Origin of the sequence: Tardiphaga sp. 285_C5_N1_2 (assembly GCF_052076065.1) — a bacterium.
Lineage (GTDB): Bacteria > Pseudomonadota > Alphaproteobacteria > Rhizobiales > Xanthobacteraceae > Tardiphaga > Tardiphaga robiniae.
In genome coordinates, this window is sequence record NZ_CP197241.1 from 4,545,426 (window position 1) to 4,771,896 (window position 226,471).

Here is a 226,471-nt window from a genome sequence, read left to right on the forward strand (position 1 = left end):
ACACGCCATCGCTGACCACCAGCACGTCGATGTCGCCGATCTTCACCGCATAGCGCGAGGGGACCAGTTCGTTACGCCCCGACTTGACGGGGGCTGATGTCGTATCAAGGTTCATGTGTTTCTCCTTCTGGGTATTTTGCTGAGTGTCTTTCCGAGTTGCTTGAATCGTCTGTGTCATCTGTGGGTCCTCCTGGTTGATCGGTTGCGAGAGCTGGCCGCGCTCCTGCATGGAGCACGGTCCTTTCTTGTGTGAGGGGCTAGACTTCGGTCACATGCTCCGGATCGGCCGAGGCGAGAGCGGCGGCACGCTCGGGCTTCGGCGGATAAATCCAGACGGTGTTGATTTCCTTCTTGGTCTTCTTGGCGACGTCGCCAACCATCTCGACCTTGCGATCCCAGCCGCGCGTGAACAGTGCGCCGGCTTCACCGAGGTCAAGACAGGTGACGTAACCCTTCTGGTGATATGGCCTGGTCGCCATGCGCAACAATTCGGCGGCGGCATTGTTGCCGGCAAAGGCGCCCATCCGCGTCGCATGCTGGCACGACATCAGCGCGTAATTGCCAACATCGTCGCTGGCTGCCCTGGCAGCGTCACCGGTGGCGAAGACGCCAGGCACCGAGGGTACGCGCAAATCCCGGTCGACCAGCAGCCGGCCGAAATTGTCGCGCTCGGCGGGGATCTGCGTGGTCAGCGGAGCGGCGCGAATGCCTGCCGCCCAGATCACGGTCTCGGTTTCGATACGTTCGCCGTCGGACAGTGTGATCCCGGATGCATCCAGCGAGGCAACGCCGGCACCGAGCCGGGTCTCCACACCGAGCTTGCGCAGCGCCTCCTCGATGATGGGACGCGGACCCTCGCCCATGTCGGGGGCGATCGCACTGTTTCGTTCGACAATAATGACGCGCGGCTTGGCATCCTTGCCGAGGATCGTGCGAAGCCGCGCCGGGATTTCGGTCGCTGCTTCAATTCCCGTGAAGCCGCCGCCGGCTACAACGATGGTGTCGCGTCCGCTCGACGCCGGCCGGTTAGCCAGGCCGTGCAGATGCTTGTCGAGCGCGATCGCATCGTCGAGATTGTCGACGCTGAAGCCATGCTCGGCAAGACCGGGAATATTCGGACGGAACAACCGGCTTCCGGTCGCGACGACCAGCCGATCGTAGGAGAGCGACTGTCGCTTATTGTTGGCGGTCGCGACCTGCACCGTGCGGGATGCGGTGTCGATCGTCTCGGCGCTGCCTTTGATATAGACGACGTCGACGGCCTTGAGGACATCCAGCAAAGGCGCCGTCAAGGTTTCGGGCTTCGGCTCATAGAGCCGCGGGCGAATGACCAGTGTCGGCTCAGGTGCGACCAGCGCGATCTCGAGCTCTTCGGGCGAAACGCCCTTGATGTCGCGCAGGCGGGCTGCGGACAATGCGGCGTACATGCCGGCGAAGCCGGCGCCTATGATGACTATTCGCATGTGATGTTCTCCTTGGGTTTAAGTTGCTCGGCAGTACGCGCGTCACCGCCGCCGCTTCGCACCTGCGGCAAATTTGTTGCGATCAACGATGACGCGAAGAAGGGAAACGACGAGGTGAGCCCCTATGGAGGGGTACAATCCAGCATCGACGCCAGTTGCATGGGACGTTCACATTCGGCGCGGCAGATTCGCGGAACCAGCGGCCGGTCACGGTGAAAGATGATCGGCTGAGCGAACGTCAGCGGCCGGTCATTCAAAGCCTGGATGTCGTCGCTCACGATAATGGACAACGAAGGGGTGCTGTCTTGCGCGGTCTGCGCTGGCTTCTCGGCTTCTTCGCCCGTCGATGTCGTCAGTCGAATGGTCAGTGAAAGTCCATATATCAGAGAGCTCGTGACGACTCTCCGTCGCGGTATCATTGCAAGTGGGTCGACGAAGGTCTTCCAGGCCATTGTCTGTCTCCGTCCGTTATTGGCGTGGGCACGGTGATGATCTAGCTGATCGGATCTGCAACTGCCCCAGAGCGATTGTCGTACCTGTCGAGAGATTGCGGCTAACGCGTCCGTCGTCGCCAATCGCTTGGACTTTCGCCGGTCAGCTTCCTGAACGCCGCTGCGAAGGCTGTCTGCGAGGCATAACCAAGCGCCGCTGCCACCGACACGACCGATGCGTCGGTGTCGCGCAGCATGTTCATGGCCTGCTCGAGCCGGTGTTGGCGCAACCAGGCATGTGGCGAAAGCCCGGTGCTTTCCTTGAAGGCACGGCAGAAGTGAAAGCGCGACAGGCCGGCATCCGAGGCCAGGGCGGAGAGAGAGACGTCCGTATCGCTGTCCGAGCGCAAACGTTCGATGGCACGTAGCAGCGTCTTCGGCGCCAGCCCGCCCATGGTCTGCTGGAACGTGGTTGGCGCGCCGGTGTGCGCAGCCAGCAGGCGCGTGGCCAGAAGATCCGTCACTTGCAGCCTGAACAGGGCATCCAGGGCCGCATTGCCCTCCAGGACGTCCGCCGCACTTATGAGCAACCGCGATGTGATGGGATCGGGATGCGCCGTTCGCTCCAGAAGGTCGCCAGGAGCGGCGATGTCGGCTTCGTGGGCAACGCGCTCGAGTATTCTGTGCGGAAGATAGAGCTGAACGACATCAACAGGTTTCGGAATATCCCATCGGGAGCTTGATCCTTCCGGAATGATGATCACAACACCGGGGCGAAACGTTCCAATCGCAACCGATCTTCCCGACCGCCGCTCCATGCGCTGCATCGAACCGTTGTAAGCCATGATGACGTGATGGGTCATGGGCTCGACGACGTCGTGCAATGGCTCATGTTTCCAGTGGGTGATTCCGGCACCGGAGGAATCCAAAGCCATATGAAATGGTGTGGTCCCGAGCACGCGGGACATCTCCGCACCGGCAGAAGGCCGCTCGGCATGGGACGGAGTTTCCTGGGGCGCCTCAGATGCGGCTGCCGGGTCATTCGAACGATCGTGAGGCTTGGTCATGGACGTGCACCCGCAGCAAGGGTTCGTGTGTGTCCGATGAGACCCGTACCGCCCATGACGATAATCCTCATGACTTTCCTCCGATTGTTCGGGCCATCCGTGGCCTTGCTCCTGAAAGCACTGCCAGAATGCGCGCGGACGGGCCGGAAAGCCTTGTAGGCACCTTGAATTGCCGTTGAGTTTTCCTTGGCTTCTTGTGCAATCGACGCGCGGACGTGCAGTTTTCATTCAAAAATGATTGCCTGGACGCCGATCAGCGCGAGCTCAAGCGAGGCGCCCGAACTCGTCGCTGCTGGACCGAAGCCGTTCGATCTGCTGCCCTTTCCGGTCCCGAACAATGACCCGAAGCGGAAACCGAGGATCCAATCATCGCTGATGAACTATTTGATCTGCGACCCCGACCAAGGGACAAATGAGCGTCCGGGGAATGGCGGTCGGGTATCCCGGCTGCTCCGGACAACGTGCGGAGACCACATGCGATGCAGATGCGCTTCTCAACATACCGGTTGTTCGCATGCATGGGCGTGGTGCTTCTCGCCGGGTTGCCGGGAGTGGCCGCCGCAGACGAGTCGGATTCCTGCATAAAGCTGTCGGATGACCTCGCGGTCGCGGGGTGCACGCGCACCATCGACTCGCACCAATACACGGGTCGAAGCCTCGCGCGGGTCTATGCGCGTCGCGGCGGGGCGTACCGGGCACAGGGCGACCTCACCCACGCCATGGCGGATTACAACGAGTCGATGCGGATCGATCCGACCTATCCGTCTGCCTACAACAATCGCGGCAACGCTTGGTACCACAGCGGAAAATTCGATCGGGCCATCGCGGACTATAACCAGGCGATCCAGCTCGATCCGAAATCAGGGCTCGCCTACGCCAACCGTGGCAGCGCCTGGGGCGCCAAGGGCGACTTCAACCGGGCCATCGTGGACTTCGACCAGGCGATCCAACTCGATCCGAAAGATGCTGAAGCCTACTACAACCGCGGCAGCGCCTGGAGGGGCAGGGGTGACCTCGATCGGGCCATCGCGGACTACGATCAGGCGATCCTGCTCGATCCGAAAGATACCAAAGCCTATTACAACCGCGGCATGGCGCGGGAGATGAAACGCAGTCTGCGAGAGGCATTGGCTGACTTCAAGATGCACGCTCAACTCGCTCCGTACGGCCAGAAGGCTCTGAAGCGCGTATCGAAAGAATTGAGCGCAATATGACGGGGCGGCGCTGACATGGCTTGATGTCTGGAAGCGGCACATTCCAAGCGTCATGCCTCCGAGGCCTCCCATTCCCGCACCACCGATGTCCCGCGTCTCGCGATGCCTGATCGACATCGGGCGCATGATCGTCGGCCTGATCGCGGCGATTATCATCGCGCCTTTGGCCATGGGAATTCTGCTGCAGCTCAGCCTTCGGCCCACCGGCGGACTCGCCGCGCATCTCGGCGCGGTCGTCACGACGGCTCTGCTGACTCTCGTTTTCGGCGTGGCGGGTTCGTTCAAGGCCACCGTTTTTATCGCCGTGCCTGGAATCCTCCTGGCGCGATGGGCCGGGATCATGTCGCCCGCGATGTGCATGATCGGCGGCGCCATCACCGGCGGCGGCTTCTTCGGCATCAGCGCCTCCGTTGGCTCGTCGCCGCCGACCGAATGGGGGCTGATCGGCGCAGCGGCGTGCGGCGGAAGCGTTGCGGCGCTCGCTTACTGGTGGCTGGCGGAGCGTCACATCCGGTGACCGTCGCGACACCGCCAATGAGAGCAATTGGCCTGTTTTGGGATCGCCCGACATAGCGAAGCCTGTCGCGCCGCCCATTGCTCACATCACCCCTGCTTCCGAGCGATGCATGCCGATCAACGCCCGTCGACATAAGGATGACGCGAGAGGATATTGTCGAGTCCGGCGCGGCAGCGATCCGCCCATGCAGGATCAAGCCGGCCCAGCAATGCGAGCTGATGCGCAAAACGCAGGCGCCTGATATCGTCGGCGTTGGAATTGCGGTGCATGAGTTCATAGGTTCCGGCCATCGCCGAGGTGATGGTCTCGAAAGCCCAGTACATCAGCTCATCTAGATCGTCGGTGGTCCGCATGTCGTATCGCTCGCCGCATTCGACGAACATGTAGTGGAAGTGCCCGTCATGCTCGATCAGCGCACGGCCGGAATCGACATGCCGATACCCCGGCAGCAGCTCCTCGGGCGCATGGATGCGTGCGGCAAGCACGCGCATGCGGTGATCGACTTGCTCAAGGGGTGTCACGGCAGCGGCCTCGTGATTGGCCAATGCGGCCGTGGGACGGTGGCGATAAGTCGGGATAACTGCGCACCAGGTTCACTCAGACAGAGGGCACCAGACGGCAGCAGCACGCCTGAACCCGATCTTCGCGCGCGCCGACATATGGGACGAGGTGCCGTAGTCGATGTCCGAGCCAAGTCCCCTTCTGGAATTCATCATGCAGGCGCTGGCATCAAAGCCGGAGGAGCGCGGCATTCTGTTTTACGTCATACTGACATTCACCGTCGGCATCGCCATTGCTGTTACATGGCCATTTGGCGGCACGCCGGGTGATGTTCTGACCGGCTACGGGATCGTGGTGGTGGCGGTCGGCAGCGGCGTGTTGCTGGTGAAGTGGTTCTTTCACAGCATCAATTGATGCGGTCTTCGCGGTTCGCGGCGTTGGCCTTACGCCACGCCCGCGCGATGCACGCACGGCGCAAACGGATCGACCGCCCACGCTTCGCCAGATTTGAGCCACGCCTGACTAATATCCAGCCAATCCGCCAGCGGCAGCAGCCGGAGACCAAAGGGCGTTGCCCAGCCCTGCGACTCCGTCACGAACGGCGCATCGTCATGAGGGCGGCGCACGATCTGAACCACATGGGTGATCCCGCGTGGACGCGGATGGTTCGCGGCCCATGCTCCACCACTCTGTCGCAAGCCGATCGTTGCAAAGCGCGGCAGGCTGTCGAGATCGATCCGATCGCCTTCGAGAATAAACCCGGTGCGGGCCTCGATGACCTCGATCATACGATCGGACCAGGTCGAAATCTCGGCAATCTCACTGACACTGAAGAGGTCGCTTCTGGATGCATCATTCATCGCCTGCATCGCACTGGACAGCAGCAGCGCCGCCCAGCCGGAGCAATCGATGACCGGCAGATCCCACGCAAGTCCTTCGGACTTGACGCCGCCTTTATAGCCGACGTGCCCCACATGGCGCTCGACGAGTTGCCACATGGCGGGAGCGATCAGGCTCCTATGGGGAAGTTCAGCCAGCTCACGCACCAGACGCGCGACATGCGCCTTCAGCTCGCCCAGCGCGACGTCGGGAGGCGCCACGTCAATGTCATGCACGTGCCAATAGGTCACGCGATCTTCCCAGCCCGGAAAGCGCTCCGCCAGCAAGGTGCGGTGCTCGGCCTCCTTCACGGCCACGACCATATCGGACGCTGCAAGCGCATCATGCGTACAGACCACCGGCATTCGCGATACGCCGAGGGGCGAGATGCCATCGACGGTCAGTGCGTCGATGGTCTGCCGCGCCATCGGGCCGACATTGTCCTTGCCCCGCTCGATGGCCAGGGCGTGCGACGTCGCCTCCCAGTCCAGACCGGCGCGGCGCGCCAGGTGATTGAAGAGTTCTTCCGCATAGCGGCTGCGATAGTAATTGCCGGTGCAGAGGAAGAGGACGGTCCTGACCATGGCCGAGTGTGTTTGGTCGGGCCCGCATTTGTCAATTGCAGCGCCCTCGCCGCTCGCGAGCCCATGGACCCCGCAACCATTTTGCTGGATTGTGCCGGCCTCGCCTTGCGCCAACGAATCATCCCTCGGAGGACACCCCCATGTCGCGCTCGCTTTTCCGCACCACCCTCGTCGTCGCCCTCGCCTTGATCGGCGCAAGCCTGTCCTCCGCAGCTTTCGCCGATAGCGGCACGATCCGCATCAATGTGCTGAAGGGCGGCTGGTTCATCGGCGCGTCGGGCGGTTCGGGCACGCTGACCTTTCGCGGCCGGACCTATCCGCTGTCGATCGGCGGCTTGAGCGCGGGCCTCGTGTTCGGCGCGTCGCAGACCTATCTGTCCGGCCGCGTCAGCCGCATCAACAGCCCGGGCGATGTGGCCGGCGTCTATGGCGCAGGCGGCGCGGGGGCTGCCGTCGGCCGCGGCGTCAGTGCCATCGTGCTCACCAACGAGAAAGGCGCGCTGCTGGAACTCAGCGGCCGCCAGACCGGATTGATGGTCAATGCCGATCTCTCGGGCCTCGCCATCTCGCTGAGGTAAGCAGCGAGCCCTTGTGGAGCACGGACGCCTTGCTCCAAGGCGCCCGTGCAACACATATCCGCGAACCGACGCCTCGACGCGCGATAGGCCGCATTCGGGAATGGCGCTTGATCAAGCCCCCCGTTCAACAAAATGGCAGGGGTCATCGATCGCGCGAATGTGCACGCGATGTCATCGCGGCTTCATACTCGCTAAAGATTTTACCGATTTCTTTTTTGCGCAATGGTGTGCAGCGCAATGCGCGCGACGCGATGTCGCGCAACACCGCGTGAAGGTTCACGCCCGCACTTCAAAACAATGTCACCAGCCGTCATCCACGTTTCATCGCACGGGCCAAGATACGCCCCAATGCGCCAGCATGGTCCGCGCAGCTCGAGACGACGGAGTGTATCATGACAACCGACCCGACACCGAAGTTCGACGCAAACTATGTGGCCACGCTGCGCCAGGTGCTGGATATCGCTGTGCAGCAGATCGCCGTGCAGCATCGTACACCGGCGACGAAGGCGATGATGGCGGAGACCATCGTGCGCCATGCGGCCGGCGGCATCACCGATGCCCATGCGCTCGTGTCGCATGCCGTGACCGCAGGCGCCAACGGCGCGCCGTAACATTGCTGCGCAATCTTTCGCAACGCGAAAAGCGGGAACTGCCACGTATTTGATGGCATGCCGCCACGTCTTCGCCAAACCGGACAGCGAAGTTCCATCGAAGCCGATGGAAAACGATACCGATGATTATGTCAGAAAATTATTTCAGAGACCGCGCGGACGATTGCAACCGCCTCGCTCGCGAGGAGAGCGATCTGGAGATGCGCGGCATGCTCTGCGATCTCGAACTGGATTATCGCGCCAAGGCGCTCCATGCTGCAGCCCATGGCTGGCGCGACGCGCCGCGGTATTTCGAATTGGCTGAGGCGTAGCCCTGTCGCGCGCGACAGCAGACCGGCCGAAATCTTTCTCGACCTTACGCTTTCACGAGCCGCACCTGGGTGCCCCAGGGATCGGCGATCGCAATGCCATCTGCGATCGACACGCCTGACAGGCCCGCCGCCGCAAGACGGCGCTTGCGGTCAGTTATGACAGCATCATCGGCAATACGGAGCGAAAACCAGGCCAGCCCGGTCTCCTGCGCATTGCGCGGACCGCTGCCGGCGCTCTGCCATGTGTTGATGCCGATGTGATGGTGATAGCGGCCTGACGACAGGAATGCGACACCCGGCCGCCCGAGCCGCGTCGGCTCCATGCCGATCAGCCCCTCATAAAAACTGCGACCGCGCGCGACATCGCCGACGCGCAGATGCATGTGGCCGATACGCAGCGCCTTCGGCGCGGTGTGATACTGATCGCGGGTTGTGTCCGTCTGCGCCACGATATTGTCGATATCGAGCTGGTCGGTCCCCATGGTGACCATGTCGCCGGTCCATGTCCACGCCGATGGCGGCCGGTCCGAATAGACCTCGATGCCGTTGCCCTCGGGATCGGTGAGATAGGAGGCTTCGCTGACATGATGGTCGGCAAAGCCATCGAACGGCGTGCGCGCCAGCGCGGCATGGACCAGCCAGCGCGCGAAATCGGCACGGCTCGGCATCAGGAACGCGGTGTGAAAAAGCCCGGCGGTGGTCTGCGCTTCCAGTGGCGCATCGGGCCGATGGATCAGATGCAACAGCGCCACGCCATCGACGCCGAGCACGACCTCGGTCTTGTCCGCGCTGATGGTGTCGAACTTCAGCAGGTCTATGTAATAGGTCCGCATCTTGCCGAGGTCGCGGACGCGCAGCGCCGCGGCGCCGATACGCATCGGCGTCTGCTGCGCGAAGGGGAGCGCAGCCGACGCGGCCGCGCCGAGATCGACACCGCCCTCGGCACGCACCGCGCCCATCAGCGCGGTCTGGCTGGCAGCAAAGGCGGCGAGCTTCATCACCTGTCGGCGCGTGGTCATGCGGGGTCCATGGCGGCAGAAGGGGTTCAAGAGCGGATCATTGTGGATAGCAGGCGACCGCACGGGGTCAAATCACATCGCTGTAGGCCCAATCCACGGGGCCCTTTTTAACATAATGTTACGTTCCGACATCGTTTTGGTAGTTGATCGCAGAGGCGAAGTGAGGAGAACTCACCCCAACTCAAAAATAAAACAGACGGGAAACGCCATGTCGACAGCCCCCCACATCATCCATGATGACAGCCGCACGCGTGCCATCGTGACGGCGATGGCCTTGTTTGCTGCGCTATGCGGCGGCACCGCGCCCGCTTCCGCACAGCAGCTCGCCTGCGACGACGGTATCAAGACTGCATTTCATCCGGATGAGGCCACCACCGTGGTGGCCGTGCGGGCGATCAAAAAGGGCGAGGACCTGGTCGCACAGGATTCGCCTCGCCCGATCACCATGGCGGCGGACATGTGCCTTGTGAAGCTTCTGGTGGGGCCAGGCTTCACGGCGGAAAAGGACAAGACTGCACGCTCCTGGTCCGAGGGCATCGGCATCGAGATCTGGCTGCCGACACCGGCGAACTGGAATACCCGCATCCGGAACTACGGCGGCGGCGGCTGGGTCGGCGGTGGCCATCGCATCGCCGACAAGATCGGCAGCAAGGTGCCCGCCCTCGTCAACGCCAATATGGGTTATGCCTCGGGCACCACCGATGCAGGACAACCCTGGTATCAGGACGGCTCCTTCACCTTTCTCTCCGACGGCAAGGTCAATGCCGAAGGATTTCGCGACTTCTCGGTCCGCGCCATGGTGGAGCAGGCCGTCAAGACCAGGGCGCTCGCCACGCTGTATTACGGCAAGGCGCCGGCTTACACTTACTACGATGGCCACTCGCAGGGTGGCCGGCAGGGCATGAAGATCGCCCAGGACTATCCCGAGCTCTATGACGGCTACATGATCGCACAGCCGGCGCTGAACATCCCGCAATTCGGCACGGCCGCGCTGTATCCGCAGATCGTGATGAAGACCGAACTCGGCTTCACCGCGCTCGACAAGCCGAAAGCCACCGCCTTCGCCGCCAAGATCGACGCCGCCAACAAACGCGCCCTCGCCTCCTGCGACAAAGCCGGGATCGGTTTCCTGCTCGATCCGTTCGCCTGCGATTACGATCCCGCACGCGATGCCGCAGCTCTCTGCAACGGCGAGGCTGGCGAGGGCGTTACCGGCAGTAATGCCAATGCGGCAACCTGCATGAGCATCAAGGAAGCGATGGCGCTCGACAGGATCTGGTTCGGCGCAACGCCCGATGGCAGCTATGACGCCGCGCAAAGCTCCGACAGCCGCAGTGGCAAGGTGCTCGGCACGAAACAGGTGTGGTGGGCCTTCACCAGGACCACGGCGATCGGCAGCCAGATCACCGGTACAGCCGCCGGCAGCGTGGCCCTGGCCCTGCAGGACGTCCGCTACGCCGCCGATGCCAGCGCCACCAACCCGTCGGACATTCCGTTCAACAACGGCTCGACCACCGAACGCAACAAGTGGCAGGAGCTCAGCTATGCCGATCTGGCCGATACGGTGAACAAGAACCTTGCCCTGCAACCCACTTTGTTCAGCAATCTCGGCACCGACAAGGCGGATCTCGGCAAGTTGCGCGATCTCGGCCGCAAGATCATCGTCTATAGCGGCCTTGTCGACGACGCGATCCCTCCAGCGGGCAACGTCAACTATCACGAGCGCGTCGCCGCACAGATGGGCGGCCACGCGGAGGTGCAGAAGTTCATGCGGATGTATCTGCTGCCCGGCTCGGCCCACAGCTCGCAGGGCCGCGCCTATACCGTGGGCGGCCAGAACGATTCCGTGCCGCTGCCGAAACTGCCGGGGAATGCCAACCAGACGCCGACGCGCGAGCAGGATCAGTTCTTCACCGCGCTGACGGACTGGGTCGAGAAAGGTGTGGCTCCCGGCGAGATCACACTGACGTCGCGCGACAGCAAGTTGAGCTATCCGGCTTGCGTCTATCCGCTGCGGACAGTGTGGAATGGTGGAGCAGTGACACAGGCGGGGAGCTTCGGCTGCAAGTAGCTGTCATTCCGGCGGCGCGAGAGCGAAAGCTCTCGCCTCTCGTTCGTTATGGCCGGACTTGATCCGGCTATCCACAAATTGCCGCTCGGTACGCTCCTGCGATTTTAACGATTCTAGTGTGTAGAGGTTCTAACTTGGCAGGTAATGCCATGCGCGATTTGATGTCCTAGAGACCACGCAGGAATCGGGCTCAGTCAGTCCGAACGACATGCGGGGCGTTATCGGTGGGGATCGTCGAAAGAAAAGTCACCAAGGCAATGTGTCTTGGTGCAGCGAGTTCTATTGTCTTGTTGATGGGCCTGTCAGCGCAAGCAAGCGCACAAATGCTTGCGCAAGCCACCGGCACGGAGACGCCTTCAGCGCGCGCCACGCAGCTGGATCCCGTCATCGTTCAAGGCAGCGCAGACCGGCGCGCCAAACCCAAGAACACTGCGCGCAGCAGCGCGTCGCGCACCGCCGCACGGGCGGCGCGCACAGCCACGCGTCAGGGAACAGTCACTCCGAGCAATGTGCCGGGCGCCCGCGCAACGGAATCCGCATGGGGCCCCGTTCAAGGCTATGTGGCCACGCGAAGTGCCACGGGCACCAAAACAGATACGCCTCTGATCGAGACGCCGCAGTCGATTTCGGTGGTGACGCCGGAGCAGATGCGCGACCAGGGCGCGCGAACCGTCGGTGAGGCGCTAGCCTATACGGCGGGCGTGCAAACCCAGCCCTATGGCTACGATGCCCGCTATGACCAGTTCCTGATCCGCGGATTTGCAGCTAACCAATACGGCAACTACCGCGACGGCCTGCGGCAGGGTAACGGCTCCTTCGCCTATTTCCGCAACGAACCCTACGGTGCCGAGCGTCTCGAAGTGATGCGCGGTCCGTCCTCGGTGCTATACGGCGCCAACGAAGCCGGCGGCATGGTGAACTATGTCAGCAAGATGCCGCTTGAGAAGCGGCTCAACGAAGCCGGGCTCGATATCGGCAATTTCAATCGCTATCAGGGCCGTTTCGATTTCAGCGGGCCGACGCTCGACAACGACAAGCTGCTCTATCGCTTCACCGGCCTGGTGCGTGACAGCGGCACGCAGATTCCCGGCACCTGGGACGATCGCGTGTTTCTGGCGCCGAGCTTCACCGCAAAGCTGGGCGAAGACACGACGCTCACGGTGCTGGCCGAATACGAGCGCAGCAAGACGTCGATGTGGCCGTATTATTTGCGCAACCCGGCGACGGGCGTGGTGACCAATATTCGTCTCGGCGATCCGTCATTCGATGCGCTCACGCAGTCGCAGGCCTCGGTCGGCTACAGGCTCGAACATCGCTTCAATGAGGCTGTGACGTTCCGGCAGAACGTCCGACTCGGGCACGTGTCGTTCGAAGGCAACATGGTCGATGCGCTCAGTCTCGCGCCCGACGGCCGCACGTTGAACCGCTACGCGGCAACCTTCAAGGAAAGCCTGAACACCTTCAATATCGACAATCAGGTCCAAGCCAGGTTGGCGACCGGCCCGATCAAGCATACGGTCCTGGCCGGAGTCGATTACTTCCGGCAGGGAACGACCTTTGGCTCCTATGCGGGCGCCGGTCCGTCGCTCGACCTGACAAATCCTGTTTATAGCACTTCGGCGCCGACATTGCCCTTGTCGCTTCTAGGCGCCAACAGCCAGACTCTCGGTCAGCTCGGACTTTACGCGCAGGACCAGATGGCACTGGGCGGCTGGCGGCTGACCATCGGCGGCCGGCAGGACTTTGCCGAGCTCTCGGACCATAACGACCTGTCAGGCGTGACCACCACGAGCGACCCAAGCAAGTTCACAGGCCGCGCAGGATTGCTGTATCTGTTCGACAACGGGCTCGCGCCTTACGTCAACTACGCGACATCGTTCCTGCCGCAGACCGGCACGACGCGCGGCGGCACGCCGTTTGCGCCGACCACAGGCGAATCCTTTGAGGCCGGCATCAAGTATCAGCCGCTTGGCTGGAACAGCTACTTCACGGCGACCTGGTTCAACCTGACCAAGGACAACGTCCTGACAACCGATCCGGTCTTCGGTTCGCCGTACTCGGTGCAGACCGGCCAGATCCGCTCACGCGGAACCGAACTGGAGGCGGTGCTGTCTCTGGCAGAGGGACTCAAGGGTGTCGCGTCCTATAGCTATACTGACGCCACAGTGACTCGCAGCAACGGGGCCGATCTCGGCAAGGTGCCGATCGGCGTGCCCACCCAGCAGGCGGCGATTTTCCTCGACTACACCTGGCAGACCGGTCCGATCGCGGGCTTCGGTGTCGGCGCCGGAGCGCGCTGGATCGGACAGACCTGGGCTGACGACATCAATACGATCAGAAACCCTGCGATCACGGCGTTCGATGCGGGTGTGCATTACGATTATCGCGGCATGCGCCTGGCCGTGAATGCGCGCAATCTGTCGGACGAGCGTGTTCCGATCTGCAACGGCGGCACTTGCACCTTCACACAGGGGCGCACCGTTCTCGGCAGCCTGACAACGCGATGGTGAGCGCGCGCCTGCGAAACCTCTGGTGAAGCAGTTCTGGCTGCAGGAATGACGTGAAACGACGGAGCGGCGCAGGCGGATAGCTTTGAGGGCAAGTAACCGTAGCCTCAACATCGATTTGTTGGTCCAGGCAATGCACTCTCATTCGTCATGGCCGGGCTTGTCCCGGCCATCCACGCCTTCCTTTGGCACGGCTCAAGACGTGGATGCCCGGCTCAAGGCCGGGCATGACGTGGAGAGATCGGTGCAGATCACGAGCGGCTGACCAGCGCGCTTGATCTGTTACTCGCCCCAGGCCGCGAAGGCGTCGTTGAAGGCACGCTCGCCGGGCGAGCCCTTCTCGATAGCGATGATGGCGCGGCGCTGGTTGGCATAGACCAGCGGGATATCGAACCATGACCGCTCCTTCAGGAGCTGCAGGTTGCGCGCGCGATCGCTTTCGACATTGCTGAGACCGACCAGGAAGAAGCCGTCGGTGACCTTGACCGCGAGGCCCGCCAGCGGCGTGCCGCGGGCCTGCTCGTTCGACTTCATCAGCACGCCCGGAACATTGGCGATGCCGCCGCCGGCGAAATCGGGCGGCAGAACGAAAGTGAGTTCGGCCGTGTGGCTGGCAGGCAGCGACGTGTCGGTGTTGCGGCGGAACGACATGGTCATCTTGAACTTGCGTTCCGGAATCTCGATGTCCGCGCGCACGGCGATGTCACCAGGCTTGCCGCCGGTGCCCTTGATCTGCTCGGTGCGCCAGACCACCGTGCCGACATATTGCCGGCCCTTCGGTTCGGCCGGGTCCTCGTCATAGAGCACGACGCGCTGTGCGACCGGCGCGATCTGATCCGACGACGACGGCTGACCGACGCGATCAGCGATTTTCGGCCGCGGCGCCAGCGGCGCATCCTTGTTGTCGGTGACAACGGGCGCCGAACCGCCAGCGAAACCGCGCACCATCTTGTTGATCGTCGGCCAGCCCAGAATCACGGCACCGATCAGGATCATCACGATGCCGATGAGAAGCGCGGTCTTGAACGGGAAACCGCCGCTGACGCGCTTCGGCTTCGGAGGCTTGGGCGGCTTCGCCTTCTTGCCCTTGGAATCCTTGATGCGCGACGGCGGCACCTGCGACTCGTCGCCGTCCTGGCCGTCGTAAGCCGTCTCGTCGTAGCCGAACGTCTCGCTCCGCGCTTCCATGCTGGGTTCGAGACGATCGAATTCCGGCGTCGGAGACGGCACGTTGGCGTAGGTCTTGCGCGCCGCGCGGTTGGCCTGCGCGGCGGCGCGACCGAGATCGTCGACATCCGCGGTGACGTCACGGAAGCCGCGCATGGCGGCATCGCCCTGGTCGCCGCGATCGTTACGGGCGGGCGGTGGTGCTGCCGGATTGTTCTCGAAGCGGCGCGGCGTGCCTGATCGTTCGCGGGTTGGCGGACCGCTCGGATCCTGCGCACCGGCATTGGGCGACTGCTGCTTTGGAATCGGCGGCGGATCGACGCGCAAGGTGCGCGGCGGGCGCGGCTCTTCCGGCCCGCGGGGAGACGCCGGCGTCGGCGTAATCGGCTGGCGGCCGCGCGGCGACGGCTCGGCCGGCGTGGCACCGGCACGCGGCCCGGCATTGCGGAAAGCATCGCCGGCGCGCGGCTTGCCGTCGCCCGTCGTTCCAGCCCCCGCAGGCCGCGACGCATCGCGAGCGCGCTGGGCCGCTTCGGATTCGACCTTGCGGACGGCCTCTTCGAGCGACAGCCGCTCCCTAGTGATCTCTGACTCGCTGAGGGGCGGCTCGACACTGCGCAACTGGGCAATCAGAGCCGTGCGGGCGCGCTCATAGAGCGCGCGCCGCTGCTCACCGGGAGCACTGGGGTCCAGTCCGGCGATGGCACGGGCGATCAACGGGTAGTAATCAGCCATCTCGACTCAATGTTGCGGGTGCATCAATTTGGAGGCTATCCGGTAACAGTCCGTTAAGCCTCGAACGGGTTTTGCACCAGAATAGTATCTTCGCGTTCCGGGCTCGTGGAAAGCAAAGCAATCGGACAGCCCACCAGTTCCTCGATCCGGCGCACGTATTTGATCGCCTGCGCCGGCAGATCGGCCCAGGAGCGCGCATTCGCGGTCGGCTCTTTCCAGCCTTCAATGGTCTCGTAGATCGGCTCGATCCGGGCCTGGGCGCCTTCACCGGCCGGCAGATAGTCGATTTCCTTGCCGTCGAGCTTGTAGCCGACGCAAACCTCGATGGTGTCGAAGCCGTCGAGGATGTCGAGCTTGGTCAGCGCCAGGCCGTTGATGCCGCAGGTGCGGACAGTCTGTCGCACCAGCACCGCATCGAACCAGCCGCAGCGGCGCTTGCGCCCGGTATTGACGCCGAATTCCTTGCCGCGGCGGCCGATCTCTTCACCGATCTCGTTGAGCAGTTCGGTCGGGAACGGACCCTGGCCGACGCGCGTGGTGTAGGCCTTGCAGATGCCGAGCACATAGCCGACCGCGCCCGGGCCCATGCCGGTGCCGGTCGCTGCCTGCGCAGCAACCGTGTTGGACGAGGTGACATAGGGATAGGTGCCGTGATCGACATCGAGCAGCGCGCCCTGCGCACCTTCGAACAGGATCCGCTTGCCTTCGCGGCGCTTGCTGTCAAGCAGCCGCCAGACGGCCTCAGCGTAGGGCAGCAGCACCGGCGCGAATGCGGAGAGCTCCTTCACGATGTCAGCCGTGTTGAATTCTGCGAGGCCGAGACCGCGGCGCAGCGCATTGTGATGCGTCAGCAGGCGATCAACCTTGTGTGGCAGCGTGGCGAGATCGGCGAGATCCATCAGACGGATGGCACGGCGGCCGACCTTGTCTTCATAGGCCGGGCCGATGCCGCGCTGGGTGGTGCCGATGGCGGTGGCCTTGTTGGCATTCTCGCGGAGCGCATCGAGCTCGCGGTGCAGCGGCAGGATCAGCGTGACGTTTTCGGCGACGCGCAGATTGTGCGGGCCGACATCGACGCCCTGGCCGCGGAGCTTGGCGACTTCATCGACAAAGGCCTGCGGGTCGAACACCACGCCATTGCCGATCACCGAGAGCTTGGACTGGCGCACGACGCCGGACGGCAGCAGCGCCAGCTTGTAGGTCTGACCATTGATGACCAGCGTATGACCGGCATTGTGGCCGCCCTGATAGCGGGCGACGACATCAGCCTGATCCGACAACCAGTCAACGATCTTGCCCTTACCCTCGTCGCCCCACTGGGCGCCGACGACGACAACATTGGCCATTTGGCGCTAGTCCTCTGAAAATACACGCGTCGAAGCGTGATCAGCGCGGAAAACGGTCTGCCGTTTGCCGGATCACGCCCAGGCATCCGCCTAAACGCGGCCAATGATCTTGGTTACCCAAGTCTTCCAGGACGCTGTCTGCGATGCAAAACGGGAATAAAGGAAGCGCGGGGGGAAAACAAGCACGAACGCCCCGAAAATGGCCTCGTTAGCCTCATGCAAACCTTTGATATCCCCTGAAAATCCGGGGCGATGTGGCGAGATTGCGGCAGCGCTCGCGGCCCGATTACTGAGAATGCTTCTCAATCTCACATGGTCGTGAGATCGGCCATCCCGGGTGGATCTGCCCTCGTTGTGCCGCGGCGTCGCCCTATATGGGTACCTCCGAGCGTTAATCACGCCGCTCGCCCGCTGACGTTGAACGGAATCGCCCGCCGGCCGCCTTACCGATGTGGCGTTCAGGAGTAACCAACATGACCCATTCAATCAGGCTGGCGGCGGCCATCGTCGCTGCGGCGTGCCTGTATGGCAGCGCTGCATCGGCGCAGCAGGCCGGCCCCGGCTGCACATCGAGCCAACGGGTCGGCGGCCCACAAACCCTGCACTGCGGCGGCGTGACGATCATTGCTGAAAACGGCGCGCGTTTCACGCTGCTCGACCGCGACCGCAACGGCCGTGTCGACGGCGTCGACCTGCAAAGCAAGGCCATTTTCATCAAGGCCCCCAAACAGAAGGCAGGCAAAACCTTCGAGGTGATGACACCGCAAGCGATCGCCGCGGTGCGTGGCACCAAATGGGCGGTGGACGCCGAGGGCAGCAAGACCTCCGTCTTCGTCGAGACCGGTCGTGTCAGCGTCAGGCGTGTGACCGGCCCCGGCAGCGTGAGCCTCGGCCCCGGTGAAGGCGTCGATGTCGATGCATCAGCGACACCACTCGACATCAAGCGCTGGCCGGCGCCGCGCGTAGCCGCATTGATGGCAAGGCTTGGTCGTTAGCAAGGCTTGGACGTTAAAGAGGCCTGGATACGCGACGATGATGAAGGCCAGCAGATTGCAGACACCGCTCGCCATGGTCCTTGCGGGCGTGTGGGCAGCGGCGCTAGCCTTTGGACATAACCGCGGCGATGTCGGCTTTCTCGACCGGTTAGAGGCGACGCTGACCGACCTGCGCATCCAGATCCGCGGCGTGAAGAAACCACCCGATCTCGTCACCATCATCGCCATCGACGATCGGGTCGCGCGCGAACAAGGCAGCTATCCGCTGCCCCGCGCCACGCTGACGACAATCATCGAGGAAATCACACGCTGCAAACCGAAAGTGCTCGCACTCGATCTGCTGCTGGTCGATGCCGGCGCAGCGGAAAGCGATGCCGCACTGGCGCTGGCGCTCGGCAAGACCAACACCGTCATCGCCGCGGCGGCGCTGTTCAGCGCGTCCAAACAGACCGTGGCCACCAAGGAGGCCGGGCCGCTTGCGGATCTGCCGGTGGCGTCGGGATTTCTGCTGCCGCTGAAAGTCTTCGCCGATCAGGCCACGGTCGGCGTGGTCAATCTCAACACCGATAGCAGCGGCGTGCCGCGCTCGATGCCGATGCTCATGCGCTCGGCCGACCGCGTCATGGTGTCGATGCCGCTGCGCGTCGCATCCGCCGCCTCGCGCGACGATACCCAGATTGGCGAGTATAACTTCTCCCTCGCCGGCAACCACATTCCGACCGATGTCGGCCATTTGTTGCCGATGTCTTTCTATGGGCCGCGCGGCACCATCAGGACGATCAGCGCATCGGAGGTTCTGGCGGGCAAACTCCGCCGCGCCGATGTCGAGGATCGCGTCGTCGCCATCGGCGTCACCGTCAGCGGCGGCGGTGACTTCTTCTCGACGCCGTTCGACCCGGTAATGCCCGGTGTCGAAGTCGTGTCGACCGCAATCACGCATCTGCTCGCCAAGGACACCTTGCTGCGCAACACCTCCATACGGCTGTTCGATGCCGGCTTTGCGATCGTCCTGGCGATGCTGTGCATCGTCCTGCTCGCCTGGCGGCGCAATGCCGTCGGCCTCATTGCGATCGTCGCCGTCGTCGCATTGTGGGCCGTGATCAACACCGTCGCCTATGCCCATGGCATCTGGATGAGCGCCGCATTGCCGCTGGCTGCGGCTGTGCCGCCGGCCATGGCATTCGGCGCGCTGCAGATCTGGAGCAGCCGGCGCAGCGTGCAGCATTTCGCCGCCCGCAGCGATCTGCTGCGCCAGTTTCAGGCGCCGGGCCTGCGCGACTGGTTGATCAAGGATCCGGACTATCTGTTGCAGCCGGTGCATCAGCATGCCGCCGTCATCTTCATCGATATCTCGCGCTTCACCGCACTCAGTGAGACACGCGACGCAGATGCGGTGCGCGAATTGCTGAAGTCCTTCCACGCCATGATCGATCAGGTGACCCTCGCCCATGGCGGTGTGGTGACAACCTTCATGGGCGACGGCGCGATGATCCTGTTCGGATTGCCTGTGGTCGCCGATGACGATGCCGCCCGTGCCGTGCGCTGCTGTATCGAACTGACGACGCGCACCGGCACATGGATCGCCGGTCTTCCGCCTGAGATCGCCAGCCAGATCGGATTCAAGATCGGCGCACATTTCGGCGATATCGTCGCATCGCGTCTCGGCGGCGCCAGCTACCAGCACATCACCGCGACCGGCGATACCGTCAATGTCGCCAGCCGGCTCATGGAGGTGGCCGCGAGCCACGGCGCCAAGGTGGCCCTAAGCGACGACCTGCTGCGCGCCGCGGGAGCGGACTGTGCGGTGCGCGCGACCGGGGCGCTGAGCGGCCCGACCGAAGTCCAGATCCGCGGCCGCAGCGGCGCGGTCAGCGCGTGGCTCTGGCACGACGGCAGCGCGGCGGAGGCTATATCGACCTCAGCGTAAATCGACGCACGCGGCATCGCCGCGATTGAGCCGGAACCCGGTCTGGTCTGGCACGTTTGCTCGAAGACCTGTTAGCGTACATCCGCAACCGTATCTGTTTGCGGCCGTATTTCATTGCAGCGTATTTTTGCGATCGGAGCCGCAGCTCCCGGGGTATTCGTGGATCAATCGTTAGGGCCTATTCAGGACGCCAATTCATTCTTGCGAAGTTTGCTCGAAGCATCGGGCGACTGCATCAAGGTTCTCGATTTCGACGGCAACCTCATCTTTATGACCGACGGCGGCCAGCGCATCATGGAGGTCGCGGACTTCGGCGCGATCAAGGGCTGCCCATGGCCTGACTTCTGGCAGGATCAGGGCAATATCGACGCCAAGGCGGCTGTTAGAGCCGCTCAGCTTGGGCGTACCGGACACTTCCAGGGTTTCGCCACCACGATGGCCGGTACGCCGAAATGGTGGGATGTCACCGTCACTGCCATTCCCGGCCCCGATGGGAAACCGCATCAGCTGCTTTCGGTGTCGCGCGATATCACTGCATCGCGTGCCGTGGATGTGGCGCTGCAGGCGAGCGAAAGCCAGCTACGACTTGCACTCGACGCCGCCGACACTGGAACCTGGGATCTCGACCCGCGTACCGGCGTGCTGCAATGGGACCGGCGCTGCTACGAATTGTTCGGCCTCACCTTCGGCAAGCCAATCTCGTTCGACGTCTTCCTGCAAGGGCTTCATCCCGACGATCGCGACGTCACTGAGAAGGCGTGCGTGAACGCCATGAAGCTGGACGGACCGCAGGCCTATGACATCGAATACCGCACCATCGGCCTCGATGACGGCATCGAGCGCTGGTGCTCGGCCAAGGGCCGTGCGGAATTCGAAAACGGCGAAGTCAGTCGCTTCATTGGAACCATTCGCGATATCGGCAAGCTGAAGCGCGCCGAAGCGCAACAGCAAATGCTGACGCGCGAACTCGAACATCGCATGAAGAACACCATGGCCATGGTCGGCGCCATCGCCAGTCAAACGTTCCGGACTGCCGCGACCAAGGAAGATGCGCGCACGATCTTCGATGCGCGCCTGGCCGCGCTCAACCAGGCGCATGACATCCTCACGCAATCGAGCTGGACCAGCGCGTCGATGCCCACGGTGATCGCTGGCGCGCTCGCGCCGCATCGAACGGGCGAAAAGCGCATTCGCGTCTCGGGCCCCGAGGTGGAACTGACGGCCAAACAGGCACTGTCGCTGGCGCTCGCGCTGCATGAACTCGCAACCAATGCCACAAAGTATGGTGCATTGTCCGTTCCGGACGGAACGATCACTATCGACTGGGCTTGTCACACCGGCAGCGACGGGCCGGCGTTAGGTTTCGCGTGGCGCGAATCCGGCGGCCCCGTCGTGGCGCCGCCGACGCGACGTGGATTTGGCTCACGACTGATCGAAGGCACACTGTCAGCCGACTTCGGCAGTTCCGTCAAAATCGAATTCTTGCCCGAAGGGCTCACATGTCGGTTCGAAACCAGATTGAGCGATCTGGCTTCGGTGCCCGACGAAAGGTGACACCAATTTTTATGGCATCACTCCAAGAACTCAATGCACGTGACATGCAGCGGCCCGCCGTCCTCATCGTCGAGGACGAGCCTCTGCTCCGCATTCACGCGGCCGACATCGTCGAGGAAGCCGGGTTCTTCGCCATCGAGGCCAACAATGCCGACGAGGCCGTGCGAATTCTGGAAACGCGCGACGACATCGTTCTGCTGTTCACCGACGTACAGATGCCTGGAAGCATGGACGGGTTGAAATTGGCCCACGCGGTACGCAACCGCTGGCCACCGATCAAGATCGTGATCGTTTCCGGCCATTTGCAGGTCGCCAAGAACGATCTGCCCGACGACAGCCGCTTCTTCGGCAAGCCGTTCGAGACGACGAAGATGATCGCGGAACTGCGGGCGTTGATCGGCTAGAGCCGGCGCTATTGGACGGGTTGCTCACCCAGGATAGCGCGATCGATGGCGTCGATCACGTTCTGAATCTCGACAAACTTCATGCGAGCCCGTTCCGCATTATCGCGGTTGAAGGGTGCCGCTAGCACTTTCGCGTGCGCATCACGTTCCTCGATCATGCGCATATGCGCCGCCTTGAGCGTATCCAGACGTTCAATCATCTTGATCGATCCTCATATCGGACGCTGAAATCAGGCGTATGATCATGCGTATAGCATGAAGCCCGCCGGTGATGATCACCGGCGGGCTTCAGTCATTCAAAATCTATCAGACGACGCAAAACTTGTCGGTCGAGAAATCCCAGTACATCCGTGGAAATTTCAGGACCTTCAAGCTCAGATCGCGCGGAGATCTTCCGCGCTGGTCTTGCCGCGCATCTTGTCAGCCTTGGCTTCGAAAGAAACCTTCTGGCCTTCATTGAGCGAACCCAATCCAGCGCGCTCGACTGCACTGATGTGAACGAACACATCCTGGCCGCCGTCATCAGGCTGAATGAAACCGAAACCCTTGGTCGCGTTGAACCACTTAACTGTACCGACTGCCATAACTATTCTCCAAGATGTGCGAATGCGCGAGCCCTACGCGACATCGCGTGAGCCCGATCCGATTTCAACGATGTCTTGGGGAATGGAGCCGATTACGGCGCGGTCAACAAGCCAGAGCATATATTCGAATAACTGCAATATAGACGATTTCAGCCGAATTACAAGAACAATGATTCCAGAGCGTGTTTAACGAGCATTTACAACGCTGAACTTCAGATCGAAGCTGGCTACGGAACTCTGATTTACCGTTGCTGCAGCGGGCACGCGAATGGACAGATCGAGGCGACGCACACGGGTTCTGGCCGAAATTCGCTTCGCCGAGCGGCGCTGCGAATTCGACGGGCTCGATCTCACCACGCGTTTCGAGCTGATCTATCGCACCAATCTGTGGGGCGCTGAAAAATCGCAATCCGGCCTCGGCTCCGAACTCGACGCAACAATGTCACTCCGCCGCGACCTCACGCAATTGCTGCGGCGATTGCGGGTGCAATCGATCCTCGATCTGCCCTGCGGCGATTTCACCTGGATGGCGCAGATGGACCTCGGCGGTATCCGCTATCTCGGCGCCGATATCGTTCCGGATATCGTGGCGGCCAATGCCGCGCACTATGGCCATGCAGGCCATATCGATTTTGCCCGACTCGATCTCGTCAGCGATACGCTGCCCGCTGCCGATCTGGTGTTGTGCCGCGACTGCCTTGTGCATCTGTCATTCGCCAACATCCACCGCGCCATCGCCAATCTGAAACGCTCTGGCACCCGCTGGCTGCTGACCACGACATTTCCCGACGCATCAGCCAATCGCGATATCGAGGACGGTGACTGGCGCGTGCTCAATCTGCAGTACGCACCGTTCCTGTTTCCTGCTCCCTTAGCAGTGATCAACGAAAGCTGTACGGAAGCTGGCGGCGACTATGCCGACAAGTCGCTGGCCCTGTGGCGCGTGGAAGATCTGCCGGGCGATGCGTGATTCAGCTTACAGGTCGATACGGCCCTGCATCACCGGCACGCAACGGCCGGAAATGCGAACGCTCTGCACCTGCCCCTCGGCTTTGTGCACTCCAACCTCAATGAGGCTGCGGCGCCCCATCTCAACGCCCTGCTCGATGGTGATGCCACAGACCGCATCGCGGCGCGGGTCGAGCGTGACGAGATAGGCCGCGAGCGCCGCGGAGGCGCTCCCGGTGGCCGGATCTTCGGGGACATTGTCGAGCGGCGCGAACATCCGCGCGCGCAGGTGATCGAAACCATCGCCGGTGCGGACATAGATGAAGGCCGAAAAACGATCGTCGTGATGCCGGTGTTTCCGTTCGGCCTGCTCGAAGGCCGTTGTGTTTGGCCGTGCGGACGCCAACGCATCGAGACTGGCGAGTTCGGTCACCGCGAAAGGCAGACCGACGGACACCATGCGCGGCCCGTGCGTTGACGTGACGATGGCATCGGGCGCGAGTGATACGCAGGCGGCCATCATGCCACGGTCAATCTCACCATGCATCGTGAGTGGCTGCGGCGCGACGAAGCCGGTGCCAACAATCGCGCCACCATCGCGCAGCAGATCGAGATGGACGAGGCGAACACCATGTGATCGCCGACAGGCCTGCCGAAGGCCCTGCCCTGGCGGCCAAGCACGAAGGCGGTGCCGACATTGGGATGACCGGCGAAAGGGATTTCAGTGGTCGGCGTGAAGATGCGAACGCGTGCGGTATGTGCGGGATCATCCGGGGGAAACACGAAGGTCGTTTCCGAATAGTTGAACTCGGTGGCGATCTTCTGCAGCAGCGCATCGTCGATGCCGCGCGCATCCGGAACGACTGCCAGCGGATTGCCGCCGAAACGCTGGTCCGTGAACACATCCACGGTGACATAGTCGATCATGCTGTAGCCCTCACCATTCCGTTACCGCCGGGTTCACCGACGTAACAGTCGGCGCCGGCCCTGCGTATTCGTAGCCATAAACCTAGGTATGCCGGCTGCACACCACCGTCCGATTCACCGCGGCCTCGCCATCCCATAGACCAGATAATGTCATGCCGATCCGCTCCCGTTCGAGCTGACCGGCGCGAGCCCGTCAAGTGCAACATCCATGCTTCCCTTGTCCCTCCGGCCGAAACAATCGCCGGGCAACCGAATGGTGATACCATGCTGATGAACTCCCTCTCCAAGATGACGCTGCGTGCGATGCTGATGGCGACCATGTGCCTGCTGACGGCGCCGATGGCGCAGGCTGCAACCGCAGCGCCCGTGAAAGCCAAGAACGTGGTTCTGGTGCACGGCGCCTGGGCCGACGGATCGAGCTGGGCCGGAGTCATTCCGCTGTTGCAGAAGGCAGGCCTCCATGTGACGGCCGTGCAAAATCCGCTGAGCTCGCTGGACGACTCCAATGCCGCGACGCGCCGCGCATTGGCGCTGCAGGACGGCCCGACCGTGCTGGTCGCCCACTCCTGGGGCGGCACGGTGATCAGCGACGTCGGCACCGACCCGAAGGTCTCGGCGCTGGTTTATGTCGCAGCCCGCGCGCCGGACGCCAATGAGGACTTCGTGGCGCTGTCCGGCAAATTCCCGACGGGCGAGGTGCGCGCCGGAATCCAGACCCATGATGGCTACACCCAGCTCTCCGAAGACTCGTTCCTGAAATATTTCGCCAATGGCGTTCCGCGCAAGCAGGCCGAAGTGCTCTATGCTGTGCAGGGCTCGACCGCCGCATCGATCTTCGCAGGCCGCACCACCGCAGCTGCGTGGCATGACAAGCCATCATTCTATGCGGTGTCGAAAGAGGACAAGACGATCAATCCCGATCTCGAGCGTTTCCTCGCCAAGCGCATGAATGCGACGACGATCGAACTCAATGCCGGCCACCTCTCGCTGGTGTCGCACCCGAAGGAAGTCGCCGACCTGATCCTCGCAGCCGCAGGCGTCAAGAAGTAGAGCTGTTTCTTTCCCCTTAACAGCGCGCGTCGGGCGTACCCGGCGCGCATCGCTTTCATCGATCCGACAATCATGACGCAGATCTGCGTCGCAACAGGAGGACGTCCCATGTTCTCACGGAGAGATCTCATGGCCGCAACAGCATCGGGCATCGTGATGACCGCCGCAGCATCGGCACAGGCCGCCACATTCGGCAATCCGGATCTGCCGCCGCAGGGCGCGATCAACGCCAAGGGGCCGAATAATCTGAGCGATCCCGGCCCACAAAATCCCATCATCGCCGGCCAGTTCCCATCCTCGCAATTGCCGCCGGCGACCGATATCGGGGGCATGGCGCTACCATGGGCGACGTTCAACAATGCACCGCGGCGCATCCAGAACGGCGGCTGGGCACGGCAGGTGACGCAAGCAGACTTTGCGATCTCGACCACGATCTCCGGCGTCAATATGCGGCTCACCGCCGGTGGCATCCGCGAGATGCATTGGCATCAGGCCGGCGAATGGGCGATCATGACTTACGGCTCGTGCCGCGTCACCGTGCTCGACAATCAGGGCCGGCCCTATGTCGCCGACGTCAGCGCGGGCGACCTCTGGTACTTCCCGTCCGGCGCGCCGCATTCGCTGCAGGGCCTTGGCCCCGATGGCTGCGAATTCGTGATCTGCTTCGATGACGGTCAGGCCAACGAGTTCAATACGCTGCTGCTGTCGGACTGGATTGCGCATACGCCGCCGGAAATCCTCGCCAAGAATTTCGGCGTGCCGGTCGAAAGCTTCGCGAAAATCCCGCTGCAAAATCTCTGGATCTTCCAGGGCACGGTTCCCGGTTCGCTCGCGGCCGATCAGGCCTCGTCCTATCGCGATGCGGATGTTGCGCTCTATCCGTTCACCTATTCGCTGGGATCGTCCAAGCCGGTCAAATCGACACGCAACGGCGAGATCCGGATTGCCGATACCAGCAACTTCACCGCTTCGGCGACGATTGCGGTGGCGCTGGTGACGGTGAAGCCCGGCGGCATGCGCGAGATGCACTGGCACCCGAATGCCGACGAGTGGCAGTACTATCTCGCGGGCCGCGCGCGGATGACGCTGTTCAATTCCGGCCCGAACGCCACCACCATCGACTTCACGCCGGGCGATGTCGGCTACGTCAAACGCAACTTCGGCCACTATATCGAGAACACCGGCGACACCGACCTGCAATTCATCGAGGTGTTCCGCGCGGCGCATTACGAGGAAGTGTCGCTGTCCGACTGGTTGACGCACACGCCGCCGGCTCTCGTCGCACAACATCTCAACGTCGCGCCTGAGGTTATCGCCAAATGGCCGCGTCAGGCACCGGGCATCATGCCGGTATGAGCCGCAATATGCACGGGAGGCCACAGAGCTTCCCGTGCCTTTCGGCGATCAACCGCCCGACTGTCCGTCGACTGCGACATCGACACCTTCATAGTTCTTGCCGCGAAGACTGACCTTGTCGCCATCGAATGACAGCGTCCACGTCCGCGGACGGCCGTCCTCGCCGAGGGTCCTGCGCTCGATTTCGAACGCATGTTCGTCGAGCCACCTCCCCTTCACTGCAATAACCCCAAATGCCATTGGCGTCCCTCTGCGATACCGTCCGTCGAGCCCGAGAGGGCCACTGATTTTCTCAGCCCCTCTTGTGGGATTGCGACTATAGATTTCGAAATCATAATGTGGATGGGAGCCCACGAATGTCAGCGACAGCGACTTCACACCGAGAGGATTGGACGGAAAGGCGTAGGTCTTGCCTGATACCGCCGAGGCGATCGGAGGCGCGTCCTTAACTTCCACCTGTGCCTCGGTTGAAATAGCGCGAACAACGCTTGCGAGTCGCGCAGTGCCGGCAGGGTCCGGCTGTATTGCCGTCTCGGACCTGACAGCCTTTGGGATGGCGTCCACGATGTCGGTCACCGGGCAATTGTCTCGGCCGGTCGTCACGGCAACGAGGTCCAGTGCTGGATAGACCATCACAAGCTGACAGTGCAGCCCGCTCGCCCAATAGACATTGCGGTCAGGTCGCGCCCAGAAGAAGTTCGAATAGCGAAACTCCGGCGCAAAGGAGAGCTTCATGTCCACCGTGGCGTGGCTCACTCTGTCGATCCAGGCGGGCGACACCAGCGGTTTGCCCTCCCACGTCCCGTTGTGCAGATACAGATAGCCGAATTTCGCCATGTCGCGCGGATGCAGCGCCAGGCCGTATCCGCCGGTCGAGATGCCCTGCGGATCGCGCCACCATTTCCACGCCGTGATGCCCAACGGACCGAACAGCTTCGCTTTCGCGTAATCCTCCGCACTCATGCCGGTCACTTTGGCAAGGATGGCCGATAGCAGATGTGCATTTCCACTATCGTAATTGAAGCCCTCTCCCGGCGAAGCAGCCATCGGACGATCGAGAATGTACTGGATCCAGTCCCGGCTCCGCTCCATGCCGGCCGTCGACTCCAATGAACGGTTGACACCGGCCCGGCCGTCCCGCGCCAGTCCGGACGTCATGTCCAACAGACTTTGAAGCGTGATCGCCTTCTTGTTGTCATCAAGGTTAGCAGCACTGCGCTCGCCGAAGAATGCCAGCATCCGCTGCTCCGTGCCCTTCAGGAGACCATCCTGCAACGCCATCGATGTCAGCGTGCCGATGACGGCCTTGGTGACGGAATTGACCACGTGCGGCAGATCGGCAGTGTAAGGCGCGTAATAGGCATCCAGAACGATCTTGCCATGACGCACGATCAGCAGGCTGTCGAAATCGTTGCGGCTTCCGAGCTCCAGCAGTGCGGCGAGCGCTGCCGGGTCCACGCCCTGCTCTTCGGGCGTGGATGTCTGCCAGCCCTGGGTCGGCCACAAGACAGCCCGTCCCTCCTCTGCGATGACGCCCGCACTGCAAAACGCAACGGCGAATATGCCCAGGCCAAGCACAAACTTCAGAACGGGAATTCGTGAAGATCGCATGACGGCCTCACTGTGAGTTTTAACGCTGCGCGAGAACCATATCTCCAGCTACAGATTGTTCAACCGAATTGCAGCTTCATTCCGTCCGCGGACTTGCAGGTGCACAATCGCCTACACGGCAACAGGAACAAGCTTCGCGACGGCGCTGAGCAAATCGGTCTGGGTGATCAGCCCCTGAATCATGCGGTCCTGATCGACGATGATGACGGCGTGCGTTCGTCCATCGGTCAGCGTCGGCAGCAAGGTCACCGCGGGCGTCTGCATCGTCGCCGTCGCTGCGGGCGACATGGATTTTCCGACATCGCCCGATTCTTTCATCAGCTCGCGGAGGCCGACCGTTCCGACGAGCTGTCCCTGCATGCCCAGGACAGGGAGCGTGCGGACATTGTGCAAGAGCAGCCGCGAGCGGGCCAGTTCGGCACTATCCCGCAATCCGACCGTGACGACATCGCGCGACATGATGTCTCCGCACAGGATCGTGCCGTGCGAGCGCAACATGGCTTGCAGCTCGACCTGCCGCAGCAGCGTTTCGAGATCGTCGGAGCTGATATCGAAAGTCTCGCTGAGCGCTTCCAGCGCCTTGTCGATATCCTCGGCGCGAAAGCCGACCCGCAGCTCCGGGCTGATGTCCGACGTCTGATGCGGATTTGCTGATGGCACCGGCGCCCTGTGAGGATAGGTCCGCCGCGAGATCTTGTGGAACAGATAGCCCAGCCCGACCAGAAGCACCGAGTTCAGGCCGACAGGCACGAATGGAAACAGATAACCAGATGACGTAACGATTGGCCCGCCGATGATGGCCGTCAGGGCCGTCGCGCCACCGGGCGGATGCAGGCAGCGCGCAAAGGACATCGCGGCGATGGCGAGTGATACGCCGAAGCCGATCGCCAGGATCTGATCGGGCACCACATGCGCGACAGCGACGCCGATCAGAGCCGAGATGGTATTGCCACCAATGATCGCCCAAGGCTGGGCCAGCGGACTGGTCGGGACTGCAAAGAGGAGCACAGCGGAAGCGCCCAGCGGCGCCACGATCAGCGGCAGGCTGGAGCTGTCGCCCAGCACAGATCGGCAGATCAATCCCGTGAGCACGATACCCAGCAGTGCACCCAGGCAAGCAATCATGCGCTCGCCAAGCCGTGCCCCCGCCAGGATGGGGACGAACAGTCGAATACCTGTCTTGCGAGGTGCAACGTCGCTCAAAACGTCCTTTGGGTCTTTTCTTTTTGTCATTGAATCGGAACCAACGCGCGGCTCTGCCAGAATGGCGGACGCCCCCTTTGATCACCATGTGCAGGCGCCTGCAATGTTGAATACGACACGCGGGCCTGACGATCGCGATCTGGCAGAGCTATCCCTGCTCGGCTACAACGGCACGGCCATTCGCCCGAACGCGCCCCATCAGGAGGCCGCGACGGCGATCTCAAGGGAGGACCCATGGCCCGCATCGACTACAGCGATCCCGCCACAGCCAGCGAACGCACCCGCGAGATCCTCGGCAAGAACCGCAATGCCAACATCTTCCGCATGATGGCGCATTCGCCCAGCTACCTCGAACAATATTGCCGGCTCGGCGGCGCCATCCGCAACAAGGGCGAGCTCGATCCCGTCATCCGCGAACTGGCGATCACCCGCACCGGCATTCTCTGCGAGGCGCCTTATGAAGTCGCCGCGCACAAGCGCATCGGCGGCTATGTCGGTGTGTCAAACGAACAGAACGCCGCGTTGGACGACTGGCAGGCGGCGACATGTTTCGATGACACGCAGCGCGCGGCGCTGGCGTTCACCGATGAGATCGTCAAACTGCATCGCCCCACCGACGCGACCTTCAAGGCGATCGCAGCCAAGCTGGCGCCCGGCGCGCTGGTGGAATTGCAGCTCGCGGTCGGCTTCTACATCATGACCTCGAAATTCCTCGAAAGTTTTGCTATCGACATGCAGCCCGTGTCCGAGGTCGTCTGAATTCACCACTGCTTGAGCACTCCATGTCGAAAACCACCCGCGCCACGCAGACGCTGAGCAAGCTCGGCGCCGCGTTCACCCTGCATACCTACGACTACGATCCCGACGCCGAGAGCATAGGCCTGCAGGCAGCGGAGGCACTCGGCATTGCGCCGCAGCGCATGTTGAAGACGCTGATGGCCGAGGTGGATGGCAAGCCGGTCTGCGTCGTCGTGCCCTCCGATAAGGAGGTCAGCATGAAGAAGCTCGCCGGAGCGTTTCACGGCAAGAGCGCGAAGATGATGCGCCCGGCCGACGCCGAACGGATAACCGGCTATCACGTCGGTGGCATCAGCCCGTTCGGACAAAAGAAGCGCGTGCCGGTCGCCATGGAGCAGGCGGCATTGTCGGAAAATACGATCTATCTCAATGGCGGCCAGCGCGGGCTGCAGATCGAGATTGCGCCGGAGGCCGCACGGGCAGCGCTCGATGCGATGGCAGCCACACTGACGGACTGATGCGCATCACCGCGGTTTGAAGCTTGGGTATGCCGGTGTGATCATGACCCGCTGTCGCAGGCGGGAACGGCGATGTAAGCTGCGCATTATCGATTTCAGACCTCAAGGGAGAATCGAAATGCGCTCAATCCTAGCAGCAGCTGCACTTCTGGTCGTGATGGGCGCCACGCCCTCCATGGCCCGCGAATATCCGTGGTGCTCGCGCACCTCGGCCACCGGCTTCAATCCGAGCTGTACGTTCACCTCCTATAACCAGTGCATGGCCACCGTGAGCGGCCAGCGCGGCGACTGCATGCAGAACCCGATGCTGGCCTATGGCGACCAGCGCCGCGGGCAGAGCCGCGCGATGCGCGGTCAGCCCAACGACTGGGACAATGGATGGAACAACGGCTGGAACAATAACTGGGATCGGCGCTGGTAACCTCATAGGCCAATAACGGATTAGCCGAAGGCGTAATCCGTCGCAGGCGTTACGATGTCGGAGACGTGGCGGATTGCGCTTCGCTGATCCGCCACTCTCCCTTGTCACTTTCGGCAATACGCCCACATCACGATCGCGATCGGCAGCCCGACGCCGAACCACGCAAAATAGCGGCCGGGATCGCCGGCGAGCAGCGCCGACAGCAAGCCTGCCAGCGATAAAACGCCAATGACGATCGGCGCGCCGAACACGCGCCACCAGCTCGCTCTGTGCTGCGGCGCCTCGCTCATGACGATCGTCCAAGTGCTGCCGTCGCGCCGGCAGACAGCCGCGCCCCGCGCCTGACCTTGCTGCGCTTGACCGCCCACAGATACAGCCCGCTGCCAAGCACGATGATCGTGAAGACCGTGAGCAGCGCCCAGATGATCTTCAGCGGCATGCCGCCATAGTCGCCGAAATGCAGCGGCTGCGAGACCAGCACGGCTTTCAGATAGGTCGGCAGCTCGCTGGTGTCGGACACCTCGCCGGTCTCGCCATCGAGCAGCACAGGTTTCACCAGCCGCGACGTCAGCGGGGTATCGCCACGCAGGAAGACCGCAAAATGATGCGTCGATGTGAACGGCGTGCCGGGGAATGCGATGAAGGCTGGATCCATGCCGGGCGTCGTCTTCATGGCATTGCCGACAACCTTGTCCAGCGACGCGAGCTGCGCCGGTGCCGGCTTGCCGGCGTAGGGCGCAGCCATGGCAGCCAGTTCATTACGCTGCCAGATGCCGAGCATGACTTCGGCATAGGCATTGATAACGCCGGTACCGCCGACCACCAGCGCCCACACGATGGTGACCGCGCCAAGCAGATTGTGCCAGTCGAGCCACAAGACCCGGTGCGATTTCTGTTTGCGGATCGCCGCGAAATTCAGACGGCGGGTGAACGGCCAGTACAGCACCACGCCGGAGATGATGGCGATCATGAAGAGGAAACCCATAACGCCCATGAACCATTTGCCGGGAAGCCCGAGATACATGTCGGTATGCAGCCGCAGCATCACCAGCATCGGGCCCGTGCCGAGCAGACCCACCGGCTTCGCCGTAAAGGCATCGAATGCCTTCACCACCGTGGTCTGCGGATCGGAGGTCACCGACGTGTTGGTAAAGGTCGAGACCATACCGGGCTCGTCCTTGTCCCAGGCCATATAGAGCAACACACTGCCGGGATGATCCGTGATCGCGGCGCGGCCGATGGCATCGAGACTGAGCTTCGCCGCGCCCGGCACATGCACATCCATCTTCGGCGCATAGCCGAGCGCCTCGTCGATCTCATGATGAAAGATCAACGGCAGGCCCGTGAGGCACAGCAGCAGCAGAAAGACGGTCGAGACAAGGCTGGTCCATTTGTGGATCAGCGACCAGATGCGGGCAGTACGCGCTTTCAGGGGATCGATCCTTCTTCAACTACTAAAAATGTCGTCTCCGGCGAGCCGGAGACGACATGAGCAGATCATTTTGACGTGGCGACCGTGCGGCGAGCGTGACGTACAGCGACCTATTGCCGTGCCGTTTCGCTCGCCCGTACCGTTACCACTTGTAGCCGATGCTGCCGGTCACGCGGCGGCGATCGCCGTAGAAGCAGGACGTAGGGCCCGCGCAGCTCGCCACATAGATTTCATCGGTCACATTGTTGGCATTAACGGCGAAGCGCCAGTTCTGCCAATCGTAGTGGACCGCGAGATCACCCAGAATTCGCGATGGCACGGCGAGCGTGTTGGCCTGGTCGGCAAAGGATCCGCCGACATAACGCACACCGCCGCCGAAGCCGAAGCCGCGCAGCCAGCCATCCTGGAAAGTATAGTCCGCCCAGCCGGATGCAAGTTGCTGCGGCGTGTTGGTCGGCGTCTTGCCGATCAGCGTCGGATCGAAGTCCTTGCTGACGAACAGATGGTAGTGGGTGAACGACCCGAGCACCTTGAAGCCGGGCGCCAGATTGGCCACAGCCTCGAGTTCAATACCGCGCGACGTCACTTCGCCGCTCTGGGTCGGAATCAGCACGTTGGTGGGATCGGTCGTGAGCGCATTCTGCCGCTTCAGGTCGAAATAGGCGAAGCCGAAGTGACCGTCAAAGCCGACCGGCTGGAACTTGACACCGACCTCGGTCTGTTGACCCGTTTCCGGCAGCAGTAGCTGTCCCGAACCATTGACCCCGATGACCGGATTGAAGCTCGTTGCATAGGAGATGTAGGGCGCGAGGCCGTTGTCGAAATTGTAGATCAGGCCGGCACGCCCGCTGAACGCGCTGGCACTGCGTCCAAGCGGTGCGGTGCCGGCAATGCGGCTGACATCATTGGTATCGACCCAGTCATTACGGCCGGAGAGCACCAGCGTGAAGCGATCGAGCTTGATCTGGTCCTGCAAGTATACGCCGAGCTGCTGCTGGGTCAGCTGCGAGTCGCGGTACGGCGCGGCAGTGAGCGTCGCACCGGTATATACTGGATTGAGGACGTTGATCGGACCGCTGGTGAAGGCGAAGGCCTGACGATCACTGATCTGATAATATTTCAGATCGAGGCCGTACAACGTGGTGTGGCTGAGGATGCCGGTGTTGAATCGATATTCGACCTGGCTATCCATCTGCGCTTGGTTGGCGATACCGCGTGTGCCGAATGGAAAACGAGCGAGATCCCCCGTGGTCTGATTGGCGTAACCGCTGCCGGTGACACCGGTGTAGTTCACATCCACATGGGCGAAGCGCGCGTTCTGCCGGAAGGTGACGCTATCCGACAGCTTGCGCTCGAACTGGTAACCGAGCATTTCCTGCTCGCGCTTGAACTTGTCGAAATTCGGTTCGCCGCCGAAGAAGCTGGTCGGGATGCGACCGAAGGGAGCTCCGGTGACGGTTCCGACGTAAGGCAGGAACTGCGCTGCACGCGTCTCGTTATACGAGGCCGAAGCGAGGATCGTCAGCGTGGTGTCGACATCCGGCTTCCAGGTCACCGACGGCGCGATGAAGTAGTTGTTGTTCGGCGTAAAGTCGGTCTGCGTTCCGCCGTTCTGCACTTGGCCAACGACGCGAGTGTAGAGTTCGCCATTGCCCGGCGCCAGCTTGATCGGTGTGTTGATGTCGAAACCAATATAGGCATTGCCAAAGTTATCGACGCCGGTCTCGATGTAGCGGATCGGATCGGCCTGCGGCGTCTTGCTGACGACATTGACAATGCCGCTCGGGCTGGAGCCGCCATACAGGATCGCCGACGGGCCGCGCAGGATTTCGACGCGCTCCATGTTGGAGGGCTGCAGCTTCCAGCTCGCATAGGACGTGTAGAACAGCTGCATGCCATCGAGAAACACGCTGTTGTCGTCGGACTTGAAGCCGCGGATCAGAAACCAGTCGTTGCGGAAGTCGGAGCCGAAGGTGCCGGCCAACACGCCGGGCGCATAGCGCAGGACGTCGTCGAAGCTACGGGGCTTCTGATCGCGGATTTGTTCCGCACCGATCACCGAGATCGCCTGCGGCGTTTCATTGATCGGCGTATTGGTCTTGGTGCCGGTCGAGCTGCGATTGGCGACATAGCCCTGGATCGGACCGCGCGGGCTTTCCACGAATACATTGGTCTGGCGCGGAGCAACCGGACGCGGCGCGACTGCCGTGCGGACACGCGGCGCGCGGCTCGGCGCAGCTGTGGCACGGCGACGCTGCTGGTTGGGCTGATTGACGACCACAGGCGGCAGCGGCTGCGCGCCGCTCTGCGTGGAACTGGACTGCGCCAGCGAAGTATCGAGCGTGACGACGCTAAGCGCACAGACCGACGACAGAAGCGCGAGACGCGACAGACGAATGGTGTTGTTCAAGGTGATCCCCAAAATCTCATCCACATCGACATATGCGATGATGGATGCCTCATATGATGGATCGGGGTTAGAGGGACGGCAGCGTCACCGCCAATAGAAGCGTTCCAAACAACAAGCATTCTGCGGCAGTGTGACATCACTGCCGCAGATTTTAATGGTTCTAAACTCAGCGGGTATTTTTCTCAGCAAGATGCAGCCAAGGCGCGACGATTATTTCTGCCCGGAAATAATTGGGACGCCTTCGCGCATGCCATTTTTTCTTTCGCGGTGGATAGTTACGCGGCACGCACCGAGCGTAGGAAGTTGCCGACCTCATGCTTCAGTCGCGTGCTCTCGCTCGACAGCGACTGCGCTGCGGACAGGACCTGCGACGAGGCGGAACCTGCTTCTTCGACACCGCGCTGCACATCGGTGATGTTCGAACTCACCTGCATGGTGCCTGCTGCGGCCTGCTGCACGTTGCGCGAAATCTCCTGCGTGGTAGCGCCCTGCTCTTCAACGGCCGATGCGATGGCCGACGCGATCTCCGACATCTGACCGATAGTCATGGAGATCTCCTTGATAGCCGACACCGAATCCTCGGTCGCCTTCTGGATGCCGCTGACCTGCTGGCTGATCTCGCCAGTGGCCTTCGCGGTCTGCTCGGCCAGCGCTTTCACTTCCGCGGCGACCACCGCAAAGCCGCGACCGGCCTCACCGGCGCGCGCCGCTTCGATGGTGGCGTTGAGCGCGAGTAGATTGGTCTGCCCGGCGATATTGTTGATCAGCTCGACGACATCGCCGATGCGTGCCGCGGCCGTCGCCAGTTCGCTGACGCGGTTGTTGGTATTGTCAGCCTGCGCAACGGCCTCGCTGGCAATGCGCGCGGCGCCCTGCACCTGGCGGCTGATCTCGTGCACGGACGACGACATTTCCTCGGTGGCGGATGCGACCGACTGCACATTGGTCGCGGCTTCTTCCGATGCCGCCGATACAGCCACCGCCAAAACCTGTGAGCGCTCCGAGGTTGCCGTCAATGTGGTGGCCGAACCTTCCAGTTCCTTCGAAGCAGACGATACGGTCTCGACGATCTGACCGACGGCGCCCTCGAAATCGGCGGCAAGCTTCATCATATCCGCCTTACGCTGTTCGGCCGTGCGGCTTTCCGTAGCGATCTGCGCGACCTTCATGCGCTCGACTTCGAGGCCGTTCTCCTTGAATACACTCAGCGCCGTCATGATCTCCCCGATCTCGTCGGCGCGCTTGCTTGCCGGAACGTCGACGGTGAGGTCTCCTTTGGCGAGGTTGTTCATCGTGGCGATGCTTGCCTTCAACGGACGCACCACGCTGCTGCGCGCCACAACATAGCTGACAATGATGGCGAGCAGCATCACGCCGAGCGTCGCATAGATAATGGTCCAGAGCGTGTCGTTGGCGGTTTCGAGAAACTCGACCTTCTTGATGCCCACATAGAGAATGCCGATCACGTTGCGGCTGGCGTCGAAGATCGGATCATAGACAGTCATATACGGCTCACCGAGGATAGCCACTTCACCACGGAACGCGGTCTTGCCATTGAAGACCGCGTCATAGGCCGGCCCTTTCGCCAGCTGCGTGCCGATGGCACGGGTGCCATCCGGCTTCATCACGTTGGTGGAGATGCGGGTATCATTCATGAAGATCGTTGCGGTGCCGCCGACCAGCGTCTTGATCTTGTCGACCGCTGCGAAATTGCCGTTCAGCGGCTTGCCGTCCGCCAGCAGCTTGCCATCCGCGATACTGTACTTGTCGCCGCTCTCACGCAGCACGTTCCAGGCGACGCGCATGTTGGTCTCGACCCGCTCCGTCGCGGATTTGGCGGCGCCCTGTTCGAGCACATATTTGGCGACCAACGTGATGCAGATGCCGAGGATGAGAATGCCGGAGACCGTCATCAACATGATGCGCGGGCCAAGACCGAGACCCCGGCGGCGGCCGGGTTTGGGTTGGGAGGCGGACAACGGCATTGCGATCTCCTGTCGCGCCGACCCCTCGGTCATGCGCTCAAAGCCGAACGGCTCCAGACACACTCACTGCACAACGCCGACGAGGTATCCGGACCCGCAATTCAAGAAACAAGTTCCATCATTATGATTCAGTTCTATCGGCTAGCCGTTCGAAAGCAGTTAATGTTCGCCTGGCGGAGAAGGTATAATCGTCTGATTTTGCGTGATTTTCGGCATCTGAATACCTGAATCGAAGCTCATTCTCGGCGTCCATTCGATGCATCCACCGATGCGCGCTCCGTTGCCGCGCATGGTGCCCGCGCGCCAGCGTGGCTTGTGCCACCCGGCGAACTGCCGCCTATGGAAAGCTGCATTGACCATCGAGCCGATGACCCCTTCCGCTCCGCCGCGACAAACGATCGTCGGCTGGTTCGCCAACCAGCCTTATCTCCTGCTCAGCCTCACCTCGCTGTTCTGGGCCGGGAATATCGTGCTCGGCCGCTATGTCGCCGGCCACGTCCCGCCGGTGACGCTGGCCTGCGTGCGCTGGATCGGAGCCTTTTTCCTGTTGCTGCCCTTCGCCTGGACGCATCTGCGCACGGACTGGCCGGTTCTCCGCGCCCAGCTTTCTCTCATGACGACGCTGGCGCTGACCGGCTTCGCTGCCAATACGGTACTGGCCTATTGGGGCCTGAAATACACGCAGGCCCTGAATGCGCTGCTGATCCAGTCGTCGGGCCCGCTCTGCGTCGCGCTGTGGACGCTGATCCTGTTCGGCGTGAGACTGACGCTGGCGCAACTGCTCGGCATCGTGGTTTCCATGGCCGGCGTGCTGATCATCATCCTGCGCGGCGATCTCACCGCGCTAGCCAGTATCCAGATCAACAAGGGAGATGCGATGCTGTTCGCAGCGCTCCTGGTGTTCGGCATCTATTCGGCGCTGATGCTGCGGCGACCGGTGACGCATCCGATGTCGCTGATTGCTTTCACCACCGCCGGCGGCGCGATCCTGACCCTGCCGGTCAGCATCTGGGAACTCAATTCCGGTTCACCGCTGATCTTCGACACCGTAACGCTGCTGACGCTCGCCTATGCCATGATCTTTCCGTCGGCGCTGGCCTATCTGTTCTTCAATCGCGGCATCGCGCTGATCGGCCCGAATCGGGCGGCACCATTTCTGCATCTCATGCCGGTGTTCGGATCGGTATTGGCCATCGCGTTTCTCGGCGAACAGCCGCAACTGTTTCACCTTATCGGTTACGTGCTGGTGCTGTCGGGCGTATTCATCGCATCACGGCGATAGACCGAACATCCGCTCCGGCCAGCCTGACATCGGGAGTAGAAACATCACATGACCGTTTTCTCGCTTGCCCACCTCACCGTGCTATCGCTGGCGCCGCCAGAGATGATCGATGTTGCCGCGCGCTGCGGCTACCGGAGTGTCGGACTGAGACTGATCGCCGTGACCGCGGAAAGCCCTGGCTACCCGCTGATGAACGACAAGGCGATGATGCGGCAAACCAAGGCGCGTCTCGCCGATACCGGACTGCACGTGCTCGATATTGAACTCGTCAAGATCACGCCCGGGATCGACGTCGCGGCGCTTGAGCCGATACTCACCGCCGGCGCGGAGCTCGGAGCCCGCCATGTCATCATCGCGCCCTATGATCCCGACTTGTCCCGCCTCGCCGACCGACTGGCGGCCATCGCCGATCTTGCGGCGCGATACGGCATCATGCCGGTGATGGAGTTCTTTCCCTGGACCAATGTGTCGAACCTGCACAAGGCGCGCGCCATCGTCGAGACCGCAGGCCGCGCCAATGCGGGTATCCTTGTCGATACGCTGCATTTCGACCGCTCCGACAGCAGCCTCGCCGAACTCGACGACATGCCATCGCGCTTGCTGCCGTTTTTCCATTTTTGCGATGCTCCGGCGGAGAAGCCTGGCACGGTGGAAGGCCTGCTGCACACCGCGCGCGCTGAACGGCTGCCACCCGGCGACGGCGGCATCGACCTCTGCGCCATCGCCGCGCACCTGCCGAAGCATATTCCGGTCGCGCTCGAAGTGCCGATGGATGCGCTGACCCGGGAGCGCGGCCCCGAAGAAGTCGCGCGCCGCGCAATCGCCGGCGCGAAGCGCCTGCTGGGAGATTGAGAATCTAGCGAGTAATCTACGCGCACATGCCACCGTCCGGCATAGCACCTGTCTCGCGCGCGTTATGCCAACGTATGAACGATAACCGGCCCGGCTATCGCTGTAGCTGGTCCAATCAGCAAGGGCGCCAGATTCTGTTCGCTCCATGCGAGCCCGCGTCGGTTCGACTCCTCGGCGCCCGCGAAATTGTTGAAGATGCTGATCGCCGTCACCGTATCGTCGGACGCATAGACCACATAATAGGCCATGAAACCTTCGACATCACTGATGATCGGAATGGCACCTTCCTTGATCCTGCGCGTCAGTTCCTCAGCCATGCCGGTCTTTGCCTTGCTCTGACGAATGGCAGCGTACATGGGACGCTCCTTCACCCGTAAGCTGCCCGCGATCGCACCTGCCGCGATCATGCATCGCACACACTCATCATCGGCGGGACGAGCAGCAGGGTTTCCCGCGCATAGAACCTACGCCATCCCGCGCAACGACGCCATCTGACGCCTCCCCACCCACTACGCGCCTCCGATCAATATTCCCACCGCCAGAACGATCACGCCGCCAAGCACCACCTGAAAGACGGCCTGCAGGAACGGCGTATCCATATAGCGCGCCCTGATATAGGCGATGGCCCAGAGTTCGAAAAAAACGACAACACCCGCGATGGCCGTCGCGATCCAGAATGCATTCGGCCAGCTGTCCGGCACGAGATAAGGCAGAGTATGGCCGAGACCGCCCAGCGTCGTCATCAGCCCGCAGATGCCGCCACGCAACCACGGCGAGCCGCGTCCGGTCATGGAGCCATCGTCCGACAATGCTTCGGCGAAACCCATGCTGATGCCGGCGCCGATCGACGCAGCAAGGCCAACAAGGAATGTCTGCCAGTTGTGATGTGTTGCAAACGCGGCCGCAAACAGCGGCGCCAGCGTCGATACGGAGCCGTCCATCAAGCCCGCAAGACCTGGCTGGACATATTGCAGGACGAACATCCGGTGGCGGGTGTTGTCCTCCACCGTACGAACGTCGGACGTCAGGATGGCATTCGATAATTTGGCCGCGAGATGCTCGTGTCCTTTTTCCAGCTCGGCCAGATCGCCCAGCAACTTGCGAACGCCGACATCCGTCGCCTGCTCGGCGGCCCTGGCGTAAAAGCGCTCGGCCTCGAACTCCATCCTCTCGGCCTCCTTGCGGATGGTGTCGAGCGACAGGTTACGCGTGAGCCAGATTGGTCGGCGGCGGATGAAGCCCTTGACGTCTTCGCGCCGGATCGGCGGAAGGTTCGGTCCGAAGCGCTCCTCATACATCTGCAACAGCAGATGCCGATGGCCCTTTTCCTCTTCGGCCATCTCGCTGAAGACTTTCGCGGAATCGGGATAGCGCTCTGCCAGATCCTCGGCGAAGCTGAGATAGATCCGGCTGTCCTCTTCCTCGCTGGAGATCGCAACCGCCAGCACCTCGCGTTCGGTGAGCTCCGAAAACGCCTTCATATCAATGCCTTACTTAATTTAGAATTATTCTAATTTATATAGGAGCTGCTTTGCATTTGTCAAAGAGCTTTGCGTCTGCGCGGCGCTGAACCTGTCCGCTGGTCGGGAAGCAATAGCGGGGACGAGAAGGACCGCGACGAAACGACCGTGCGTGCTCCGGAGCTTTGGCCCAGCATTCGCACCGACCCCGACGCGGAGATGCTGCGGATCAGCGGCCGTCGGCAAGTGCTGTCACTCACGAACGCGATAAGGTCGACCCGGTGCTGCAGACGTCGATGCATGGCCTACACCATCGACAGCGCACTCACCTGAACTGCATACCTTTCCGCTTCCGTGTGTCACCGACCTCCGCTAGTTTGCCCGCAACAAATATGGGCTACCAAAGCCGATTCAGGGAGAAAAGCGGAATGCACGGACTTTCAGTTCTTCGCGGTGTGGCGAGCGCATCGTTTATCGGAGCGCTGCTGTTGGCGACCCCAGATGCCATCGCACAAACCGCGAATTATCCAAACCGGGCGATCACGCTGGTGCTCCCTTTCGCCGCAGGCAGCGGCACCGACACCACGACGCGCCTGATCGCCAAGGAACTCGGCACCGCACTGAACGCCAACACCGTGATCGACAACAAGGCCGGCGCCAATGGCTCGATCGCCGCCAGTTTCGTCGCCCGCGCCCCCGCCGACGGTTACACGCTGTTCGTCACGACCAACACGACGCATTCGGCCAATCCTTTTCTGCTCAAGACCATGAGCTATGATCCGATCAAGGATTTCACGCCGATCGCGCGCACCGGCGACCTGCCCTTCATGCTCGTGATCAATCCCGAGATTCCCGCCAACTCCGTGGAAGAGCTGATCGCGCTCGCCAAGAAAGAGCCGGGCAAGTACTCCTACGCATCGGGCAGTTCGTCGGCGATCGTCTCGGGCGCGACCTTTGCCCGCCTCGCCAAGCTCGATCTCCTGCACGTGCCTTACAAGAGCTCACCACCGGCGCTCACCGATGTCATCGCCGGCCGTGTCAGCATGATGTTCGTGGATGTCCCGACCGGCCTGCCGCATGTCAACGCCAAGGCGTTGAAGTCGCTCGCGGTGACCACGAAATATCGCTCCAAGCTTCTGCCGGATCTGCCGACCATGGACGAGGCCGGCGTGAAGGGCTTCGACATCACCTCGTGGCAGGGCTATCTCGGGCCGGCCAACATGCCGAAGGACATCGTCGTCAAGCTCAACGCCGAAATCCGCAAGATCGTCGAACGCCCCGAGATCCAGAAAGACCTCGCCAACCGCGGCATGGAAGCCTTCTCCGGTACGCCGGAAGAGTTCGACGCCTTCCTGAAGGATCAGCTCAAGGTGTGGGAGAAGCTGATCACGGATGCGGGGATCGAGAAGCAGTAGGCGCATTTCAGATAGAACCGCACGGCAGGTATGTTCGTCATGCCCGGCGAATGCCGGGTATCTACGTCTCGGCCACAAAGAAGACGTGGATGGCCGGGACATCCAGCGAAGCCGCGCTTCGCGCTTTGCCCGGCCATGACGATGGTTTTGCGTGGGTTGAACGAAGAGGAACCGCGCCTAACCCGCAGACTCGGCGACTGCATGTCGCAGGGTTTTCCCCTCTCGTCATTTTCTTGTCACGGAACTGTCAGCGCAGCGTAACGCCCGCGCCTCAGAACACGCCGCATGGTCACCACAAGGAGACACACCATGCGCAGCACATTCCTCTGCTCCGTCGCTTCCCTCGTCATGCTCACATCCGCCGCTTTCGCCCAGACCGAAGGTGAATTCCCCGCCAAGCTCGCCGGCCATGCCGTGCTGCCGGCGACGTCGACCATCGATGCGCCTGCGGATGCGCCGAACGACCTGAAGACCTCGGGCAAATACACCACCGGCAAGCGCGTCGACGCGCTCGGCACCGTGATGGGCAAGTCCTATGAGCGCGCCACCGGCATCTCGCTGCCGATGAAGGGCCAGCCGCTGCAGGGCCATTCCGGCATCAAGGTGATGCCCGACGGTTCGTTCTGGGTGCTGACCGACAACGGCGCCGGCTCGCGCTACAATTCGGCCGACTACATGATCTATCTCAATCACCACAAGATCGACTGGAAGAACGGCAAGGTCGAGCGTCAGGCCACCGTGTTCCTGCACGATCCCGACAAGAAGGTGCCGTTCCGCATCGTCCATGAAGACACCGCCAAGCGCTACCTGACCGGCGCCGATGTCGACACCGAGGGTTTCCAGATCGTCGGCGACAATTTCTGGATCGGCGAGGAATTCGGCCCCTACATCATCAAGGCCGACAAGACCGGCAAGGTGCTGGCTGTGTTTGACACCGTCGCCGACGGCAAGCCGGTGCGTTCACCGGACCATTGGTCGGTGCAGTCGCCGGGTGCGCCGGGCGCCACCTACACCACGGTCAACCTGCGCCGCTCCAAGGGCTATGAAGGCTTCGCCTCCTCCAAGGATGGCAAGTTCCTCTACGGCCTGCTCGAAGGCCCGATCTGGGATGCCGAGAAGAAGGATTGGGAGAAGGTCGACGGCAAGGAAGCTTCGCGCATCCTGGAATTCGACGTCGCCAACGAGAAGTTCACCGGTCGCTACTGGCAGTATGTGTTCGAACAGAACGGCAATGCCATCGGCGATTTCAACATGATCACCGCCGACAACGGCCTGATCATCGAGCGTGACAACGGCGAAGGCACCAAGGACAAGGCCTGCGCCGACGGCAAGCGCGGTGAAGACTGCTTCCCGGATCTCGCCAAGTTCAAGAAGGTCTACAAGATCGAACTGAACGACGCCAATGTCGGCAAGCCCGTTCGCAAGATTGGTTTCATCGACCTGATGAAGATCCAGGACCCGAACAAGCTGGCCCGCAAGCCGCTGAACGACGGCGTGCTGACCTTCCCGTTCTTCACCATCGAGAACGTCGACCAGGTTGATGCCACCCACATCATCGTCGGCAACGACAACAACCTGCCGTTCTCGTCGAGCCGTGAGCCGAACAAGGCCGACGACAACGAGTTCGTGCTGCTCGAAGTCGCCGACTTCCTGAAGGCGAAGTAAGCAACGCGAGCAGGCATCAGCCTGAACGACGAAAGCCCTCCCGCAAGGGAGGGCTTTTTGCATCCGGGCTTGATCTACTTTCCCTCCCCCCTTGTGGGAGAGGGAAAGTAGAGCCTCTACGCAGCACGCACCTTGGTCAGGAACTCGTCCACAGCCGTTCGTAACATGCCGGACTGGGTGTCGAGCTCCCTGGCATTCGACAACACCTGCGAGGCCGCCGTCCCGGTCGCTTCTGCTGCGCTGCTGACGCCGCCGATATGTTCGCTGATTTCACTGGAGCCCGCCGCGACCGACTGAATGTTGCGCGCGATTTCCCGCGTGGCCTCGCCCTGCTCCTGGACGGCCGTGGAGATGCTGGTGGTGATCTCGCTCATCTGCGCAATGGTGCCTGTAATGGCGCTGATCGAAAGCACGGCTTCGCTGGTGGACGCCTGCATGGCGGCGACCTGGGCGGAGATCTCTTCGGTAGCCTTGGCGGTCTGGCTCGCCAATGCCTTCACTTCAGAGGCGACGACCGCAAAGCCGCGGCCGGACTCGCCGGCGCGCGCCGCTTCGATGGTCGCATTCAGCGCGAGCAGATTGGTCTGGGAGGCGATGCTGTGGATCAACTGAACCACTTCGCCGATCTTCTCCGCGCCGCTGGACAGCAGCTGAACGGTCGCATTGGTGCGCTCCGCATCGCCGACTGCCTTGCTGGCAATTTGGCTCGACTGCGAGACCTGCCGCAAGACTTCGCTGACCGAAGCCGACAATTCCTCGGCGGCAGCTGCAACCGTGCTGACATTGTCCGACGACCGCTCCGACGCGGCGCCGACCGTCGATGCACGCGAACTGGCATCGCTGGCGGTCGCCGTCATGGATTGCGCGGTGGTCTGCATCCCTGCCGCTGCCGTCGATACCGAACGAACAATCCCGTTGACGCTGCGTTCGAAATCATCGGCGATGCTCTCCATGGTCGAACGACGCTCGGCAGACGCGCGCGCCTGCGTCTCGGCTTCGATCTTGTCGAGCCCGCGGATCCGGACCGCATTGTCCTTGAAGACCTGAACGGTCGATGCCATCGCACCGATCTCATCGCCGCGCCCGGTCCCGGGAATGTCGTCTTCGAGCGCGCCATCGGCCAGCGTGCGCATCCGCGCACCGAGCTGACCGAGCGGGCGGCTGATGCTGCGACCGATCATCCAGGCGATGCCGCCCGCGACCGCACCAATAGCAAGGATCGCCAAACCGAGCGCCCAGACGATCGGCTTCAACCTGGCGTCGAGGTCTTCCAGATAGGCTCCGGCGCCCACATACATGTTCCATCCGGGGATCGCAGCGGCATAAGCAACCTTGCGCAGCGGCTCCGTCTGGCCAGGTTTGACGTAGTCATAAAACATCGTGTGCTCGCCTTTGGCAGCAACACTGTCGCGCCACTCGCGACCGATCGCCTTGCCATTGGTCACCACATCGAGACGGTTCTGACCGATCTGCTTGGCATCCGGCGACAACACCGTCACGCCGTCCATCATGGAGCCAAACAGGTAGCCCGCGCCGTTGTCGTAGGTCATCGTATTTGCACGACGACCGAATTCAGCCATCGCGGCTTCCTTGGTGAGCTGGCCGGCGTCGACTTGTTTTTGCAATCCGATTGCCACGCTGCGCGCGGCATCGACGAAGTGGCGCAGCTCCTCGATCCTTGAGGTCATCATCTCGCGCTGAACGAAATATCCCGCGAGAACGCCAGACGCGCACAGACCAAGCAACATGACACCCACCAGAATACCTAGCTTGGGCGTGATCGTCAGATTACTTATCTTCACAATGAGTTCTCCAAAAAAGGTCGCGGGTGCAAATACCAATTGAGGAGAAGAATACCGAACAGACCTTTTTTTGTTCTTTACAAACCAAACCCGCAAATCATCGAGCCTGTGATACTTGATGATGAGCAACGATTGCAGCGCTACAAGAGCTCGCTCTCCGCGAGAGAAGAGGAAAGGCTCTACGCTGCGCGAACCTTCGCGAGGAATTCATCCACCGCCTTGCGCAGGATGCTCGACTGGCCGTCCAGCTCCTTCGCATTCGACAGCACCATGCCTGCCGCCTGCCCCGTTGCTTCCGCCGCTGCGCTGACGCCGCCGATATGAGCGCTGACCTCGCTCGAGCCAGCGGCAACCGACTGGATGTTGCGCGCGATCTCCTGCGTGGCCGAACCTTGCTCTTCCACTGCCGCCGAGATCGTCGTGGTGATCTGGCTCATCTGCGCGATCGTGCCGGTGATGGCGTTGATCGAGTTGACAGCCTCCTGCGTCGACGCCTGCATCGCTGCAACCTGCGCGGAGATTTCCTCGGTCGCCTTGGCCGTCTGGCTCGCCAGTGCCTTCACTTCCGACGCGACGACCGCAAAGCCACGGCCGGATTCACCGGCGCGTGCCGCTTCGATGGTTGCGTTCAGCGCAAGCAGATTGGTCTGCGAGGCGATGTTGTGGATCAGCTGCACGACCTCGCCAATCTTCTCGGCGCCGCTGGAGAGCTGCTGCACCGTCGCATTGGTGCGCTCCGCATCGCCCACGGCCTTGCTGGCGATATCGCTGGAGGCTGCGACCTGACGCAGCACTTCGCTGACCGATGCCGATAGTTCTTCGGCCGCTGCGGCAACCGTGCTGACATTGTCAGATGAGCGCGCTGATGCCGCACCGACCGTCGATGCGCGCGAGCTCGCGTCGCTTGCTGTCGCCGTCATCGACTGCGCGGTACTCTGCATACCGGCCGCGGCGGTGGAGACGGAACGGACGATGCCGTTGACGCTGCGCTCGAAATCATCGGCGAGGCTTTCCATCGTCGCACGGCGTTCGGCAGCAGCACGGGCCTGCGATTCCACCTCGATCTTGTCGAGCCCGCGAATGCGCACCGCGTTGTCCTTGAACACCTGAACCGTTGCGGCCATGGCGCCGATCTCGTCGCCGCGGTCGACGTCGGGGATCGCTTCATCCAGCGCGCCATCGGCGAGACCGCGCATGCGCGCGCCGAGCCGGCGAAGCGGGATGGTGATGCTGCGGCCAATCATCCAGGCAAGCGCGCCGAGAATGACAATGACCGCGAGTGCCGCGATCATCACGGTGCGCGCACTCTCCCAGAGCTGTACCTGCAAGTCGTCGATATAGACGCCGGTACCGATGACCCAACCCCAGGGCTCGAAACCGACGACATAAGAGAGCTTCGGCTGCGGTGCGTCCTTGCCGGGTTTCGGCCAAAGATAATCGACGAAGCCGGCCTTCTGCTTCTTCACGACATCGGCGAATTCGACAAACAGCCGCTTGCCGTTCGGGTCCTTGTTGCCGGAGAGATCGCTGCCGTTCATCTCGGGCTTGATCGGATGCATCACCATGCGCGGCTGCAGGTCGTTGATCCAGAAGTAATCGCCATTGCCGTAACGCAGTTTGCCGATACGCGCTGCTGCGGTCTTGCGCGCGGCCTCGTCCGACACGCCGCTACGCTGAATCGTCGCGTATTCTTCCTGCGCGATGCCGAGCGCCAGCTCCGTAAGATGGGTCAATTCGCTCTGGCGCTGCTGCTTGAGGGAGTCGCCAAGGGTGTTCAGCTGCATCCAGGCCAGCCCGGCGAGGCCAAGAAAGCTCAAGCCAATGATGCTGTAGAGGCGAAGGCCGATCGAAATTTTCAAACGATTCATGGGAAGTATCCCTGTAAGGCGCGCTGAAATAAGCGAGTCACCATCGCAGGGTGTAGTTTCGAGTTCGTGAAGTGGTGTGTAGTTCCGTTTTTGCAACCGCGGTTATAGGTTACCTCGAATGCACCAAAAGTCGCGCTACAGGTAGCTGCGCACCACTATAAACTATCATTGTGCAGATTTAAATTTGGTGGTGCAGCGATACGACGCAGCGGCCGAAACTCAATAGTTCAGGCAAGTCCCAGCCCTGTAGCTCCCCGAGCGCAGCTAAGCCGCGCTCGGGGAAGGATTTGACTCAGGCTGCTCTCACCTTGGCGAGGAATTCATCCACGGCGGTGCGCAGCATGCCGGACTGGCTCTCCAGCTCCTTTGCATTCGACAGCACCTGTGACGCCGCCGAACCGGTGGCCTCGGCTGCGCTGCTGACGCCGCCGATATGATTGCTGATCTCATTCGCGCCGGCCGACACCGACTGAATGTTGCGCGCGATTTCCTGCGTCGCCGTGCCCTGCTGCTCCACCGCCACAGAGATCGTGTTGGTGATCTGGCTCATCTGGGCGATGGTCCCGGTGATGGCGCCGATCGATGCAACGGCCTCGCTGGTCGATGCCTGCATGGCGGCAACCTGCGCCGAGATTTCCTCGGTGGCCTTGGCAGTCTGACTGGCCAGCGCCTTCACTTCCGATGCCACCACCGCAAAACCGCGGCCGGACTCGCCGGCACGTGCGGCTTCGATGGTCGCGTTCAGCGCCAGCAGATTGGTCTGGGAGGCAATGCTGTGGATCAGCTGCACGACTTCGCCGATCTTCTCAGCGCCGCTCGACAGGATCTGAACAGTCGCATTGGTGCGCTCGGCATCGCCTACCGCCTTGCTGGCGATCTCGCTGGAAGCCGATACCTGACGCAGCACTTCACTGACTGACGCCGACAATTCCTCCGCAGCCGCCGCAACCGTGCTGACATTGTCGGACGAGCGCGTCGAAGCTGCGCTGACCGTCGCGGCGCGCGAGCTTGCATCGCTTGCCGTCGCCGTCATCGACTGCGCGGTGCTCTGCATACCGACTGCGGCGGTGGAGACCGAGCGGACGATACCCGTCACGCTGCGCTCGAAATCCGTGGCCATCGCCTCCATGGCGGCGCGGCGCTCCGCGGCGATACGGCCCTGCGCATCCGCCTCGACCTGTTCCAGCGAGCGGATACGCAGCGCATTGTCCTTGAACACCTGAACCGTCTTGGCCATCGCACCGACTTCATCGCTACGGCCAACGCCGGGAATTTCCTCATCCAGCGCACCATTGGCGAGCGACTCCATGCGCGATCCCAGCATGCCGAGCGGCTTGGTGATGCTACGGCCGATCAGCCACGCGATCGCACCCGCCACTGCGGCAATGGCCAGCATGACCAGGCCGAGCGCCCAGATGATCGGTTTCAGATGAGCGTCGAGGTCATCGAGATAGGCGCCGGTGGCAATGAACATGTTCCAGCCGGGAAGCGCCGCGGCATAACCCATCTTGCGCGACGGGACCTGCTCATTGGGCTTCTGGAATTCGTAGGTCAGAATCTTGGTGCCGTTGGCTGCGACGCCGTCGCGGAATTCACGCGTAATGGCTACGCCGCTAACCTTGACGTCGAGCCGGTTGGATCCCGCCTTGAAGCCCGGCAGATGAACCACTTCACCGTCCATCGTGTAGATGAACAGATAGTTGCCGTTGTCATAGGTCATCGGCTCGATGCGGCGTACCAGCTCGGCGGTCGCGGCTTCCTTGGTGAGCTTGCCTGCTGCGACATCCTTCTGGATGCTGGCCGCTACATTGGTTCCGATTTCGACGATCGACTTCAGCTGCTCGGTTCGCGCAGAGAGCATCTCGCTCTTGACCATATAGGCGGCCAGAATGCCCGCGGCGCAGAGGCCGATCATGGTGACGGCCACCAGAACGACGAGCTTGTACGTAATACGGATATTGGCGAGCTTCACGGCTGTATTCCCCCGGGCGTGCGATTTTCGATCGCTGATTCCTCGGAGTAAAATGTATCGGGGTAGTGTTCCCAAATCCTTACACGTGTGGGGCGGGGGCAAACCTGCCGCGCCGACCTGAATGTGAACATTTTCCGCAAAACGAAAAAATCCCCGCCTTTCGGACGGGGATTTCGGCAATGTCAGTTCGGGTAAGAGACACTCAGAATGTCAGCGCCTTGGCCTGTTTCACCTGCGGCAGCGCCTGCACCTTGCTCAGCACATCGGCCGGCACAACGCCGTCGATCTCCACCAGCGCAATGGCGTCACCGCCCTGCTCGTTGCGGCCGAGATGGAAGGTTGCGATGTTGACCTTGGCATCGCCGAGCAGCGAGGCGAACTTTCCGATGAAGCCCGGCTTGTCCTCGTTGGTGACATAGATCATCGACTTCCCGAATTCGGCATCGACGCGGATACCCTTGATATCAACCAGCCGCGGCTTGCCGTCATGATAGACGGTGCCGGACACCGAGCGTTCCTGCCGTTCGGTGATAACCGTAACGGTGATCAGGCTTTCGTAATCGCTCTGCGCCGCGCGCACCACTTCATCGACTATCATGCCGCGCTCCTTGGCAACGGCCGGCGCGGAGACGACGTTGACGTCGCCGAGCATCGGCCGCAGCAACCCGCTCAGTGCTGCAGAGGTCAAGGCCTTGATCTTCATTTCGGCCACCGCGCCTTCATAGGTGATCTGCACCTTGGCAATGCCGGTCTCGGTGAGCTGGCCCGCGAACGAGCCAAGCTTCTCGGCGAGTTCGATGAACGGCTTCAGCTTCGGTGCTTCTTCCGCGGTGATCGACGGGAAGTTGACCGCGTTTGAGATCGCGCCCGACAACAGATAATCCGACATCTGCTCGGCGACTTGCAAAGCGACGTTCTCCTGCGCTTCGGTGGTCGATGCGCCCAAATGCGGCGTGCAGATCACATTGGGATGGCCGAACAGCACGTTCTTGGTGGCCGGCTCCTCGACGAACACGTCGAAGGCAGCGCCGGCGACATGCTTGCTATTCAGCGCATCGACCAGCGCTTGCTCATCGACCAGACCGCCGCGGGCACAGTTGATGATGCGCACGCCGGGCTTCATCTTGGCGATGGCAGCGGCATCGATGATGTTCTTCGTCTTCTCGGTGAGCGGCGTATGTAGCGTGATGAAGTCGGCGCGCTTGAGGAGGTCGTCGAGCTCGACCTTCTCAACGCCGATGTCCTTGGCACGCTCCGGCGACAGGAACGGATCGAAGGCAATGACCTTCATGCGCAGGCCGAGCGCGCGGTCGGCGGCAATGGCGCCGATATTGCCGCAACCGATCACGCCCAGCGTCTTGCCGGTGATCTCGACACCCATGAAGCGGTTCTTCTCCCACTTGCCGGCCTGCGTCGACGCATCGGCCTGCGGGATCTCGCGGGCGAGCGAGAGCATCAGTGTGATCGCATGTTCGGCGGTGGTGATCGAATTGCCGAACGGCGTGTTCATCACGATGATGCCCTTGGCGGTCGCCGCGGGAATTTCGACATTGTCGACGCCGATGCCGGCGCGGCCGATCACCTTCAGGCGCGTCGCCTTTTCAAGGATCTTCGCGGTCGCCTTGGTGGCCGAGCGGATGGCGAGGCCGTCATAGTTGCCGATGATCTCGGCGAGCTTGTCCTTGTCCTTGCCGAGGTTCGGCTGGAAGTCGACATCGATGCCGCGATCCCGAAAGATCTGCACGGCGGCGGGAGAGAGAGCGTCGGAAATGAGAACTTTGGGGGCGGTCATGGATGTGATCCTCGAAATGGGAGCCGGTGTAGGCGCGACAAACGCAGCAGGCTCCTTCTCCCCGTTCTTACGGGGAGAAGGTCGGGATGAGGGGCCGCTTTCGACCCGAGAATGCAGGAGTGAGGAGAGTTGAGTGCCATGCCCCTCACCCGGACATCGCGCTCGCGCGATGTCCGACCTCTCCCCGCCCGCGCACAGCGAAGCTGTGATAGGCGGGGAGAGGTTAAGAGCAACTACGCCGCCTTGGCGAGCGAAGCCTTGGTCTCGGCAAAGGCCCAGTCGATCCACTGCGTGAGGATTTGGACGTCCTTGGCTTCAACTGTGGCACCGCACCAGATGCGCAGGCCAGCCGGCGCATCGCGATAATGCGCGAAGTCGAAACCGGCATTTTCCTTCTCGACAGCCGCGACCAGTTTCTTGGCGAAGTCAGCCTGCGCGTCCGGCGATAGCGCGGTGATCGCGGGATCGATCACCTTCATGCACACCGACGTGTTGGAGCGGATCGCCGGATCAGCTGCCAGGAAGTCGATCCACGGCGTCTTCGCTTTCCAGTCGGCGAGCGCCTTGGTGTTGGCATCGGCACGCGCAATCAGCGCCTTGAGGCCGCCAACCGACTTGGCCCAGCCGAGCGCATCGAGATAGTCCTCGACACACAGCATCGACGGCGTGTTGATGGTCTCACCGACGAAGATGCCTTCATTCAACTTGCCGCCCTTGGTCATGCGGAAGATCTTCGGCAGCGGCCACGGCGGCGTGTAGCTCTCCAGACGCGCCACAGCGCGCGGCGACAGCACCAGCATGCCATGTGCGGCTTCGCCGCCGAGCGCCTTCTGCCAGGAGAAGGTGACAACATCGAGCTTCGCCCAGTCGAGCGGCTGCGCGAAAGCGGCCGAGGTCGCGTCGCAAATGGTCAGGCCTTCGCGGTCAGCCTTGATCCAGTCGGCATTCGGCACGCGCACACCCGAAGTCGTGCCGTTCCAGGTGAAGACGATGTCCGAATTCGGATCGGCCTTCGACAGATCGGGAAGCTCGCCATAGCCGGCATGCAGCTTGGTGACGTCCTTGAGCTTCAGCTCCTTGACGATGTCGGAGACCCAGCCCTCGCCGAAGGATTCCCAGGCGATGGTGGTGACGGGACGCGGCCCGAGCAGCGACCACAGCGCCATCTCGACAGCGCCCGTATCCGATGCCGGCACGATACCGATGCGGTAATCTGCTGGCACTTCCAGCACTTCACGCGTTAGATCGATCGCGAGTTTGAGCTTGTTCTTGCCGATCTTCGCACGGTGCGAACGGCCAAGGGCTGCGTCGGTGAGTTTTTCGGGGGTCCAGCCGGGGCGCTTGGCGCAGGGGCCGGAGGAGAAATGCGGCACGTTGGGCCGCGAAGAAGGCTTCGCTGCAGTCATAATCTATCCTTCCAGATAGCTAGCCTCCCGTTGGGGGGAGGTGTCCCGCTGGCGTGGATATGGGAACCGACCCGGAGCGTCAAGCGACTTCCGGGCTATCACGCGTGATTGATGGCCGGATGACGTCGCCCGTCCCGGCGTACCACCACCGGTTTTGCTGATGCCTTGCAACGAACGGCGCCGCGCGGCGTCCGCCGGACGACATGATGATGACGCGTTCTAGAACCGCAACGTCATGCCCACATGACTGTCAGCGAAACCGAGTCGCTTGTAGAATCGCTGGGCATCGACCCGGGTCTGGTGCGTCAACAGCTCGACGAGCTTGCATCCCCTCGCCCGTGCCTCGCCAATGGCCCATCGCACCAGTTGTTCGCCGATGCCCTGGCTGCGGAGCGTCGTCGACACACGAACATCCTCGATGAGCGCTCGCGAGGCGCCCTGCGAACTCAAGCCCGGCAGGATGCAGAGCTGCAGGCATCCGACCACGCTGCCGTCGCCGCCTTCTGCAACCATCAACCGGATATTTGGATCATGCGCGAGTTTATCGAAGGCCGCGTAATAAGATTGCGGCAGCGGATCCTCGATACGCTCGCGGCCACGGCCGAGCGCATCATCGGCCAACATCGCCACGATTGCAGCGACGTCCTGGCGCTGCGCCGGCCGCAGTACGACCTTCGTGCTCATACGAGCCCCAATGCCTTCTCGCTGTCGGCGATCCAGCGCCTGATCGACGCGTAACCGTCGAGATGGAAGCCCCCCTCATGGGCCACGCGCGTATAGGCCAGCAACGATGCGTCAGCCAGCGAGACGCGATCTCCCACAAGGAAACGCGATGTCGTCAGGTGATGCTCCATACGCACCAGTGCGAAATAGCCGCGCTTGAGCTTCTCAGGATCGAGATCCGAAATCGCCCTGCCGAGATAGACGATCTGATAGCGGCACACCGCGATATAGGGCTCGTGGCTGTATTGTTCCCAGAACAGCCATTCATCCATCTTGGCGGCATCATAGGCGTCGGTCGGGATCAGATCGCTGCCACGGGCGAGATAGCGGATGATGGCATTGGACTGCGCGAGCGGACGGCCGTCATCGAGCACAACGGTCGGCACCTGGCCGGCGCCGTTAAGCGCCAGAAACTCCGGCGTCCGGCTCTCGCCCTTGCTCGTATCGATATCAATCCACGTATAGGAAAGTTTGAGGTGATCGCTCACCCACTTCACCTTGAGGCAATTGCCGGAATTCAGATCGCCGTAGATCTTCATTGTTGCTCCCCTGTACGGAAGCAAAAGAGCAGCAGCCGCGCTACACTTTGTCAAGCGAGCGCGGGGTGGATGTCAGAACTTATAGCCGATACCGGCTCGGACGGTATTGATCGAGGTATCTACTTGAGACGTGAAACGGATGTATTCCCATTCACCGCGCAGGAACAGGCCACCAACGATCGCCATGTCGAAGCCCAGACCAGCGGTATAGCCGTAGATCAGGTGGCTATACTTGCCATCCTCGATGGTGTTGTTGAGTTGCCGCCCTAGCAGATTGGATGGCGTCGTCGATCCCGGCCCCGCGGTGACGAAATCGCCGACAAAGGCCGTCCGGACGATGTCAGCCTGGCCAAGCGCCAGTCCACCGAAGGCGTAGGGCAGGAAGTTGCCAAAAGCATAACCGGCGCGAGCACGGAATGTGCCGATATCGCTGATGCTAATCGAACTCGACGCGCGCGACGTCACCGTATGATAATTATTATCTGACAGTAGGCTGTATCGCGACATATCGCCTGAAGATGCACCGCCGAACTTGCCATGAACGTAACTCATCTCAAGTCCGATTACGACGTCTTCCCACTGCGAGTTGTAACCTGCGAAACCGCCATACACCTCGGAATGGCCCGACTGGTTGGTGAAACTGAGCGGCCATGATGCGACACCCGTTTCCCTGCCGACCAAGGTGTTGGCCACCAGGCTCCCCGTCATGTCGGAGTTCGAGCCTTTGAATTTGGTATCGCCTGATCCGTAGCCGACCTGTCCGCCGACATAGAAGCCGTCCCAGATCGCGCGTGTTGAACTCAGTCCCTCGGGGAATGAACCGCGGAGCACCGGAAAATCCGGCATGTCAGCCGCTTGAGCAGTTTGCACGACGCCCAGCAGAGCTGCAGCGATCAGAAGTCTACGCATCACGACAATTCCTCAACTCACCGAACTGTCCCGATCATCCGCTGTTAACCTTAATCATTGGTTGCGATGATACTACCCGTGCAAAACAAAACGGCGCGGGAAGCTCCCGCGCCGTTAAGGTCTCTTAAGATAGTTGAGGCGATCAGCGCTTGCTTTAGCCCTTGCGGATCAACGGCGGCGGCGCATATGCCGGCGGGCTGTCGAGGTTCCAGCGCACGCCGAGCTTCAGATCATGCGAGGTGATGTCTTTGAACTGCATCGCCACGCCGCGGGTGAAGCCGTCATAAGTCGAGACCGGCCCGGTCTGGCCATCGCCGAGATTCATGTAGCTGTAGCCGAGTTCGACGGTCATAGCCGGATTGACCTTGTAAGCCAGGCCCGTGTGCAGGGCCCATGCGAAGTTCCACTTCGATGCTGCCGGTGCGCTGGCATAGCTCGGGAACGGGCCGCCGATGAAGGGCACGCCGCCGGCGGAACCGACATTGATCGCACCGTTATCCGTGTAGTTCCCGATATTGACACGAGCCATGCCGACGCCGGCGCCGACGAACGGGGTCACGCACCACCAGGTGCCGAGATCGACGTAACCATTGGCCATCACCACCCATTCGGACTTGGTGGCGTTGTAGTTGTTCACGCCGGTACCAACGAGGCCGCTCGACGGGAACGTTACGTGATCGGTGCCCTTGAAGTTCGAATTGCCGCGATACTGGCCGGTGACGTCACCGCGGAACCAGTTGTTGAACTGATAACCGACGCCGAGCTGGAAGATGCCAGCCGTATCGAAGGCAGTGGTCTGCTGAAGCGAGAGGAGATTGGCGTTGCGACCGTCACCCATCTCGATGTTCTTGACGCGCTGGTTGCTGAAACCGATATCGCCGCGCAGGTACCAGCCACCGAAATCTTCGACCGGCGGCGGCGCATACATCTGAGGCGGTGGAGCAATGGGCATGTCGGCGGCGAAAACAGCGGTCGACATCAGGGAAGCCGCGCCCGCGGCCAGAATGAATTTAACGCTACGCATTGGCTTCGTCCTTTTGGGCCAAAGAGGCAACTAATGGAGGCCTCACACTCGGAACTCACAAACGGACGATGACACCAACTCCTTAAGCGGCGCTTAACCCTAACTTTTAAGGTTGATATTTGGTGACGAAAATGCACGCAAATTCCATCACGCCGCTGCGTCGCCACAGTTACTAACAATGTCTTGCTATCAAACCGCGCTGCAATGCGCCGCGGCATCGCCAGAGGTTAACAAGGACTTACCTGCCTGCCTGGAGCGAACTATCAAAACGCGGAAGAGCCGCCTCACCCGATAAATATTCGGACAAGACAGCTCTTCATGTCAATTCGCAGGCATCGCGCGCTGGCGCCTTGGCCAGGGCGAACGAACAGGAAGCTTACGCCGCGGCTGCGTGGCCCAGCGCGTCAACGATGGAATCCACCACTTCCTCGACCATCACGCGGTCATCGCCCTCTCCCATTACGCGGATGACTGGCTCCGTACCCGACGGGCGGATCAGGAGACGACCATGACCATTGAGGCGCTGTTCGCCGGCAGCGATGGTGGATTTCACTTCTGCATCATCAAGCGGCTTGCCGCTGCGATAACGCACATTCTTCAGAATCTGCGGCAACGGATCGAACAGGTGGCAAACTTCCGACACCGGCCGACCGAGCTTGGTCACCACGGCCAGCACCTGCAGCGCGGCTACGAAACCGTCGCCTGTCGTCGCATGGTCCGACATGATGATATGGCCGGAGGGTTCGCCGCCGACATTGTAGCCGTGCTGCAGCATCTGTTCGAGCACATAGCGATCACCCACTGCCGTGCGGATGAGGTCGATGCCCTGCCCCTTCAGGAAGCGCTCCAGACCGAGATTTGACATCACGGTGGAGACGATACCCGGCTTGGCAAGCCGCCCGTCTTCCTTCCAGCTCTGCGCGATAACGGCGAGCAACTGATCGCCATCGACCAGATGGCCACGCTCGTCGACCATGATCAGCCGATCGGCGTCGCCATCCAGCGCAATGCCAATATCGGCGCGCATCTCGCGCACCTTGCGGCTCAGCGCTTCCGGTGCGGTCGATCCGCATTCCTTGTTGATGTTGAAACCGTCCGGCTCGACGCCGATGGAGATGACGTCCGCGCCGAGCTCCCAGAGCGCCTCCGGCGCCACCTTGTAGGCGGCGCCATGGGCGCAATCGATGACGACGCGCAAGCCATCGAGGCTGAGATTTCGCGGCAGTGTGCGTTTGGCAAATTCGATGTAACGATCATGCACCCCGTCGATGCGGCGCGCCCGACCGAGGCTGGCGCTCTGCGACAGTCTCTTGTCGAGATTCTCGTCGAGCAATTCCTCGATCTGCTTCTCGACATCGTCCGACAGCTTGTAGCCGAGCGGTCCGAACAGCTTGATGCCGTTGTCCTCGAACAGATTGTGCGATGCGGAAATCATCACGCCGAGATCGGCGCGCATCGACTTGGTCAGCATCGCCACGGCTGGCGTCGGCATCGGCCCGACCAGCAGCACATCCATGCCGACCGACGTGAAGCCTGCCACCATGGCATTTTCGATCATGTAGCCGGACAACCGGGTGTCCTTGCCGATCACGACACGATGACGATGTTCGCCGCGCTGAAACACAAGACCTGCGGCCTGCCCAACCTTCAGTGCCAGTTCCGGCGTGATCAGACCATTGGCGCGGCCGCGAATGCCGTCTGTCCCGAAATATTTACGGCTCATGGTAACCCCCAATGCCCTCGCGCCTTGCGCGAGGGCTCAAAACCCTGTCTCAGGCGACTGACCCATTGGCAGCGCCATATATGTGACGGACTTATAAGGCTACGGCCCCTAAAATCGCTTCAAAAAATATGATGAATCATTACCAAGGCCCGGAGCACGCGATCGACGACAAGCCATTGATATTACTTATATACCTTACCTTTCATGTAATGCCTTCGATGGAGCATCAGCTGACCGGAACCCGGCCCGCTCAGCCCTTTCGCTTGATATGCGCGTCCGCCTTTGAATGGGCAGGCTGGGTCACACTGACCGGATCGGAGCCCGGAAAAGTCTCCTCCAGTCCTTCGTCCAGCGCAACTTCCAGCTGTCGCTTTTCTTCGTCCTCGGCTGCCTTGCCGGGAGCCTTGCCGGCCCCGTGGCCTGCTGGATTTGTCTTGGAGCCGGACATTCTGGCCTCCTTCAATTTCGACGACATTCCAATGACAAGGATGATATGGCGGACCGCCTAACCATGCTAGATGACACCGAAACAAGCAAATACAAGCAAAGACAAGAACGGCTGGGACATCTCATGAAGCATATCACCTGCATCGAAGATCTTCGCCTCGAGCACAAGCGCAATGTGCCGAAGGCGTTCTTCGATTATGTCGACCATGGCTCCTATAGCGAAGACACGTTCCGCGCCAATTGCGAGGATCTGCAGAAGCTGAAGTTCCGCCAGCGTATTCTGGTCGACATCGCCAATCGCGACACCTCGACGACCATCCTCGGTGAGAAGGCCACCATGCCGCTGATCTGCGCGCCGGTCGGCTCCACCGGCTTGCAATATGGCGACGGCGAAATTCACGCCTGCCGGGCGGCGCAGGCGGCGGGCATTCCCTATACGCTCTCGACGATGTCGATCAATTCGATCGAAGACGTCGCCGAGAATGTCGAAAAACCTTTCTGGTTTCAGCTCTATGTCATGAAGGATCGCGGCTTCATCAAGGAATTGATCGAGCGCGCCATCAAGGCGAAGTGTAGCGCGCTGGTGCTGACCGTCGATCTGCAGGTGATCGGCCAGCGTCATGCCGACATCAAGAATGGCCTGTCGGTGCCGCCTCAGATCTTGAATGTGAAGAACCTGATCGATTTCATGAGCAAGCCCGGCTGGCTGGTGCGCACGCTGAAAGCCAAGCGGCGCAACTTCGGCAACATCGCCGGCTTCGTGAAGAACACCGACGATCTCGGCTCCGTCGCGCAGTGGACAGCATCGCAATTCGACGCGTCATTGAACTGGAAGGATCTCGACTGGATCCGCAGCATCTGGCCCGGCAAGATCGTGATCAAGGGCATTCACGATATCGAGGATGCCCGCGAAGCCGTGAAGGTTGGCGCGCAGGCGATGGTCGTGTCCAACCACGGCGGACGTCAGCTCGACGGCGCGCCGTCGTCGATCTCGGTATTACCGGGGATCGCCGATGCCGTCGGCTCGGAGATCGAAGTGATGTTCGACAGCGGCATCCGCTCGGGGCAGGACGTGATGCGTGCGCTCGCCCTCGGCGCCAAGTCCTGCATGATCGGCCGCGCCTATATCTACGGTCTCGGCGCCTATGGCGGCCCCGGCGTGACCAAGGCGCTGGACATCCTGCGCAACGAACTCAGCGTGACCATGGGCCTGTGCGGCGTGAATTCGATCGCCGAGATCGACAGGCACGTTTTGGTGCAGTGAGGCCTCGTCAGATCGCCGCGTCGATCCACGCGGCGATCGTATCGACGACTTTTTGCTCGATGCCGTAATAGCCGTGCGGCGACAGCGATCCGCAATCCGTGGACGAGCGCTGATCTCCGCCACTGACCCTGAGGACCTCGACGCGCGGCGCGCCACTCATCGCTGCTGCGATCTTGTCGGCGTCTTCCGGCGGTGCGACATTGCAGCGATCGTCTGAATTGGCAACGACGAGTGCGGGCACATTGACTCGTTCAGGATGCGCATCGAACACCGTCTCGTGGCTGCCACCAGGGCGCGACACCGACTCAGTGAGCACGATACCTGCGATCTGACCGTCACGCAGATTCGCTGCGCCGTTCATCGCCGCAATCGAGCCTTGGCTGGTCCCGAGCAGGAAGACCGGTCCCGGCGCCTGCGCGTGAGCCGCAGCGACGAGATCGCCCACAAGTGCTGCATATTGCGGCGAGCTGCGCAGCCCGCGCAAGTTCTGACTATCGACGGCGTCGGGGATCAGCACCGCGAAACCCGCAGCATTCCAGAGCACGCGCGAACGGACGACGAAGTTGTTACCGTGCGCTATTTCGCCATCCCGGGCGATGCCTACATCACCTCTTCCGCCGGGCAGCATCACGATGGTTGCGCGTGGATGCGATGGACTGACGTAGAGCGCGCGCTGCTGATCGCCGCCATGAACAGGCAGGTTCAGCACGCGCTCTGTCGGAGCAAGTGTCTGCGCAGCAGCGAAGTGCGGCGCAGACAACAACAGAAATGCGAGGATGAAGCACGGTGTGAGGAACGGCCTGCGCAAGAGCTTCTCCGCTGTTTCGAATTTCTTACATCGGCGGCGTCAGCCCATCCAGCCCGACATTGACGCGTGCCGTCTCGAAGGTGCCGTCGTCCTTCTTGGTAGCGCCCATGATGATTATCTTCGCGCCAGGCTTGAGTTCATCCTTGTTGCCCGGCACGAATGTCACGATCGGCGTGTCGGGCGTCACGGTCACTTTCTTTTCCCCGTCCTTGTACTTCACCGTCACCGTCTGGCCATCGGAGGCCTGGACCTTCTGATCGACGGTGGCATTGGTCATGCTGCTGTTGGGGCGCAGATCCCACGGGCGCGAGCCTTCGCCGGTGCCGCGCATCGCTTCTGGAAAGATATGGATCGCGATGGCCTTCTGCGACCCATCGGCCTGCGGCATGCCGGTCACGCCGATATAGGAGCCGGGCTTCACCTCGGCCATTGTCGTTCTGGCAATGCCGGTGACGGTGACATTGTCCGTCATCTTCACTTTGCGCTCGTCGCCGTCGCGCGTCTTGATCGTCAGCACCGCGCCGTCGACGGCTTCGATGGCACCACGGATGCGTAGGGGTTGCGGCTGCTGCGCCGATGCAGCGGAGATCAGCAATGAACCAGCAAGAAGTGAGCCCGCGAACAAGCGAGCCGAAGTCGATACGATCTGAACCATAGGGGAATTTCCTTTGAAGGCGGCGCCCACCGCTGCAGATGGAAACCCCAAGGCCAAATAGCTATTCCCCGCTCACGCCACTGTGAGATCGACCTCGACGAGGCGACGCAGTTCCGGCGTCACGTCGGGGCGCTGCCCGAACCACAATTCGAAGCCACGCACGGCCTGATACAGCAACATGCCGAGTCCATCCGCGGTGCGGAGGCCCCGCGCGCGGGCGGCGGCGAGCAGCGGGGTGTCGAGCGGCACGTAAACGAGATCGGCGACGACCGCCTGGTCAGGCAACAGATCGAGGTCGATGATCAATGGCGGCTGGCCGCCCATGCCGAGCGACGTGGTGTTCACCAGCAAGGATGCGCGCGGCAACATGCTGGCGACATTCTCCCACGCCAGCGGCACCACCTGCGAGCCGAATTGCGCGGCCATCGCCTCGGCGCGATCGAGACTGCGATTGGCGACATAGACATGTTTGATTCCGCGTTCGAGCAATCCGAACACCACTGCACGCGACGAACCGCCCGCGCCGAGCACCAGCGCGTCGTCGGCGTGGTCCCAGTCGTGCGCGCAATGATCGAGATTGTCGATGAAGCCCTCGATATCCGTATTGGTCGCGCGTAGCGTGCCGTGGTCATACCATAACGTGTTGGCGGCCCCGACCGCGCGCGCGCGGCGATCCGGTGAGGTCAGCTTCAGCACACGCTCCTTGTGCGGGATCGTGACATTGGCGCCGATGTAACCGTGCTTGGAGAGGTTCATCACGAATTCGGCTACGCCTTCCGGCGGGATCGACTCGATGCTGTAACCGCCCGGAATATCCATGCTGCGCAGCCAGTGATGGTGGATCAGCGGCGAGCGCGAATGCGCGGCAGGCCAGCCGATCAAACAGGCGGCGCGGGGCGTGGTCTCGTTCGGCATCATTCATCCTTCGCTTCAGGCGGAAGCGTGCGTAGCATAAAAATCATGCAGGGGCTCTTAATCATCAGACAGTTTTGCGGCGCACAGCAAGTCCGACAATCATGCAGACGATCAATACTGCAGCTGCGAGCAACTGCCGATGCCATCAGCTCGACGTCTCCTGGATCGCTGCAGCGCGTCGGATCTTGATCTCGCTGACGGCCACTGCAACATCAGCACGGTATTTGACCAGTGGCGGTCGCGCGCCGTGGGTCAGCAGCGCCCGGCGCACGCCCTGCGAGGTGCCGGTGAGAATGACGCGGACGCCTTGTCGCTTTGCCTTCTCGGCAATGCCCTTGATCGCATTCGCAGCAGTCGAATCCAGGAAGGGGACCGCGGCAAAATCGATCACAAAAGCCTTGTGGCGATCTGAGAAGCCCTCGAGCACAGATCCGATGGTGGAGGCCGCGCCGAAGAAAAATGCGCCGGTGATGCGATAGACAACGACGTCGGGATCGGCAGCGAGACCGGGATCATAGGGTTTTCGGTCGCCATTGGCGTCGTCGGCCTTGTCGGCCACGACCAGCGGCTTATCCGCCTCAATGCCGGTTGTTTGCGCCATGCGGTTGATGAACAGAATCGCGCCAAGCGCGAAGCCGACCACAATGCCCTCGGTAAGATCGCGGAAGATCGTTAGCAGGAAAGTCGCCGACAGCACGGCAGCATCGCCCCATGATGACCGCAGTAACGTCGCGAATTCATGCTTCTCCGCCATGTTCCAGGCGACCACGGCAAGCACCGCGGCGAGCGCCGCCAGCGGAATGTAACTTGCCAATGGCGCCGCGACGAGAATGAATACCAGCAGGAATACCGCATGCAGCATGCCCGAGATCGGGCCGTGCGCGCCGGCGCGGACATTGGTGGCGGTTCGCGCGATGGTGCCGGTCACGCAGATTCCACCGAACAGCGCCGAGCCGATATTGGCGATGCCCTGCGCCACCAGTTCGCAATTGGAGCGATGCCGCCGGCCAGTCATGCCGTCAGCGACGACAGCTGAGAGCAAAGATTCAATCGCGCCCAGCAGCGCAAAGGAGATGGCGTCCGGCAGAATGGCCTGCAGCTTTGCCAGGGAAATCGCGGGAAGCGACGGCAGCGGAAAGGATTGCGGAATGCCGCCGAACTTGGTGCCGATGGTTTCAACCGGCAGCGCAAAGAACCATGCCGCGACCGCGCTTGCGGCAACCGCGATCAGAATGCCCGGCCAGGAAGGCCGCAGCTTCTTGAGCAGAAGGATGATCGCAATGGTCGCGATGGTGATCGCAGCGGCCGACAGGTTGACGGTGTGGATCGCACTTCCGAGCACCTGCAGCTTCGGGATCAGTTCGCCAGGCTCCTTGCCGGTGAGTGTGAGCCCGAGGAGATCCCTGATCTGGCTGGCGAAAATAATTACGGCGATACCGGCGGTAAATCCCACCGTGACCGGATAGGGAATGAACTTGATGTAAGTGCCGAGCTTCAAATAGCCCGCCACCATCAGGAACACGCCAGAGAGCATGGTCGCGAGGACAAGACCGTCGATGCCATTGCGGCTCACCGTGGCCGCCACCAGCACGATGAAGGCGCCGGCGGGTCCGCCGATCTGAAACCGGCTGCCACCCAGCGCAGAGACCAGGAAGCCGCCAATCACGGCGGTGATCAGCCCGCGGTCAGGTGATGCGCCCGAGGCGATGGCAATCGCCATCGACAGCGGCAGCGCCACGATCGCCACCGTCAGACCGGCGAGCACATCATCGCGAAATGCCGCAAGATTGTAGCCTTCGCGCAGCACCGTGATCAGTTTCGGTGTGAACAGCTCCGCGAATGTCGGCTGATGTGGGCGCCGCATGCCCCCGCCAGAAATGCCCATACTCGGCTCGCCTCTGTCGCACGCAGCGACTCGTCTCGATCTGCCAGTTTTATCCATCCACCTTAGGCGGCGGACCGGGCTGCTTCAGACGCACACCTCGGCCACCGGAGTCGCTGCGAGTGTGTTCGCCGATCAATTCGACGCCGGCGCGATTGAACGCGTCCACCACCTTGATCAGCGAATCCACCACGCCCCTGACATTGCCTTCGCTCGCTTCCATGCGCTGGATGGTCGGTAGCGAAACGCCGGCCATTTCGGCCAGCCGCTTTTGATCGATACCCAGCAGCGCACGGGCGGCCCGCATCTGAAACGATGTAATCAAGGGCGGTTTCCAGTTTCACGAGTCTTATATCATATGTGAGATATCTTCAATGATGTATAAAACATCACTTGATCGGCGAAGCCGCCATGATCGCCACGAACTGGGCGACAGCGGCGCGCGATGTCAGGCGTCGTTTGACGCCGCCGAAGTCGTCGAACAGCGCCAGGTGGCCAGCGAACGAACTCGACGTTTTGCGCTGCCAGTAGGCCTCGGCCCAAGCCAGAAAATCTGCATGTTCCTCGGCCGTCGCGCCACCCCAGGGGCCCCGGAGAGCGAGGCTATCACGACAAACCTCCGGGCTCATGTCGAGCCAGATCAATGCTGTGACGCGCGGCAATGCCGCTTCGACCAGCCAGCCGTAAACGCCTTCGATGATCCAGTTCGACTTCACGACAAGGGCGGCCACCAGTTCTTTGGCCTGTCCCTCGTCGCGCTTCACACCGACCCTGTCCAGCCAATGGATATGATCGAGATCTGTGCGTTCGCCGCCGACGCGGCTTTCAAGCTGCCGCGCCAGCGTGCTCTTGCCCGAGCCGCTATTGCCAATGATTACAACCCGCGGTCCAAGCGTCATGGGCCACTGTACTAAGCCGCCACCCGATGCGCTGCAACGATCTGGTCCGCGGCGCGACCGCTGACTTCGGCCATGTGGTCGAAACTGCGGGTGAAGCTGCCGGCACCGGCGGTGGCCGAGCGCAACTCGACGATCAGGTCGCCGATCTCCGCTTCCGGCAACATCGCGCGCACCGTGTCCCAGCCCGGCCAGTTGTCACGGGTATCGAAGCCGAGGATCTGGCCGCGCCGTCCTGACAGGATGGCGTTGACCTTGGCCGTGGCCTCGGTGGGACAGACGATCTCCACCGTATGGATCGGCTCCAGCAGCACCGGTTGGCATTGCGGCAGCGCCTCGGTGAAACCGATCCGGGCAGCTGTCCGGAACGCCTGATCGGAAGAATCCACGCTGTGATAGGACCCGTCGGTGAGCGTCACCTGCACGTCGATGACAGGAAAACCAAGCGGGCCACGCTGCAACCCGTCGACGACGCCCTCCTGCACCGCGGGAATGTAGTTGCGCGGCACCGCGCCGCCGACCACCTTTTCCTGGAATGCAAAGCCCTCGCCGCGCGGCAACGGGCCGATCTCCAGCACAACGTCGCCAAACTGGCCGTGACCGCCGGACTGTTTCTTGTGCCTGCCGCGCAGGGTGATCGGTTTACGGATGGTCTCCTGATAGCCGATCACCGGCGCATGCGATTTGACGTTAATGCCGAAGCGTTCGTGCAGGCGCTCCATCGCCACGCGCAGATGCATCTCGCCCTGCCCCCACAACACCACGTCATGGGTCTGCGCATTATTGACCACCGCAAGCGACGGATCTTCCTCGGTCAGCCGCAACAGCGCCTGCCCGAGCTTGACGTCGTCCTTGCGATCGGCGGACGCTAGCGCCATCGCCAGCACGGGCGATGCAGCTATGACACTCACGACAGAGGCCGGCGCAGTCTTGCCGGTCGAGATCGTGTCGCCGGTCCTGACATGATCGAGCTTGCCGAGCGCGACGGTCTCGCCCGCTTCGGCCGATGCGCGCTTGCTGTCATGTCCGCCGCTCGCCGCAAGAATGCCGGAGACACGCCCGCTTTCGCCCGACGAGGACAGCAATGTTGCGCCATCATCGAGATGACCACTCAGCACGCGCGCGTAAGACAGCTTGCCGCCATGCTGTAGATGGCTGCTCTTGAACACGTAACCGATCGCATCCTTGCTGTCGGTCACGCCGAGGCGCTTGGCCGTCTCGGCCACGCCGGGTGCCTCGTGGCGTAGCGCCTTCATCAGCCGCAGCACGCCATTCTCGCGCATTGCCGAGCCCAGCAGCACCGGACAGATCAGACCTTCGCGCAATTCGCGCGCGAGATCGTCGAACACGGCGTCGGCCGGCGGCGCGATGTCGTCAAGCAACTGCTCCATCAGCGCGTCGTCATGATCCGCAAGCTTCTCCAGCATGGAGAAACGCGCCTCCTTCTCCCGATCGAGATCGCCGCCTTCGAGCTTGATGACTTCGGACGCCTTGTGCTCGCGATAGACGAAAGCGCGCTCCAGCGCGAGATCGACGAAACCGGCGACCAGATCGCCGTTCCAGATCGGGATCTGCCGCAGCACCAGCGGCACGCGCGAGGCCGGCTGCAATGTCGCCAGCGTCTCGCGCACGCGCTTGTGGGCGCGGTCGATCTTGTTGAGAAACAGAAATCTGGGAATGCCGAGGTCTTCGAGTTCGCGCAGGATCAATTGCAGCTGCGGCAATTTTCGCGCATCCGCCTCGCAAACCACGATGGCTGCATCGACGGCGGGTAATGCCGCGCGCATGTCATGCGCGAATTCCACCGAACCCGGACAGTCGATGAATGTGTAGCTGTCGCCCATGAAGGTGGTGGTCGCAGCCGTCAGGCCGACGCCCATCTTGTGGGCTCTGGCTTCCGCATTGGCATCGCCGATGCTGGTGCCGTTGTCGACGCTGCCGGCCCGCGGGATCGCCCCGGTGCGGGCCATGATCGCTTCAAGCAGTGTGGTTTTTCCGCTCTGGAAAGGGCCCACCAGCGCAATGCACTTTGCGGCATTGCCTTGTGGACCGCGGGGACTTCTCAGGTCTTGTCCCATTGCCGCCTCCTCATGTGGAGCTCGGCCCATGATTGGGTCGGCGGTCAATGCTCCGCCCGGTCCGGATATTTGGCAAGATGGAAAAGTTGCTGCGCTGCGATGAACGTGATCGGATTGCGCCATAAAAAATCCGGCTCCGCCATGGGCGAAGCCGGATGAATTTTTGCGAGCGATCGCCGCAGGATCAGCGACCGGGGCGCAACTCCAGGCTCTGCAGACCGGCGGCGACATTCAGTCCCACCGACCCCTGCAGGCTGAGCGGCTGCAGCGAGAAGGCGTTTTGTGAACCGCCAACCAGGACATTCGCCCCGACGCCGACACCAACCGACGCGCTGCCCTGTGCGCCCGCATAGTTGCCGGACAGATCGCCGGGACCGCTATAGTTCACCGGCACGAACACGGCCCAGGATAGCGCGGTCTGTTCGGTAATACCGAGATCGATGCCCACCTTGCGGATCGTGGCGACATAAGGCTGGTCCGGACGACCGGTGCCGGTGAGCACGCAGCCAAGATTGGTCACCGAGCCCACGACGAATCCGACGCTGGCTCCGCCCCGGCAGTTCAAGACGCCGACCTGCACGCCTTGCTGCGACTGCGCTTGCGATGCAGTGAAAAAGGCGGCGGCAGCGATACCGAGAACAAGCGATGAGAGGCGGACCATCAGGAATCTCCGGGTGATGAACGGAAGTAAGGATGTGGATCGACTATCCATAGCTAATGATACCGCCCAATGACAGCGGCGCACGCGCAGCGCGCGCAACAAAAAAGGCCCGCTCGCGCGGGCCTTTTCGTTAACCTTGCCGGATCGCTTACGCGATCACAGCGATCACTGGCGATCGTAGCGATCGCTTAGCGATGGCTGCGATGACGGCGCTTCTTGTTGTAGCGATGACCGCTGACCGGACCGGTCGCTTCCAGTTCGAGCTGAACGATGCCGCTGGCGACGTTCAAGCCGGTCTGGCCCTGCACCGAGATCGGCTGCAGCGAATAAGTGTTGCCCGGACCGCCAACGAGGAAGTTGCCGCCGAAACCGAGGCCAACCGATGCGTTGGTACCGACGCCGCCGTAGCTGCCGGCCAGCGCGCCGCGCGGCACGCGGGTGGTCGGAGCGAAGGCAGCCCACTGCACCGTGGTGTTTTCGGTGAAGCCGAGATCAAGGCCGAAACGGCGGATGTTGGCGACGTAACCTTCGGCGCGGCCACCGGCGCTCTGGAAGACGCAGTTGAGGTGCGCATTCGAACCGACCACGTAGCCGACGTTCTGGCCGCCACGGCACTCCAGCACGCCAACCTGAACGCTGCCAGGCTGCTGTGCATTTGCGGTCGCAACCGACGCCGCAAAGGCCACGGCCGTCAGGCCGAACATCTTGGAAAGTCGCATAGTGTTACTCCACCTTGGGGATTTTGATAGCGAGGGGACAAGAAGGAAGCGCCGTGTCGAAAACAAGGCGCTTCCCGGAATAAGCCCCGAAACCGTCAAAAGTTTCGGAGCAGGTTTTGTTACCGAAGATTTCCGCAGAAGCGCTGGATGCGCTTGCAGGCATCTTCGAGATCGGATGTTTTCGTCGCGTAGGAGATGCGGAATGCCGGGCCAAGGCCGAAGGCCGAACCCTGCACCACCGCCACGCCTTCGGTTTCCAACAGTTCTGTGACGAAGTCTTCGTCATTGGCGATAACCTTGCCCGAAGGCGCAGTCTTGCCGATCGTGCCGGCGCAGGACGGATAGACATAGAATGCGCCTTCCGGACGCGGGCAGTTGATGCCCGAGGCCTGATTCAGCATTGCCACCACGAGATCGCGGCGCTCCTTGAACACGGCATTGTTCTTCGGGATGAAATCCTGCGGACCGTTCAAGGCTTCCACCGCCGCCCACTGCGCGATCGACGACGGGTTCGAGGTCGACTGCGACTGGATCGTCGCCATTGCCTTGATGAGCTCGGCGGGACCACCGGCGTAACCGATGCGCCAGCCGGTCATGCAGTAAGCCTTGGAGACGCCGTTCACGGTCAGCGTGCGATTGAACAAAGACGGTTCGATCTGTGCCGGCGTGGTGAATTCGAAGTCGTCATAGACGAGGTGCTCATACATATCGTCGGTCATCACCCAAACGTGAGGATGCTTCACGAGGACATCGGTGAGCGCCTTGAGCTCCGACTTCTTGTAGGCGGCGCCCGTCGGGTTCGACGGCGAGCACAGGATGATCCACTTGGTCTTCGGCGTGATCGCCGCTTCCAGCGCGGAAGCCTGCAGCTTGAAGCCGAATTCTGCGGTGCAGACCACGGACACGGGCGTGCCGCCGGCCAGCGCCACCATTTCCGGATAGCTCACCCAATACGGCGCCGGGATGATGACTTCGTCACCCGGGTTCAACGTCGCCATCAGCGCGTTGTAGAGCACCTGCTTGCCGCCGGTGCCGACGATGATCTGGTTCGGCTTGTAGGTCAGGCCATTCTCGCGCTGAAACTTGCCGATAATGGCTTCCTTCAGTTCGGGAATACCGTCCACCGCGGTGTACTTGGTCTTGCCGGCCTCGATGGCGTGAATCGCTGCCAGCTTGATGTTCGCCGGGGTGTCGAAATCGGGCTCGCCCGAACCAAGACCGATGACGTTGCGGCCGGCTGCTTTCAGCGCACGTGCTTTATCCGTCACCGCGATCGTCGCGGACGGCTTCACACGGTCGAGCGCAGCGGACAAAAACGACATCATCTTCTCCTGAGAAAGGTCGCGGACCCGCGGTCGGCGACGTCAAAATGGCTGATCCTGCTGGGATCGGCGCACCCTAGTGCGTGCGACGTTGCATCGCAAGAAGCTTGGGCAAAAACACATCTGGAAGTGATGCAATTCAGCAAGCGTTAAACGGGGGACGGTAGCGTCAACCGCACGTCGCAATCGACGATTTGGGCCAAATGCACCCTTAAAATGATCTGGATCTGGCAGCACATTGAAAGCGGCGCATGGCTGACCCTCGAACGCGTGCGGGCTTACAGCCTGATCGTGCTCGCTTTGGGCACATTGACCTTCGCCGGCTGGATTGCGGTCTCGGACGGCGTGATCGACCGCAATGGCAAGCCGATCGGGACCGACTTTTCCAACATCTATGCGGCGGGCCGGCTCACCCTCGAAGACAAACCCGCCGACGCGTATGATCCCGCCCTGCAACATGCCGCAGAACAGAGGGTGTTCGGCCGCGATGTGCCGTTCTACGGCTGGCACTATCCGCCGTTCTTTCTCGGAATTGCCGCGCTGGTGGCCACGGTACCCTATGGATGGGGGCTCGGTCTGTGGCTCGTCGCCAGCTTCGCCGCCTACCTCGCCGCGATCCGCACGATCCTGCCCCGCCGGGAAACGCTGCTGGTGGCCGCCGCCTTTCCTGCCGTCTTCATCAATGTCGGTCACGGCCATAATGGATTTCTAACCACCGCACTGCTGGGCGGCGCATTGCTTCTGCTCCATCGCCGGCCGTGGCTGGCCGGCGTGTTGATCGGGCTATTGGCCTACAAGCCGCAATTCGGTGTGCTGATTCCTCTCGCCCTGCTCGCCGATAGACGCTGGATCACGATGGTATCGGCCGCGCTCACCGTCGCTGTCCTCATCGTATTGAGCACGGGGTTGTTCGGCGCCGGCATCTGGCAGGCCTTTGCCGACTCCACTGCTTTCACTCGCGATGTCGTACTCGAACAAGGCGGCACCGGGTGGCAGAAAATCCAGTCGATCTTCGCCGCGACACGGATGTGGGGCACCGGTCTTCCTGTCGCTTATGCCGCACAGTTCAGTCTCGCAGCCGGCATTGCCATCAGTCTGATGTGGCTATGGCGCAGCCATGCAGCGTTCGAACTCAAGGCAACAGCGCTCGCGGTCGGCAGTCTGCTGGCGACGCCCTATGTGCTCGACTACGATCTCATGGTGCTCGCCATCGCCATCGCCTTCTTCGCGCGGCATGGACTCGATCATGGCTTTCGCGCGGGCGAGATCAGCCTGCTCGCATTGACCTGGATCATGCCGCTGCTGACGCGCAGCATCGCTGGCGCCATCGAACTGCCGCTCGGCTTTCTGGTGATGGTCGCTTTCTATATCATCGTGCTGCGGCGCGCACTCGCTGATAACAGCACATCGCGGCACCTTCACACACAGATCGCGGCAGCGTGATCTTCCATTGCCGAATGCTGCCTGACATACATTTTTCTCAATCCAGACTGCCGCAGCCGTTTTCGACTTTTTCCATTCCGAGGGCCTTGCGACAGGCTCGCATCAGCATCATTGTCTAACCGCGATCTGCGCTGGCCAATCGCGCAGTTGCCTTGACCTGAAATGAATTGAACATCTGCGAATGTACAAACTCTATTCGATGCAGCGCTCTGGCAATAGCTACAAGGTTCGCCTTGCGCTGGCGTTCCTGGACGCGCCTTATCGCGCCATCGAAGTAGACATCCTGCGCGGCGAGAGCCGTACCCCGGAATTTCTGGCCAAGAACCCCAGCGGTCAGGTGCCGCTACTCGAGATCGCCGAAGGCCGCTATCTCGCCGAATCCAACGCCATCCTGTGGTATGTCGCCATCGGTACATCTCTGGCGCCGGAATCGCGGATGGACCGTGCCGAAGCCATGCAGTGGATGTTCTTCGAGCAGCACGCGCTGGAGCCGAATCTCGGTGCCGCCTATTTCTGGCTGTGCCTGGTGCGCGGCGGCCGCGACCTGCAGACCCACGCGCTGGAAGACTGGATGGAGCGGGGCTATGCCGCGCTGCAGGTGATGGAGAATCACCTCAAGATCCATGACTTCTTCGCCGCGGGCCAGCTGACCATCGCCGACATCGCGCTATACGGTTACACCCACGTCGCCGAGAAGTGCGATTTCGACCTCTCCAGCTTTCCGTCGATCCGCCGCTGGCTGCGTCTGGTGGAAACCCAGCCGGGTTTTATCTCCATGGACTGGCACCCGACGTCGTCGGAATATGATACTTTGGACGTGGTTGCCGACGCTTAAGTCCTGAAATAGCGGGCATAAGCGCTGTGAATGCCATTTTCCCGCCATAGTTACGGCCAATCCCGCCCAAATCTCGCCTGCCGCAGCTGCGAATTTGTAGCACGCGGGTGATTCGCCCGCGATTTGAAGGATTTACGGCCATGATACGGTCGCTTCGCGTGGGTGCAGGATTTCAGGCGCGCCCCACGTCCATCGCATCCACCCGGTTGACCCACGCCGTCGCGGCGTCGCTCGCGGTTGGCTGTCTGTCGCTCTGCGTCATCCTCGCCCTCACCGTGATGTCGATCCCGGTGGCGAGTGCGATGCCGCTCTGACGGTCCCCACAACTCATAAACACTCAGCCGCGATGCCGCGCATCGCTTATGCAACCTGCGACTCCGTGATGGAGCCATACCGATGAAAAGGCCCGTGATCTGGGTCACTGTCACGTTGACGGCGGCTATCGTCGTGACCGCGACCCTTCTGATCGCCACGACCACCCGCGGCGAAAACACCTCGTTCGGCTCGTCGGCCGGCAGGCTCGAAGTACAGACCGTCGCCTCCGGTCTCGCTTATCCATGGGCACTGGCCTTCCTGCCCGAGGGCCGCATGCTGGTCACCGAACGGCCCGGCCGCATCCGTATCGTCTCGCCGCAGGGACAGTTGTCGCCTGCGGTGAAAGGCGTGCCCGAGGTGATGGCCGTCGGCCAGGGCGGTTTGCTCGACGTCATCACCGACAAGAACTATGCGCAGAACACCACGATCTACTTCTGCTACTCGGAACGTTCGGGCAGCGGCGGTCGCACCGCCGTCGCGCGCGGCAAGCTGGTCGAAGGGCCCGCCCCGCGACTCGACGACATGAAGGTGATCTTTCGCCAGGACGGCCCGCTGTCGTCGGGCAATCACCACGGCTGCCGTATTGTTCAGGCGCCTGACAGCAACCTGTTCGTCACGCTCGGCGAGCACTATAGCGCCCGCGATCAGGCACAGAGTCTCGACAATCATCTCGGCAAGCTGATCCGCATCGCGCCGGATGGCTCGGTACCGAAGGACAATCCGTTTGTCGGCCGCGACGGCGCCAGGCCGGAGATCTGGAGCTACGGTCATCGCAACCAGCAAGGCCTCGCCATTAATCCGGCGACCGGTGAGTTGTGGGAGACCGAGCACGGGCCGCGCGGCGGCGATGAAGTGAACATCATCGGCAAGGGCAAGAATTACGGCTGGCCTGTGATCGGCTACGGCATCGACTATTCCGGCGCGAAGATCCACGAAACCACGTCGAAGGCAGGTATGGAGCAGCCGGTGAAATACTGGGTGCCGTCGATCGCCCCGTCCGGCATGACGTTCTATACCGGCGATCTCTTCCCGCGCTGGCGGGGCAGCCTGTTCACCGGCGCGCTGGCAGGCCAGATGCTGGTGCGGCTACAGCTCAACGGAAACACGGTCACGTCCGAAGAGCGCGTCCTGCAAAATCTCAACGAACGCATCCGCGACGTCCGGCAAGGACCGGACGGCGCACTGTGGCTGCTGACGGATAGTTCGGCGGGACGGATCTTGCGGATTACACCGGCCGGGAAGTAAGCGGTCGCTGCTACGACCACTTGTGGAAAATGAAGAACGCCCCGAGCGCGATGAAGGCAAAGCCCAGCGCGTGATTCCAGCCGAGCGGCTCCTTCAGATACAGCACCGAAAATGCAGCAAACACGACCAGCGTGATGACTTCCTGCATCGTCTTGAGCTGGGCGGCATTGTAGACTTCGCTGCCCCAGCGGTTGGCGGGCACCGCCAGCCAATATTCGAAGAAGGCAATGCCCCAGCTCACCATGATGACGAGGGGCAACGAGTGATCCTTGAATTTGAGATGGCCATACCAAGCGAAGGTCATGAAGATATTCGAGGCCAGCAGCATCAAAATCGGCAGCAGCAGCGGCGGAATGGTGAAGGGCATTCGATCGGGGTCCTTTTTAAATCCCGGCGCTAACATTCAGGGGCCGGCGCCGGTTCCGGTGGCATCGATAGCATTTGAAGCGAACAAGGGGAAAATGATGCCGGACTCTTCACGCACCGTTAGCTATACCGCCGGGAAATTGTGGGCCTTTTTGCAACCAGAGGCCAACCTGCGTTTCTTACCTTTGTACGGACACAGGTACAGCCGATGCAGTACGATTGGCGACTGATTCTCGATCCGGGAATTGAAACGGCGATCATCGTGATCGCAGCCGTCGGGATTACTTTGGCAATCCGCCTCATCCGGCTGCGACGCGCGGCCCGGGCACGCGAGAACGAGCAGCACGCCACTGCCCAGCGCCTTTCGGCTGCACTTGACCAGATCGATATCGGTGTCGTGCTTCTCAATGCCGACACCCGCGCCGAATTCATCAACCGCGCGTTTCGCGACTACTTCACGCTCCCCGATGAGAAGGCCGAGAGCAAGCCGCCGCTGATTGCGCTGATGTATCACGCGCGCGATATCCACGCTTACGCCCTCCCCGACGACGAGGTCGACAGCTTCATCGCCAGACGCGTCGAGATGATCCGCGCCGGCACTTCCACGCCGACGACGTTGCGCCTCGCCAATGGCCGGGTGCTGCGGATGAGTTGCGCCGTGCTGCCCGATGGCGGGCGGATGCTGAGCTACACTCCGGTGACCGACCTCATTCGTCACACCGACGAGCTCTCCGAGCGCGACTACTATCTGGCGCTGCGCGAGGGCGACGTGTTCAGCTCCCACCGGCTGGATGCGGCCGAATAGGGCACAACGCCGCCTGTGGATATCCCGGGTTGTCATGGCGATGTCACTCGCCCCGGCTAGGCTCCTCATGCAGCCGGTTGCTTCCCCCCGTCGCCAATCGGGTGCTTCCCCAGCGGTCTCCGTCAGTTGCCGCGCTGACCGGGACCGCTTCTTTTTGCCTTGGTTTCTCTTAGTTCATGCAACTGACTTTGCCTGCGGAAGACGGCCCCGGTATAACAAACTCATGATACGTTTCGCCGCCGTCCTGATCTCCTTGACCATGCTGACGCTGCTGCTGGCGCCGTTTCAGCTGATCGCACTGGCCTTCGGCCTGCGCTGGCAGCGGAGTATTCCGCATCTGTTTCACCGCATCCTTTGCGCGCTGATCGGGGTGCGCATTCACGAAGTCGGCAAGCGGACGACGGACACGCCGGTCCTGATCCTCTCCAATCACGTCTCATGGCTCGACATCATCATCATCGGCGCCAGGGCGCCCGTGGTGTTCGTCGCCAAGAGCGAAGTTGCCAAATGGCCCGTGTTCGGCTGGCTAGCCAAATTGCAACGCACGATTTTTGTCGAGCGCGAACGCCGGCAGAAAACCGGCGCGACGGCGCAGGAAATCGGCGACCGCATGCTATCCGGCGACGCGGTGGTCCTGTTCGCCGAGGGCACCTCCAGCGACGGCATGCGCGTGCTGCCGTTTCGCTCGGCACTGGTCGGCTCGGTGCATCACGCGCTCGGCGATTCCACGCATCACAAAGAGATCACGGTGCAGCCGATGTCGATCGCTTATGTCGGCTTCGGTGGATTGCCGGTCGGCCGCGCCTTTCGCGAAAACGTGGCATGGTATGGCGACATCGATCTGATCCCGCATTTCATCGGCATCCTGTCGTCGGGCGCCATCGACGTCGTCGTAAGCTGGGGCGAGGCCGTCGCCTATGACATGTCCGCTGATCGCAAGACGATCACGCGTAACGCGGAAAATGCTGTACGGCGCATGACATCCGCAGCCCTGCGCGCCGGCCCGCCGCGGAAGACCCCGACCGCCCTGCCCGCCCCCGAAGCTCAACCGCCCGAGTCCGCTTCCGCCATCGCCTGAGCGCCTGCGCAACTCCCATGATGCAGAGCGTCTTGCTGCGTGACGAGGCGCGCGCCATAACCTTGGTCCGCGCTTCCCTCACAAGGCACACTCATCATGGAAATCCGCAATCTCGGCCGCTCCGGCCTTCGCGTCTCCGCCGTCGGCCTCGGCTGCAACAATTTCGGCCAACGCACCGATCTGGAGACCGCGCGCAAGGTCATCCACAAGGCGATCGATCTCGGCATCACGCTGTTCGACACCGCCGACATCTATGCCGGCATGGGTGGCTCCGAGACGGTGCTGGGCGAAGTGCTCGGCGATCGCCGCAAGGACATCGTGCTGGCGACGAAATACTGCAAGCCAATGAGCAATGACGGCAGCAAGCAGGGCGCCTCGCGCCGCTACATCATGAGCGCCGTCGAAGCCAGCCTGAAGCGGCTGAAGACCGACTATATCGATCTGTATCAGCAGCACGATTACGATGCGCTGACGCCCATCGAGGAGACGCTGCGCACGCTCGACGACCTCGTCCGCCAGGGCAAGGTGCGCTATATCGGCAATTCCAACTTCCCGGCCTGGCGCATCGCCGAAGCCGAGATGGCCGCGCGCCAGATGGGCGTTGCGCCCTTCGTGTCGTGCCAGGACGAATACAGTCTCGTCGTCCGCGACATCGAGAAGGACCTGCTGCCGGCCGCACAGCATTTCAATCTCGGCCTGCTGCCGTTCTTCCCGCTCGCCGGCGGCATGCTGACCGGTAAATATGCCGGCCTGAAGAACGTGCCCGCCGATACGCGCTTCGGCAAGACCCCCTATATGCAGGAGCGCTATCTGAACCCACGCAACATCGCCTTGGTCGATCAACTGCAGGCCTTCGTCAGCGCGCGGCGCCATTCGATGCTTGAGCTCGCTTTCTCGTGGCTCGCCGCCCGCCCGCAAGTCTCCAGCGTCATCGCCGGCGCATCATCGCCCGAGCAGATCGAGCAAAATGTGAAGGCGGCGCAGTGGAAGCTGACGGCGGAGGAGATGAAGGAAATCGACGGGATTACGCTGGGGTAGGAAGCGCACAGACTCTTCCCCTCTCCCCCAGCGCGGCAACGCCGCGCGCCGCGGGAGAGTGTGGATCGACCGCGACAGCGGTCGAGACGGGAGAGGGCCCTGTCGTGCTTGCGGCCAGACCCTCTCCCGCCTTAGCTTCGCTCAGGCACCCTCTCCCACTGCGCGCAGCTTCGCTGCGCTGGGGGAGAGGGGAAAGTAAGAGCTCCCTCTAGCCGTCGGTTAAGCCACCAATCCCTTCGCCGGCTTCACCAGCGCACTGTCAGGAAACACCTGCTCAGCCAGCGCACGTTCGCTGATGCCGAGGTGATCATGCAGCACGCCTTTGAAGATTGCGCGCAGATCCGTGGTTGGGGCGAGATCGCGGGCTTCATAGAGCTTGCCATTCGCAAGGCCGGGCCAGTCCGCAATCACGCGGCCGCCCTTGATCGCGCCGCCAGCAAGCAACGCAATCGTGCCGGTGCCGTGATCGGTGCCCGCGGTACCGTTGATCTTGGCGGTGCGACCGAACTCAGTGGCGACAACGACGATGGTGTCCTTCCAATGCGACCCAAGCCCGCTCTCGAATTCCGCCAGCGCGCCATCGAGACCGCCGAGCAATTGCGCGAGACGTCCGACCGGCCCGCCCTCCTGTGCATGGGTATCCCAACCGTCGAAGGCGAGCGCCGCGATGCGCGGTCCGTCATCCGCGGCCATGAGTTTCGCTGCGCCGCGTGCGACCTGGCGCATCGCCGCTACGGCATTTCCGCCGCCCTTCGGTTTCATCTCATCGCCAACGGCGATCTTGTCGAGCTTCAGGCCTTGCGACAGCGCCGTCGCCAAAGCGGGATCGCGATCCTGATAGAGTTGCATCAGCCGCATCGCTGTATCATCGGCCGCGTTGGGCAGATTGACCGGCGCCCAGCCAACCGTCGGCGCGGCGCCGCGGAGCACCAGCGGCGTGGTCGGTCCGATCGCAAGACCGGACGAGACGCGTTCGCCACGCGGTAGCGCTTCGATGGCGCGGTTGAGCCAGCCCGACTGCACGCGGCCGGGGCCGGCATAGCCGCTCTCCAGCACGTCCTGGCCGTCGAAATGCGAACGTTCGCGATAGGACGTCGCCACCGCATGGACCACGGCAGCTTTCTTGTCGCCATACATCCGCGCAAATTCCGGCATCGCTGGATGCATGCCGAAGAACGAGTCCAGCGCGATGGCTGCGTTCGGGCCATCCTTCGCCAGCGCGATCGAGCCGTGCAGACCGGCATAATCGGGATCGCCGAGCGGCGCGACGGTGGCCAGACCATCGAGCGCGCCGCGCAGGATCACCACGATCAGGCGCGGATCGCGCGCGTCGGCGGCCCTAGCGAATTTCGGCAGATAGGCCCAGGCGGCAAAGGCCGCGCCTGATAACAGAAGCGAGCGGCGTGTGGGGCCGAGCATGCGGCTTTCACAGCAGTCCATCGTCATCTCCTCTGAAATTCCGGCGACATCAGCAGCAGCGTCAGTGCCTGCTGCCGCGTCTCCGCGCGCGCGATCGTCTGTCGTGTTTCGGATGAGGCCGCCTCGCCGGCGACCACGTCGAGCATCTCGCGCGGATCGATACTGTCGGGAATGCGCGACGAAACCTGTGCGGCGAGATCGAGCCGCAGCTTCATGCCTTCGGGCACGGCCCAGGCGGCATTGCCGTCCGGAAAGCCGTTCGGCCCCGGCGGTGTCCACAGCGGCTGACCAAGCGTCTGCAGCCCCGCAAAGTAACGGCCGGGATCTTCCGGGATACGCGCCAGCAATCGACCGGTAGAAATCAGATATTCATAGGGCGTGCGCAGCTTCGCCATCGGCATCTGCCAGGCTTCATTGGAGTCGAGCAGCGCCAGCGCCAGCGCCTTCAGATCGCCGTCGGTCTTTTTGAACACGCCTTCCAGCCGCGCCAGCAGTGCCGGCGGCGGCGCATCAGCCACGAAATGCTGCGCGAATTTCCTGGCGATGAATGTCGCCGTCGATGGCTGCCGCGCAAGATCGGCGAGCGCTGCTTCGCCTTGCGCGACGCCGTTGTCGTCATAGGTCTTGCCCAGCAATTGCTGCGGCCGCGGTTCATGCGCATTGGCGTTGAAGGCGAAGCTGCCGGGCGTGCCGATCTTTCCTTCGCGGCCGGCAAAGGTCCAGCCGGTGATGATGCGCGCCAGCGACGTCACATCGGCCTGCGTGTAACCACCGCCGACGCCGAGCGTATGCAGCTCCATGATTTCGCGCGCGAGATTTTCATTGAGGCCGCGCTTGCCCCTCTCACCGGCTTTCGAATTCGGGCCGATCGATTGCTGGTTGTCGAGAAAGAACAGCATCGCCGGATGCTGTTCGACGGCTTTCAGCATGTCGGCAAATTTGCCCAGCACATAGGGGCGGATCGCCTCGCGTTCGAAGGAGCCAGCCCACATCCGCGCCGGGTCGCCCTTGCTGGCCGAGATGCAGAAATGGTTCGACCAGAACACGACGAGGCGTTCGACAAAGCCACCCTCGGTAATGGTCGCGCGCTGGATCCGCGCCAGCGCTTCTGCACGATAGGTCTTCTGCACCACATTGGGCGGCAGCGCGACGGCCGGCGGCGGCTTCGGTGCGTCAGGCTGCACTGTCATGGTGGTGTTGCCGGTCATCGCGGGAGCTTCCGGCTTCCTGTCCATCGCAGCCGGCGGCGCTTCAACCGGCACCAGCCCCGGCGTCTTCAGCGCCGCCTCGCGTGCCGTTTTCACTTCGAGCTGATAGGCGAACATCGCCTGCCCCAGCTCGGTCGTGGATTGCAGGCCGGGCAATTCTAGCAGCGCCGCGTTGGGGCGCGCCAGCTCGGCCTTCACGAAGCCGCGGGGATCGGAGGCCGCATTGACGATGTCGCCGGAAGCGCCACCCCGCGCCCCAAAGCCGAAGCGGTTCAGCGCGATCAGCGCACCTTGCGGGTCGCGGGCCATCGGGTTTCCCTCACTCTGCCTTCGTCCTATGATGCATCTGGCCGTCACAGGCGCCACACCCGATATACGGGTGGAACAGATGAACCCGGCATGAAAATCGCGCTGAAATTTGGGCTGCTTTCATGAATTATCGGACAGAAACTGTACAGCCGCTCAGCCGCCGCCTGACCTGTTCGGATTGCGGGACTGAATTCGGCTGCGACCTGTCGGGCAATTGCTGGTGCGCCGAGGAGACCGCGAAACTGCCGATGCCGACCACAGGCGGCGATTGCCTGTGCCGCGACTGCCTGCGCGCCAAGGCAGCGGCGGCGCACGCCACGACCTGACGGACGTGGTGCCGGCGCCACCCGTTCGTTCAAACTTGAGCGAAACGGTCACGAGACGATTAAGCCTGAGAACATCGCAAGGCACGCGGTTACCTCACATTAAAGCCGCCTCGGTCTATGCAATTTCCGATTGAAACCCGTGCGGGATTGCCATGAACCGTATTGCCCTTTTCGTAGGCGTTGCCGTCAGCACCTTCGTCATCGGCGTCTGGGCCGCGCGCGGATTTCCGACGCGCTCCCCGTTCACGTCGCCCGCCAAACCCATGGCGGCGACGGTCGATGCCACATTCGGCAACGACAAGACCGAGCAGGTACGTGAGCGGCGGACCCAGGAAGCGATCAACGATCCGGACAACGCCAAACGCAATCCGTTGCGTATGGAAGCGCTGCAGGCCGCCACCGGCTATGCGCTGTCCCCCTGTGATGCCAGCATGAAGGCCAATCTCGTGGCAGCCACTACGGCCTATGCAGCGGGCTATGCCTGGCGGGACAAATGCAATCCCATGTTCGGCAATTGCGAGGCCGTACTGGAGCGCGCCAATGTCATGTACTCCTCGCCGCTCGATCAGCGCGTACGCGCCGCCCTCAACGAGGCCTTCGAGAAGGGTGGAATCAGCAAAGACGACTTCCCACCGAAACTGCAAATGGAGGTGATGACGCTGGCAAACAGCCAGGGCAATCCGGTCTCCGCCTGTACACGGCCGACCGAACGGCCGCGCCGATGAAACTCCTTTACGTCATAGCGGCCATTGTCCTCTGGCAGATCGCCGGCTGGGCCTTTACGCCCGCTCCGCCGCCGAAACAGTTGCCGAACAGCGACCGTGCTTACGGATCGACCGAAAAATATGCTGTTGAAGCGCGCGTCTCGCAGCGAGAGACAGCTCTTAGAGCGCTTGAGTTGCCGACCGGCAGCCGGTGCGCAGCAGATGGACGAAAAGCTTTCGTCAGCGGCCTCAGCGAATATTACTATCATCGGCAGAATCAGATGGAGCGCTATCCCGAGACGTTCGGCAAACTCGGTGCCGACTACATTGCGCAGCAATGGGCCAGCACCGATGACAAGCGCATCGATCGCCTGACCCAGGAAGCCTATAGCAAGGGCTATTTAAAGCCGGACGAGTTCCAGGCCGTTGCCCGCAAGATGATCCAGACCGTAGTGAAGGGCGAGCGCGTTGTCGCCAAAGGCTGCGCCTGAGATCACCGACCGAGGTAACGCGAACGCAGTGGCGTCTGCGTGGTGCACGACGAAATCATCGTTCCAGTCGCGATGTCACCGACATAAGCGCGCCGATTGCCGCGCTTGCCTACACCATGCCCGCGCTGCGCCGGTCACGATCGGGTTGCGCATAGTAGCTGCGTTTGGCCTGCAGCATTTCCATATCGGCGCGCTTGACCACGGCTTCGAGTCGCTCGCCGGTCCGGCTGGTGGCAATCCCGGTGGAGAGGCTCAGCGTCAGATCAGGATAGTACTGATTGTTGACCTCGATCAGTCGCGCCAGCGAGGCAAGCACAGCTTCGCCGCCGGCAGCATCGACTCCGGGCAGCAAGATGGCGAATTCGTCGCCGCCGATGCGCGACACCGTCGCCGGCTTTTCGACCAGTTCGCCAAACACCTCGCCGGCACGGCGCAGCAACCCGTCACCTGCGGCATGGCCAAGATCGTCATTGGCAGCTTTCAGCGCGTTGAGATCGGCAATGATCACGGTGACCGGTTGCGATCCCTTGCGTTCGAGCCGGTTGAGTTCGTCCACGAAGAACGAGCGGTTCGTGGTGCGCGTCAATACGTCGTGGGTGCCGAGATATTCCAGATAGGCTTCCGCCTTCTTGCGCGCGGTGATGTCGGTCAGCGCGACCTGCACCTGTGACCAGTCGCGCTCATGCCCGGGCAATACCGAGAACTGCAGCAGCAGATGCAGCTTGGTGCCGTCGAGCGCGTAGTTGACGACCTCGCGCTGCTGGAACAGCTTGCCCTCCCACAGGTCGATCAACTGTTCGCGGAAATGCGGCTCCATCTCGTCGCGAAACACATCCGACAACTGACGGAGCAACGTGTCCTTGTCGGGCGCGCCGAACAGTTCGAGCGTGCGGCTGTTGACGTCGAGCACACGGATTTCGCTCATACAGCGCAAAACGAATTCCTCGTGCACATCCGTGAACACGCGAAAATCCTCAATGCCCCGCGCGCGAACGTCGTCGACCAGGCGCTTGACGCCGCTGAAATCCTCGACCCACAGCGACACCGGCGAATGCGCGAACAGGCCGAACGCATAATTCTCGCTCTCCGCGAGGCGACGACGCGCGCCTTCACGTTCGGTCACATCCTCGATGGCGATCATCACGCGATCCCAGCGCTCTTCATGCCCGGGCAGAACAATGCCGTGCAGCTGGATGTCGAGCCGCTCACCCTTCAGCGTGTAGTTGACCGTATGGCTGGAAAAATGATTCCGGCCGCTCCAGAGCTGGGCCAGTTCCGACACATGACTCTTGAACGTATCGTCGCGCATCACCAGGCCGAGACTGAGCGTCAGGTGAGACAGGTCGCGCGCGCCGAACAGTGACAGCGTCTTGCGGTTGACCTTGAGAATGCGGATGTGCTGCGAGCACTCACGGACCCGTTCGGGATTGGCGAGCAGGAATGTCTCGATGTCGTCGACGCCCTGCGCCTGCCACTGTTCGAACAGCCCCTTCACATCGCTGTAGTCCTCGATCCAGAGCGAGACCGGGGCAAGATCGAACATCACGGCATCGTCGGCGAGATTGGTAGGCGGAACGGACATAGAGACCTTGGCGCGTGAGACAGCGTGAATCGTTGAGGTATTCCCTTATAGCGAGAGTTACGGGGAATATCCTCGGATTTTCACGAAGGCACCAAGCACCATCGAGAACAACGCTGGTATGCGGACATGAATACCAGCGATTGCTCAATTCATCGCCCGTAGAGAGTGGAACTCAGACCGGATAGCCCGCCGAGTTCCGCGCCATGCCGTTAAAAGCATCAAGCATTCTTTCGCGCCATGCATAGATCGCGTCGTCTTCCGCCAGCAGCTTGAACGGCGAGATCGCACGCGCCCACTGGAACGGGCCGAACACGATGTAGTCGGCATAGTTTGGTGCGACCCCGCCAAGGAACGGCTGCGTCTTCAGCGTGAGGCGCATCGGATCGAGCGACTTGCGGAAGGCATCGACGCCCGTGTCGCGATTGGATGCGACCTCTTCCAGCGACTTCTTGAACCGCGCTTCGCGGCTCTCGCGGAAATAGACCTGATCGACCGGACGCAGATGACCATGAATATCCGCGACGATGAATGGAAACATGCCGGCAACCACGACCGTGTCGCCCCACCAGTTCAGCATCCGCCCCAGGGCGCGGCCGCCCTCGCCGCCGAACAGTGACGGGCGATCCGGATAGGTGTCCTCGAGATAATTGGCGATCGCCCAGGAGTCACTGACCGCGCGCTCCCCATCGAGCAGCACCGGCACCTTGTCGGATTTGTGCTTGTTGATCGCGTCCTTCTCGGTGAAGCGCCACGGGATCGATGCTGCGTCGAGGCCCTTATGTGCCAGCGCCATCCGGATGCGCCAGCAGAACGGGCTGAAGGGACGATCTTCGTCAGTGCCGACCAGTTCGAACAGTTGCAGCGCCATGATTGCTTCTCGTAATTCTGAGCTAACTCTTCACCACAGCCGAGGTCTGGCCGAACAGCAGCTTGCGCTCTTCGTCGGTGCGGATCGGCGGCTGGCCGAAATTGGGGTTGACCTCTTTGGCGATCTCGTAAGCATGCTTGACCGCCGGCCGCTCGGCGATGGTTTCGAGCCAGCGCTTGAGATGCGGGAAGTCGTTGATGTCCTGGCCCTGGTTCTTGTAGGGCACGATCCAGGGATAGCTCGCCATATCGGCAATCGAATAGTCGCCGGCGATGAACTTGCGATCTGCAAGGCGCTTGTTGAGCACGCCATAGAGCCGGTTGGTCTCGTTCACATAGCGGTCGATGGCGTAAGTGATCTTTTCCTGCGCGTAATTGCGGAAGTGATGGTTCTGTCCGGCCATCGGGCCAAGGCCGCCCATCTGCCAGAACACCCACTGGATCGCATCATAGCGCACAGCGAGATCATCGGACAGGAACTTCCCGGTCTTCTCGGCGAGATACATCAACATCGCGCCGGACTCGAACACCGAGATCGGCTTGCTGCCACTCTTGGGCGCGTGATCGACCAGCGCCGGAATGCGGTTGTTCGGCGCGATGGCCAGAAACTCGTCCTTGAACTGGTCACCCTTGCTGATATTCACCGGAATGATCTTGTAGGGGAGCCCCGTCTCCTCAAGAAAGATCGTGATCTTGTGGCCGTTCGGCGTGCTCCAGTAATAGAGATCGATCATCGTTCAATCCGTTTTGCGTGATGAGGCAACCCGCAAACCCGACCGAAGGCCGATTGAATGCGACTGCATGAAATGTTGCCGGATCATCGGATCAAGTCAATGCAATTTGCTCCGCCTCCGATGATCTTCGAAAGATCATTCCCTGCCAGTGGCGCATCCGGTCTGTTATCAAACGGAAACTCCGCACAGGCGGATGATTTCCGGGAGACATGCCATGACCGCAGATATCCGCCGCCGCGACTTTCTCAAGACCTCGGCAGCCTTTGCTGGCATGGCTGCGGCCGGATTTTCCTGCGTGGAGGTTGCCAACGCGGCGCCGATCCAGGTGCCGACCGTCGATCGGCTCTCGATCCGCGTGCTCGTCGATCAGCAGCACGATCAATTCCTGCGCGGCAGCACGGTAAATGGCGTGGTGCATGAGGGGCCAGGACCGGCCCGCAGCGCCGATGCGCGCAACGTGCTGCACAATGAGTGGGGCCTGTCGCTGTTTCTGGAGTCTCAGCGTGAGCAGGACAAGCGTAATATCCTGCTCGATTTCGGCTATACCTCGCCGGCAATCATCAACAATATCGGGCTGCTCAAGGTCGATCCGGCCTCGCTCAACGCGCTGATCGTCAGCCACGGTCATATCGACCATTACGGTGGACTGATCGGCTTTCTCGAGCAATATCGCAGCGTCTTGCCACCCGACATCAAGCTATATGCCGGCGGCGAGGATAATTTCTGCCACCGCGTCAGCCGCGCATCGACCGGCCAGTTCGGCGAAGGCGGCATCCTCGACCGCAAGCAGATCGCCGCGCAGAAGGTGCAGACCGTACTCTGCGAAACCCCGACGGTGATCGAGGGCCATGCTTTCACAACAGGCAAGATCAAGCGTAACAGCGTCGAGCGCGTGCTGCCGAACACCTTCGTGGACTACAAGCCGGACAGCGCAGGCTGCGACTACGGCCACTATACGGCTGCCGAACTGCAGGGCAATTTTGCACCGGACGAACACGTCCACGAACACGCCACCTGCTTCAACATCCGCGGCAAGGGGCTGGTGGTGATCAGCTCCTGCGGCCATGTCGGCATCGTCAATTCGGTCCGGCAGGCGCAGGAGATATCGGGCGTGCAGAAGGTACACGCCGTCGTCGGCGGCTTTCACCTCGGTCCTGCCCCTGCCGACTACCTCAAGCAAATCGTCGGCGAGATCAAGAAGCTCGAGCCCGATGTGGTCATCCCGATGCATTGCAGCGGCCTGAACTTCCTGCTCGAGGCGCGTGCGCAGATGCCGGACAACGTCATCAACGTCTCGACCGGCAGCCGCCTGACCTTCAGCGCGTGACCTCGCGCGCCGCACGCGCCTTCTGGTACCGGACCGGCATAGCCGCCATGGCTGCGCTGTGGCTCGGGTGCTGGAGCGCGGCGCCCGCTTCAGCGCAGGGGTCGTCCCGTTCGGCAGCCGAATTGATGGACGCAGTGATGTGGAATCGCGAGCCGATCGGTGGCGCGTTCCAGCTTATCGACCAGTCGGGCCATGCCCGCAGCGAGCGCGACTATCACGGCCAGCTGTTGCTGGTGTATTTCGGTTTCACCTATTGTCCGGACATCTGCCCGACCGACCTGCAGGCCATCGGACTGGCGATGGACCGGCTTGGCGCTGACGCCGCTCATGTGCAGCCGCTCTTCATCACTCTGGATCCCGAGCGCGACACGCGGGAGCAACTGGCGCAATATGTGCCGATGTTTCACCCGAAGCTGATCGGCCTGACCGGCAGCACTACCGCGATTCATGCCGCCGCCGAAGCCTATCGCGTCTACTACAAGCGCGTCGATTTCCACGACAGACCGGGCGACTACACCGTCGATCACTCCGCCTTCGTCTATCTGATGGACCGCGACGGAAAATATCTCGGCTTCTTTCCGCCCGGCACCTCTGCCGAGAAGATGGTCGACATGATCCGGCCGTATCTGGAAATCGGAAAATAGAGATGCCGCGCCCTTGCGAGCGCAGCATCGTAATAGAAGTGATCGACTGAAGCTTACATGCCCATGATCGCGATATCCGTCACCTTGCCGGTGACGCCGGAGATTCTGGCGGCTTCGGTGGCCTTGCCGGTGGCGAGATCGACCGAGTAGAGCGTGCCGTCGGCCATCAGCCAGGCTTCGTTCTTGCTGCCATCCGACCAGATGTCGAAGGCGACAGCCGCCGGCTTGATGCCGAGTTTGCCGACCGCGCCGAGAATGCCGTCATTCGGTGGCGCCTGCTTGACCAGCGCACCGATGGTGCCGTCGATGTTGAACAGCGCGGTCTCCTTGGTGCCCTTTACAGAGTTTGTGTAGGCGCCGGCGATGACATTCGGCTTCTCGCCCTTGTGCATGTCGGTCTCGGCATATTTGTGATCGCCGTCCTTCGTCACCTTGCCGTCGTCGACATTGGCGCGCAGGCTCATGCCATCCGAGCCCATCACGCGCAGACGGTCGGCCACCGGGTTGAAGTCCACAGTGGCGGTGACGCCCTTGGCCAGCATGGTGTCGAGCTTCGACTTCGCCGTCGCCTTGCCGTCGGCGGCAATGGTGACGATCGTGCCGTCATCGACCAGGCCATAGAGCATGCCATCGGCCGGACGGACGTCGATGCCGACCAGCGCGCCGGAAATACCAGTGACCTTGACGGACCCGGTCGCCTTCTTCTGTGCGGTATCGACCGTCGCAATGGTGTCGCCACCGACCAGGGCTGCGACCTGGGCGGCATTGGCGGCGGCCGCGGGGATCAGCAGCAATGCTGCGGAGGCGGCGAAAAGCGAACGAAATGACATAAGTGGCTCCCTGTGTTTCCGCGGTCCCCTCGGGACCGACACAAGGACTACCGGCGGGCCCTCCCGACTGGATGCACGCCCCTGAAAATAAATTCATTTGGGTGCATCCAATTGCGCGCGGCAAAGGTAGACTGACCATGCAAGGGCATGGACATGACTGGGAATGGCACCATCACCGAGACCCGGCGCGACGAAGCGGGCCTCGACCACGCGCGCGAGGCGCAGCTGTCGGCCGCGCTGGCGCGCTGTGCAGCCGGCGATCGCACGGCTCTGCAGATGATCTACAACAGCGAAGCACCGAAGATGATCGGGGTCGCCCGCCGCATCCTGTTCCGGCAGGATCTGGCGGAGGAAGCCGTGCACGATGCCTTCGTGCGGATCTGGGGCGCGGCCGCGTCGTTCGATCCGCATCGCGGCTCGGCGCGCGGCTGGCTCTATGCCGTCGTGCGCAATCGCGCGCTCAGCATTCATCGCAACGAGCATCGCTATGACGCGTCCGACGACAGTGCGCTCGATATCGACTGCGAGGCGACCGTGACGCGGATGCCCGAGACCTCGGCGCTGCGCAAATGCCTCGAGCGTATCGACCGGCCACGCCGCGATGTCGTGGTGCTGGCCTATGCCCATGGCATGAGCCACGGCGAACTGGCCGGCCGGCTGAAGGTGCCCTTGGGCACCGTGAAGAGCTGGGTCCGCCGCAGTCTGTTCGCGCTGCAGGAGTGCATGGGATGAGCATGCACGACGACAACACGCATTCCACCGACGATCTCGCCGCCGACTATGTGATGGGCCTGCTGGAAGGCACGGAGCTCGCCGCTGCCGAAGCGCGCATGACCGACGATGCCGATTTCGCCAGGGCCGTCAGCACCTGGCGCGAGCGATTGGCCGATCTAGACGCCACAGCCGAAGCGCTCGCCCCCAGCGCTGCACTGTGGGACCGCATCGCCGACTCCACCAAGGTGAAACCGGCGATCCCGCTGCCCGGCGCCCGCGCCGCGCTGCGCGGCGCAACACTATGGGACAATATCGGCTTCTGGCGCGGCACCGGGATCGGCGGGGTGTTCGCGGCCTTGATGCTTGTGGTGATCCTGATCGGCGCACTCGCCACCTCGCGCCAGCTCCGCCGCGAACTGATCGCGCTGGCGCAGCGCAAGCCGATCTATGTCGCCGTGCTGGTCAACGACGCCACCAGGGAAACCGGCGCCATCGTCAACACCTTCTCCGACGGCCGCGTCGAGCTGATCCCGCTGCGCCCGATCGACGTTCCCGCCGGCCGCACGCTGCAGGTCTGGACCCTGTGGGATCGCGACATCGGCCCGAAGTCCATCGGTCTCACCGGACAGTCGCGGACATTGCAGCTCGATCTGGAAGCATTGCCGGATACTGTGGCAGATCAGTTGTTCGAGATCACACTGGAGCCCGAAGGCGGCTCGCCGATCGGGAGACCGACGGGGCCGATTTTGTTCAAGGGGAATGCGGCAAGGGCGTTGTAGAGGTAGCCGAATATTAGGGCGCAACAAAAAATTAGGCCGGTAAAGGTCATGTCCCTAGACCAACCGCCTCAACGCTGAGGTAGCGTCTCTGGGGCGGGCGGCCTTCCAATCGAACCAGTCGAATCAGGGCCAGCTGAAACAGGAGCGGAACCGACAGACCTTAGTGGAGCATGGCTGGTGCCGCCCCCCGAAGGATTGCCAGCTAGCGAGCGGCGTGGGCGAAGCTGCACCATTCGCGCGCCGGGTAAGGGAAGTGAGACAGTCATCCACCGACCGGGAGTGGGCGGTCCTCCCGAATTAATCAAGCTGCCAGTAGCGTTGTCTGCGTTGAACGCAGCTTTTTCCAAGGCATCAGTTAAGACTTGCTCACACCTCTTGGGCTTCTGCCCGTCGGACAGGACGCTTCGACATGACCTCACGAGCAGTTGTGATATCAAGAAGAAGTGGGGCCGATACGCCTCAACCGGCAGCGTTTTTGAGAAGTCTCCCTCGTATTCCGCACTGATCTGCTTAAGGAAGTCCCGCCATATTTTCGGATTCCCATTTCCCTTTCGAAGTGCCGCGATTGCGCTAACTAGCCCTGCACATTCTGGAGCCGCATCAAGTACAGTTGCCGATCCGGCAATGATGGCGTCGTAGGTTTGGGGCCAATACTCTTTACAAGACAACGCAAAGTAATCCGTCACGACCCACATGTTGAGCTCTAATGAGTCTCGATAGACTGGGAGCAACGCAAGTACAGGTCCAGCGCTTGTAAACGCGACGTTAAGCAAATCGTCGATGATAGACGTGATCTGGTTGGCAGCCTTATTGACGTGGATGGCAGCGGTTACGGTATCCGATATGACTGGAATTCTGCCTATGAGCTTTGCTTGGATATCTGCCAACGACTGTCGACTTTCTCCATTGAATAGAGTCACTGCCGCAAGTCGAAAAAGCGCGTAGTCGAGCCGAGACATCTTCTCATCGAAGAACTGACACCAACGCGGCTGCTGTGCTGGCTTCGTTACACTGACAAGACGCCCTTCTGACGTCCACATCGTAATTTCATCAGGGCCGCCAATTGAATTTCGAGATTTCAGTTTTGACGGATCGACCGGAAATGACGCCGCGTCGTCGGTTCGCTCATATAGGCCCGGATAAAGGCACATATACGCCTCGTTGGCTATCGCAAGGGCGCCTTCCAGAGCTCCCGCAATCGCCGTACTATCAATATCGTTGTGTCCCTGGCGGCGCGCGACGGTCAGAAGAACTGTGGCGAGAAGATAGGACCGTAGTAGTCGATGCGTTTTTGTATCAGCTCGAAACAGAACCGCATCTTCGATTTGATCAATGTAGCCACCCTTGCGATCGATCTCCGCACACCCCGTCAGCATTGACGCCACCAGAACAAGCGCCGTCATTCGCGCAGTAAAGCGCGTCGCGAATCCTGAAAACATGATCGCCCCCAAGCAAATCTTTGATTTGTAATGAGGTGAAGCTCGCCAGATTCGCGGCACATCCCGTAGTTGATATTTATCAGGGCATTTCCTTTGATTGATTTATCCACATCAATCGCTTTCGGGTTGAGTGTCCATTCGCGCAGCTGGCGCAGCACGGCGGCGGCCGTCGCTTCGTCGAGGTCCCGACTGTCGCCGGAAATCGTCGCCGACCAGCTGTTGGAGATCACCTTGAGCCCGAAGACGGCTCGCCGGCCGGCCATCCGACCGGGCCTGTATTGTTCAAGGGCAATGCCGCGCGGGCGTTGTAGTGTCGCGGCGATCGGTTTTAGCCCTTGAACGCTTCGGCCCGTGTAAGCGACAAAGGCCAGTGTTCGGCGTCGAATGGCGCGTTGCGGAGAGAGTGCATGCGATATTCGACCGATGATCTGCGCGCGGCTGTCACAGCCGGCGTGCTTCCTTCCACGCAGCTCGATGCCCTGCTGGCTTTCCTCACCGCGCGTGTGCCGGAGCAGCCTGCGGCCGGGCCCAGATTCGATGTCGTGCATTTGCTCTGGTATGCTGGCGCACTGGTGGTGATATCAGCGATGGGGCTGTTCTCGACGCTGGCGTTTTCGCAGATGGGCGGACCGGCGCTGACCGCCACCGCACTTGTCTATGCCGGCCTGTTCACCGCCGCCGGTCACTATCTCTGGACGGTCAAGAAGCTGCGCACGCCGGGTGGACTGCTGATCGCGGTCGCCGTGGCAATGACGCCGCTCGCCGTGTTCGGCATACAGGACGCCTACGGTGCCTGGACCGAATTCGGCAAGCCGGCGGCGATGCGCGATTTCTATGTCTGGATCAAAGGCAGCTTCGTCTTCATGGAGCTTGCGACCATCGCGGCAGCGATCGTGGCACTGCAATTCTATCGCTTTCCCTTCATCGTCTTCATCATGGCGGTCGCGCTGTGGTTCCTGTCGATGGATGTCGTGCCCTGGATCGCGGGCGCGAGCTACGGCAACTGGGAACTATCGCGCAAGGTGTCCATCTGGTTCGGCCTCGGTATTCTGGTTGCTGCGGTGATCGTCAACCTGCGCCAGCGCAGCGGCGATTTCGCATTCTGGCTTTACCTGTTCGGCGTGCTGACCTTCTGGGGCGGCATCACCGCCACGTCGAACGGTACCAATCTCGACAAGGCGCTATACTGCCTGCTGAACGTCGGTTTCCTGCTGATCTCGGTCGCGCTGTCGCGACGAGTCTTTGCGGTGTTCGGCACCATCGGCATTGCGATCTATCTCGGCGACCTCGCGGAGAAGATCTTCAAGGATTCGATGCTGTTTCCGTTCGCGCTGTCGCTGATCGGCATCGGAATCATTGCGCTGGGGCTGTATGTCCATCGCCACCAGCGCGACATCGGCGCCTGGGTCGATGCGCGCCTGCCCGAATCGCTCAAGCGCCTGCGAGCGTAACCGGTCGCCGGACAGGCGTGATATAGCCGGACCTATTCCGCGCGCGCTTTCTTCGGTTCCACGATCTCGAATCCCGATGAGAATTCGTCCAGCAGACCGAACAATTCACGCAGCTTGAGCGGATTGCCGCTGAGTGATGTTTCCCCGGCGGCCACACTATCCGCAAAGGTGCGCTGCTTCAGCGTGATGGCGTCGAGCGCTGCGCGGGTCAGCGTCACGCTGGCGTCGGCGCTGTCTGAAAGTTTGCCCGACATATGCGTCAGCGCTGAATTCTCCAGGTTCATCACGTAGGTTTCATTGAGATCGGTGAAGGTCCAGTTGATGACGATCTTCTTGCCTTCCGCCCTCGTCGCGTTGAGCCGCACCCCGAGAAAATCGAAGGCCAGATCGATGGATACGCCCTTGAGCAGCTCGGCGTTCGCCAGCGACGATCTCTGCGGCCCGACGCCGCTGCGCAGTTCCAGTGCACCGAGCAGATAAGCATTCCGCCACGTCGCCGCCTCGCTCTGATAGCCCAACTGTTCGAGTGCATCGGCACCGAGATCGCGCGCCTCCTTGTTCGACGGATCGGCGAACACGACCCGACTCATCACGCTGGCGACCCAGCGATATTGCCCTGCCTTGAAATCCTCGCGCGCGCGTTTGATCGTGGCGTCCGCACCGCCCATGTATTCGATCTGCTTCTTCGCTTCCTCTGCGCGCGGCAACGGATTGAGGTCCGCGGGATTGGCGTCATACCAGCCAAGATAGAATTGATAGACCGCCTTGGCATTGTGGCTCAGGGTACCGTAATAGCCGCGCGACGCCCAATCGTTCGCCAGCGACAGCGGCAGTTTCAATTGCTCCGCAATCTCGGTTGATGTGAGGCCGTGGTTGAGCAACCGCACGGCCTGGTCGTGGATGAATTTGTAGAGATCGCGCTGTTTCTTGAGAAAATTGACGATGCGCTCGTTGCCCCACATCGGCCAGTGATGCTGTGCGATCACGATATCCGTCCTGTCGCCGTAGCGCGCGATCGCCTCGCCGATGTAGCGCGACCACAACCGGCCATCGCGAATTTCCGCGCCGCGGATGGTGTAGAGATTATGCATGTTGTGGGTGGCATCTTCCGCCATGTTCAGCAATTTGAACTGCGGAAAATACAAGATCATCTCGCTTGGGGCTTCCGAGCCCGGCACCAGATGAAATTCGATCTCGACGCCATCGACGATGCGCGTCTCATAGGACTGCTTGATGAGGTCGTTTGGGGGGATCAGCGAGATCGTCCCCCGCGCCAATGCCTTGCCCAACCCCGTATCGACCTGGGCGCGCTCACCGACCGGCAGTGTGCTGCCGAACTGGTATTGCGCGCGGCGCGACATCGCATTGCCGGCAATGACGTTCTCCGCCACCGCATGCTCCATGAAGCCGTCGGGCGCGATCACCTTGACGTTGCCCTGCCTGGCATCGTTCTCGCTGATGACGCCCTTGGCTCCGCCGAAGTGATCGGCATGGCTGTGGGTGTAGATCACGGCGGCGACGGGCTTCGCAGGCCGATTCTTCAGATAAAGTTCGAGCGCGGCTTTTGCGGTCTCGTTCGACAGCAGCGGATCGATCAGGATCAGGCCGCTGTCGCCCTCGATGATGGTCATGTTGGAAATATCGAGCCCGCGCACTTGATAAACGCGCTCGGTGACCTTGAAGAGGCCGTTGATCGCGTTGAGCTGCGCCTGTCGCCACAGGCTGGGATTGACGGTCGCCGGCACGGCGTCGTTTTGCAGGAACGCATAGGGCTTGGTGTCCCATGCCGGCCTGCCGTCCGGACCTGCGACCACGCCATCCGGCAGCGTGGCGATGAAGCCGCGTTTGGCATCGTCGAAATCGGCGCGGTCGGAAAACGGCAGCGTCTTCAGCACCGATTCGTTCAGCCCCTTCGTGGCCGGCTCGGCGTCCCTGGACTGGGCGAGGCACGGCGCTGTTGCAAATCCTATTGCAGTGCACAGCAATATTGTTGGCATCACACGCATGGCAATCCCTCGCAGACCTCGGCCGCATCGCCGGATTTGAGTGTTGAACCCGGAATCCGAATGACGCATCCTGATTGAAACATAGAGTACGCCAAGGGAGATGATCATGACCACACGCCGCACGGTTTTGCTATCCCTCGCGATTCCTCTTGCCGCACTGCTGCCGGCGCAGGCCGCCTCGCCGCTGAAGAGGCTCGATCCCGACAAGGACGGCACCGTGGACCTCAACGAGGCCAAGGCCGCGGCGTCCGCATTGTTCGACAAGCTCGACCGCGATCATGACGGCACGCTGGATGCGAAAGAGCTGCGTGGCCGGCTCACTGCGAAAGAATTTGCCGCCGCCAATCCCGACAAGGATGGCACCCTCGACAAAGCGGAATATCTCGCCCTCGTCGAAGCGCGTTTCCGCGCCGCCAATCCGGACAATGACGGCACCCTCGATGCAAGGGAACTGGGCTCGCCCGCCGGCAAGGCGTTGCTGAAGCTGCTGCTGTAGGGCCCTTTCATCGCCCCAAGACTCGCCCCATATTCCGCCCATGGCGAAGAAACCCGACTCTCCGAAAAAGCCCGCAAAATCAATCAAGACCCCCGCCGCCAAGCCTGGCGCCGGCCGTCCCGACGTCAAGCCGATCGGGCCTGCGCTGGCGGAACTGCTGAATCCCGCGATCAATCGCGGCGATGCCGGCATGGGATCGGGCACCGGGTTGCAGCCGCCGCCGAGTAATTCCTTCGAGCGCCGCTCCGGCGGCGAGGCCGCGGTGCATCGCGCGCGCAAATCGACGCCGAAGAAGTTCGAGGGCGATGAAGGCATGCGCCCGACGCCATTGCAGCCGTTTCCCCAGCCGGTGGTCGCGCCCTATGCGCCGCGGCTGAGCGAGCAGAAGGGTCTCGAGGAAGCGCCGCAGGCCAATTACAACACCTCGGCCTCGATCCCGACGCTGGATCCGGAACTGGCCAAACAGCTCGGCTTCGCCACCGAGGAAGACGACGCCGCCGCCATGGCGCGGCCGCCGCGCAACAAGATGGAAGCCCTCGGCGTGCAGGCCACGGCCGATGCGCTGGAAGCGCTGGTGCGCGACGGCCGTCCGGAGTTCAAGGACCAGAAAGTGTGGACGCCGCACCGTCCGCCGCGCCCGGAGAAATCCGAAGGCGGCGTGCGCTTCGAGCTGAAATCCGAATACGAGCCGAAGGGCGACCAGCCCACCGCGATCAAGGAACTGGTCGAAGGCATCGACCGCAACGACCGCACCCAAGTTCTGCTCGGCGTCACCGGCTCTGGCAAGACCTACACCATGGCCAAGGTGATCGAGGCGACGCAGCGCCCGGCGATCATCCTGGCGCCGAACAAGACGCTGGCCGCGCAGCTCTATGGCGAATTCAAGAGCTTCTTCCCCGACAACGCCGTCGAATATTTCGTCAGCTATTACGACTACTACCAGCCGGAAGCCTACGTCCCGCGCACCGACACCTATATCGAGAAAGACTCGTCCATCAACGAGCAGATCGACCGCATGCGCCATTCGGCGACGCGCGCCCTGCTCGAGCGCGACGACGTCATCATCGTGGCGTCGGTGTCGTGCATCTACGGTATCGGTTCGGTGGAAACCTATACCGCGATGACCTTCGCGCTGAAGAAGGACGAGCGCATCGACCAGCGCCAGCTCATCGCCGACCTCGTCGCTTTGCAATACAAGCGCACCCAGCATGATTTCACGCGCGGCACCTTCCGTGTGCGCGGCGATGTCATAGACATCTTCCCGGCGCATTATGAAGACCGCGCGTGGCGCGTGAACCTGTTCGGCGACACCGTGGAGAGCATCGAGGAGTTCGATCCGCTCACCGGCCACAAGCAGGACGAGCTCGAATTCATCAAGATCTACGCCAATTCGCATTACGTGACGCCGCGGCCGACGCTGATCCAGGCGATGAAATCGATCAAGGAAGAGCTGAAGTGGCGGCTCGACCAGCTGCACAATCAGGGCCGCCTGCTCGAAGCGCAGCGGCTGGAGCAGCGCACCACCTTCGATCTCGAAATGATGGAAGCCACCGGCTCCTGCGCCGGCATCGAGAACTATTCGCGCTATCTCACCGGCCGCCGGCCGGGCGAGCCGCCGCCGACTTTGTTCGAATATGTGCCGGACAATGCGCTGGTCTTCGCCGACGAAAGCCATGTCACGGTGCCGCAGATCGGCGGCATGTTCAAAGGCGACTTCCGCCGCAAGGCGACGCTGGCGGAATATGGCTTCCGCCTGCCCTCCTGCATGGACAACCGGCCGCTGCGCTTCGAGGAGTGGGACATGATGCGCCCGCAATCCGTCGCGGTGTCGGCGACGCCGTCCGGCTGGGAGCTGCAGGAATCCGGCGGCGTCTTTGTCGAGCAGGTCATTCGCCCGACCGGCCTGATCGATCCGCCGATCAATATCCGCCCGGCCCGCACCCAGGTCGACGATCTCTTGGGCGAAGTCCGCGCCACCGCGGCCCAGGGCTATCGCTCGCTGATCACCGTGCTGACCAAGCGCATGGCCGAAGACCTCACGGAATTTCTCCATGAGCAGGGCATTCGCGTGCGCTACATGCACAGCGACATCGACACCATCGAGCGCATCGAGATCATCAGGGATCTCCGTCTCGGCGCCTTCGACGCGCTGGTCGGCATCAACCTGCTGCGCGAAGGCCTCGACATTCCCGAATGCGCGCTGGTCGCCGTGCTCGATGCCGACAAGGAAGGCTTTTTGCGCAGCGAAACCTCGCTGATCCAGACCATCGGCCGCGCCGCGCGCAACGTCGACGGCCGCGTCATTCTCTATGCCGACCAGATGACCGGCTCGATGACCCGCGCCATCGCCGAGACCGATCGCCGCCGCGAGAAGCAGGTGGAATACAATACGCTGCACGGCATCACGCCGGAGAGCGTGAAGAAGTCGATCGGCGACATCATGAACTCGGTCTATGAAGGCGACCGCGTGCTGGTGGATATCGGCGGCGGCATGGCCGAAGATGCCATCACCATCGGGCACAATTTCGAAGCCGTGCTGGCCGATCTGGAAGTGCGGATGCGCGAGGCCGCAGCCGACCTGAACTTCGAGGAAGCCGCCCGCCTGCGCGACGAGGTCAAGCGCCTGCGCGCCACCGAACTCGCCGTGGTCGACGACCCCACCGTCAAGCAGCGCGGCGTTGCCGCACGCGGCGGCGGTTACAAAGGCGAGAAGAAATACGGCGACGCTGCCAACCTCCCCGCGCGTCTCGACAAGGCCGCGCAAGGCAAGGCGCGCGGCAAATACGGCAAGAGTTCATCAGCGGGCGGCGCATCGTCGAAAGTGCACAAGCCCGGGCTCGACGAGATGGGCATCGCGAACTGGCATGAAGTGAAGCCCGCCCGCGGCAAAGAGGTGGAACGTCCACGCAAGCCGACGCTGGACGAAATGGGTCCGGGCACCGAGAGCAAGATCTTCCAGCCGAAGAACAGCCGCGAGTCCGGCCCGGAGTTTGGCCCCGCGCCAAGATCAACCGGCGGCGCGCCGGGGCACCGGGGTGGGTGGAAGAAGCGGTAGCTACACGCTCGGACAGCAGCGTCCCCTCCCCCCTTGCGGGGGAGGGTCAGGGAGGGGGTGCCACACGGTTGGAAAATCTGTAAGCCCCCGCTTGGTTGACCAAAATCCATCTGTAGCGTATACGCTACAGATGCCAACGATCAAAAAGAAGCCAGCTTTATTTGATGCCGCCGACTATCTCGACAGTCCAGAGATAGTCGCCGCCTATCTCACTGAGGCTTTTGAATCGGAAGACCCGGCCTTGATCGTCAAGGCGATCGGGACCGTCGCCCGCGCGCAGGGCATGACCGACGTGGCAGAGAAAACGGGCTTGTCGCGCGAAAACCTCTATCGGGCCCTCGGCGGCGGCGCCAAACCGGAATTCGCCACAGTGCTGAAAGTGCTGCACGCGCTGGGTATTAGCCTCGTGGCACAGGCGCAGATGGAGTAGTCGCGTCTCAAGAAGTCTTGCACGGACACCGAATGCGGTATTTTCAATCGAAAAATCCGCCAGTTCGGGCCTCCACCATGTCCAAGGGACGGCTAGAATGGAAGCTCCGCGCCCATTTGTTGTCGCTCAAAACCATTCGGAACCTGCCATATACTCGCATAGCAATTTGTAATTGAATCAAATAAACCGATTCTAGAGTTTTCTTCCTAGATCAATTTAAGCACCCCATTCTTGGATTGTGAGAGAAACGTGCTCGCAAACAACTCGCCTGCAAGAATGCGCCTGATTGCTGTAACGCACGCAGAAATGCGATCACCCTCATCCGAGGTGATTGAAGTCGCAAAAGGCTACATATTCAAATACCTACGGACAAAATTACCAGACCTCCCAAATGATGTCTTCTCCAACAGCACCTACGACAGCGACGCCGGTGATTTCTCGGCCGAACGCATCCAAAACGACACGCTCGACATTTGGTCCTCGCGCTTTACGGAACCAGATTCAAATGTCGCGGGACGGACGTGGTCGCTAGAACTCACGATCGGGAAAAGCACAACCGGTGGACTCTTTGGTAGCCGCCTCGTGTGCATGTCACGCAAACTAGACTTTGACTTCCATCCGGCGGTGCCGATCGTGTACCGCGAACTAGCATCCGAAAATATTCTTTTCGGTGATGGAGTGCGCCTATCTGCTGAGCCCCGCGATGTGACGAACGAAAGCGACAGCGAATGGCTCGTTGCACTAATAAACAATCCAAGACGCTGGCGGAACGTCGTTGTCGTTGCCGCGGATGATGAAGGCAACACTGCGATAAATGCCGAGTCCGTCGCCAGGCGATTGTGCGGCACCGCGCATGTTGTTAAAATTTTCCCAGCCGCATCATTTTATCTGTCAGATGTCATTTCGCGCCACCTTTCGGTTTTTGATCGTGGAGTCCGCATATATCGAGAGACTGCGAACATTGAGGATGACGATGTTCATCGCCATCCTCTCTACACGCACCAACAGATATCACGCCAGAATGCATTCAGGCTTGAAAGCACAATAATACACGACGCCTTCAGAACGTCGGTCGACCAGAACCTTCGTAAGCAAGCGATACCTACGTTTATCCAGATTCGCTCAGCAAGTGCTAGCTTCCGTCTTGCGCTGACGGCAGACAACGGCAACAGCTGGGAACAATCACAACTACAATTGGACGCCGCTTTAGTAGCCAAAGCTGCTGCGGAAGCACAATCCAAAGAAGCCTTAGATCTAGCCATTCAAGAAGAACAAACACGGCGAGAAGCAGAAGCCGAACGCGATCAAGAGCGAAGTCGCGCAGCAGCAATGAGCGCGAGAATACGATCTCTCGAAGATAGACTAAAAAACTCTTCCAGCAAAAAATTAGCGCTACCGGAAAAATACGAGAATTTTCCAGAATGGATCGACGCTGAATTTGCCGGCCGCATCCAGCTAGCCCCCCGGGCACTGCAAGGACTAAAATCTGGACAATTTGAAGACATCACTCTCACCTGCGAACTAATTCAGCTTCTGGCAACTCACTACGTTGACAGCAAAAGAGGTATCGAAGGCGCTTGGGACAACTTCCAATCTGAGCTGAAAAATCGAGGAGTAGATTTTTCAAGGTCTATAAGCGGCACGCGTGCAGGCGAACAAGGCGATGAGTACTTTATTAAATACCGCGACCAACGGACGTTCCTCGAGTGGCATCTTAAGAAAGGAACTTCGAGAGACGCACGGCGTGACTTACGAATCTATTTTTTCTGGGACGAAGCTGACGAGGAAGTCGTAATCGGATATTTGCCTGGCCACTTAGACAATCGGCTGACATAGAAATGTATTCGGCGATCTGATCCGCCTTTCTTCATTCGCCCATTGACATAATTCCTACAAGACTATATACTCCTCCCCGTCCTGCTCATGAGGGGCGCTTCTCGAGGGCGCTTTCGGAGTGGAGCAGGATACGGCGCCTGCGGACGTGCCTCGCAAGCACGGACTCGGGAGGTCCGGGGTCACCGTCCTGGCCCACTACGGGGCTGCGCCGGAAACGGCTGGACGGGTGCGGGTGAAGGCAGGCGAAAGCCTGTCCGGAACGGGGGACTTTCATTAGTCCTGCCCAGTACCCGGAAGCACGGTCCCTGGAACAGAAATCGCCGTGATGGAGCGCCGCAAGGCGTTGCGCTGTGGACGGAACGGTGTCGCAACCGGACTGGACGCAGCGACTGACTATCAAGGTGCGCCTTGCGGCGCTCCATTCCCCTCAGTTTTCGAGGGGAAGACCACAGCTCACCTCGGGGCTTTCGCCAGCGAGAACGATGTCACGTGGCTGTTTGACATTCGAATCGGAGAGACAAATGGGATGGTGCATGCGCGGGCCTATTGAACCGTTTCGGCGCCACGCCAACCAATCATGATGCGCGGCCATCGCGCCGCATCGCGGTGGCAAGTGGCAATGACCGAGTGGCAGTTGGCGATGATCGAGATCAGTGCCCTCAAGAAGCGGCTCGACGACCTCACGCGCAATCACGGCAGAACCCGCAACTATCTGGTCGGGCTGACGTCAGGCATAGTGGCTGCGCTGGGGGCCTCGCTGTTCGAACAATACGGCAGGACGGCCAGCAACATCTATACCCAGGTGATCGGCTTCTTCCTCGTCCGCCGCATCACGCGCTGGACGCTGACAGACTGACGCTCATTTTCCCGCCGGCGGCGCGACGTCGGCGACCTGGCCGCTGCGCTTCAGGGCTTCGGCGACGAAACCCGAGGCCTTCATCTCCTCGACGAAGGCGGCAAGATAGGTGACACCAGCCGTGCGCGGCTTGTCGGCAATGCGCGGCATGGCCATCGCCTGCTGGATCTCCTGGAAATGCCCGGACATCACGCGCATCTCCGGATGGTCCTTGGCATAGGCATCGAGCTGCTGGCGCACGCCGGCGGCGGCATCGAGCTTCTCGTCGAGAAACTTCCGGATCATCGCGCTGCCGCCGCCGGCATCGGCGCGCAGCACGGTGGCGTGCTTGATGGTGCGGGTGAGATAGAGGTCGTAGGCCGAGCCGAGGCCGACCGCCATCCTGACGCCGTCCTTGTCGACGTCGTCGACGGTCTTCAGCGGCGAATTGACGGGGACCATGTAGGTGCCCTCGATGATCACATAGGGCGCGGTGAAGATGATCTCCTGCGCGCGCACCGGCTCGATGGCGATGAAGCCGACATCCCAGGCGCCGGCCCTGGCGCCCTCAAACACTTTGCCTGCCGCTTCATAGGGCACATAGTCCACGGGGACGCCGAGGCGCTTGGCCAGTTCGGCGGCGAGATCCGCCGAGACGCCGCGCGGCGCGCCGTCCGGGCCCTTCTGGGCCAGGACGCTGTTGCCGTAATTGATCGCGGCGCGGAGTTTGCCGGTGGGCGCGAGATCGCGCAGCACCTCGGGCGATGCCTGAACGGATTGGGCCGCAGGCTGGGCGAAAGCCGGGAATGCAGCACTCATGAACAGCACCATCCATCGTAACACACGCATCATAGGCCTCCCCGATTTCGGCGCGACCATGCCCGCAAACCCGCCGCGCGACAATCGGCGACCAGGGGCTTCGACGACAGCGTGATCAGCCCGGCGCGACCAACCTCCGTTCGTCACGCGGACGGGATGGCTGATATGCCCGGCCGGGAATGCCTGTTATCGCACTGCGCGAACGTCTACACTGGTGCCCGTTGGCGCAGTGGGTGGCTTTAAGTGTTCGACGGTTTCTACAAATGTGACTACCGGGCGGGCGACGTGGTCGGCCGCAGCGTCATGTATTGCAAGGACGGCCGCATGCTGGGCGGCAACACCGCCTTCGCCCATATCGGCACCTATGAGGAAGCCGACGACGGCATCCATGCGGTGATCCATGGCCAGCGCCATCATGTCGGCTCGCAGTTTCGCACGCTCTATGGCGACGACGACGGCTCGATCCGCGTGCGTGGCATCCACGACGGCAAGAACTACAGGTTCACGGGCGGCGACGCGCAGGGCAAGGGGCCGGCCTTCGAGTCCGTGATGACACGGCTCGACGAAGAGGACTTCCCGGACACCGGCACGGTGGGCGATGGCGGCATCGCCAACGGGCTGTATTCGCTCCACATGAAAACCCTCGACGGCGTCGAGGACGGGCTGACCGGCGTGATGCTGCTGTTCGACGGCCGCATTCTCGGCGGCGACGCCCGCTTCTATTATCTCGGCGCCTATGGTTCGGCCGGCGGCCGCTGGAAGGGCGAGATCGTCAATCAGGAACACACGCCCGCAGCCGGCGGGAGTTCGCTGTTCGCCGGTTACGAAGTGGGCATCGGCTTTTCCGGCAGCTGCAGCGACGGCTGCGCGGCATTCGAAGCCACCGCCCTCGCCGGCAAGCGCAGCCTGCGCCTGAAGGCTGAGCTGTCGCTGCTGCACAAGGCGTGATGGTTACGCGCGCGCCAGCACCTTGCGTTCGACGGGATGAATGTCGATGGCGCGCAGGCGGCCCATCCGCAGCACGTCAATCTCGATCGTCCGATCGATACGGTCGCGATCAAGAATGCGGATCAGATCGTCGACGCCATTCACCGGCACGTGATCGAGACTGACGACGACATCGCCAGGCAACAGGCCAGCCTTGAACGCCGGACCGTCGGGATCGATCTGATCGAGCAGCGCGCCCATGGTGTTCTCGATGCCGGCGAGCACCGCATGGCGGCGCGGGATCGGCGCGGTCTGGCCGGACACGCCGATGAAGGCGCGGCGGACATAGCCGTGACGGATGATCTCCGACAGCACGAATTGCGCGGTGTTGCTGGCGACCGCAAAGCAGATGCCCTGCGCGCCCTGGATGATGGCGGTGTTGATGCCGATCACCTCGCCGCGCGACGACACCAGCGCGCCGCCGGAATTGCCGGGATTGAGCGCGGCATCGGTCTGGATCACGTCCTCGATATTGCGCCCGCTCACCGAGCGGATCGAGCGGCCGAGTGCCGAGACGACACCGGCGGTGACCGTGGATTCGAAGCCGAGCGGATTGCCGATGGCGACCACGAGCTGGCCGCGCTTCAGGTTCTTGGAATTGCCGAGACCCGCATAGCGCAGGTCGCGCGCATTATCGGCCCGCAGCAAAGCGAGATCGGTATCGGGATCGGCGCCGAGCACGCGAGCATCGGTGACGACGCCTTCGGTGTCGCGCAGGCGAATATGCCTGGAATCGCCGACGACATGGCTGTTGGTCAGGACAAGGCCGTCCGGCGAGATGACGATGCCGGAGCCCAGCCCGCCGCGTTCGCGGGCATTCGGCGTCCTCGCTCCGGTCTCGACCCGCACGACCGCGGGGCCGACGCGTTCGGTGACATCGATGACAGCGTTCGAATAGGCATCGAGCAGCGCAGCATCGTTCGGCACTGCGGCAACGGCGGGTGTCGCGGAATCGTCATTTAAGGGATGTGCGGTGATATCAAGCATGGCGATGCTTCCTTTGAGATTTAAATGGCCCCGGCGCGCACCACTGCAAGTGCAGCATGCGCGGGAGACATGGCCGGGCTGCGCCGCGCCTTAACCTCAGGTCTGTTCAAAGCGTGACTTTACGCCGCAGCTCAGCGCACCTATGTTTTGCGCGCGGCTGTCGATGGTGATGAGCGCTTTTCAAGGGACGAAACCACGATGGCCAAGCAACCCTGGTATCGCATTCTCTATATCCAGGTGCTGATCGCGATCGCGATCGGCGTCACAGTCGGCTACTTCTATCCGGATGCTGGCAAGGCCCTGAAGCCGCTCGGCGACGGCTTCATCGCACTGATCAAGATGATGATCGCGCCGGCGATCTTCTGCACCGTGGTGCACGGCATCGCCTCGATCGGCGACATGAGCAAGGTCGGCCGCATCGGCGGCAAGACGCTGCTGTATTTCGAGACGGTCTCCACCCTGGCGCTGCTGATCGGCCTCCTGGTCGGTCACTTCCTGCAGCCCGGCGCCGGCTTCAATATCGATCCCTCCACATTGGACGCAAAATCCGTCGCCAGCTATGTCAGCCGCGCCAAGGAGGAAAGCTTCGTCACCCATCTGATGGGAATCATTCCGACGTCCTATTTCGACTCGCTGGCCAAAGGCGATCTGCTGCAGGTGCTGCTGGTGGCGATCCTGTCCGGCTTCGCGATCTCGCATATGGGGAAACCCGGCGAAAAGATTGCCGAAGGCGTTGATCTCGCCGGCAAGATGTTCTTCCGCATCATCGGCATGATCGTGCAGCTCGCGCCCATCGGCGCCTTTGGTGCAATGGCTTTCACCATCGGCTCGTTCGGCCTCGGCGCCCTCGTCAATCTCGGCTATCTCATCTTCACCTTCTATCTGGCGTCGCTGCTGTTCGTGCTGCTGGTGCTCGGCGGTATCGCGCGTGCCTTCGGCTTCTCGATCCTGCGTTTCATCGGCTATATCAAGGACGAGCTGCTGATCGTGCTCGGCACCTCGTCGTCCGAGACTGTGCTGCCGCGCATGATCACCAAGATGGAAGCTCTGGGCGCATCGAAGCCGGTGGTCGGCCTCGTCATTCCGACCGGCTACAGCTTCAATCTCGACGGCACCAATATCTACATGACGCTCGCCACGCTGTTTCTGGCGCAGGCCACCAACACGCATCTCACCTTCGGCCAGATGGCCGCGGTGCTCGGCGTGGCGATGCTGACATCGAAGGGCGCATCGGGCGTCACCGGCGCGGGCTTCGTGACGCTGGCCGCGACGCTGTCGATCATCCCCGATATTCCGATCACCGCACTGGCCATCATCGTCGGCATCGACAAGTTCATGAGCGAATGCCGGGCGCTCACCAATCTGATCGGCAACGGCGTCGCCACCATCGTCATCAGCCGCTGGGAAGGCGAACTCGATCGCCATCAGCTCCACGAGGCGCTGCTGCATCCGATCGATTTCGGCGAAGAGATGGAGCGCCGGCCGCTGGGAGAACTGCCGGAGAAATCGGCCGCCTGATCGCTCTATTTAGGGCACCCGATCTGGCATCAGCGTCGCCACTGCCTCTGCGCTGGCGTCCGCACCTGACAGCAACAGATACTGCCCGTTCTGTAACGTCGCGGCGCTCGCCACGACGACGGCCCGCTTCGGGCAGATGCCAAGACAGCTCGTCAGCACCACGCGTGGACTTTTCACGTCCTGCTTGGCGCTGCGGCGTTTCAAATCCGACTTGAGCGATTTGCGCAGTGCCTTGCCGTCATCAATGCGACCCAAGCATTTCTTGCAGACAAGAACGGGTGACGCGCGGCGCAAGCGGGCGGTGACGACGGGTTTACTGGCCATTCCTGTTATATAGAAACCGCCTGCTGCATTGCGATCACCCCGACCGGCGGTTGCTGGTGTTCTGCGTGAGATTGCCGTGCGCCGCCTGCTCACGAATATTGTGCTTCTCGTCGTCGCGATGACCCTTGGTGTTATCGAGCGTAACCTTCGGCGCGCTGCCAGGTCCCTTGTCGCTGCAGTTATCTTCGGGAACGGGCTGGATGTGCTTGGTCATCGGGAATCTCCCTTGCAGATCGGGAGAAAACGCAGCCGCCCAAGCAGCGTTCCTTTCCCGGGCTCCGGCATATGAAATCACCGCCCGCCGTTGAACCTTCTGGCGCCATTGTTTGACGCATAAAACATTGAGTGGGGGCGCTGCATGAAAATCGCGTTGCTGATCTTGCTGGGTCTGGTTCTGGGGTTGCTCGGTGGAGCGGCCGTGGGGATCGGCGCCGGCGTTGCCTGGGTCGAATTGTTCAAGACCAGCAATTTCGAGGGCTATAGCGCCATGCTGGTGTTTTTCACCTTCATGCCCATTGGCGCACTCCTCGGCGCCGTCGGCGGGGCCCTTTTGTTTGGCATCATGGCCGCCCGCAACGGCGATGTCGCCATGGAACCGCTCCCCGTGCAGGACCACGAGCAGACATACCGGTAAGGTTATGCCGACGCCGCAATGCAGCTTAACGTTTTGGTGAGCAGCTCCTCACCACGAACATTTGTGCATTGCAAAATAAACCGTTGAATTTTAGCGAAATTATATTACTTCAGCTATCAAGCAATTTGTGCAGACCGCCCGGGCAACGTTGCCCCGGCGCGCAAGTGTTTCAACCATTTTCAGGACTATCCCAATGACAGAGCACAGCCTCTGGCGTTTCTCGCGCGCGTTGCATCGCGCCATCAACGAACGCCAGCTCGACCACCTCACCGACATCATCGACGACAATATTGAGTGGGCGGTCTACGGGCCGATCGACATGTTTCCGTTTCTCGGTGCGCGTCACGGCAAGGCGGCCGTGCTCGATGTCTGCAAGCAGATCGCCGACAATGTGCGGGTGCATCGCTTCGAGCGGGAGTCGATGATCCTTGGTGATGAGTCTGGCTCCGCAATGATGCGCTTCTCGCTGACCGCGCTGGATTCGAACCGCCCTATCAGCCTGCGGCTGGCGCAATTCGCGCAGTTCAAGGCCGGGCGTCTGACCAGCATGCGCGTGGTCGTGGATACGTTCGACTTGGTCGAACAGGCATTGGGCCGGCCCATCCATCTGCCGAAGATCGCCTGAGCAGCGCCGCGATTGCCAATCGCCACGTTCATCCCCAGCGAAATGTTGCAACGCCACAATTCCGCCGGGCCTGATGGTATTATGTGCCAATCGATCCGCGATCTTGCTGGGCAGTGGCACGATGGCTTCAGTCAAACCGACATATTGGGCGCTCATCGCGGCACTCGGCGGAACCGCGTTTGCCTTTCCGGCTCACGCGCAGAATCCTTGGCGCGGCCTCGTCGACGTTGCGCCGCCTCCCGGTGAAATAGAGCAGGTCGACACGGCAGCCACTCCTCCTGCTGACACCCCGGAACCCGACTGGAGCCTCTTGAACACCGACGATTCGCCGACAGCGAAGGCATCGCTCCGCGAGAAGCGCTCGTCGCTGATCGTCGGCAGCCCGTCGTCCAGCTGGACCAACAATGAGAGCAACGGCGCGTCCGCGCTCTCGGTCAAGCAGTCGGTTACGCCGTTCTGGGATACCCGCGTCGGCGCCGACATCAATGTCGCGCGGCAAAACGCGCCGCGCAGCGCAGCCGATGCCTACCGCAATCAGTTCGGCGACGGCACGGCGCAGGCCCAATCGGGCGGCGCAGCCTGGGCGGCCGCGACTGCTCCCGGCGTGGGCTCAATCTGGGACAAGACGGCGATCGAAGCACGTGTCGATCCGGGCGCGGATCAAACCAAACTGGGCACTTCGCTCAGCAAGTCGGTACCCATTGCCGGCGATCAGTATTCGCTGACGCTGCAAAGCGGCTACAACGTGATCCAGCAAGGCAGCATTCCAGCCATTGGTTACAACGGTCGCCCCACGCGAAGCTACGAGACCGATCAGCTCGCGCGCTTCAACATCACCGATACCGGCACCAGCTTCATCGCAGGGCAATCGCTCGCCACCACCGACGACAAATGGCTGCGCAAATTCGGCGCGGAGCAGAAGCTGTTTGGCGGCGTCAACGTCTCCGGATCGATCAGCGAGACCGTTCAGGGCGTGACCAACAAGACGTTCTCGGCAGGCTTCAAGCATAGTTGGTGAATTAAGTTTTAATACACTTTGCCAGACGATTGCCGGCAAAGATCGGCGCCCTGCCGCATATTCGCCGCTATCTCGTCAAAATCCACTGCGCAGATGTACACGTAAATTTGTCATGCGGGGGACCGCGCTCGCTCATTGTGAAGTCCGCTTCACACAAACAAGGAAGAGCTGATGAGTGCCATTCGTTCAGAACAGACAGAAGCCAAAGATGACGACAGCAACCTCGCCGCTGTGTCTGAAGTCGAAGCGGGTATCCGCGACTTCGTGCGCAACGATATCGCTTACCTCCGTCGTCCGGTGCCTGGCATGGTGAACAACAGCAGTGAAACCACCACCGGCACCGAAGCGCCGCTGGAAGCGACGACCGAAGCGACCGTGAACAGCGTCAATTCGCTGATCCAGCGCGTCGCCGGCACCTCGCTCGGCGAGATCGAGAAACTGGTTTCCGAACTGGAGAGCCTCCGCGACCTGCTCCACGCCGAAGGCCAGCGCGTTCAGCGCGAGATCTCCGGCTATGCCCAGCTCAGCCAGGCCGCGATGAAGTCGACCCGCCTGATCGCCGACAACGTCGCGCAGTGGAAGCGTACCGCTGACGGTCTGCGTCACGACTGATCGGCACTAGACCACCCGAATCAAAAGCCGCCGCCCGAAAGGGCGGCGGCTTTTTCATGAGCTCGTTCAATTGAACTTTATTCGTTTTGTTCCCGACCAACGGTTACGCAGCACCTGCGAACTGCTTTTGGGGGAATCGATCCGTGGAGACCATTCGGCCGAACAACACCGATCCCATTCCGGCGCGCAATAACGCGCCCAGGATGGGCACCATTATCTTGCGTTTTGTCGGATTGCTGTTGGTGGCCGTGGCATTGCTCGCCTGGGCCTGGAGTCGCTGAGGTCGCGATCATCGACCCCGCTCACGAAAAAACCCGCGCAGTTCGGCGCGGGTCTGGTTAGCAACTCGTAAAAATTACTCGCTGACGACCGCGCTGCTCTCGAGCGTATAGGCGCCGTCGGCATAACCCTTGACCACCATGCACGTGGCCAGCATCACCGCAAGCGTCACGCTCGCGAAGATGAAGCCCACAAATTTCAATCCGGTGCGGTCAGCCATTGTCGTCCCCAAAATCGTCCTACGAAGTGTCGTCTCGGTCGTCATACCCGTGAGTCGCAGATCACGCTCACAAGGTTCAGAACCCCTTAACAGAGCTAGGGTTCCATCGATAAAGTTTGAAATGGTTAAGCCGCGTCGCCCCGTTGCGGCAGGAAGACCGAACCGAGGAAGCTGTAGACCTCCTCGCCGCGCTGATTAACGGCAACGTTCCTCGACTGCAAGATCCCCCAACCCGGACGCGTCGCGGTCGCGCGTACGGACACGACCTCGCTGCTATAGGTCAGGGTATCGCCGGCGAGAACAGGCCGGGTCCAGCGCAAATCACGAAAACCGGGAGATGGGCCGCCGACTGGAGGCTCTTCGCCACGCGCCTCTGCCTCCGCCTTTGCGCGCTGGCCATCGGCGACCAGCAACTTCATGCACACCGACGCCACGTGCCAGCCCGACGCAGCGAGACCCCCGAATAGCGATTTGCGGCCGGCCTCTTCATCGAGATGGAACGGTTGCGGATCGAATTGCCTGGCAAACGCCTTGATCGACTCCGCGGTGAACGTGAACGAGCCGAGCTCACGGCGCATACCGATTTGGATGTCTTCCAGATAGCGCATGCTGCGACCCTAGTTCCCGGAGGCGGGTTCACGCACCCCGATCATGATCGGGGTGATCATCTCGGAAATCGTCTGCCCCTTGGCATTGCGTGTGCTGAACTTGAATTTAACGATGCCCAAGGTCGGCCGGCTTTGCGATACGCGCGCCTCGACCACTTCGACATCCAGCGTCAGGTCGTCGCCGGGGCGAAACGGCGCGAGCCATCGCATCTGATCCACACCCGGCGAGCCCATCGATGCGGTCTTGTGCAGAAACCCGTCATAGATCATCCGCATCATCAGCGAGCACATGTGCCAGCCGGAGCCGGATAGTCCTTTGAGCATCGATGCGCTTGCGGCAACTTCATCGAGATGCATCGGCTGCGGATCGTATTCTTTCGCATAGGCGATAATCTCGTCGCGCGTAATATGGCGCGGCCCGAAGGTCCCGAAGTGGCCGGGCTTAAAATCTTCAAATGTCAGGGTCATAATGGGGAATGCCGTCGAGGAAGCCTGATTGTGGCCGTTATTTGCAGCAATCTCAACCCGGTCGCTTGCATGGCTTTCCCGCGATCCTGCCCGTCAATGTGGTCGGGCCGGGGATATTTGAAGCCGTTTCTCAATGCAATTGAATTTGTCACTCATCTACACGGCGGGGGATTTCACCGATGTTCGAATTTCGCGATCTGTTTCAGTGGGACCGTTTCATTACGCCCACCATCATCAAGACGTTCTACTGGCTGGTGATCGCACTGATCATTCTGTTCGGCATTTCCGGGATCTTTTCCGGTCTCGCCGCAATGGCCATCAGCCCGTTCGGCGGTTTCGTCCTCGTGATGTCGAGCCTCGCCAGTGTGATCGTCGGAATCATCTTCGCACGCATTGCGGCTGAGTTCGTTCTGATCGTGTTCCGCATCAACGAACACCTCGGCGCGCTACGGGATCAGGGGCAAAACCTCGGGCAGGATCACGGCCACGGCCAGCAGTACTGAGCGTTAATTCTCTCCGCCGTCATTGCGAGGAGCCCTTGCGACGAAGCAATCCAGTCTTCGCTTGTGGCTGCTGGATTGCCGCGTCGCTTCGCTCCTCGAAACGACGGGGAGAGGACTGAGAATATCTTACGTGTTGAACCGGAAATGCAGCACGTCGCCGTCAGCGACGACATATTCCTTGCCTTCCAGCCGCAGCTTGCCGCCATCGCGCGCGCCGGCTTCGCCGCCGAGCCTGACATAGTCGTCATAGCCGATGGTTTCCGCGCGGATGAAGCCCTTCTCGAAATCCGTGTGAATCACGGCTGCAGCCTGCGGTGCCTTGGTGCCCTGGGTGATGGTCCAGGCACGGGCTTCCTTTGGGCCGACGGTGAAGTAGGTGATGAGGTGCAGCAGCGAATAGCCTGCACGGATCAGGCGATCGAGGCCCGCTTCTTCAAGCCCGAGCGTATCGAGGAATTCCACGCGTTCGGCACGTGACAGCGTCGCGATCTCGGATTCGATCTTGGCGGAGATGGCGACCGCAACAGCGCCCTCCTTCGCAGCATGTTCTGCAACCCGCTTCGAGTATTCGTTGCCTTCGCCAGCCGCGCCTTCTTCGACGTTGCAGACATAGAGAACAGGCTTGGAGGTCAGCAAGCCGAGCATGCCGAACGCGCGCTCTTCCTCGGGCTTGCGCTCGAGAAAACGAGTCGGCTTGCCGTCGCGCAGCAGCACCAAAGCGCGCTGGACCAGATCGAGCTGTTCCTTGGCGTCCTTGTCGTTGCCCTTGGCCTTCTTGGTCAGGTTGTCGATGCGCTTCTCGCAGGAATCCAGATCCGCGAGCATCAGCTCGGTCTCGATGATCTCGATGTCGGCGAGCGGATCGATCTTGCCTTCGACATGGGTGATGTCGTCATCGATGAAGCAACGCACCACATGCGCGACGGCATCGACTTCGCGGATCGTGGCGAGGAACTGGTTGCCAAGGCCTTCGCCCTTCGACGCGCCTTTCACCAGGCCCGCAATGTCCACGAAGGTCAGGCGCGTCGGGATGATCTGCTGCGACTTGCCGATCTCGGACAATTTGTCGAGCCGCTTGTCCGGCACCGCGACTTCACCGACATTCGGCTCGATGGTGCAGAACGGATAGTTCGCAGCCTGCGCCGCGGCAGTTTCGGTGAGCGCATTGAACAGCGTCGATTTGCCGACATTCGGCAGTCCGACGATCCCGCATTTGAATCCCATGACCCTGTCCTAATTCTTCGACGGCTTCTCAGCGGAGCCGTTGTCGTCCTTCGACGTGAAACCCTTGGCCTGCATCGTCAGATGCACCTTGTTCTGAAACGACGAGTCCTGACCACCGACCAGCAGGCCGACATGGTCCGACACCGCATCGTTGAACGCTTCGAGCTGAGGCCGTTCGGCCTTGGCGAAATCGCTCAGCACGTGATTATGTACCAGCTCCTTGGCACCGGGATGTCCGATGCCGAGGCGAATGCGCCGATAGTCGTTGCCCACATGCGCGGAGATCGAGCGCAAACCGTTATGTCCGGCAATGCCGCCGCCGACCTTCACGCGCACTTTCGCGAATGGCAGTTCGAGCTCGTCATGAAACGCGGCGATGTCGCCGAGTGAAATCTTCAAATAGGCGGACGCTTCCTGCACCGAGCGGCCGGACTCGTTCATGAAGGTCATGGGCTTCAGCAGGATGACGCGCTCACCAGACAGCGTGCCTTCCGAGGTCTCGCCCTGAAAGCGACGGCGCCACGGTCCAAAACCGTGACGCCGCGCGATATCATCGAGAACCATGAACCCGATATTGTGCCGGTTGCCCTGGTATTTGGCACCAGGGTTTCCGAGTCCAACAAAGAGAAGCATGACGCGGAGCTCCGCGCCGGATTACTTCTTCTTCGCCGGAGCGGCGGCAGCGGCCGGAGCCTTGGCACCAGCGGCGGGGGCCTTGGCGCCGGCAGCCGGAGCCTTGGCACCAGCAGCGGCGGGAGCCGCAGCAGCGGCCGCAGGGGTCGCAGCTTCTTCACCGTAGCCCGACGGCGGCACGATGGTGACCAGCGTCAGGTCGGCATCGCGCGCCAGCGTCTTCACGCCCTTCGGCAGAACAACGTCGGTGATGTGCAGCGACGTGCCGATATCGAGCTGGCCGACATCAACTTCGAGGAACTGCGGAATGCTCTCGGCTTCGGCTTCCAGTTCGATCGTGTGGGTCACGATGTTGATGGTGCCACCACGCTTCACGCCCGGAGCGCCTTCAGCGCCCTTGATGTGCAGCGGAACGCTGACGCGGATGGTCGCGCCTTCGCCGAGGCGGAGGAAGTCGACGTGGAGCGGGAAGTCCTTGACCGGATCGAGGTGGAAGTCGCGCGGAATCACGCGGTGCTTCTTGCCCTCGAGTTCGATGTCGTAAATCGTGGTGAGGAACCGGCCAGCCAGAATGCGCTGACGCAGTTCGGCATCATTCACCGAAATCGCCACGGGGGGCTTGTTGTCACCATAGATCACTCCGGGCACTCGGCCGGCGCGACGCTCTGCCCGTGCGGCCCCCTTGCCGCCGACCGGACGTGAGGTCGCCTTCAATTCCTTGACGGTCGCCATCGTTTAAGTCCTTGTTTTCTAAAAGTTAAAGGCCGCAATGCGGCCCGTTTTCACGCTGCAGCAAGCCTCCAGGGGTGCGGGGGCTGCGGACGTGGGCGGCTTCTACCGCCGAAACGCCAAAAAGACAAGGAAATGACGGGCTTTTTCTTCGTCTGCGGAGCCCTTCCAGGGGCCTATTTTAGCCATTTGTGAACAGGCAGCCGATGTCCGGCGCGCCGTGCAGGCCACCGGCAGGGCTTCCGCTCAGCCGCCGAGCTTGGCTTCCAGCGCTGCAATCCGGGCCTTCAGCGCCTCGTTCTCCTCGCGGGCGAGCCGGGCCATATCCTTGACCGCCTCGAACTCCTCACGCTTCACGATATCGAGGTCGCGCAGGATCTTCTCAGCCTGGTTGCGCACAACCGTATCGACCTCGCGCTTGACGCCCTGGGCCGCGCCGGCGGCATCATTCATCAGGCGGCCGATCTCGTCGAAGAACCGATTGTTGGTCTGGGTCATGGCAAGAACTCCGGTCGGATGAACAAACACGCGGGATTAAGTTGTAGATCGACAATGGCGATCCCGGCCGCGCAGTTCAAGTATCGCCTGCTTTTGGCGTTCACAACTGCAGAAGTCCCTTAATTCGTCACATGCCAATGCTTTACTGGCGCCATCGGGAGCCGTAAGCCCACCACATGCCATTCCTGACCATCGCCTTCCCCGTTTTCGATCCGGTCGCCATAGCGCTCGGCCCGATTGTCATTCGCTGGTACGCGCTGGCCTATATCGGCGGCATCGTGCTCGGCTGGATCTATGCCCGCGCACTGATCAAGAGCACGAAACTGTGGGGCGCGCCCTCACCGATCTCCCTGCTGGATTTCGACGACTTCATCCTCTGGGTGACGATTGGCATCATTGTCGGCGGCCGCACCGGCTATGTGCTGTTCTACAATCTGGATTTCTTCATCGCCCACCCTGCCGAGATCTTTGAGCTCTGGAAGGGCGGCATGTCGTTCCATGGCGGCTTCATGGGCTGCGTCTTTGCCGTGTTTCTGTTCTGCTGGAAGCGTGGCCTGTCGGTGCTGTCGCTCGGCGACATCACCTGCGCGGTCGGCCCGATCGGACTCTTGCTCGGGCGCCTCGCCAATTTCATCAACAGTGAATTGTGGGGCCGCCACGCCGACGCCAGCGTGCCATGGGCGATGGTGTTCCCCAATGGCGGGCCGCTACCGCGCCATCCCAGCCAGCTCTATGAAGCTGGCCTCGAAGGCATCGTACTGTTTTTGATTCTGGCCCTGATGATCCGGGCCGGTGCGTTGAAGCGCCCCGGCCTGATCCTCGGCGCCTTCATCTTTTTTTATGCGCTGGCGCGTATTACAGGAGAATTCTTCCGCGAGCCGGACCCACAACTCGGATTTCTGTGGGGTGGGCTCACCATGGGCATGCTGCTCTCCGTGCCGATGATATTTGTGGGACTCGTTTTGATGGTGCGCGCCTGGCGAAAGCCGCAGGCATCGCTCGAATTGAGCCCAGGCAAGAAGGCCTGATGTGACCGACCAATCGCCGCTGCAGGATGAAATCAAGCGCCTGATCAAGTCCACCGGACCCATGCCGGTGTGGCGCTACATGCAGCTGTGCCTGACCCATCCGCAACACGGCTACTACATTTCGCGCGATCCGCTCGGTCGCGAGGGTGACTTCACCACGTCGCCCGAAGTCAGCCAGATGTTCGGCGAGCTGCTCGGCCTGTGGTCGGCCTCGGTCTGGCGGGCCATGGCCGCGCCGCCTTTTGTGCACCTGATCGAACTTGGCCCCGGCCGCGGCACCATGATGGCCGACGCGCTCCGTGCCCTGCGCGTGCTGCCGCCGCTGTATCAGGCGCTCAACGTGCATCTCGTTGAAATCAATCCGGTGCTGCGCGAGAAGCAGAAGGCGACGCTGTCCGGCGCCCGCAACATCACCTGGCACGACAGTATCGAAACCGTCCCCGCGGGTCCGTCGATCATCCTTGCCAATGAATATTTCGACGTCCTGCCGATCCATCAGGCCGTGAAGCGCGAAGGCGGTTGGCACGAGCGCATGGTGGATATCGACAGCAACGGCCAGCTGATGTTCAGCGCATCAACTGATCCACTGCCGCGCTTCGACGTGCTGCTGCCGCCACTGGTGCGCGCAGCCCCTGTCGGCGCGGTGTTCGAATGGCGACCCGATACCGAGATGATGAAGATTGCCAGCCGCGTCCGCGACGAAGGCGGCGCGGCTCTGATCATCGACTACGGTCATGTCCGTAGCGATGCCGGCGACACCCTGCAGGCCATCGCGCAGCACAGCTATGCCGATCCGCTGAAGAATCCCGGCATGGCCGATATCACCGCGCATGTGGATTTCCAGGCGCTCGGCCGGGCAGCAGAGGATGTCGGCGCACGCGTCCACGGGCCGGTGACGCAGGGCGAATTCCTCAAGCGTCTCGGCATCGAGACGCGCGCGCTGACCCTGATGGCCAAGGCCACGCCGGAAGTTTCCGAAACCGTCTCGGGCGCACTGAAACGCCTGATCGACAGCGGCCGCGGCGGCATGGGCTCGATGTTCAAGGTGGTCGGCATCTCCGATCCCAATATCGACACGCTGGTGGCGCTGAGCGATGACACCGGCATAGAGACCCCGACATCATGACTTTCATATCACCTTTGCTGTCAGCCATTCCCGGCCTGCGCCACGCGTTCTTCACGCGCGACGGCGGCGTCTCCGAAGGCATCTATGCCGGCCTTAATGGCGGGCTCGGATCGAACGACGATCCTGCGCATGTGGCCGAGAACCGCCGGCGCATGGCGGCGGAGATGGGCGTCGCCCCCCTGCACTTCCTCACCGCCTATCAGGTCCATTCGCCCGATGTCGCCGTCGCCACGGCACCGTGGAATGGAGATTCACGGCCGCGCGTCGATGCCATGGTGACGAAGGTCGAGGGCCTGGCGCTCGGCGTCACGACGGCCGATTGCGGACCGGTGCTGTTTGCCGATCCCAAGGCCCGCGTCATCGGTGCCGCCCATGCCGGCTGGAAGGGCGCCTTCACCGGCGTGCTCGAGGCCACCATCGCGGAGATGGAAAAACTCGGCGCGGATCGTTCCGACATTGTGGTCGCGATTGGTCCGCTGATCCGCCAGCCAAGCTATGAGGTCGGGGCCGAATTCGTTGAACGCTTCACGCAGTCCGACGCTGGCTTCGCCCGGTTCTTCATTCCCTCGACCCGCGCCGGTCATGCCATGTTCGATCTCGGCGGCTTCATCCGGATGCGGCTGGAGCGCGCCGGCATTGCCATTATCGATGACACCGGCATCGACACCTATCCCGACAACAACCTGTTCAGCTATCGCCGGTCGGTGCATCGAAACGAGCCGGATTATGGCCGCCAGATCCACGCCATCGTGCTTGAGCGGTAACTCGCGCGTTGACGCGCCGTTATCCTTAACGCGGCCGAACTGCCTCAAACTGAACGCGAATTGTCGGAGAGCGGTGACCGTTTCGGTCACCCTGGAAAGACCTGTGGCCGCGCTGCCCTAGACCTTAACGCATTTTAACGATATCGCTCGACCTGTCCGGCGCCGCTTGCGGCAAACGGACGGAAGTCGGGACGCCCTATGCGATTTTCTGCCCTTACGACCGATCGAGCCAGACCGCGCCTGATCCAGGCTGCGCTGTTGCTGACCGTAGCGTTTGGGCTTGCCGGCTGCGCCAATGTCCCCAATTCGGGCGGCGCCATGAACGCGCAGGCCAGCCTTTCCACCGCCTCCGGCCCGACGATCGCGTTCGAATCCATCGACGGACCGCCGCCGCAGGTCTTCGACCGCATGGTCAACCTTCTGGATAGTGAAGCGCGCCTGCGCAACCTTGCGGTTGTATCGCGCAAGGACAGCGCGGCTTTTCGGGTCCGCAGCTACCTCTCGGCCCAGGTTCGCGGCGGCCAGACCTCGATCGCCTGGGTGTGGGATGTCTATGACCGCGACCAGAACCGTGCTCTGCGCCTGAGCGGCGAGGAACAGGCCGGCAAAGGCGGCCGCGACGCCTGGGCTACTGCCGACGACCTTGTCTTGCGGCGGATCGCGCAAGCGGGGCTCACCGGCCTCAATGGCATGATCAACGGCACCACGCCCGGCGAGCAGCCGCCTGCGCCAAGTGGCAACGGACCTGCCATCGCCAGTACCGATGAATTGCCCGTGCAGGCCACCGCATTTGCCGAGACGCGCTGACTTCAGTTCACGTTAAGCAGAGGCCCGTTTTTACGCAGGAAAACAGCGGCCCACGGGTTGCCAGCGGACGGCCGTCCTTGATATCACCTCGCTCAGCTAGACGAGTTCTTGTGGGTAATCCGATATGCTGAACGTTGTATCCACCAAGCCGCGGGGAGACGCGTCGATGTCGGCCAAGAACGGTTCGATCAAACTGGTCGCCGGTAATTCCAATCCTGTCCTCGCGCAGGAAATCGCGACCTCGCTGAATATCCCGCTGACCAAGGCCAGCGTCCGGCGCTTCGCCGATATGGAAATCTTCGTCGAGATCCAGGAAAACGTCCGCGGCTCCGACGTCTTCATTCTTCAATCCACGTCGTTCCCGACCAACGACCATCTGATGGAATTGCTGATCATCACCGATGCGCTGCGCCGCGCTTCCGCGCGCCGCATCACCGCGGTGATCCCCTATTTCGGCTACGCTCGCCAGGACCGCAAGGCCGGTGGCCGCACCCCGATCTCGGCCAAGCTGGTCGCCAACATGATCACCCATGCCGGCGCCGACCGCGTCATGACGCTCGACCTGCATGCCGGCCAGATCCAGGGCTTCTTCGATATCCCGACCGACAACCTCTATGCCGCGCCGTTGATGGTGCGCGACATCAAGGAGAAGTTCGATCTCGCCAATGTGATGGTGGTTTCGCCTGACGTCGGCGGCGTCGCCCGTGCCCGCGGCCTTGCCAAACGCATCAACGCGCCGCTCGCCATCGTCGACAAGCGCCGCGAACGCCCCGGTGAATCCGAAGTGATGAACGTGATTGGCGACGTCGCCGGCTACACCTGCATCCTGATCGACGACATCGTCGACTCCGGCGGCACGCTGGTGAACGCCGCCGATGCGCTACTCAAATACGGCGCCAAGGACGTCTCCGCCTATCTCACCCATGGCGTCTTGAGCGGCGGCGCCGCCGCGCGCATCGCCAACTCCAAGCTCAAGGAATTGGTGATCACTGACTCGATCCAGCCCACGGAAGCCGTGAGCAAGTCACCGAACATCCGCGTGCTCTCGGTTGCCTCGCTGATCGCCGAAGCGATCGGCCGCACCGCATCGGAAGAGTCGGTATCGAGCCTGTTCGACTAAGGCTCGCGCTTCTATACGATCCCCGCGGCCACCTGCCCGCGCAGACGCTCCAGACTGAGCAGCGTCTCGGCGCAGGCTGCCGCGACCTTGAGGCCGCTCTCCGCAAAGTGCTTGCGGAAGAATGCCGCCCGCTCTTCCGTCTCGTGAAAATCCTCCGGCGCCGTCACGGCCGAGAATACGGGGATCTCGGTACGTAGCTGCACATCCATCAGCGCACGGATGACCGTGTCCGCCACGAAGCCGCGGGTGCCGCTGTCGACCACGAGGCCGGCCGCGACGATGGCCGTATAACGCCGCGTCTTGGCCAGCACCTGGACATGCAGCGGGATCTCGAACGAGCCGGGCACTTCAAACAGATCGACCTGCGACGAGCTGATATGGCGCACCTCGATCTCACTCAGAAACGACTCCCAACAAGGCGCAACAATGTCGCGATGCCAGGATGACTGCACGAAGGCGACGCGCTGCGGCTTGGCAAAGCGCGGATGCTGGACTGCGGATGACTCGGAGGTGGTGTCGTTCATGGCCTGATACTTTCGTTACGGCCAAACTATGCCGAAACCGAACCAGCCCAGCAAGGCCGTCCACAGGCTGTATCGGGCCCCAACAGGACTCCTGCGAGGCCGGGAAAGCTTTCGGGCCCCGCGGCGGAATCAATAGTTACCACCCCAACCGGACTCGTGGCGCGCGAGGGCGCACCGCACAGACTCGCAATCCGGGAATCCGATTCCGGTTTGTTCTCATTGCGGCGAGATGACCTGTGGATGAGGGCCGGTTTGTCTGTGGATGGATTCGTGGTGCCGTTGCGCAGATTCAGCAAATCACATCACTTCAAACTCGCAAGGTCTGGACGAATAGAACTTGCAGCCTGCAGCGACGCTCCGACATTTTCGCGTACCGGCCAGCTGTTTGCATCATCACATTTCAAGAGCAAGGTCGCGACGGCATGTCACTTCTCGAAGGTACTATCGATTCACGGCTCAACCCGCTCGCCGTTGTCGAGGATATTGCCGCCGATCATAACTGGGCCTTCGAGCGCTCCGGCGAAGACGAAGTCACAATTGTTTCCAAAGGTGACTGGATCGATTACCAGCTCTCCTTCACCTGGATGAACGAGATCGAGGCCCTGCATCTGGCTTGCGCCTTCGACATGAAGATTCCACCCGCTCGCCGCGCGGAAGTGCAGCGCCTGATCGCCGCGATCAACGAACAGATGTGGGTCGGTCATTTCGATATCTGGACTCACTCAGGCATGGTGATGTACCGGCAGGCACTGGTGCTGCCCGACGGCCTCACCGCAACGACCGCGCAGTGCGAAGCGATGCTGGTCTCGGCGATCCATTCCTGCGAGCGCTACTATCCGGCATTGCAGTTCGTGGTGTGGGCCGGCAAGACCGCAGCCGAAGCGATGTCTGCTGCGATGTTCGACACTGCCGGCGAAGCATGACCGACGCGCCGGTCATCACCTTGCCGGATGCGCCCGGCGAGGCCGAACGGCTGGTGGTCGCAAATGCGTTGCTGGCCTACAATACCAAGACCGTTGGCCCCAACAATCACCAGCCGCTCTCGATCCTGATCCACGATCCTGTGACCGGTGAGCCGATCGGCGGCATCTGGGGCAAGACAGCGTTCAACTGGTGTTTCGTCGAGCTGTTCGTCGTGCCCGAGCAGTTTCGCGGCCAGGACATCGGCTCGAAAGTTCTCGCCAAGGCCGAAGAGATCGCGCGGGAACGCGGCTGCATCGGTCTGTGGCTCGATACCTACTGGTTTCAGGCCCGCAGCTTCTACGAGAAGCAGGGCTATGAAGTGTTCGGCGAAATCCCGGACTATCCGCGCGGCGGCCCGCGCTACTTTCTGAAAAAGAATCTCATCTAGACGGGTTCAGGCTGTGCAGCCCGCCCCGCAATGTTATGGTCCCGGCCGTTCTGACAGCCGGGATTTTGCGATGACCTCCACCACGACCTCACGCGCGCTCAACACCATCGACGGCCACATCGTGCTGGCCGGCGCCGGCAAGATGGGCGGCGCGATGTTGACGGGCTGGATCGCTGGCGGGCTCGACCCCAAACGCGCCATCGTGATCGATCCGTATGTCTCCGACGAGATCAAGGCGCTCGCGGCCAAGGGCGTCCGTCTCAATCCGGACGTGAAGGACATCGGCGCTGTCGCTGCACTGGTCCTCGCCGTGAAGCCGCAGATGTTCGCCGAGGTCGGGCCGACCCTGCGCGCGATTGCCGGATCATCCCTCGTGGTCTCGATCATGGCCGGCACCACCATCGCCGGCATCGCCAAGGCCTGCGGCGGCAACGTGGTTCGCGCGATGCCGAATACGCCGGCCGCGATCGGCCGCGGCATCACCGTCGCCGTCCCCGCCAGTGATGTCTCACCAGCACAGCGCGATCTGACCGACGCACTGCTGCGCGCCACCGGATCGGTCGAATGGGTCGATGACGAAAGCCTGATCGATGCTGTGACGGCCGTCTCCGGCTCGGGGCCTGCCTATGTGTTCCTACTGGCCGAAGAAATGGCCCGCGCCGGCATCGCTGCAGGTCTTCCGCCTGAACTCGCGATGAAACTTGCACGTGAAACCGTATCCGGCTCAGGCGAATTGCTGCGCCAGTCCGATCTCGACGCGGCAACGCTGCGCAAGAATGTCACCTCGCCCGGCGGGACCACTGCAGCGGCGCTCGCCGTGTTGATGGCCGATGACGGCTTCGAGCCGCTGCTGACTCGCGCGATTGCTGCGGCAACCGCGCGGTCGAAGGAACTGGCGAAGTAACTAGACGGGCACCCGCACCACCGCCCTCAATCCGCCCATCGGACTCTCGGCCAGCGTGATATCGCCGCCATGGGAGCGCGCGATATCACGGGCGATAGCGAGGCCGAGGCCTGTGCCCCCTTCGTCCTGATTGCGCGCATCGTCGAGCCGCAGGAACGGCTTGAATACTTCTTCACGCATATCGGCGGGAATACCGGGGCCGTCGTCGTCCACCGTGACCGTGAGATAGCGATGATCGCGGTGCCCAGTGATGGCGATATCGTTGGCGTGGCGCGCGGCGTTGGAGACGAGATTGCCGAGGCAACGCTTGAACGCGGCTGGCTTCACCGTGACGATCGGCAGGCCGTGGAACGTGACCGTCGCCTTGTGTCCGTTGCGCTCGGCATCGCTGCGCAATTCTTCCAGCGCAGCCGCCATGTCTGTCGGCTGCGCCTGCTCGCCGCTGTCGCCGCGTGCAAAAGCGAGATAGGCCTCCAGCATGCCGGACATCTCGTCGATATCCTTGCGCATGCCATCGACTTCCGGACCGTCCTCGATCAGCGCCAGTTCGAGCTTGAAGCGCGTCAGGATGGTGCGCAGATCGTGCGACACGCCGGCCAGCATGGCCGTGCGCTGCTCCATCGCGCGTTCGATACGCGCCTTCATCTCGATAAAGGCATTGGCGGCACGACGGACCTCGCGTGCGCCGCGCGGCCGAAAATTCGGCGCTTCGCGGCCTTTGCCGAAACTTTCGGCGGCGTCAGCGAGTTTGAGGATCGGGCGGATCTGGTTACGCAGGAACAGGATCGCGACGATCAGCAGGATCGAAGACGTCCCCACCATCCAGAACAGGAAGATTTCCGAATTCGATGCATAGGCCGCGCTGCGCTGGGCGAAGATACGCATCACAGCATCATCGAGCTGGATGCGGATTTCCACGAGATTGGAGCGACCAACGGTATCGATCCAGAACGGCCGCGTGATCTGCCGGCCGATCTGGACCGACAGCGCCTGATCGAGCAGCGAGAAGAACGGCTTTGGACCGGGCGGTGGCATGTCGCCGAGCGGCAGAAAATCCACCACGAGGCCAAGGCGCTGCTGGGCGATGGCCTTGATCTGCGTGCGGTCCTTGTCCTGGGGATAGACCTTGTAGACGTCGATCAGCGTCGCGATGTCCTGCACCACGGCCTGCGACAGGCGCCGCGTCACCGTGTTCCAGTGCCGCTCCATGAACACGAAGGCGACCACCGACTGCAGCAGCACCATCGGCACGATCATGATCAGCAGCGTGCGGGCATAGAGCCCCGTGGGCATCACGCTCTTGAAGCGCCGGCCCATCAGACTGTGCGCCGCAGAGACGCGGCCCGCCGCAGAGCGGAGGATGGTGATGCCGGTGTCGAGTGTGGTCATCGTGCAAACTTCATCGAACTATGGCGACGCGACGAGGCGATAGCCGATGCCACGCACGGCCTGCAGGAAGAGCGGATTGGCCGGATCGGTCTCGATCTTGCGACGCAGACGATTGATCTGCACGTCCACCGCACGCTCATTCACGGTGCCACCGCCGCCGGTGAGTTCACCGCGCGGCACGGTCTCGCCGGGCGCTGCTGCCAGCACGCGCAGCATGTCACGCTCGCGGTCGGTGAGATGGATGATCTCGTCGCCCTGGCGTAGTTCGCCGCGCGCGAGGTGATACACATAAGGCCCGAACTGCAGAGACTCCGCGCGCTCGACAGGCACCGGCGCACTACGCTTGAGAATATTTGCGATGCGCAGCACCAGTTCGCGCGGCTCGAACGGCTTGGCAACATAGTCGTCGGCGCCGATCTGCAATCCCTCGATCCGGCTTTCCGCCTCGTGCCGCGCGGTCAGCATGATGATCGGCACGGCTGAGGATGTGCGAATGAAACGCGCGAGCTCGAAGCCGGTCTCGCCTGGCATCATCACATCGAGGATCAGGAGATCGAAATGCAGACCGAGCAGCTTGGCGCGCGCTTCCTTGGCGCTCGGCGCCGTGGTGACGCGGTAGCCCTCGCCGGAGAGAAAGCGCGAGAGGAGATCGCGAATACGGCGGTCGTCATCGACCAGCAGCAGATGCGGCGCATCGTCCGCCAATGGCACCGGCATTCGTTTGGCGGCCTGAGCTAACATCATGTCTTGTTTGTCCTGCCGTCAGTTTTGGCGGATGCCTGGCCCAAGATGACCTGCAGCACCTTGTCGGGATCATTGCGGTCGATCATCGCCGAGAGAAACCTGCCGATCGCTTCAATTTCGACCGGCGTAAAATCCTTGAGCGCGCGGTTGATGCGATCGGTTTGCAAACCCGCGAGCTGCGCAACGAGAGCTTCACCCTTGGCCGTGGCGAAAAGAAGCCGTTGCCGCCGATCGGCCTCGCCGGATTTCTGAACGATATACCCTTCATCGAGCAATTGCTTGAGGACACGGCCCAGCGACTGCTTCGTAATACGCAAAACATCGAGCAGATCGGCAACCTTCAGGCCGGGATAGCGATGCACAAAGTGTACAACCCGGTGATGGGCGCGCCCGAAACCGAACTGATCGAGCACATCGTCGGGATCGCCCACAAAGTCGCGATAGGCAAAGAACAACAGCTCGATGATGTCCCAGCGGGGCGGTTTCGCAGGATCGCCGCTGGATTGCCGCTGGATCGTCTCAAGCGATCGTGACGCCGCGTCCTTGGAATTTACGTCAACCATATTGACATATCTTGGGTTCAATCTTACAAAACTGACCATCGCGACGAAACATTAGAACTCTCGCCGCATGGTCCAATAGGGCCGATCTGAGAACCATACCGGACTTCGGCATGGCGCTAAAGCCTGTCCTGGGTCATCCACTGGGGCCGGAAACGCTTTTGCCGTGGGTCCGCTTGACGTAGAACAACATCGACGCTGCCGCCCCCAGGAGCTGCGCCGTAAGCAGGAGTGAGGTCCATGGGAGTTTCGTTTGATAAAATCGATGGCGCAGCTTTGCTGAAATTCGACATTCAGCCCGCGGCGAACGCGGTGTCCGAGGGGGACCGCGCAGCAAAACTCAAGGATCCGGGCTTCGGCCGGGTTTTCACCGACCACATGGCTCTGGTCCGCTACAACCAGAAGGACGGCTGGCATGGCGCGCGCATCGAATCCCGCGCGAATTTCCCGCTCGATCCCGCAGCAGCCGTCCTGCATTACGCCCAGGAGATTTTCGAAGGGCTCAAGGCCTATGTGCGTGAAGACGGCGGCGTGAATCTGTTCCGCCCCGATGCCAATGCAAGGCGCTTCCGAAATTCTGCCGATCGTATGGCCATGGCCCCGCTGCCCGAGCCCGTGTTTATCGATGCGATCGAGCAACTCGTGCGCATCGACCGCGCCTGGATTCCATCAGGCGAAGGCAGCCTCTACCTGCGCCCCTTCATGGTTGCGAGCGAGATCTTCCTCGGCGTGAAGCCGTCCGCGGAATACATTTTCGCTGTCATCGCCTCGCCGGTTGGCTCCTATTTCAAGGGCGGACCCGCCCCGGTGTCGATCTGGGTGTCGGAGAACTACACACGCGCCGCGATCGGCGGCACCGGCGCCGTCAAATGCGGCGGCAACTACGCCGCAAGCCTCCGTGCGCAGGCCGAGGCCATCAGTCACGGCTGCGATCAGGTCGTGTTCCTCGATGCGGTCGAGCGCCGTTACATCGAAGAACTTGGCGGCATGAACATTTTCTTCGTGTTCGAGGACGGTTCGCTGCTGACACCGCCGCTCGGCACGATTCTGCCAGGCATCACCCGCGATTCGATCATCGCATTGGCGAAGGATAAGGGCACGCAGGTGCGCGAAGAACCCTATACGCTCGACCAATGGCGTGCCGACGCTGCCAGCGGCAAGCTGAAGGAGGCTTTTGCCTGCGGCACGGCGGCGGTCATCTCGCCGATCGGCCAGGTGCGCTCTGCGAGCGGTGATTTTACCATCAATGGCGGCGCCGCAGGCCCCGTTGCGATGGGACTGCGCAAACAGTTGGTCGACATTCAGTACGGCCGCGCGCCAGACCAGCACAACTGGATCCGCAAGGTTCTGTAAGCGCAGGCGCTTCAAGGCGACAAATGCCGCAGCCTTTCGAGGCTGCGGCATTTTTGTTTGTTAAGTCGCCGGTACGAGCCCGAGTTGCTCGCGCCGAGTCCAACGCCAGAGCATGACCGGTGCAACGACCGCGAGACCCGCTGCCAGCCCGATCCAGATGCCGACGCCGCCGAAGCCCAGCTTGAATGCGAACAGCAGGCTGAGACCCATGCCGAAGCCCCAATAGCCCAATGCGGCAAAGATCATCGGTACGCGCGTATCCTGCAATCCGCGCAGCATCCCTGCAGCCACCGACTGCGCGCCATCCGCAATCTGGAACACCGCCGCGCAAAACAGAAACGACATTGCCGTATCGATGACGACGGCATTGGCGGGATTGCTCAGATCGATGAAGGCGCCAATCAGGACACGCGGCGCAGCCAGCAACAGCATGCTCATCGACGCCATGAATGACACCGCAAGCCCGAATGCAGTCCATCCTGCTCGCGTGATGCCATCGCGATCCACGGCGCCTTTGGCCAATCCAACGCGGACAGTTGCCGCCTGGCTCAGTCCCATTGGCACCATGAAGGAGATCGATGCGATCTGGATTGCAATCGCATGCGCCGCGATGGCGGCCGTTCCGAACTGCCCCATCAGGAACACCGCCGCATTGAAGACGGTAATTTCGAATGCAAGCGTCGCGCCGATCGGCAGACCGATGCGCCATAGCTTCGCGAGGCGTGGCCAATCGGCGCGCCACCAGTTGCCGAACAAATGATAACGCCGAAACTTCGGATGCCATGCGACGACGAGCGCAAAGACTGCGAACAGAAAGATGTTCGACAGCGTGGTCGCAAGGCCGGAACCGCGCAGACCCATCTCCGGAAATCCGAGATGGCCGAACACCAGCACCCAGTTGGCAGCAGCATTGAACAGAATGGTGACGCCCGTCACCAGCAGTGCCCAGAGTGGGCGTTGCACGGCGGCAACGAATGAGCGCAGCACGATGAAGCCCAGCGCAGGCAGGAAGCCCCACTGCAACATGTGCACGAAGCTCTGGGCGTCGGCAGCGGCCTGCGCCTCCTGACCGAACAGCAACAAGATCGCCTCAGCATGCCAGAGAACGATCCATGCCGGCACTGAGACGATCAGCGCCGTCCACAAACCCTGCCGGAATGTTCGCCGGACATCTCGCACCGCATGCAACTTGCGACCGATCGCTTCCGCCATCATCGGCGATGTCGCAGTAACGAGGCCGATGGCGAAGATCAGAATCGCGAAATAGACATTCACACCCAGCGCCGACGCGGCCAGAGCCTCCGCACTCACACGGCCGAGTATGATCACGTCAGTTGTGGTGAGTGCGATCTGCGCAAGATTGGTCAGCACCAGCGGCCAGCCAAGCGCCAGCGTCGCCCGCAATTCAGCGAGCCACAGATTGCGCGTTGGCGCTTTCTGATCGACAGCCAGCAGCATGACATCCTTCAGTCGATTTGAACGACGCAACGGTGAGAGATGTCGCGTCAAAATCCGTCCGACAACGATGTCGGACATTCACACATCAAAATGCGCGTGAAGATGCCGTGATAAACGCTACGGGCGTATTTGGCCAGATGCCGGACTAGCCGGCGTCGCGACCTTGCAGCGCAGCAGCGGACACCCAGAACACCTCGCCTTCGGAGTCTTCAGTGTCCAGCCAGATCAGCGGCAGATCGGGAAAGGCTTCATCGACATTGGCGCGGCCGCGACCGATTTCACACAACAAACCGCCATGCGGGTTCAGGTGATCGCCAGCCTGTTCAATGATCTTCCTGACGATGTCGAGCCCGTCATCGCCGCCATCGAATGCCATCGCCGGTTCGGCCAGGCATTCATCCGGCAAATCCGCCATGCCCTGTGCATCGACATAAGGCGGATTGGTGATGATGAGATCGTAGCGGGTATCTCCGAGCGGTTCGAACAGATCGCCCTTGTAGAGCGTCAGCCGCTCATCGAGCCCGTAATCGATGACGTTGCGCATGGCGACGGCGAGTGCCGCGGGGGATAGATCGACGGCGTCAACCTGCGCATTGGGGAACGACTGGCTGGCCAGGATCGCAATGCAGCCAGAACCTGTGCAAAGATCCAGCACGCTTTCAATCTCCATGGGATCGTCAATCAGCGATCCGCCTTCGCCGTCATCACCGCTGAAATGCGAATCCAGCAATTCGCCGATGAAAGACCGCGGCACGATAGTGCGCTCGTCCACATAGAACGGCAGGCCGCGCATATAGATCTTGTTGAGCAGATAGGCCGCCGGTTTGCGCGTCGTCACACGGCGATGAATGATGTCGAGGATCTGCTTGCCTTCAGCCGCAGTTACCCGCGCCATGGCGAAATTCTCGAACTGGTCGGGATGAAAATGCAGGACTTCGCAGACGATGAAGGCGGCTTCGGCCACGGGATCGGTGGTGCCGTGCGCAAAAGAGAGCCGGGCCTCGATGAAACGGCTGGTGGCGTAGCGCACATAGTCGAGCAATGTCGCAAGCTCGCCCGCACCAACCTTCGGCAGGGTCGCAGTCGCAATCTTCTTCACGGAGGTCTTTGCCTTTGCAGAAGCCTTGCTCGCAGATTTCTTGACCACCTTCTTCGCGGTTGTCTTCACAGTCTTCTTTGCCATCAGTTTTTATCCCAGCGCGCCGCGGCGTCGTCATCGTCGGTCTTCGCAGCAATCCAGCTGCTGCCGCCGGCGGTTTCCTCGCGCTTCCAGAACGGAGCATGCGCCTTGAGGTAATCCATCAGAAACTCGGCGGCCTGAAACGCCGCCTGGCGGTGCGCCGACGCGGTCAGCACCACCATGATATTCTCGCCGGGCAGGATGCGGCCGACGCGGTGAACGATCGTCAATCCGGTCAGCGGCCAGCGGTTCATCGCCTCATCAGCATGACGCGCAATCTCTGCCTCGGCCATGCCGGGATAGTGCTCCAGCGTCAGCGCCGTTGTCGCGTCGCCGCTGCCACTTAAGTTTTCTTGGCCGCGGCAGATGCCGCTGAATGTGACCACCGCGCCGATATCGGTCCGGCTCGCCGTCAGCGCGGCGATCTCGCTGGAGACGTCGAAATCGGCATCCTGAATGCGGATGGTCACGTTGGAGGTCATGAGATCAACGCAGTCGTTGGTAAATCAGCCGCCGGTCATCGGCGGAAAGAATGCAATCTCGCGGGCGCCAGCGATCACGGTGTCGGGCCGTACATGGGTATGGTCGATGGCAGCGCGGATCACCTTCGGCGTTTCGAACGCATAGGCATATTCGTCGCCGCGCGTGCTCAGCCATCCGATCAGATCGCCGACGGTGCGCACGGCTGCTGGCGGCTCGACCGTCTCTTCGGCCTTGCCGATGCGCTCGCGCACCCAGGCGAAGTAGACGACCTTCATGCATCCTCCGCAATGAGATGGTGAATGCCAGCCCTGAAATAGTCGTAGCCCGTGTAGATGGTGACAAGCGCGGAAATCCAGAGCAGCAACAGGCCGAGCTGTGTCGTGATCGGGATCACCTGATCGCCGGCCTCACCGGCCAGCAGGAAGCCGATGGCGATCAACTGGGCCGTCGTCTTCCACTTCGCCACTCTGGAGACCGGGACGCTGACACGGAGTGCGGCGAGATATTCACGCAGGCCCGAGACCAGAATTTCGCGGCACAGGATCACGATGGCGGCCCACAGGGTCCAGCCATGGATGATGCCATCGGCCGCCAGCATCAGCAGGCAAGAGGCCACCAGCAGCTTGTCGGCGATCGGATCAAGCATCCGGCCGAAGGCCGACTGCTGATTCCAGATCCGGGCGTAATATCCATCGAGAAAATCCGTGACCGCGGCGCCGATAAAGACGGCCAGCGCGACCCAGCGCAGCCATAGCGGGCCATCCATGATCGACTGCGAATAGATGCAGCCGACCACCACCGGAATGGCGGCAATGCGGGCCATGGTCAGGATATTTGGCAGGGACATCGCGGAATTCGCGGCCCGTCTCGTGGTCACTGTCATCCGTCTTACCAATACTGCCAGAGCGCAGAGGTCAACCGCCAGCGAAGCGGCGCGGCTTAGTTTACCGCAAAACTGCCCCAAGGCATGCGACAGCCAGATTACGTCTCGTCCATCTTTGCGGTCATCTGGCCACCGGCTGGGGGTGAAAAAAGTCGAAAATCTTGCGGGCGCTCTCGGCCGAGATGCCGGGAACCTTGCCGAGGTCGCCTACGGAGGCCCGCTCGATCTCTTTCAGCGTTCCGAAATGGTGCAGGAGTGCCCGCTTGCGGGTTGGGCCGATCCCCGGGATTTCCTGCAGTCCGGCCTCGCGGATGTCCTTCTTGCGCAGTGTGCGGTGCGATCCGATGACGAACCGATGCGCCTCGTCGCGCAGCCGCTGGATAAAATACAGAACGGGATCCCGCGGCTCGAGCTTGATAGCCTCGCGGCCGGGAATGAACATGGTCTCGCGGCCGGCGTCGCGATCCGGCCCCTTGGCCACCGCCATCAGGGTCACATCGGTCAGTTTCAGCTCGTCGAAGATCTCCTTGACTGCATTAAGCTGGCCGCGGCCGCCATCGATGATGACCAGATCCGGCCAGAGCGGCACGTCATCGTCCTTCGGCTTGACCACCTCGCCCTCAACCGGCGGTGCCAGCAGCCGTTTAAAGCGGCGCTGCAGCACCTCCTTCATCATCCCGTAGTCGTCGCCGGGCGTGAGCCCTTCCGACTTGATGTTGAACTTGCGGTACTGATTCTTGATGAAACCGTCCGGCCCCGCCACGATCATGGCACCGACCGCGTTGGTGCCCTGGATATGGCTGTTGTCATAGACTTCGATGCGCTTCGGCACGGTGGCCATGCCCGCCATCTTCGACATGCCTTCCAGCAGACGCGTCTGCGTCGCCGTGTCGGCGAGCTTGCGGCCAAGCGCCTCGCGGGCATTGGTCAGTGCATGGACGACCAGCTCCTTCTTTTCGCCGCGCTGCGGTGTCAGCACCTCGACCTTGAAACCTGCCTTGACGCCGAGCGCGCTGGCCAGCAGCTCGCTCTCCTCGATGGCATGCGACAACAGCACCATCTTCGGCGGCGGCTTGTCCTCGTAGAACTGCGCCAGGAACGAGCCGAGCACTTCCTCCGGCGTGTATGATTTTTCGGCCTTGGGGAAATAAGCGCGGTTGCCCCAGTTCTGGCCGGTGCGGAAGAAGAACACCTCGACACAGGAATAGCCGCCCTCCTGATGGATGGCGAAGACGTCGGCCTCTTCCACCGTGCGCGGATTGATGCCCTGCTGCGACTGGATCGCAGACAATGCCGCAAGACGGTCGCGATACAGCGCGGCGCGCTCGAAGGCGAGTTCTTCCGACGCTTTCTCCATTTCACCAGCCAATAGCTGCTTCACTGCGCGGCTGCGGCCGGACAGGAAGTCCTTCGCCTCACGCACCAGTTCGGTATAGCCGGGAAAATCGATCTCGCCGGTGCAGGGGCCGGAGCAGCGACGGATTTGATACAGCAGACACGGGCGCGTGCGGCTTTCGAAAAAGGAATCCGTGCACGACCGCACCAGAAACGCGCGCTGCAGTGCCGTGATGGTGCGGTTGACCGCGCCCACCGACGCAAACGGTCCGAAATAGCGGCCGGGCCGCGATTGCGCGCCGCGATGTTTCAGAATCTGCGGCGCCCAGTGATCGCCCGAGATCAGAATATACGGAAAGGACTTGTCGTCGCGGAGCTGCACGTTGAACCGCGGACGCAGCTGCTTGATGAGATTGGCCTCAAGCAACAGTGCTTCGGTCTCGGTCGCCGTCGAGATGATCTCCACCACCACCGTAGCCGCGATCATGCGTGCGATGCGCATCACCTGCCCGGTCGGCCTTGCATAGGACGACAACCGCTTCTTCACGTTCTTGGCCTTGCCGACATACAGCACGTCGTTGGCCGCATTCAGCATCCGGTAGACGCCGGGCGATGTCGGAGCATGGCGTACGGCATGTTCGATGGCCGCGCGGCCGAGCGCCAGCGGGCCTTCGGCAACCACGTCGCCGGAATCGTCATCGCCAGTATCCGGGAGCGCGCCGTCTTCCTCGTCGTCGGCCGCCGCGGGTTCCGGTTCGATGTCGGGTGGTGCCTGCAAGGTGGCCTGGGTGTCCTGCCCGGAACTAGGGCTGTCGGAACCTGGCTCTGCTGCGGGCTCGGATGATGTCTCGTGCAGCGGCTCGGTGGGGTCTTGAATCATGAGATCAATTTAAGCGCTGCAGCGGGTCATCGCCAGCATTCGTGCGACCGGAAATGCCCTCGCAACGGCCGGTTTTCCGGCTGCTCGCGGCAGGCCACAGGATTTTGGCCGCCCGCCCGGGAAACTCGCGAATTGCCAAAAGTAAGACTCTTTTAACGTCAATACGGCGCCGCAGCGGCCCGTTAAGGACCGCTTAATCTAAAACTCTCGATAAATCGTCTCGATAAAAGATGAAATTCCGTAACCCTAAGGCTTCGTTCGGCAGATCCCGGGCGCGCTCCCATGGGCCGGCAGTAACGCGTATTTTGGAGAGTTGAGATGAGTAAGTTTGCGTTCGCAGCAGTCGCCCTCGTGGCTGCAGGTGCGACAACAGCACATGCGGCGGACATGCCTTACCGGTCGCGCGCACCCTATACCGTCGCGCAGCCGCTCAATGCCTATAGCTGGGCCGGCCCGTATCTCGGCGCCACTCTCGGTTACGAATGGGGCAGCGTCTCCAACACCGGTGCGAAGCCCTCGGGCATCGCCGGCGGCGTGACCGGCGGTTACAACTGGCAGAGCGGCAACATCGTGTTCGGTCTCGAAGGCGATCTGCAGGGCACTGGCGCAGATGACCGCTTCGCCACCTACAAGTTCTCGAACCCCTGGTTCGGCACCGCGCGCGGCCGCATCGGTTACGCCTTCAACAACGTGCTGCTCTACGGCACCGCCGGTCTCTCCTTCGGCAGCCTAGAAGCCGAGCTGAACGGCCTGCAGCAGTCCCAGACTTCGGTCGGCTGGACCGCCGGCGTCGGCGCCGAAGTCGGCATCTACCAGAACTGGACCGCCAAGATCGAATATCTCTATGTCGATCTGTCCAAGAACACCTACACGCTCACCGGCACCGACAGCGCGCTCAGCTTCGGCACTGTGCGTATCGGCGTGAACTATCACTTCTAAGTCCGGCTCCGGACGCCTCGCGTCCGGACTTCGTCTTTAAGTACTTCGTCTCCAGATACGTCGACTCCAAGTACAAGAAACCATCGCCATTCACTCCCGGCCGCGCTGCGGCCGGGATTTTTTTATGGCCCACTCCCAAGCTGGATCCGCCGCTATCCTGTGATGACCAGATTGACCGCTTTGGGGCCCTTGCCCTTCTTGTCGGGCTCGACCTCGAAGGTGATCCGCTGTCCTTCGATCAGGTCCTTCAGGCCAGCGCGCTCGACTGCGGTAATGTGCACAAACACGTCCCGTCCGCCATCGTCCGGCTTGATGAAGCCGTAGCCACGCTCGCCATTGAAAAACTTGACCGTACCGCTCATGCCCATCGGGTCCCTCCCCGCAATGCTCCGCCGCGGCGCTTTCGCGCTGCGACCGACCGGACATTCACTCCACGGAAGCTAGGCCTTGTTTCAATATCGATTTGGGCCACGTCACTCCGCCGCAACCATTCGCGGAAGCGGAACGTAAAGCCAGTCATAATGACAGCAGCTTAATACGGTTCCGCCGGGATTGACTACCGTTTTTGGCGGCGCCGTTTGATAGTTGGAGTTTGCGTAGTTCGGCGCAGGCCGTGCGACGTCAAGGTTTGGCCGTCTCGAGCCGGAAGCGTCCAGCGCCGCCAAGGCCAAGCGGCTTCTCGAGTTGCGGCAGAATTTCCTTGAGCTCCGCAGCAAGCTTCCACGGCGGATTGACGATCAAAAGGCCCGTCGAGGTCAGCGGACCATCCGCCGTTTGCGGTGCAACGCTGAATTCGAGGCGCAGGCATTTACCAGGTGTGGCAGATGCAGCAGCCGTCGCGGCGACGTGCTGCGCCAGCTCATCGGTGGCGCGGCGGCTCTTGGCGGGATACCACAGCATGTAAATGCCGGTCGCCCATTTGGCATAGACCAGCTCGAACACTGCAGCCATCCGCGCGAATTCGTTCTTGTCTTCATAGGGCGGATCGATCAGCACCACGCCGCGCCGTTCCTTTGGTGGCACATAGGCCGGCAGACCGATCCAGCCATCGATATCGACGACGCGCGCCTGCTCGTCCCTGCGTAGCGCGGAGATCAGCTTCTTGCGCGCCTGCGGCTCGACCTCGCAGCACACCATGCTGTCCTGCGGCCGCATCAAGGCGCGCGCGATCAGCGGCGAGCCGGGATAGGCCTTGAGTTCGCGCGGCGCATTGAATGACCGGACGATGTCGAGATAGGGCGCGACCAGCGGCGCACTGGCTTCGCTGAACCGCGCCTGCAGGGCGCGGGCGATGCCGGTGGTCCATTCGCCGGAGCGCGTGGCTTCATCGCCGGTCAGGTCATAGAGTCCGGCGCCGGCATGACTGTCGATGACGCGGAACGGCGCCGGCTTCTCCTGCAGATGGGTCAGGATGCGGACCAGCACGATATGCTTGATGACATCGGCAAAGTTGCCGGCGTGAAAGGCGTGTCGATAATTCATCCGCCAGCAGTACGCTAGGAACGCCGGTTGAGCTAGCCGCCTCGCATCGGCGGCATTACCACCTGATCGCGGCGGCAGGCGCGGCGGTCAATCTCCTCGCAAGCGCGGAACTGGAGATCCTTGCTCATGCAGACCCGGACCTCGGTCAGGCGGTTACGATCGCAGGTCACGGCGATGGCCGAATTGCTGAGGCCCGGATTGACCTTGATGAAGGCTTCCTCGATTGCGTCCGGCGCGATCGTCTTGGCCTGCTGCAGATCGAGAAATTCGTCGGGAATTTTGACGCCGGCGCGCGCCTTGCGGATGGCTTCGAAATAGCCGCGCTGGCCAAGGCCGGAGCAGGTGCCGTGTTTGTCCCATTCATTGAAGATCAGGCCGGGTGCCGGCATCAGATCAAGCATGGACGTCATGATATTGCGCGCCAGCCGGGGCGATGGCCGCTCGCAATAATTCGGGAAGCCGCGGTCGTATTGCGGCCAGAGGCCATGAACCACGAAAGAGTAAGGCCGGCCGCCGCATTGCATCTGGGCCGAGCGGTTGTTGCCGCCTCGCTCTTGGGCCGCCTCGCAGAAGCTCGGCGACCAAGACAGCGACAGCACGTAGAAATCGAATTCGCCGGGCGCATTCTGCCGGCGGTCCTGGGCGGAGGCCGGATCGACGCTCAGCGCCGCGAGCGCCAAAAACCCAAGTGAAATGACCAGTCGAAATGCCTGAAACATGACGCGCCCCACCCCTGAGAAGGGCAAACCTAATCAGGCATCAAGAACAATTCAAGAACAAAATGGGTTGGATCCGCAAACGAAGCTTAGTGCTTCGCCGCCCGGCAACGCGGGTTATAGGCCCAGTCGCGGTCGAGACCGACGACGCACCATTCCACGCCCTGGCCGTAACCGGCAAAGCCGCCATCCTCGATGATCGAGTAGTGCACCTGGCGCGTCTTGCCATCGGTCAGCATCGCGTCGGCGGTGCAGTAGCGGCGCGGAATGTTGTCGGAGGTCCAAGGACGGAAGGCCGTCTCATGAACGCGGCTGAAACCGGTGATCTGCAGCGCAGAATTCCAGAAGGTGCTTTCCTTGTCCTGGAACTGCGACGAAATCGTCGAGAGACCAGCTTCGCAATCCGCCAGACGGCCCTCGTAGTTCGGCCCGGACAGCCAGAAGTTCAGCTCGAGCAGGTTCGCAGCCTGTGCGCCCGGAGCCAGGGTCATAAGCCCGAGAACGGCGCCGGTAACGGCAGCCAGGACGGCTTTCTTCCAGGATGAAATGAGGTCGCGCATGGGGAATCCGCCGTCTGATGATTGTTCCCGGAACGTGCCGCGAAGCCCGTGCAGGGTCAAGTGCATCGCGGCCACACCCAGCGCACAACTCTGTCAGAACCTGGACGGCGTTCTTTTCAGCGTCGCCGATGCCCTCTAAGGTGCCCATAACGACGATGGAGACGGTGATGCGAATGATTCGGTTGGCGATTTTGGCTGCAGGTCTGAGCGGTGCGATCATGAGCAGCGCGGCCAAGGCCGACTGGGTGCCGCCATTCAAGGGCAATGACACCGGCGGCATCATCTCCACATCCCTCATCAGCCAGACCGATATTCGCGCCCTGGCGATTGATCATTGTGCGCGTTACGGCAAGGTCGTGAAATTCCTGAGCGCCCCGCAGGAATATGGCGCCTACGTCTCATTCGCCTGCCGCTGGGTGCCCTATGGCGCCTCGGATCGGCCGCTCCGCGTTCGCTACTGAACCTTTTCACGCGACACAGCGTCTCATCGGCTTGGGGAGAACCAGGCATGATGCGACGCTGTGTTTCGCTGTTGAATATTTCCGTTTTGAGCGCGACTGCGATGTTGTGGGCAATACCAGCCATCGCCGATCCCATCGAGTTGCCGGCGCGCAAGGCCGGGCTCTGGGAAATGAAGATGCAGGGCAGCGCCGGGATGCCCGGCATGACGATGCAGCACTGCACCGACGAGACCACCGACAAGTTCATGAACACGACCTTCTCGCCGATGGCGAAGGACATGTGTTCGAAGAACGAGATGAAGAAGACCGCGACGGGCTATGTCACGGATTCGGTCTGCAATATCGGCGGCACCACCAGCACGTCGCATGCCGAGATCACAGGCGATTTCAATTCTGCCTATACGATGAAGATCACGTCGCAGAGCTCGGGCGCCGCCAAGGCCAATGCGGGCGACAACACCACGCAGCTGGAAGCAAAATGGCTCGGCGCCTGCAAGCCGGACCAGAAGCCCGGTGACATCATGATGCCCGGCGGCATGAAGATGAATGTCAAAGACATGGAGAAGATGAAGGGCATGCACCGGCCGCAATAGAGCCGCGCGCCCGCTGACTGGATGTTTCCCACCGTTGCGTTCCCCGCTATAGATGATGCTAATCATCCCAATGGCGCGTTACGACGCCGGCGACAGGAAACATCAGGAAAACGCAATGACCGAATTCACCGCATTGATGTCGTCCATGACGCGCTCCGGCGACGGCTGGGCCGTCAGCGTCAGCGACGACTGGCTACAGGGCCGTACCGTCTATGGCGGTCTGGCCGCGGCACTGTGCATGCAGGCTGCGCTCAATGAATTCGGCGCCGTGCCGCCGCTTCGCTCGGCGCAGATCGCCTTCGTCGGCCCGGCCCCCGGTCCATTGCAGTTGCGCGCCGGCGTTCTGCGCAAGGGCAAATCGACACTGTTCGCCAGCGTCGATCTTGTCGGCGAAGCAGGCCTCGCGACCCGCGCCATGTTCTGCTTCGGCGCCGCGCGTGAATCGGCTTTTGCCCATGTGGTTACCGGGACGCCGGGACTGAAAGCACCGGAGGACTGCCCGGACTTCTTTCACCGTGCGCCGCCGACGCTGCGTTTCCTGGAGCATATCGAAGGCCGGCATATGGGGGGCTCGATGCCGTTCAGCGGCAGCGAGGATCCGCAGATGATGCTGTGGCTGCGCCACCGCGAGCCCGGCATCCAGCCATCGCTGGTGGCGTTGCTGGCCTTGGCCGACGCGCCGCCGCCGGCCGCTTCCGTCCGATCCACAACGCCCTCGCCGATCAGCACGATGACCTGGTCGATCGACATGCTCACCGACGAGATCACCACCGATGACGGCTGGTGGCTGATCCGCAATGTCGCCGAGCAGATCGCCGGCGGTTATTCCAGCCAGGCGATGACGCTGTGGAATCGAAACGGCCGGCCCGTCATGGCCAGCCGTCAGAACGTTGCAGTGTTCGGGTAGAACTTACTTCTTCGCGGCGGCGGCGCGCTCGACGAAGGTCTGGCCACCCTTCATCTTGTTGTTGAGCGGCGCTTCGTTGATCTGGATGACGACGGCATCGGCGGTGACGCCGAGGTTCTTTACCAGCGCCTGGGTGATGTCGAGCATCATGCCCTTCTTCTGCTCGTCGGTGCGGCCGGCGGCCAGGTTGATCGTGATCTCAGGCATTGATGTCTCCTTTTATGATTTCACTCTCGTCATGGCCGGGCTTGTCCCGGCCATCCACGACTTCGTATCGACCGCATCAAACAAGACGTGGATGCCCGGGACAAGCCCGGGCATGACGATCAACTGATGGTTATGAGCTCCACTTCACGCCGTGCTTGTCGAGAATCTTACGGACCGCGCTCACGAGATCGTTTTCCGCGATCTTGGTCTGCGCCTCTGCCTGCTTCTGCAGATAGGCGTCGCGGTCACCTTCCAGATCCGACAGTCCGGCACCGAGGATCAGATCCTTCAGCATCACCTCGCCGGTCGCCTTTTCGTCGGAGCCTTGAATGATCACACAGGGTGAATTGCGCCTGTCGGCATATTTCAGCTGGTTGCCCATGTTCTTGGGATTGCCGAGATAGAGTTCGGCGCGGATGCCGGCATTGCGCAGGCTCGCAACCATCTTCTGATAATCGGCGACACGGTCGCGATCAAACACGGTGACGACGACCGGGCCGAAATCCGGCGTGGTGTCGATCTTGCCGAGCAGCGTCAGCGCCGCCTGCAGGCGCGAGACGCCGATGGAGAAACCGGTAGCGGGCACCGGCTCGCCACGGAAGCGCGAGACGAGACCATCGTAACGACCACCGCCGCCGACGGAGCCGAAGCGAACGGGGCGGCCCTTTTCGTCTTTGGTTTCAAGCGTGAGTTCAACTTCATAGACCGCACCAGTGTAGTATTCGAGGCCGCGTACGACGGAAGGATCAATGTTGATGCGATCCGGGCCGTAGCCTGATGCTCTTACCAGCTTCGCTATTTCTTCAAGTTCGCTGACACCAGCCTGACCAGTCTCGCTCTTGCTTAGATAGAGATCTGCCGCCGCGATTGCATCATTCCAGTCATCACGTTTTTCTGTCACGCCCAAAACAACGTGCGCATCGGCCACGCTTAAGCCCGCGCCCTTGGTGAAGTCACCTTTGCCGTCCTCACCACCATCCCAACGTCCGGGGCCGAGCAACTTCTTGATCTCGTCGACTGGAAACTTGTCCATTTTGTCGATGGCGCGCAGCACGGTGAGCCTGCGTCCCGTATTTTCCTCACCACCGAGTCCAATTGCCTCGAGTACGCCATCGAGCACCTTGCGATTGTTGACGCGCACCAGATAGCTGCCGCGCGGAATGCCGAGCGCTTCCATCGCATCCGCTGCCATCATGCACATCTCGGCATCGGCCGCCGGGGAGGCCGAGCCCACCGTATCAGCGTCGAACTGCATGAACTGGCGGAAGCGGCCGGGGCCCGGCTTCTCGTTGCGATAGACGTAACCTGCACGGTAGCTGCGATACGGCTTCGGCAGCGCGTCCCAATGCTCGGCCACATAGCGCGCCAGCGGCGCGGTCAGGTCGTAGCGCAGCGAGATCCACTGCTCGTCGTCGTCCTGAAACGAGAACACGCCTTCATTGGGCCGGTCCTGGTCCGGCAGGAATTTGCCGAGCGCATCGGTGAATTCCATGGTCGGGGTCTCGACCGGCTCGAAGCCGTAGCGCTCATAGACCTCGCGGATGGTGTCGGTCATGCGCCGGGTCGCGGCGATATCGGCCGGTCCGCGGTCGCCAAGGCCGCGCGGCAGGCGCGCGCGCAGCTTCTGGGGTTTTTTAGGTTTGTCAGCCATGAGCGGGGTCGTACCAGCGCGGGCGACAGGCGGCAAGAAGCTGAATTAAAAGAGATGTCAAACAAGTTTCGAGCCCGATCACGGGCTAGGCAACTGGAAGATTAAACAGCACAATGCATCCTATGGTAGAATCAAAAACTATCGATTGGGGGAAATAAATGGCCAACGTTAAAATGTCCGTGCCAAAGGTTGAAGTGCTCAACGAACAAACTGGGCCGGAATTTGAGGTGAAGTCAAATAACAAGCTGCTAGGACGGCTCTATGTATCAAGAGGCGGGGTGCGCTGGTTGCCTTCGGGCCACGAGGAAGATGCTCATCATGTTTCGTGGGCCGCTTTCGACAAGCTAATGAGACAACAGCCCCGAAAATAGTAACAGCTAAGCGTCTTCGGTATAGGAAGCGGACCTCACCAAGCCACGTTGCAGCGGAACCTTCGTCTAGCCTCCCCGTTCAATCTCAAATGCCGGTTGCCGCAACATTCAGAAATTGGCCGGCGCAGAACGAGGCTTTCCATATGCCACCGCTCGCAAGCGCCCTGGTGCGAACAGGGCTGGCGCTCAAGCTCAATCAGATCAAGCGCGCGACGTCGTCCTATGTCCGTGACCGCAGCGAGCAGACCCAGGGCATCGCGGTGTCCTATGCGGTCGCTGCGGGACTTTATGCTGCCGCAGGCGTCTTTCTGATCGCCACCTTGCTGGTCGGCGCCGCCGCGCTGTTTCGCTGGGTCGAACTGCATTACGGACTGTTTCAGGCATTTGGCGCAACCGGCGGATTGCTGCTGGTGCTCGCCGTCCTCTTCGCCATCCTCGCCGCGAGCCGGCTGAAACGTCCGGCGAAACAGTTTCCCAGTCTCGGCAGCCGCTTGCGCGTCGCGATCAATGCGAGTCCCGGCAAGCATGGGCAGACGATCTCGGCAGCACCCCACCGCGTGGCTGCGCCTAATGAATTCAGGCCGAGCACGCGCCCTGCTCAGCCACTGCAGAGCAGCGGCCCGGCGAAGGCTGGACTGGTGCTCGCTGCGACGCTTGCGGGCTGGGCTTTCGCCCGGCGCCGCAGCCTCGCGCAGCCGGCCCCTGCCCGCAGACCCGCGAGCAAAGCAAACGCCTGATGGCCATCCGGCGATCCGACACGGACAGCCTGTGGCTCATCGCAGCAACAACCTTCGCAGTGCTTGCGCTGCAGAGCTTCCTGGCGACACGCACTGCCGGGAGATCGGTGGCTGCCGAGCCGCAACCGATCGGCGACACCGACGTCCCGCCACCAGCGACATTCACCCGCGAACTCGCTCAGTCCGGACGCGGCCGCCATTCTTCCAGCCCGCTGCAGATTCCATGGACGGGCTGGAAGGACGTGCTGTGGCGCACCTACGAGCAGATCAACGAGGATCGGCTGCTGGCGATAGCGGCCGGGGTCGTGTTCTTCGGCCTACTCGCCGTGTTTCCGGCAATCACCGCACTGGTCTCCTGCTATGGCCTGTTTGCCGATGCTTCCACGATTTCGGACAATCTGCAGACGCTGGCGCTGATGCTGCCGGATGGCTCGTTCCAGATCGTGCAGGACCAGATCGCGCGCGTACTCGCCAATGGCCAGGCCAAACTCGGCCTCACCTTCCTGTTCGGCCTTGCGCTGGCGCTGTGGAGCGCCAATGCCGGCGTAAAGGCCGTGATCGATGCGCTCAATGTCGTCTATGGCGAGCGCGAGAAACGCAGCTTCATCAAGCTCAATATGCTCTCGCTCACTTTCACCGCTGGTGCCATCGCCGCGCTCCTTCTCATGGTCAGCGCCGTCGTTGCGCTGCCGCTGACGCTGGACCGGATCGGTCTCGCCACCGACAGCAAGACGATCATCAGCCTCTCCCGCTGGCCGCTTCTGCTGCTTGTGGTCGTGCTGGCGCTCGGCATTCTCTACCGCTTTGGTCCGAGCCGCCCCGGCGCGCGCTGGGAATGGCTCAGCATCGGCACCCTCGCTGCGGCACTGCTCTGGCTTGCCGGCTCGGCGCTGCTGTCCTGGTACCTGTCCAATTTCGGCAATTACAGCGCCACTTACGGCTCGCTCGGCGCCGCCATCGGCCTGATGATGTGGATGTGGATGTCCGCGATCATCGTTCTGTGCGGGGCCGAGCTGAATTCCGAGATCGAGCACCAGACCGCCGTGGATACCACCGTCGGACCGGGACGACCGATGGGCGCACGTGGCGCCGCCATGGCCGATACGCTCGGCCGCGCCAGCGCCTGAGGTGCAAAAGCACCGGTGGGCAAGTTCTCCCAGCCCTGCTTTCCGAATCAACAATAATGCTAAGGTTGGCCGGGTACTTAGCGCCGGGAGCGCTCGCGGCCGGACCTTTGTCGTGCCGTGCAGGAGTTTGGATTTGAGGATGTTGCGCGCGTTATGATCCGCATCTCCACGATTTTTGTCGGCATTTGCATGGTGCTGGTGTCAGCTTCGCTTGGCCTGGTGCTGTATGCAATCGCCGGCATCAGCGGCTACGAATCGGCCATCGTCGCACTGACAGCGCTTACCGTGATGATCCTCTACAACGCGGTGTCGATGCGCATCAAAGACCGCACCGAATCCACCGGCCAGATCACCGACCTGTCGCGCGGCACTGCCGACCTCGCCCGGCAGGTCGCCGAATTCGGCCGCCGCCTCGCCGTGGTCGAGAGCAAGATCGCATCCGCCGGCACAGCCAATCAGGACCGTATCCAGACCGTCGCCGGCGAGATCGGCGAATTGGGCGCGCTGGTGAAGCAACTCGCCACATCGGTCGCCACCCACGAGGATATGCTGACAGCGATGCCGGCACCCGCGACCGCGTCTGCCGCCATCGCGCCGCCATCGCCACCGGTCAAACCCGTAACCGCTGGCGAGGTCCCGCTCGCCGTCGAGGTCGCCGAAGACACCGTGACACCGACGGCACCTGCGATCATCGTCAGGCCGGAGGCAACGCCGGCGCGCGATAATGCGCAGTTCACCGCCATGGTGAAGAGTGCCATCGCCGACAACCGCATCGACATCTATCTGCAGCCGATGGTCACGCTGCCGCAGCGCAAGGTGCGCTTCTACGAGGCGATGACGCGGCTGCGCGACGACAAGGATCAGGTGATCACGGCCGACGAGTTCATCGGCCCCGCAGAAGCCGCGGGCCTGATGGGCCAGATCGACCACATCGTGCTGCTGCGCTGCATGCAGGTGCTGCGCCGCCTGATGGTGCGCAACAAGGATGTCGGCGTGTTCTGCAACATGGCTGGCGCGACCCTGTCGAATGCCGAGACCTTTGCGCAATGCATCGACTTCCTCGAAGCCAACCGCGCGCTGGCGCCGTCCTTCGTGCTGGAATTCAAGCAGAACGTGTTTCGCAATCTCGGCCCGATCGAGAGCGAGCATCTCGCCGCCCTCGCCCAGCGCGGCTACCGCTTCTCCATCGATCACGTCACGGATTTGCGGATCGAGCCCCGCGACCTCGCCGATCGCGGCGTGCGCTTTATCAAGGTACCGGCAGCACTCCTGCTCGACCCCAAGCAGACGTCGAATTCCGACATTCACCCCGCCGATCTCTCCGACCTGCTCGGCCGTTTCGGAATCGACCTGATCGCCGAGCGAATCGAGGGCGAGCGGGCCGTGGTCGACCTGCTCGACTTCGACGTCCGGTTCGGGCAAGGCTTCCTGTTCGCGGCGCCCCGCCCGCTCAGGCCGGAAACGCCGGCCAATGGCGGTGCGCCAAATCCCTCCGCCAAGGACCCCGCAAAGGCGCCCACGGACCCCAATGGCCTAGCGAGATCCGCCCCAACCACGCCTGCGCGGCCTGAGCCGCCGCGCACCACCGGCAATGCCGCGCTGGCGCGCCGCGCCACCGGCCCGAACTGATCGGCACTCAATTCATGACCACACTGCGTTTCGTCGAGCGCTTGCGCGACCTCACCGGACATGTCGACGTCGTCCTCAGCGACATCTGGGGCGTCGTCCATAACGGCCTCGAATCTTTCCCCGAAGCCTGCGAGGCGTTGCATACGTTTCGCGCCAATGGCGGCACGGTGATCATGATCACCAATGCGCCGCGCCCCGCCGACTCCGTGCAGCGACAGTTGCGCAAGCTCGGCGTCGCTGACGACACCTATGACGCCATCGTCTCGTCCGGCGACCTGACGCGCAATTTCGTCGCCGGCCGACCGGGTCAGGCGATGTATCTGATCGGGCCGGACCGCGACAGTTCGATCCATCGCGGCCTCGATGTGAAGCTCACCCAGCTCGAACAGGCCGACTACATCGTCTGCAGCGGATTGTTCGATGACGAGACCGAATCCGCCGACGACTATCGCGACATGATGAGCCAGGCGCTGGCGCGCAAGCTGACGCTCGTATGCGCCAATCCCGACATCATCGTCGAGCGCGGCGACCGCTTGATCTACTGCGCCGGCGCGGTCGCTGAACTCTATCGCGAGATGGGCGGCGAGGTGATCTTCTACGGCAAGCCGCATCGGCCGATCTACGATCAGGCCATGGCGCTGGCCAAGGCGAAGCGCGGCCAGGACACGGCGCTGGATCGCGTGCTGGCGATCGGCGATTCCGTGCGCACCGATCTCACCGGCGCGCACGCCTATGGCATCGACCTGCTGTTCGTCACCCGCGGCATCCATGCCGGCGACTTCGAAGGCATCGAACAGATGGGCGCCTCGGAAGTGAAGGAACTGTTCGGCCATCCACCGAAAGCGCTGATGCGCGAATTGAAGTGGTGAGCTGACGTAAGGTGCGATCGTAGGATGGGTAGAGCGCAGCGAAACCCATCGCTTTCTTCGTCTGCAATTGATGGGTTTCGCTCCGGCGCAAGCGCGCCTGCGCTCTACCCATCCTACGATACTCATCACTCTCCACCGTCATGGCCGGACTTGTTCCGGCCATCCACGCCTTGCTGTGGACGTCGCCAAGGCGTGGATACCCGGCATGCGCCGGGCATGACGGCAGTGTTTGGGACGTCCACGTCGCGCCATCGCAGATTCAACTGTCAAACAGCCACTGCTCTGCAGACATGCGACATCGCCCCTGTTGTTTGCGGCGCGGGGGCGCCGTCGTTGCTTGCATTCCCGCCCCCTTGTGAGAGGGCGTGCGGAACGCCGGGTGCCCGTTGCACCCTTGGGCCTGATGCGATGCGGTCTTCCGCAATTGAGAGTGCATCAGGACTTTCGGAGGCGCCGAGCAAGTGCCCGACGTTCCGCCTGCGGTGTTTTTTCGGTTGCTTGCACATCTGCCATGGCGAACGGTCCCATCACCAAAATTAATGTCCCAGGGCGGAGGGACAGGGTAGCCGCAAAGCACTTGGCCGAACGCGTTTCGATTTGGTCGTCCGTCACACTGTCCAGGGTCTGTCCATCCCAAGGTCGGCCGTGTCCTTGCCAGTGGCAGTGCTGGCGCAGATCCGTCCTGCCCGAAGACAGACGTCCCCCATGAACCGCGTGACGCCGCATCTCCGGCGTCCACCGCATCCCACCCCGCGAACGTGACGATCGCGATCGCCCCTCTCGGTGGGGCAGGACGGAGGGGAATATAAACCTGATGGGGATGCTGTCAATGAGAGATAGGAAAAAATGTTCGGGTACCCTACACTGTCATTCCGGGGCGCGAGGAGGCGCCGAAGGCGGCGTATCGCGAACCCGGAATCCCGACATGTTCAGCGCAAAACACTCTGAGATTCCGGGTTCGCACTTCAGCGGCTCTGCCGCTTGCGTGCGCCCCGGAATGACGAGTGTGGATCGAGATTCCCCGCCACTCGAATTGGAGTGGCTGAAGTTCGCCTGCGCGTGACGTCGTCGCATTCCGACGCCCCGGAATGACCGGGCGAGCCGAAACGCAAAATGCCCGGCACGAGGCCGGGCATTGCGAAACTCAAAAGCTCTGACGAAAGAAGTTCGTCGGTTACGCCGGGACGGTGTCCGGGAACACGGCTTCGATCTTGGTCTTCAGCGTCGCCGCGTTGAACGGCTTGACGATGTAGTTGTTCACGCCGGCCTTCTTGGCGGCAATCACGTTCTCGGTCTTGGATTCTGCCGTGATCATGATGAACGGGGTCTGCGACAGGTTGGGGTCGGCGCGGACTTCCTTGAGCAGGTCGTAGCCCGTCATCGGCTCCATGTTCCAGTCGGAAATCACCAGGCCATACTTCTTGGTGCGCATCTTTTCCAGCGCCATCGAACCATCGCTGGCATCGTCGATGTGTTCGAAACCAAGCTGCTTCAGAAGATTGCGAATGATGCGGATCATGGTGTTGTAATCGTCCACCACCAGCACCGTCATCGACAAATCAACCGCCATCTTCATTCCCCCTGAGGCACGATACGCAAATGCAAAAAATGATATTTGCCGTCTGGCAAACCGTTCCAACCGGGATTGGCGAGTATTGCTGTCCGCGGCTTGGGCCAAGAATTAGCAGGGTGGGTTAAATTTCCAGTTAACCGCCCCATGGCGCGAAATTCGTCAAATTCGAGAAGAAAGCCGATTTTACCTTCGCTTGACTTCGACGTGGTGGGCGCGCCACGGTCCCTCACCCGCCAAAACCACCAACGAATCCAATCATGACGACTGCTTTCAGCGTGATCCGCGACACAACGCCTGCCAATGCCATCCCGCGCGGATGCGTCGTGGCAATGGGTAATTTCGACGGCGTCCATCTCGGCCACCGCGCCGTCATCGGTGCTGCGTTACGCATGGCGGAACTGCATAAAACAAGCGCTTTGGCGGTGACCTTCGAGCCGCATCCGCGCAGTTTCTTCAGCCCGAACACACCGCAGTTCCGGCTCTCCGACGAAGCCGCCAAGCTGCGCCTGCTGGCGGGAACCGGCCTCGCCGGCGCCGTCGTCATGACCTTCGACAAGGGACGCGCCAGCACCACGGCGCAAGACTTCATTCACCACGATCTTATTGAGCGTCTCGGCATCAGCGGCATCGCCGTCGGCTACGACTTTCATTTCGGCAAAGGCCGCGTCGGTTCGCCCAGCCTGCTGGCCAACGAAGCGCCGCGCCTCGGCATCGAGGTCGACATCCAGCCGCATGTCGATATCGATGAGCGCCCGGTGTCTTCGACGGCCATCCGCATGGCCTTGGCTGAGGGCCAGGTGACCGAGGCCACGGAGATGCTGAACGGGCCGTGGTTCATCACCGGCGAAGTGATCCACGGCAAAAAGCTCGGCCGCGACCTTGGCTATCCCACCGCCAATATCCGCCTGAATAACAATTGCGGCCTCAAGCACGGCATCTACGCCGTGCGGGTCGGCCGCGGAAACGAGCGCTTCGACGGCGTTGCATCCTTTGGCCGCCGCCCGACCTTCGATAACGGCGCGCCTTTGCTCGAAGTGTTCCTGTTCGACTTCAAGGGCGACCTATACGGCCAGGCACTGGACGTCGCCTTCATTGCCTTCATCCGCGATGAAATGAAATTCGAGGGCATCGAACCCCTGATCCGCCAGATGGACGACGACAGCGCCAAAGCGCGGGCCGCGCTGGCGGCTGCGCCGGATGCGTTTCCGAAACTGGGAGACATCGACTGACCAGGACCGAAAAGCAGAAAATGCTGGCGGGCGAACTCTATCGCCCCGGCAGCCCCGAACTGGTCGCTGACGAGAAGGCCAACAAGGCCTGGCTCGCGAAATACAACGCGCAATTGGACCGGCCCGTGGCCGAACGACGGACACTGCTCGCCGAGCATTTCGGCAGAGTCGGCGCCGACTGCGTGATCCGGCCGCCGTTCTTCTGCGACTACGGCTACAACATCCATCTCGGCGATAACGTTTTCCTGAATTTCAACTGCGTCATCCTGGATATCGTCGAGGTCTCCATCGGCGACCGGACGCAGATCGGCCCGGCCGTGCAGATCTACGCTGCCGACCATCCGCGGGACGCCGAGACCCGCCGCAGCGGACTGGAATTCGGCCGGCCGGTCAAAATCGGTGCCGATGTCTGGATCGGCGGCGGGGCCACTATCGTGCCCGGTGTCACCATCGGTGACGGCGCCGTGATCGGGGCCGGCAGTGTCGTGACCCGGGACGTTCCGGACGGCGCCACCGTGGCAGGCAATCCGGCCCGGGTGATTGGCAAACGGGGCTAATCCGACCCTTTGCGATCGTCTCCCCGGCTGCTATTGAGTGCCGGATGTCTGCACGGCGCCCCATCATAAGCATTATCGGCCCGGCTTCCGCCTGAGCTTCGCTCGGCGCAAGACCGGGACCGTCCAGTTTCATCGCGTTTTCACGCGTTTCAGCGCCATTCGAGCAAGCCAGAGCCATTATGTCCGACAAGCCCGCCAAATCTGATACCCACGACTATTCCAAGACCCTCTATTTGCCGCAGACCGAATTTCCGATGCGCGCCGGCCTGCCGACCAGCGAGCCGAAAATGCTGGCGCGGTGGAACGAGATCGACCTCTATGGCAAGCTCCGCGAGACCGCGAAGGGCAAGCCGAAATTCGTGCTGCATGACGGCCCGCCCTATGCCAACGGCAACATCCATATCGGGCATGCGCTCAACAAGATCCTCAAGGACGTGGTGACCAAGAGCCAGCAGATGCTGGGCTTCGACAGCAACTACGTGCCGGGCTGGGACTGTCACGGCCTGCCGATCGAGTGGAAGATCGAGGAAGAGAACTACCGCTCCAAGGGCAAGGTCAAGCCGAACTTCAAGGACGGCGCGGCGATGATCGCGTTCCGCCAGGAATGCCGCGCCTATGCCAACAAGTGGCTCGACATCCAGCGCGAGGAATTCAAGCGACTCGGCATCATCGGCGACTGGGCCGGCCGCTACGCCACCATGGACTATTTCGCCGAAGCGCAGATCGCCCGCGAGCTGATGAAGTTCGCGGCCAACGGCACGCTGTATCGCGGATCGAAGCCGGTGATGTGGAGCGTGGTCGAAAAGACCGCGCTGGCCGAAGCCGAAGTCGAATATGAGGACTACACGTCGGATGCGGTGTGGGTGAAATTCCCGGTGGCGGCCGAATTCGGCCGCCTCGCCAAGGCCGCAGTGGTGATCTGGACCACCACGCCATGGACGCTGCCGGCCAACCGCGCCATCTCGTTCTCCAGCAAGATCGCTTACGGCCTCTATGAGGTCACCGAAGCGCCGGAAGACAACTGGCTGAAGGCCGGCGACCTGCTGATCCTCGCCGACGCGCTGGCCGAGAGCGTGTTCAAGCAGGCGCGCGTGACGTCCTGGAAGAAGAGCAGCGAGCTGTCCTCGGACATCCTCGAGGATCTCGAATGCCGTCATCCGCTGAAAGGCCTCGCCGGCGGCTATGACTTCATCGTACCGCTGCTCGACGGCGATCACGTCACCGACGATACCGGCACCGGCTTCGTGCATACCGCGCCAAGCCACGGCCGCGACGACTTCGATATCTGGACGTCAAATGGCCGCCAGCTCACCGAGCGCGGCATCGCTACCACGATCCCCTACACCGTCGATGAGAACGGCGCGCTGACCGACCAGGCGCCGGGCTTCGCCGGCACGCGCGTAATCAACGACAAGGGCGAGAAGGGCGACGCCAACGAGGCCGTCATCAAGGCGCTGGTCGAGCGCGGCATGCTGGTGGCGCGTGCGCGCCTGAAACATCAATATCCGCATTCCTGGCGCTCCAAGAAGCCGGTGATCTATCGCAACACGCCGCAGTGGTTCATCGCGATGGATAAGGACATTTTGGAAGTGAACGCTCCCGGCAAGCCGGGAGCTATGGCGAACGACGGCAAGGCGAAGTCCGGCGACACGCTGCGTCACCGTGCCCTCGAAGCCATCAAGATCACGCAATGGGTGCCGGCCACCGGCCAGAACCGCATCAACGGAATGATCAACACGAAGCCCGACTGGGTGATCTCGCGCCAGCGCGCCTGGGGCGTGCCGATCGCGGTGTTCGTGCGCGAGAAGGGCGATGGCTCCGCTGAGATCCTGCAGGACGAGGCCGTCAACAAGCGCATCTCCGACGCGTTCGAGAAGGAAGGCGCCGACGCCTGGTATGCCGAAGGCGCGCGCGAGCATTTCCTCGGCTCGCTTGCCAATGAAGAGTGGAAGAAGGTCGACGACATCTGCGACGTCTGGTTCGACTCGGGCTCCACACATGCCTTCGTGCTCGAAGACCCCGTGCACTTCCCCGGCCTTGCCGGCATCAAGCGCAAGGTAGAGGGCGGTGCGGACACCGTCATGTATCTGGAAGGCTCCGACCAGCACCGCGGCTGGTTCCAGTCGTCACTGCTGGAGAGCAGCGGCACCCGCGGCCGCGCGCCGTTCGACGTCGTGCTGACTCACGGCTTCACGCTCGACGAGAACGGCCGCAAGATGTCGAAATCGATCGGCAACACCATCGAGCCGCAGAAGATCATCAAGGACTCCGGCGCCGACATCCTGCGCCTGTGGGTCTGCGCCACCGATTATGCCGACGACCAGCGTATCGGCGCGGAGATCATCAAGAACACCATCGAGACCTATCGCAAGCTGCGCAACAGCGTGCGCTGGATGCTCGGCAGCCTCGCGCATTTCCACGATGAGGAGCGCGTCAGGGCCGACGATATGCCGGAGCTCGAGCGGCTGATGCTGCATCGTCTCTCGGAAGTCGATGCGGTGGTGCGACAGGCCTATATCGATTTTGACTACAAGACGGTGGTGGCCACGCTTGCCGCCTTCATGAACACCGAACTGTCGGCCTTCTACTTCGACATCCGCAAGGACACGCTGTATTGCGACGCTCCGTCGTCGGTGACACGCAAGGCGTCGCTAACCGTGATCGACTACCTGTTCCGCTCGATCGTGACCTGGTTCGCACCCATTCTGAGCTTCACCGCCGAGGAGGCGTGGCTGTCGCGCTATGGCAGCAGCTCCGTGTCGGTGCATCTCGAACCATTCCAGAAGACGCTGCCGGCATGGCGTAACGAGGCGCTCGCCGCGAAGTGGGAGACCATCCGCAATGTGCGCCGCGTCGTCACCGGCGCACTGGAAGTCGAGCGCGCTGCCAAGAATATCGGCTCGTCGCTGGAAGCCTCGCCGCTGATCCATGTCACCGACAAGGCGATCTTCGCCATTCTGGCCGACGTCGATCTGGCCGAAATCTGCATCACCTCGAATGCGATGCTGACCAATGCCGAAGCGCCGACAGGCGCCTTCGCGCTGAACGACGTGCCCGGCGTGGCTGTCGTGGTGGAAAAGGCCGTCGGCACCAAATGTGCGCGGTCGTGGAAGATCCTGCCGACGGTGGGCGAGGACAAGGAGTATCCCGACGTCACCCCGCGCGATGCGCAGGCGCTGCGGGAGTGGAAGGCGCTGGGAGTGGCTGTTTGAAACCAGCCGTCCGCTCCGGGCTGATCGCAGCCATCGTCGTCCTGATCCTCGATCAGGCGTCGAAGCTGTGGCTGCTCTATGGCTTCGATCTCGGCCATCGCGGCCTGGTCAGGATCACGCCGTTCTTCGATCTGGTCCTGGCCTGGAATACCGGCATCAGCTACGGCTGGTTCTCCGATTCCGGCCCCACCGGTCAGGTCGTGCTGGTGGCCATCAAGGCCATCGCGGTGGTGGCGCTGGCGGTCTGGATGGCGAAATCGGAGACCAGACTGGCCACGATCGGGCTGGGACTGATCATCGGGGGCGCGATCGGCAATGCCATCGACCGGTTCGCCTATGGCGCTGTGGTCGATTTCGCCCTGCTGCACGTCGAAATCGCCGGCAAGACCTACAACTGGTACGTGTTTAACCTTGCCGATGTCGCCATTGTTGCCGGTGTAGCGGCCCTGCTGTATGACTCTTTCTTCACGGTACCCGCCGCAAAAGCGCCCTGATCCCAGCCGATACGCAAGGCCAAGGGCGATACCAGCGGAACCGCAGCAGGTTTTTTCGGATTCTTGCCGATCCGCCAGATATTTGAACAGGATGAACACGATGCGCGAGACCGAAACCGGTTGGGCTCTGCACACTTCATCGGGCGCCTGGATGCGCGCCCTGCGCCTCACCGCCGTTGCCCTTAGCGTTGGTCTCGTGATGTCCGCAGGCGCCGCACGCGCCCAGGATGCCGAGGAAGAAGACCAGCCGTTCGAGCAGAAGGTCATCAAGCAGATCATGACCGGTCTCGGCGGTACCAACATGGAAAACACCGGCATCGACTACCGCGAGCGGTCGCCGCTGGTGGTCCCGCCGAAGATCGACCTGCCGCCACCGGATGCCAAGGGCCCCGCGCCTGTCGCCAACTGGCCGAAGGATCCGGATGTACAGCAGCGCCGCGCAGCCGCCGCCAACGCCAAGACCGGACGTCCGGAAGAAGTGCTGGAAGCCGCGCGCCCGTTGACCCCGCGCGAGATGGCGCCGAAGCGCGCACGTGGCGCCTCGTCCGCCGTGGACAATTCCTCACCAGGCGATCCGAACAAGAACATCGTGCTGAGCCCGAAGCAGCTCGGCTATGAGGGGGGCCTGTTCAAGAACATGTTCGGCAGCAACAAGGGTGAGACCGCCGAATTCAAGGGCGAGCCGACACGCGAGTCGCTGACCCAGCCGCCGGCTGGTTACCAGACGCCTGCCTCGGGCTATGCCTATGGCACCGGGCCGAAGGAAACCATGAAGAACGATTACAACATCAACCCGATGACGGGTAAGTTCTGATCGCAGCGCTCCCTTTGCGCCGCCATTCCAAAGACGTCCTTTCACTGCGATCAGCTAGCACGCGCGGATGTGTCCCGCGCGATGGCTTGGTCATGCCTTTCTCTTTGCTTTCTTCCCCCATGCTTTGGAGCTGTTAGCCCCGCCATGACCTCTTCATTCCGACTTGCCGTACGATCTGTCGCAGTCGTCGCTTTGCTGCTGGCTCCCGCCCTCGCCATATCGGGCGCCCGCGCACAGACGGTGACGGCGAAGCCGCCAACCACGTTCAAGCTCGATAACGGCATGCAGGTCGTCGTGATCGAGGATCACCGCACGCCCGTCGTGACGCAGATGATCTGGTACAAGGTCGGCTCGGCCGACGAGACGCCGGGCAAGTCAGGCTTGGCGCATTTCCTCGAACATCTGATGTTCAAGGGCACCGCGAAACATCCGGTCGGTGAGTTCTCGCAGACCGTGCAGCGCGTCGGCGGCGAGGAGAACGCTTTCACCTCGACCGACTATACCGGCTACTACCAGCGCATCAGCAAGGACCAGCTCGGCAAGATGATGGAATTCGAGGCCGATCGCATGACCGGCCTGGTGCTGAAGGACGAGAACGTGCTGCCCGAGCGCGACGTCGTGCTGGAAGAATACAACATGCGCGTCGCCAACAGCCCGGATGCCCGGCTGTCCGAGCAGATCATGGCCGCGCTCTATCTCAACCATCCCTATGGCCGCCCGATCATCGGCTGGCATCAGGAGATCGAGAAGCTCGACCGCGAGGATGCGCTCGCCTTCTACAAGCGCTTCTACGCCCCCAACAATGCGACGCTGATCATCGCGGGCGATGTCGACCCGGCGGAGATCCGCCCGATGGTGGAGCGCACCTATGGCGTGGTCCCGGCACAGCCGGCGATCCCTGAACGGCGCATGCGCCCACAGGAGCCAACGCCCGCCGCGCCGCGCACGGTCACGCTCTCCGATCCGCGTGTCGAACAGACAAGTCTGCGCCGCTATTATCTGGTGCCCTCGGCCACCACTGCTGCGGCCGGCGAGAGCCAGGCGCTCGATGTGCTCGGCCAGTTGATCGGCGGCGGCGCGAACTCATATCTCTACCGCGCCCTCGTCATCGACAAACAGCTCGCGATCAATGCCGGTGCCAGCTACCAGGGCACTGCACTCGACAGCGCACAGTTCATGATTTCAGCCTCGCCGAAGCCGGGCACCGAATTCGCCGATATCGAAAAGACCATCGACGCCGTGATCGCCGACCTCGCGACCAACCCGGTGCCGGCTGCCGACCTCGAACGCGTCAAGACGCAGCTCGTCGCCGAAGCCACCTATGCGCAGGACAGCCAGGCCTCGCTGGCGCGCTGGTATGGCGCGGCACTCACCACGGGCCTCAGCGTCGAGGACATCCGTAGCTGGCCCGACCGCATCAAGGCGGTCACCGCCGAACAGGTGCGCGCAGCCGCCCAGACCTGGCTCGACAAGAAGCGCTCGGTCACCGGCTATCTGATCAAGGATACATCTGCGCCGAAGCGCGAGGAGAAGCGGTCGTGAGCATCATCTTCAACGCGGGCCGCCTCGGCATTGCCGTCGCCACCGCCTTCTCACTCGTCACCCTGACGGTGACGCCATCTTTCGCGGCGGCCAAGGTGCAGCGGCTCGTGACGCCAGGCGGCATCGAAGCCTGGTTCGTGCAGGATGCAACCGTTCCCCTGATCGCCATGGAATATGCGTTCGGTGGCGGTGCGGCGCAGGATCCGAAGGATAAATCCGGCACTGCGAACATGGTGGCCAGCCTGATGGACGAAGGCGCGGGCGATCTCGATTCCACGACCTTCCGCGATCGCATGGAACGCCGCGCCATCGAGCTCAACTTCAACGCCCAGCGCGATTACCTGCGTGGCTCGCTGCGCATGCTGAAAGAGCATCGTGACGAGGCGTTCGACCTCGCCCGCCTCGCTTTGACGTCGCCACGCTTCGATGCCCCCGATGTCGAGCGCATCCGCGCGCAGATCCTGTCCGGCCTGCGCCGCGAAACCTCGAACCCGAATTCGCTGGCGACGCGCAAGTTTCTGCAGGTGGCATTCGGCGACCATCCCTATAGCCGACCGTCCAACGGCAGCCTGACCGACGTGCCGACCATCAATGTCGATGACATCAAGGCCTACAAGCAACGCATCGTCGCGAAGGACACGCTGAAGATTGCCGTGGTCGGCGACGTCGATTCCGATACGCTCGCGACATTGCTGGACAAGACCTTCGGTGGCCTGCCCGCCAAGGCGACACTGACGCCGATCCCGGAAGTCACGGCAGCCAAGCCGCCGCAGAAGGAATCCGTGACGCTGGACGTGCCGCAGACGGTCATCACCTTCGGCAGCCCGGGCGTCAAACGCGACGATCCGAACTTCATGGCCGCCTATATCGTCAATCACATCCTCGGCGGCGGCACGCTGTCGTCGCGGCTGTATCACGAAGTACGCGAGAAGCGCGGCCTGGTCTATTCCGTCAGTGGCTCGCTGCTGTGGATGCAGCATTCCGGCATCTATATCGGCAGCACCGCGACTCGCGCCGACCGCGCTACCGAGACGGTCGATACCGTGACCAGCGAAGTGAAACGCATGGCCGAGCAGGGTCCGACCCAGCGCGAGCTGGATGAGGCCAAGTCCTATCTCAAGGGTTCGCAGATGCTGGCGCTCGACACCTCGTCGAAACTGGCCGGCGCACTGCTGCAATACCAGCTCGACAGACTGCCGATTGATTACATCGAGAAGCGCAATGCCGTGGTCGATGCCGTGACGCTGGACCAGGCCAAGGCGGCGGCGAAGAAGCTGTGGGCGGATGGCCTGCTGACCGTCGTCGTCGGACGCGCGCCGCAGGCGGCCGCAGCGCCGGTAGCCCCGGCGCCTAAGGCCAACTGAGGCGCCGACGTGCGGATCGCGGTGATCGGTGCCGGCGCGGTTGGCTGCTACTACGGCGCCAAGCTGCTGCGCGCCGGCCATGACGTGACATTGGTCGGACGCCAGATCCATGTCGATGCCATCAATGCACGCGGCCTTCGGTTCGAGAGCGCCGAGTTCGACGGGTTCATTCCGGCGAAGGCGGTGACGCAGAGCACCGATCTCGCGCCGCCGGACCTCGTTCTGTTCGCCGTGAAGTCTGGCGATACCGACAGTTCGGCAGCCGCGCTCAAACCTGTGCTCAAAGCCAATTCCATCGTGCTGAGCCTGCAGAACGGCGTGGACAATCCCGAGCGCTTGCGCGCCATCCTCAGCCAGCCGGTGATCGCTGCAGCCGTCTATGTGGCCTCCGAGATGCCGGGTGCCGGTCATGTGAAGCACAATGGCCGCGGCGAGTTGATCATCGGTGCCTCGCCCGCGAGCGACACGCTAGCGAAGCTGCTGTCCGACGCCGGCGTGCCAACCACCATCGCCAGCGATATCGACGCGGTACAGTGGTCGAAGCTCATCAACAACTGCGCCTATAACGCGCTCTCGGCGGTGGCCGGGATTGCCTATGGCGAGATGTTCAAGGTCCAGGGCGTGCCTGACATCGTGGCCAATGCCGTCGTGGAATGCATGGCGGTGGCCCGCGCCTGCGGCGTGTCGCTGCCGGCCGACCTTCTGGAGAAGACGCTCGGCCTCGCGGCCAGCATGCCGTTTCAGCAATCGTCGACATCGCAGGATCTCGCGCGTGGCAAGCCGTCGGAGATCGACTTCCTCAACGGCTTTATTGTCCGCAAGGGCCTGGAGCATGGGATTCCGACGCCAACCAACCATGCGCTGCAGGTCATGGTGAAGCTGGTCGAGCGCAGCGGGTCACGGCGGTCCTAGCAGCGCTTCACTGGCTTCCGTGGATCCCAGAGCCGGAAGCCGCCTTTGAACGCATTCGCGTTGTCGCCGCGCCGGGTCTTGCGCGGGAGTTTGTCGAGCATCTCCACATTGCCACCGCCGAGCACCGTATAGTCGGGCTCCAGCGCAGCCGTCAGATCAGCAACGACATCAGCCACGCGGTGCCGCCACTTCTTCTTGCCCAGCCGCTTCAGGCCGGCTGCGCCGACATAATCCTCGAATGTCTTGTGACGATAGGGTAGATGACCGAGCTCCATCGGCTCGGACAGACCATCGATGATCATGGCCGCACCCAGTCCGGTGCCGAGGCCGAGAAACAGCATCCGGCCGCCATCATAGCTGCCGACCGCTTGCATCATGGCGTCGTTCACAAGCTTCGTGGGCTTGCGGAATGCCCGTTCGAAATCGAAACCCTTCCAGCCCGTGCCGAGATTGTGTGGCTCCTTGAGCGGACGATTGCCGGCCACCGGGCCGGGATAGCCGGCTGAGACGACGTCATAGCGCCAGTCTTTGGTCAGCGCCTTGACCTTGCGCACCATTTCCTTCGCGGACAGGTCCGGACCGGATTCGAATTCGCGTTTGATCCCTTCACGGCTGGTCATCACCTTCACATGGGTACCGCCGATATCGATGGTGAGAACATTGCGGGGGGTCTTGGTCATGAGACGTCCGGATTGACTGATGGTGCAACGATAAGCCTCGGCAGGGCGCCAGTTCCAGCATTGCCGCTATGTCCCGGGCATATCTTTGCGATCTGCGATCAAGTGCACGGGGCACCAAGCAAAACGCGGTATCCTGTGCTACGGAGACAGAATGCTGCTCCGGATCACCCGCTCCATCGCCATCGACGAAGACGATATCGAGATCGTCTTCGTCCGCGCGTCCGGACCTGGCGGGCAGAACGTCAACAAGGTCTCCACCGCCGCGCAGTTGCGCTTCGACAGCCGCAAGCTGGCGCTGCCGGAGGACACCGCGATCCGCCTGCGCACCCTCGCCGGCCAGCGCATGACCAAGGACGGCGTGATCGTGATCCACGCCCAGCGCTTCCGCACCCAGGAGCGCAACAAGGCCGACGCCATCGAGCGGCTGGTCGAACTGATGCAGGAAGCCGCCTTCCGGCAGGCGCCGCGGCGGGCCACCAAACCGACGCTCGGCTCGAAGATGCGCCGCCTCGATGGCAAGAAGCGCCGCAGCGACGTCAAGGCCGGCCGCGGCGGGCGTTTCGACGACTGAGCCGCGCCCCACACAACAAGCCAGACCACTTTTTCCAGGAATTTCCCGATGGCCAAACCCGTTCATTCCATGATCCGCGTGCTCGACGAAGTACGCGCACTGGATTTCTACAAACGCGCTTTCGGGCTCGAGATTGCCGAGCGCATCGCATTTCCTGACTTTGCGCTGATCTATCTGCGCCATCCCTCCTCGCCCTTCGAGCTCGAACTGACGGTGAATTTCGATCGAATCGAGCCCTATGTGCTGGGCGACGGTTACGGCCATCTCGCCGTCGTCGTGGACGACGTGGCCGCGGAACATGCCCGCTTCGAGCGCGAGACGCTCGCGCCCGGGCCGTTGCGCGATTTCAAGCATGAGGGCCGCACGCTGGCGCAGTTCTTTTTCGCCACCGACCCCGACGGCTACAAGATCGAGGTGATCCAGAAGGGCGGCCGATTCGCTTAAAGCGTTTTCGAGCGAAGTGGATACCGGTTCGCGTCCAGAAAACGCGTCGAAACAAAAAGCCAGAACCGGGGAAAAGCGGGTTGCGGCGGGGACATCAGGCGCCCGGGGCCATAGAATGGCGCTTGAGGTTCCCTACATATCCCCGACCCGTCACCACACCCCGAGATCCATGCCCGTTCGCCAGCTCCCAGAAACCATCGTCAACCGCATCGCCGCCGGCGAAGTGGTGGAGCGGCCGGCCAGCGTGGTGAAAGAGCTTGTGGAGAATGCCATCGACGCCGGCGCCTCGAGGGTCGAGATCTTCACCGATGGCGGCGGACGGCGAAAGATTGCCATCACCGACGACGGCGGCGGCATGACCCATGGCGATCTCACCCTTGCGGTGGACCGCCACGCCACCTCGAAGCTCGATGACGAGGACCTGCTGCAGATCCGCACGCTCGGCTTTCGCGGCGAGGCGCTGCCCTCCATCGGCTCTGTCGCGCGGCTGAGCATCACCACACGCCACGCGTCGGAACCGCATGCCTGGTCGCGCACCGTCGATGGCGGCGAGAAGTCTGACATCGCGCCCGCGGCGCTGTCGCAGGGCACCCGCGTCGAGGTCAGCGATCTCTTCTACGCGACACCTGCCCGGCTGAAATTTCTCAAGACCGACCGCACCGAGGCCGAGGCGATCCGCGAAGTCGTACGCCGCCTCGCCATGGCGCGGCCGGACATCGCCTTCACCATGGCCGGCGAGGAACGCGCGCCGGTGACATGGGCGGCTGCCCTGCCCGGTCCGGCCGGACAGTTGACGCGGCTCGGCGATATTCTCGGGCCTGAGTTTCGTCTCAGCGCCATTGAAGTGCGCAGCGAGCGCGAAGGGGTGGTGGTCGAAGGTTTTGCGGCGGCGCCATCGCTGACCCGTGCCAATGCGCTTGGACAGTATCTGTTCGTCAATGGCCGCCCGGTCCGCGACAAGCTGATCATCGGCGCGGTGCGCGCGGCCTATTCCGATTATCTGCCCCGCGACCGCCATCCGATCGTCGCGCTGTTCGTCACGCTCGACCCAACGGAGGTCGACGCCAATGTGCATCCGGCCAAGACCGAGGTGCGTTTCCGCAATGCCGGGCTGGTGCGCGGGCTGATCGTGCATGCCCTGAAAGAAGGCCTCGCCCGCGAGGGACGCCGCACCGCGGCCAATAGCGACGGCGCCGTGCTGGACTCGTTCCGCCCCAACTTCGCCCCGAATTTTGCGCCGCGCCCGAATGCGAACTGGGACTGGAAGCGCTCGCCGGCCTATCCGGTCAATCCAACGCCGGGCTTCGATGGTTCGGCGGCGTTTGCCGAACGCAGCCAGGCGGCTTTCGATGTCGGCACGCCCGCGGCCGATGTGCGTTTTGAAGAGACGCCGCAGACTGACCTGGTCGACCGACCGCTCGGTGCCGCGCGTGCGCAGGTGCACGAGAACTACATCATCGCGCAGACCCGCGACGGCATGATCGTGGTCGATCAGCATGCCGCGCATGAACGTATCGTCTATGAGCGACTGAAGGCGTCGCTGGCCGCCAATGGCGTGCAGCGACAGATCCTGCTGATCCCCGAGATCGTCGAAATGGACGAGGCCATCGTCGAGAAACTGTTCGATCGCGCCGAAGAACTCGCAAGCTATGGCCTCGCCATCGACAGTTTCGGCCCCGGCGCCATTGCCGTGCGCGAGACGCCGTCACTGCTCGGCAAGACCAATGCCGCGTCGCTGCTGCGCGATCTCGCCGAACACATGGCGGAATGGGACGAAGCCCTGCCGCTGGAACGCCGGCTGCTGCATGTGGCGGCGACCATGGCCTGCCACGGCTCGGTACGCTCAGGCCGGCGACTGCGGCCCGAGGAAATGAACGCGCTACTGCGCGAGATGGAAGACACGCCGAATTCCGGCCAGTGCAATCACGGCCGGCCGACTTATGTCGAGCTGAAACTCAGCGATATCGAGAAGCTGTTCGGGCGACGATAGACCCCTCAGCCGTCATTGCGAGCGCAGCGAAGCAATCCAGAGCCGCAAGCGAAGACTGGATTGCCGCGTCGCTTCGCTCCTCGCAATGACGTGGACGGGCTGGTGCTCGACTCACGTATATTTCGGATCGCGCTCGAGCAGCTCGATCGACACGCCCTGCGGGGCGCGGATGAAGCAGATGCGCAGGCCGGGCTTGAGCGTATGCGGCTCCTTGGTGAACTCCACGCCCTTGGCCTTCAGCGACGCAGCCACCGCATCGATGTCCTTCACCTTCAGGCCGAAATGGTCGAGGCCCTGATAGGGCGTGACCGGCGGCGGGTTGACGCCCATCTCCGGCGTCACGGGGGCGAGGAAGATCATGCCGCCGCCAAGCCTGATATCGATGCGGCCAGGGGCATGCAGGATCTCGGCGCCGAGCATATCGGCAAACCACTGCGCGGTCGCTTCGGTGTCCGGCGTGCGGATATGGACGTGATCCCAAGTGTATTCGATTGCAGACATCGGCGGCTCCTTTTGAAGTCTTTTTACACAGATCGCAGAAACGTAAACTCGGTATCGTCATAGGCGCGGCGCTCGAGTTCTTCGAACCCTTCCGGCACCGCAAAGCCAGCATCCTTCGCCTCTTCCACCACCAGCAAAGCGCCCGGCGTCAGCCAGCCACCATCGCGCAGCGAGGCCAGCGCCTTTTCGGCAAGCTTCATGCGATAGGGCGGATCGAGGAACACCAGCGAGAACGGTTCGACCGGATGGGCGGGGCCGAGATCGGCGGCGTCGCGGCGATACACTTTGGTGACGCCGCCGAGACCGAGCGCCTCGACATTGTTGCGGAGCAGTGCGCGCGCCTCGGACCCGTTATCGACGAACAGCGTGAATTTGGCGCCGCGCGACACCGCCTCGATGCCAAGCGCACCAGTGCCGGCAAACAGATCGAGCACGCGCGCGTCCGCGATCGGACTCTCGTAAGCGTGGATCAGGATGTTGAACAGTGCCTCACGCAGTCGATCCGCCGTGGGACGGATCGCCTGCGTCGTGGGCGACGCGATGTTGCGGCCCTTCAGCCGGCCACCGACGACACGCATCAGATGCCTCGTTTGAAAAGTGGCAAAGCCACCGCAGGTGTAGCGTGGTCCCCTCCCCCCTTGCGGGGGGGGGTGGCGCGAAGCGCCGGGAGGGGGGTGAGCCACAAACGCCGGAGCTCCGGGTTACCCCCCTCCCCGACCCTCCCCCGCAAGGGGGGAGGGAGCACAACTGCCGTCGCGATGTACATCGTATTTCTCTTTGACTTCTCTTACGCGTCCCGCGGCTTCAGATCGCGCTTGCCGTGATAGCCGCGCTTCGGCTTCTTCGGGGGACCGCCGAAGGTGGCTGCGTCCTCGTTGCGGGCACGCGACTCTTCCGAGCCGGCGCGCTGCACCAGAATGCGACGGCCCTTGCGGTCTTCCACCGTGGAACGCTTCAGAACCGGCTTCTTGACGATCACCGGGTCGAGCGACACATCGCCCTTGCTCGGCATTTGCCGGCCGAAATCGGCGCCCGAGGCATCCGCTATCTTCTCGCCTAGCTGCTCGCGCAGCACGCGGGTCTTCACCTCGTCGACCTGGCCTTCCTCGATTTCGCCGAGCTGGAACGGACCGTAGGAGATGCGGATCAGCCGGTTCACCTCGAGGCCGAGATGCGCCAGCACGTTACGCACTTCGCGGTTCTTGCCTTCGCGGATCGCGAACACGATCCAGACATTGGCGCTCTTGTCGCGCTCCAGTGTCGCATCGATCGAGCCATATTTGACGCCGTCGACCTCGACGCCGTTCTTGAGCTCGTTGAGCTGCGCCTGCGTGACTTCGCCATGGGCACGCACGCGATAGCGGCGCAGCCAGCCGGTCTCCGGCAGTTCCAGCGTGCGCGCAAGGCCGCCGTCATTGGTCAGCAGGAGCAGGCCTTCGGTGTTGAAATCGAGCCGGCCGATCGAAATCAGACGCGGCAGGCCTTCGGGCAGATGATCGAACACCGTCGGCCGTCCCTCGGGATCGGCATGGGTCGTCATCAGGCCGCGCGGCTTGTGATACAGGAACAAGCGCGTGCGCTCCGGCGCCGGCAACGGCTTGCCGTCGACGGTGATCACATCGTTGGTGCTGACGTCCAGCGCCGGCGAATTGATCACGCGGCCATTGACGGCAACACGGCCCTGCGTGACCCATTCCTCGGCATCGCGGCGCGAGCACAGGCCCGCGCGCGACACGACCTTGGCGATACGCTCGCCGGCCTTCTTCGCCGCGGGAACGCGCGCCGGGCGGCGCGCTTCCGGATCGCGTTCGCGATATTCACCGCGACCACCGAAGGCGGGACGCTTGGCGAAAATCCTGCTGTCGTCCTCGTTCTCACGACGCGGACGCTCGTCGCCGTCGCGAGCCTCGCTGCGACCATGCTCCTGCCAGTCGGTGCGGCCACGCGGCTCGCGCGAACGATCGAAGCTCGGACGGTCCTCACGCGGACGCGAGAAACGCGGACGTTCGCTGTCGCCGCGCTCCGGACGATCTTCACGCGGGCGTTCGAATTTCGGCCTGTCGAATTTCGGACGATCGAAATTGCGCGCGCCATCGCGCGGCGGACGCGCACTGCGGCTGCCGCGATCATCCGCCCCGCCTTCACGCTTCTGCCAAGGCTTTTGCTCGCTGCGATCAGGGCCGCGCTCGAAATCACGCCCACCGCGATCATTGCGATCGGGACGATCGTTGCGATCGTTGCGATCGCCAAAGCTCTTGCGCGGGCCGCCGCGATCCGGCGCACCACGGGAGAATTTCTTGTCGCCGCCAAACTTCTTCTCGGCGCTGAAGGGCCGGTCGCCGCGCGGACGATCGCCGTCGCGTGAGGGGCGCGGACTGAACGGTCGATCGCCATCACGCGACGGGCGCGGGCTGTAGGGGCGGTCGCCCTGCGGGCGCTCGTTGCGATCACGCTGTGGCCGATCGTTGCGATCGCCTTGCGGCCGATCGAAGCGCGGACGCGGACGGTCACCATCGCCACCGCGGAAACCTTCGCCACGCGGCGTATAGGGGCGCTTCTCGCCACCACCATCACGCGATGCATATGGCTTCTTGTCACCGAACTTCTTGTCGGAGAAACGTCCGGCCGGACGCGCATCGCCGCGGTCGCCACGCGGGGCGCGGTCATCCCTGTTGAAATTCGGACGGTCGCCGCGCGGTGCCTCGCCGCGCGGGCTATAGGGACGTTTGTCGCCGCCACCGGCGCGCGGCGCATACGGGCGCTTCTCGCGGTCGCCGAAATCCTTGCGCGGACCGCGGTCCGGACGATCGCCTCCGCCGCTACGCGCAGGACGGTCGTCGCGGTTGAAGCGGGCCGGACGCGCATCGTCACGATCGCGTCGCGGCGCATCGCCGTAGTCACGGCGCGGCGCGCGGTCGTCATCGCGCTTGCCGGCGTAAGGCTTCGATCCAAAAGACTTGGCGCCAAAAGATTTGCCGCCAGACGGCTTGCCACCGAAAGATCGCTTCTCGCCGCCGCCAGCACCGGGCGGCTTCGGGGTGTATGTGCCGTCGCGCTTGGCGAATTTCTTGTCGGGTCCACGTGCGGCGCCGGAGCGGCCCTTGCCGGCTCCGCCTTTGCCACCGGGTGGCCGGCCGCGCGAGGGGCCGTTGTTTTTGTCGTTGTCGCGGGGCATGAAGGGTCTCACTGCAGCGGAAGCTGAATTGGGTTGAGCGGTGCGGACAGGGTTCGCGGGCCGAAAATGCGCGCTCATTGGGGCGCATTCTCACGCAAAACCAGTATCCACTTTTGCTGAATGCAACTCCGTAGCAGAGTTTTGCGCAGGAAACGAGCCGTTGACCGCACCTTCTTTCATGGATCTGGCGCTGAAAGCGGCCGAAAGCGCCGGAAATGCCGGTGAAGTCCCCATCGGCTGCGTCATCGTCGGGAATAACGAGGTGATCGCCACGGCCGGCAACCGCACGGTCCGCGACCGCGACCCGACCGCCCATGCCGAAGTCCTGGCGATCCGGGAGGCCGCTGCCAGGCTCGGCAGCGAGCGGCTGGTCGACTGCGACCTGTATGTGACCCTGGAGCCCTGCACCATGTGCGCGGGCGCAATCTCCTTCGCCCGGATCCGGCGGCTGTATTACGGCGCAGCTGATCCCAAGGGCGGCGGGGTCGATTCCGGCGTGCGCTTCTTCGCTTCGCCGACCTGCCACCACGCGCCGGAAGTCTATCCGTCCGTGGGCGAAACCCAGTCCGCCACGCTGTTACGAGAGTTTTTTAGAGCGCGGCGCTGAGGCTTTGCTGACAGCCAAGTCAACGGGAACGCGGGTCACTTCGTGCCCGTCTTCGTGAATGACGCATACATGGCGCTCATGGTCCTGATGCGTCACCGGCCGGGCGCTGACTTCGTCGGCGATCACATAAGCCTGTGCAATCGCTTCGGCGTCACTGCGCAGTTCCCGACCAGCGTGATCGCGCTGCGTTGTGCCGTTCTTGAGGTCGAAATAATAGTGCGTCATGGGTACCTCACAGCCCCATCAACGCGCCATACAACCTTCGGTTCCCCAAACGGAACCTCTGAATACCTTTATTTGCCCTTGCGTTCCCGCGCCACTGCCTGCCAGCCGATATCGCGGCGGCAGAAACCTTCGGGCCAGTTGATCAGGCCGATGGCTTCATAGGCACGGCGCTGGGCCTCAGCGACGGTCTTGGCGGAGGCCGTCACGTTGAGGACGCGGCCGCCATTGGCGAGAATCCAGTCGCCGGATGCCTTGGTCCCGGCATGGAAAATCTCGACACCCTCGATCTTCTCGGCCCGGTCCAAGCCGGCGATGCGCGTGCCCTTGTCGTAGTCGCCGGGATAGCCCTTCGTGGCCATCACCACCGTCAGCGCCGGATCCGGGAACCAGCGCAGATCGAAATTCTTGAGCTGCCCGTCACAGCAGGCAATCAGCGCCGGCAGCAGATCCGACATCATACGGACCATCAGCACCTGACACTCCGGATCGCCGAACCGGGCATTGTATTCGACGAGTTTCGGCCCCTGCTCGGTCACCATGACGCCGGCATAGATCACGCCCTTATAGGGCGTCCCCATGGCGCTGAGCGCGCGCAGGGTCGGCATGATCATCTCGTTCATCACCTGCGCGCAGAGCGCCTCGGTCATAACAGGCGCCGGCGAATAGGCGCCCATGCCGCCTGTGTTCGGGCCCTTGTCGCCGTCGAAGGCGCGCTTGTGGTCCTGCGCAGTTGCCAGCGCCAACGCGTGCTCGCCATCGCACAGCGCGAAGAACGAGGCTTCCTCGCCCTGCATGAACTCCTCGATCACGACTTCCGCACCGGCCTCGCCGAAGCCGCCATCGAACATCATGTCGACCGCGTCCAGCGCCTCGGCTTCAGACATCGCCACCACAACGCCCTTGCCAGCGGCGAGGCCATCGGCCTTGACCACGATCGGTGCGCCCTGGGTCCGGATATAGGCCTTGGCAGACTCTGCATCATGGAAATGGCCGTAGGCCGCAGTCGGGATGTTGTTGGCCCGGCACAGTTCCTTGGTGAAGCTCTTCGAGCTTTCCAGTTGGCCGGCGGCTTTACTGGGTCCGAATGCCTTGATGCCGACGGCAGCAAGATCGTCGACGATGCCCGCCGCTATCGGGGCATCCGGGCCGACCACGACGAAATCGACCTTGCTCACCTTGCAGAAATCAATCACGGCCGCATGGTCGGTGATATCCACCGCCACGCATTCGGCCTCCCGGGCGATGCCGGCATTACCTGGCGCGCACCAGAGTTTGGTCAGCAGCGGAGACGCGGCGAGTTTCCACGCCAGCGCGTGTTCGCGACCACCGGAACCGATGAGGAGAATGTTCATAACCAGCCAGACCAATTGCAATCAAACACGCCCATCGTTTAGCACGGCGCGTCGGGACAGCAATCAGTGGTCTGAGTAATCAACTGGCCAGGCGGCCAACCCGTCAAGCGACGGCGACACTTGTTTCCGCGCGATAACGGCGGATCAAACCCACCGTCCAGCCAAGGAAATAGCCAGCGCACGCCCCCGACACCAATTGGCCGATCAGCGGAGCGGCAGCACCCGAACCCAGCTTCATCGCGGTTGCGACCGCCACGGCATATTGCAGGAGGAAGACCGACAGGTTGCGGATCAGGGGCAGCCAGCTCCCGGGGCGCAGAATGGTGCCGTCCTGCCGATCAACCGTCATCTCGCCGGGACCGACCCACAGAGCGACGGCCGCCATCACGATGGCCGCTGCCAGCCATACCCCGATCAGATGCATTTGGCCGCCGGCAAAGATCAGCCGCGACAGCCCCATCAGAAGAAACACCATCGGAACGATCAGCAAGCGGCGCAGCTCTGTCTTTCGCGGCCGGAGCGACAGGCTTCCGAGCCAGATCAGCAATGCGAGCAACGCGAACACCCAGATCGGCGTGTTGGTCAGAATGCGCCACGCGATGTCCATGACAATCTCCAGAGCTTTACGTTACTTGCTTTGCTCTACTTGCCTTCCGCAGTTGCGATGATCTCACGCAAGGTCGCGACGTGCCGCGCGAAGGCGCCACGCCCGGTCGCGGTGGCCGTCACCGTTGTCTGCGGCTTCTTGCCGACAAAGGCCTTTTCGACACTGACATAACCGGCTTTCGCTAGTGTCTCGATATGCGCGCCGAGATTGCCATCGGTGGCGCCGGTCAGTTTCTTCAATCGCGGGAAATCCAGCCCCTGTGCCGGATGCAGTGCGTTCAGCGCTGCCATGATCTTGAGCCGCAGAGGCTGATGGATGATGTCGTCGAGTTCGGCCATGTCAGCTGCGCCGCATCCAGAGGCCGCCGAGCAACAGGCCGCCGCCATTGACGACAGCCATCCAGAGCGTGAACCACGGTCCGGCCAGGAAGTAACCGAGCAGCGTCAGCGCGATCACGCTCATGCCGATCACGACAAAGACGCGGCCGAACCAGAACCCTGTCATCACGTAAGGCAACATGAAGTAAGTCGTCCAGAACGCGCCGATCTGCCGCGGCGCCATGTTCCCGAAAACGATGCTCCACAGACAGCCAAAAGCCACGAACGCGATAAACGCTGCCGTTGCGCGGGCATCGAAGGTGCTGACGCCTTCGCGCTTCTTGTTGAGTGCCCCGACGATGATCGCGCAGATAACACCCGCGACAATGACGACCGCCCAGATGACGGGAGCCGCAGCAGGCGCGAAGAACGAGAGCAGATAACCGATAAAAGTCGCAACGCCCCATAGAATGAGCATCGTGCTGGCATGCCGATAGAACACCGACTGCCGGACCAGCCGACTGAGGCTTTCGATCTCCATCAACGCAGCACTGGCTTCCTGGCTGTTGATCACGGTGTCACCTCGTTGCGAGATCGTCGGCAACGACGGCGACGAAGCTTGCCGTGCTGACGACGTCCATATGATTTGCGTCGTCGAGGACGCGCACGTCGATATTGGCTTTCGACTGCATCGCCTCGCGATATTTGTCGGCGAACATCAGCTCGTCATTGCGCCCGGCGATGACCGATATGGGCCCATTCGCCGGATCGAGATCCAGGCGATAGTCGCGATGCGTGCCGAAATTCTGCAGCAGCCGAAATGAATATTCGGACGTCAGAATGCGTGTCGAACCCGGCTGCACGGCAAAGGCAACCACCGGGAGCTGCGCACAGCATGTCACCCCGAACGACTGCAGCACACTGAGCGCGATGATGCGCGGCACATTCGGACTGGCCCATCCACCTGCGTTCTCGCGTGTCGATGGCGACTTCAGGCCGAGATAGGGTGACAGCAGAACGGTGCGTGCGAACAGTCCCTGATTGACGGATCCTGCGACGCGCAGCGCAAACCCGCCGCCTGACGAATGCCCGGCGAGCGTCAGTGGCGACGCCAGCCCCTGCCCGCGCAAATGGCCGACGAGATCTGCGAGATCATCGTCGAGCTGCCCGAGATAGGCGATATCGCCGCGGGTCCCCGACGCGCCATGGCCGCGCATGTCGGGAGCGATGCTTTCGACGCCCCGCGCGGCAAGCGCTTTCGCGAGAGCGTGCACCGCTATGCTCGATCCCGACGAACCATGAATGAGCAGTGCGGCACGGTTCACGGACGGTCCGGATGGCGTGTAGCGCCGGTAGGCCAGATTCGAGCCGTCTCTCGCCTGGAAATACTGCAGTGGCGGCACGTCGCCGCGATATGCACTGCGCGCCGTGTCCGCAATGGAGGCCAGTGCCTTGGGCCTGGAGACCGGCACCGCAATCATGCCGGCCAGCACCAGGGCCGCCAGACCCACCGCAGCAAGGAGCCAAACGATGCCACGGATCGCGAAGGTCAATATCCACACCATAATACCCGCAATTCCTTTAATACAGATAACTCTGTACAACAGAGTTATCTGTAAATCAATATCTGATTGGCGTTTTGCGACCGACATCCCTACTTTGCGACGATCCTGAAAGCCGAGATTCGATGCCCAAAGCCGCCGCCCCCCTTACCAATTCCCCCGAATTCACCGTCTCCGAGCTGTCCTCAGCCCTGAAACGGACGGTGGAAGACACTTATGGGAACGTGCGGGTGCGCGGCGAAATCTCGGGTTTTCGTGGGCCGCATTCCTCCGGCCACTGCTATTTCTCGCTCAAGGACGAGAGCGCCAAGATCGAGGCGGTGATCTGGAAGGGCGTCCATGGCCGGATGCGGTTCAAGCCGCAGGAAGGCCTCGAAGTCATCGCCACCGGCAAGCTGACCACCTATCCCGGCTCGTCGAAATACCAGATCGTCATCGAGGCCATCGAACCCGCGGGCGTCGGCGCGCTGATGGCGCTGATGGAAGAGCGCAAGCGCAAGCTTGGCGCCGAAGGCCTGTTCGACGAAGCGCGCAAGCAGCTGCTGCCATGGCTGCCGGAGGTGATCGGCGTGGTGACATCGCCCACCGGCGCTGTCATCCGCGACATCCTGCATCGGCTGGAAGACCGCTTCCCGCGCCGCGTACTGGTCTGGCCCGTCAAGGTCCAGGGCGAAGGCTCGGCCGAACAGGTCGCCGCCGCGATCCATGGCTTCAATGCGCTGCCGGTGGGCGGCGCCATTCCGCGGCCGGATCTGCTGATTGTCGCGCGCGGCGGCGGCTCGCTGGAAGACCTGTGGTCGTTCAACGAAGAAATCGTGGTGCGCGCTGCGGCCGAGAGCATGATCCCGCTGATCTCGGCCGTGGGCCACGAGACCGACATCACGCTGATCGATTTCGCCGCCGACAAGCGCGCGCCGACGCCGACGGCGGCCGCCGAAATGGCGGTGCCCGTGCGCGCCGAACTGATGGTGGAGATATCCGGCTTCGAGCGCCGCATGATGCTGTGCTGGCAGCGTGGGCAGGAATCCCGCCGCAACGAACTACGCGCCGCAGCGCGTGCCTTGCCGGATCTCAGCGAATTGCTCGCCATTCCGCGCCAGCGTCTCGATGGCGCAACCGCATCGCTGCCGCGTGCGTTGAAAGCTAACACGCACGCGCATCATCGCCGCTTCGCGCAGGCCAGCGCCGGGCTGACGCTGCGCGTCCTGCGCGCACAGATCGCCCACGCCACGCAGCGGCTGACGGTATCGGGCGAACGCTTGAGCCTCTCCGCGCGCGCCCTGCTTCGGCAGCGCCGCGATCGCTTCACTGGCCTTGAAGCACGATTGAAGGCTTCCAAGCTCGCCAATGCGCAGGCGCAGCGCAATGCCATCACGCGCGATCGGGAGCGCGCTCTGCGCCTCACTGAGCGCGCGCGCCGTGCATTGACGACACTGGTGCAGCGCCAGCAGGCGCGCGTACAGGCATCGAGCCAGCTGCTGTCAGCCCTCTCCTATCGCAGCGTGCTGGCCCGCGGCTTTGCGCTGGTGCGCGACGAGCAGGGCGCAGCGCTGCATGCCGCCGCTGCTGTCGGAGCGGGCGCGCGCCTGAGCATCGAATTCGCCGATGGCCGCGTCGGCGTGACCGCCGATGGCGACCGCCCGGCCGCTGTGCGTGAAGCAAAGCCTGCGGCACCGGCCGCGCCGAAAAAGGCGACGAAAATCGATCAGGGCAGCCTGTTCTAGAGGCCGCGCGGACAGCCTTTATTGGGCGACGCCGCGGCCCTATTTATGCTACGAGATGACGACATTCAGGGCCGGTGAGCGATCCGGCAAGACGACTTAGTGACGATCCAGGAGACAAGCCGTGCTGAACAAATTTGGCCCCTCGGGCCACGGCGAAGCCCAGTTGCAATATCTCGACGGCGATTTCCGCGTGGTGTCGCCCGGCACCTATGTGACTTGCGCCATCACAGGCGAGCGCATTCCGCTGGACGAGTTGAAATACTGGAGCGTCGATCGTCAGGAAGCCTATGCGGTACCGAATGCCGTGCTGGCGCGGCATTATCCGGACGCGGTGAAGGGTCAGAAGTAAAGCTCGTATCGGTCATCCGTAGGGTGAGTACGCTTCGCTTTGCCCACCTTACGTTCTGAGCGTCTTCACTCTTGCCTGATTGAGCCGTTCGATCACGAAAGCCTGCAACGCCGCCATGTCTTCGAAGGCCAGCGTGACGGCGAATGGTACGATCTCCGTCGCGGCCGGCATGCTGCTGAGCTTGACGATGTCCTTCTCTGTCGTCACCAGCACTAGCCCATCACGCTTCGCTTGCAGGGCCAGCGCGTCGATCTCAGCGGGCGCATACGGGTGGTGATCGGCGAAGGCTTTCTCCACAGCCACGTCCACACCTGCATGACGCAACGTGCGGAAGAAGCGTTGGGGATCGCCGATTCCCGCAAAGGCCAGCACGCGCTTGCTGCGCAAGGCTGCCACTGACGTCTCGTCCGGCACGAGGCGCGCCGTCAACACCGGACCGCCCCGGCCCGCGACCAGCGCCGCCACGCCCGTCGCCGCAACACCATCGCCAATCACGACGAGCGCATCGGTGCGTGCGATCTGCAGATCGAGCGGCGCGCGCAAAGGTCCCGCGGGCAGCACGCGGCCGTTGCCGAGACCGCGATTGCTGTCGATCACAATGAACGACGCGTCCTTGGCGATGGCCGGATTCTGGAAGCCGTCATCCATCACGATCACGCTCGCGCCGGTCGAGCGCGCCAGTGCGGCGCCCGCGACGCGATCCCCGGAGATCACCACCGGCACCTGCCGTGCCATCATCAGCGGTTCGTCGCCAACATCTGCCGCCTGATGCCGCGACGGATCGACTTTCACCGGGCCGCGCAACTTGCCGCCATAGCCGCGGCTGAGCACCACCGGCGTCTCGCCGAGATCGCGCAGCACTTGCAACAGCGCTAACGTGGTCGGTGTCTTGCCGGCACCGCCGACGTGATAATTGCCGACGCAAAGAACGGGAATGCCGACATCGACGCCCTTGCGCGCCATGCGGCTGCCTGCGATCTCGCCATAGATAGCGCCAAGTGGCATCAGCAGACGCGACAGCCATGTCGATGGCGGCCGCCAGAACCCGGGCTCACGCATCCTGCGCTCCCGCTTCGAGCCGGAGCTGCATCAAATAGGGCTCCAGCGCATGCAGCGTACGGTCGAGTGCACCGCCAAGCCGTTCAACCACGCGATGCCCGGCCTCGATCGCGGCCTCGCGTGCCGCCTCGTTGCCGAGCATCAGGCCGAGCTGTTTCACCAATTGCTCCGAGGAGTCGGCGAGCTTCGCGCCGCCGGCGCCATCCAGCGCCTCATAGACGTCGGTGAAATTGAAGACATGCGGACCATGCACCACGGACGCACCGAGCTTCACGGCTTCAATCGGATTCTGCCCACCATGCGGCACCAGCGAGCCGCCGATGAACACCACCGGTGACAGACGATAGAACAGGCCGAGCTCGCCCATGGTGTCGGCGACATAGATATCAGTGCCTGCATGCGGCAATTCCTCGCGCGAGCGCAAGGCAACCTGCGCACCTGCCACCGTGATCATCTGCGCGATATCCGCCCCGCGATGGGCGTGGCGCGGCACGATGACCGTCAGCAATTTCGGGAAGAAGCTGGTCAGCGTCTTGTGAGTCTCGAGGATAATTTCTTCTTCGCCGGGATGCGTCGACGATGCGACGATGATGGGGCGACCGCGCGTCACCGCCATGAGCTTGTCCAGCTTCACGGCGTCGCCCGGCGGCGCCTGCACGTCGAGCTTCAGATTGCCTGTCACGACGACGCTGCGCGACCCCAGTGCGCTGAAGCGCTCGGCGTCAGTTTCGGACTGCGCCAGGCAAATCTCGAAACGGCCGAGCAAGGCGCCGATGGTCGCCGAGAATTTCTGCCAGCGTGGAAACGAGCGCTGCGACATGCGCGCATTGATCAGCACCATCGGCAGACGGCGTTTGGCGGCGGAAATGATCAGGTTCGGCCAGAGATCACTCTCGATGAACAGCGCCAGGCTCGGCTTCCAGTGATCGAGGAAGCGCGCCACGAAGCGCGGTGAATCATAGGGTATGTATTGATGGATGATATCGGTCGGGAATCGCTTGGCGATGATCTCGGCCGAGGTCACCGTGCCGGAGGTCAAGAGGATGCGCATGCCCAGCGCGCGCAGCCGCTCGATCAGCGCTGCCGCCGCCAGCACTTCGCCGACGCTGGCGCCGTGAATCCAGACCAGCGGCCCGGCGGGGCGCTCGATCTGCGAGATGCCGCGACGCTCGTCTAGGCGCGCAGGATCTTCCTTATTCTTCTTCAACCGTTGCCTGATCAGGACGGGCGCAAGCGGCGTCAGCGCCGCCGACAATCTGCGATAGGCGCGCAGCGTGATCGGCAGCGCGTTAGGCACGACGCGCACCTTCCGGCCGACCTACCGCGTCATAGGCACGCTGCGTCGCCTCGTTCAGCGTGGCTTCGAGCTGCAGGCGCAGCGCCTCCATCGTGGCAGCGTCGGCATCGGCAGGAACGCTCAGCGGTTCACCGCCGACCAGCACGCCGCGACCGAAAGGCAGATTGATCGTGGTACGGTCCCAGTTGTTGAGCTGGACGTAGCGGCTGGTGGCCATGGCAAACGGCATGATCGGCCGGCCGCTTTCACGCGCCAGCATGATGATGCCCATGCCGGCGACACGCGAACGCTTCGGCACGTCGGCGGTCAGCGCCATATTGATACCGCGCTCCAGCACCCGCACCATTTCCTTGAACGCACCGACGCCGCCCTTGCGGTGAAACGCGCCGCCATGATCGCCGGAGCCGCGAACGGTGGCGATCCCAAGGCGCTCGGCAGCCAGCGCATTGAACTCACCATCGCGATGCTTCGAGATCAGCACCGCGCCGCGATAGTCCTTCTGCCGGATGAATGGCGTCATGAAATGCTGGCCATGCCAGAACGCCAGGATGACCGGCATCTGCGGCTCGACGATGTCATAGACATCGACGGGATCGAAGGTGAAGGTGTTGGTCTTCCAGACCAGACGCAAAAATTCGGCCGCGAGAAACCCCGCGGCGCGCTGAACCCAGCTGCTGCGCAGCGTGTTTCGGAGCAGTCGTTTCAAGCGGTCGGCTTCGCGTCTTGACCCGGATCGAGCAGCCGATGGAGATGGACGATGAAGTAGCGCATGTGGGCGTTGTCGACGGTCTGCTGCGCCTTGGCCTTCCAGGCGACAAATGCCGTCGCGTAATTCGGATAGACGCCGACGACTTCAACCTGGCTGAGATCCTTGAACGTCGTCTCTTTCAGGTTGGTCAGCTCGCCCCCGATGACCAGATGAAGCAGTTGCTGTGGTGTGTCCGACATGAATCCTGTTCCTGCAGCGACCGGCTGCGATCCGATAAGTCAAAGATAGTGGTGCGGCCGGTTAAACCCGGCGGTTCTGGAATTGCTCGACGATGTAAGCATGGCGATCGGCCCCCGCTGCCACCAGCAACCCGTGCGTGACTTCCCGGCGATTATAGAGGATGGGATCGCCCGAAAGCTCGGTCATCCTACCATTCGCTTCGTGCACGATCAAATCTGCGGCGGCCAGATCCCAGTCCCGGCTCTGCCCCCCGGCAAAGGCCGCATCCAGCCGGCCATTGGCGATCCAGCACAATCGCAGCGCCAGCGAGCCGATCCGCGGATAAAGCGTGATATCCTGCCGGGGATGGACCATCCGCTCGACCAGAGGTTTCGGGCCCGCCACGCGTGAAAAGTCCATTGCGGAACCGGTCGTGGCCCGAACCGGAACGCCGTTGCAGGTGGTGCCCTGCCCGCGGATCGCCAGAAAAAATTCATCTGTGGATGGCGCAAATACCGCGGCCATGACAGGCCGGGCGTCCTCGACCAGCGCGACACAGACACACCAATCCTCGCGACCGGCGAGGTAGCTGCGGGTGCCGTCGATCGGATCGATGATCCAGGTCAGGCGCTTGTCGAGACGGGATTCGTCATCGGCGCTCTCCTCGGACAGCCAGCCGTAATCGGGCGTCGCGGCGCGAAGCCGCTTCTCGATCAGATCGTTGACGGCGATATCCGCTTCGGAAACGGGAGAGGATTCACCCTTGGTCCATTTCCTGAGTTCTGTACCGAACATTGCGAGGCCGAGCTCGCCGGCCGCCCGCACTGTGTCTGCCATCAGGGCAACATCGTGCGCGAGCCGTTTGTCGGTATCGAGATCAGCGTCCGGCAATCGTCAGCCCCTCGACGCGCACGGTCGGCGCGTTGACGCCGTATTTGAAAGTGAGATCGTTCGCAGGCGTCATCGACTTGAAGATCTCGAACAGATGACCGGCGATGGTGATCTCGCTGACGGCGTAAGTGAGCTTGCCGTTCTCGATCCAGAATCCGCCGGCGCCGCGGCTGTAGTCGCCGGTCACGCCATTGACGCCCGAACCGATCAGATCGGTGACGTAAAAGCCTTCCTTGATATCGGCGATCAGGTCTTCCGGGCTCACGTCGCCCGCTTCCATATGCAGATTGTAGGCGCCGGGCGATGGTGACGACGACACGCCGCGATGTGCATGGCCTGTGGTCGTCATGCCGAGTTCGCGCGCGGTCGCGCAATCCAGCAGCCAGGTCGTGAGCACACCGCCATCAATGATGGCCTGCTGCTTCGTCGCAACGCCTTCGGCATCGAAGGACTGCGAGCGCAGGCCGCGCACGCGCAGGGGATCATCGATGATGCGGATATTGCTGCTGAACAGCTGCTTGCCGAGACTGTCCTTGAGGAACGTGGTCTTGCGCGCGACGGACGCGCCATTGGCGGCACCGATGACGTGACCGACCAGCGAGTTCGAGACGCGCGGATCGTACACCACCGGCACCTTGCAGGTCGGCACCTTGCGCGGATTGGCGCGCGCCACCGTGCGCTCGCCCGCGAGCTTGCCGACGCTCGATGGAGAGTCGAGATCGGACGCATGCAGTGCCGAGGTGAAGGCGTAGTCGCGCTCCATCTTGGTGCCGTCGCCGACGATCGCCGTCATCGAGACGCCCTGGCTGGACCGCAGATAGGAGCCATGGAAACCGGTAGAGGTCACCAGCACCATGCCGCCGATGCCGGTCGAGGCGGATGCACCGCCCGACTTGGTCACGCCCTTCACCGCGAGTGCGGCCTCTTCAGCTTCGACAGCGCGTCGTTCAAGTTCCCTCACCGACGGCACGACGGGATCGAGCAGATCGAGCTTCGGAAAGTCGCGCGCAAGCAGCGCGGGATCGGCAAGGCCGACATATTGATCATCGGGTGCGACGCGCGCCATCGCGACAGCACGCTCGGCCAGTTGCGCGACATTGTCGCCGGACATGTCGTTGGTGGAGATCACCGCCTGACGGCGACCGACGAACACGCGCAACCCCATGTCGTCGCCTTCGGAACGCTCGGAAGCTTCGACCTTGCCGTCACGCACCTCGACGCCATGCGACACCCCGCGCACCGCGACCGCATCCGCGGCATCCGCACCCGCCTTCCTGGCAGCCTCGACAAGACGCTGCGCCAGCGTGGAGAGTACGGACTGATCGAGCAGATCGGAATTGTCGGATTTCGTGGAGACAGACGACGATGCGTTTGGTGAAGAGTTCACGAACAAAATCCCAACATTGAGAGACGATTTCAACAGGTCCGAAGCGGCGATGGCCGCTGTTAGAGATGTGCTTATTTCGCAGGGACTTCAAGCATTTGCCGCACCGAAAAGGAAAGAATTTCAGGGCTCTCGCAACGGTTCGTCAATCATGCCTGCCAAGCTTCTGTCAATCATGAAGGGCAGTCGGATTCGATTAACCAGCCTTTTTAAGCCGATTCCGAACCGGCTCTGGCAAGGTCTCCCCATCGACCGGGAACATAATTCCGGCGGGGAGATAAAAAGCCGTGAGGCATCAAACAGCGACAGGTGGGGCCCATGCCCCGGGATCGAGCAGCGCATTGCGGCTCGATCCCCATTCACTTCCGGTTCGTTTCGAGGCGCATGATACCCGCGCCGACGGAGCGATCCGCCATATCGAACTGCATCGTACCCGCGTCGTCCTGCATCGTGCCGTCGGCGGCATGCGCATGGCGATCAATGTGCGCGTCAGCGATTTTCTCGGCGTCACCTTGCGCGGTCTCGACGACGGCAAGATGCTGATGCTCGCGCATCGCGACCCCTCATTGTCGATTCCATTGCTGGTCAGTTCCGATCGCGAAGAAATCGACATGGCCTGGCAGATGTGGAGCGAGATCTTCGCGCTTCCGCAATTGCCGGAAGAGAAGACATACGAGCCATCGCAGCGCCGCCGTCGCCGCAATGCGATTCGCGAGCGCCGCCCGAAATTCCTGGTGCGTCGTCGTCCGGGCGCGTTGCTCGGCGAAGCCGGCATGTACAAGGGCGAGCGCGAGATCATCGCGCGACACTAAGAAGACAGGCAGGAGCCTCCTGCCGTCTTACTCTCCCGGCAGTCGCAACACCTTGACCGGATTCATCATCCGGTCCGGATCGAGTGCGAGTTTCACGCGCCGCATCAGATCGAGCTCGACTTCCGACGTGTAGAGCGGAAGCCGATCGATATGCATGCGGCCGATGCCGTGCTCGGCGCTGATACTGCCGCCACAGGCGACGCTTTCCTGATGCACAATGGTGTTGGCCTCGTGCGCCGCAGCCTCGCGCACCTGCGCATCGCCGATGTCGTAGGGAAACACGACGATCACATGCACATTGCCATCGCCGACATGCCCGCAATGCGCGACCTGTGCATTCGGCAGCTCGCGCAGCAGCCGACGCGTGACGCGATCGATAAATTCCGGCAGCGCCGAGATCGGCACCGACGTATCGTTCGACACCGTAAAACCCTCGCGCTTGTTGGATTCTGAAATCGTGTGGCGCAGGTTCCAGATCCGATCGGCCTTGGCCTGATCGGTTGCGATCACCGCATCGCCGATGAGCCCGTCCTCCATCGCCGCTGCCAGCGCCGTCTCCAGGCTTTCCACCGCGTTCCAGTCCGCTGCGCTGTCGGCCAGTTCGAGCAGCACATACCACGGCGCTTCGCCCGCCATCGGACTGCCGCTCGCGGAACCATGACGCAGCACGATCTGTAACTGGCTCTGCGACATCAGTTCAAAGGCCTCGACACGACCGCCCGTCGTGCGCTGCAGATACTGCAAGAGCGCAATCGCCTGGCCGACCTCGTCCATCGACACCATTGCCGTCGCCGAAACGGCGAGCTTCGGATACAGTTTCAGCACAGCGGCGGTGACGATGCCGAGCGTCCCCTCCGCGCCGACGAACAGCTGTTTCAGGTCGTAGCCGGTATTGTCCTTACGCAGCGCCTTGAGGCCATTCCAGATGCGACCGTCTGCCAGCACCACTTCCAGCCCGAGCACCTGCTCGCGCATATTGCCGTAACGCAGCACACCGGTGCCGCCGGCATTAGTAGATATCAGCCCGCCGACCTCGCAACTGCCGACGCTGCCGAGCAGCACGGGAAACTGCCGGTCATGCTGGTCAGCCAGTGCACGCACATCCGCCAGAATGCAGCCGGCTTCCAGCGTCACCGCATTGTTGAGCGGATCGATATTACGCACGCGGTTGAGCCGCGAGACATTGACGATCAGGCAGTCCAATTCATCCGGTGCGATCGCTCCGCCGGTGAGCCCGGTATTGCCGGCTTGCGGCACGACCGCCACACCGAAGCTGCGGCAGACGCCCATCAGCGCCGCAACTTCCTCCGTATTTCCCGGCAGGGCTACAGCGACAGCCGCCCCGCGATAACGGGCGCGCCAGTCTTGCTGATAGGAATCGGCATCCGCACCAGTGCGCACATATTTGCCGCCAATAACTGCGGCCACGGCAGCAAGAAATGCAGCAGGATCAGCTTTCAGAGACGTCAAAACGCTATCCTTCCGCAGAGCTACTCAGCCTTCAGACCGGCGGCCTGGATGATCGGGCCCCACTTCACGCCCTCGGCCTTGACCTGTGCTTCGAGCTCGGCGCCGGTCGAGCCCACCGGATCGCCGCTCAGCTCACGCAACTGCTTCGCCACGTCCGGATCGGCGACGGCCTTGCGGAACTCCGAACTCAACCGCTCTGCCAGCGCAGGTGCCATACCGGGCGGGCCGAACACCGCGTTCCAGGTGTAGGTCTCGTAATCAGGCAGGCCGGACTCTGCAACGGTCGGAATGTCCGGGAATGATGGCGACCGCTTCTTGGTGGTGACGGCGAGCGTGCGGATTGAGCCCGCCTTGATGAACGGTGCCGCACCACTCAGCACGTCGAACAGTACCGGGATCTGTCCGCCCATCAGGTCGTTCATGGCCGGCGCGCCGCCGCGATAGGGCACGTGCTCCATCTTCACGCCCGCCTGCACCTTGAACAGTTCTCCCGACAGATTGGGCGGCGTTCCCACGCCCGACGACCCGTAACTATATTTGGTCGGATCGGCCTTGAGCAGCGCGATGAGTTCGCCGACGGTGGTCGCCTTCACCTGCTTGGACACCATCAGCACATTGGGCACCGTCACCAGCATCGAGATCGCCGTGAAATCCTTGACCGGATCATAAGGCGGCACCTTCGCCATCAACGGATTGATCGTGTGGGTGGAGATCGTGCCCATCAACAATGTCAGCCCATCGGGCTTCGCGCGCGCGACCCGCGTGGCACCAACCACACCGCCTGCGCCGCCGACATTTTCGATGAGGATCGTTTGCCCGATCTGATCGGAGACCTTCTTGGCCACATGCCGGCTGACGATGTCGGTGGCCCCACCGGCTGCGAAAGGCACGACCAGCGTGATCGGGCTTTTCGGCAGGTCTGCCTGCGCCCAGACACTGGTACCTGGAATCATCATGCTGGACGCCGCAACGGCTGCCGAGCGGCAGAACGTGCGGCGTGTGATCTTGCTCGCCATTGTTTCCCTACCCTTGATGATTTTTGTTTCCCACACTGGTTTTCCAGCATTGGGTCTTCCAGCGATCGTCAGAAGGGCGCCGCATCCACATGGATGAGCGCCCCTTCCGTTGGTTCAGAGCGGCGCGTGTCCCAGCGCTGCACGGAATCGGTTCTTCACATAGACACCATCACGCGGCGGCAGCACGCGCGGCGGGTTTTCCGCTTTCACTTTGATGGTCGCTAGCTTGACGCCATCGCGCGACGACAGGCGAGTGCGCAGATCCTCCACGCCGGCCATATCGCGGATCTCGCGCGTCCAGCCGAAGCCGCAGGCCTGCGCCACGCGATCGAGATTGACGCCGAGCCCGGCGTGGCTGACCTGCATGCCGGTCTCGCCGAAATGTCCATTGTCGAGGATGGCGATGGTGAGATTGGCAGGTTTGCGGGTAGCGATGGTCGCGAGTCCACCCATACCCATCAGCATCTCGCCATCGCCCGTGATGACCAGCACCGAATGATCGGGCTTCGCCGTCGCCAGTCCAAGCCCGACCATGGCGGCGCTGCCCATCGCCGCCCAGAGATAGTAGTTGTTGTCGTGGTCGCCGGCAGCCATCACGTCATAGGACGGTGAGCCGAGGCCGGTGACCACGAGCAGATCCTTGCGGCCGGCCAGCAGCTTCTGCACGACCTCGCGGCGATCGAGCGCGCCGGTTGCGTTTACTTGACCCACTGCTTCTCTCCGATCAAACGCTGCCCCAGGAGCAATGCGCAGGCTGCATCGCCATTGAATGCCATCGATGCGGCACCATGCAACAGCGGCGCAACATCCTGCGGCTCATCGGCGCGCCAGGTCAGCACGCCCATCAGGTTGAGCGCCTTCTCCGTCGCCTGCCCCATCGGATTCTGCCACGCATTGAACTCGGCCCAGTCGCCGCGCATGGTCACGACCATCAGAAGCGGGAAGCGCGTGCAGGCCTGCAGCGCCAGCGTGTTGATACAATTTCCGACACCGCTGGACTGCATCAGCAGCGCGCCGCGCTCGCCACCGAGCCAGGCACCCGCGAGATAGCCGATGCCTTCTTCCTCGGTCGTCAGCACCACGGAGTTGATCGCATTATCCTCGTCGGCGAGACGGATCGCCGTGGAATGGCCGGCATCGGGCACATAGACGATGTGCTTGACGTCGGCCTCCTTCAGGATGCGGAACACATCGTGCCGCCAATCCACCTGTGAACCGGGCGTGGGCCCTGCATCTGACATTCCAGTCTCCGTTGCTTGCAGCATAGCGCTGACTCACGCTTAGCCCAAAGCAGACAGCCCGACGCATACCGATTTGCTCGAAGAGATATGCCGAGATTTGATCTCTGGCGTTGCAACACTCGACAGCGCGCGAATGGTGCGACGCAGCTACGTTTTCCTGGGATCGATCATGTGTCCAACCCAGATATTCCGGGCGACGAGATCGGCGGCGATCTCCGTGAATGTATCGCCGACGAAGCGCGCCGCCGCGCTGACCGAACGGTCTGCCGGATAGGCCAGCACCAGCTTGCGCGCCGGTGTGGGATCGATTAGCGGCGCCGCACAGAGCACGCCGCTCTCGACCAGCACGTGGATCGGCGCGAGCGGCAAAGCAGTGGAGCCAACACCGTTGCGCACCAGATCAATCATCGCGCCGAAGGAGTCTGCTTCGACACTGCCACGCAACTGAATGCCAGCCTGCCGCGCGCACTCTTCCATGATTCCGCGCAGGCCATGGCGCAGGCTGGGGAGAACCAGCTCTTCGTGGGCCAGCGCCGCGAACGGAACGGGCCGATCCATGCGCAATCCCTTGCTGCCGGCGCTGACGAATAACAGGTTCTCCATCATCACCGGCACGATGCGCAGTGAACGCAGCGGCTGCGGATCGTAGGACACGGCGAGCTCCAGTTCGCCGCGTTGCAGCCAGTCGAGCAGATGGCCCGTGAAAGCCGATGACAGCCGGATCGAGAGCTGCGGATGCACTTCCTTGATCTTCTTCACCAGGGGAACGGTGACGATCTCGGCCACGGTCGGCGTCGTGCCGATGGAGACAAGCCCCTTGAACGACGCGCTCTCCTCGGAGGTGACATTGCGAATGGCATCGAGCTCGGTCATCACGCGGGTCGCATGGTTGAGAACGTCGCGGCCGATCTCCGTGATGACCATGCCGCGCCCATGCCGTTCGAACAGCACCGCGCCGAGTTCCTTTTCAAGCAATCTGATCTGCCGGCTCAAGGCCGGCTGCGCGATGCGCAGGCGATCGGCGGCCTTGCTCAGGCTTCCCAGTTCGGCCACATGGATGAGTGTCTTGAGCTGCGCGACGTCCATCTCTGCGGTCCACCAATGCCTGGGAAGGCGCGATTACGCCGCCCGCATGATGGCATCCACCAGCAATCCTGCAAACAGCAGCAGCCCCGCGTCGCGGTTTGACTTGAACAGCCGCAGGCATAGCGCGGAGTCGCTGATATCGGTGCGGGTGATCTGCCAAGCCAAGTGCGCCGCGAACGCCGCGAGGCCGAGCCATGCCGGCCAGTGCGCGCCAGCCAGTGCTAGCGCCGCGCCGATCAGCACCACGGCAAGCCCGTAGAACAGCGTCAGCGCGGCCTGCGTGCGTTCCCCAAACAGCAGCGCGGTGGACTTCACGCCGATCAGCGCGTCGTCCTCGGTGTCCTGATGAGCGTAGAGCGTGTCATAGGCGATCACCCAGCAGATCGAACCCGCGTACAAAGCCAGCGCTGTCGCATCGATGCGGCCGAACACCACGGCAAAGCCCATCAGCGCACCCCACGAGAAGGCGAGGCCCAGCACGCTCTGCGGCCAATAGGTGATGCGCTTCATGAAGGGATAGGCGGCAACGATGCCAAGCGAGGCGATGCCGGTGGCAATGGCGAAACTGTTGAACTGCAGCAGCACCACGAGACCGATCAGCGCCTGCAGCACCAGAAATGCAAAAGCCTGTTTCGCCGTAACCTGCCCGGCCGGAATCGGCCGCGAGCGCGTGCGCTCCACCTTGGCGTCGAGGTCGCGATCGGTGATGTCGTTCCAGGTGCAGCCGGCACCGCGCATCACGAAGGCGCCGATGAAGAACAGCGCGATCATCTTGGGCAATTGATGGATATCATGCGCCATGCCGGAGGCGAGCGCCGCCGACCACCAGCACGGCATCAGCAATAGCCATGAGCCGATCGGACGGTCGAAGCGCGATAGCCGCAGATAGGGCCGCGACCACAATGGCGCCGAGCGATCGACCCAGTTGCCGGTCGCATCCGCAACGCGGGCGGCCGCGTCGCTCATTGGAACAGAATGATCTGCCACCCGATCATCGGGTGAGCACGTTGCCGTTCAGCGTATCGAAGGTGGTGCCGCCGCTCTTGCGCGCATTGTTCGCTTCCGGCAGCGATGCCGACGAGCCCAGCACGTCGCTCAGACGCGGCGCTGCCACCGGGCCGCCACCACCGCCGCCCCGTTGCTGCTGCGCGACGCTGCACACCTTCTGCCGCATGCCTTCGGTGTTCTTGTGGCCGGTCTTCATCTGTTCGCCGACATTGGGCGGAATGCCGCACTTCTGCGCATTCGCCTCGATGTATTTGATCATCTTAACTTCGGTCTGCGAGAAAGAGGTGATCAGCTTGCAGGCCTCGTCCGGAGGCGCGCGACGCTCGCTCGCAGCCTTGATGGCAGCGCCCTTCTTTTCGGCGTCCTGACGCAGGGGCAGAAAGCCCTTCATGCAATCTTCGCCGCCGGGCGGGCCCGCCTGCTGCTGCGGAGGAGCGCCGAAGCCGCCACCACCGATCGGCGCAGCGCCATTGGAGGGAAACGCGCTGGGCGCAGCCGCCGCACCATTGACCGGCGGAAATGGCGATGCGCTGGCAGGCGCACCATTCACCGGCGGGAACGGCGACGAACTCGCAGGCGCAGCCGAGCTGTTGCCCGGCAGCGGCGCGGGAAACGCGCCCTGGGCATGAACTTCGATAGCCTGCATGGCGAACACGGCCATGGACAGCGGCACAATCAAACGACGGATGATCACAGATATTCCTCCGGCAGCTCAGTGCCCCGATTGATCGGGGGCGAAGCCCATCCTGATTCAGGACTTTCTACGATTCCTGCCAAGCCTTAACAACCCACCAACAGCACGCGGATTCGGGCGGCAGCACGGCGCAAACCCGCGTTCTCGCATGATAATTCGTCGCAGTTGGGCTAAAGCTCGCCCTCTGAATGGAACATGAACGATGCCGCAAGCCGATTTCCGCAGTCCCCGCCTGTTTGTCGATGCGCCTTTTGCAGCCGATACGACCATTTCGCTCGATCGCAACCAGAGCAACTACCTCGGCAATGTGCTGCGGCTCGGCGCCGGGGCCTCGGTGCTGGTGTTCAACGGCAAAGACGGCGAATGGCAGGCCGCCATTTCCGGCGGCAAGCGGGCAGACCGCCTGACCCTGCTGACCCAGACCCGGCCGCAGGATACCCTGCCCGACGTGACCTATGTATTCGCGCCGCTGAAACACGCCCGGCTCGACTACATGGTCCAGAAGGCCATCGAAATGGGCTCCGCGGCGCTGCAGCCGGTCATGACCCGGTTCACACAGGCTAGCCGGGTCAATACCGAGCGGATGCGCGCCAATGTGGTCGAGGCGGCCGAACAATGCGGAATCCTGAGCGTGGCCAGCGTCGCCGAACCACTGAGCCTGCCCAAATATCTCGACCAGCGGGATGCCAAACGGCTGCTGATCTTCTGCGACGAGGCCGCTGAAGTGACCGATCCCATGGCCGCGCTGGCCGGCGCCCGGACGGCCGCCTCCGCCGGAATCGACGTCTTGATCGGCCCGGAAGGCGGCTTTGCCGAGGAAGAACGGGCCCTTCTGCTGAAACAGGTCTATATTCTCCGGCTGGCGTTGGGCCCGCGGATCATGCGGGCCGATACAGCGGCGGTGGCTGCGCTGGCGCTGGTGCAGACTGCTCTTGGTGACTGGAATGGTAACCAAGTAGGCAAATAGCCCGCTGCCATGACCCGACATTAAGGCCACCGGGTGATGGTGGTCGAAACGTCGCAACCGCCATGCTATGGGCTGCGCCAACGACCACTCTGTTGAGATTGCTGGACTTCGAGATGACCAAACCCGCCGCCCCTCGCGCGACCGGATCCGCCGCCTGGGCGGATGCGCTGCTGTTGTCGTTTGCCGAGGCCGGCTACGCCCATGCCGAGCCGGCGATCCTGCAGCCGGCCGATCCGTTCCTCGATATGTCCGGCGAAGACATCCGCAAGAGCCTGTATCTGACGACCGACGCATCGGGCGAAGAGCTGTGCCTGCGGCCGGATCTCACGATCCCCGTGGCGCGCGACTATCTCGCCTCATCGCAGGCGGGCCAGCCCGCGGGCTTCAGCTATCTCGGCCCGGTGTTCCGCTATCGGCAGGGCACGCCCAGCGAATTCCAGCAAGCCGGGATCGAATCCTTCGGCCGTCAGGACCGCGCCGCCGCCGATGCCGAAATGCTGGCGCTCGGCCTCGAGGCGACGGCCGCCTTTGGCCTCAGCGATATCGAAATCCGCACCGGCGACGTCGCACTGTTCGCGGCGCTGATCGAGGCGCTCGACCTCTATCCGGTATGGAAGCGCCGGCTAATGAAGGATTTCAACCGCAAGGTCAGCCTGACCCACGATCTCGACCGGCTGACCCTCGCGGAGTCGCCGGTCCGCAACGAATACGAAGGCGTACTCGCCGCGCTCGCGGGCTCCGACCGCAAGGCAGCGCTGGCACTGGTCACCGACCTGATGTCGATCGCCGGCGCCACCAATGTCGGCGGCCGTTCGGTGGCAGAAATCGCCGATCGCTTCCTCGAACAGTCGACGCTGAAAGGCGGCGCATTGCCGCGCGATGCGCTGGTGCTGATCAAGCGCTTCCTCGCGATATCAGGCGATCCCGACGATGCCCTGCAGCAACTGCGCAAGCTCGCCTCCGACGCCAAACTCAACATCACGGCCGCCATCGACGAATTTGAAAGCCGCATCGGCTTCATGGCGGCGCGCGGTATCGATACCACCAAGACGCGTTTCTCGACGTCCTTCGGCCGCGGCGTCGACTACTACACCGGCTTCGAATTCGAACTGCACCGCAAGGGCAATGGCACCGAGCCGCTGGTCGCCGGCGGCCGTTATGACGGACTGCTGACGCAGCTCGGCTCCGCTACGCCGATCCCTGCGGTCGGCTTCTCGATCTGGATCGAAGCCCTCACTCAGAACGCGTCCTCGGCGCTGGTTTCCGGGAGCGCGTCATGACCGCACCATTCGTCCTTGCCGTTCCCTCCAAGGGCCGGCTGCAGGAAAACGCCGAAGCCTTCTTCACCCGCGCCGGTCTGACGTTGGCGAAGCCGGGCGGCGTGCGCGATTACCGCGGCACCATTGCCGGATTCGACAATGTCGAAATCGCCTATCTCTCGGCCAGCGAGATCGCCTCGAACCTGGCGCGCGGCGCCGTGCATCTCGGCATCACCGGCGAAGATCTGCTGCGCGAAAGCATTCCCGACGCCGACAAAAAGGTCGCTTTGATCGATGGCCTCGGCTTTGGCAGCGCCAATGTGGTCGTTGCCGTGCCGCAGGCCTGGATCGACGTCCGCACCATGGCCGATCTCGATGACGTCACCACCGGCTTCCGCGCGCAGCACAATCGCCGCATGCGCGTCGCCACGAAGTATATCAACCTGACGCGCAACTTCTTCGCGTCTCACGGCGTGGTCGACTATCGCATCGTCGAAAGCGCCGGCGCCACCGAGGGCGCACCGGCCACCGGCACGGCTGAACTGATCGTCGACATCACCACCACCGGCGCGACCCTCGTCGCCAACGGCCTCAAGGTACTCGATGACGGCGTCATCCTGCGCAGCCAGGCCAATCTCGTCGCCTCGCGCGCCGCCGACTGGTCGGCGCAGTCTCTGGAAACTGCGCGCATCATTCTCGACCACATTGCCGCGCGCGCCCGCGCCAGCAAATACAAGGAAGTGCGCACCCGCTTCGCCGGCTGCAATCAGGCGCTCCTCACCGAGGCACACAACCGCTTCGGCGTGGTGTCGCCGTTCGGCGGCCCGACCTCGTCGGGCATGATCACGCTGCACTGCCCGCCGGCGCAGCTTTACGCGCTGAGCAGCTTCCTGCGGGCCAACGGCGCAGATACCGTCTCGGTCGCCTCGCTCGACTATGTGATGGATCGCGAGAATCCGCTGTTCGCCAAACTTGAGGCGTTCTTGCGGCAGTAACGCACAGCGCGGCGTTTCGCCTTGCTGGCGGACGCACTGGCTGATTACCATATGATTCATGAACGTATTTTGGATATCGGAATCTGATCGATGATGCTGGGCAGCGACGTATCGAGCCTGTCGACCGATGCCGCGACCGCCGCGGCACAAGGCCTGTCGATCGTTGTGCCTGTCTACAACGAGGCGCCCGGCCTTGCTTTGTTTCATGACCGGCTGGCGACGCTTGCGACGACACTGAAAGAACGCCACGGCCTCGCCTGCGAGGTCGTCTATATCGATGACGGCAGCGCCGATGGCACGCTGGCGGTTGCGCGCAGCCTGCAAGCTACGTCGCTCGACGTTCAGGTCGTGTCACTGTCGCGCAATTTCGGCAAGGAAGCCGCGCTGATGGCGGGGCTCGACCATGTCACCAAGGGCGCGGTTCTGTTCATGGATGGCGACGGCCAGCATCCGCCGTCACTGGTCGAACAGCTGGTGCGTCACTGGATCGTCGAAGGTTATGATGTCGTCTATACCGCCAAAGCCCATCGCGACAACGAATCCTTCCTGCGCCGCCAGGCCGTGCGCGGCTTCTATGCGCTGATCAACTGGGGCGCGCGGCAGAAGATCCCCGAAGATGCCGGCGACTTCCGTTTGCTGTCACCGCGTGCGGCTGCGGCGCTGCGCCAGTTGCCGGAGCGCAACCGATTCTTCAAGGGACTGGCGACCTGGATCGGCTTCCGCCAGCTCCGCGTCGACTACGAACCGGCGGCACGCGAACATGGCGTGACCTCGTTCAATCCGAAGCAGTTGATCGGCCTGTCTATCGAGGGCCTGACCTCGTTCTCGGTGGCGCCGCTGCGTTTCGCCAGCCTGCTCGGTCTGCTGCTCGCCTTCGGCGCGTTCCTGTTCGGCCTGTCGATCTTGTGGGAGACATGGGTCTCCGGCAAGTCGGTACCGGGCTATCCATCGCTGGTCGTCGGCCTGATGACGCTCGGCGGCGTGCAGCTGATCATGATCGGCGTGCTCGGCGAATATATCGGCAAGATCCTGTCCGAACTGAAGGCGCGGCCGATCTATTTCGTCGCCGAACACAGCGTGAAGCGTAACGCGACCGATAGCACGGCGCAAACCACCGACCGGACCGCCGCCGAATGACCGGTGCAGCCCTGCGCCGCATCACACTCTGCGCCGACGATTACGGCATCAGCCCCGGCGTCAATCAGGGCATCCGCGAACTCATTGCGCTTGGACGCCTCAACGCCACATCCGTGATGGTGGTCGGTCCTGCGATTTCGCGCGATGACGTCAGTGCGTTGCAGGACGCCGTCGCCAAGAACCCGAACTGCGAGATCGGGCTACACGCGACGCTGACCGCCCCGTTTCATCCGCTGACGATGCACTACCGGCCGCTGCTCGATGAACTGTTTCTGCCGCTCGGCAGAATGCTGCGCTTCAGCCTGTTGCGAAAACTCGATCGCGAGGCGATCGAAACCGAGCTGACGACGCAGATCGCGAAGTTTGTGGCCCTGTTCGGGCGCGCCCCCGACTATGTCGACGGGCACCAGCACGTGCAGACGTTCCCGCAGGTGCGCGATGCGCTCCTCGCCGCAGTGAAGAAAAATGCGCCGACGGCCTGGGTCCGCCAATCCGGCCGTGTGCTGCAGTTAGGCCAACGCCTCGATAATCCGAAGGCGCTGCTGCTCGACACGCTCAGCGCCACGTTCCGCCGACGTGCGACACGCGCCGGCGTGACGTTCAATCCGGGATTCGCCGGCGCCTATGACTTCACCAGGCAAGCCGACTTCGGTGTGCTGATGGCCGGTTTCCTCAACGACCTCCCGGATGGCGGACTGGTGATGTGCCACCCGGGTCATGTCGATGAGATCCTGATCGACCTCGACCCGTTCACCGACCAGCGCGAGCGCGAATATCAATATCTGGCAAGCGATGCCTTCGTGCAGTTGCTGGCGGCAAACAACGTGACGCTGGCGCGCTAGTCGGCAAACTGTCCGCTCGCCTTGATGATCGGCGCCCAGCGATCGACCTCGCTGTCGAGCTGCTTCTTCAATGCCTGCGGCGTCGCCTGATCCTGCGGCACCGGATCGGTATTGATGTCGTTGAAGCGCTTGATCAGCTCGGGATCGCGCAACGAATCCTGCAGCACCTTCGCCAGTTTCTGCACGATATCGTCAGGAGTTCCCTTCGGCGCGTAGATGCCATGCCAGGCGCCGGCCTCGAAACCCTTCAGGCCGGCCTCGTCGGCCGTGGGGAGATCCGGCATCGACGACAGGCGTGTCTTGGTGGTGATGGCATAGCTCTTCACCAGCTTGGCTGCGATCGGGCCGGTGGTGTTGGTGGTCTGGTCACAAGTGAGATCGATCTGGCCCGCGATCAGGTCATTCATCACCGGGCCGTTGCCCTTGTAGGGCACCGACAGGATCTGCTTGTCGATGGCATTCATGAACATCAGGCCGCAGAGCTGCGAGGCGGCGCCAAGACCCGCATTGCCGAAGGTCATCTTGTCGCCGTTGGCCTTGATATAGGTGATCAGCTCGGCGAGCGTGTTCGGCGGCAGGTTCGGCCTGGAGATGATGGTCATCGGCGCATTGGTGACGAGGCCGATCGGCGCGAAGGCGGTCTTGGTGTCGTAAGGCAGCTTGCGATACAGCGTTGCCGCCGTGGAAATGCCGATGTGATGGATCAGGATCGTGTAGCCGTCCGGCTCGGCACGGGCTGCGCGGGCCGCCGCGATGGTGCCGCCGGCGCCTGTGGCGTTTTCGATGATGATGGTCTGGCCGAGCAATTTTGACATGGTCGCCGCGGTGACGCGCGCGACGGTGTCGGTGGCACCGCCGGCCGCGAACGGCACCAGCATGGTGATTGGCCTGTTGGGATAGCCCTGTGCGAAGGCAGCGGAGCTTGCCAGCGTAATCGCAAACGCAAGTGTAGCTGTGACTTTCATGAGATCCTCCCTGAATATTGTTTTGATTATTGAAAGCGAACGCCCCGGTGAGGCCGGGGCGTTCGGAAATCGCGTCAGACGTTCGAACTATGAATCGCGTCCACCACGGCGTCGGTCACTTCTTTCGTCGTGGCCTTGCCGCCGACATCCGGCGTGATGATGCCGGCTTCGCAGACCTTCTCCACCGCACGCATCAACCGCGCCGAGGCATCGGGTTCGCCAAGGTGATCGAGCATCTGCGCTGCGGTCCAGAAGCTGGCCACGGGATTGGCGATGCCCTTGCCGGTGATGTCGAAAGCCGAGCCGTGGATCGGTTCGAACATCGAAGGGAAGCGGCGCTCCGGGTCGATATTCGCCGTCGGCGCGACACCGAGGCTACCGGCCAGTGCGCCGGCGAGGTCGGAGAGAATGTCGGCGTGAAGATTGGTGGCGACGATGGTGTCGAGGCTCTGCGGCTTCAGCGTCATACGCACGGTCATGGCGTCGACCAGCATCTTGTCCCAGGTGACGTCGGGGAAATCTTTCGACACTTCGTCGGCGATCTCGTCCCACATCACCATGCCGTGGCGCTGGGCATTCGACTTGGTGACCACGGTGAGCAGCTTGCGCGGGCGTGACTGCGCGAGCTTGAACGCGTAGCGCATGATCCTGACCACGCCGACGCGCGTGAACACCGACACTTCGGTGCCGACTTCCTCCGGCAGCCCGCGATGCACGCGGCCGCCGCAGCCGGCATATTCGCCTTCGGAATTCTCGCGCACGATCACCCAGTCGAGATCGCCGGTTTCGACACCGCGCAGTGGCGAGGTGATGCCGGGCAGGATCTTGGTCGGGCGCACATTGGCGTATTGATCGAAACCCTGGCAGATCGGAAGCCGCAGGCCCCATAGCGTGATGTGGTCGGGGACATCGGGCGCGCCCACCGCACCGAAATAGATGGCATCGAATTTCTTGAGTTTGGGCAGACCGTCGGCCGGCATCATCACGCCGTGCTTGCGGTAATAGGCCGACCCCCAGTCGAAGGTCTCGACATTGAAGGTGACGTCACCGACGCGCTTCTGCAGCGCTTCCAGCACACGGGTGCCGGCGGCTATGACTTCGGGACCGATCCCGTCGGCCGGGATGGCCGCGATGGAATATTCGCGCATGGTGAGGTCTCTGCTGGGTTGAACTGGCTCTCCCTACCCTGCAGGCGAGCTACGCCGGGCTCAATCGCGGTTGTTTATACAAATAAATGATATAATAACTCCCGAGGCGGCCGAAGGGCGCCATCGGGAGGCTTGATGGATCTGCACCAGTTGCGCTGCTTCGTAACGGCGGCGGATGAATTGCATTTCGGCCGCGCGGCGCAGCGGCTCGAGATGATGCCATCGGCACTCGGCCGCTACATCCGCCTCCTCGAGGACGATCTCGGCACACGCCTACTGACGCGCACGACGCGCAGCGTTGCCCTCACCGATGACGGCGTCGAGTTTCTGAAACAGGCACGCGACCTGCTCGCCCGCGCGGATCAGATCGCGTCGTCCTTCCGCGCACGCGTGCGGGCCCGTGCAGCCACGATCCGGGTCGGCGCAATCGACAGCGCCGCCGCCGGGCTTCTGCCGGCGCTGCTGCACGACCTTCGCGAACGCGCCCCTGACCTTGCCATCAAGCTGGATGAGGACAAGACGATCCGGCTGCTGCCGCGCCTGCTGTCGGGCCGGCTCGATCTCGCTTTTGTCCGGCCGCCCGAGAGTGCCGACAAGCGGCTGGAATTCATGTTTCTGTTTCACGAGACAGCCGTCGTGGCTGTCTCCGAGCGCCATCCGCTGGCATCGCGCACGCATCTGACGATCGCCGATATCGCCGACGAGCCGCTGATCGTGCCGGAGCGACGGTCGCGGCCGCATAGTCATGACCTGACGATGAAGCTGTTTGCGGAATCCGGGCTGCAGGCCAATGTCGTGCAGATCGCTGACGAGAAGCAGACCATCGTCAATCTCGTTGCCGCCGAAATCGGGCTGGCGATCGTGCCGCGCTGGACGTCTCGCATGCCCGCACGCGGCGTGCGCTATATGCCGCTCGGCATGGCGGCAATGAACCGGCTTCCGCTCGCCGCAGCCTGGGTCAGAGGGACCCGCGATCCGGCACGGGATCAGATTCTCGACATGCTGAAGGCCAATCTGGCGCGCTACGCGCTGGAAGCATGACAAGAGGAAGCACGACAAGGCTTGCCGGTCGTTTTGTCGCATAACTAAATTTAATCCAGGCGGCACTTATTGCGACACAAAGCGTCACTACATCTCCAGCGCGCAAAGCAAGCGCGCTTTGAAGACAGAGGACGCCATGACACCGCAAGAACGCCAACTGGTTGACGATCTCTTTGACCGGCTCAGCAAGGTCGAAGGCGCGCCACGCGATCCGGACGCACTCGACGCCATTGCGCAGGGCCAGCGCCGCGCACCCAATGCGCTATATGCGCTGGTGCAGACCGTATTGCTGCAGGACGAAGCGCTGAAGCGCGCCCATGAGCGCATCCAGCAACTGGAAGGCAACGGCGCCCCCGAACAGGCTGCTCAGGGCGGTTTCCTCGATTCGATGCGGGACGCCCTGTTCGGTCAGGGTCAAAACCCGAACCAGCCGCGCGGCTCCGTGCCGAGCGTTCGCCCGCCCGAGCCGAGCCGTCCTGCCTGGAACACCGGACAGGTCATCGGCCAGCCACAACCGCAGGGCGGCGATGGTCAGGGCGGATACGGCCAAGGTCAGGCGCCGGGACAGTTCGGCCAGCAACAACCGCAAGCCGGTGGCGGCGGCTCATTCCTGGGTACAGCGGCGGCGGCAGCAGCCGGCGTGGTCGGCGGCTCGTTATTGCTCGGCAGCATCCGTTCGATGATGGGCGGCAGCCACCAGCAAGGTTTTGGCGACGCCGCCAATGCCAGCGAGAGCAAGAGCCCATGGAGCTCCGGTTCGGATTCGTCCGGCGGCAACCTTGGCAATCAGGCCGGCGTCAATGATATCGGTTCGTCCAGCGGCTCCCGCGCCGGATCCTTCGATCAGGCGCAGGCCGATGCCGATCAGGACCAGGATCAAGACCAGGACGACGGCGATTACGACGCCATGGACATGGACTCCGACGACAGCGATTTGGCCTGATCGTTTAGACCAGCAACACAAAAACGGCCGCTCTCACGAGCGGCCGTTTTCATGTGACGGGAGACCAATCAGATCACGACGACCCGGGCTCCGACGCCGACGCGGCCATAGAGATCGATGACGTCCTCGTTGCGCATGCGGATGCAGCCTGAGGAAACATTGGTGCCGATCGTCCATGGCTCGTTGGAGCCGTGAATACGATACAGGGTCGAACCGAGATACATCGCGCGCGCACCGAGCGGATTCTCCGGACCGCCTTCCATGTAACGCGGCAGGTCAGGACGGCGCGCCAGCATTTCCTTCGGCGGCGTCCACGACGGCCATTCCTTCTTCGCCGTGATCGTCTTTACGCCGGACCAGGTGAAGCCCGGCCGGCCGACGCCGATGCCATAGCGCATCGCCTTGCCGCCACCCTGTACCAGGAACAGGAACTTGTTCGGCGTATCGACGACGATGGTGCCGGCGCTTTCGCTGCCCTGATACTCGACCATCTGCGGCTGATACTTGGGATCGAGCGCGGGGCGTGCGGCATCTGCCGTCTCTTCCTGCTGATAGACGCGCTGTTGCGGATCCATCGGCGGCAGCAGCGAACGCCGCTGCTCGTAAGAGTAGTCCGGCTGTTGCTGATAACGCTGGCCCTGCTGCGCCGGACCGTCGCTGAACAGAAACTCGATGAAGCCGCCGCCCATGCGCGAGCGTTCGGCATAGGCCGTGCGCTGCATCGGGCGCTGCGGCTGCTGCGCATACACCACCGGAGGCTCGGCGAATTGCGCCGCGGCTTCCACCGCAAGCGCCTGATGCGATCCAGCCGCGATGAAAGATGCGCTGGCAAGAAGCGTGAGAGAGAATTTTTTGAACATCGACGTACTCTGCACTGTTTCGTCGTGCGCGTTCTCACCTGAGAAGCGCTTTGCACACTCCGACTTAAGGTTAAAATCGCCTCGGTTTGGTAAACACAATCGCCGTTTGGATTCACCACGTCGTCAAACGGCGCAGTTCTATTTGGTAGCGTTTATTTTGAATGAACGTGAAAGCCCCATGGTTAACTAACAGTTTGCGCAGCGATTATCGGCTATCGGTGCGATGTTCCCGCGTGAACTTCACGTTAAACTCATGGGTATACGAATGGGGGATTGATTGAACGTTGGGGGACCTGATGTCTGTTCGTCGCAAGCGATTTCGCATTGAAGAAGTTTTCGGTACTGCACCTATGCCCAATGAAGTGGTGGGCAGCAGCGAGCCGATGCCAATGCATCGCGAAATCATGGCTGAGCTCCGCGCGATCCGCGCGCAGATGGGAGCGCCGGCCCGCAACGCCGTGACAGATCAGGTCGGTGCCGCCGCCGATCAGCAGGTTGCGGAAGCGCAGGCGCTGCTGGCAACCTACCGCGCTCAGATCGAGCAGTGCGAAAAGCTGAAGATCGAACTCGATCTGATCCACGACGCCATTACCCGTACCAAGATGGAAATCGCAGTTCTTCACGGCAAGAGCTTCGAAGGCGACGAAATGGCGAAGGTCAACGGTGAACTCGGCGCCGTCGTCGGCGGCACCGAAGAAGCCACGCAGCAGATTCTCGCCGCAGCCGAAGCCATCGATAATGCATCGACAGCGCTCGGCAAGGTGACCTCACCCGATCAGCAGAAGCAGATGCTAGAAGAGATCGGCGATAACGTCGTCGCGATCTTCGAAGCCTGTAACTTCCAGGACCTCACCGGCCAGCGCATCAGCAAGGTGATGACCACGATGAAGTTCATCGAAAACCGCATTACTGCGATGATGGACATCTGGGGTGGCGTCGATGAGATCAAGGCGCATGCGCCGGCCAAGGTCGATGACCGCAGCGAAGACGACAAGCTGCTCAACGGCCCGAAGCTGGACGGCGACGTCGGCCACGCTTCGCAGGACGATATCGACGCGCTGTTCGGCTAACGCCGGAACCTGCGCGCAAGGTTAGAAACGACTTAACGCCGGGCCGCAACGCCCGGCGTTTTTATCATCACGAAGCAGACCAGTACGATCAACGCTCCCGCCGTCCCGAGCAGCAGTACAGTGCGGTCCGACAGCGTCTCGATCGCGGATGCCACCACGAACGGTGCAAAGGCCTGCACGAACAAGGCAGGCCGCGCGATGCGGCCGATGACGCGGCCATACCCGACCGGACCGAACATCAGCAGCGGCAGCGCGCCGCGCGCGATGGTCATGACGCCATTGGCGGCGCCGAAAGCAACCGCGAACAGCGCCGCGAGCGGAAATGAAATCCCGGCCAATGCCAGCATCGCGAAGGCCGACACCACCAGCACCACCGCCCCGCGCGCGATCCACAGCGGATGGGTGCGTCCCGCCAGCATGAAGTCTGCCAGCCGCGATGCCACCTGCGCCGGTCCGAACATCGCACCGATGGTCACCGCCGTTGCGGCACTGAGCCCGCCGCGCTCCAGCAGCGCCAGCAGGTTCGACGTCACGCCCGACAGAATGAAGCTATAAAGCGAAAAAGCCGCCGCCAGCAGGATGAACGGCCAGCCTTCCGGGCGCAGGGTTGCTTGCTGGGGGACGACAACGGCGTCCACAACGGGCAGAGGCGCGACGGCGACGTGGCGCGGCAATGCAAAAGCATGAAGCGGCGCAACAACGAAGGCGAAAATCGCTGCGAAGGTCAGATACGTCCCGCGCCAGCCGACAGCCTCAAGCAGAAGATGGGTCGCCGGCCAGCCAACCGTCGAGGCGAAGCCGCCTGCAAAGGTCACGAAGGTGATCTGCCGCCGCGCCGAGGCACCGAAGATACGCGTCAGCGTGGCGAAGGCGGGATCGTAGAGCGACGCAGACATTGCAGCGCCGAGCAACAGCCAGCAGGCCAGATAGGTCGCGGGATGGTCGGCGACTGAAAATAGCGCGAGACCCAAGGCACCGGCCAACGCACCCGATGCCATGACGACATTGCCGCCGTGGCGGTCGATCAATCCACCAACCACCGGCGACAGCAGTCCCGATACGATCAGCCCCAGCGAAAAGCCCGCCATGCCGAAGGCCAGCGACCAACCATGCGCCGCCGTGACATGCGGCATGGTCAGCACCGGTGGATAGATCAGGATGCCCCAGGTCAGGATCTGGGTGAATGCCAGCACGAGGACCGCGCGGCCCGGTCCGAAAACGAGGTCGCGCAATCGGTGCATGGGCTCACGTCTTCAAGGGAGTGGCGGGATCCGCCTTACGCCTCAGGTCAGGCCTTGTCAGGTCAGGCCTTGGGTGCGCAACGGACATAGACCATGTTGCCGTAGCGAACCGCAGCGTCCTTGTCGATGAAGCGCGTGACGAGAATCCGGCCGTCGAAGGAGACGATCTCGCGATCCTTCTCGCCACCGGCGGGACCGGGCGGGCCGATATAGTTCTTGCCGCTCGGCGAGCCCTTGAGGCGCAGTTCCTGCGGCGTCGCCTCGTCGGCGAGATGCATGATGACGCCGCCGGTGGCGCCCTGGCCGATGATATAGGGCTGCTTGCACTGGCCGCGCGCGGCATTCTCGGTGCGAACGCGATCATTGGGATTCATGTAAGACGCCAGACCCCAGCGGCCGACGAGTTCTTCCGAGCGGATCGAGGCTGGCAGTTCCGGCACCGGCGGGGGCTCCTGCGGCGGTGTCGGCTGCGAGTTCCCAAAGCTGAACCCGCCCAATCCACCAGACGTGCCGCACCCGCCCAATGACAGCGCCAAAGTTGAAACGATCGCCAGATGGGCAACCGTGCGGGCGTAGCGTGACCTGATCATATTATCCCCTAGAGCAAATTCCCCGGCTGCCCGTCCCGGCAGCCAAGCGCAAAACACCTGACGGCGCAATGAGGTCGGCAGAATTACGCCGACTCTCCATTATGGTTTCCAGATCATCCTATATTGGCCTCACCAAGGCCTTAAGGCCTCGCTTGACTCAAAAAGCGTCTGGCCATATTTCCCGGACGCTCAATTAGCACTCCCGGAGCGCGATTGCTAAGGGAATGAGCCGGCCGCCCCCGAGCGTTCCGGCTGGATTCCCGCCCGCCTCCGAGATGGCAACGAAATCGCAAACCCTAAAGGGACACTCCCATGGCCAAGACCAAATTCCGCCCGCTGCACGACCGCGTCGTCGTCAAGCGCATCGTCGCCGACGAGAAGACCAAGGGCGGCATCATCATCCCGGACAGCGCCAAGGAAAAGCCGTCTGAAGGCGAAGTCGTCGGCGTGGGCCCCGGTGGCCGCGACGAAGCCGGCAAGCTGATCCCGATCGACATCAAGGTCGGCGACAAGGTTCTGTTCGGCAAGTGGTCGGGCACCGAGATCAAACTCGACGGCGAAGAACTCCTCATCATGAAGGAGTCGGACATCATGGGCGTGATCGCTTAAGCGACTCGCTTCAGCCTCCCTACACGCCGTCATCACCGGGCTTGTCCCGGTGATCCACGTCTAGGCCGCAAGCTCGGCAAGGCGTGGATGACCGGGACAAGCCCGGCCATGACGGAGCTTTAAACTTCCCAAATTGGAGCACCATCAACATGGCAGCCAAAGACGTTAAATTCTCCGGAGACGCGCGCGATCGCATGCTGCGCGGCGTCGACATTCTCGCCAACGCCGTCAAGGTCACGCTCGGTCCGAAGGGCCGCAATGTCGTGATCGAGAAGTCGTTCGGCGCTCCGCGCATCACCAAGGACGGCGTCACCGTCGCCAAGGAGATCGAGCTCGAGGACAAGTTCGAGAACATGGGCGCGCAGATGCTGCGCGAAGTCGCCTCGAAGACCAACGACACCGCAGGCGACGGCACCACCACCGCCACCGTGCTGGCCCAGGCCATCGTCCGTGAAGGCGCCAAGTCGGTTGCTGCCGGCATGAACCCGATGGACCTCAAGCGCGGCATCGATATCGCCGTCGCCGCCGTCATCAAGGACATCACCAAGCGCGCCAAGCCGGTTGCGTCTTCGGCTGAAGTCGCTCAGGTCGGCACCATCTCCGCCAACGGCGACGCCGCCATCGGCAAGATGATCGCCCAGGCAATGCAGAAGGTCGGCAACGAAGGCGTCATCACGGTTGAAGAGAACAAGTCGCTCGAGACCGAAGTCGACATCGTCGAGGGCATGAAGTTCGATCGCGGCTACCTGTCGCCCTACTTCGTCACCAATGCCGAGAAGATGACCGCCGAGCTCGAGGACGTGTACGTCCTGCTCGTCGAGAAGAAGATCTCCAGCCTGCAGGCCATGCTGCCGGTGCTCGAAGCCGTTGTGCAGTCGGGCAAGCCGTTGCTGATCATTGCTGAAGACGTCGAAGGCGAAGCCCTCGCCACCCTCGTCGTCAACCGCCTGCGCGGCGGCCTCAAGGTTGCTGCCGTCAAGGCACCGGGCTTCGGCGATCGCCGCAAGGCGATGCTGGAAGACCTCGCCATCCTGACCGGCGGTCAGCTCGTCTCGGAAGATCTCGGCATGAAGCTGGAAAGCGTCACGCTCGCCATGCTCGGCCGCGCCAAGAAGGTCGTGATCGACAAGGAAAACACCACCGTCGTCAACGGCGCTGGCAAGAAGCCGGCCATTGAGGCTCGCGTCAACCAGATCAAGGCGCAGATCGAGGAGACCACCTCGGACTACGACCGTGAGAAGCTGCAGGAGCGTCTGGCCAAGCTGGCTGGCGGCGTTGCCGTCATCCGCGTCGGCGGCGCGACCGAAGTCGAAGTGAAGGAAAAGAAGGATCGCGTGGATGACGCGCTGAACGCCACCCGCGCGGCCGTTCAGGAAGGCATCGTCCCCGGTGGCGGTACTGCGCTTCTGCGCGCCAAGAAGGCCGTCGGCCGTCTCACCAACGAGAACGCCGATGTGCAGGCCGGTATCAACATCGTGCTGAAGGCGCTGGAAGCTCCGATCCGCCAGATCGCCGAAAACGCCGGCGTTGAAGGTTCGATCGTGGTCGGCAAGATCCTGGACGAGAAGTCCGAGACCTTCGGCTTCGACGCGCAGACCGAAACCTATGTCGACATGGTCGCCAAGGGCATCATCGATCCGGCCAAGGTGGTGCGTACTGCACTGCAGGACGCCGCCTCGGTTGCCGGCCTGCTGGTCACCACCGAAGCCATGGTCGCCGAACTGCCGAAGGAAGCTGCACCGGCGATGCCGGGCGGTGGCGGCGGTATGGGTGGCATGGGCGGAATGGGAGGCATGGGCTTCTAAGCCATGCTTTCACGCTCAACTGCATTGTGATCGAAGGCCGCCTCCGGGCGGCCTTCTTTTTTGCCCTGATACAATGCGCCCGCGACTTATGGCCTTTCGCCTTGGTCGCGGTTCTGATTCAATCCCGTGATTAATCTCGCATGGGCGGAATCAGATAAATCCGCCCGGAGACACGTCGATAACGTCCAGGGACTTTTGAAATGCGCGCGCTTCATCTTTGTCTGCTCGGCCTTACGGTCACCGCCTCGGTTGGGACCGTCCACCACGCCTTCGCGCAGGTGAAAGCCGCGCCGAAGAGCCAGCCGGCAAGCCCCGAGACGCGCTATTTCACCTCGATCGACGGCGTCATGAACGGCAATGCCGACGTCATCCTGCGCGAGACGCGGCAGGGCAAGAACGTCACCGCCGCGACGCTTGATGTCTGCTATCCCGCCGAGAAAGGCAGCGACCGCAAGGATCGCTTCGTCGCCAATCTCACGGTCAGCGGGTCGACGCTGACCGGCGCAACGCAGACCCAGGTCGACAAGCTGCCGGTGACCATCAAGCTGAACCGCCGGCCGACCGGCGACACGTTCGAATTCAAGGGACAGATCTCGGTAGGTCAGACCAACAACAACGTGACGTCCTCGGACAATTCCGATCAGAGCGAGAAGGAATTCCAGGACAACCAGTCCACCGACGACAATATCGCGCCCGCGCCGAAGGATTTCACCGAAGTCTCGCCAGAAGCCATCGCGGTGAAGATCAAGCTCGAAGCCGCACTCGATTTCGTCCGCACGCTGCGCGGGCAGAATGTCGAAGTCGCGTTGAACAGCCTGGCCGTATCGTGCGATGCACTGCGCGCCGGCGAGCAGGTCATCAGCCTCGCCATCGACCCGGAACGCGCCGCGGCGTTCGTCGCCAAAACCAAGACCTATCCCGGCGTCGTCAATGTCGGCTGGACCACGGGCGCTATCGACATGGATCGTACCGTGCGCTTTGCAGCCGCCGACTGGCGCGATGGTGACAAGATCAATCGCGACAAGGTTGCGACCACGCTGGCGAATGTGCTCGCCAGAACCATGTCGGGCAAACCTGCCGCCGCGTCATGGGACGATGAGACCGGAAAGCTCAAGCTGACCTTCAAGCGCCCGAGTCAGGTTCTGCCCGCGCTCGAATTGACGGAGACGGTCGAGGTCAACGCGATCATCGCTCCCGACAAGCCCGGCACGACGGATAAGCTGATCCTGTGGGTCAGCACGCCGTCAGTAACAACCGCGGATGAGAACTCGGGCGCGAAGCTGGCTCTCGCGGATTCGCCGACCGCCGATGAAGAGAGCGATCCGCGCGATGACAACGGCGCGGTTGCAGCTGTCGCGGCGGAGTTCAAGGCACAGCGTTGGGATGCAGATAATTCGAACTGGAAGTGAGTGACAGCATTCTGCTCAGCCGTCGTTAGCAACGCCGAAGCGTAGGATAGGTAGAGCGCCTTCGCGAAACCCTTCAACCAAAATCGTCGAAAGCGATGGGTTTCGCTGCGCTCTACCCATCCTACGCGAGCTGCTCTAGTTCGTATTCAACCTGAACCTGAGCGACTTCGGCCCGACGAACGTCACTGCATCACCGCGCCGCTGCCAGTTGGTGGCCGCGCCGAGATCGGCGAGCAACTGATCGTCCATCGCGGCCTGTGCGTCCGAGCAACTGCGGTTCTCCATCGCGCCGGCGACGAAGACGACGGTGTTGCCAGCGACCGAGAACTGCCCCTTGCCGCCCTTGCACCACAACTCCACCCGCGCCTCGCCGGCCTCGCCGATTTCCAGATTGGGAATCCGCTTCGAGCCGGGCTGACGCTGTGCATCCAGAGTCATTTCCATGCCGAATGGAAACTCTTCGGCGGCATGCGCAGGGACGGCAATCAGAAACGCAGCGCCGGCAAGAGCGGCCCGCAGCAAAGTGGTCATGGCAGTCATATGAATTCTCGGCGTGATGGGATCGGCGACAATGGCCGCGGTTCTACGCGCGGCCGCGACGGTTGACCAGAACCGTCGGGAAACAATATGGCGCGACAACGAAAAATCCCCGCGGCCTTGCAGCCGCGGGGATTCGTCATTGATTCCTTGCGTGCGCCCTACGGCGCCAGGACCATCAGCGTGAACGGATAGACATAGGCCTGCAGCATCACGAACAGGCCGACCATGCAGGCCAGCACGATCGAGTGCCAGAACACGAAGCGCAGGATAGTGCCCTCATGCCCGAACCAGTTGGTTGCGGTGGACGCCACAACGATCGATTGCGCGTCGATCATCTTGCCCATCACGCCACCGGACGAGTTCGCCGCGCTCATCAGGATCGGCGACAGACCGAGCTGTTCGGACGTGATCCTCTGCAGGTTGCCAAACAGCACGTTCGATGCGGTGTCCGAACCGGTGAGCGCCACACCGAGCCAGCCAAGCAGTGTTCCGAAGAACGGGTACAGCACGCCGGTGGCAGCGAAAGCCAGACCGAGCGTCGCGTCGACACCCGACAAGCGCGTGAGCGTGCCGATGGCCAGCATCGCCGAGATGGTGATCAGCGAGTAGGCGCAGATCTTGATGGTGCGGCCATATTCCACAATCATCTTCGCAGGCGAGAAGCCCATGATGAAGCCGGAGATGATCGCAGCCAGCAACATGCCGCTGCCGGTATAGGAAACGTAAGTGAACGCGAACACCGCGCCTTCCGGCGTTGGCTTGGCGGCCACCGGCGGCACCTTGTTGATCATGTTGTGCAGTTCAGGCACTGGAAAATTCCAGGAGAAGATCGGGTTGACGATCCCCTTGAACCAGTTGGTGCCCCAGACCAGCAGGATGACGCAGAGGATGATCCATGGCGTCAGCGCGCTCCAGACCTGAGCCGAGGTCAGCTTCTCCGTGCTCATCGGTTTCACCGGCGGCACGGTGGACGCGGAATCGTCGTGCTGGCGCAGCGCGGCCGAGGTCCAGATCGTCTTGGGCTGCCAGACCTTCAGGAACAGGATCAACGCGCCCATCGAGATCAGCGAGGCGCCGATGTCGACGATCCACGGATTGATGAAGTTCGAGATCACGAATTGCGGGATCGCGAAGGAGAGTGCGGTAACGAGGATGGCAGGCCAGACTTCCTTCATGCCCTTCCAGCCGGCAAAGGCCCAGACCACCCAGAACGGCACGATCATGGAGAAGATCGGAAGCTGGCGACCGACCATCGCGCCCAGGATGAAGGGGTCGAAGCCGGTGACGGTGGCGAGGCCCTGGATCGGCGTGCCGAGCGCGCCATAGGCAACAGGCGCGGTATTCGCGATCAGCGACAGGCCGGACGCAGCCAGCGGCGAGAAGCCGAGGCCGATCAGCACGGCGCCGGTGACGGCCACCGGCGTACCGAAGCCCGACGCGCCTTCGAAGAATGCGCCGAACGAAAACGCGATCAGCAGGATCTGCAGGCGGCGGTCATTAGTGACGCCGCCGATAGCGCGCTGCAGCACCTCGAAGCGGCCGCTATCCACCGTGAGGCGATACATGAAGATGACGTTGAGGACGATCCAGCCGATCGGGAAGAAACCGGTCACGACGCCGAGCGCCGATGCGCGAAGCGACATATTGGCGGGCATCGTGAATGCGTAGATCGCCACAAGATTGGCGAGCACCAGCGCGATGATCGCAGCGATATGCGCCTTGACCTTGTTGGTGGCGATCAGCACCAGCAGGACGACCACCGGTATCGCGGCCACAAGCGTCGAGATCGTCGAGCTATTGAATGGATTGTAGACCTGATTCCACATGGCCGTTTTCCCCCTTTATATTATTGCAGCGGCGCGATCGTTATCGATCGGCAAATTGCTGATTGTTCACTTGCGAGGGCATCCACGATCGGTCAAAGCCGATAGCGCCCATAGGCTACGCGAATGCGAGGCCCCCATGCCTCGCTTTTCGTCATGCTAGGGTGAATCACAGTTTCGCGACAAGGTGCCGCAGGCCATCAAACCAGCTACTTTAGTCTAAACGCTGGAATTCATTTTTGATCTTAAGGGCTTAGAGCCCTCCTCCCGGAGACGACCTGTGAATAACATCCGCTCCACGCTCGCGACCGTCTGGCGGATCGCGGTTCCTTATTTTCGTTCCGAGGACAAATGGGCGGGACTCGGCCTCCTCACGGCGGTGATCGCCATCGAGCTGGCGGTGGTTGGTCTCAGCGTTTTGTTCAATCGCTGGAACAACACCTTCTACAACGCACTGCAGGACAGAAACCTCGACGTCTTCACCTATCAGCTCGCTTACTTCAGCGTGCTTGCCGCGATCAACATCGCACTCAAGGTCTATCAGCTCTACCTCAACCAGTGGCTCCAGATCCGCTGGCGGCGCTGGATGACCGAGCGCTATCTCGGCAACTGGCTCGCCGACGCCAACCACTATCGCATGCAGCTGCAGGGCGACGCTGCCGACAACCCGGATCAGCGCATCGCCGAAGACGTGAAGCTGTTCGTGGAGAAGACGCTCGACATCGGCATCGGCCTGCTGAGTTCGGTCGTCACACTGTTCTCCTTCGTGATCATCCTGTGGGGCCTGTCCGACGCTGCGCCGCTGCATGTGTTCGGTCGGGATATCCCGATCCCCGGCTATCTCGTTTGGGGTGCGCTAGTTTATGCCGTCATCGGCACTGCGCTGACCCACTATATCGGTGCACCGTTGATGGCACTGAATTTCCAGCAGCAGCGTTATGAAGCGGACTTCCGCTTCAATCTGGTGCGTGCGCGCGAAAATGCCGAGCAGATCGCTCTCCTGCGCGGCGAGCCGGTCGAGCGCCAGCGACTCTCGACCCGCTTCCAGCTGGTCGTCGGCAACTGGATCGACATCATGCGCCGCACCAAGAAGCTGACATCCTTCACGGTCAGCTATCAGCAGATCGCGATCATCCTGCCCTATGTTCTGGTCGCGCCAGCCTATTTTGCGGAGAAGGTCCAGCTCGGCGCCGTGATGCAGACTGCGGATGCGTTCGGCACCGTGCAGGGTGCGCTTTCATTCTTCGTCACGGCCTATCGGACACTGGCGGAATGGCAGTCCGGCGTGATGCGCCTTGATGGCTTCGAGACAGCCATTGCCAACGTACAGGCGCTGACGACCAAGGCCGATATCGTTCACGCCACTGAGACCGACACCAGTGACATCGCACTGAGCGATCTGACGCTCACCCTCCCCAACGGCGCTCCCATGGTGCAGACGCCGGGCTTCAGCTTCCGCCGCGGGGAACGCACGCTGTTTACGGGCCCATCGGGCTCCGGAAAATCCACGCTGTTTCGCGCCATCGCCGGCATCTGGCCGTTCGGCAAGGGCAAGATCTCGATCCCCGCGGATGCGGCGATCATGATGCTGCCGCAGCGGCCGTATTTTCCGGTCGGTACATTGCAGGATGCGGTGGCCTATCCTGCCGGGACCGACGCGTTCAGCCCACAGGAGGTCGCCGATGCCGTCAGGTCCGTGGGTCTGCCCGCGCTGGCGACCCGGCTTGACGAAGATGGTCACTGGAATCGCATGCTGTCGCTCGGTGAACAGCAGCGCCTCGGCGTTGCCCGCGCGCTGCTGCAAAAGCCGCAATACCTCTTCCTTGACGAGGCTACTGCGTCGCTCGACGAGCCCTCGGAAGAAGCACTTTATCGGCTGCTCGAAGACAAGCTGCCTGGCACGACCATCGTGTCGATCGGCCACCGCAACACGCTCGATGACTTGCATCAGCGCAAGGTGTCGCTAACGCGGTCCGGCGATCACTTCGCGCTGGGAGATGCAAAGGCCAGGACGGAAACCGCCTGAGGCGTGACACGCCCCCGCTAAAGCCAGTGCCGCGGCCAGTCGCGGCCTGCCGCATAGCGATGCCAGACAAACGTGAAGCTCGCGAGCAGCAGCGCGCCGACCAGCACCGGCGCGAGCAGGAACGTCCACGGTAGGGCGTGAGACACGACAAGCAACGGATTGATCCCGGCAGGCGGGTGGAATGTGCCGGTGACATACATCGCCAGCACGGCGAGTCCGACTGCCATGGCGGCGGCCCAGTCATGGGGGCCGGTCAGCTTGAGCACCGCGAGCCCTACCAGCGTCGCGACGATGTGTCCGCCGACCAGCGCGCGCGGCTGCGCGGGCTCGGCTTCGGGTGAGCCGATCACGAGGACGATCGAGGTCGCAAAGGGGATGATGACCAGCGGATAATGCGCAACGGCCGAGAAGAACTCCATCACACCGATGGCGATCCCCGCCCCAAGCCCGGCAACGGCACCAGCCAGCGCATTGCGATGATTGTTGCGACGGATCGTCTTCGCTGCGCGCCGCAACCAATCCCGATTCATGGAAGCTCTATCCCAAAAGAAAAGGGGCGGCAGATTGCTCTGCCGCCCCTTCGATCTCAGTCGAAGTCGATTACTTCAGGTTGGTCATCGCGGTCAGGTCAGCCGACAGCTTGACGATGCCGGTGGCACCGCACCAGCTCGAGCCAGCGCCCGACGGGTTGATCGCGGTGAAGTTGGTGCCGGCGGCAGGAGCCGTGAAGTCCGAAGTGAAGGCGTTGCAATCACCCTTGGACAGGTTGGTGTCCGAGTAGCGCAGGTCAAGCGTGAAGACCTTGTAGGTGAAGCCGATGCCGATGTTCCAGGTGTTGTAGTCGGCGTACTTGATGCCGTTCGGGAAGGCGACGGTACCGTAGAAGGAATCCGAAGTGCCGAGCCACTGGCGACCGAACTCGCCCGAAACGTAGGAGCCGATGCCGGTCGAACCGAACCAGGTCGACGGCGCGATCACCTTACCGGTGATCGAAGCATAGGTACCTTCGGCGCCGGTGTTCAGGAAGTTCGGCGAGTAGAACGCGTTGCCGCCCAGCGAGAAGTAGTCGTTGAAGGTGTAGTTGAGCTTGGCATAGCCTTCGTAGAAGCTTGCGTTCTTCTTGGCGACGCTGCCGTTGGGCAGCGCGACAGCGGAGAGATCGCCACCGCAGAAGGCGGGGGTGTTGAAGCACTGGCCGCCCGGATAGCCGTAATAGAAGAAGCCGAAGTCGAACGCTGCTGCGCCCCAGGTCGGGCGGATACCGAAGTAGCCATCGAGTTCCATCGACGCGCGGTTCGGGAAGGCGATGCTCTCACCGGAGACACCAGCGTAGATCTGGACGTCCTTGGTGATGTTGTAGCGCGGCTCGAAATAAGCTGCGACCGAACCCTTGTTGCCGTTCGACTGGGTGATACCGCGGAACACGTAGTTGCTCATGACGGCGGCGCCGAAAGCGATGTCCCAAGGATCGTAGGCCGCCACGATCGGCGGCGCCTTCTTGTACATCTTCGCGCCCAGATCGGCTGCGGAAGCCGAGCTCATCCCCATGGCGAGCACCGCAGCAGAGGCGACAACAATTTTCTTCATGACATTCCCCATCACTTTTGAAACCAGAGGCAGTTCCGTGTCCGAAAGACGGCGAGACCGCGAAATTCATCGACTGAACGCAACTTTGAGGCGCAAAGCCGCAGTGGTGAAGGAAAAAAAACGAGCAAGTGCCGCCTAAATAGGCGTTCTGACGTTTCCGTGAGAGGTTGTGGCGCGGTGTTGCAAAAGCACAACGTTTTTGGAGGGATTCCAGCCCGAAAATACCACCACGGGGAATTACCACTGACTGGGAATTGTGGATTGCCGTCCGTGGAGCGGTTAGCAGCTGCCCGTCAGAGCCTCCGGGCCGACGATCACTCGAATCGCCTGCAAATTCAGGACACCCGGCATCGGTTGAAATACGCAGGCGCGACAGAGCCTGACCAAGCAAAAACCGCAGCGGCGAGCGCTGCGGTTTTCCGGAGTTTATTGGCGAGTCAGGAACGCGGACTTAATCCGGTTCGACTATCTGGTTTCGTCGTGATCGGGCGACGTATCGCCAGGAGATTCGATTGCCGTCGTCTCGCCTGAAGAATGCCCTTCGACCGGTGACGGATCAGGCTCCGGCGTCGCCCAGCTCGGTGTCTCAGCGATTGCCGGTGCGACCGGCTTGGGCTTGGGAGCACGCGGCTTGCGCGGCGGCTTCGGCGGCAGCGCGACCGGCGCTGGAGCTTCTGTCACAGCGGGCGCGGGCGCCGTGCTCGACAACAGCGTAGAAGGAACCTTCACTGACTTCTTGGCAGCTTTCTTCGGTGTTGCTTTCTTGGCGGCCTTTTTCGGCGCAGCCTTCTTCACTGCCTTCTTGGCGGGAGCTTTCTTCGGCGCCTTCTTGGCAGACTTCTTCGCGGCCTTCTTGACGGTCTTCTTGGTGGCTTTCTTGGCCGCCTTCTTCACCGTCTTCTTGGCTGATTTCTTCGCAGCCTTCTTGGCCGCTTTCTTCACAGCCTTCTTCGCGGATTTCTTGACTGACTTCTTGGAGGACTTCTTCGCGGGTTTCGCCGCCGTCAAAAGCTTCTTCTGCTTTTTCTTGTCCTTCTTCGACTTCTTGCCTTTAGCCATCGTGGTCCTCCTGTTGGCGCCGATCCAAAAGGGACCGGCGTTTCAAGTCTTCCGCGCCAGCGCGGGGCCAGTTTAACGCGGGGCCGTTGTCACAATTAGATCAGTTCAATCCTGGCCTGGGACCGCCTGTCGCCCAATCGAGTAGCTCAATCGTATGTACGACCGGGACTGAGGTCCCTCCGGCGATCTGAACCATGCAGCCGATGTTGCCGGCAGCGATGATATCCGGCTTGACCATCGCGATGTTGGCGACCTTTCGATCGCGCAACCGGCTCGCAATATCAGGCTGGAGAATGTTGTACGTCCCCGCCGAACCGCAACACAAATGGCTCTCTGGGATATCTTTCACCACGAATCCATTCTTGGAAAGCAATTCTTTGGGAGCCTGTGTGATTTTCTGCCCATGCTGCAGCGAACACGCCGAGTGATAGGCGACGACAAGGTCGCTTTGTTTGTCAGGCTTCGGCAGATCCATGGCGCTGACATACTCGCTGATATCCTTCGCCAGCGCAGAGACCTTGGCGGCCGGCGCGGCGAACTCAGGGTCCTCGCGCAGCATGAAGCCATAGTCCTTGATAACGGTTCCACAGCCGGACGCCGTGACCAGGATAGCGTCGAGACCGCCCCGGTCTGCCTCCCCGAGCCAGACGCCGATATTGGCCTTGGCCCGCGCCAGCGCATCCCCGTCGCGGCCGAGATGATGGGTCAGCGCACCGCAGCACTGTTCGTCCCGGACCAGCACGACCTCGACGCCATGGCGGGTCAAAAGGCTGATGGCGGCCTGGTTGATCCGCGGCGCCAGCACCTGCTGGGCGCAGCCCTGCAGGAGTGCGACCCGGCCACGGCGAGCGCCGATAGCGGGAAAAATGCTGCCACCCGATGGACCGGCGGCGGGTAACTGCTTCGGCGCCATCGTCAGCATCGCCTTCACGCGGCTAAGCAGGTTCGGGTTGGATTGCTTGCTGGTCGAGGGCAGCAGCGCCGCCAGCGGCCGCGCCAGCCGGGCCATTGTCATGCTCAGGCGAAACAGACCGGGGCGTGGCAGTACCCAGGCCAGCACGTCACGCAGCAATCGCTCGGAGAGCGGCCGGGTGTAGTCCTTCTCGATCTTGACCCGCGCCTGATCGACCAGATGCATGTAGTTCACGCCGGACGGGCAGGTCGTCATGCAGGCCAGACACGACAGGCAGCGGTCGATATGCTTGACCACCTCCTGAGTCGGCTTCTGGTCCTTTTCCAGCATCTCCTTGATCAGGTAGATGCGGCCGCGCGGACTATCGAGTTCGTCGCCGAGCAGCACATAGGTCGGACAGGTCGCCGTGCAGAATCCGCAATGCACGCATTTGCGCAGGATCTTGTCGGCCTCGGCAATATCCGGATCGGCCAGTTGGGTCGGAGTGAATTCGGTTTTCATGTCGCAAGTCTTTCAAGTACCAAGGCCACGCGACATCCGGCCGCGATTGAGAATGTTCTTTGGATCAAAGCTGTTACGCACACGCTCGCCGAGCGCCGCGATGCCTTTGGGCTGCGGATGAAACACATCAACGGCACGGCGCACATCTTCCGGCGCGCGGATCAGCGTCGCATGGCCACCGGCTGCATTGACCAGCTTGCGGAGCTGCGCTGCCTGCGCATCGGCCGATGGCGGTAGCGCCGCCCAGATTAACCCGCCGCCCCAGTCATAGATCACCTCGCCTTGCGAGCCCTTGGCGATGGCTTGGCCAAGTGCACCGCCGGATGCCGGCGGCGTCACGATGCGCCATACCGGCCACATCGCGCGCGGACCGCTGGCTGCGAATGGCGTCACGTCACGGACAGCCGCCCACAGCACCGCGGATGCAGCGTCTTCAAGTATCTCGGCCACGCCGAATGACTTCAGCGTCGTGCTCAGTGACACCGCACGCTGCGACGCAGACGCGGTGATGCCTTCAAGGCGGATCAGCGTCGCCGACTGGTCGGGCGACGCGATCTCGCCAAGCGCCCCCTGCGTGGTGCGCAGCGCCGAGCCCGGCAGATGCGCGGCACCTGAGACATCGAAGGGCGACCCCAACGCCGCGGTCATCGCCTTGTTGGCTGCGATATCATCGAGCCCGCGCAGCACCAGGGTGCGTTCGCTCTCTGCCCGCGGCATGACCTTGAGGGTCACCTCCGTCATCACGGACAGCGTGCCCCACGCGCCGGCGAGCAGCTTGCAGACATCGTAGCCGGTGACATTCTTCACCACCCGGCCGCCGGCCTTGTAGCTGTCGCCGAAGCCTGACACTGCATGCACGCCGAGCAGATGATCGCGCGCGCCGCCGGCCTGAATGCGCCGTGGCCCGGCGAGCCCGGCCGAGATCATGCCGCCGATGGTGCCCATATCCGGCGTGCCCAGGAGCTGTGACGTGTTCATCGGCTCGAACGAAAACTGCTGATTCTTGGAATCGATCAGCGACAGCACGTCGGCCATCGGCGCACCGGCCTGTACGGTGAGGATCAATTCGTTCGGCTCATAGGACGTCACCGCATTCAGCGCCGACAGATCGAGCACCGCATTGGTCGCAATGGGCTGGCCGACCATGCGCTTGCTGCCATGACCGATGATTTCCAGCGGCTGCTCGCTTGCAATTGCCGCGCGCACCGCCTGCTCGACGTCCTGAGCGTCTCTGACTTTCAAAATATCCACGGATGCGTCCAACTAAAATCGCGGCAGATCGGGAAACGCCAGCTTGCCGCCATGCACATGTACGCGGCCGAGTTCGGCGCAGCGGTGCAATGTCGGAAACACCTTGCCGGGATTGAGCAAGCCCTGCGCGTCGAAGGCGCATTTGATACGCTGCTGCTGATTGAGATCGACCTCGCTGAACATCTCCGGCATCAGGTCACGCTTCTCGATGCCGACGCCGTGCTCGCCGGTCAGCACGCCGCCGACCTCGACGCACAGCCTCAGAATATCTGCGCCGAAGTCTTCCGCGAGCTGCAACTCGCCGGGCTTGTTCGCATCGTACAGAATCAGCGGGTGCAGATTGCCATCGCCTGCATGAAACACATTGGCGACGCCGAGGCCGTATTTGGCAGACATCTCCTTCATGCGACGCAGGACGAGTGGCAATGCCGCACGCGGAATGGTGCCGTCCATGCAGAGATAGTCCGGCGAGATGCGGCCCACCGCGGGGAAGGCGGCCTTGCGGCCAGACCAGAATAGCAGGCGTTCCTGCTCGGAGGTCGAGATCTGACACGTCGTGGAGCCGCAGCCGAGCGCGATTGTCTCGACGCGCTTGATGAGTTCGTCGACCTCGACACCGGGGCCGTCGAGTTCGATGATGAGCAGTGCTTCGACATCGAGCGGATAACCGGCATGCACGAAGGCTTCCGCCGCGTGAATGGCGGGCTTGTCCATCATCTCCATGCCGCCGGGGATGATGCCGGCGCTGATGACATCGGCAACGCATTGGCCGGCCTGCTCGACCTCGGCAAAGCCGATCATCAGCGCACGCGCCGTTTCCGGCTTCTGCAAGATGCGCACGGTAATTTCGGTGATGACACCCAGCAGACCTTCGGAGCCGGTGATGATCCCCATCAGGTCGTAGCCCGATGTCTCCGCGGTCTTGCCGCCGACGCGAATGACTTCGCCCGACATCAACACGATCTCGCAGCCGAGCAGATTATTGGTGGTCATGCCGTATTTGAGGCTGTGCACGCCGCCGGAATTCTCCGCGACATTGCCGCCGATCGAACAGGCGATCTGGGACGACGGATCCGGCGCGTAGTAGAAGCCCGCATGTGCCACCGCCTGGCTGATGGCGAGATTGGTGACGCCGGGCTCGACGACGACGGCGCGGTTGTCGAAATCGATCTCGCGCACGCGCTTGAACTTGCCGAGACCAAGCAGTACCGCGTCGGCCAACGGCAGCGCGCCACCGGACAGCGACGTGCCCGAACCGCGCGGCACCACCTTGATGCCGTTCTCGTGACAATATTTCAGAACTTTGGAGACTTGCTCAGTCGTGTCGGGCAACACGACGACCATCGGCGGCTGGCGATAGGCCATCAGCCCATCCGACTCATAGGGGAGCATTTCGGCCGCGCTGGAGATCACCCCCTCGCCCGGCACCAGTTTTCGCAATGCAGCGATAATGGCCTCGCGCCTTGCGAGGACAGCCTGATCCGCCGCCGGCATCATGATGGTCATTGAACGCGCACTCCCGAAGATCGCAGCGATCACTCGGCTGCTTTGCCATGAATCAACCACGTCCGTGTGGCTTTGGGTAGCTTACCAAAGCATGACGCGTCGCATGGTGCCGGAACGCGCGGCAGCCGCCATCGCACTTGTGGACTACTCGGAGCGTGTGCAACAAACTAAGCTGGAAAGCCAACCAACAAAAAGAGCCATCCATGAAGTCTGTCACTTTCGGCGCCCTGATCGTCCTTGCCGCCTCGACCGCCTCCTCCTTCGCACTTGCACAGGACGTCGCCGCCGGGAAATCCTCCTTCAACAAGTGCCTCGCCTGCCACGCCGTTGGCGAAAACGCCAAGAACAAGGTCGGTCCGGAACTCAACGGGTTGAACGGCCGCAAATCCGGCGTCGCCGAGGGCTATTCCTATTCGGACGCCAACAAGAATTCCGGCATTACCTGGGATGAAGCGACGTTCAAGGAATACATCAAGGACCCGAAGGCCAAGATTCCGGGCACCAAGATGGCCTTTGCCGGCATCAAGAAGGAGTCCGAGGTCAACGACCTGTGGGCCTTCCTCGCGCAGTTCGACAAGGACGGCAAAATCAAGCCGTAAGCGCTGAAGCCTTTTGGTTTGGCGCGTTTTCTTGATGCGAACCGGTGCCCACTGCGCTTGAAAACGCGCTAGGCGCCGGCCGCCATCTTGGTCGGAAGCACGGCCTGCACCACAAGCCCGCGGGCGCGGGCATCCATCACGCCGACGGCGCGCAGGGCCAGCAGCGTGACGGTCTGCACCGCGTCGCGCAGCTTGGCTTGATCTTCGAGATTGTCAGGCGCCATCGGCCCGACCAGCGCTTCATGCAACGCGCCGAGCAGTGCGGCGGCTGCGAGCGCCGTGTCCTGCGCTGGCAAATGACCGGCGCGAATAGCGGCCGCAATGCGGGATTCGATTTCGCCGGCGATCTCGCGGCGGCTGGCCAGTCGCGACTCCGTCACATCGACTTCGACCGGCTCGGCCAGGATGCCCCACGACAATTTGCGGTGAGAAACGACATGCACGGCGACCGTGGTCACCGCAGCGGCGAGCGCCGATGACGGACCCGGCGCGGCATCCGCAGCCCGGCGGATCGCGGCGAGTTCGTCGCGCGAGACGTCAGCGATGAGTTCGGAAATCAGGTCGGCCTTGGACGGGAAATACCGATAAACCGTGCCCGCCGCGACATTGGCGCGAACCGCAACCGGCGCAATCTGAACCGCCGCCATACCACCTTCGGCACAGGTTTCGCGTGCTGCCGCCAGAATGGCGCTGCGCCGCGCCGCAAGCCGCTTCACGACTTGATGGGTCCGTCGGTAAACCATGAGCGTCTCATCCCCGGCACCCCTTGGCCAACCTGACGGCTGTCACAAATAAGGTGCGTAACTTCAAGGTTTTGAGCGAACTTCGAGGTGCTCGCGATAAGAACTGAACACTAGTTCAGACTCGTTGACAAGGTGTTTTGCGCATAGCGGGATTCAACTTTTCGGGTAGACCTAGCCGCCAAAACCGAGCGCGCGGGCGGCCGCGGCTACCGCCATGCCGGTGATGACGGCAATGAAGTCGTTGCGGCGGATGATGGTCACCGCCATCGCGGCGAGGATCGCGAAAACCACGACCGGCCCGCCATTGACGGCCACGGGCAGCGCGGCGGCGACGATGATCGAGCCCGGCAATGCATCGAGCATCCGCCGCACCCGCGGCGTGACGTTGACGTAGCCCATCAGCCAGTAGCCTCCGAGGCGCGAGGCCACCGTGACCGCGGTCATGACCGCGAAGGCGATCATCACGTCGCTGCGCAAAAATTCCGTCATGCGGACACACCCGCCGGATGCTGCGGTTCGGGTTCGTCCATGAGCCCGGCACTGATCGCTCCCGATAGCGCGCCGGCGATGATGAACCACCAGCCCGGCACCAACCAATGCACCGCGAGAGCAATGACGCCCGACACGACCCAAGGAATGGCACGGCGGGGGCCCTTCCAGGCGGGCACCAGCATCGCGGCATAGAAGGCCGGCATCACCAGATCGACGCCATACTTTCTCGGGTCAGTGAGTTGTTCGGCCAGCAGGAAACCGGGGATGGCCGAAAACAGCCAGGTAAAATACAGCACGATACCGCCGCCGAGATAGAACGACGCATCGGCCCCACCATGATCGCGATAGCGCATTGCTGCGAGCCAGCCGCCATCAGTGACCAAGAGCATCGACGGATAGGCCTGCCACGCGGGCAACGTGCCGAACCACGGGCGCAATGTCGCGCTCATCAGGAAGAAGCGGATGTTCACGGTGAGCGTCAGCAGCGCCAGCGTCGCGATCGCGCCCGGCGTCAAAACATAAGGCCATGACTGCACCGCAACAAACTGTGACAAGCCGCCATAGACCGTCGCCATCATCACTTCGACTTCGGCAAGCGTGAGGTTCTTCTGCGCACACAGCGCACCGAATGCCATGCCGAAAGCGAGCGTGCCGGGCAGCATCGGGCCGATGGCAATGATGCCGGGCACGATAGCGGCCTTCGACCAATAGGCTGGCGCTTTCGGGATGTGGCTGGAATGCATCGACTGATCCGCGTGACGCCCGCAGGCCAATCATGCCTGCGGGCATCACGCGATCAGGTCAAGCGATGCGGATTCATATGCGCCATGCAGCGGCGGATATGAGACCAAAGACTACTCCCAGTTCAGCGCGCCACCATTCTGGTATTCGATCACCCGGGTCTCAAAGAAGTTCTTCTCCTTCTTCAGGTCCATGGCTTCCGACATCCACGGGAACGGATTTTCCGTCTCAACGAACACCGGCGCGAGACCGATCTGGGCGCAGCGGCGGTTGGCGATGAAGTGCATATAGGTCTCGCACAGTGCCGCGTTCAGCCCGAGAAAACCGCGCGGCATGGTGTCTCGCCCATAGGCCGCCTCGAGCTCGGCCGCGGTGCGGATCATGTCGCGGATTTCCTCCTGGAACGCTTTGGTCCAGAGGTGCGGATTCTCGATCTTGATCTGGTTGATGACGTCGATGCCGAAATTCAGGTGGATCGATTCATCGCGCAGGATGTACTGATACTGTTCGGCGATCCCGACCATCTTGTTGCGGCGGCCGAGCGACAGGATCTGCGCAAAGCCCGTATAAAACCACATGCCTTCGAAGATCACATAGAACGCCACGAGATCGCGCATGAAGGCCTGATCGGTCTCCGGCGTGCCGGTCTTGAAGTCGGGATCGTCGAGATGCTGGGTGTGCTTGAGCGCCCAGGCGGCCTTCTCGGTGATCGACGGCACCTCGCGATACATGTTGAACAGCTCGCCCTCATCGAGGCCGAGACTCTCGACGATGTACTGGAAGGTGTGCGTATGCACCGCCTCCTCGAACGACTGCCGCAGCAGATATTGCCGGCATTCCGGATTGGTGAGGTGACGATAGATCGCCAGCACGATATTGTTGGCGACGAGACTCTCTGACGCGGCGAAGAAACCGAGATTGCGCTTGATGGCGCGGCGTTCGTCTTCGGTGAGGCCGTCACGCGACTTCCACAGTGCGATATCGGCCTGCATCGAGACTTCGGTGGGCATCCAGTGATTGTTGCAGCCGGCGAGATACTTCTCCCACGCCCATTTGTATTTCAGCGGCAACAGCTGATTGACGTCCGCGCGGCAGTTGATCATGCGCTTCTCGTCCACCGAGACGCGGCCGCCGGAGCGATCGATGGTGCCGAGGCCGGTGGCGTCGGTGGGAGATTGCGGGATCGGGATGAAGGCGGGGGTTTTGGGAGCGGATGAGGTATCGGACCAGTCGAGCATGGGTGTTCCTTGCGTATTTGTTCGGCCCTCATGGTGAGGAGCCCGCTTCTTCAGCGGGCGTCTCGAACCATGAGCGTGGGGCCATCCTTCGAGACGCGGCCAAGAAGCCGCTCCTCAGGATGAGGTCAGTGTGTTTGGCGCACCCTTACTGGCACGCCTCGCATTCGGGGTTGTCGATCGAGCATGCCATCGCGACATTCAGCTCCGGCGCCGTGACGGAAGACTGAACGAGGATCGGCGCACCTGCTGTCTTCGCTGCTGCGCCTGTTGCCGACACCGCGTTGAGCTTCCCGTCGGTACCCTTCAGCGTCGACTTCTCCACATGCGTGGCGCTGCGCGAGCGCAGGTAGTAGGTGGTCTTCAATCCCAGCGTCCAGGCCAGACGGTAAAGCTGATCGAGCTTCTTGCCGGATGGATTGGCGATGTAGAGATTGAGCGACTGCGCCTGATCGATCCATTTCTGCCGGCGCGAGGCCGCCTCGATCAGCCACGCGCTGTCGATTTCGAACGAGGTCGCATACAGCGCCTTGAGATCGTCGGGTACGCGGTCGATCGATCCGACGCTGCCGTCGAAATATTTCAGGTCGGAGACCATCACCTCGTCCCACAGGCCCCTCTTTTTCAGATCGTGCACGAGGAAGGCGTTCACCACCGTGAAATCGCCTGACATGTTCGATTTGACATAGAGGTTCTGATAGGCCGGCTCGATCGACTGCGCGACGCCGCAGATATTGGAGATCGTCGCTGTCGGCGCAATCGCCATCACGTTGGAATTGCGCATGCCGGTGGACTTCACGCGGTCACGCAGGCCGTTCCAGTCGAGCGTGGTCGAGCGATCCATCTGCACGCCGCCGCGTGCCTCCGCGAGTATCTCGATGGAGTCGATCGGCAGGATGCCGCGGCTCCACAGCGATCCCTCAAAGGACGGATAGCGGCCGCGCTCGGCGGCGAGATCCACCGATGCCGAGATGGAATGGAAGGCAATCGCTTCCATGCTGGTGTCGGCAAACGCCACGGCCGCATCCGACGCCATCGCGATACCCTGCGCCTGCAGTGCATCCTGAAAGCCCATCAGACCCAGACCCACCGGACGATGCTTGAGGTTCGAGCGGCGCGCTTCCGGGATGGTGTAGAAATTGATGTCGATGACATTGTCGAGCATCCGCATCGCCGTGGTCACGGTGCGCTTGAGCTGCGCGTGGTCGAGACCATCCTTGCCTATATGATTGAGCAGGTTGACCGAGCCGAGATTGCAGACCGCCACTTCGTCGTCCGAGGTGTTCAGCGTGATCTCGGTACAAAGGTTCGATGAGTGAATCACGCCGGCATGCTGCTGCGGCGAGCGCAGATTGCACGGGTCCTTGAAGGTGATCCAGGGATGGCCGGTCTCGAACACCATGGTCAGCATGCGGCGCCACAGGTCAGTTGCGCGCACTTTCTTGAACACGCGGATCTCTCCACGCGCGGCCTTTTCTTCGTAAGCCGCGTAACGCTCCGCGAATGGCTTGCCATAGAGATCATGCAGTTCCGGCGTCTCGTCGGGCGAGAACAGCGTCCATTCGCCATCGGCCTCGACGCGCTGCATGAACAGGTCTGGCACCCAATTGGCGGTGTTCATATCGTGGGTGCGGCGGCGGTCGTCGCCGGTGTTCTTGCGGAGATCGAGAAACTCCTCGATGTCGATGTGCCAGGTCTCGAGATAGGCGCAGACTGCGCCCTTGCGCTTGCCGCCCTGATTGACGGCGATGGCCGTATCGTTGGCGACCTTCAGGAACGGCACCACGCCCTGGCTCTCGCCATTGGTGCCCTTGATGTGGGCGCCGAGGCCGCGCACACGCGTCCAGTCATTGCCGAGACCGCCGGAATATTTCGCCAGCAGCGCATTGTCCTTCACCGACTTGAAGATGCCGTCGAGATCGTCCGCGACCGTGGTGAGGAAGCAAGATGACAGTTGCGGGCGCTGGGTGCCGGAATTGAACAGCGTCGGCGTCGAGGCCATGAAGTCGAACGACGACAACAGATTGTAGAATTCGATGGCGCGGGCTTCGCGGTCGATCTCGCGCAGCGCGAGGCCCATGGCAACGCGCATGAAGAAGGCCTGCGGCAGTTCGATGCGATTGCCCTGCACATGCAGGAAGTAGCGGTCATAGAGCGTCTGCAATCCCAGGAACTGGAACTGAAGGTCCCCTTCCGGCTTCAGCGCTGCCGAGATTCGCTTGAGATCGAAGCGCGCGAGTTCGGGATCGAGCAGCTCGGCCGCAATGCCGGTCTTGATATAGGCGCCGAAATATTCGGCGTAGCGCGTGGTCATGTCAGCCTGCGACGCGTGGGTCGGGCTGCCATGAACGAAGGACAGGACTTCCGTGCGCAGTTTGTCGAGCAGCAGGCGGGCGCTGACAAAGGTGTAGTTCGGCTCCTGCTCCACCAACGTGCGCGCGGCCATGATGCCAGCCAGTGCCAGCTCATCCAGCGTGATGCCGTCATAGAGATTGCGGCGGGTTTCCTCGAGCACCGGGGCGGCATCGACGCCGTCAAGGCCGGCGCAGGCCTCGTTGACGATCAGCGCCAGACGCGCCGAATCGAGCGGGGCGCGGGTGCCGTTGGCGAGCATGACATGCAGCACCGGTGCGGTGGAAACCAGCGCCGGCTTCGCCGCCAGTTCCTCCGCGCGGGTGCGAGCGCGCTCCTCGCGGTACAGCACATAGGCGCGGGCCACCTTGTGGTGCTCGCTGCGCATCAGCGCCAGTTCGACCTGATCCTGGACGTCCTCGATATGGAAGGTGCGGCCTTCACCGACGCGGCGAGTCAGCGCCGCCACGACTTCGCCGGTCAGCTGTTCCACCGCCTCATGGACGCGGCGCGACGCCGCTGCCGTGTGGCCCTCGACGGCCAGAAAGGCCTTGGTCATCGCGACAGAAATCTTGCTGCCGTCGAAGGGCGACACCGTGCCGTTGCGCCGGATGATCTGCATCGAGGGTTCGCGCGCAGGCGCAGCGAGCGTTTCCGGCGAGAGTTGAATCAGCGGCGCATGAGCCGCATCGCGGCCGTTGGACAGAGCGGAAGAGGAAGTAGGCATCGGCAAGACCCCGTGTGATGCGTGTAGCAATGGGGGCTGGGGCCGAAAGGACGCTGCAAAATACACGGCGGAGATCCGCCGGCATTGCCTGCAAGCGACCGCTGGGACACCCCGCCCATGGACGTTCTGGTGTCGCGGCAGGTCTCCTGGCTCGCAGGTCAATGTCTGTTTTCAGCCTTCCCGATGCTTGCGCATCAGTGACTTCAATCGAAACAGACTCACTGCTTACAGTTGCGGGGGCAGCGCCGGCATATGACGCAAAACAGCGTCTTTACCGGCTTCCCTCTTAGCCACCAAGTCTTGCGACAGGGCGGACCGTGACGTCTACATTTGGTGTGACCCGCGGTGAAGTGTCAAGCGGGCATTGGCGCCGAACGCAACAAATTCGGTAGGGCTGTTGGTTCAGTGGACAACCGCTTGCGTGGCGGAAACCGCGGGGTCGTTGGCGGTTTCTGCACGATGCGATTCGTTGCCGCCGAGCACCGCGAAGCGCAGAACATCGTGATCAACCGATGGAGGATGCGATGCGCGACCTGATGACGACCACTGAAAGGATCAACTTCAGCGCTTTCGTAGAGCGAGCCGGTGCGCTCACGGCGTTCGAGACGAGGGATCAGATCGCCCGGCGCCGCCTCGACGAGATGCTGAACGAAGCGCTGATGGACAGCTTTCCTGCGAGCGATCCGATTTCTTCGCTGCAACTCGCCTGAGCAGAATCAGACCGCGCGAAAGCTGGCCCGATACTGGCTGGGCGTCAGGCCCAGCCGTCGCACGAAGACCTGACGCATATGTTCGGCGGTGGTGAAACCGGATTCATAGGCCACGACCTTGAGCGGCAGATCGCTGCCTTCGAGGCGGTTGCGTGCCGTGTCGATCCGGGCGCCCTCGACAAAATCTGCCGGCGTCATTTTGGTCTCGAGCTTGAACACCCGCGCGAAGGTGCGCGCGCTCATGCCCGCCACATCGGCCAGTTCATCCACGCTGTGTGCGTCACGCAGATGCGCCATCACATGGGCATGGACTCGCGCGATAGGCGAGTCCGGCTCGGCCGGCGGTACCAGATACGGACTGAATTGCGACTGGCCACCCTGGCGCTGCGCCACCACGACCAGACGCTTGGCCACAGCCAACGCAACGTCCGCGCCATGATCTTCCTGGACCAGCGCGAGACCCAGATCGATGCCTGCGGTGACGCCGGCTGACGTCACCAGCGCACCGTCACGACTGTAGATGCGATCGAACTCCACATGCGCTTTGGGAAAACGCAGCGCCAATAGCGGCGCGTTCTGCCAGTGCGTCGTCACCGTCTTGTCGTCAAGCAAGCCTGCATGGCCGAGCGCGAATGCCCCGGTGCAGACCGAGCCATAACGCTCCGCATGGAGCGCCGCATTGGCCAGCCACTCTGTAAGCTGCGGATCCGCCTCTGCCGTCGGCAGCCCAGGCCCGCCGGCCACCAGAACCAGATCCCAGGGCCTCTTCGCGTCACTGAACGCCAGATCCGCGGACATTCTCAGACCGTTCGATGCACGCAGCGGCGCGCAATCTGCAGCGACAAGTGTGATGTCGTAGCCGTCGCCCGGCGCGACGAAGCCATTGGCTTCCATGAACACATCGAGCGGACCGGCCACATCCAGCGACTGGACGCCGGGGAATATCGCGAGGGCAACGCTCTTCATGGTGAGGCTTCATTTCAACGGCGAGGACGGGCTCAAGTCATTCTGAATAGATAGTCGTCTTGCGGCAGGAAATCACGGGCGAATGGCAGCTTTGCGGGGTGCGGCGCGATTGCGAGGACACCGCCCGCCGGCGACAACGGACGTATCACAACAACCCTGCAAGGAGCATCCCATGAGCAAAACGATTGCCGGCATCAAAGTGCCCGACAGCGCCCTCGCCCGCCAGGTCGATCAGCTTGTGCGCGATACCGAAAGCGATCTTCTGTATCATCATTCCAATCGGGTTTTCCTGTTCGGTGCGCTCGCCGGGCAGCGCAAGGGTCTCAAGGTCGATTCCGAGTTACTTTATGTCGGCGCGATGTTTCACGATATGGGCCTGCAGGCGCCCTATGCGAGCAAGGATGAACGTTTCGAAGTCGATGGCGCAAATGCTGCCGCGGACTTTCTGCGCAGCCACAGGATCGATGAGCGCGACATCGACGATGTCTGGGACGCCATCGCACTTCACACGACACCGGGCATTCCCAAGCACAAACGGCCTGTCGTCGCGCTGGTGACCGCAGGCGTCGAGATGGACGTCCTGGGTCTGGAGTATGAGGCCTTCACCGAACACCAGCGCCACGAAGTGTGCACGTGCCATCCGCGTGGCCATGACTTCAAGAACGGGATCATCGATGCGTTCGCTGCGGGGACGATCCACAAGCCGGACACGACCTTTGGCAACGTGAAGGCTGACGTGCTCGACCTCCGCGACCCCACCTACAAGCGCGCGAATTTCTGCAGCATCATCCTGAACTCGGCGTGGAGCGAATAGACTCCCGCACGCGCATGGCGATCAACGCTGCCACCAGCAGCGTTGCGCCAAAGCCCGTGGGAGCGCCGAGAAATGGATAGGCGATCAGCAGCGCAGCAGCGAGACCGAGCACCGGCAGTTCGTGACGGCGAAAGCCTTCCGCGAGACCTATACGGGCGATGAAGCCGATGGCAATCGCAAGCACCATCACGTCGTACAGGAAAAGGTAGGGCGTCGTGAGCAAGGCGCCGACTGCCAGCGCAGCGGCTTTCAGTTCATAGCGCACGCTGCTGCGCCACAACGGCACCAGCACCGCTACGACGGCACCAATCATGATCCACTGGAACGTCCAGGCCAGCGGCTCGCTGCCGTCGAAATAGCGCACCAGTGCAAAGATGCTCTGCATCTTGCCCCATGGCGCGCGGCCTTCGGTGAGGAAGGCCTGCGAGAACATCGGCATCCAGTGAAAAAACGCCTGCCAGCTCTCCGTGCCGAAAGCGAGCCACGACACCGCGGCCAGCAGCACTGTGGTGATACCTGCGCTGACAAACGCCTTCCATTGTGACGCCGCGATCAGCATCAGCGGAAACAGAAATCCGTACTGCGGCTTGTAGCTGAGCAGGCCCAGACAGATCCCCGACAGGATCGGCCGGGTCGGCAGCAGCACCAGCATCCCGCCGATCAGCGCCGCGGTCAGAAATCCATTCTGCCCGACAAGGCCGTTGGTCATCACCACCGGAAAAGCCGCAGCCAGTAAAAGGCCGAAGGGACGACCGACGATCGCACGCATCGCCGCCAGATACGGCACGAAGCTGACCGCAGCCCAGCCGGCAAAAGCCACAGCATAAGGCAGCTTTGCGAGCAGTGCCGCGATGAACAGGAATGGCGGCGGATAGTGCCAGGCGAAATTGCCGGGATAGGTCTGACCGAGGACAGCGATCTGAACCTTTTTCTGGATGTCCCAATCATAGGCCCAGGCCGGATGACCATCGAGCACCAATCGCCCGGCAGACCACACATTGACGAAATCGGTGGGCGAGCTGAGGCCGTCTTCATAGATCCAGCCGCGACCGTAGAAGGTCGGGAAGAAGGCGAGATGCAGCATCGTCAGGATCGTGCAGACGATCAGCAGCGCCGGCGGAATTGCGCCACGCTCGGGTATCGAAGTCATCGTGAGTGGCGCTGGCATACGGTCCCCAATGCGCATCAAGGGCGCCGGGCGACAGTGCCGAGGGAAGTTTGAGGAAGGTTTAAGTGGGACGTGGTCGCCGAATCGGGCCTCGCTCCATTCGAGCTACAGATAATAAAAAAACGCGGCCTTTCGGCCGCGTTTTGCATGTTTACGTGTGTCGACTTTACGCCTGCGGCTGCGGCTCCAGGCCACCGTCCGGACGCGGGCGCGGCTTGCCAGCGGGAGGCACAGCCGAGGTACGCGGGCCCGACGGCTCCAGCACCGACTCGCGGTTCGGCTTCTTGCCGTTCAGCAAATCCGTGATCTCGTCGCCCGAGAGGGTTTCGAATTCGAGCAAGCCCTTGGCCAGCGTTTCGAGGTCATCGCGCTTCTCGGTGAGGATCTTGGTCGCTTCGTCATAGCCTTCGGCGACCAGACGCTTCACTTCGGAGTCGATCTTCTGCGCCGTGGATTCCGAGACCGCCTGGGTGCGGTTCATCTGCATGCCGAGGAAGACTTCGTCGTTGTTCTCGCCATACGACACCGTACCGAGTTCTTCCGACAGGCCCCAGCGCGTCACCATCATGCGAGCCAGCCGCGTGGCCTGCTCGATATCCGAGGACGCACCCGAGGTGACCTTGTTGCGGCCGAATATCAATTCTTCAGCAACGCGGCCACCCATCATGATGGCGAGGCGCGAGGTCATCTGCTCCAGGGACATCGACATCTTGTCGCGTTCCGGCAGCTGCATGACCATGCCGAGCGCACGGCCGCGCGGAATGATAGTCGCCTTGTGGATCGGGTCGGTGGCGACGACGTTGAGGCCGACGATGGCGTGGCCGCCCTCGTGATAGGCCGTCAGCATCTTCTCTTCCTCGGACATCACCAGCGACTTGCGCTCGGCGCCCATCATCACCTTATCCTTGGCCTCTTCGAACTCGCTCTGCGTCACCATGCGCTTGTTACGGCGCGCGGCAGTCAGTGCCGCCTCGTTGACGAGATTCATCAGGTCCGCGCCGGAGAAACCGGGCGTGCCGCGGGCAATGGTCTTGAGGTTGATATCCGGCGCCAGCGGCACCTTGCGGACATGGACCTTGAGGATCTGCTCGCGACCGACAACGTCCGGATTCGGTACCACGACCTGACGGTCGAAACGGCCGGGACGCAGCAGCGCGGGATCCAGCACGTCCGGACGGTTGGTGGCGGCGATCAGGATCACGCCTTCATTGGCCTCGAAGCCGTCCATCTCGACCAGCAACTGGTTGAGGGTCTGTTCGCGCTCGTCATTGCCGCCGCCGAGACCGGCGCCACGATGACGACCGACGGCGTCGATTTCGTCGATGAAGATGATGCAGGGCGCATTCTTCTTGGCCTGCTCGAACATGTCGCGCACACGGGATGCGCCGACGCCGACGAACATTTCGACGAAGTCCGAACCCGAAATGGTGAAGAACGGCACATTGGCTTCGCCCGCGACCGCACGCGCGATCAGCGTCTTACCGGTGCCGGGAGGGCCAACCAGCAGCACGCCGCGCGGGATACGTCCACCGAGGCGCTGATACTTGCCGGGGTCGCGCAGGAATTCGACGATCTCCTGCAGATCCTGCTTGGCCTCATCGACACCGGCGACGTCCTCGAAGGTGACGCGGCCATGCGCTTCCGTCAGCATCTTGGCGCGCGACTTGCCGAAGCCCATCGCCTTGCCGGCGCCGCCCTGCATCTGGCGCGACAGGAAGATCCACACGCCGATCAGCGCGATGAACGGCAGCCATGAGACGAGCAGCGACACGAACCACGGCACGTTGTCGCCCGGAGCCTTGGCGGTGATCGAGACCTTGGCGTCATACAGACGCTTGATCAGGGTCGGATCGCTCGGGGCATAGGTCTGGAAGCTGGAGCCGTTGGTGAAGGTGCCGTGAATCTCGGGACCCTGGATTACGACATCGCGGACGTGATTTTGATCAACTTCGGTGAGGAGCTGCGAGAACGAAATGTCCTGCGAGGCGGTGCGCTGACCAGGATTCTGGAAAAGCGTGAACAGCGCCAGCAGCAACAAAACGATAATGACCCAGAGGGCAAAATTGCGCAGGTTCGCGTTCATCGATCTTCCTTCGTCGCCGCGCGAAATCGCGGCCTTATTCCCTTGTGGGTCGCCACAAGGGTTCACCCTGGGTCGGTCGGATACAATCTAGGTGCGACCGAGGGCGCTGCCAAGGGAACTGGGATGGACTATTTAACGCATCTACGCGCATTTCCGGTTCAAATAATGGCGGTGTTTAGAGGGTTTTCCCACGGTGGTTAAGGTATTGTGGGCCAGCAGGCGCGTCTTTGCATTCAACCAACGCGGCGACGCCTGGGCGGCGCCGCAACGATTCTCAGGCGGTCCTGCGTCAGCGTGATCATGGCACCGGCGAGCGTCTGCTTCAGCAAAATACCTTTTCCGCCCAATCGCGTGGCCTGAACGATGGCGAATACAAGCGTTTCGACCTTGCCGAGCTCGGCCGGCCCTTCGTGCCCGACCTGATCGATCATCCGCAGCAACAATCGAACGCGAATTTCCTCAGCCAGCCCCGCAAATGCTCCCGCATCGATGGCTTCAGGCATCTTGCCCGGGCTGTGCAGCGCCAGAAACCGCTCTGCCCCGTCGACCATCAGTTCCAGCGCCGCATCAGCACGCCGCAGCCGCGTTGCCAGCCGGCCGAGGTTACGCGAATCGAAGCCCTCGAACGCCAGGGCCGGCATCAGAGCCCGCAGCCGCGGGCGGGTGTAGCTTGGATCGGAGTTACTGGGATCGGTCGCGAAGTCGATTTTCGCTTTGGTCAGTGTGGCAACAAGTTGCGCCTTCGCTATGTGTAAAAAGGGACGCGCGAGCTGGATACCGTCACGCTCGGTCAGCCGCGCCATACCCGCGAGGCCGGCGATGCCGCTGCCGCGCGCCATCCGCATGAGGAGGGTCTCAGCCTGGTCGTCACGGGTGTGCGCCGTGAGCACATGGGAGGCGCCGGCACTACGCGCGGCCTTGGCGAGCAACAGATAGCGCGCTTCGCGGGCCGCGGCAGGCATTCCGGTTTTCGGCTTGGCGCCAGTCCAGCGGAGAGTGCGGTGAGGAATATCGAGAGATGCCGCGAGCCGCTTCACGTCGCGGGCCTCGCGGGCCGCTTCCGGCCGCAAACCATGGTCGATGGTCACCGCAATAAGGTCGGGGCCGCGTTTGAGCGCACGCCGCCAACGCGCGGCGAGCCACATCAGGGCGACGGAATCAGGACCGCCGGACACGGCCAGGACCAATGCTGGCGCGGACGCCCAGTCAGCGAATAGCTGCTTCGCCATCTGGACCGAAATCGGCGACTGGTCGTCGTCGGACATGCGCGTCAGAACCGGTTGCGACCCAGCTGATTGTCCGGGTCGATTTGCCAGGGCGTGATCTTGTCCGAAAACCGGGCTCCACTTTTCGGGATCATGCCTTAGCACTTAACGCGTTTTTGCTCGCGGTCCACGCCCTGTTTCACGCCGGCCGAGGCACGGGGATATTTCCGTGTCACTTCACCGAAGGCGGCACAGGCCGCTTCCTTTTCCTTCAGCGCGGCCAGCGACTGGCCAAGCCGCAGCAAGGCATCGGGCGCCTTGGCGGAGGTGTCGTATTTCGTGGTCACGCCCAGGAATGTCTCGGCGGCATCGCGATATTTCTGGCGCTGGAAGAAGCTCTCGCCGAGCCAATACTGCGAATCCGCAATCATTGGATCGCCGGGATATTTCTGGGCGAAGTTGCGCATGGTCTCTTCGGCCAGCGCGTAATCACGACGCTGCATATAGCCGATGCCGAGATCGAACTCGTCCTTCGGGGTCGCGCCCGGCGGTAAGGTCGTCAGTGCTGGCGCTGCTCCGCCCGGGGCGGCATTGCCCAGCGGGAGCGGCTCGCCGGCCCCACGACCGCCCTGCGCACCGACCGGTGCGTTTGCGGGCATCGGCTGTTGGCCACCGCCGAGTGCACGCGGCACGCCCGGCGCGTTCGGGTTCGCATTGGGATCGAACGCATCGTTACGACGGCCAGCGCGAGGAGCTGGCGCGGGATCCTGAGCAATTGGTGCAGGAGCCGCGATCTGCGGCTGTTGCTGATTGTAACCGGGCTGCGGCGCCTGCTGCACCGGGGCGGCAGCGATATTGGGCCGGCCACCGGCAGCACCGGGAGGCGCACCGGCCGGGGCGCCGCCAGCCTGCAGCTGCCGAAGCTGATCTTCGAGCTGGCGGTTACGGAACTGCAGCTCCTCGTTCTGGCCGGTGAGCTGCCGCAGCTGGTTCTGCAACCGCTCGATCTGCAAGCCCTGATCGGCATCGTCGTCGCCCGACTGCTGGCCGTAGCCCTGCTGACGGGGAGCCGGTTGACCGAACAACTGCGCCCAAACCGGCGAAGCCGTGACGAGCAGCATGGAGACGAGTGCGGCGCCGGCGAGCGAATGAGATCTGGATGACATTTGAGCCTGAAAATGACCGGTTTCGCGCCCCATTGGCGCGCATCACGATGAGGATTTCACTACGCCAAAAATGTGACTTTCGACAGCGACAAAGGCGCCCGTTGAAAACAAAAACGGCGCCTGCCCCGGGGGCAGACGCCGTTTTGTTTGATATCAGACGTCGCTTACGCGCCGGCGTTCAGCACGGTGACCGCACGGCGGTTCTGCGACCAGCACGAGATGTCGTTACACACCGCGACCGGACGTTCCTTGCCGTAGGAGATGGTGCGCATCCGGCTGGCATCGATACCGCGCGAGGCCAGGAAGGTGCGAACCGACTGGGCACGGCGGGCGCCGAGCGCAATATTGTATTCGCGGGTGCCGCGCTCGTCCGCATGACCTTCGATGGTGAAGGAATAGCGGTTGTACTGCTGCAGCCACTGCGCCTGCTTGTCCAGGGTCGCGATCGCCTGCGGCGACAGTTCGGTCTGATCGCTCTCGAAGAACACGCGATCGCCGACATTGACGACGAAGTCCTGCTGGCTGCCCGGCGTGGCGGCATTGGCCATCGCGCCATCGGCACCCAAACCATTCTTGTTGGCGCAGGCGCCCATCGACAGCGCCACGGCCAGCACTGCAGCCAGTTTTAATCCCTGGAGGATACGCATCTGATGCTTCATTCCCGGAGCCTCCACGCTCACGCTTTACCCAACTGTCATTCGGTCTACAGGGCGTTGGTTAAGCGAACGTTCCGTCAACCTTGATGAGGTGTTGCCAAAACCGATCAAAAGCCACAGGCCGCGAAAAAGCAACGACGTGGTTAATGGTTGGCAAATGTGGCGCGACGGTGAAGGTTCTGGGAAAGCAGCTGGTTTTAGGCAGAATCCCGCTGCAGGGACTGCTGAGAAAGTCAGCAATGACCGACGACGGGACTGTCGCCCCCTTCCCCCTCAGGTGCGGGGCAACACTGCGGCCTGGGCGATATGGAACTCGGATGAATGGAGATCCGGCGCCAGGGGCTCGCTCTTGCGCTCGAACAGAGCCCGCTGCTCGAAGAGACTGGAGCGGAAATGTGGGTAGCGCATGAAAATGCGTTCGCGCACCGCGGCGTAGTCGGCCGCCATCAAGCATAGCGGCTTGGTCAGCGTCGGATAGGGCCGCGGCTCGCACATCGGCGTCTGTAGGAAAACCTTGCGATAGAACGCGCGATGCTCGGCGCGCACGGTCGCCGTCCCTATATCGGCTTTGAAATAGCCGCAGGCGACATAGCCCAGCCGAACCGTCATATAGGGCAGTTCAGGAAACTTGGTGCGGTTGTTCGGGTCGGCCACGAAGCGGTTCGGGTCGACGATGATCTTCCCTTTGTCCAGCTCGGGACGCAACAGATCTCCGAATGCATCGACGGCAGGCGTTTCCGGATTGTCCGGCGTCGCTACGCTGACGCGCAGCGAACTGGCGAGCTCGCCATCAACGAATATCCCAAAAGTCCATGAATTCGGCAAATCATCGAAACGGTCGGCGAGACGGCGATCCGCCCGAGGCTCGATGGCCCCCTCATGGAGATAGGCTCTATAGCGCAGGCTATAGATCGCCTCTTTCTCAGCTTCGGTTTCGGCAAGACGGTAGTCAACCCGGTCGAGAATATCGCTGCGCTTCGAAGCTTCAGTCGCTTGATCGGCCGAAGCCATCATTCCGTCTCCTACGCACCAACGCCATGACTACGCGAGTAAGGAAAGGTTAAAGCTTTCTTAAAAGTTGTCAAAGGTTCTGCCACAATGTGGTTAACCCTTTTGGCCTATTCGGCGCGCGAAACGAATGGAAATGGAAATTCGAGAGTGTGGCCCGCGGCTGGTCAGGCCGGTGCGCGCGTGGCCTCGACATTGGCGCCGGGCTCGATCACGCGACGTCCGTGGGACGCGTCCAGGAGCTGCCTGATCCGGGTCGCAGGCACCGGGCGGCTGAACAGATAGCCCTGCGCCTCGCTGATCGTGCCGTCGGCGCTGATCAGTTCGAGCTGCTCGTTGGTCTCGATGCCTTCGACGACAACAGTCATTCCCAGATCGGCACTGAGGCGCGCGACGCCGCGCAGCAGCGTCAACGGACGGTCCGTATCGATCCCTTCGAGGAATGAGCGATCGATCTT

227 protein-coding genes, 1 pseudogene and 1 riboswitch (2 of these 229 only partly in view) are annotated in these 226,471 nt (G+C 62.3%); of the genes and pseudogenes, 100 read left to right on the forward strand and 128 right to left on the reverse strand.

Features of this window, described 5'->3' with window-relative positions; translation table 11 throughout:
- The 4 genes from AB7951_RS21440 to AB7951_RS21455 form a co-directional block, all read right to left on the reverse strand.
- Positions 1-115, reverse strand: the 5' end (the start) of a protein-coding gene (locus AB7951_RS21440) for an MBL fold metallo-hydrolase (RefSeq protein WP_120288666.1). The gene continues 803 nt to the left of window position 1, outside the view; only the first 115 of its 918 coding nucleotides appear in the window; it begins with the start codon at positions 113-115; the stop codon falls past the left edge of the window.
- Between the two features lie 142 nt (positions 116-257).
- Positions 258-1,463 (reverse strand): NAD(P)/FAD-dependent oxidoreductase, encoded by a 1,206-nt coding sequence (locus AB7951_RS21445; protein WP_439062404.1) that lies wholly within the window; start codon positions 1,461-1,463, stop codon positions 258-260.
- 122 nt (positions 1,464-1,585) lie between these two features.
- Positions 1,586-1,915, reverse strand: coding sequence for a hypothetical protein (locus AB7951_RS21450; protein WP_184513934.1), 330 nt, complete (start codon positions 1,913-1,915; stop codon positions 1,586-1,588).
- A 101-nt stretch (positions 1,916-2,016) separates the two neighbouring features.
- Positions 2,017-2,961 (reverse strand): helix-turn-helix domain-containing protein, encoded by a 945-nt coding sequence (locus tag AB7951_RS21455; RefSeq protein WP_439062717.1) that lies wholly within the window; start codon positions 2,959-2,961, stop codon positions 2,017-2,019.
- 479 nt (positions 2,962-3,440) lie between these two features.
- Here AB7951_RS21455 and AB7951_RS21460 point away from each other — a divergent pair, with 479 nt between their 5' ends.
- Together AB7951_RS21460 and AB7951_RS21465 are read left to right on the forward strand one after the other, a co-directional pair.
- Positions 3,441-4,175: a tetratricopeptide repeat protein gene (locus AB7951_RS21460; RefSeq protein ID WP_439068755.1), complete on the forward strand. Its 735-nt coding sequence runs from the start codon at positions 3,441-3,443 to the stop codon at positions 4,173-4,175.
- An 85-nt stretch (positions 4,176-4,260) separates the two neighbouring features.
- Positions 4,261-4,692 carry a hypothetical protein gene (locus AB7951_RS21465; protein WP_439062402.1) on the forward strand — a complete coding sequence of 144 codons (432 nt, stop codon included), beginning with the start codon at positions 4,261-4,263 and terminating at the stop codon, positions 4,690-4,692.
- Between the two features lie 116 nt (positions 4,693-4,808).
- Here the strand turns inward: AB7951_RS21465 and AB7951_RS21470 are convergent, their stop codons facing one another.
- Positions 4,809-5,213, reverse strand: coding sequence for an Imm63 family immunity protein (locus AB7951_RS21470; RefSeq protein WP_439062401.1), 405 nt, complete (start codon positions 5,211-5,213; stop codon positions 4,809-4,811).
- A gap of 160 nt (positions 5,214-5,373) precedes the next feature.
- Here AB7951_RS21470 and AB7951_RS21475 point away from each other — a divergent pair, with 160 nt between their 5' ends.
- On the forward strand, positions 5,374-5,607 hold the full coding sequence (locus tag AB7951_RS21475) for a hypothetical protein (protein ID WP_439062400.1): 234 nt from the start codon (positions 5,374-5,376) through the stop codon (positions 5,605-5,607).
- 29 nt (positions 5,608-5,636) lie between these two features.
- Here AB7951_RS21475 and AB7951_RS21480 read toward each other — a convergent pair whose 3' ends face one another.
- Positions 5,637-6,770: an arsenate reductase/protein-tyrosine-phosphatase family protein gene (locus tag AB7951_RS21480; RefSeq protein ID WP_439062399.1), complete on the reverse strand. Its 1,134-nt coding sequence runs from the start codon at positions 6,768-6,770 to the stop codon at positions 5,637-5,639.
- Between the two features lie 26 nt (positions 6,771-6,796).
- Here AB7951_RS21480 and AB7951_RS21485 point away from each other — a divergent pair, with 26 nt between their 5' ends.
- The 4 genes from AB7951_RS21485 (at position 6,797) to AB7951_RS21500 (ending at position 8,156) form a co-directional block, all read left to right on the forward strand.
- Positions 6,797-7,234: a hypothetical protein gene (locus AB7951_RS21485; RefSeq protein ID WP_231077876.1), complete on the forward strand. Its 438-nt coding sequence runs from the start codon at positions 6,797-6,799 to the stop codon at positions 7,232-7,234.
- A 107-nt stretch (positions 7,235-7,341) separates the two neighbouring features.
- Entirely contained in the window at positions 7,342-7,506 is a 165-nt protein-coding gene (locus AB7951_RS21490; RefSeq protein WP_439062398.1) for a hypothetical protein, read from the forward strand.
- A 120-nt stretch (positions 7,507-7,626) separates the two neighbouring features.
- Positions 7,627-7,845, forward strand: coding sequence for a hypothetical protein (locus AB7951_RS21495; protein WP_068731389.1), 219 nt, complete (start codon positions 7,627-7,629; stop codon positions 7,843-7,845).
- Positions 7,846-7,967: 122 nt separating this feature from the next.
- Positions 7,968-8,156: a hypothetical protein gene (locus tag AB7951_RS21500; protein ID WP_068731284.1), complete on the forward strand. Its 189-nt coding sequence runs from the start codon at positions 7,968-7,970 to the stop codon at positions 8,154-8,156.
- Positions 8,157-8,200: 44 nt separating this feature from the next.
- Here AB7951_RS21500 and AB7951_RS21505 read toward each other — a convergent pair whose 3' ends face one another.
- A complete protein-coding gene (locus tag AB7951_RS21505; protein WP_439068754.1) occupies positions 8,201-9,175 on the reverse strand; it encodes a VOC family protein in 975 nt (324 codons plus the stop codon).
- A 208-nt stretch (positions 9,176-9,383) separates the two neighbouring features.
- Between AB7951_RS21505 and AB7951_RS21510 the strand changes: the two genes are divergently transcribed.
- The gene (locus tag AB7951_RS21510; RefSeq protein ID WP_439062396.1) at positions 9,384-11,246 is read left to right on the forward strand and encodes a tannase/feruloyl esterase family alpha/beta hydrolase; all 1,863 of its coding nucleotides are present in this window, start codon (positions 9,384-9,386) and stop codon (positions 11,244-11,246) included.
- A 323-nt stretch (positions 11,247-11,569) separates the two neighbouring features.
- Positions 11,570-13,756: a TonB-dependent siderophore receptor gene (locus AB7951_RS21515; protein WP_439062395.1), complete on the forward strand. Its 2,187-nt coding sequence runs from the start codon at positions 11,570-11,572 to the stop codon at positions 13,754-13,756.
- Positions 13,757-14,035: 279 nt separating this feature from the next.
- Here the strand turns inward: AB7951_RS21515 and AB7951_RS21520 are convergent, their stop codons facing one another.
- Together AB7951_RS21520 and AB7951_RS21525 are read right to left on the reverse strand one after the other, a co-directional pair.
- The gene (locus AB7951_RS21520) at positions 14,036-15,655 is read right to left on the reverse strand and encodes a hypothetical protein (RefSeq protein ID WP_184513914.1); all 1,620 of its coding nucleotides are present in this window, start codon (positions 15,653-15,655) and stop codon (positions 14,036-14,038) included.
- A 53-nt stretch (positions 15,656-15,708) separates the two neighbouring features.
- Positions 15,709-17,001, reverse strand: a complete 1,293-nt coding sequence (locus AB7951_RS21525; RefSeq protein ID WP_089261652.1) for an adenylosuccinate synthase — start codon at positions 16,999-17,001, stop codon at positions 15,709-15,711.
- 473 nt (positions 17,002-17,474) lie between these two features.
- On the opposite strand from AB7951_RS21525, the gene AB7951_RS21530 reads away from it, so the two are divergent.
- From AB7951_RS21530 to AB7951_RS21545, 4 genes are all read left to right on the forward strand, one after another.
- Positions 17,475-17,996, forward strand: a complete 522-nt coding sequence (locus tag AB7951_RS21530; protein WP_439062394.1) for a FecR domain-containing protein — start codon at positions 17,475-17,477, stop codon at positions 17,994-17,996.
- Positions 17,997-18,033: 37 nt separating this feature from the next.
- Positions 18,034-19,923, forward strand: a complete 1,890-nt coding sequence (locus AB7951_RS21535) for a CHASE2 domain-containing protein (RefSeq protein ID WP_439062393.1) — start codon at positions 18,034-18,036, stop codon at positions 19,921-19,923.
- 201 nt (positions 19,924-20,124) lie between these two features.
- A complete protein-coding gene (locus AB7951_RS21540; protein ID WP_439062392.1) occupies positions 20,125-21,477 on the forward strand; it encodes an HWE histidine kinase domain-containing protein in 1,353 nt (450 codons plus the stop codon).
- Positions 21,423-21,881 (forward strand): response regulator, encoded by a 459-nt coding sequence (locus AB7951_RS21545; RefSeq protein WP_441256042.1) that lies wholly within the window; start codon positions 21,423-21,425, stop codon positions 21,879-21,881. The genes AB7951_RS21540 and AB7951_RS21545 overlap by 55 nt, the downstream gene beginning before the upstream one ends.
- An 8-nt stretch (positions 21,882-21,889) precedes the next feature.
- Here the strand turns inward: AB7951_RS21545 and AB7951_RS21550 are convergent, their stop codons facing one another.
- Both AB7951_RS21550 and AB7951_RS21555 read right to left on the reverse strand, forming a co-directional pair.
- Complete coding sequence (locus tag AB7951_RS21550) at positions 21,890-22,081, reverse strand: hypothetical protein (protein WP_315840903.1); 192 nt, start codon at positions 22,079-22,081, stop codon at positions 21,890-21,892.
- Between the two features lie 174 nt (positions 22,082-22,255).
- A complete protein-coding gene (locus AB7951_RS21555) occupies positions 22,256-22,465 on the reverse strand; it encodes a cold-shock protein (RefSeq protein ID WP_068731259.1) in 210 nt (69 codons plus the stop codon).
- A gap of 268 nt (positions 22,466-22,733) precedes the next feature.
- Here AB7951_RS21555 and AB7951_RS21560 point away from each other — a divergent pair, with 268 nt between their 5' ends.
- Positions 22,734-23,435 carry a class I SAM-dependent methyltransferase gene (locus tag AB7951_RS21560; RefSeq protein WP_439062391.1) on the forward strand — a complete coding sequence of 234 codons (702 nt, stop codon included), beginning with the start codon at positions 22,734-22,736 and terminating at the stop codon, positions 23,433-23,435.
- 6 nt (positions 23,436-23,441) lie between these two features.
- On the opposite strand, the pseudogene AB7951_RS21565 reads toward AB7951_RS21560, so the two are convergent.
- A pseudogene (locus AB7951_RS21565) lies at positions 23,442-24,340 on the reverse strand (PhzF family phenazine biosynthesis protein).
- Between the two features lie 288 nt (positions 24,341-24,628).
- Here AB7951_RS21565 and AB7951_RS21570 point away from each other — a divergent pair.
- Entirely contained in the window at positions 24,629-25,390 is a 762-nt protein-coding gene (locus tag AB7951_RS21570) for an alpha/beta fold hydrolase (RefSeq protein ID WP_439062716.1), read from the forward strand.
- Between the two features lie 108 nt (positions 25,391-25,498).
- Positions 25,499-26,746 (forward strand): cupin domain-containing protein, encoded by a 1,248-nt coding sequence (locus AB7951_RS21575; protein WP_439062390.1) that lies wholly within the window; start codon positions 25,499-25,501, stop codon positions 26,744-26,746.
- Between the two features lie 48 nt (positions 26,747-26,794).
- On the opposite strand, the gene AB7951_RS21580 is transcribed toward AB7951_RS21575, so the two are convergent.
- On the reverse strand, positions 26,795-28,357 hold the full coding sequence (locus AB7951_RS21580; protein ID WP_439062389.1) for a serine hydrolase domain-containing protein: 1,563 nt from the start codon (positions 28,355-28,357) through the stop codon (positions 26,795-26,797).
- Between the two features lie 111 nt (positions 28,358-28,468).
- Positions 28,469-29,590 (reverse strand): HPP family protein, encoded by a 1,122-nt coding sequence (locus AB7951_RS21585; RefSeq protein WP_439062388.1) that lies wholly within the window; start codon positions 29,588-29,590, stop codon positions 28,469-28,471.
- 204 nt (positions 29,591-29,794) lie between these two features.
- Here AB7951_RS21585 and AB7951_RS21590 point away from each other — a divergent pair, with 204 nt between their 5' ends.
- The 3 genes from AB7951_RS21590 (at position 29,795) to AB7951_RS21600 (ending at position 31,237) form a co-directional block, all read left to right on the forward strand.
- Entirely contained in the window at positions 29,795-30,319 is a 525-nt protein-coding gene (locus AB7951_RS21590) for a carboxymuconolactone decarboxylase family protein (protein ID WP_439062387.1), read from the forward strand.
- Between the two features lie 23 nt (positions 30,320-30,342).
- The gene (gene ybaK / locus AB7951_RS21595; protein WP_439062386.1) at positions 30,343-30,816 is read left to right on the forward strand and encodes a Cys-tRNA(Pro) deacylase; all 474 of its coding nucleotides are present in this window, start codon (positions 30,343-30,345) and stop codon (positions 30,814-30,816) included.
- Between the two features lie 118 nt (positions 30,817-30,934).
- Complete coding sequence (locus AB7951_RS21600; protein ID WP_093759283.1) at positions 30,935-31,237, forward strand: DUF3551 domain-containing protein; 303 nt, start codon at positions 30,935-30,937, stop codon at positions 31,235-31,237.
- Between the two features lie 104 nt (positions 31,238-31,341).
- On the opposite strand, the gene AB7951_RS21605 is transcribed toward AB7951_RS21600, so the two are convergent.
- The 4 genes from AB7951_RS21605 to AB7951_RS21620 all read right to left on the reverse strand — a co-directional run bounded on the left by AB7951_RS21605 (position 31,342) and on the right by AB7951_RS21620 (position 37,064).
- Positions 31,342-31,527, reverse strand: a complete 186-nt coding sequence (locus AB7951_RS21605; RefSeq protein WP_439062385.1) for a hypothetical protein — start codon at positions 31,525-31,527, stop codon at positions 31,342-31,344.
- Positions 31,524-32,678 (reverse strand): PepSY domain-containing protein, encoded by a 1,155-nt coding sequence (locus AB7951_RS21610; RefSeq protein ID WP_441256126.1) that lies wholly within the window; start codon positions 32,676-32,678, stop codon positions 31,524-31,526. Before AB7951_RS21610 ends, AB7951_RS21605 begins: the two co-directional genes overlap by 4 nt.
- A 133-nt stretch (positions 32,679-32,811) precedes the next feature.
- Positions 32,812-35,079 carry a TonB-dependent siderophore receptor gene (locus AB7951_RS21615; RefSeq protein WP_439057393.1) on the reverse strand — a complete coding sequence of 756 codons (2,268 nt, stop codon included), beginning with the start codon at positions 35,077-35,079 and terminating at the stop codon, positions 32,812-32,814.
- 275 nt (positions 35,080-35,354) lie between these two features.
- Positions 35,355-37,064, reverse strand: coding sequence for a methyl-accepting chemotaxis protein (locus AB7951_RS21620; protein ID WP_439062384.1), 1,710 nt, complete (start codon positions 37,062-37,064; stop codon positions 35,355-35,357).
- A 367-nt stretch (positions 37,065-37,431) separates the two neighbouring features.
- Here AB7951_RS21620 and AB7951_RS21625 point away from each other — a divergent pair, with 367 nt between their 5' ends.
- Together AB7951_RS21625 and AB7951_RS21630 are read left to right on the forward strand one after the other, a co-directional pair.
- Positions 37,432-38,346: a DMT family transporter gene (locus AB7951_RS21625; protein WP_439062714.1), complete on the forward strand. Its 915-nt coding sequence runs from the start codon at positions 37,432-37,434 to the stop codon at positions 38,344-38,346.
- Positions 38,347-38,394: 48 nt separating this feature from the next.
- A complete protein-coding gene (locus AB7951_RS21630; RefSeq protein ID WP_439062383.1) occupies positions 38,395-39,198 on the forward strand; it encodes a sugar phosphate isomerase/epimerase family protein in 804 nt (267 codons plus the stop codon).
- A gap of 62 nt (positions 39,199-39,260) precedes the next feature.
- On the opposite strand, the gene AB7951_RS21635 is transcribed toward AB7951_RS21630, so the two are convergent.
- Both AB7951_RS21635 and mbfA read right to left on the reverse strand, forming a co-directional pair.
- Positions 39,261-39,554, reverse strand: a complete 294-nt coding sequence (locus AB7951_RS21635; RefSeq protein ID WP_089263582.1) for an antibiotic biosynthesis monooxygenase — start codon at positions 39,552-39,554, stop codon at positions 39,261-39,263.
- A 153-nt stretch (positions 39,555-39,707) separates the two neighbouring features.
- Positions 39,708-40,679: an iron exporter MbfA gene (mbfA, locus tag AB7951_RS21640; protein ID WP_439062382.1), complete on the reverse strand. Its 972-nt coding sequence runs from the start codon at positions 40,677-40,679 to the stop codon at positions 39,708-39,710.
- A 407-nt stretch (positions 40,680-41,086) separates the two neighbouring features.
- On the opposite strand from mbfA, the gene AB7951_RS21645 reads away from it, so the two are divergent.
- The gene (locus AB7951_RS21645) at positions 41,087-42,073 is read left to right on the forward strand and encodes a Bug family tripartite tricarboxylate transporter substrate binding protein (protein ID WP_120288638.1); all 987 of its coding nucleotides are present in this window, start codon (positions 41,087-41,089) and stop codon (positions 42,071-42,073) included.
- 309 nt (positions 42,074-42,382) lie between these two features.
- Entirely contained in the window at positions 42,383-43,738 is a 1,356-nt protein-coding gene (locus tag AB7951_RS21650) for an esterase-like activity of phytase family protein (protein WP_093759289.1), read from the forward strand.
- Positions 43,739-43,854: 116 nt separating this feature from the next.
- On the opposite strand, the gene AB7951_RS21655 is transcribed toward AB7951_RS21650, so the two are convergent.
- From AB7951_RS21655 to AB7951_RS21705, 11 genes are all read right to left on the reverse strand, one after another.
- On the reverse strand, positions 43,855-45,540 hold the full coding sequence (locus AB7951_RS21655) for a methyl-accepting chemotaxis protein (protein WP_093759290.1): 1,686 nt from the start codon (positions 45,538-45,540) through the stop codon (positions 43,855-43,857).
- 179 nt (positions 45,541-45,719) lie between these two features.
- Complete coding sequence (locus AB7951_RS21660; protein ID WP_309947299.1) at positions 45,720-47,408, reverse strand: cache domain-containing protein; 1,689 nt, start codon at positions 47,406-47,408, stop codon at positions 45,720-45,722.
- 292 nt (positions 47,409-47,700) lie between these two features.
- A complete protein-coding gene (locus AB7951_RS21665) occupies positions 47,701-49,380 on the reverse strand; it encodes a methyl-accepting chemotaxis protein (protein WP_439062380.1) in 1,680 nt (559 codons plus the stop codon).
- A 202-nt stretch (positions 49,381-49,582) separates the two neighbouring features.
- Complete coding sequence (serA, locus tag AB7951_RS21670) at positions 49,583-51,172, reverse strand: phosphoglycerate dehydrogenase (protein ID WP_439062379.1); 1,590 nt, start codon at positions 51,170-51,172, stop codon at positions 49,583-49,585.
- 233 nt (positions 51,173-51,405) lie between these two features.
- Positions 51,406-52,578 carry a phosphoserine transaminase gene (locus AB7951_RS21675; protein WP_120288634.1) on the reverse strand — a complete coding sequence of 391 codons (1,173 nt, stop codon included), beginning with the start codon at positions 52,576-52,578 and terminating at the stop codon, positions 51,406-51,408.
- A 219-nt stretch (positions 52,579-52,797) separates the two neighbouring features.
- Positions 52,798-53,262, reverse strand: a complete 465-nt coding sequence (locus AB7951_RS21680; protein WP_439062378.1) for a GNAT family N-acetyltransferase — start codon at positions 53,260-53,262, stop codon at positions 52,798-52,800.
- Positions 53,259-53,840, reverse strand: coding sequence for a glutathione S-transferase family protein (locus AB7951_RS21685; protein WP_439062377.1), 582 nt, complete (start codon positions 53,838-53,840; stop codon positions 53,259-53,261). The genes AB7951_RS21680 and AB7951_RS21685 overlap by 4 nt, the downstream gene beginning before the upstream one ends.
- A gap of 72 nt (positions 53,841-53,912) precedes the next feature.
- Entirely contained in the window at positions 53,913-54,749 is an 837-nt protein-coding gene (locus AB7951_RS21690) for an outer membrane protein (protein WP_439062376.1), read from the reverse strand.
- Between the two features lie 154 nt (positions 54,750-54,903).
- On the reverse strand, positions 54,904-55,773 hold the full coding sequence (locus tag AB7951_RS21695) for an outer membrane protein (protein WP_439062375.1): 870 nt from the start codon (positions 55,771-55,773) through the stop codon (positions 54,904-54,906).
- A gap of 376 nt (positions 55,774-56,149) precedes the next feature.
- Positions 56,150-57,496 carry a phosphoglucosamine mutase gene (gene glmM, locus AB7951_RS21700; protein ID WP_089261706.1) on the reverse strand — a complete coding sequence of 449 codons (1,347 nt, stop codon included), beginning with the start codon at positions 57,494-57,496 and terminating at the stop codon, positions 56,150-56,152.
- Between the two features lie 250 nt (positions 57,497-57,746).
- Entirely contained in the window at positions 57,747-57,944 is a 198-nt protein-coding gene (locus AB7951_RS21705; RefSeq protein WP_141137017.1) for a hypothetical protein, read from the reverse strand.
- Between the two features lie 123 nt (positions 57,945-58,067).
- Between AB7951_RS21705 and AB7951_RS21710 the strand changes: the two genes are divergently transcribed.
- The gene (locus AB7951_RS21710; protein WP_184513869.1) at positions 58,068-59,207 is read left to right on the forward strand and encodes an alpha-hydroxy acid oxidase; all 1,140 of its coding nucleotides are present in this window, start codon (positions 58,068-58,070) and stop codon (positions 59,205-59,207) included.
- Positions 59,208-59,214: 7 nt separating this feature from the next.
- Here the strand turns inward: AB7951_RS21710 and AB7951_RS21715 are convergent, their stop codons facing one another.
- The 10 genes from AB7951_RS21715 to AB7951_RS21760 all read right to left on the reverse strand — a co-directional run bounded on the left by AB7951_RS21715 (position 59,215) and on the right by AB7951_RS21760 (position 69,143).
- Positions 59,215-60,015, reverse strand: coding sequence for an alpha/beta hydrolase (locus AB7951_RS21715; RefSeq protein ID WP_439068753.1), 801 nt, complete (start codon positions 60,013-60,015; stop codon positions 59,215-59,217).
- 25 nt (positions 60,016-60,040) lie between these two features.
- Positions 60,041-60,670, reverse strand: coding sequence for a hypothetical protein (locus AB7951_RS21720; protein ID WP_184513867.1), 630 nt, complete (start codon positions 60,668-60,670; stop codon positions 60,041-60,043).
- Positions 60,671-60,742: 72 nt separating this feature from the next.
- A complete protein-coding gene (locus AB7951_RS21725) occupies positions 60,743-61,588 on the reverse strand; it encodes a shikimate dehydrogenase (RefSeq protein ID WP_439068752.1) in 846 nt (281 codons plus the stop codon).
- Between the two features lie 142 nt (positions 61,589-61,730).
- A complete protein-coding gene (locus AB7951_RS21730; RefSeq protein WP_439068751.1) occupies positions 61,731-63,470 on the reverse strand; it encodes a SulP family inorganic anion transporter in 1,740 nt (579 codons plus the stop codon).
- A gap of 49 nt (positions 63,471-63,519) precedes the next feature.
- Positions 63,520-63,792, reverse strand: coding sequence for a helix-turn-helix domain-containing protein (locus AB7951_RS21735; protein ID WP_068731217.1), 273 nt, complete (start codon positions 63,790-63,792; stop codon positions 63,520-63,522).
- A 64-nt stretch (positions 63,793-63,856) separates the two neighbouring features.
- Positions 63,857-64,366, reverse strand: coding sequence for a hypothetical protein (locus tag AB7951_RS21740; protein WP_439068750.1), 510 nt, complete (start codon positions 64,364-64,366; stop codon positions 63,857-63,859).
- A gap of 11 nt (positions 64,367-64,377) precedes the next feature.
- A complete protein-coding gene (locus tag AB7951_RS21745; protein WP_439068749.1) occupies positions 64,378-66,441 on the reverse strand; it encodes an elongation factor G in 2,064 nt (687 codons plus the stop codon).
- Between the two features lie 184 nt (positions 66,442-66,625).
- Entirely contained in the window at positions 66,626-67,102 is a 477-nt protein-coding gene (locus AB7951_RS21750) for a DUF992 domain-containing protein (RefSeq protein ID WP_068731211.1), read from the reverse strand.
- A gap of 188 nt (positions 67,103-67,290) precedes the next feature.
- Positions 67,291-67,821, reverse strand: coding sequence for a DUF992 domain-containing protein (locus tag AB7951_RS21755; RefSeq protein WP_068731210.1), 531 nt, complete (start codon positions 67,819-67,821; stop codon positions 67,291-67,293).
- A gap of 119 nt (positions 67,822-67,940) precedes the next feature.
- Positions 67,941-69,143 carry a pyridoxal phosphate-dependent aminotransferase gene (locus AB7951_RS21760; RefSeq protein WP_068731379.1) on the reverse strand — a complete coding sequence of 401 codons (1,203 nt, stop codon included), beginning with the start codon at positions 69,141-69,143 and terminating at the stop codon, positions 67,941-67,943.
- Between the two features lie 216 nt (positions 69,144-69,359).
- On the opposite strand from AB7951_RS21760, the gene AB7951_RS21765 reads away from it, so the two are divergent.
- From AB7951_RS21765 to AB7951_RS21780, 4 genes are all read left to right on the forward strand, one after another.
- Positions 69,360-70,586 carry a glycosyltransferase family 87 protein gene (locus AB7951_RS21765; RefSeq protein WP_439068748.1) on the forward strand — a complete coding sequence of 409 codons (1,227 nt, stop codon included), beginning with the start codon at positions 69,360-69,362 and terminating at the stop codon, positions 70,584-70,586.
- Positions 70,587-70,767: 181 nt separating this feature from the next.
- On the forward strand, positions 70,768-71,421 hold the full coding sequence (locus AB7951_RS21770) for a glutathione S-transferase family protein (RefSeq protein WP_089261726.1): 654 nt from the start codon (positions 70,768-70,770) through the stop codon (positions 71,419-71,421).
- 140 nt (positions 71,422-71,561) lie between these two features.
- Entirely contained in the window at positions 71,562-71,735 is a 174-nt protein-coding gene (locus AB7951_RS21775) for a hypothetical protein (protein ID WP_175367576.1), read from the forward strand.
- A gap of 82 nt (positions 71,736-71,817) precedes the next feature.
- On the forward strand, positions 71,818-72,981 hold the full coding sequence (locus AB7951_RS21780; protein ID WP_184513859.1) for a PQQ-dependent sugar dehydrogenase: 1,164 nt from the start codon (positions 71,818-71,820) through the stop codon (positions 72,979-72,981).
- 10 nt (positions 72,982-72,991) lie between these two features.
- Here the strand turns inward: AB7951_RS21780 and AB7951_RS21785 are convergent, their stop codons facing one another.
- The gene (locus tag AB7951_RS21785; protein ID WP_068731204.1) at positions 72,992-73,348 is read right to left on the reverse strand and encodes a DMT family protein; all 357 of its coding nucleotides are present in this window, start codon (positions 73,346-73,348) and stop codon (positions 72,992-72,994) included.
- A gap of 261 nt (positions 73,349-73,609) precedes the next feature.
- On the opposite strand from AB7951_RS21785, the gene AB7951_RS21790 reads away from it, so the two are divergent.
- From AB7951_RS21790 to AB7951_RS21800, 3 genes are all read left to right on the forward strand, one after another.
- Positions 73,610-74,152 (forward strand): PAS-domain containing protein, encoded by a 543-nt coding sequence (locus AB7951_RS21790; protein WP_439062369.1) that lies wholly within the window; start codon positions 73,610-73,612, stop codon positions 74,150-74,152.
- A 223-nt stretch (positions 74,153-74,375) separates the two neighbouring features.
- The gene (locus AB7951_RS21795; protein ID WP_439062368.1) at positions 74,376-75,230 is read left to right on the forward strand and encodes a lysophospholipid acyltransferase family protein; all 855 of its coding nucleotides are present in this window, start codon (positions 74,376-74,378) and stop codon (positions 75,228-75,230) included.
- Positions 75,231-75,326: 96 nt separating this feature from the next.
- Positions 75,327-76,268, forward strand: coding sequence for an aldo/keto reductase (locus tag AB7951_RS21800; RefSeq protein WP_439062367.1), 942 nt, complete (start codon positions 75,327-75,329; stop codon positions 76,266-76,268).
- A 219-nt stretch (positions 76,269-76,487) separates the two neighbouring features.
- Here the strand turns inward: AB7951_RS21800 and AB7951_RS21805 are convergent, their stop codons facing one another.
- Together AB7951_RS21805 and AB7951_RS21810 are read right to left on the reverse strand one after the other, a co-directional pair.
- Positions 76,488-77,714, reverse strand: coding sequence for a DUF1501 domain-containing protein (locus AB7951_RS21805; protein WP_439062366.1), 1,227 nt, complete (start codon positions 77,712-77,714; stop codon positions 76,488-76,490).
- Positions 77,711-79,204 (reverse strand): DUF1800 domain-containing protein, encoded by a 1,494-nt coding sequence (locus tag AB7951_RS21810; RefSeq protein ID WP_439062365.1) that lies wholly within the window; start codon positions 79,202-79,204, stop codon positions 77,711-77,713. The genes AB7951_RS21805 and AB7951_RS21810 overlap by 4 nt, the downstream gene beginning before the upstream one ends.
- Positions 79,205-79,326: 122 nt before the next feature.
- Here AB7951_RS21810 and AB7951_RS21815 point away from each other — a divergent pair, with 122 nt between their 5' ends.
- The 3 genes from AB7951_RS21815 (at position 79,327) to AB7951_RS21825 (ending at position 80,725) form a co-directional block, all read left to right on the forward strand.
- On the forward strand, positions 79,327-79,530 hold the full coding sequence (locus AB7951_RS21815; protein ID WP_439062364.1) for a cysteine-rich CWC family protein: 204 nt from the start codon (positions 79,327-79,329) through the stop codon (positions 79,528-79,530).
- A gap of 152 nt (positions 79,531-79,682) precedes the next feature.
- Positions 79,683-80,255, forward strand: a complete 573-nt coding sequence (locus AB7951_RS21820) for a hypothetical protein (protein WP_439062363.1) — start codon at positions 79,683-79,685, stop codon at positions 80,253-80,255.
- Entirely contained in the window at positions 80,252-80,725 is a 474-nt protein-coding gene (locus AB7951_RS21825) for a hypothetical protein (protein ID WP_439062362.1), read from the forward strand. Before AB7951_RS21820 ends, AB7951_RS21825 begins: the two co-directional genes overlap by 4 nt.
- 109 nt (positions 80,726-80,834) lie before the next feature.
- On the opposite strand, the gene AB7951_RS21830 is transcribed toward AB7951_RS21825, so the two are convergent.
- The 3 genes from AB7951_RS21830 to AB7951_RS21840 all read right to left on the reverse strand — a co-directional run bounded on the left by AB7951_RS21830 (position 80,835) and on the right by AB7951_RS21840 (position 83,908).
- Positions 80,835-82,307, reverse strand: a complete 1,473-nt coding sequence (locus AB7951_RS21830) for a diguanylate cyclase domain-containing protein (RefSeq protein ID WP_439062361.1) — start codon at positions 82,305-82,307, stop codon at positions 80,835-80,837.
- Between the two features lie 172 nt (positions 82,308-82,479).
- Positions 82,480-83,175: a glutathione S-transferase family protein gene (locus AB7951_RS21835; protein WP_439062360.1), complete on the reverse strand. Its 696-nt coding sequence runs from the start codon at positions 83,173-83,175 to the stop codon at positions 82,480-82,482.
- A gap of 22 nt (positions 83,176-83,197) precedes the next feature.
- The gene (locus AB7951_RS21840) at positions 83,198-83,908 is read right to left on the reverse strand and encodes a glutathione binding-like protein (RefSeq protein WP_439062359.1); all 711 of its coding nucleotides are present in this window, start codon (positions 83,906-83,908) and stop codon (positions 83,198-83,200) included.
- Between the two features lie 214 nt (positions 83,909-84,122).
- Here AB7951_RS21840 and AB7951_RS21845 point away from each other — a divergent pair, with 214 nt between their 5' ends.
- Positions 84,123-85,235: an MBL fold metallo-hydrolase gene (locus tag AB7951_RS21845; RefSeq protein WP_089261748.1), complete on the forward strand. Its 1,113-nt coding sequence runs from the start codon at positions 84,123-84,125 to the stop codon at positions 85,233-85,235.
- A 47-nt stretch (positions 85,236-85,282) separates the two neighbouring features.
- Positions 85,283-85,879 (forward strand): SCO family protein, encoded by a 597-nt coding sequence (locus tag AB7951_RS21850; RefSeq protein WP_439062713.1) that lies wholly within the window; start codon positions 85,283-85,285, stop codon positions 85,877-85,879.
- Between the two features lie 53 nt (positions 85,880-85,932).
- Here AB7951_RS21850 and AB7951_RS21855 read toward each other — a convergent pair whose 3' ends face one another.
- Entirely contained in the window at positions 85,933-86,709 is a 777-nt protein-coding gene (locus AB7951_RS21855; protein WP_439062358.1) for a DUF4394 domain-containing protein, read from the reverse strand.
- Between the two features lie 153 nt (positions 86,710-86,862).
- Between AB7951_RS21855 and AB7951_RS21860 the strand changes: the two genes are divergently transcribed.
- Together AB7951_RS21860 and AB7951_RS21865 are read left to right on the forward strand one after the other, a co-directional pair.
- Positions 86,863-87,441 (forward strand): sigma-70 family RNA polymerase sigma factor, encoded by a 579-nt coding sequence (locus tag AB7951_RS21860; RefSeq protein ID WP_439062357.1) that lies wholly within the window; start codon positions 86,863-86,865, stop codon positions 87,439-87,441.
- Positions 87,438-88,202: an anti-sigma factor gene (locus AB7951_RS21865; RefSeq protein ID WP_439062356.1), complete on the forward strand. Its 765-nt coding sequence runs from the start codon at positions 87,438-87,440 to the stop codon at positions 88,200-88,202. Before AB7951_RS21860 ends, AB7951_RS21865 begins: the two co-directional genes overlap by 4 nt.
- Positions 88,203-88,270: 68 nt before the next feature.
- Here the strand turns inward: AB7951_RS21865 and AB7951_RS21870 are convergent, their stop codons facing one another.
- Both AB7951_RS21870 and AB7951_RS21875 read right to left on the reverse strand, forming a co-directional pair.
- Positions 88,271-89,641: a hypothetical protein gene (locus tag AB7951_RS21870; protein ID WP_439062355.1), complete on the reverse strand. Its 1,371-nt coding sequence runs from the start codon at positions 89,639-89,641 to the stop codon at positions 88,271-88,273.
- The gene (locus tag AB7951_RS21875; RefSeq protein WP_439062354.1) at positions 89,602-89,904 is read right to left on the reverse strand and encodes a hypothetical protein; all 303 of its coding nucleotides are present in this window, start codon (positions 89,902-89,904) and stop codon (positions 89,602-89,604) included. The genes AB7951_RS21870 and AB7951_RS21875 overlap by 40 nt, the downstream gene beginning before the upstream one ends.
- A 144-nt stretch (positions 89,905-90,048) precedes the next feature.
- On the opposite strand from AB7951_RS21875, the gene AB7951_RS21880 reads away from it, so the two are divergent.
- Positions 90,049-91,092: a hypothetical protein gene (locus tag AB7951_RS21880; RefSeq protein ID WP_439062353.1), complete on the forward strand. Its 1,044-nt coding sequence runs from the start codon at positions 90,049-90,051 to the stop codon at positions 91,090-91,092.
- A 32-nt stretch (positions 91,093-91,124) separates the two neighbouring features.
- Here AB7951_RS21880 and AB7951_RS21885 read toward each other — a convergent pair whose 3' ends face one another.
- Positions 91,125-93,089 carry an alkyl/aryl-sulfatase gene (locus AB7951_RS21885; RefSeq protein WP_439062712.1) on the reverse strand — a complete coding sequence of 655 codons (1,965 nt, stop codon included), beginning with the start codon at positions 93,087-93,089 and terminating at the stop codon, positions 91,125-91,127.
- 115 nt (positions 93,090-93,204) lie between these two features.
- Here AB7951_RS21885 and AB7951_RS21890 point away from each other — a divergent pair, with 115 nt between their 5' ends.
- The 5 genes from AB7951_RS21890 to AB7951_RS21910 all read left to right on the forward strand — a co-directional run bounded on the left by AB7951_RS21890 (position 93,205) and on the right by AB7951_RS21910 (position 99,771).
- Complete coding sequence (locus AB7951_RS21890) at positions 93,205-93,594, forward strand: EF-hand domain-containing protein (protein WP_184513836.1); 390 nt, start codon at positions 93,205-93,207, stop codon at positions 93,592-93,594.
- Positions 93,595-93,634: 40 nt separating this feature from the next.
- Positions 93,635-96,649, forward strand: a complete 3,015-nt coding sequence (uvrB, locus tag AB7951_RS21895) for an excinuclease ABC subunit UvrB (RefSeq protein ID WP_439062352.1) — start codon at positions 93,635-93,637, stop codon at positions 96,647-96,649.
- A gap of 130 nt (positions 96,650-96,779) precedes the next feature.
- The gene (locus AB7951_RS21900; RefSeq protein ID WP_439062351.1) at positions 96,780-97,079 is read left to right on the forward strand and encodes an addiction module antidote protein; all 300 of its coding nucleotides are present in this window, start codon (positions 96,780-96,782) and stop codon (positions 97,077-97,079) included.
- A gap of 249 nt (positions 97,080-97,328) precedes the next feature.
- The gene (locus tag AB7951_RS21905) at positions 97,329-98,915 is read left to right on the forward strand and encodes a hypothetical protein (RefSeq protein WP_439068747.1); all 1,587 of its coding nucleotides are present in this window, start codon (positions 97,329-97,331) and stop codon (positions 98,913-98,915) included.
- Between the two features lie 619 nt (positions 98,916-99,534).
- Positions 99,535-99,771, forward strand: a complete 237-nt coding sequence (locus tag AB7951_RS21910) for a hypothetical protein (protein WP_439062349.1) — start codon at positions 99,535-99,537, stop codon at positions 99,769-99,771.
- 3 nt (positions 99,772-99,774) lie between these two features.
- Here AB7951_RS21910 and AB7951_RS21915 read toward each other — a convergent pair whose 3' ends face one another.
- Positions 99,775-100,599, reverse strand: a complete 825-nt coding sequence (locus AB7951_RS21915) for an ABC transporter substrate-binding protein (RefSeq protein WP_439062348.1) — start codon at positions 100,597-100,599, stop codon at positions 99,775-99,777.
- Between the two features lie 213 nt (positions 100,600-100,812).
- Here AB7951_RS21915 and AB7951_RS21920 point away from each other — a divergent pair, with 213 nt between their 5' ends.
- Positions 100,813-101,517, forward strand: coding sequence for a hypothetical protein (locus AB7951_RS21920; protein ID WP_175367596.1), 705 nt, complete (start codon positions 100,813-100,815; stop codon positions 101,515-101,517).
- A 3-nt stretch (positions 101,518-101,520) separates the two neighbouring features.
- Here AB7951_RS21920 and AB7951_RS21925 read toward each other — a convergent pair whose 3' ends face one another.
- Entirely contained in the window at positions 101,521-102,543 is a 1,023-nt protein-coding gene (locus AB7951_RS21925) for a S1C family serine protease (RefSeq protein WP_439062347.1), read from the reverse strand.
- 198 nt (positions 102,544-102,741) lie between these two features.
- Here AB7951_RS21925 and AB7951_RS21930 point away from each other — a divergent pair, with 198 nt between their 5' ends.
- Entirely contained in the window at positions 102,742-104,061 is a 1,320-nt protein-coding gene (locus AB7951_RS21930; protein WP_089261771.1) for a dicarboxylate/amino acid:cation symporter, read from the forward strand.
- A 9-nt stretch (positions 104,062-104,070) separates the two neighbouring features.
- On the opposite strand, the gene AB7951_RS21935 is transcribed toward AB7951_RS21930, so the two are convergent.
- Positions 104,071-104,316 carry a (2Fe-2S) ferredoxin domain-containing protein gene (locus AB7951_RS21935; RefSeq protein ID WP_439062346.1) on the reverse strand — a complete coding sequence of 82 codons (246 nt, stop codon included), beginning with the start codon at positions 104,314-104,316 and terminating at the stop codon, positions 104,071-104,073.
- Positions 104,317-104,419: 103 nt separating this feature from the next.
- Positions 104,420-104,599 (reverse strand): hypothetical protein, encoded by a 180-nt coding sequence (locus AB7951_RS21940; RefSeq protein WP_089261775.1) that lies wholly within the window; start codon positions 104,597-104,599, stop codon positions 104,420-104,422.
- Positions 104,600-104,743: 144 nt separating this feature from the next.
- Here AB7951_RS21940 and AB7951_RS21945 point away from each other — a divergent pair, with 144 nt between their 5' ends.
- From AB7951_RS21945 to AB7951_RS21965, 5 genes are all read left to right on the forward strand, one after another.
- Positions 104,744-105,019: a hypothetical protein gene (locus tag AB7951_RS21945; RefSeq protein WP_309947258.1), complete on the forward strand. Its 276-nt coding sequence runs from the start codon at positions 104,744-104,746 to the stop codon at positions 105,017-105,019.
- Between the two features lie 193 nt (positions 105,020-105,212).
- On the forward strand, positions 105,213-105,644 hold the full coding sequence (locus AB7951_RS21950) for a nuclear transport factor 2 family protein (protein WP_068731173.1): 432 nt from the start codon (positions 105,213-105,215) through the stop codon (positions 105,642-105,644).
- Positions 105,645-105,765: 121 nt separating this feature from the next.
- Complete coding sequence (locus AB7951_RS21955; protein WP_439066174.1) at positions 105,766-106,662, forward strand: hypothetical protein; 897 nt, start codon at positions 105,766-105,768, stop codon at positions 106,660-106,662.
- Between the two features lie 171 nt (positions 106,663-106,833).
- On the forward strand, positions 106,834-107,274 hold the full coding sequence (locus AB7951_RS21960; protein WP_089261783.1) for a hypothetical protein: 441 nt from the start codon (positions 106,834-106,836) through the stop codon (positions 107,272-107,274).
- Positions 107,275-107,417: 143 nt separating this feature from the next.
- The gene (locus AB7951_RS21965) at positions 107,418-107,555 is read left to right on the forward strand and encodes a hypothetical protein (RefSeq protein WP_184513817.1); all 138 of its coding nucleotides are present in this window, start codon (positions 107,418-107,420) and stop codon (positions 107,553-107,555) included.
- 74 nt (positions 107,556-107,629) lie between these two features.
- Here AB7951_RS21965 and AB7951_RS21970 read toward each other — a convergent pair whose 3' ends face one another.
- The 3 genes from AB7951_RS21970 to AB7951_RS21980 all read right to left on the reverse strand — a co-directional run bounded on the left by AB7951_RS21970 (position 107,630) and on the right by AB7951_RS21980 (position 108,849).
- Positions 107,630-107,773 (reverse strand): hypothetical protein, encoded by a 144-nt coding sequence (locus AB7951_RS21970; RefSeq protein WP_170849743.1) that lies wholly within the window; start codon positions 107,771-107,773, stop codon positions 107,630-107,632.
- 125 nt (positions 107,774-107,898) lie between these two features.
- Positions 107,899-108,381, reverse strand: coding sequence for a MaoC family dehydratase (locus AB7951_RS21975; RefSeq protein WP_439062344.1), 483 nt, complete (start codon positions 108,379-108,381; stop codon positions 107,899-107,901).
- 9 nt (positions 108,382-108,390) lie between these two features.
- Positions 108,391-108,849, reverse strand: coding sequence for a MaoC family dehydratase (locus AB7951_RS21980; protein ID WP_089261787.1), 459 nt, complete (start codon positions 108,847-108,849; stop codon positions 108,391-108,393).
- A 179-nt stretch (positions 108,850-109,028) separates the two neighbouring features.
- Here AB7951_RS21980 and AB7951_RS21985 point away from each other — a divergent pair, with 179 nt between their 5' ends.
- Complete coding sequence (locus tag AB7951_RS21985; protein WP_068731168.1) at positions 109,029-109,352, forward strand: DUF4282 domain-containing protein; 324 nt, start codon at positions 109,029-109,031, stop codon at positions 109,350-109,352.
- 126 nt (positions 109,353-109,478) lie between these two features.
- On the opposite strand, the gene ychF is transcribed toward AB7951_RS21985, so the two are convergent.
- The 4 genes from ychF to AB7951_RS22005 form a co-directional block, all read right to left on the reverse strand.
- Positions 109,479-110,576 carry a redox-regulated ATPase YchF gene (gene ychF, locus AB7951_RS21990; RefSeq protein WP_093759981.1) on the reverse strand — a complete coding sequence of 366 codons (1,098 nt, stop codon included), beginning with the start codon at positions 110,574-110,576 and terminating at the stop codon, positions 109,479-109,481.
- 9 nt (positions 110,577-110,585) lie between these two features.
- Positions 110,586-111,209: an aminoacyl-tRNA hydrolase gene (gene pth / locus AB7951_RS21995; RefSeq protein ID WP_089261791.1), complete on the reverse strand. Its 624-nt coding sequence runs from the start codon at positions 111,207-111,209 to the stop codon at positions 110,586-110,588.
- A gap of 21 nt (positions 111,210-111,230) precedes the next feature.
- Entirely contained in the window at positions 111,231-111,941 is a 711-nt protein-coding gene (locus AB7951_RS22000; protein ID WP_068731165.1) for a 50S ribosomal protein L25/general stress protein Ctc, read from the reverse strand.
- Between the two features lie 243 nt (positions 111,942-112,184).
- Positions 112,185-112,436: an accessory factor UbiK family protein gene (locus AB7951_RS22005; RefSeq protein ID WP_089261793.1), complete on the reverse strand. Its 252-nt coding sequence runs from the start codon at positions 112,434-112,436 to the stop codon at positions 112,185-112,187.
- A 176-nt stretch (positions 112,437-112,612) separates the two neighbouring features.
- Here AB7951_RS22005 and lgt point away from each other — a divergent pair, with 176 nt between their 5' ends.
- The 5 genes from lgt (at position 112,613) to AB7951_RS22030 (ending at position 117,281) form a co-directional block, all read left to right on the forward strand.
- Positions 112,613-113,464, forward strand: coding sequence for a prolipoprotein diacylglyceryl transferase (gene lgt, locus AB7951_RS22010; protein WP_439062343.1), 852 nt, complete (start codon positions 112,613-112,615; stop codon positions 113,462-113,464).
- A gap of 1 nt (position 113,465) precedes the next feature.
- Complete coding sequence (locus tag AB7951_RS22015) at positions 113,466-114,590, forward strand: class I SAM-dependent methyltransferase (RefSeq protein WP_439062342.1); 1,125 nt, start codon at positions 113,466-113,468, stop codon at positions 114,588-114,590.
- A complete protein-coding gene (gene pgeF, locus AB7951_RS22020; RefSeq protein WP_439062341.1) occupies positions 114,587-115,354 on the forward strand; it encodes a peptidoglycan editing factor PgeF in 768 nt (255 codons plus the stop codon). Before AB7951_RS22015 ends, pgeF begins: the two co-directional genes overlap by 4 nt.
- A 198-nt stretch (positions 115,355-115,552) precedes the next feature.
- Complete coding sequence (locus AB7951_RS22025) at positions 115,553-116,161, forward strand: hypothetical protein (RefSeq protein ID WP_092139012.1); 609 nt, start codon at positions 115,553-115,555, stop codon at positions 116,159-116,161.
- A 166-nt stretch (positions 116,162-116,327) separates the two neighbouring features.
- Positions 116,328-117,281 carry a ribose-phosphate pyrophosphokinase gene (locus tag AB7951_RS22030; protein WP_089263589.1) on the forward strand — a complete coding sequence of 318 codons (954 nt, stop codon included), beginning with the start codon at positions 116,328-116,330 and terminating at the stop codon, positions 117,279-117,281.
- Between the two features lie 11 nt (positions 117,282-117,292).
- Here the strand turns inward: AB7951_RS22030 and AB7951_RS22035 are convergent, their stop codons facing one another.
- Entirely contained in the window at positions 117,293-117,805 is a 513-nt protein-coding gene (locus tag AB7951_RS22035) for a 6,7-dimethyl-8-ribityllumazine synthase (RefSeq protein WP_320447009.1), read from the reverse strand.
- Between the two features lie 422 nt (positions 117,806-118,227).
- Between AB7951_RS22035 and AB7951_RS22040 the strand changes: the two genes are divergently transcribed.
- The 3 genes from AB7951_RS22040 (at position 118,228) to proC (ending at position 120,060) form a co-directional block, all read left to right on the forward strand.
- Entirely contained in the window at positions 118,228-118,728 is a 501-nt protein-coding gene (locus AB7951_RS22040; RefSeq protein ID WP_089261805.1) for a YbjN domain-containing protein, read from the forward strand.
- Complete coding sequence (locus tag AB7951_RS22045) at positions 118,725-119,156, forward strand: GNAT family N-acetyltransferase (RefSeq protein WP_439062340.1); 432 nt, start codon at positions 118,725-118,727, stop codon at positions 119,154-119,156. Before AB7951_RS22040 ends, AB7951_RS22045 begins: the two co-directional genes overlap by 4 nt.
- Positions 119,157-119,226: 70 nt before the next feature.
- Positions 119,227-120,060, forward strand: a complete 834-nt coding sequence (proC, locus tag AB7951_RS22050; RefSeq protein WP_439062339.1) for a pyrroline-5-carboxylate reductase — start codon at positions 119,227-119,229, stop codon at positions 120,058-120,060.
- Here the strand turns inward: proC and AB7951_RS22055 are convergent, their stop codons facing one another.
- The 3 genes from AB7951_RS22055 to AB7951_RS22065 are packed head-to-tail and all read right to left on the reverse strand — an operon-like array spanning position 120,061 to position 122,756.
- Positions 120,061-121,449 carry an ATP-binding protein gene (locus AB7951_RS22055; RefSeq protein ID WP_089261811.1) on the reverse strand — a complete coding sequence of 463 codons (1,389 nt, stop codon included), beginning with the start codon at positions 121,447-121,449 and terminating at the stop codon, positions 120,061-120,063.
- Positions 121,450-121,467: 18 nt separating this feature from the next.
- Positions 121,468-122,193 (reverse strand): response regulator, encoded by a 726-nt coding sequence (locus tag AB7951_RS22060; RefSeq protein WP_089261813.1) that lies wholly within the window; start codon positions 122,191-122,193, stop codon positions 121,468-121,470.
- Positions 122,190-122,756 carry a MarR family winged helix-turn-helix transcriptional regulator gene (locus AB7951_RS22065; RefSeq protein WP_089261815.1) on the reverse strand — a complete coding sequence of 189 codons (567 nt, stop codon included), beginning with the start codon at positions 122,754-122,756 and terminating at the stop codon, positions 122,190-122,192. Before AB7951_RS22065 ends, AB7951_RS22060 begins: the two co-directional genes overlap by 4 nt.
- 237 nt (positions 122,757-122,993) lie before the next feature.
- Between AB7951_RS22065 and AB7951_RS22070 the strand changes: the two genes are divergently transcribed.
- Complete coding sequence (locus AB7951_RS22070; RefSeq protein WP_439062338.1) at positions 122,994-124,106, forward strand: branched-chain amino acid aminotransferase; 1,113 nt, start codon at positions 122,994-122,996, stop codon at positions 124,104-124,106.
- A gap of 60 nt (positions 124,107-124,166) precedes the next feature.
- Here AB7951_RS22070 and AB7951_RS22075 read toward each other — a convergent pair whose 3' ends face one another.
- The 6 genes from AB7951_RS22075 to uvrC form a co-directional block, all read right to left on the reverse strand.
- Complete coding sequence (locus AB7951_RS22075; RefSeq protein ID WP_439062711.1) at positions 124,167-125,564, reverse strand: MATE family efflux transporter; 1,398 nt, start codon at positions 125,562-125,564, stop codon at positions 124,167-124,169.
- A gap of 145 nt (positions 125,565-125,709) precedes the next feature.
- Positions 125,710-126,747 (reverse strand): 50S ribosomal protein L3 N(5)-glutamine methyltransferase, encoded by a 1,038-nt coding sequence (prmB, locus tag AB7951_RS22080; RefSeq protein ID WP_439062337.1) that lies wholly within the window; start codon positions 126,745-126,747, stop codon positions 125,710-125,712.
- Positions 126,747-127,226, reverse strand: coding sequence for a molybdenum cofactor biosynthesis protein MoaE (locus tag AB7951_RS22085; protein ID WP_439062336.1), 480 nt, complete (start codon positions 127,224-127,226; stop codon positions 126,747-126,749). Before AB7951_RS22085 ends, prmB begins: the two co-directional genes overlap by 1 nt.
- A gap of 24 nt (positions 127,227-127,250) precedes the next feature.
- The gene (moaD, locus tag AB7951_RS22090) at positions 127,251-127,502 is read right to left on the reverse strand and encodes a molybdopterin converting factor subunit 1 (protein ID WP_068731149.1); all 252 of its coding nucleotides are present in this window, start codon (positions 127,500-127,502) and stop codon (positions 127,251-127,253) included.
- Entirely contained in the window at positions 127,499-128,110 is a 612-nt protein-coding gene (gene pgsA, locus AB7951_RS22095) for a CDP-diacylglycerol--glycerol-3-phosphate 3-phosphatidyltransferase (RefSeq protein WP_089261825.1), read from the reverse strand. Before pgsA ends, moaD begins: the two co-directional genes overlap by 4 nt.
- A 121-nt stretch (positions 128,111-128,231) precedes the next feature.
- The gene (gene uvrC / locus AB7951_RS22100; protein ID WP_439062335.1) at positions 128,232-130,325 is read right to left on the reverse strand and encodes an excinuclease ABC subunit UvrC; all 2,094 of its coding nucleotides are present in this window, start codon (positions 130,323-130,325) and stop codon (positions 128,232-128,234) included.
- A gap of 318 nt (positions 130,326-130,643) precedes the next feature.
- On the opposite strand from uvrC, the gene AB7951_RS22105 reads away from it, so the two are divergent.
- Complete coding sequence (locus tag AB7951_RS22105) at positions 130,644-131,264, forward strand: outer membrane protein (protein ID WP_068731146.1); 621 nt, start codon at positions 130,644-130,646, stop codon at positions 131,262-131,264.
- Between the two features lie 152 nt (positions 131,265-131,416).
- Here AB7951_RS22105 and AB7951_RS22110 read toward each other — a convergent pair whose 3' ends face one another.
- The 4 genes from AB7951_RS22110 to AB7951_RS22125 form a co-directional block, all read right to left on the reverse strand.
- The gene (locus AB7951_RS22110) at positions 131,417-131,632 is read right to left on the reverse strand and encodes a cold-shock protein (RefSeq protein WP_068731145.1); all 216 of its coding nucleotides are present in this window, start codon (positions 131,630-131,632) and stop codon (positions 131,417-131,419) included.
- Positions 131,633-131,885: 253 nt separating this feature from the next.
- Entirely contained in the window at positions 131,886-132,746 is an 861-nt protein-coding gene (locus AB7951_RS22115; RefSeq protein ID WP_439062334.1) for a 23S rRNA (adenine(2030)-N(6))-methyltransferase RlmJ, read from the reverse strand.
- Positions 132,747-132,778: 32 nt separating this feature from the next.
- Positions 132,779-133,465 (reverse strand): ribonuclease T2 family protein, encoded by a 687-nt coding sequence (locus AB7951_RS22120; protein ID WP_439062333.1) that lies wholly within the window; start codon positions 133,463-133,465, stop codon positions 132,779-132,781.
- 86 nt (positions 133,466-133,551) lie between these two features.
- The gene (locus AB7951_RS22125; RefSeq protein ID WP_089261833.1) at positions 133,552-134,022 is read right to left on the reverse strand and encodes a hypothetical protein; all 471 of its coding nucleotides are present in this window, start codon (positions 134,020-134,022) and stop codon (positions 133,552-133,554) included.
- Between the two features lie 167 nt (positions 134,023-134,189).
- On the opposite strand from AB7951_RS22125, the gene AB7951_RS22130 reads away from it, so the two are divergent.
- The 3 genes from AB7951_RS22130 to AB7951_RS22140 all read left to right on the forward strand — a co-directional run bounded on the left by AB7951_RS22130 (position 134,190) and on the right by AB7951_RS22140 (position 135,983).
- Positions 134,190-134,483 (forward strand): hypothetical protein, encoded by a 294-nt coding sequence (locus AB7951_RS22130; protein ID WP_068731365.1) that lies wholly within the window; start codon positions 134,190-134,192, stop codon positions 134,481-134,483.
- A 47-nt stretch (positions 134,484-134,530) separates the two neighbouring features.
- Positions 134,531-135,076, forward strand: a complete 546-nt coding sequence (locus AB7951_RS22135) for a DUF3617 domain-containing protein (protein WP_439062332.1) — start codon at positions 134,531-134,533, stop codon at positions 135,074-135,076.
- Between the two features lie 115 nt (positions 135,077-135,191).
- A complete protein-coding gene (locus tag AB7951_RS22140; protein WP_439062331.1) occupies positions 135,192-135,983 on the forward strand; it encodes a thioesterase family protein in 792 nt (263 codons plus the stop codon).
- 3 nt (positions 135,984-135,986) lie between these two features.
- On the opposite strand, the gene AB7951_RS22145 is transcribed toward AB7951_RS22140, so the two are convergent.
- Positions 135,987-136,190, reverse strand: coding sequence for a tautomerase family protein (locus AB7951_RS22145; RefSeq protein WP_068731140.1), 204 nt, complete (start codon positions 136,188-136,190; stop codon positions 135,987-135,989).
- A 130-nt stretch (positions 136,191-136,320) separates the two neighbouring features.
- Positions 136,321-137,841, reverse strand: a complete 1,521-nt coding sequence (gene hisS, locus AB7951_RS22150; RefSeq protein WP_439062330.1) for a histidine--tRNA ligase — start codon at positions 137,839-137,841, stop codon at positions 136,321-136,323.
- A 158-nt stretch (positions 137,842-137,999) separates the two neighbouring features.
- Here hisS and AB7951_RS22155 point away from each other — a divergent pair, with 158 nt between their 5' ends.
- From AB7951_RS22155 to AB7951_RS22175, 5 genes are all read left to right on the forward strand, one after another.
- Positions 138,000-138,212 (forward strand): hypothetical protein, encoded by a 213-nt coding sequence (locus AB7951_RS22155; protein ID WP_439062329.1) that lies wholly within the window; start codon positions 138,000-138,002, stop codon positions 138,210-138,212.
- 143 nt (positions 138,213-138,355) lie between these two features.
- Positions 138,356-138,949, forward strand: coding sequence for a phage holin family protein (locus AB7951_RS22160; RefSeq protein ID WP_286144001.1), 594 nt, complete (start codon positions 138,356-138,358; stop codon positions 138,947-138,949).
- Entirely contained in the window at positions 138,949-140,076 is a 1,128-nt protein-coding gene (locus AB7951_RS22165) for a YihY/virulence factor BrkB family protein (RefSeq protein WP_439062328.1), read from the forward strand. Before AB7951_RS22160 ends, AB7951_RS22165 begins: the two co-directional genes overlap by 1 nt.
- A 153-nt stretch (positions 140,077-140,229) precedes the next feature.
- Positions 140,230-141,705: an EAL domain-containing protein gene (locus AB7951_RS22170; protein ID WP_439062327.1), complete on the forward strand. Its 1,476-nt coding sequence runs from the start codon at positions 140,230-140,232 to the stop codon at positions 141,703-141,705.
- Positions 141,706-141,719: 14 nt separating this feature from the next.
- A complete protein-coding gene (locus AB7951_RS22175) occupies positions 141,720-142,574 on the forward strand; it encodes a TIGR01459 family HAD-type hydrolase (RefSeq protein ID WP_439062326.1) in 855 nt (284 codons plus the stop codon).
- Between the two features lie 1,174 nt (positions 142,575-143,748).
- Here the strand turns inward: AB7951_RS22175 and AB7951_RS22180 are convergent.
- Entirely contained in the window at positions 143,749-144,144 is a 396-nt protein-coding gene (locus AB7951_RS22180; RefSeq protein ID WP_089263591.1) for a response regulator, read from the reverse strand.
- Positions 144,145-144,404: 260 nt separating this feature from the next.
- Between AB7951_RS22180 and AB7951_RS22185 the strand changes: the two genes are divergently transcribed.
- From AB7951_RS22185 to AB7951_RS22220, 8 genes are all read left to right on the forward strand, one after another.
- Positions 144,405-145,376: a bifunctional riboflavin kinase/FAD synthetase gene (locus AB7951_RS22185; RefSeq protein ID WP_093759349.1), complete on the forward strand. Its 972-nt coding sequence runs from the start codon at positions 144,405-144,407 to the stop codon at positions 145,374-145,376.
- Positions 145,373-145,933 carry a sugar O-acetyltransferase gene (locus AB7951_RS22190; protein ID WP_439062710.1) on the forward strand — a complete coding sequence of 187 codons (561 nt, stop codon included), beginning with the start codon at positions 145,373-145,375 and terminating at the stop codon, positions 145,931-145,933. Before AB7951_RS22185 ends, AB7951_RS22190 begins: the two co-directional genes overlap by 4 nt.
- Before the next feature lie 179 nt (positions 145,934-146,112).
- On the forward strand, positions 146,113-149,145 hold the full coding sequence (gene ileS, locus AB7951_RS22195) for an isoleucine--tRNA ligase (protein WP_439062325.1): 3,033 nt from the start codon (positions 146,113-146,115) through the stop codon (positions 149,143-149,145).
- On the forward strand, positions 149,142-149,639 hold the full coding sequence (gene lspA / locus AB7951_RS22200) for a signal peptidase II (protein ID WP_439062324.1): 498 nt from the start codon (positions 149,142-149,144) through the stop codon (positions 149,637-149,639). The genes ileS and lspA overlap by 4 nt, the downstream gene beginning before the upstream one ends.
- A gap of 100 nt (positions 149,640-149,739) precedes the next feature.
- Positions 149,740-150,453, forward strand: a complete 714-nt coding sequence (locus AB7951_RS22205; protein WP_089263592.1) for a hypothetical protein — start codon at positions 149,740-149,742, stop codon at positions 150,451-150,453.
- Between the two features lie 144 nt (positions 150,454-150,597).
- Positions 150,598-151,995: a M16 family metallopeptidase gene (locus AB7951_RS22210; protein ID WP_089261857.1), complete on the forward strand. Its 1,398-nt coding sequence runs from the start codon at positions 150,598-150,600 to the stop codon at positions 151,993-151,995.
- A gap of 29 nt (positions 151,996-152,024) precedes the next feature.
- Positions 152,025-153,359: a M16 family metallopeptidase gene (locus AB7951_RS22215; protein WP_439062709.1), complete on the forward strand. Its 1,335-nt coding sequence runs from the start codon at positions 152,025-152,027 to the stop codon at positions 153,357-153,359.
- 9 nt (positions 153,360-153,368) lie between these two features.
- Entirely contained in the window at positions 153,369-154,271 is a 903-nt protein-coding gene (locus tag AB7951_RS22220; RefSeq protein ID WP_439062323.1) for a ketopantoate reductase family protein, read from the forward strand.
- Here AB7951_RS22220 and AB7951_RS22225 read toward each other — a convergent pair.
- Positions 154,268-154,951, reverse strand: a complete 684-nt coding sequence (locus AB7951_RS22225) for an ROK family protein (protein WP_439062322.1) — start codon at positions 154,949-154,951, stop codon at positions 154,268-154,270. The two genes, AB7951_RS22220 and AB7951_RS22225, sit on opposite strands and share 4 nt — an antisense overlap.
- 154 nt (positions 154,952-155,105) lie before the next feature.
- Between AB7951_RS22225 and arfB the strand changes: the two genes are divergently transcribed.
- From arfB to mutL, 3 genes are all read left to right on the forward strand, one after another.
- Positions 155,106-155,522: an alternative ribosome rescue aminoacyl-tRNA hydrolase ArfB gene (arfB, locus tag AB7951_RS22230; RefSeq protein WP_439062708.1), complete on the forward strand. Its 417-nt coding sequence runs from the start codon at positions 155,106-155,108 to the stop codon at positions 155,520-155,522.
- 48 nt (positions 155,523-155,570) lie between these two features.
- Positions 155,571-155,966 (forward strand): VOC family protein, encoded by a 396-nt coding sequence (locus tag AB7951_RS22235; protein ID WP_439062321.1) that lies wholly within the window; start codon positions 155,571-155,573, stop codon positions 155,964-155,966.
- A 169-nt stretch (positions 155,967-156,135) separates the two neighbouring features.
- A complete protein-coding gene (mutL, locus tag AB7951_RS22240) occupies positions 156,136-157,956 on the forward strand; it encodes a DNA mismatch repair endonuclease MutL (protein WP_439062320.1) in 1,821 nt (606 codons plus the stop codon).
- A gap of 111 nt (positions 157,957-158,067) precedes the next feature.
- Here the strand turns inward: mutL and AB7951_RS22245 are convergent, their stop codons facing one another.
- The 3 genes from AB7951_RS22245 to AB7951_RS22255 form a co-directional block, all read right to left on the reverse strand.
- Positions 158,068-158,457 carry a VOC family protein gene (locus AB7951_RS22245; protein ID WP_439062319.1) on the reverse strand — a complete coding sequence of 130 codons (390 nt, stop codon included), beginning with the start codon at positions 158,455-158,457 and terminating at the stop codon, positions 158,068-158,070.
- A gap of 23 nt (positions 158,458-158,480) precedes the next feature.
- The gene (gene rsmD / locus AB7951_RS22250; protein WP_439062318.1) at positions 158,481-159,035 is read right to left on the reverse strand and encodes a 16S rRNA (guanine(966)-N(2))-methyltransferase RsmD; all 555 of its coding nucleotides are present in this window, start codon (positions 159,033-159,035) and stop codon (positions 158,481-158,483) included.
- Positions 159,036-159,244: 209 nt separating this feature from the next.
- Entirely contained in the window at positions 159,245-161,632 is a 2,388-nt protein-coding gene (locus AB7951_RS22255) for a pseudouridine synthase (protein WP_439062317.1), read from the reverse strand.
- 160 nt (positions 161,633-161,792) lie between these two features.
- Here AB7951_RS22255 and AB7951_RS22260 point away from each other — a divergent pair, with 160 nt between their 5' ends.
- Complete coding sequence (locus AB7951_RS22260; protein WP_439062316.1) at positions 161,793-162,239, forward strand: nucleoside deaminase; 447 nt, start codon at positions 161,793-161,795, stop codon at positions 162,237-162,239.
- Here the strand turns inward: AB7951_RS22260 and AB7951_RS22265 are convergent.
- From AB7951_RS22265 to AB7951_RS22290, 6 genes are all read right to left on the reverse strand, one after another.
- Positions 162,210-162,464: a DUF6894 family protein gene (locus AB7951_RS22265; protein ID WP_439062315.1), complete on the reverse strand. Its 255-nt coding sequence runs from the start codon at positions 162,462-162,464 to the stop codon at positions 162,210-162,212. The genes AB7951_RS22260 and AB7951_RS22265 overlap by 30 nt on opposite strands.
- Before the next feature lie 68 nt (positions 162,465-162,532).
- Positions 162,533-163,816 carry a phosphoribosylamine--glycine ligase gene (gene purD / locus AB7951_RS22270; protein ID WP_439062314.1) on the reverse strand — a complete coding sequence of 428 codons (1,284 nt, stop codon included), beginning with the start codon at positions 163,814-163,816 and terminating at the stop codon, positions 162,533-162,535.
- Positions 163,817-163,919: 103 nt separating this feature from the next.
- Entirely contained in the window at positions 163,920-164,423 is a 504-nt protein-coding gene (locus AB7951_RS22275) for a DUF6622 family protein (protein ID WP_439062313.1), read from the reverse strand.
- 35 nt (positions 164,424-164,458) lie between these two features.
- On the reverse strand, positions 164,459-164,761 hold the full coding sequence (locus AB7951_RS22280; RefSeq protein ID WP_089261883.1) for a winged helix-turn-helix domain-containing protein: 303 nt from the start codon (positions 164,759-164,761) through the stop codon (positions 164,459-164,461).
- Position 164,762: 1 nt separating this feature from the next.
- Positions 164,763-165,314, reverse strand: coding sequence for a hypothetical protein (locus AB7951_RS22285; RefSeq protein ID WP_439062312.1), 552 nt, complete (start codon positions 165,312-165,314; stop codon positions 164,763-164,765).
- Positions 165,315-165,318: 4 nt separating this feature from the next.
- Positions 165,319-166,305 carry an alpha/beta hydrolase gene (locus AB7951_RS22290; RefSeq protein WP_439062311.1) on the reverse strand — a complete coding sequence of 329 codons (987 nt, stop codon included), beginning with the start codon at positions 166,303-166,305 and terminating at the stop codon, positions 165,319-165,321.
- A 122-nt stretch (positions 166,306-166,427) separates the two neighbouring features.
- Here AB7951_RS22290 and xseA point away from each other — a divergent pair, with 122 nt between their 5' ends.
- The gene (xseA, locus tag AB7951_RS22295; RefSeq protein WP_439062310.1) at positions 166,428-168,026 is read left to right on the forward strand and encodes an exodeoxyribonuclease VII large subunit; all 1,599 of its coding nucleotides are present in this window, start codon (positions 166,428-166,430) and stop codon (positions 168,024-168,026) included.
- A gap of 121 nt (positions 168,027-168,147) precedes the next feature.
- Positions 168,148-168,375, forward strand: coding sequence for a DUF2093 domain-containing protein (locus AB7951_RS22300; RefSeq protein WP_089261889.1), 228 nt, complete (start codon positions 168,148-168,150; stop codon positions 168,373-168,375).
- A gap of 48 nt (positions 168,376-168,423) precedes the next feature.
- On the opposite strand, the gene lpxK is transcribed toward AB7951_RS22300, so the two are convergent.
- The 6 genes from lpxK to AB7951_RS22330 form a co-directional block, all read right to left on the reverse strand.
- Positions 168,424-169,434 (reverse strand): tetraacyldisaccharide 4'-kinase, encoded by a 1,011-nt coding sequence (gene lpxK, locus AB7951_RS22305; protein ID WP_439062309.1) that lies wholly within the window; start codon positions 169,432-169,434, stop codon positions 168,424-168,426.
- The gene (locus tag AB7951_RS22310; RefSeq protein WP_439062308.1) at positions 169,427-170,731 is read right to left on the reverse strand and encodes a 3-deoxy-D-manno-octulosonic acid transferase; all 1,305 of its coding nucleotides are present in this window, start codon (positions 170,729-170,731) and stop codon (positions 169,427-169,429) included. The genes lpxK and AB7951_RS22310 overlap by 8 nt, the downstream gene beginning before the upstream one ends.
- On the reverse strand, positions 170,724-171,437 hold the full coding sequence (locus AB7951_RS22315; RefSeq protein WP_089261893.1) for a lysophospholipid acyltransferase family protein: 714 nt from the start codon (positions 171,435-171,437) through the stop codon (positions 170,724-170,726). The genes AB7951_RS22310 and AB7951_RS22315 overlap by 8 nt, the downstream gene beginning before the upstream one ends.
- Positions 171,434-171,679 carry a DUF4170 domain-containing protein gene (locus tag AB7951_RS22320; protein WP_068733639.1) on the reverse strand — a complete coding sequence of 82 codons (246 nt, stop codon included), beginning with the start codon at positions 171,677-171,679 and terminating at the stop codon, positions 171,434-171,436. Before AB7951_RS22320 ends, AB7951_RS22315 begins: the two co-directional genes overlap by 4 nt.
- Before the next feature lie 61 nt (positions 171,680-171,740).
- Positions 171,741-172,550 (reverse strand): 3'(2'),5'-bisphosphate nucleotidase CysQ, encoded by an 810-nt coding sequence (locus tag AB7951_RS22325; RefSeq protein ID WP_439062307.1) that lies wholly within the window; start codon positions 172,548-172,550, stop codon positions 171,741-171,743.
- Complete coding sequence (locus AB7951_RS22330) at positions 172,537-173,937, reverse strand: TldD/PmbA family protein (RefSeq protein ID WP_439062306.1); 1,401 nt, start codon at positions 173,935-173,937, stop codon at positions 172,537-172,539. The genes AB7951_RS22325 and AB7951_RS22330 overlap by 14 nt, the downstream gene beginning before the upstream one ends.
- A 284-nt stretch (positions 173,938-174,221) precedes the next feature.
- Here AB7951_RS22330 and AB7951_RS22335 point away from each other — a divergent pair, with 284 nt between their 5' ends.
- Positions 174,222-174,746 (forward strand): DUF6101 family protein, encoded by a 525-nt coding sequence (locus AB7951_RS22335; protein WP_439062305.1) that lies wholly within the window; start codon positions 174,222-174,224, stop codon positions 174,744-174,746.
- A gap of 27 nt (positions 174,747-174,773) precedes the next feature.
- Here AB7951_RS22335 and AB7951_RS22340 read toward each other — a convergent pair whose 3' ends face one another.
- From AB7951_RS22340 to AB7951_RS22370, 7 genes are all read right to left on the reverse strand, one after another.
- Positions 174,774-176,216: an FAD-binding oxidoreductase gene (locus tag AB7951_RS22340; protein ID WP_439062304.1), complete on the reverse strand. Its 1,443-nt coding sequence runs from the start codon at positions 176,214-176,216 to the stop codon at positions 174,774-174,776.
- Between the two features lie 20 nt (positions 176,217-176,236).
- A complete protein-coding gene (locus tag AB7951_RS22345) occupies positions 176,237-177,232 on the reverse strand; it encodes a Bug family tripartite tricarboxylate transporter substrate binding protein (RefSeq protein ID WP_439062303.1) in 996 nt (331 codons plus the stop codon).
- Between the two features lie 114 nt (positions 177,233-177,346).
- Positions 177,347-177,943 (reverse strand): thiamine pyrophosphate-dependent enzyme, encoded by a 597-nt coding sequence (locus AB7951_RS22350; RefSeq protein WP_093759374.1) that lies wholly within the window; start codon positions 177,941-177,943, stop codon positions 177,347-177,349.
- Entirely contained in the window at positions 177,931-178,473 is a 543-nt protein-coding gene (locus AB7951_RS22355) for a thiamine pyrophosphate-binding protein (RefSeq protein WP_089261903.1), read from the reverse strand. The genes AB7951_RS22350 and AB7951_RS22355 overlap by 13 nt, the downstream gene beginning before the upstream one ends.
- Positions 178,474-178,620: 147 nt before the next feature.
- Positions 178,621-179,559, reverse strand: coding sequence for a LysR substrate-binding domain-containing protein (locus tag AB7951_RS22360; protein WP_231077961.1), 939 nt, complete (start codon positions 179,557-179,559; stop codon positions 178,621-178,623).
- 33 nt (positions 179,560-179,592) lie between these two features.
- Entirely contained in the window at positions 179,593-180,525 is a 933-nt protein-coding gene (ubiA, locus tag AB7951_RS22365) for a 4-hydroxybenzoate octaprenyltransferase (protein WP_439062302.1), read from the reverse strand.
- Between the two features lie 25 nt (positions 180,526-180,550).
- The gene (locus AB7951_RS22370; protein WP_374725691.1) at positions 180,551-181,261 is read right to left on the reverse strand and encodes a hypothetical protein; all 711 of its coding nucleotides are present in this window, start codon (positions 181,259-181,261) and stop codon (positions 180,551-180,553) included.
- Positions 181,262-181,463: 202 nt separating this feature from the next.
- Between AB7951_RS22370 and AB7951_RS22375 the strand changes: the two genes are divergently transcribed.
- The 5 genes from AB7951_RS22375 (at position 181,464) to AB7951_RS22395 (ending at position 186,461) form a co-directional block, all read left to right on the forward strand.
- The gene (locus AB7951_RS22375; protein ID WP_441256043.1) at positions 181,464-182,228 is read left to right on the forward strand and encodes a 16S rRNA (uracil(1498)-N(3))-methyltransferase; all 765 of its coding nucleotides are present in this window, start codon (positions 181,464-181,466) and stop codon (positions 182,226-182,228) included.
- Positions 182,229-182,341: 113 nt separating this feature from the next.
- Positions 182,342-183,508 (forward strand): ATP phosphoribosyltransferase regulatory subunit, encoded by a 1,167-nt coding sequence (locus AB7951_RS22380; RefSeq protein ID WP_439062300.1) that lies wholly within the window; start codon positions 182,342-182,344, stop codon positions 183,506-183,508.
- A complete protein-coding gene (gene hisG, locus AB7951_RS22385) occupies positions 183,505-184,482 on the forward strand; it encodes an ATP phosphoribosyltransferase (protein WP_068733618.1) in 978 nt (325 codons plus the stop codon). Before AB7951_RS22380 ends, hisG begins: the two co-directional genes overlap by 4 nt.
- 93 nt (positions 184,483-184,575) lie before the next feature.
- Entirely contained in the window at positions 184,576-185,619 is a 1,044-nt protein-coding gene (locus tag AB7951_RS22390; protein ID WP_309947980.1) for a glycosyltransferase family 2 protein, read from the forward strand.
- Positions 185,616-186,461, forward strand: a complete 846-nt coding sequence (locus tag AB7951_RS22395; protein ID WP_439062299.1) for a ChbG/HpnK family deacetylase — start codon at positions 185,616-185,618, stop codon at positions 186,459-186,461. The genes AB7951_RS22390 and AB7951_RS22395 overlap by 4 nt, the downstream gene beginning before the upstream one ends.
- Here AB7951_RS22395 and AB7951_RS22400 read toward each other — a convergent pair.
- Positions 186,458-187,426 (reverse strand): tripartite tricarboxylate transporter substrate-binding protein, encoded by a 969-nt coding sequence (locus tag AB7951_RS22400; RefSeq protein WP_184513709.1) that lies wholly within the window; start codon positions 187,424-187,426, stop codon positions 186,458-186,460. The two genes, AB7951_RS22395 and AB7951_RS22400, sit on opposite strands and share 4 nt — an antisense overlap.
- 74 nt (positions 187,427-187,500) lie before the next feature.
- Positions 187,501-188,574, reverse strand: a complete 1,074-nt coding sequence (locus AB7951_RS22405) for a tartrate dehydrogenase (protein ID WP_115034037.1) — start codon at positions 188,572-188,574, stop codon at positions 187,501-187,503.
- Positions 188,575-188,709: 135 nt separating this feature from the next.
- Between AB7951_RS22405 and AB7951_RS22410 the strand changes: the two genes are divergently transcribed.
- Positions 188,710-189,615 (forward strand): LysR family transcriptional regulator, encoded by a 906-nt coding sequence (locus AB7951_RS22410; RefSeq protein ID WP_184513707.1) that lies wholly within the window; start codon positions 188,710-188,712, stop codon positions 189,613-189,615.
- Positions 189,616-189,751: 136 nt separating this feature from the next.
- Positions 189,752-190,558: a DUF2076 domain-containing protein gene (locus AB7951_RS22415; protein WP_439062297.1), complete on the forward strand. Its 807-nt coding sequence runs from the start codon at positions 189,752-189,754 to the stop codon at positions 190,556-190,558.
- Positions 190,559-190,626: 68 nt separating this feature from the next.
- Here the strand turns inward: AB7951_RS22415 and AB7951_RS22420 are convergent, their stop codons facing one another.
- Complete coding sequence (locus tag AB7951_RS22420) at positions 190,627-191,418, reverse strand: L,D-transpeptidase (protein WP_309947159.1); 792 nt, start codon at positions 191,416-191,418, stop codon at positions 190,627-190,629.
- A 296-nt stretch (positions 191,419-191,714) separates the two neighbouring features.
- On the opposite strand from AB7951_RS22420, the gene AB7951_RS22425 reads away from it, so the two are divergent.
- Positions 191,715-192,488, forward strand: a complete 774-nt coding sequence (locus AB7951_RS22425) for a protein phosphatase CheZ (RefSeq protein WP_089261924.1) — start codon at positions 191,715-191,717, stop codon at positions 192,486-192,488.
- A 32-nt stretch (positions 192,489-192,520) separates the two neighbouring features.
- Here AB7951_RS22425 and AB7951_RS22430 read toward each other — a convergent pair whose 3' ends face one another.
- Complete coding sequence (locus tag AB7951_RS22430) at positions 192,521-193,729, reverse strand: MFS transporter (RefSeq protein WP_439062296.1); 1,209 nt, start codon at positions 193,727-193,729, stop codon at positions 192,521-192,523.
- Between the two features lie 62 nt (positions 193,730-193,791).
- Positions 193,792-194,319 (reverse strand): hypothetical protein, encoded by a 528-nt coding sequence (locus tag AB7951_RS22435; RefSeq protein ID WP_439062295.1) that lies wholly within the window; start codon positions 194,317-194,319, stop codon positions 193,792-193,794.
- Positions 194,320-194,631: 312 nt separating this feature from the next.
- Between AB7951_RS22435 and AB7951_RS22440 the strand changes: the two genes are divergently transcribed.
- From AB7951_RS22440 to AB7951_RS22450, 3 genes are all read left to right on the forward strand, one after another.
- On the forward strand, positions 194,632-194,928 hold the full coding sequence (locus AB7951_RS22440) for a co-chaperone GroES (protein WP_089261928.1): 297 nt from the start codon (positions 194,632-194,634) through the stop codon (positions 194,926-194,928).
- Between the two features lie 149 nt (positions 194,929-195,077).
- Complete coding sequence (gene groL / locus AB7951_RS22445; RefSeq protein ID WP_068733597.1) at positions 195,078-196,733, forward strand: chaperonin GroEL; 1,656 nt, start codon at positions 195,078-195,080, stop codon at positions 196,731-196,733.
- Positions 196,734-196,933: 200 nt separating this feature from the next.
- Complete coding sequence (locus tag AB7951_RS22450) at positions 196,934-198,142, forward strand: hypothetical protein (RefSeq protein WP_439062294.1); 1,209 nt, start codon at positions 196,934-196,936, stop codon at positions 198,140-198,142.
- A 135-nt stretch (positions 198,143-198,277) separates the two neighbouring features.
- Here AB7951_RS22450 and AB7951_RS22455 read toward each other — a convergent pair whose 3' ends face one another.
- The gene (locus AB7951_RS22455) at positions 198,278-198,673 is read right to left on the reverse strand and encodes an META domain-containing protein (RefSeq protein WP_439062707.1); all 396 of its coding nucleotides are present in this window, start codon (positions 198,671-198,673) and stop codon (positions 198,278-198,280) included.
- Positions 198,674-198,840: 167 nt separating this feature from the next.
- Positions 198,841-200,508 (reverse strand): L-lactate permease, encoded by a 1,668-nt coding sequence (locus tag AB7951_RS22460; RefSeq protein ID WP_089261934.1) that lies wholly within the window; start codon positions 200,506-200,508, stop codon positions 198,841-198,843.
- Positions 200,509-200,785: 277 nt separating this feature from the next.
- On the opposite strand from AB7951_RS22460, the gene AB7951_RS22465 reads away from it, so the two are divergent.
- On the forward strand, positions 200,786-202,531 hold the full coding sequence (locus AB7951_RS22465) for an ABC transporter ATP-binding protein/permease (protein WP_309947152.1): 1,746 nt from the start codon (positions 200,786-200,788) through the stop codon (positions 202,529-202,531).
- A 17-nt stretch (positions 202,532-202,548) separates the two neighbouring features.
- On the opposite strand, the gene AB7951_RS22470 is transcribed toward AB7951_RS22465, so the two are convergent.
- From AB7951_RS22470 to AB7951_RS22495, 6 genes are all read right to left on the reverse strand, one after another.
- Complete coding sequence (locus AB7951_RS22470; RefSeq protein WP_309947150.1) at positions 202,549-203,061, reverse strand: HPP family protein; 513 nt, start codon at positions 203,059-203,061, stop codon at positions 202,549-202,551.
- Between the two features lie 70 nt (positions 203,062-203,131).
- Entirely contained in the window at positions 203,132-204,118 is a 987-nt protein-coding gene (locus tag AB7951_RS22475) for a TorF family putative porin (protein WP_089261939.1), read from the reverse strand.
- A gap of 465 nt (positions 204,119-204,583) precedes the next feature.
- Positions 204,584-205,177 carry a hypothetical protein gene (locus AB7951_RS22480; RefSeq protein ID WP_089261941.1) on the reverse strand — a complete coding sequence of 198 codons (594 nt, stop codon included), beginning with the start codon at positions 205,175-205,177 and terminating at the stop codon, positions 204,584-204,586.
- Positions 205,178-205,277: 100 nt separating this feature from the next.
- Positions 205,278-206,591 carry a glycolate oxidase subunit GlcF gene (gene glcF / locus AB7951_RS22485; protein WP_439062293.1) on the reverse strand — a complete coding sequence of 438 codons (1,314 nt, stop codon included), beginning with the start codon at positions 206,589-206,591 and terminating at the stop codon, positions 205,278-205,280.
- A 12-nt stretch (positions 206,592-206,603) separates the two neighbouring features.
- Entirely contained in the window at positions 206,604-207,842 is a 1,239-nt protein-coding gene (locus AB7951_RS22490) for an FAD-binding protein (protein WP_309947146.1), read from the reverse strand.
- A 12-nt stretch (positions 207,843-207,854) separates the two neighbouring features.
- On the reverse strand, positions 207,855-209,348 hold the full coding sequence (locus AB7951_RS22495) for an FAD-linked oxidase C-terminal domain-containing protein (RefSeq protein ID WP_439062292.1): 1,494 nt from the start codon (positions 209,346-209,348) through the stop codon (positions 207,855-207,857).
- Positions 209,349-209,551: 203 nt separating this feature from the next.
- On the opposite strand from AB7951_RS22495, the gene cycA reads away from it, so the two are divergent.
- On the forward strand, positions 209,552-209,947 hold the full coding sequence (cycA, locus tag AB7951_RS22500) for a cytochrome c-550 CycA (protein WP_439062291.1): 396 nt from the start codon (positions 209,552-209,554) through the stop codon (positions 209,945-209,947).
- A 68-nt stretch (positions 209,948-210,015) separates the two neighbouring features.
- Here cycA and AB7951_RS22505 read toward each other — a convergent pair whose 3' ends face one another.
- The 5 genes from AB7951_RS22505 to AB7951_RS22525 form a co-directional block, all read right to left on the reverse strand.
- Positions 210,016-210,690: a TetR/AcrR family transcriptional regulator gene (locus AB7951_RS22505; RefSeq protein ID WP_092139147.1), complete on the reverse strand. Its 675-nt coding sequence runs from the start codon at positions 210,688-210,690 to the stop codon at positions 210,016-210,018.
- A 171-nt stretch (positions 210,691-210,861) separates the two neighbouring features.
- On the reverse strand, positions 210,862-211,179 hold the full coding sequence (locus AB7951_RS22510) for an AzlD family protein (RefSeq protein ID WP_068733575.1): 318 nt from the start codon (positions 211,177-211,179) through the stop codon (positions 210,862-210,864).
- Positions 211,176-211,925: an AzlC family ABC transporter permease gene (locus AB7951_RS22515; RefSeq protein ID WP_439062290.1), complete on the reverse strand. Its 750-nt coding sequence runs from the start codon at positions 211,923-211,925 to the stop codon at positions 211,176-211,178. Before AB7951_RS22515 ends, AB7951_RS22510 begins: the two co-directional genes overlap by 4 nt.
- Before the next feature lie 111 nt (positions 211,926-212,036).
- Positions 212,037-213,161 (reverse strand): ribonucleotide-diphosphate reductase subunit beta, encoded by a 1,125-nt coding sequence (locus AB7951_RS22520; RefSeq protein WP_120288541.1) that lies wholly within the window; start codon positions 213,159-213,161, stop codon positions 212,037-212,039.
- A 145-nt stretch (positions 213,162-213,306) separates the two neighbouring features.
- The gene (locus AB7951_RS22525) at positions 213,307-216,237 is read right to left on the reverse strand and encodes a ribonucleoside-diphosphate reductase subunit alpha (RefSeq protein ID WP_439062288.1); all 2,931 of its coding nucleotides are present in this window, start codon (positions 216,235-216,237) and stop codon (positions 213,307-213,309) included.
- Positions 216,238-216,356: 119 nt separating this feature from the next.
- Positions 216,357-216,572: riboswitch (cobalamin riboswitch) on the reverse strand.
- A gap of 189 nt (positions 216,573-216,761) precedes the next feature.
- Between AB7951_RS22525 and AB7951_RS22530 the strand changes: the two genes are divergently transcribed.
- Complete coding sequence (locus tag AB7951_RS22530) at positions 216,762-216,947, forward strand: hypothetical protein (protein ID WP_439062287.1); 186 nt, start codon at positions 216,762-216,764, stop codon at positions 216,945-216,947.
- Positions 216,948-216,953: 6 nt separating this feature from the next.
- On the opposite strand, the gene AB7951_RS22535 is transcribed toward AB7951_RS22530, so the two are convergent.
- Entirely contained in the window at positions 216,954-217,913 is a 960-nt protein-coding gene (locus AB7951_RS22535) for a GlxA family transcriptional regulator (RefSeq protein ID WP_439062286.1), read from the reverse strand.
- 172 nt (positions 217,914-218,085) lie between these two features.
- Here AB7951_RS22535 and AB7951_RS22540 point away from each other — a divergent pair, with 172 nt between their 5' ends.
- A complete protein-coding gene (locus AB7951_RS22540; protein WP_439066177.1) occupies positions 218,086-218,727 on the forward strand; it encodes an HD domain-containing protein in 642 nt (213 codons plus the stop codon).
- Here AB7951_RS22540 and AB7951_RS22545 read toward each other — a convergent pair.
- The 7 genes from AB7951_RS22545 to AB7951_RS22575 all read right to left on the reverse strand — a co-directional run.
- Positions 218,699-219,877, reverse strand: a complete 1,179-nt coding sequence (locus AB7951_RS22545) for a glycosyltransferase 87 family protein (protein WP_441256044.1) — start codon at positions 219,875-219,877, stop codon at positions 218,699-218,701. The two genes, AB7951_RS22540 and AB7951_RS22545, sit on opposite strands and share 29 nt — an antisense overlap.
- A 184-nt stretch (positions 219,878-220,061) precedes the next feature.
- Positions 220,062-221,978: an ATP-dependent zinc metalloprotease FtsH gene (gene ftsH, locus AB7951_RS22550; RefSeq protein ID WP_093759402.1), complete on the reverse strand. Its 1,917-nt coding sequence runs from the start codon at positions 221,976-221,978 to the stop codon at positions 220,062-220,064.
- A gap of 233 nt (positions 221,979-222,211) precedes the next feature.
- Entirely contained in the window at positions 222,212-223,243 is a 1,032-nt protein-coding gene (tilS, locus tag AB7951_RS22555) for a tRNA lysidine(34) synthetase TilS (RefSeq protein ID WP_439062283.1), read from the reverse strand.
- Positions 223,244-223,341: 98 nt separating this feature from the next.
- Positions 223,342-224,349: a tol-pal system protein YbgF gene (gene ybgF, locus AB7951_RS22560; protein WP_439062282.1), complete on the reverse strand. Its 1,008-nt coding sequence runs from the start codon at positions 224,347-224,349 to the stop codon at positions 223,342-223,344.
- Positions 224,350-224,513: 164 nt separating this feature from the next.
- Positions 224,514-225,008, reverse strand: coding sequence for a peptidoglycan-associated lipoprotein Pal (pal, locus tag AB7951_RS22565; protein WP_068733555.1), 495 nt, complete (start codon positions 225,006-225,008; stop codon positions 224,514-224,516).
- A gap of 270 nt (positions 225,009-225,278) precedes the next feature.
- Positions 225,279-226,019, reverse strand: a complete 741-nt coding sequence (locus AB7951_RS22570; RefSeq protein WP_374725695.1) for an N-acyl amino acid synthase FeeM domain-containing protein — start codon at positions 226,017-226,019, stop codon at positions 225,279-225,281.
- 161 nt (positions 226,020-226,180) lie between these two features.
- Positions 226,181-226,471 carry the final stretch of a putative bifunctional diguanylate cyclase/phosphodiesterase gene (locus AB7951_RS22575; protein WP_439062281.1) on the reverse strand. 2,037 nt of this gene lie beyond the right edge of the window, so the window shows 291 of its 2,328 coding nt (coding positions 2,038-2,328); its start codon lies off the right edge, out of view; its stop codon occupies positions 226,181-226,183.

Bases quoted from the DNA above. Each gene is read 5' to 3' on its own strand.
- AB7951_RS22390 (WP_309947980.1), top strand. From the start codon at position 184,576: ATGCTGGGCAGCGACGTATCGAGCCTGTCGACCGATGCCGCGACCGCC.
- AB7951_RS21880 (WP_439062353.1), top strand. From the start codon at position 90,049: ATGCGATATTCGACCGATGATCTGCGCGCGGCTGTCACAGCCGGCGTG.
- AB7951_RS21950 (WP_068731173.1), top strand. From the start codon at position 105,213: ATGACAGAGCACAGCCTCTGGCGTTTCTCGCGCGCGTTGCATCGCGCC.
- AB7951_RS21520 (WP_184513914.1), bottom strand. From the start codon at position 15,655: ATGGCTGATTACTACCCGTTGATCGCCCGTGCCATCGCCGGACTGGAC.
- AB7951_RS21785 (WP_068731204.1), bottom strand. From the start codon at position 73,348: ATGCCCTTCACCATTCCGCCGCTGCTGCTGCCGATTTTGATGCTGCTG.
- AB7951_RS21570 (WP_439062716.1), top strand. From the start codon at position 24,629: ATGACGCTGCGTGCGATGCTGATGGCGACCATGTGCCTGCTGACGGCG.
- AB7951_RS22280 (WP_089261883.1), bottom strand. From the start codon at position 164,761: ATGGCCGAACTCGACGACATCATCCATCAGCCTCTGCGGCTCAAGATC.
- AB7951_RS22540 (WP_439066177.1), top strand. From the start codon at position 218,086: ATGAGCAAAACGATTGCCGGCATCAAAGTGCCCGACAGCGCCCTCGCC.
- ileS (WP_439062325.1), top strand. From the start codon at position 146,113: ATGTCCGACAAGCCCGCCAAATCTGATACCCACGACTATTCCAAGACC.
- AB7951_RS22225 (WP_439062322.1), bottom strand. From the start codon at position 154,951: ATGACCAAGACCCCCCGCAATGTTCTCACCATCGATATCGGCGGTACC.
- AB7951_RS22395 (WP_439062299.1), top strand. From the start codon at position 185,616: ATGACCGGTGCAGCCCTGCGCCGCATCACACTCTGCGCCGACGATTAC.
- pth (WP_089261791.1), bottom strand. From the start codon at position 111,209: ATGCTTCTCTTTGTTGGACTCGGAAACCCTGGTGCCAAATACCAGGGC.
- AB7951_RS22070 (WP_439062338.1), top strand. From the start codon at position 122,994: ATGGGAGTTTCGTTTGATAAAATCGATGGCGCAGCTTTGCTGAAATTC.
- uvrB (WP_439062352.1), top strand. From the start codon at position 93,635: ATGGCGAAGAAACCCGACTCTCCGAAAAAGCCCGCAAAATCAATCAAG.
- ychF (WP_093759981.1), bottom strand. From the start codon at position 110,576: ATGGGATTCAAATGCGGGATCGTCGGACTGCCGAATGTCGGCAAATCG.
- AB7951_RS22380 (WP_439062300.1), top strand. From the start codon at position 182,342: ATGACCAAACCCGCCGCCCCTCGCGCGACCGGATCCGCCGCCTGGGCG.
- AB7951_RS21840 (WP_439062359.1), bottom strand. From the start codon at position 83,908: ATGATCGATCTCTATTACTGGAGCACGCCGAACGGCCACAAGATCACG.
- AB7951_RS21900 (WP_439062351.1), top strand. From the start codon at position 96,780: ATGCCAACGATCAAAAAGAAGCCAGCTTTATTTGATGCCGCCGACTAT.
- AB7951_RS22125 (WP_089261833.1), bottom strand. From the start codon at position 134,022: ATGCGCGACCTCATTTCATCCTGGAAGAAAGCCGTCCTGGCTGCCGTT.
- AB7951_RS22455 (WP_439062707.1), bottom strand. From the start codon at position 198,673: ATGACCACTTTGCTGCGGGCCGCTCTTGCCGGCGCTGCGTTTCTGATT.
- AB7951_RS21680 (WP_439062378.1), bottom strand. From the start codon at position 53,262: ATGAGCACGAAGGTCGTACTGCGGCCGGCGCAGCGCCAGGACGTCGCT.
- AB7951_RS22155 (WP_439062329.1), top strand. From the start codon at position 138,000: ATGGCCAACGTTAAAATGTCCGTGCCAAAGGTTGAAGTGCTCAACGAA.
- AB7951_RS21915 (WP_439062348.1), bottom strand. From the start codon at position 100,599: ATGCGTGTGTTACGATGGATGGTGCTGTTCATGAGTGCTGCATTCCCG.
- AB7951_RS21960 (WP_089261783.1), top strand. From the start codon at position 106,834: ATGAGTGCCATTCGTTCAGAACAGACAGAAGCCAAAGATGACGACAGC.
- ybaK (WP_439062386.1), top strand. From the start codon at position 30,343: ATGTCGAAAACCACCCGCGCCACGCAGACGCTGAGCAAGCTCGGCGCC.
- AB7951_RS21830 (WP_439062361.1), bottom strand. From the start codon at position 82,307: ATGTCCGTTCCGCCTACCAATCTCGCCGACGATGCCGTGATGTTCGAT.
- AB7951_RS22400 (WP_184513709.1), bottom strand. From the start codon at position 187,426: ATGAAAGTCACAGCTACACTTGCGTTTGCGATTACGCTGGCAAGCTCC.
- AB7951_RS21625 (WP_439062714.1), top strand. From the start codon at position 37,432: ATGACCCCTTCCGCTCCGCCGCGACAAACGATCGTCGGCTGGTTCGCC.
- AB7951_RS21580 (WP_439062389.1), bottom strand. From the start codon at position 28,357: ATGCGATCTTCACGAATTCCCGTTCTGAAGTTTGTGCTTGGCCTGGGC.
- hisG (WP_068733618.1), top strand. From the start codon at position 183,505: ATGACCGCACCATTCGTCCTTGCCGTTCCCTCCAAGGGCCGGCTGCAG.
- AB7951_RS22105 (WP_068731146.1), top strand. From the start codon at position 130,644: ATGAGTAAGTTTGCGTTCGCAGCAGTCGCCCTCGTGGCTGCAGGTGCG.
- AB7951_RS21550 (WP_315840903.1), bottom strand. From the start codon at position 22,081: ATGATTGAACGTCTGGATACGCTCAAGGCGGCGCATATGCGCATGATC.
- AB7951_RS21650 (WP_093759289.1), top strand. From the start codon at position 42,383: ATGCGCAGCACATTCCTCTGCTCCGTCGCTTCCCTCGTCATGCTCACA.
- AB7951_RS22375 (WP_441256043.1), top strand. From the start codon at position 181,464: ATGCCGCAAGCCGATTTCCGCAGTCCCCGCCTGTTTGTCGATGCGCCT.
- AB7951_RS22515 (WP_439062290.1), bottom strand. From the start codon at position 211,925: ATGCATTCCAGCCACATCCCGAAAGCGCCAGCCTATTGGTCGAAGGCC.
- AB7951_RS21725 (WP_439068752.1), bottom strand. From the start codon at position 61,588: ATGATGCCGAACGAGACCACGCCCCGCGCCGCCTGTTTGATCGGCTGG.
- uvrC (WP_439062335.1), bottom strand. From the start codon at position 130,325: ATGATTCAAGACCCCACCGAGCCGCTGCACGAGACATCATCCGAGCCC.
- AB7951_RS21620 (WP_439062384.1), bottom strand. From the start codon at position 37,064: ATGCCGTTGTCCGCCTCCCAACCCAAACCCGGCCGCCGCCGGGGTCTC.
- AB7951_RS21475 (WP_439062400.1), top strand. From the start codon at position 5,374: ATGTCCGAGCCAAGTCCCCTTCTGGAATTCATCATGCAGGCGCTGGCA.
- AB7951_RS21775 (WP_175367576.1), top strand. From the start codon at position 71,562: ATGATACGGTCGCTTCGCGTGGGTGCAGGATTTCAGGCGCGCCCCACG.
- AB7951_RS22410 (WP_184513707.1), top strand. From the start codon at position 188,710: ATGGATCTGCACCAGTTGCGCTGCTTCGTAACGGCGGCGGATGAATTG.
- AB7951_RS22475 (WP_089261939.1), bottom strand. From the start codon at position 204,118: ATGAAGAAAATTGTTGTCGCCTCTGCTGCGGTGCTCGCCATGGGGATG.
- AB7951_RS22045 (WP_439062340.1), top strand. From the start codon at position 118,725: ATGACCGACGCGCCGGTCATCACCTTGCCGGATGCGCCCGGCGAGGCC.
- prmB (WP_439062337.1), bottom strand. From the start codon at position 126,747: ATGGCAAAGAAGACTGTGAAGACAACCGCGAAGAAGGTGGTCAAGAAA.
- AB7951_RS21545 (WP_441256042.1), top strand. From the start codon at position 21,423: ATGTCGGTTCGAAACCAGATTGAGCGATCTGGCTTCGGTGCCCGACGA.
- AB7951_RS21450 (WP_184513934.1), bottom strand. From the start codon at position 1,915: ATGGCCTGGAAGACCTTCGTCGACCCACTTGCAATGATACCGCGACGG.
- tilS (WP_439062283.1), bottom strand. From the start codon at position 223,243: ATGTCCGACGACGACCAGTCGCCGATTTCGGTCCAGATGGCGAAGCAG.
- AB7951_RS21500 (WP_068731284.1), top strand. From the start codon at position 7,968: ATGATTATGTCAGAAAATTATTTCAGAGACCGCGCGGACGATTGCAAC.
- AB7951_RS21980 (WP_089261787.1), bottom strand. From the start codon at position 108,849: ATGACCCTGACATTTGAAGATTTTAAGCCCGGCCACTTCGGGACCTTC.
- serA (WP_439062379.1), bottom strand. From the start codon at position 51,172: ATGACCGCCCCCAAAGTTCTCATTTCCGACGCTCTCTCTCCCGCCGCC.
- AB7951_RS21740 (WP_439068750.1), bottom strand. From the start codon at position 64,366: ATGACGCTTGGACCGCGGGTTGTAATCATTGGCAATAGCGGCTCGGGC.
- AB7951_RS21720 (WP_184513867.1), bottom strand. From the start codon at position 60,670: ATGGTTCAGATCGTATCGACTTCGGCTCGCTTGTTCGCGGGCTCACTT.
- AB7951_RS21585 (WP_439062388.1), bottom strand. From the start codon at position 29,590: ATGACAAAAAGAAAAGACCCAAAGGACGTTTTGAGCGACGTTGCACCT.
- AB7951_RS21485 (WP_231077876.1), top strand. From the start codon at position 6,797: ATGTCGCGCTCGCTTTTCCGCACCACCCTCGTCGTCGCCCTCGCCTTG.
- AB7951_RS22255 (WP_439062317.1), bottom strand. From the start codon at position 161,632: ATGCCCCGCGACAACGACAAAAACAACGGCCCCTCGCGCGGCCGGCCA.
- moaD (WP_068731149.1), bottom strand. From the start codon at position 127,502: ATGAAGGTCGTCTACTTCGCCTGGGTGCGCGAGCGCATCGGCAAGGCC.
- proC (WP_439062339.1), top strand. From the start codon at position 119,227: ATGACCTCCACCACGACCTCACGCGCGCTCAACACCATCGACGGCCAC.
- AB7951_RS22245 (WP_439062319.1), bottom strand. From the start codon at position 158,457: ATGTCTGCAATCGAATACACTTGGGATCACGTCCATATCCGCACGCCG.
- AB7951_RS21875 (WP_439062354.1), bottom strand. From the start codon at position 89,904: ATGGCCGGCCGGCGAGCCGTCTTCGGGCTCAAGGTGATCTCCAACAGC.
- pal (WP_068733555.1), bottom strand. From the start codon at position 225,008: ATGAAGCATCAGATGCGTATCCTCCAGGGATTAAAACTGGCTGCAGTG.
- AB7951_RS22405 (WP_115034037.1), bottom strand. From the start codon at position 188,574: ATGCGCGAATATTCCATCGCGGCCATCCCGGCCGACGGGATCGGTCCC.
- pgeF (WP_439062341.1), top strand. From the start codon at position 114,587: ATGACTTTCATATCACCTTTGCTGTCAGCCATTCCCGGCCTGCGCCAC.
- AB7951_RS22505 (WP_092139147.1), bottom strand. From the start codon at position 210,690: ATGGTTTACCGACGGACCCATCAAGTCGTGAAGCGGCTTGCGGCGCGG.
- AB7951_RS21505 (WP_439068754.1), bottom strand. From the start codon at position 9,175: ATGACCACGCGCCGACAGGTGATGAAGCTCGCCGCCTTTGCTGCCAGC.
- AB7951_RS21805 (WP_439062366.1), bottom strand. From the start codon at position 77,714: ATGACGATGGACTGCTGTGAAAGCCGCATGCTCGGCCCCACACGCCGC.
- AB7951_RS22170 (WP_439062327.1), top strand. From the start codon at position 140,230: ATGATCCGCATCTCCACGATTTTTGTCGGCATTTGCATGGTGCTGGTG.
- groL (WP_068733597.1), top strand. From the start codon at position 195,078: ATGGCAGCCAAAGACGTTAAATTCTCCGGAGACGCGCGCGATCGCATG.
- AB7951_RS22110 (WP_068731145.1), bottom strand. From the start codon at position 131,632: ATGGGCATGAGCGGTACGGTCAAGTTTTTCAATGGCGAGCGTGGCTAC.
- AB7951_RS21870 (WP_439062355.1), bottom strand. From the start codon at position 89,641: ATGTTTTCAGGATTCGCGACGCGCTTTACTGCGCGAATGACGGCGCTT.
- AB7951_RS22235 (WP_439062321.1), top strand. From the start codon at position 155,571: ATGGCCAAACCCGTTCATTCCATGATCCGCGTGCTCGACGAAGTACGC.
- AB7951_RS21555 (WP_068731259.1), bottom strand. From the start codon at position 22,465: ATGGCAGTCGGTACAGTTAAGTGGTTCAACGCGACCAAGGGTTTCGGT.
- lpxK (WP_439062309.1), bottom strand. From the start codon at position 169,434: ATGCGTGAGCCCGGGTTCTGGCGGCCGCCATCGACATGGCTGTCGCGT.
- AB7951_RS21755 (WP_068731210.1), bottom strand. From the start codon at position 67,821: ATGCGACTTTCCAAGATGTTCGGCCTGACGGCCGTGGCCTTTGCGGCG.
- AB7951_RS21975 (WP_439062344.1), bottom strand. From the start codon at position 108,381: ATGCGCTATCTGGAAGACATCCAAATCGGTATGCGCCGTGAGCTCGGC.
- AB7951_RS21835 (WP_439062360.1), bottom strand. From the start codon at position 83,175: ATGGCGCTGCAACTGTTCGAACTGGTCGGCACTGACGAAGATCGTCCC.
- AB7951_RS22175 (WP_439062326.1), top strand. From the start codon at position 141,720: ATGACCACACTGCGTTTCGTCGAGCGCTTGCGCGACCTCACCGGACAT.
- AB7951_RS21820 (WP_439062363.1), top strand. From the start codon at position 79,683: ATGAACCGTATTGCCCTTTTCGTAGGCGTTGCCGTCAGCACCTTCGTC.
- AB7951_RS21760 (WP_068731379.1), bottom strand. From the start codon at position 69,143: ATGTCGTTTTTGTCCGCTGCGCTCGACCGTGTGAAGCCGTCCGCGACG.
- AB7951_RS21510 (WP_439062396.1), top strand. From the start codon at position 9,384: ATGTCGACAGCCCCCCACATCATCCATGATGACAGCCGCACGCGTGCC.
- AB7951_RS22210 (WP_089261857.1), top strand. From the start codon at position 150,598: ATGACCTCTTCATTCCGACTTGCCGTACGATCTGTCGCAGTCGTCGCT.
- AB7951_RS22440 (WP_089261928.1), top strand. From the start codon at position 194,632: ATGGCCAAGACCAAATTCCGCCCGCTGCACGACCGCGTCGTCGTCAAG.
- mutL (WP_439062320.1), top strand. From the start codon at position 156,136: ATGCCCGTTCGCCAGCTCCCAGAAACCATCGTCAACCGCATCGCCGCC.
- AB7951_RS21800 (WP_439062367.1), top strand. From the start codon at position 75,327: ATGGAAATCCGCAATCTCGGCCGCTCCGGCCTTCGCGTCTCCGCCGTC.
- AB7951_RS22005 (WP_089261793.1), bottom strand. From the start codon at position 112,436: ATGACCCAGACCAACAATCGGTTCTTCGACGAGATCGGCCGCCTGATG.
- AB7951_RS22480 (WP_089261941.1), bottom strand. From the start codon at position 205,177: ATGGCTAAAGGCAAGAAGTCGAAGAAGGACAAGAAAAAGCAGAAGAAG.
- AB7951_RS21575 (WP_439062390.1), top strand. From the start codon at position 25,499: ATGTTCTCACGGAGAGATCTCATGGCCGCAACAGCATCGGGCATCGTG.
- ftsH (WP_093759402.1), bottom strand. From the start codon at position 221,978: ATGAACGCGAACCTGCGCAATTTTGCCCTCTGGGTCATTATCGTTTTG.
- AB7951_RS21865 (WP_439062356.1), top strand. From the start codon at position 87,438: ATGAGCATGCACGACGACAACACGCATTCCACCGACGATCTCGCCGCC.
- AB7951_RS21590 (WP_439062387.1), top strand. From the start codon at position 29,795: ATGGCCCGCATCGACTACAGCGATCCCGCCACAGCCAGCGAACGCACC.
- AB7951_RS22145 (WP_068731140.1), bottom strand. From the start codon at position 136,190: ATGCCTGAGATCACGATCAACCTGGCCGCCGGCCGCACCGACGAGCAG.
- pgsA (WP_089261825.1), bottom strand. From the start codon at position 128,110: ATGACAGTGACCACGAGACGGGCCGCGAATTCCGCGATGTCCCTGCCA.
- AB7951_RS22415 (WP_439062297.1), top strand. From the start codon at position 189,752: ATGACACCGCAAGAACGCCAACTGGTTGACGATCTCTTTGACCGGCTC.
- AB7951_RS22470 (WP_309947150.1), bottom strand. From the start codon at position 203,061: ATGAATCGGGATTGGTTGCGGCGCGCAGCGAAGACGATCCGTCGCAAC.
- AB7951_RS22530 (WP_439062287.1), top strand. From the start codon at position 216,762: ATGCGCGACCTGATGACGACCACTGAAAGGATCAACTTCAGCGCTTTC.
- AB7951_RS21660 (WP_309947299.1), bottom strand. From the start codon at position 47,408: ATGAATCGTTTGAAAATTTCGATCGGCCTTCGCCTCTACAGCATCATT.
- AB7951_RS21940 (WP_089261775.1), bottom strand. From the start codon at position 104,599: ATGACCAAGCACATCCAGCCCGTTCCCGAAGATAACTGCAGCGACAAG.
- AB7951_RS22320 (WP_068733639.1), bottom strand. From the start codon at position 171,679: ATGTCGGACACACCACAGCAACTGCTTCATCTGGTCATCGGGGGCGAG.
- ybgF (WP_439062282.1), bottom strand. From the start codon at position 224,349: ATGTCATCCAGATCTCATTCGCTCGCCGGCGCCGCACTCGTCTCCATG.
- AB7951_RS21955 (WP_439066174.1), top strand. From the start codon at position 105,766: ATGGCTTCAGTCAAACCGACATATTGGGCGCTCATCGCGGCACTCGGC.
- glcF (WP_439062293.1), bottom strand. From the start codon at position 206,591: ATGAAAACCGAATTCACTCCGACCCAACTGGCCGATCCGGATATTGCC.
- cycA (WP_439062291.1), top strand. From the start codon at position 209,552: ATGAAGTCTGTCACTTTCGGCGCCCTGATCGTCCTTGCCGCCTCGACC.
- AB7951_RS21445 (WP_439062404.1), bottom strand. From the start codon at position 1,463: ATGCGAATAGTCATCATAGGCGCCGGCTTCGCCGGCATGTACGCCGCA.
- AB7951_RS22430 (WP_439062296.1), bottom strand. From the start codon at position 193,729: ATGCACCGATTGCGCGACCTCGTTTTCGGACCGGGCCGCGCGGTCCTC.
- AB7951_RS22570 (WP_374725695.1), bottom strand. From the start codon at position 226,019: ATGATGGCTTCGGCCGATCAAGCGACTGAAGCTTCGAAGCGCAGCGAT.
- AB7951_RS22040 (WP_089261805.1), top strand. From the start codon at position 118,228: ATGTCACTTCTCGAAGGTACTATCGATTCACGGCTCAACCCGCTCGCC.
- xseA (WP_439062310.1), top strand. From the start codon at position 166,428: ATGCCCAAAGCCGCCGCCCCCCTTACCAATTCCCCCGAATTCACCGTC.
- AB7951_RS21695 (WP_439062375.1), bottom strand. From the start codon at position 55,773: ATGCGTAGCGTTAAATTCATTCTGGCCGCGGGCGCGGCTTCCCTGATG.
- AB7951_RS21525 (WP_089261652.1), bottom strand. From the start codon at position 17,001: ATGGCCAATGTTGTCGTCGTCGGCGCCCAGTGGGGCGACGAGGGTAAG.
- AB7951_RS21685 (WP_439062377.1), bottom strand. From the start codon at position 53,840: ATGAAGATCTACGGCGATCTGAATTCCGGCAATTGCCTCAAGGTGAAG.
- AB7951_RS22120 (WP_439062333.1), bottom strand. From the start codon at position 133,465: ATGTTTCAGGCATTTCGACTGGTCATTTCACTTGGGTTTTTGGCGCTC.
- AB7951_RS21455 (WP_439062717.1), bottom strand. From the start codon at position 2,961: ATGACCAAGCCTCACGATCGTTCGAATGACCCGGCAGCCGCATCTGAG.
- AB7951_RS22275 (WP_439062313.1), bottom strand. From the start codon at position 164,423: ATGGACATCGCGTGGCGCATTCTGACCAACACGCCGATCTGGGTGTTC.
- purD (WP_439062314.1), bottom strand. From the start codon at position 163,816: ATGAACATTCTCCTCATCGGTTCCGGTGGTCGCGAACACGCGCTGGCG.
- AB7951_RS21675 (WP_120288634.1), bottom strand. From the start codon at position 52,578: ATGACTGCAGCGAAGCCTTCTTCGCGGCCCAACGTGCCGCATTTCTCC.
- AB7951_RS21910 (WP_439062349.1), top strand. From the start codon at position 99,535: ATGACCGAGTGGCAGTTGGCGATGATCGAGATCAGTGCCCTCAAGAAG.
- AB7951_RS21750 (WP_068731211.1), bottom strand. From the start codon at position 67,102: ATGGTCCGCCTCTCATCGCTTGTTCTCGGTATCGCTGCCGCCGCCTTT.
- AB7951_RS22205 (WP_089263592.1), top strand. From the start codon at position 149,740: ATGCGCGAGACCGAAACCGGTTGGGCTCTGCACACTTCATCGGGCGCC.
- AB7951_RS22535 (WP_439062286.1), bottom strand. From the start codon at position 217,913: ATGAAGAGCGTTGCCCTCGCGATATTCCCCGGCGTCCAGTCGCTGGAT.
- AB7951_RS22130 (WP_068731365.1), top strand. From the start codon at position 134,190: ATGCGAATGATTCGGTTGGCGATTTTGGCTGCAGGTCTGAGCGGTGCG.
- AB7951_RS21890 (WP_184513836.1), top strand. From the start codon at position 93,205: ATGACCACACGCCGCACGGTTTTGCTATCCCTCGCGATTCCTCTTGCC.
- AB7951_RS22030 (WP_089263589.1), top strand. From the start codon at position 116,328: ATGTCGGCCAAGAACGGTTCGATCAAACTGGTCGCCGGTAATTCCAAT.
- AB7951_RS21780 (WP_184513859.1), top strand. From the start codon at position 71,818: ATGAAAAGGCCCGTGATCTGGGTCACTGTCACGTTGACGGCGGCTATC.
- ubiA (WP_439062302.1), bottom strand. From the start codon at position 180,525: ATGAGCGACGCGGCCGCCCGCGTTGCGGATGCGACCGGCAACTGGGTC.
- AB7951_RS22035 (WP_320447009.1), bottom strand. From the start codon at position 117,805: ATGAACGACACCACCTCCGAGTCATCCGCAGTCCAGCATCCGCGCTTT.
- AB7951_RS21765 (WP_439068748.1), top strand. From the start codon at position 69,360: ATGATCTGGATCTGGCAGCACATTGAAAGCGGCGCATGGCTGACCCTC.
- AB7951_RS22115 (WP_439062334.1), bottom strand. From the start codon at position 132,746: ATGAATTATCGACACGCCTTTCACGCCGGCAACTTTGCCGATGTCATC.
- AB7951_RS22085 (WP_439062336.1), bottom strand. From the start codon at position 127,226: ATGACCTCCAACGTGACCATCCGCATTCAGGATGCCGATTTCGACGTC.
- hisS (WP_439062330.1), bottom strand. From the start codon at position 137,841: ATGGCTGACAAACCTAAAAAACCCCAGAAGCTGCGCGCGCGCCTGCCG.
- AB7951_RS22265 (WP_439062315.1), bottom strand. From the start codon at position 162,464: ATGACGCACTATTATTTCGACCTCAAGAACGGCACAACGCAGCGCGAT.
- AB7951_RS21855 (WP_439062358.1), bottom strand. From the start codon at position 86,709: ATGTCATTTCGTTCGCTTTTCGCCGCCTCCGCAGCATTGCTGCTGATC.
- AB7951_RS22525 (WP_439062288.1), bottom strand. From the start codon at position 216,237: ATGCCTACTTCCTCTTCCGCTCTGTCCAACGGCCGCGATGCGGCTCAT.
- AB7951_RS21460 (WP_439068755.1), top strand. From the start codon at position 3,441: ATGCAGATGCGCTTCTCAACATACCGGTTGTTCGCATGCATGGGCGTG.
- AB7951_RS22025 (WP_092139012.1), top strand. From the start codon at position 115,553: ATGCGATTTTCTGCCCTTACGACCGATCGAGCCAGACCGCGCCTGATC.
- AB7951_RS21795 (WP_439062368.1), top strand. From the start codon at position 74,376: ATGATACGTTTCGCCGCCGTCCTGATCTCCTTGACCATGCTGACGCTG.
- AB7951_RS21530 (WP_439062394.1), top strand. From the start codon at position 17,475: ATGACCCATTCAATCAGGCTGGCGGCGGCCATCGTCGCTGCGGCGTGC.
- AB7951_RS21860 (WP_439062357.1), top strand. From the start codon at position 86,863: ATGACTGGGAATGGCACCATCACCGAGACCCGGCGCGACGAAGCGGGC.
- AB7951_RS22420 (WP_309947159.1), bottom strand. From the start codon at position 191,418: ATGTTCAAAAAATTCTCTCTCACGCTTCTTGCCAGCGCATCTTTCATC.
- AB7951_RS22055 (WP_089261811.1), bottom strand. From the start codon at position 121,449: ATGACCACACTCGACACCGGCATCACCATCCTCCGCTCTGCGGCGGGC.
- AB7951_RS21730 (WP_439068751.1), bottom strand. From the start codon at position 63,470: ATGGGCATTTCTGGCGGGGGCATGCGGCGCCCACATCAGCCGACATTC.
- AB7951_RS21710 (WP_184513869.1), top strand. From the start codon at position 58,068: ATGAAGCATATCACCTGCATCGAAGATCTTCGCCTCGAGCACAAGCGC.
- mbfA (WP_439062382.1), bottom strand. From the start codon at position 40,679: ATGAAGGCGTTTTCGGAGCTCACCGAACGCGAGGTGCTGGCGGTTGCG.
- AB7951_RS22140 (WP_439062331.1), top strand. From the start codon at position 135,192: ATGACCGAATTCACCGCATTGATGTCGTCCATGACGCGCTCCGGCGAC.
- AB7951_RS21645 (WP_120288638.1), top strand. From the start codon at position 41,087: ATGCACGGACTTTCAGTTCTTCGCGGTGTGGCGAGCGCATCGTTTATC.
- AB7951_RS21495 (WP_068731389.1), top strand. From the start codon at position 7,627: ATGACAACCGACCCGACACCGAAGTTCGACGCAAACTATGTGGCCACG.
- AB7951_RS21605 (WP_439062385.1), bottom strand. From the start codon at position 31,527: ATGAGCGAGGCGCCGCAGCACAGAGCGAGCTGGTGGCGCGTGTTCGGC.
- AB7951_RS21850 (WP_439062713.1), top strand. From the start codon at position 85,283: ATGGCTGCGCTGTGGCTCGGGTGCTGGAGCGCGGCGCCCGCTTCAGCG.
- AB7951_RS21515 (WP_439062395.1), top strand. From the start codon at position 11,570: ATGCTTGCGCAAGCCACCGGCACGGAGACGCCTTCAGCGCGCGCCACG.
- AB7951_RS21985 (WP_068731168.1), top strand. From the start codon at position 109,029: ATGTTCGAATTTCGCGATCTGTTTCAGTGGGACCGTTTCATTACGCCC.
- AB7951_RS22460 (WP_089261934.1), bottom strand. From the start codon at position 200,508: ATGTGGAATCAGGTCTACAATCCATTCAATAGCTCGACGATCTCGACG.
- AB7951_RS21885 (WP_439062712.1), bottom strand. From the start codon at position 93,089: ATGCCAACAATATTGCTGTGCACTGCAATAGGATTTGCAACAGCGCCG.
- AB7951_RS22135 (WP_439062332.1), top strand. From the start codon at position 134,531: ATGATGCGACGCTGTGTTTCGCTGTTGAATATTTCCGTTTTGAGCGCG.
- AB7951_RS21970 (WP_170849743.1), bottom strand. From the start codon at position 107,773: ATGGCTGACCGCACCGGATTGAAATTTGTGGGCTTCATCTTCGCGAGC.
- AB7951_RS21560 (WP_439062391.1), top strand. From the start codon at position 22,734: ATGGACAGATCGAGGCGACGCACACGGGTTCTGGCCGAAATTCGCTTC.
- AB7951_RS21635 (WP_089263582.1), bottom strand. From the start codon at position 39,554: ATGTACGCTGCCATTCGTCAGAGCAAGGCAAAGACCGGCATGGCTGAG.
- AB7951_RS21465 (WP_439062402.1), top strand. From the start codon at position 4,261: ATGTCCCGCGTCTCGCGATGCCTGATCGACATCGGGCGCATGATCGTC.
- AB7951_RS21825 (WP_439062362.1), top strand. From the start codon at position 80,252: ATGAAACTCCTTTACGTCATAGCGGCCATTGTCCTCTGGCAGATCGCC.
- AB7951_RS22495 (WP_439062292.1), bottom strand. From the start codon at position 209,348: ATGACCATCATGATGCCGGCGGCGGATCAGGCTGTCCTCGCAAGGCGC.
- AB7951_RS22450 (WP_439062294.1), top strand. From the start codon at position 196,934: ATGCGCGCGCTTCATCTTTGTCTGCTCGGCCTTACGGTCACCGCCTCG.
- AB7951_RS21930 (WP_089261771.1), top strand. From the start codon at position 102,742: ATGGCCAAGCAACCCTGGTATCGCATTCTCTATATCCAGGTGCTGATC.
- AB7951_RS22180 (WP_089263591.1), bottom strand. From the start codon at position 144,144: ATGGCGGTTGATTTGTCGATGACGGTGCTGGTGGTGGACGATTACAAC.
- AB7951_RS22165 (WP_439062328.1), top strand. From the start codon at position 138,949: ATGGCCATCCGGCGATCCGACACGGACAGCCTGTGGCTCATCGCAGCA.
- AB7951_RS22425 (WP_089261924.1), top strand. From the start codon at position 191,715: ATGTCTGTTCGTCGCAAGCGATTTCGCATTGAAGAAGTTTTCGGTACT.
- AB7951_RS22075 (WP_439062711.1), bottom strand. From the start codon at position 125,564: ATGCTGCTGGCTGTCGATCAGAAAGCGCCAACGCGCAATCTGTGGCTC.
- AB7951_RS21770 (WP_089261726.1), top strand. From the start codon at position 70,768: ATGTACAAACTCTATTCGATGCAGCGCTCTGGCAATAGCTACAAGGTT.
- AB7951_RS21810 (WP_439062365.1), bottom strand. From the start codon at position 79,204: ATGGCCCGCGACCCGCAAGGTGCGCTGATCGCGCTGAACCGCTTCGGC.
- AB7951_RS21705 (WP_141137017.1), bottom strand. From the start codon at position 57,944: ATGTCCGGCTCCAAGACAAATCCAGCAGGCCACGGGGCCGGCAAGGCT.
- AB7951_RS22345 (WP_439062303.1), bottom strand. From the start codon at position 177,232: ATGGCGAGCAAGATCACACGCCGCACGTTCTGCCGCTCGGCAGCCGTT.
- AB7951_RS22160 (WP_286144001.1), top strand. From the start codon at position 138,356: ATGCCACCGCTCGCAAGCGCCCTGGTGCGAACAGGGCTGGCGCTCAAG.
- AB7951_RS22065 (WP_089261815.1), bottom strand. From the start codon at position 122,756: ATGGTTGACGTAAATTCCAAGGACGCGGCGTCACGATCGCTTGAGACG.
- AB7951_RS21630 (WP_439062383.1), top strand. From the start codon at position 38,395: ATGACCGTTTTCTCGCTTGCCCACCTCACCGTGCTATCGCTGGCGCCG.
- lgt (WP_439062343.1), top strand. From the start codon at position 112,613: ATGCCATTCCTGACCATCGCCTTCCCCGTTTTCGATCCGGTCGCCATA.
- AB7951_RS22355 (WP_089261903.1), bottom strand. From the start codon at position 178,473: ATGTCAGATGCAGGGCCCACGCCCGGTTCACAGGTGGATTGGCGGCAC.
- AB7951_RS22435 (WP_439062295.1), bottom strand. From the start codon at position 194,319: ATGATCAGGTCACGCTACGCCCGCACGGTTGCCCATCTGGCGATCGTT.
- AB7951_RS21690 (WP_439062376.1), bottom strand. From the start codon at position 54,749: ATGCGTAGACTTCTGATCGCTGCAGCTCTGCTGGGCGTCGTGCAAACT.
- AB7951_RS21845 (WP_089261748.1), top strand. From the start codon at position 84,123: ATGACCGCAGATATCCGCCGCCGCGACTTTCTCAAGACCTCGGCAGCC.
- AB7951_RS22510 (WP_068733575.1), bottom strand. From the start codon at position 211,179: ATGACGGAATTTTTGCGCAGCGACGTGATGATCGCCTTCGCGGTCATG.
- glmM (WP_089261706.1), bottom strand. From the start codon at position 57,496: ATGAGCCGTAAATATTTCGGGACAGACGGCATTCGCGGCCGCGCCAAT.
- AB7951_RS22000 (WP_068731165.1), bottom strand. From the start codon at position 111,941: ATGGCGACCGTCAAGGAATTGAAGGCGACCTCACGTCCGGTCGGCGGC.
- AB7951_RS22520 (WP_120288541.1), bottom strand. From the start codon at position 213,161: ATGCTCGACTGGTCCGATACCTCATCCGCTCCCAAAACCCCCGCCTTC.
- AB7951_RS21925 (WP_439062347.1), bottom strand. From the start codon at position 102,543: ATGCTTGATATCACCGCACATCCCTTAAATGACGATTCCGCGACACCC.
- AB7951_RS22290 (WP_439062311.1), bottom strand. From the start codon at position 166,305: ATGGTGTGGATATTGACCTTCGCGATCCGTGGCATCGTTTGGCTCCTT.
- AB7951_RS22360 (WP_231077961.1), bottom strand. From the start codon at position 179,559: ATGGACGTCGCGCAGCTCAAGACACTCATCCATGTGGCCGAACTGGGA.
- AB7951_RS21600 (WP_093759283.1), top strand. From the start codon at position 30,935: ATGCGCTCAATCCTAGCAGCAGCTGCACTTCTGGTCGTGATGGGCGCC.
- AB7951_RS21815 (WP_439062364.1), top strand. From the start codon at position 79,327: ATGAATTATCGGACAGAAACTGTACAGCCGCTCAGCCGCCGCCTGACC.
- rsmD (WP_439062318.1), bottom strand. From the start codon at position 159,035: ATGCGTGTCGTCGGTGGCCGGCTGAAGGGCCGCAACATCGCGTCGCCC.
- AB7951_RS22185 (WP_093759349.1), top strand. From the start codon at position 144,405: ATGACGACTGCTTTCAGCGTGATCCGCGACACAACGCCTGCCAATGCC.
- AB7951_RS21535 (WP_439062393.1), top strand. From the start codon at position 18,034: ATGATGAAGGCCAGCAGATTGCAGACACCGCTCGCCATGGTCCTTGCG.
- AB7951_RS21945 (WP_309947258.1), top strand. From the start codon at position 104,744: ATGAAAATCGCGTTGCTGATCTTGCTGGGTCTGGTTCTGGGGTTGCTC.
- AB7951_RS21745 (WP_439068749.1), bottom strand. From the start codon at position 66,441: ATGGGACAAGACCTGAGAAGTCCCCGCGGTCCACAAGGCAATGCCGCA.
- AB7951_RS22060 (WP_089261813.1), bottom strand. From the start codon at position 122,193: ATGATGTTAGCTCAGGCCGCCAAACGAATGCCGGTGCCATTGGCGGAC.
- AB7951_RS22545 (WP_441256044.1), bottom strand. From the start codon at position 219,877: ATGACTTCGATACCCGAGCGTGGCGCAATTCCGCCGGCGCTGCTGATC.